This is a genomic window from Methylobacterium sp. WL1 (assembly GCF_008000895.1).
Classification (GTDB): domain Bacteria; phylum Pseudomonadota; class Alphaproteobacteria; order Rhizobiales; family Beijerinckiaceae; genus Methylobacterium.
Genome location: NZ_CP042823.1, coordinates 1432672 through 1612500, shown reverse-complemented (window position 1 = coordinate 1612500; position 179829 = coordinate 1432672). Strand labels below are relative to the sequence as shown.

Here is a 179829-nt window from a genome sequence, read left to right as displayed (position 1 = left end):
GCATGAGACAGGGTCTTTATTTCACATCTTCCAGCCAGATCCTCTCGATTGATGACGGCTCACCTCCAACCGTTCGTGAGCCCAAGCAGGTTCGATTGCGCACAAGCAAGATGGTGGGCTATTATGTTCCTTGAGGTTGATTGTCCAATGCGCCTGTTCTTGGCCTGTTTCTGAATGTATATCGCGATATCAAATTTGAGACTTGACGGGTCATTGAAAAGCGATTGTATCGGCCCGCAGGATCGCGACGCTGTTCTTGCGTTCTGGCCAGTTTGGACGTCACAAGAAGGCGGCGTACACGATATGACTCAACGCGATGGCGACAGGAGCCGCTTCGTTACGCTCGCATCCGAGATCGTCTCGGCCTATGTGAGCAACAACCACGTGCAGAGCGCGGATCTGCCGAAACTGCTCAGCGACATCCACGGCGCGATCCAGGGCGTCCACATCGGCGGCGGGGCCGTCGCAGCCCCCACCAAGGCGACCACGCAGGAGATCCGGCGTTCGGTGACGCCCGACTTCCTGATCTCGTTCGAGGACGGGAAGCCCTACAAGACCCTGCGCCGCCATCTCACCCTGCGCGGCCTGACCCCGGAAGCCTATCGCGCCAAGTGGGGCCTCGATGCCGATTACCCGATGACCGCCCAGAGCTATTCCGCGCAGCGCTCGCAGCTCGCCCGCTCGCTCGGCCTCGGCCAGCAGCGCCGGAAATCCGCCGCGCCGCCACCCCAGCCCGAGCCGGTCGCACAGGCCCCCGAACAGCCGAAGAAGCGCACCGTGCGCCGCAAGGAAGACGCCTGAACGGCCCTGACGGCCGGGGCCGCCGGGCTGTTCCGGCGACGGCGTCGCGGGCCTGCCGCAATCGGCTCCGATAGCGTAAGGCCGCACGGTGCGCCGCCGCCGATCCGGACGGCGCGCCCGACCTGCCGCCGGAGCCCTGCATGCTGATCCGCCCCGTCCTGCCCGCCCTCGTCGCAACCCTGCTGGCCGCCGGCCCCGCCGGGGCGCAGATGGCCCGCACGGAGGCTCCCGCCGCCCCCAAGGAGGGGACGGCCAAGGTGGTGCCCCTCAGCCGGAGCGACGTCCAGCTGTCCTTCGCCCCGGTGGTGAAGCGGGCCGCGCCCTCGGTGGTCAACGTCTACGCCTCCCATGTCGAGAAGCGTTCCACCGCGCGCGCCAGCGCCATGGACGAGTTCATGCGCCGCTTCTTCGGCGAGCCGGAGGGCGGCCGCGGCCCCCGGGGCGACCGGGCCCAGCGGTCGCTCGGCTCCGGCGTGCTGGTCGATGCCGACGGCCTCGTGATCACCAACAACCACGTCATCGACAACATGAACGAGGTCCGCATCGCGCTCTCCGACCGCCGGGAGTTCGAGGCGACGATCGTGATGCGCGACACCCGCACCGACCTGGCGGTGCTCAAGCTCAAGGAAGCCCCGAAGGGCCTGGTGCCGATGCCGTTCGGCGATGCCGACGCCCTGGAGGTCGGCGACTTCGTGATGGCGATCGGCAACCCGTTCGGGGTCGGCCAGACCGTGACGCAGGGCATCGTGTCGGCGCTGGCGCGGACCCAGGTCGGCTCGGCGGACTACCAGTACTTCATCCAGACCGACGCCGCGATCAATCCGGGCAATTCGGGCGGCGCCCTGGTCGACCTGCGCGGCCAGCTGGTCGGCATCAACACGGCGATCTACTCGCAATCCGGCGGCAGCCACGGCATCGGCTTCGCGATCCCGGTGGGCATGGTCAAGGCGGTGGTCGATGCGGCCCGCGACGGCGCGAGCGTGGTGCGCCGGCCCTGGCTCGGCGCGCGCATCCAGAGCGTGACCCCCGACATCGCCGACAGCATGGGCCTCGACCATCCGACCGGGGTCCTGGTGGCGAGCCTGCAGCCCAAGAGTCCCGCGGACGAGGCCGGCCTGAAGCGCGGCGACCTGATCCTGACCATCGACGGCCAGGAGGTCGCCGACCCGGAGGCGTTCGGCTATCGCTTCGCCCTCAAGGGCGTCCAGGGCCAGACCCGCTTCGGGATCCTGCGCGGCACGGCCCGCCAGACGGTCGCGGTCAAGCTCGCCCCCGCCCCGGAGACGCGCCCGCGCGACGTGCTCAAGGTGAAGACCCGCTCGCCGTTCCAGGGCGCGAGCCTGGTCAACACCTCGCCGGCGGTGGCCGAGGAGCTGCAGGTCGACTTCCCGGCCGAGGGCGTGGCCGTGCAGGCGGTGGACGAGACCTCCATCGCCAGCCGGCTCGGGCTGCAGAAGGGCGACATCATCGTGGCGGTCAACGGCGTGCCGGTGGCGACCACCAAGGACCTGGACCGGGTCACCCGCAACACCCTCAATTCCTGGGAGGTGGTGATCAACCGCAACGGCGAGATCATGACGTCGGTGTTCGGGGGCTGAGCCGGACGGCGCGCATCCGGCCGATGGCCGTGGGCAAGGCCCGGCTCCCGGGTTGCGCCCCCGCCCGCGCCCGGTGTTGATGCGCGGATGTCCGACCTGTTCGCCTCCGCCGAACCTCCAGCGGCCCCGGATTCCGGCCACGACCCCGTCGCGGAGGCCAGCCGCCCGCTCGCGGACCGGCTGCGCCCGCAGAGTCTCGCGGAGGTGGTCGGCCAGGAGCACCTGACCGGGGAGGGCGGGGCGCTCACCCGCCTGCTGCGGGGACGCAGCCTCGGATCGCTGATTTTCTGGGGACCGCCCGGCACCGGCAAGACCACGGTGGCGCGGCTGCTGGCTCAGGGCACCGACCTGCATTTCGAGCAGATCTCGGCGATCTTCTCGGGCGTGCCCGACCTGCGCAAGGTGTTCGAGGCCGCGCGCAAGCGCCGGGCGACCGGGCAGGCGACCCTGCTGTTCGTCGACGAGATCCACCGGTTCAACCGGGCGCAGCTCGACGCCTTCCTGCCGGTGATGGAGGACGGCACGGTCACGCTGGTCGGCGCCACCACGGAGAACCCGTCGTTCGAGCTGAACGCCGCGCTCCTGTCCCGCGCCCGGGTGCTGCTGTTCCGGGCGCTCGACCCGGGCGCCATCGCACGGCTGCTGGTCCGGGCCGAGGCCCTGACCGGCCAGGCCCTGCCGCTCACCGAGGAGGCCCGCGGCGTGCTGTTCCGGATGGCCGACGGCGACGGCCGCGCGGCGCTGACCCTGGCGGAAGAAGTCTGGCGCTCGGCCGGCCCGGGGGAGACCCTCGACGCGGACGCGTTGCAAGACATCGTGCAGCGGCGGGCGCCGATCTACGACAAGGCCCAGGAGGGCCATTACAACCTGATCTCGGCCTTGCATAAGACCGTGCGCGGCTCCGATCCGGACGCGGCGCTCTACTATCTGTGCCGGATGCTCGATGCCGGCGAGGACCGGCTGTTCATCGCCCGCCGGCTCGTGCGCATGGCGGTGGAGGATATCGGGCTCGCCGACCCGCAGGCCTTGGTCGTGGCCAACGCCGCCAAGGACGCGTTCGACTTCCTCGGCAGCCCCGAGGGCGAGCTCGCTCTGGCCCAGGCCGCGATCTACCTGGCCTGCGCGCCGAAATCGAACGCGGTCTACACCGCCTACAAGGCCGCCACGCGGCTCGCCAAGGAGGCCGGCTCCCTGGCGCCGCCCCGCACCATCCTCAACGCGCCGACCAAGCTGATGAAGCGCATCGGCTACGGCGAGGGCTACCGCTACGACCACGACGAGCCCGACGCCTTCTCGGGTCAAGATTACTGGCCGGACGCGCTCGGGCGCCAGCACCTCTACGCACCCACCGAGCGCGGCTACGAGACCCGCCTGGCCGAGCGCCTCGCCCGCTGGGAGGCCCTGCGCAAGGAGCGGCGCGGGGAGGGGTAGGGCGGTACGCCCGTCATGGGTTTCCAAAGGGCCCCGCCCTTTGGCGGGTGATCAGGGCGGAGCCCTGATGCGGCTGGCCCGCGCGTCACAGGTCCAGCGGCGCGTTGTCGATGACCTCCTTCATCACGAAGAAGGTGCGAGTCTGGCGCACCCCCGGCAGGCCGATCAGCGTGGCGCTGTGGAGGCGGTTGAAGTCGGCCATGTCGGAGACGCGGACCTTCAGGATGTAGTCGAAGTCGCCGGCCACGAGGTGACAGTCGAGCAGCACGGGGATCGCCCGCACCGCGGCCTCGAATTCGGAAAAGCTCTCGGGGGTCGAGCGGTCGAGCACGACGCCGACGAAGACCAGGGTGCCGCGGCCGACCCGGGCCGGATCGACCAGCGCCCGGACCGCCCGCACGAATCCGTCCGTGAACAGGCGCTGGATCCGGCGATGGCAGGTCGCCGCGCTGGTGCCGGAGCGCTCGGCGATCTCGGCATTGGCCATGCGCCCGTCCGCCTGCAGCAGGCGCAGGATCTTGAGGTCGATCCGATCGAGCCCTGCGAACATGGCGTTTTCTTTCACTTCTTTGGGACTTTCCGAATGATTTCTCGTCCTTCGCGGCGATCGATGCAAGCAGAGAGCCATCGGCAGGCCAAGATCGAGAGCACCTTTCAGGCGATCCGGGTTAGCTTTCTGCCGTAACCCGAAGGCGGCCGCGCCGGGTGGACAACGATCCCGGCGGCCGGAAGACCCGGAGAGTCCCGATGCTGCAACAGTTCGAGCGCTACCCCCTGACCTTCGGCCCGACGCCGATCGAGCCGCTCAAGCGGCTCTCGGCCCATCTGGGGGATGCGGTCGAGATCTACGCCAAGCGCGAGGATTGCAATTCGGGCCTGGCCTACGGCGGCAACAAGCTGCGCAAGCTCGAATACATCGTGCCGGACGCGATCAAGAGCGGCGCCGACACCCTGGTCTCGATCGGCGGCGTGCAGTCGAACCACACCCGCATGGTCGCGGCGGTGGCCGCCAAGATCGGCATGAAGTGCCGGCTGATCCAGGAGGCCTGGGTGCCCCACGAGGATGCCGTCTACGACCGGGTCGGCAACATCCTCCTGTCGCGGATCATGGGCGCCCAGACGCAGCTTGTTGATGACGGCTTCGACATCGGCATCCGCGACAGCTGGAAGCGCGCGCTCGCCGAGGTCGAGGCCGAGGGCGGCAAGCCCTACGCGATCCCGGCCGGCGCCTCGGTGCACAAGTATGGCGGCCTCGGCTATGTCGGCTTCGCCGAGGAGGTCCGGGCCCAGGAGGCCGAGATGGGCCTGCGCTTCGACTACGTGGTGGTCTGCACGGTGACCGGCTCGACCCATGCCGGCATGCTGGTGGGCTTCGCGGCCGACGGGCGCGCCCGCAACGTCATCGGCATCGACGCCTCCTGCACCCCGGCCCAGACCAAGGCCCAGGTGCTCGACATCGCCCAGAACACCGCCGCCCTGATCGGCGCGGGCGACATCGTCGCCGACGACGTGGTGCTCAACGAGGATTACGCCTACCCGGTCTACGGCGTGCCCTCGCAGGAGACCGTCGAGGCGATCCGGCTCTCGGCCCGGCTCGAGGGGATGATCACCGACCCGGTCTACGAGGGCAAATCCATGCAGGGCATGGTCGACCTCGTGAAGAAGGGCTTCTTCCCGAAGGGCGCGAAGATCCTCTACGCCCATCTCGGCGGCGCGCCGGCGCTGAACGGCTACAGCTACACGTTCCGCAACGGCTGAGCCCGGCAGCGGCCGAACCGCCTCACCCATCGGCCTCCCACATCCCAAGGCGCCCGGCGATCGATGATCGCCGGGCCCCGAAGGAGCCCTCCAGGACGCACGCGGCTCACTGGACGGTTCCGCTACGCTGCACCACCTCAGGATGAGGTTCGGCTTGGGAGCCGCGACTCCCGCGCCCGGCCCCCTATATGGCAGCGCCGGACCCGCATCGAAGAGAGCCTGGATGATCGCACCGGCACGCGCGCTGCTCCTCGGGCTTCTCGTCGTCCTCGGAGGCCCCGGGGCGCGGGCCGCCTCGGGACCGGCCGTGGAGGCCGAGAACGGCATGGTGGTGTCGTCCCAGCGCCTGGCCTCTCAGGTCGGCGCCGACATCCTGAAGGCCGGCGGCAACGCCATCGATGCCGCGGTGGCCGTGGCCTATGCCGAGGCGGTGGTGAACCCGTGCTGCGGCAATATCGGCGGCGGCGGCTTCCTGGTCCTGCACCGGGCCGACGGACAGAGCCGCTTCATCAATTTCCGCGAGAAGGCGCCCGGGGCGGCCAGCCGCGACATGTATCTCGACGCCGACGGCAGCGTCGTGAAGGGCGCGAGCCTGCGCGGCTGGAAGGCGGCGGGCGTGCCCGGCACCGTGCTCGGCCTGAACACTGCGCTCGCGGAATACGGCACCCTGCCGCTGGCCAAGGTGATGGCCCCGGCGGTCGCGCTGGCCCGGGACGGCTTCGTGCTCACCCGGGGCGACACCGACATCCTGGATTTCGGCGTCAGGCTGTTCGCCGGGCAGGCCAACGTCGCCCGCGTCTTCCTGCGCCCGGACGGCACGTCCTGGCGGCCCGGCGACCGGATGATCCAGGCCGGCCTCGCCCGCACCCTCCAGGCCATCGCCGAGGGCGGCTCGGACGCGTTCTACAAGGGCGAGATCCCCCGCCAGGTCGAGGCGGCGTCCCGGGCCGGGGGCGGGGTGCTCACGGCTTCCGACTTCGCCGCCTACACGGTGACCGAATCCGAACCCCTGTCTTGCCGCTACCGGGGCGCCACCATCCTGTCGGCACCCCCGCCCTCGTCCGGCGGCACGACTTTGTGCGAGATCCTGACCATCCTCGACGGCTACGACCTGCGGGCGGCCGGCTTCAATTCCGCCCGGACCGTGCACCTGATGGTCGAGGCGATGCGGCGCGCCTATGCCGACCGCAACGTCCTGCTGGGCGACCCGGATTTCGGGCCCAACCCGGTGGCGCGCCTGCTGTCGCCGGCCTACGCCGAGCAGCTCCGGGCTACGATCCGGCCGGACCGGGCGACCCCGTCCGCCGAGATCCGCCCGGCCCCCGAAAGCCTCCCGCAGGAGAAGCCCGAGACCACCCACATCTCGGTGATGGACAAGGCCGGCAACGCGGTCTCGCTGACCTACACGATCAACGGCTATTTCGGCGCCGGGGTGATGGCCGGGGAGACCGGGTTCTTCCTCAACGACGAGATGGACGATTTTACCGTCAAGCCCGGGGTGCCGAACCTGTTCGGCCTGGTCCAGGGCGCCCGGAACGCGATCGAGCCCGGCAAGCGCCCGCTCTCGTCGATGGCGCCGACCATCGTGCTGCGGGACGGCAAGGTCGCCCTGGTGGCGGGTTCGCCCGGGGGCTCCCGGATCATCACGATCAACGCCCAGACGCTGATCAACGTGCTCGATTTCGGCATGGAGCCGCAGGAGGCGGTGGACGCCCCGCGCATCCATCACCAATGGCTGCCCGACACGGTCTACGCCGAGCCGTTCGCGCTCTCGGCGGACACGCAAGGCATCCTGCGGGGCATGGGCCACACGATCGTCGAGCAGAGACCCTGGGGCGCGCAGGAGCTGATCGCGGTCCGCGCCGCCGTGCCGGAGCCCACCGACGCGGCCTCCTCGGGCAACGACGCGACCCGCACCGAGCGCATGCGCCCGGGCCTGCTCTACGGCGCCAACGACAACCGAAGGCCGGCCGGCGCCGCGATCGGCGAGTAACGGGTTCCCAAGGGCGAGCCCTTCGGCGGCGGTTCGGGGGCGGAGCCCCCGAGACACCGGGATTTCAGCCCCGGTCCGCGGCTTCCCGGTCCGCGGCTTCCCGGGCCACTTCCCGGAAGCCGATGTCGCGGCGGCAGAACCCTTCCGGCCAGTCGATCCGGGCCACCGCCGCGTAGGCGCGGTCCTGGGCGTCGGTGACGCTGTCGCCGACGGCCGTGACCGCCAGCACCCGGCCACCGTCGGCGAGCAGCTGGCCGCCCTCGTCGCGGGTGCCGGCCTGGAACACGAAGACGCCGTCGCCCTCGGCCCCGTCGACGCCCCGGATCACCGAGCCCCGCACCACGGCCCCCGGATAACCGGCGGCCGCCATCACCACGGTGAGCGCGGCCCGGTGGGCGTCGAATTCCAGCGTGACCCCGGAGAGGTCGCCCTCGCTGGCCGAGAGCAAAGCCGGCACGAGGTCGGAGGCGAGGCGCGGCATCAGCACCTGCGCCTCGGGATCGCCGAAGCGGGTGTTGTACTCGATCAGCTTGGGGCCGTCCGCTGTGAGCATCAGGCCGGCGTAGAGAATGCCCGTGAACGGGCAGCCGCGCGCCCGCATGCCGGCCAGCGTCGGCAGGATGATCTCGGCCATGACCCGGGCCTCGATCTCCGGGGTCACGACCCGGGCCGGGGAATAGGCGCCCATGCCGCCGGTGTTGGGGCCGCGGTCGCCGTCGAACACGCGCTTGTGGTCCTGCGCGGTGCCGAGCGGGATCGCCCGGGTGCCGTCGCACAGCGCGAAGAAGCTCGCCTCCTCGCCGAACAGGCATTCCTCGACCACCACCTCGGCGCCGGGATCCTCGAACAGCGACGCCAGCGCGTCCTCGGCCTGGTCCAGCGTCTCGGCGACGGTGACGCCCTTGCCGGCCGCGAGGCCGTCGGCCTTCACGACGATCGGGACGCCCTCCCGGCGGACATAGGCGAGCGCCGGCTCCAGGGCGGTGAAGCGCGCGAAGGCGGCGGTCGGGATCCCGCAGGCGGCGCAGAGGTCCTTGGTGAAGCCCTTGGAGCCCTCGAGCCGCGCCGCGTCGCGGGTCGGCCCGAAGGTGCGGATCCCGGCGATCTTCAGGTCGTCGACCAGGCCGGCGACCAGCGGCGCCTCGGGCCCGACCACCACGAGGCCGATCGACTCGGCGGCGCAGAAGGCCGCCACCGCGGCGTGGTCGGTGACCTTGAGGTCGGGCCGGTTGGTGCCGTGGCGGGCGGTGCCGGGATTGCCCGGGGCCGTGAACAGGCGGGTACAGAGCGGGCTCTTGGCCAGGCGCCAGGCCAGCGCGTGCTCGCGTCCCCCCGAGCCGATCAGCAGAATGTTCATGCGCGCGCCACCATGGGCCCTGCTTCTGGGCCAAGCGTGCGGACGGGAAAAGGTTTTTTTCGGGCTGTCCCCGCTATGCCCGGACCCGGGACGGTCAGCAGCCGATGCACACGCTGGTGTTGACCCCGCCCCGGGGCGCCCGCGCGATCCCATGCCGGCCGACCCGGCGCCCGCCGTAGACCCCGTAATACGGCCCGTGGGGCTGGTACTGGACGTTGCGCTGGAACTGCTGGTTCAGCGTGTTGTAGTCGGAAACCCGCTGCTGGTTGAGGGTGCGGATCTGGCTCTGGAGGGCGAACGAGGAATTGGCCGCGTTCGGGTCGTTCGGCTGGACCTGCGCCCAGGCGGCGCCCGCCGGGAGGGCGAGCGCCAGGGCGAGGAACGCGCGGGCGAGGGCGCGCATCGGTTTCTCCGTGATCAGGCTTGAAGACTGTCCATTCCATCGACGCATCGAGGCTCGATCAAGTTCCAAGCGTTATGGTGACGCGCTCGCGGACGCCGAACCGGCGTCCACTTCGTCGGCGAGCGCTTCGGCCGCGTCAACCCGGCACGACCGGCGTCTTGGTCTGCGGCAGGGCGTCGAGCTGCTTGGGATCCAGCCCGGTATGGGCCTGCACCAGGGGATGCGGGGTCAGCGCGAGCCACTGGTTCAGCGAGATGTCGGCGTAGCGCGGGCTCTTGAACATCTCCAGGAAGGTCAGCGTCGTGTCGCCGGTATTCTCGATGTAATGGCCCATGGCGAAGGGCACGTAGCCGACGTCGCCGGCCTGGTAGTCGAAGGTGCGGGCCTTCGATTCCGAGCCGAACACCGTCATCCGGCCCTTGCCCGAGAGGTAGTACTGCCACTCGTCGCTGTTGGGGTGCCAGTGCAGCTCGCGCAGGCCGCCGGGCTCGACCTCGACCAGCGCCGCCGCGATCGTCACCGAGGCCGGGAACACCGTGGAATCGGTGATGCGCACGCGCCCGCTCTTGGTGCGGATCGGCTCCTGCGCCAGCATCCGGTGGCTGAACTTTTTTGGGATCTGGCCGGCGCCCCCCATGAGGTCGGCCGCAAGCGGGCCGGGGGTCGGCCCGGGGAAGATGTAGAGCTCCTTCTCGGGGATCTTGGCCAGCGCGCTCTCGGGCACCCCGAGGTTCTTGGCCAGGATGTCCTTGGGGGTGTGGGCCAGCCAGTCGGTCAGCAGGAAGGTCGAATCCTCCGAGAAGCCGCCGTCGTCGAACACCAGCAGGAACTCGCAGCCGTCGACTCCGTCGGCCGCGAGCCCCTGGATCGAGTGCGGAATTCCGCCCGGGAAGTACCAGAGGTCGCCCTCGCCGACATCGTCCGCGAAGGTGCGCCCGTCCTGATCGATCGCGGTGATCCGGGCCTTGCCCTTGATCATGTAGGACCACTCGGCTTCCTTGTGCCAGTGCATCTCGCGGACCACGCCGGCCTTGAGCCGCATGTTGACCCCGGCCATGGCCTTGGAGACCGGCAGTTCGCGCACAGTGGTCTGGCGTGCCCAGCCGCCTTCCTCCAGGCGCATGTGGCTGTCGGTGAACGACCATTTCAGGTTCGGCATCGTGCCGTGGTCGGTGGCCGGCGGCGCCTGGGTGAACGGCTCCTCGGCGGCGCGGGGCCCGTTGGTCGGGCCCAGGATGTCGGCGCCCTTGGAGCCCCGCTGGGGCAGGGGCCCGGCGGCGAGAGGGCCGGCGGCGGTCTGCGCCAGGGCGGGGGACGCCATCATTGCACCGCCCGCGGCGGCAATCATGGAACGCCGGGAGATCTCGGTCATCGCGTGTCGGCCTGTTGGAGCGCGCCGCCGAAGAGGGGGACCGGTCCGGCGTCGGCGCGTCTGGGAGCAGGAGCCGGAATCCAGCCCCGTCGCGAGGGTAACCGGCCGCGGCATCGGAGGATCCAGCACAGGATCGTGCGCTGCGGCATCTCGCCCGGACCCCGGGCCTGGTCTATGAATTGAATACACTCTTGAACGTGTCCCGGTCGGCGGACGCCGGCCGCAGGCCGGATCGCCCCTGCCAGGCGGACGTTCGGCGCGACCCGAGGACCAGATGGCGGACCGGGACAGTTCAGCCGCGCGCGCATCAGCTGCGCCGGATGCGGCTGGCGGCCCCGCGCGGCGCGGCCGCCTGTGGGTCGGCCTGCTGGCGCTGGCGGGCGTCGGGCTCCTGGGCTACCGCCACTGGCCGGACCCGTCCCGGGCATCGAGCCCGCCGCCGCAGGCGGCCAAGAAGCTCCAGACCGTGCGGGTGGTCATGGCCCGGCAGGCCTCCGACACGCTCAGCCTGACCCAGACCGGCACCACCCAGGCCTTCGACACGGCGAGCCTCTATCCGCGGGCGACCGGCTACATCGTCGAGCGCAAGGTCGATATCGGCTCGCACGTGAAGAAGGGCGACCTGCTGTTCCGGATCAGCGCGCCCGACCTCGACCAGCAGCTCGTCCAGGCGCAATCGCAGGTTCTGCAATTGCAGGCGGCTCTGATCCAGGCGCGCGCCATGGTCGACCAGGCCGAGGCCAACCGCCACCTCGCGGACGTGACCAACCGGCGGACCTCGACGCTGGCCGGCAGCGGCACCGAGACCCGGCAGAACGCCGACACGGCGCAGGCCGGGGTGCTGGCGCAGGGCGCCAACGTCGACGCGGTCAAGGCGGCCGTGAAGGTCGCGGAGGCCAACATCGCCGCCCAGGAGGCCCAGGTCGCCCGGCTCAAGGTCCTGACCGGCTTCGAGGAGATCCGCGCGCCCTTCGACGGGGTCGTGACCACCCGCAACACCGATGTCGGCGACGCGGTCACGGCGGACACCAACACGGGCGCGCCGCTGCTGACGCTGGCCCGGGACGACGTGCTGCGCATGGCGGTGAACGTGCCGCTCTACGCGGCCGACGGAATCCGCGACGGCCTGGAGGCCAAGGCCGAGGTGGCGCAGCGCCCCGGACAGGTCTTCCCCGGCCGGGTCTCGCGCTCGTCCACGACCCTGCTCCACGCCTCGCGCACCCTGGTGACGCAGGTCGACATCCCCAACCCGGACCGGGTCCTGCAGGCCGGCCTCTACATCACCCTCACCCTGGCGATCCCCCGGGTGTCCCCGGCGGTGTCGGTCCCGAACGACGCCCTGATCTTCGACCAGGACGGCACCCGGGTGGCGGTGGTGGAGGCCGGCGCGGAGGGTGGTCATGTGGTGCGGATGCGCCCGGTGACGATCTTCCGCCAGACCGGGACGGTGCTGGAGCTGCGCACCGGCCTGACCGGCGGCGAGCGGGTCGTGGTCGGGCCGCCGGCGTCGCTGCGCGACGGCGACCCGGTCGCCCTGCGGCCGGAGGGCAAGACTGGGACGTGAGGACTCGGACGTGAGGGCCGCCCCCGGCCCGTCGATCCGCACAGCCTGAGACCAGCTACAGCGAAGATAAGCCGCGCGACTCGGGGGGTCCGCGCGCGTATTCCGTCCGGAACGCCCGGGGATCCATCATCAATACCTGGATCACGAGAGCGGATTAAGTCGTCATGGCAGTCAAAATCCTAGGTCTTCTGACTGCAATACTAGGATTATCCCTGATCTGTTTCGGATACAAGCTTGCGGCGGTCGGCGGGTCGCCGTTCTACGCGACGGTCGGCCTCGGCGTGCTCGCCGCCGGGATCCAGCTCGCCCGGCGGCGCCAGGGCGGCTTCTGGCTCTACGCGCTCAGCCTCGCGGCGGCCTTCGCTTGGACGATCCACGAGGTCGGGTTCGACAAGTGGCAGTGGATCCCGCGCGGCGCGCTGATCCTGTTCCTCGGCCTGCTCCTGTCCCTGCCGTTCGTGCCGGGGGGCCTGCGGAACGCGCCGCGACATCCCTGGGCGCCGGGCCTGGGCAACGGGCCGCTGGCCTTGCGCGCCGTCGTGGCGCTCCTCATGGCTGCGAGCGGCGCGGCGTGGTTCGTCGACCCGGTCGAGACCCGGGGCAGCCTGCCGACGGTCGCCCAGGCCGGGAACGCCGCGGTCGATCCGAGCGGCGTCGCCTATCCGGCCGACGACTGGGTCGCCTACGGCGGCACCAATCTCGGCCAGCGCTACTCGGCGCTGAAGGACATCGACACCGGCAACGTCCGCGGCCTCAAGGTCGCCTGGGAGCACCATACCGGCGACCTGCGCGAGGGCGACGGCCGCGATTCGAAGGAGTACACCTTCGAGGCGACGCCGATCAAAGTGAACGGGCTGCTGTATTTCTGCACCCCGCACAGCATCGTCCAGGCCCTGGAGCCGGAGACCGGCCGCGTGGTCTGGTCGTTCGATCCCAGGATGCAGCGGGACGCCCAGTACCAGCACCAGACCTGCCGCGGCGTGTCCTACAACGACTCGGCCACGTACGTGGTGCCGGCCGAGACCGACCCCGCAGCCGCCCAGGCCGCCGCGGCGGCAATCGCCGAATGCCCGCGCCGGATCATCGCGGCCTCGGTGGACGCCAAGCTCTACGCCCTGAACGCCGACACCGGCGCGCCCTGCGGGCGCTTCGGCACCGACGGCGCCGTGGACCTGAAGGCGCAGATGCCGGGTCTCCAGCGGGCGACCTACCAGGAGACCTCGGCGCCGCTGGTGACCCGGGACCTGGTGATCCTCGGCAGCGCCATCGCCGACAATTACTACGCAACCAACCCGTCGGGGGCGATCCGCGCCTACGACGTGCGCACCGGCGCGATCGTGTGGAAGTTCGACGCCGGCAAGCCCGACGACACCGCGCCGCTCAAGGCCGGCGAACTCTACGAGCCGAACTCGGCGGTGGCCTGGACGCAGCTCGCGGCGGACGAGGGCCTGGGCCAGGTCTACGTGCCGTTCGGCAACCGCTCGCCCGACCAGGTCGGCGTGTCCCGGTCCAAGGCGGACGAGGCCTTCATCGACGCCCTGGCGGCCCTCGACCTGAAGACCGGCCGGCTGATCTGGAAGTTCCAGACCGCGGCGCACGACCTGTGGGACCGGGACAACCCGTCCCAGCCGGTGCTGCTGACCCTGCCGCACCAGGGCGACGCGGTGCCGGCGATCCTGATCCCGACCAAGATCGGCAACATCTGGGTCCTGGACCGCCGCACCGGCGCGCCGATCGTGCCGGTGGAGCAGGTCAAGGTCTCCACCGAGACCGATATCCCGGGCGAGACGCTGGCGCCGACCCAGCCGATGTCCGCGCTCCGCTTCACCCCAGCGCCGCTGACGGAGGCCGCGATGTGGGGCACGACGCCGTTCGACCAGATCCAGTGCCGCATCGCGTTCCGGTCCAACCGCTACGACGGTAACCCGTTCACGCCGCCCCAGGCGTCGGGGGGCTCGATCGTGTGGCCAGGCAATATCGGGGTGTTCAACTGGGGCTCGGTGGCCGTCGATCCGGTCAACCACTGGATGATCGCGACGCCGCAATACCTGCCCTACATCTACCAGCTGCATCGGCGCCCGGAGGCCGAGCCGAACAAGCGCCTGTTCTCCACCGACCCGGACTCGAAGCCCGGCAACGAGAATCTCGGCGGCTCCTACGCGGTGTCGATCGCCCACATGCGCTCGGCGCTCGGCGTGCCCTGCAACGCGCCGCCCTGGGGCGTGCGGGTCGGGGTGAACCTCGCGGACGGCACCACCGCGTGGAGGCACCGCAACGGCACCGTGGCCGGCCAGAAGGTCGCCGGCGTCACGTTCCCGATCCCGTTCGAGATGGGCATGCTGGCCCATGGCGGCACCCTGACCACGGCCGGCGGGGTCGCCTTCGCGGGCGCCGCCCTGGACGACCTGATCCGCGGCTACGACATGAAGACCGGCGAGACCCTCTGGTCCATGACGCTGCCGGCGGGCGGGCAGGCGACCCCGATGACCTACCGGGGCAAGGACGGCCGGCAATACGTCGTGATCGCCGCCGGCGGCCACGGCTCCCTCGGCACCACGCCGGGCGACTCGGTCATCGCCTACCGGCTCGACTGAGCGCACGAACGGGGTTTCCAAAGGGCTCCGCCCTCTGGCAGGTCGCCAGGGCGGAGCCCTGACCGGTCACAGACCTTGGGACTCCATCAGCTTCGCCCGCGGATCCGTGCGGGCGAGGCGGGCCAGCAGGTACTCGACCTCGGCCTTGGCCTGCGGGGTGAGCGCCTGGGACGGCTTGCGCTGGGCGTCGGACGAGAAGATCCCCCGGCGCTGGAACACGTATTTGCGCACCGCGAGCCCGAGCGGGCCCTGCTGCTGCTCGTAGCGCAGGTAGGGCAGGTGGGCGTCGAACAGGTCGTGGGCGGCGTCGCGCTCCCCCGCCCGGCCGAGGCGGACCACGTCGACCAGCATCTCCGGGAAGGCGTAGCCGGTGTTGGCGCCGTCGGCACCGCGCTCGGTCTCGAAATCCAGGAACAGGCCGCCATTGCCGACCAGGATCGCGATGTGGCGCATCGAGCCGTCCGCCTCGAAGCCCCGCAGGGTCGAGATCTTTTCCAGCCCCGGCCAGTCCTCGTGCTTGAGCATCACGCAGGAGGGGTTCTCGGACACGATCCGGCGGATCACGCCGGGCGTCATCTGCACCGAGAAGGTGAGGGGATAGTCCTGAAGCACGAAGGGGACGTCCGAGCCGATCGCCTCGACGGCGTTGCGGTAATAGCCGACCACCTGGTCGTCGGTGCGCAGGGTGTTCGGCGGGGCGATCATCACGCCGGCCGCGCCCATCTCCATCACCTCGCGGGCGAGCGCCCGCATGGCCGCGAAGCCCGGCGCCGTCACGCCGACGATCACCGGCAGGCGGGTGCGCCCGAGGACCTGCCTCGCGACGGCGAGCCCTTCGCCATGGTCGAGCTTGCCGGCCTCGCCGAGCTGGCCGAGGATCGTCAGGCCGTCGACGCCCGCGCCGCCGAAGAAGTCGGTCATCCGGTCGAGGGAGACCGCGTCGATCCGGCCGTCCGGGTGGAACGGCGTCGGGGCGATCGGCACGACGCCGCGGAGATCGCTGGTGAGGGGCATGCCGGTTCTGTCCTCCGTCGCGCGGCCCGGGGAGGGGGCGGCCGCGCGGGCGGTGATCATAGAGCATCGTCCCGAAAGGTGGTCCCCGGCTTTGCCAAAAGATCCGGTCCTGTCGGGGCGGGCCTCCGCCGGCCGGCCGGCCGGCTGCCGTTCCGGCGGGGCGGGCGGCCCGGCCGGGGCGCCCGGCCAGGGCCACCGAGCCCTGCTGCAGGGCGATGAAGGCGAAGAGCAGCAGGCCGGTGGCGATCTTGGTCCACCAGCTCGACAGGGTGCCGTCGAAGGTGATGGCGGTCTGGATCAGGCCGCCGATCATCACGCCCAGGAACGTGCCCAGGATGCCGCCCTGGCCGCCGGTGAGCAGTGTGCCGCCGATCACCACGGCGGCGATGGCGTCGAGTTCGACGCCCACCGCCGAAAGCGGGGTGCCCGAGGCGGTGTCCAGCGAGAACACGATGCCGGCGAGCGCCGCGAGCAGGCTCGACAGGGCGTAGATCGCGATCGTGTTGCGGCCGACCCGCACGCCCATCAGCCCCGTGGTGTGGCGGCTGCCGCCCAGCGCGTAGACGGTGGCGCCGAAGCGCGTGGCGTGGAGCAGCACCCCGCCCAGCAGGAACACCGCCAGCATCACCCCCGCCGTCAGGGTCAGGCGACCGCCGCCGGGGAGGCTCAGGGACAGGTCGGCGACCGCGCTGTAGAGCGACGCGTTGATCGGGACCGACTCGGTCGAGAGCAGGAACCCGGCGCCCCGGGCCAGGAACATGCCGGCCAGGGTCACGATGAAGGGCGGCATGTCGAAGACGTGGATCAGCGCCCCCATGGTGGCGCCGAACAGGACGGCGGCCAAGAGCACGAGCCCGAAGGCGGCGAGCGGCGGGATCCCCCAGCGGTCGATGGCCAGCGCCAGGAACACCGTGGTGAAGCCGACCACCGAGCCGACCGAGAGGTCGATGCCGCCGGCGATGATCACGAAGGTCGTGCCGACCGCGACGATGCCCAGGAAGGCGCTGTCGGTGAGCAGGTTGCCGACGACCCGGGTGGTCAGGAAGGCGGGGAACTGCGTCGCGCAGAGGATGTAGCCGGCCGCGAACAGGAGCGCGGCGACCAGGACCGGGAGGTTGCGGCTCATCATGGCTTCCGCAGCAGCAGGGTCAGACCCGACAGGCGGGGCGACTGGAGCAGGAGCACCGCCAGCACCACCGCCGCCTTGACCACGAGGTTGAGCTCCGGCGGCAGGCCGGAGAGCAGGATTCCGGTGTTCATCGCCTGGATGATGAAGGCCCCGAGCACCGCCAGCCACAGGCTGAACCGCCCGCCGAGCAGGGACGAGCCGGCCACCACCACGGCCAGGATCGCGTCGAGCTCCAGCCACAGCCCGGCATTGTTGGCATCCGCCCCCAGGATGTCGGCCGCCGCGACCACGCCGGCCAGCGCCGCGCAGACGCCGCTCCAGGCGTAGACCGCCACCGTCACCGACCGGGTGTCGATGCCGGCGAGCGCGCTGGCGCGGGCGTTGCCGCCGGTGGCCTCGATCATCAGGCCGAGCGCCGAGCCGCGCACCAGGGCGAGCGTCAGGAGGAGTAGGACGAGGACCAGCACCACCGGCATCGGCACGCCCAGCAGCGCGCCGCCGCCCAGGAAGGCGAGGTCGGGCGACGCGAAGGTGACAATGCGGCCCTCGGTGATCAGCTGGGCGATGCCCCGGCCGGCGACCATCAGGATCAGGGTGGCGACGATCGGCTGGATCCGCAGGGTCGCCACCAGGAACCCGTTCCACAGCCCGCAGGCGAGCCCGGTGCCGAGGGCGGCCGCGAGCACCACCGGCAGGGGGTAGCTGTCGGCAAGGCTCGCCGCGACCGCACCGGCGATCGCCATCACGGCACCCACCGACAGGTCGATGCCGCCGGTGGCCACCACCAGCACCATGCCGAGCGACAGCAGCGCCACCGGCGCGCCGCGGTTGAACACGTCGATCAGGCTGCCGAACAGGCGCCCGTCCTGGAGATGGACCGCGAGGAATTGCGGCGAGGCGAGGCGGTCGGCCAGGAGCACGGCCGCGAAGGTGAGGAGCTGGGGCGCTCCGGAGCGAAGGGCGCGCATCAGGCAGGCTCCGGGACCGGTGCGGGCGCAGGCGCGTCCTGGGCGATCGCCCGGAGGATGGCGGTGAGGTCGACCGCGCTGCCGGCGAGCTCGGCCACCTGGGCCCGGTCGCGCATCACGATCACCCGGTCGGAATAGGTCACGATTTCCTCCAGCTCCGAGGAGATCACCAGGAGGGCGAGCCCCTCGTCGCAGAGCCGGCGGATCAGCCGGATGATCTCCGCATGGGCCCCGACATCGATGCCCCGGGTCGGCTCGTCGAGGATCAGCAGGCGCGGCTCGGTGGCGAGCCAGCGCGCGAGCAGCGCCTTCTGCTGGTTGCCCCCGGACAGGAGCCCGATCGGCCGCTCCGGATCGGGCGGCCGGATGTCGAGCATCGCGATGAAGTCGCGGGCGATCTTGTCCTGGGCCGCGCGGCCGAGCGGCCGGAACGGGCCGCGCCGGGCCTGGAGGGCCAGCACGATGTTCTCCCGCACCGTCAGGTCGGCGACGATGCCCTCGGTCTTGCGCTCCTCCGGGCAGTAGCCGAACCGGTGGCGCAGGGCGTCCCGGGGGCCGGCGATCTGGACCGGCTTGCCGTCGAGCAGGATGCGGCCGCGATCGGCCCGCTCGGCGCCGAACAGCAGGCGGGCGGTCTCGGTCCGCCCGGAGCCGAGGAGGCCCGCGAGGCCGACCACCTCGCCGCTGCCCACCGTGAGGTCGATGGGCTGGAGGTAGCCGGCCTTGCCGAGCCCCTCGGCCTTCAGGACCGGCGTGCCGGGTCCGGCCCGGTCCGCCCGGTGCGCCGGCTCGGCCCGGGCCTCGGTCTCGGCGAGGTCGTGGCCCAGCATCGTGTGCACCAGCTCGAGGCGGGGGAAGCGCGCGGTCTCGCGCTCCGTCACCAGCCGGCCGTTGCGCAGGACCGTGATGCGGTCGGTGATCGCGTAGACCTGCTCCAGGAAGTGGGTCACGAAGACGATGCCGATCCCCCGCTCGGCGAGGCGGCGCATCACGCCGAACAGCACCGTGACCTCGTGGGTGTCGAGGCTCGCGGTCGGCTCGTCGAGGATCAGGGCCCGGGCCGAGAGATCCACCGCCCGGGCGATCGCCACGAGGTGCTGCACCGCCACCGGGTAGCGGCCGAGCGGCGCGCCGACATCGATCGCCAGGCCGAAATCCGCGAGCAGCTCGGTGGCGCGCCGGCGCATCTCCCGATTGCGCACGAGGCCGAACCGGGTCGGCTCGCGGCCCAGGAACAGGTTCTGCGCCACGGTGAGGTTCGGCAGCAGGCCGACCTCCTGGTAGACCGTGGCGATGCCGGCCCGGGACGCGGCTTCCGCCGAGCGCGGGGCGATCGGGGCGCCCTCGAGCCAGACCTCGCCGGCATCGCGCCGGACGACGCCGGTGAGCGTCTTGATGAAGGTCGACTTGCCGGCGCCGTTCTCGCCGAGGAGGGCGTGGATCTCTCCCCGGCGTAAGGTGAAGTCGACCCCTGCGAGGGCCTGGTGCCCGGCAAAGCTCTTCGAGAGCCCGCGGACGGTGAGCAGAGCGGAATCGGACACGATGCGATCGCAGAGGCCGGGCGACGCGGGACGCGTCAGTAGCCGAGGTTCTTCTTGCTGTTGTAGACCTTCATCGGATCATCCGCGGCCGTGTAGAGCTTCGACTCGGTCTGGATCCACTTGGGCGGGACGGTGCCCTTCTCCTTGTAGGCCTTCAGCACGTCGAAGGCGGGGCCGGCCATGTCGGGGGTGAGCTCGACGGTGGCGTTGGCCTCGCCGGCGGCGATCGCCTTGAAGATGTCGGGGACCGCGTCGATCGAGACCGTCAGGATGTCCTTCCCGGGCTTCAGGCCGGCCTCCTTCATCGCCTGGATGGCGCCGACCATCATGTCGTCGTTGTGCGCGTAGACCGCGCAGATCGCGCGGCCGCCCTCGGCCTTGATGAAGCTCTCCATCACCTCCTTGCCCTTGGCCCGGGTGAAGTCGCCGGTCTGGCTGCGGACGAGCTTCAGGTTGGCGTGGGGCGCGAGGGCGGCGTCGAAGCCCTTCTTGCGGTTGGTGGCGACGCTGGCGCCGACCGTGCCCTGGAGTTCGACCACGGCGCAGGGCTTCTCGCCGACCGTCTTGGCGAGCCACGCGCCGGCGACCCGGCCTTCCTCGACGCTGTCGGAGGTGACGGCGGTCAGGTAGAGGTCCTTGCCGGCGGGATCGATGTCGCGGTCGAGCAGGATCACCGGGATCTTCGCGTCGCGGGCTTCCTTGAGCACGGAATCCCAGCCGGTGGCGACCACGGGGGCGAGCAGGATCGCGTCGACCCCCTGCGCCACGAAGGACCGGATCGCCTTGATCTGGTTCTCCTGCTTCTGCTGCGCGTCGGCGATCTTGACGGTGATGCCGCGCTTCTTGGCCTCGTCCTTGGTCACGGTCGTCTCGGCGGCGCGCCAGCCGGATTCGGAACCGATCTGCGAGAACCCGACGGTCAGCGAGGCGGCCTGGGCCCCGCCGGCCCACGCCAGCATCGCGCCCGCGATCATGGCCTTGATGGAAATGGTGCCTCTCATCGACGTCCCCCCCGTTCGGATGCAGCCGCCGCCTCTTCAGGACGATCGGTCGGAATATGTATGACATATGCGCGCCGCGTTGAACAGCCGCATCCGCAGCGCATCCCTGGGGTTGCTGACCATACGGCCGAGGCTGAGGCGCGAGCACTATTCCGCTTGGCACATCGGCTGCCCGCCCAGGGAAATAGTGCTCTCGTCCAGATACTTACAATCATTGGACCATTCTGGAAGACGGCAAGCGGCCTTGCCGCACCGGGCTCCCGACGCGTGCGGCTCGCCTTTGCCGGGGCGCGTTCCGGGAGGCTGGCCGCCGCGCGGAGATCGGATTTCCGGCAGGTGCCGAGCCGGCGATTCGCCGAGTGGGCGGCTTTCTCGAATCATATTGTATGAGTTTATGAGGGGTCGGGCGGAGTCATGCGCCTTCCCTCTTTTTTTGCGAGGGAGGGCACAGCCTTTCCGGAGCGACCGCCTTTCCGAGGTGCGCATCGCCCGGAACCCGAGGTGTGGATGGGCGAGCCCCCGGGAGAGGTGGCGCCTCCAACCCGTGCAGTCCCCCGGTCGGGGCAGGCGGCCCGTCAAACACCAAAAAACCCCGCCCGATCGGGCAGGGTTCTCATCGTTCGAGCCGGCGGAAGCGCGAGAGCCGGAAGGAACACATCCGTCCGGCCGGACGGATCAGCCCAGGAGCTTGTCCAGGGTGATCGGCATCTCGCGCACCCGCACGCCGGTGGCGTGCCAGACCGCGTTGGCGATGGCGCCGACCGTGCCGGTGATGCCGATCTCGCCGACGCCCTTGACGCCGAGCGCGTTCACGATCGCATCGTCCTCGTGGACCAGGATCGCCTCCATGGCCGGGATGTCGGCGTTCACCGGCAGGTGGTACTCGGCCAGGTTGTCGTTGAGGAAGCGGCCGGTGCGCGGGTCCATCTCGGCCCGCTCGTGCAGGGCGAAAGACAGGCCCCAGATCATCCCGCCGTAATACTGGCTCTGGACCAGCCGTGGGTTGATCACCCGGCCGGCCGCGAAGGCGCCGACCAGCCGGCTGACCCGGATCTGGCCGAGATCGGGATCGACCCGCACCTCGGCGAAGACCGCGCCGTGGGCGTGCATCGCGTAGGATTTCTGCGCGGCCGGGTCGGCCCCGGCCTTGCCCTGGCCCTCGATGCTGGCCCGCCCGGCCCGCTTCAGGATGTCGGCGAAGGACTCGCTCCGGCTCGGGTCGTCCTGCCGGGTCAGGCGCCCGCCCGCCGCGGTGACCCCGGCATTGCCGGCGCCGTAGAGCGGGGAGGCGGGGTCGTCGGTGGCGAGCTTGGCCAGCTGGGCGATCACGTCCTGGGATGCGGCGTGGATCGCGTTGCCGGCGGTGGCGGTGTGGCCGGAGCCGCCCGCAATGCCGGCATTCGGGAGGTCGGAAGACCCCATCCGGAAGGTGAGGGCCTCCATGCCGATCCCGAGCCCGTCGGCGGCGATCTGGGCGAGCGCGGTCCAGGCGCCCTGGCCCATGTCGATCGCCCCGAGTTCCACCGTGCCGGTGCCGTCGGCGCGGATCTCCGCCCGGGCCATGCCCTCGAAGATCAGGGCCGGGAAGGTGGCGGTGCCCATGCCGATGCCGACCAGGAAGCCATCTTTGTCCCGGGTCTGGCGGGGCTGGAGCGGGCGTCCAGCCCAGCCGAACGCCTCGGCGCCGCGCTGGTAACACGCACGCAGGGCCTTGGACGAGAACGGCTTGCCGGTGATCGGCTCGACCTCGGCGTAGTTGGCGAGCCGGAACTCCAGCGGGTCCATGCCGAGTTCGTGGGCCATCTCGTCGAGCGCGCTCTCGAGGGCGACGCTGCCGGTGGCCTCGCCGGGGGCACGCATGAACAGGGGCGTGCCGGTATCGAGCCGCACCGCCTCGTGCCGGATCGCGATGGCCGGGCTGGCGTAGAGGGTGCTAGTCGCCCGGCCGGCCGGCTCGAAGAAGTCGTCGAAGCTCGAGGAGGCGGTCAGGATGTGGTGGTCGAGCGCCGTGAGCTTGCCGGCCGCGTCGGTGCCGAGCCGGAGCGTCTGCCGAGTCGGGCCGCGATGGCCCATCGGGCCGTACATCTGGGAGCGGGTCGGCACGAGCTTGACCGGCCGCCCGACCATCCGGGCCGCCATGCAGGCGAGCACCTGCGGCCCCGAGGGCACGCCCTTCGAGCCGAAGCCGCCGCCGAGATAGGGGCTCTCGATGTGGATGTCGTCGGGCTTGATCCCGAACAGCCCGGCGAGCCGTCCCTGCGAGATCGCCAGCCCCTGGGTCGGCATGTGCAGGGTCAGCCGGTCGCCGTCCCACTGGGCCAGGGCCGCGTGCGGCTCCATGGCGTTGTGGTACTGGGCCGGGGTCTCGTAGGTGGCCGCGATGGTGCGCGAGGCGGATGCCAGGCCCGCCTCGACGTCGCCGTCGCTCTCGGACGGGGGCGCGCCGACGCCCACCGAATCCGGGGTGAACACGTCGCCGGAATCGAGGCCGATGCGCGGCGTCTCGGTCGCGTAGGTCGGCGCCAGCAACCGCGCGCCCTCGGTGGCGGCCTCGAGGGTCTCGGCGATCACCACGGCGATCGGCTGGTTGGCGTAGCGGACCCGGTCGTTCTGCAGCAGGTCGAGGCGGAAGATGAACGGTCCGGCCTTGGCGTCCGGGTCCTGGGCGAGTTTCGGGGCGTTCTCCGGGGTCATCACTGCGACGACGCCCGGATGGGCCTCAGCGGCGGACCGGTTCAGGCCGGTGACCCGGCCCTTGGCGATCCGGGCGACGCAGAGCGCCGCGTGCAGCGTGCCGGGGGGCAGGTTGTCGGCGGAGAACCGGGCCTGGCCGGTCACCTTGAGGGGCCCGTCCCGCCGGGTCAGCGGCTGGCCGATGCTGGAGCCGTGGCGGGTGCCGGCGGCGGAGTCCTGGGGTGTTGCGGTCGCGGTCATGCGGTCTGTCCTCAGACGATGCCGAACGGGGAGGCGGGGAGCGCCGGGATCCGGGCAGGCGTCCCGGCGGCCGCGAGGGTCAGCGCCCGCACCGCGACGCGGCGGGCGAGTTCGATCTTGAAGGCGTTGGCCTCGCCGGTGGGCTTGGCGCCGTCGAGGGCCAGGGCGGCGGCCCTGGCGTAGGCCTCGGGGAGGGCGCCTGGCCGGCGAGCGCCGCCTCGGCCGCCTCCACCCGCCAGGGCTTGAGCGCCAGCCCGCCGAAGGCGAGCCGGGCCCGGCCGATCTTTTCGCCGTCGAGCGTGAGGGCGGCGGCGGCCGAGACCACCGCGAACGCGTAGGAGGTGCGGTCGCGGACCTTGAGGTAGCGGGCGTGGCCCTGGAACGCCGCCGCCTCGGGCGGCAGCCGCACGGCGGTGATCAGCTCGGCCGGGCGGAGCGCCGTCTCGTGCTCCGGATGATCGCCGGGGAGAGCGTGGAACCCGGTCAGCGGCACCTCCCGGGCGCCGTCCGGCCCGGCGATCTCGACGACCGCGTCGAGGGCAGCGAGCGGCACGCAGAAATCGGACGGGTTGGTGGCGATGCACTGCTCGCTCCAGCCCTGGACGGCGTGGATCCGGGTGGCGTGCCCCAGCGCGGCGCAGCCGGAGCCGGGCTCGCGCTTGTTGCAAGGCGAGACCGCGTCGGTGAAGAACGGGCAGCGGGTGCGCTGCATGAGGTTGCCGCCCACCGTGGCGGCGTTGCGCAGCTGTGCCGAGGCGCCGGCCAGCAGGGCCTCGGCCACCATCGGGTAGGTTTTTTCGATCCTCGGGTCGTAGGCGAGGTCGCTGTTGCGCACGAGGGCGCCGATCCGGGTGCCGCCGTCCGGCAGGGCCTCGATGCTGGAGAGACCCGGCAGCCGGGTGATGTCGACGATCCGGGCGGGCGCGGTGACGCCGCCCTTCATCAGGTCGACCAGGTTGGTGCCGGCGGCGAGATAGGCGGTGTCGGGAACCTGCCCGGCCGCGACGGCCTCCGGCAGGCTCGCGGGGCGGATGTAGTCGAAGATCCTCACGCCGCGTCCTCCCGATGCTCGACCTGTCCGGTGGGGCGCGACGCCTCCTGCACCGCGTCGAGGATGCCGGCATAGGCGCCGCAGCGGCAGAGGTTGCCGCTCATGCCCTCGCGGATGCGCTCGGGATCGGTGCCGGCCTGGCCCTCGCGGATCAGCCCGACCGCGCTCATGATCTGGCCCGGGGTGCAGAAGCCGCACTGGAACCCGTCATGCGCGATAAAGGCGGCCTGGACCGGGTGCAGCCGGTCGCCCTCGGCCAGACCCTCGATGGTCAGGATCTCGGCGCCGTCGAGGCTCGCGGCTAGGGTGAGGCAGGCATTGATCCGCCGCCCGTCGACCAGCACCGTGCAGGCGCCGCACTGGCCGCGGTCGCAGCCCTTCTTGGCGCCGGTCAGGCCGAGCCGCTCGCGCAGGAGGTCGAGGAGGGTGACGCGCGGATCGTCGAGGGCGATCTCGCGGGCTTGCCCGTTCAGGGTAAGCCGGAGGGGAATATTCATGCTGGGTCCCGGCTGGCAAAGGCTGGAACCGTTACAGATAGCCGGGACCCCGCCCCCGGCGAGGCCCGGAGCGGGGATCATGTGCGCCACCTCACACCGCGGGGTGCTGCGCGGATCGGCTTACTTGACCTTAACCTCGGAGACGGACTTCAGAACCGTCTTGCCCTTGGTGGTCTCGATCTCCACGGCGGGCTCGTCCTTCGAGGCCTCGCGCTTGACCGTGTTGCCCTTGATCGTCTTCTCGACGTCCTTGGTGTGGACCTTGGTCACCTCGCCTTCGACGATGCCCTTGCCCCATTTGTAGGTCACGTCGTCCCCGGCCTTCACGTCCGCCTTGCTCATCCGCGCGCTCCATCGTCTGGTGCGGGAGAAGGCCGCCGGGGGCGGGGGCGTTCCCGGGCTTCCACGGCCGGGATGCCGCAGCGAGCGATCCGAGGCCGAGGCGCGGCCTCAGCGCCCGACTGCCCCGCGCAAAGCCGCGACCATTGCCTCCACGGTCGCCTGGGCGGTGTCGCCGAGGTCGATGTCGGTCTCGCCGACGGTGACGAGGCCGCGCTCCTCCAGCTCCCTCACGCCCGCCGGGTCGGCCTCGTGGCCGGCGCCGTCCTTGCGGATGACCGAGGTGACCCGCTCGCCGCTGACCAGGCGGTGATAGGCCGCGAAGGCGAAGATCGAGAGCGCCTTGTCGGAGAGTCCGTTCACATCGTCGGCCATCATGCCATCCTTCGAGACGGGTGGGACTGATGGAACGCCGCCCGGCGCCGGCGGGGTCCGGGAGCGGGCAAGGGTGCGACGATCGGGTGCGACGACGGCGCCACCGGCGGAGCGTGGCCGGACCGACAAGCCGGCTTCGCCCCGGGACACGCTTCCTGCTACTCTGCCGCCCTCATGACGACGACAGGCGACCAGACCGAAGTGGAACTCAGCCCCGACGCGCAGGCGGATCCTGCCGCGCCCGGCCTCACGCCCCCCGATCTCGGCTACCGCCTGCGCCAGCAGGTGATCCTGTCCGAGTTCGGGGTCGAGGCCCTGCGCGGCACCGATGTCGACCACCTGCTGCAGCGGGCCGCGGACCTGTGCGCCCAGGGGATGGGCGCGGAGTTCTGCAAGGCGCTGGAATACCGCCGCGGCGAGGACGCGCTCCTGGTGCGCGCCGGCGTCGGCTGGGGGCCGGACGTGATCGGGCAGGCCCGGGTCGGGGCCGACCTCGCCTCCCCGGCGGGCTTCGCCCTCAAGACCGGCCGGCCGGTGATCTCGAACCACCTCGCCGAGGAGACCCGGTTCCGCACGCCCCAGCTGATGGCCGACCACGGCATCCGCCGGGCGATCAACGTGCTGATCGAGAACCGGGACGGGGCCTTCGGGGTGCTGGAGGTGGACGACACCCGCGAGGGCATGTTCGAGGAATCCGACATCGCCTTCATGCAGGGCTTCGCCAACCTCCTCGGCGGCGCGATCGAGCGCCAGCGCACCGAGAGCCTGCTGCGCGCCGCGCTCGCCCGGCAGGACCTGCTCGCCCGCGAGATGAGCCACCGGGTCAAGAACAGCCTCGCCATCGTGGCGAGCCTGCTCGCCCTCCAGGCCCGCGCCGCCGAGGCCGAGCCCGCCGTGCACGCGGCCCTGTCGGACGCGCGCAGCCGCGTCGAGGCCATCGCGGGCGTCCACGACCAGCTCTGGCGGCAAGGAGACAGGACCGGCGACAAGATCGGGGACGGGGACGGGGAGGGCGTGCCCGGCGAGCTCGACCTCGCGCCCTTCCTGGAGAAGCTGGTGGCCAACCTCGACAGCGGCGCCCCGGGCCAGACCCTCACCTGCACGGCGGCGCAGCAGCGGATCTCGGCCGACCGGGCGATCCCGATCGGGCTCCTGGTCAACGAGCTCGTCACCAACGCGCTGAAATACGCCTACCCGCCCCAGACCCATCCGAAGGGCGGCGCGATCCGGGTCCGCACCGAGCGCGCGCTCGACGCCCTCGTGGTCGAGGTCGCCGACGACGGGGTCGGCCTGCCGGCGGATTTCGAAATCGGGCGCAGCTCGAAGAGCCTCGGCATGCGGGTGGTCGGCAGCCTGACCCGGCAGCTCGGCGGCACGCTCACGGTGCCGCGGACGGGGCAGGGCGCCTGCTTCCGGCTCGAAGTGCCCCTGACGGCCTGAACCGCCCGCCCCGGCGGCAGCCCTGAAGTTCAGGTAGATTCGGACGAAGAAACCGGGCAAAAGTGGCAATCACCGCCGGGGCACCCCCAGAGCGGCGTTTGCGGGAGGGGGCGGGATGCGACGGCGGCGCGTGCTGCCGGCAGGGCTGGCCCTGGCGGGAATCCTCGTCCTTGCCGGTGCCCTGGCCGGTATCCTTGCCGCCCTCGCCCTCGCCGGGCCGGACCTGCGCGCCCGGGGCCTGCGCGCGCTCGCTCCGCTGGCCGAACTCTCCAGGAGCATCCTGCCGGACGCGCCCGCCGCCGCGCCGGAGCCGAAGGCTGAGGCTGCGCGGGTCGCCGTGGAGGACGGGCGCACGATCGTGCGGCTCACCCCGGAGGAGCGCGCCCGGATCGGGCTGGAGACCGCCATCCTGCCGGCCAAACCCCACCGCCAGGAGCTCACCGCCTATGGCAGCGTCCTCGACCTCGCCCGGGTGACGGAGCTGACCAACGCGTATGCCGGCGCGATGGCCGCGCTCCAGACCGCCCGGGCCCGGGCCGAGGTCTCGGCCAGCGCCGCGCGGCGGGCCCGCAGCCTCGGCCCCGCCACCATGGCGGCCGCCCAGATCGAGACCGTCGAGGCCACCGTGCTGACCGACCGGGCCGCCGTCACGGCCGCCGAATCGCAGCTGCGCACCCTGGCGGCCACCGCCCAGCAGGAATGGGGGCCGGTGCTCGGCCGGGGCATCGTCGAGCGGGCGCCGCTGGTCACCCGCCTGATCGAGCGCGCCGACTTCCTGATGCAGGTGACCCTGCCGCCGGGCGAGGCCCTGAACCCGGCCCCGGACTCGGCCTTCGCGGAGGTGCCGCCGCAGAGCGTCCGGGTGCCCCTGCGCCTGGTCTCCCCGGCGACCCGCACCGATCCGCGGATCCAGGGCCAGAGCTTCTTCTACCTCGTCTCCGGGGAGGGCGGCCTCTTGCCGGGCATGAGCACGATGGCGTTCCTGCCCGCCGCCCGCTCGGCCACCGGGGTGCTGGTCCCGGAGGACGCGGTGGTGCACGGGGAGGGGGGAACCTGGGTCTACCGGGGCGTGCCACAGGGCGGATTCGTCCGCCACCCGGTCCGGGCCGATGCGCCGCTCTCGGCCGATTCCTTCGTGGTCGAGGACCTGCCGGACGGCAGCGAGATCGTGCTCAGGGGCGGCCAGGCGCTGCTCTCCGAGGAGATGAAGGGCCAGATCCGGGTCTCCGGCGACGACGATGATTGAGCGTCTCACGGGCGGCCCCCAGGCCGGGCTGGTCGGGTTCTCGGTGCGGCGCCCGCGCGTGGTGCTGGCCCTGGCCTGCGCGCTCCTGGCGTTCGGGCTCTACGCCCTGCGCAGCGCCCGCTACGACGTGTTCCCGGAATTCGCGCCGCCCACCGTGACGATCCAGACCGAGGCGCCCGGCCTCGATCCGGAGCAGGTCGAGGTCCTGGTCACCCAGGCGATCGAGGGGGCGGTGGGCGGCCTGCCCGGGCTGGAGACCCTGCGCTCCTCCTCGATCCAGGGCCTGTCGGTGATCAGCGCCGCGTTCCGGGCCGGCAGCGACGTCGACCGGGTGCGCCAGCGGGTCAACGAACGGCTGGCGGCCCTGGCCGGCCGGCTGCCCCAGGGCGTCATGGCGCCCGCCATGACGGCGCTGACCTCCTCCACCTCGACGGTGCTGCTGATCGGGCTGACCTCGGACAGCCGCAGCGCCATGGACCTGCGCACGCTCGCCGACTGGACGGTGCGGCTGCGCCTCCAGGCGGTGCCGGGCATCGCGCAGGTCTCGGTCTATGGCGGCGCCGTGCGTTCGCTCCAGGTGCAGGTCCGCCCCGACGACCTGATCCGCTACCGGGTCGGGCTCAACGACGTGCTGGCGGCCGCCCGCAAGGCCACGGGGGTGCGGGGCGCCGGCTTCGTGGACACGCCCGGCCAGCGGGTGGTCCTGCGCACCGAGGGGCAGTCGCTCACCCCGGAGGCGCTGGGGCGCACCGTGCTGGTCAACGAGGGCGGGGCGAGCGTGGTCCTGGCCGACGTCGCCACAATCCTGGCGGCCCCCGAGCCGGCGATCGGCGCCGCCCTGGTCGACGGCAAGCCCGGCGTGCTGCTGATGGTCGGCGCCCAGGTCGGCGTCGACACCAGGACGGTCACCGGCCGCCTCGAGGCGGCCCTGGCGGAGCTGCGGCCGGCTCTGGCCCGGGCCGGAATCGGCCTGCACGCGGACCTGTTCCGGCCGGCGAACTTCGTCGACGTCGCCAACGGCAACGTCCTCCAGGCCCTGCTGCTGGGCGGCGCCCTGGTGGTCGTCGTCCTGCTGGTCTTCCTGGCGGACTGGCGCACGGCCCTGATCAGCGCGGCCGCGATCCCGCTCTCGCTGATCGCCGCGGCGCTCGCCCTCCAGGCCTGGGGCGAGAGCCTCAACACCATGACGCTCGGCGGGCTGGCGCTCGCCATCGGCGAGGTGGTGGACGACGCGGTGATCGGCGTCGAGAACGTCGCCCGGCGCCTGCGCGAGAGCCGGGCGAAGGGCCGGGCAGAGGGCTGGGAAGCCGGCGCGGCCCGGGTGGTGTTCGACGCCATCCTGGAGGTGCGCGGCGCGGTCGCGTACGCGACCCTGGCGGTGCTGCTGATGTTCCTGCCGGTGCTGGCGCTCACCGGCGTCGCCGGCCGCCTGTTCGGCCCCCTGGCGCTCGCCTACATCGCCGCCGTGCTGGCCTCGCTGCTGGTGGCGCTGACGGTGACGCCCGCCCTCGCCCTGCTGCTGCTCGCCGGGCCCGGGGCCACCGGGGCCGCCGACCCGCCGGTGGTGCGCCTCTGCCGGGCGGCCTACCGGGCGCTGCTCGCCGGGATCGGGCGGGTGCCGCGCACCGCGATCGCCCTGAGCGCGCTCGCGGTGCTGGCCGGCCTGGCTTTGGTGCCCCGCCTCGGCGCCAGCTTCCTGCCCGACCTGAAGGAGGGCCACCTGATCCTGCACATGGCGGCGGCCCCCGGCACCGCCCTGCAGGAATCCCAGCGGCTGGGCGGCCTGATCACCGCGGGCCTCAAGGGCATCCCGGGGGTCCGGACCGTGGCGGCGCAGATCGGCCGGGCCGAGGCCGGGCAGGACACGGCCGGCACCCATTACAGCGAGATCCATATCGACCTCGAGCCCGGCCTCGACGGCGCGGCCCAGCGGGCCACGGAAGCCGGGATCCGCGTCCTCACGGCCCGCTTCCCGGGCGCGGCCTTCTCGCTCAAGACCTTCCTGACCGAGCGGATCGAGGAGACGGTCTCGGGCCACACCGCGCCCGTGGTGGTCAACCTCGTCGGCGACGACCTGCCCCGGATCGAGGCCGCCGCCCGGGCGGTGGCGCGCGAACTCGCCGAGGTGCGGGGGGCCCGGGACGTGCAGCTCGCCGCCCCGGCCGGGCTGCCGCAGGTGACCGCCTCCTTGCGTCCCGCGGACCTGCGCCACTGGGGCCTCGACGCGATCGAGGTGCTGGAGGCGGTGCGCACCGCCTACCAGGGCGACACGGTCGGCCAGACCTATGTCGGCAACGCGGTGTTCAACGTGCTGGTGATCCTCGACACCCGGTCCCGCGGCCGGCTCAGCGCGCTGGGCGACCTGCCCCTGCGCAATCCGGGCGGGCGCTACGTCCGGCTGTCCCAGGTCGCCGACATCTACGAGAGCACCGGCCGCTACCAGGTCCAGCACCAGGGCGCCCAGCGGGTCCAGACCGTGACGGCGGGCGTCGAGGGCCGGGACGTGGCCGGCTTCGTGGCGGCGGCGCGCGCCAAGATCGCCCGGTCGGTGCGCCTGCCGGAGGGCGTCTACGTCGCCTTCGCGGGGGCCGCGGAGGCGCAGGCGCAGGCCCGCACCGACCTCCTCGCCCATGCCGCGCTCGCCGGATTCGGGATCGTGCTGCTGCTCGCCGTGGTGACCGGGTCGGGGGCCAACCTGCTGCTGGTGCTGGTGACCCTGCCCTTCGCGGGTCTCGGTGGGGTGGCCGCGATCGTGCTCACCGGGGGCGTGCTGTCCCTGGGCTCGATCGTCGGCTTCGTCACCCTGTCGGGCATCAGCCTGCGCAACAGCGTGATGATGATCGCCCATTACGAGCAGCTGGTGCAGGCGGGCCGCCCCTGGGACCGGGCCACCGCCGTGGAGGGCGCCGCCGACCGGATGGTGCCGATCCTGATGACCTCCCTGGTCACCGGCCTCGGCCTGCTGCCGCTGGCGCTGGGGGCGGGCGAGCCCGGCCGGGAGATCGAGGGCCCGATGGCGCTGGTGATCCTGGGCGGCCTCGTCACCGCGACGCTGCTCACCCTGGCAATCCTGCCCGAGCTCGCCCTGCGCTTCGCCCGGTTCCGGACTCCGGGGCCGGGGGGGGGCTGGACGCGGAGGCCGCCTGAGGCGGGCCCGAGCCTGCGGCGTCGGACCGGTCCGCGGCGGTGCAGCAATCCGGGCGCCGACGCGTTCCCGCTCAGGCGCGGCAGGCGCAGGATCGGCAGGCGCAGGATCGGCAGGGACGATGGCACAGATGAAACCGCGCGTGGCCCTCGGGCTCCAGGGTGGCGGCTCCTACGGGGCCTACGGCTGGGGCGTGATCGACCGGCTGCTGGAGGAGCATATCGAGATCGTCGCGGTCAGCGGCGCCAGCGCGGGCGCGCTGAACGGCGCCGCCCTGGCGGCGGGCTTGGCCACCGGCGGCGACGAGGGCGGCCGGGAGGCCCTGGAGCGGCTGTGGCGGGCGACCGCCGAGCGCTCGCCCCTGCGCGGCTTCGAAGGGTTCGGCACCACGTTCGAGCCGTACGTGGCCCCCTTCCTGGACCCGTTCGTCGCCCGGTCCCTGGCGCTGTTCCGCGAGGCCTCGGCCTACGTCTCGCCGTTCCTGCCGACGTTACGCGACATGCACCTGTTCCAGGCGGTGGTGCGGGCCAGCATCGACCTCGAGACGGTGGCCCGGCAGGAGCGGGTGCCGCTCTACGTCTCGGCCACCGACATCCTGACCGGGGCGGCGCGTCTGTTCACCGGCCCCGAGGTCACCCTGAAGGCCCTGATGGCGTCCTCGTGCCTGCCGGAACTGTTCGCCCCGGTGGAGATCGACGGCCGGCGCTACTGGGACGGGGGCTACGCCGCCAACCCGGCCCTGGAGCCGCTGGTGTTCAACGGCCACGGCGCCACCGACCTGATCGTCCTGCAGCTGACGCCGTTCGTGACCGACGCGATCGGCCTGCTGCCCTCCGAGGTCGCCGGGCGGGTCAGCGACATCAGCTTCAACGCCTGCCTGATGCGCGACCTGAAGGCGCTGACCGAATTGCAGCGCTACGCCCGGGAGACGGACACCCAGGATGCCCGGATGCGGGCGGTGGCCGACATCAACATCCACCTGCTCCAGGCGCCCTGCGAGCTGGCCGGGGGCGAGATCAGCAAGCTCGACACCCGCTGGTCGACGATCGGCGCCCTGCGCGACCTCGGCCGCGCCACCGCCGAGCGCTGGCTGGCCGAGAGCGGCCACGCGATCGGCACCGATTCGAGCCTGCAGACCCTGGAGGCCGCGATCGCGCCCTGAAGCCGGGGAGGGGACCTCGCGGCCCCGGCGGGCGGGTCCCCCTCCTCCGGGGGCCGGCCGTGCCCCGCCCCCATGCGCGGGCGGGGCTGGACAAACCCGGGCGGAGGCCGCGATCTGTCCCGGCAGGGCGCGGCGGGATCAGAGCGGACGACAGTGACCGGGATCAGGAACGCGGCGGCCGCGAGGCTTTCGGAGCGGCTCCACGGGTTTCGCAGCCTGGGCGGCAATTGCGAGTTCGGCTTCGTGCAGCGCTACGGCGGGGTCGAGCCGTCGGGCCTGCTGCGCTTCGCCTACACGCCGATGGAGGACCTGATCCGCGGCCTGCGCTGCGGATTTGCGGATTTCGGCGCGCCGGGGGACCTGCGCATCGCCATCAGCGACGGCGGCACCTACTACTGCCACAGCGTGGCCTACAACATCTGGTCGAACACCGGCCATCCCGCCGGCTCGATCGACCCGGACGTGCTGGTGGAGCGCGAATACGGCCGGCTCGCCCACCTGAAGCGCAAGATGCTGGACGAGCTCGCCGACGGATCGAAGATCCTGGTCCGCAAGGTCGACCGCGACGCCCCGGATTCCGACTTCGAGCGCCTGGCCGAGGCGGTCTGGGCGCACGGCCCCTCGACGCTTCTGCGCGTCGTCGAGGCCGGGCCGGATCGGGTCGGGTCGGACTGGCGCCCGGAGCCGGCCCGGCGGGTCGCCGACCGGGTGATCGCCGGGCAGGTGCGCCGCTTCGCCCCCACCGCGCAGGCCTGGGAGATCGATCTCGAGCCCTGGCTCCACCTGATCGACAGCGCCTATGCGCTCGAGCACGGCGCGCCGCCGACCACGTTCGAGGCGGGCGCCTTCGGGGCGGCCCTGACCCTGCCGGGCGGCCTGCGCCGGCATGCCGGGCGGCACGCCGCGACGGCGCTCAGCGCCTACACGCGGGCGGTCGAACCGTCCGGCCTCGGCACCGACCGGGCCTACGTGTTCTCGACCTGGGTGTGGATCCCGGAGGCGTTCGCCGGCGAACGGGTCTTCGCGGTCGCCGGCCACGGGCGCCTGGGCTGGCGCGACGCCGACCTGTCGCGGCGGGACTGCTGGCAGCGGGTCTGGGCGGGCGGGCGGATGCGCCTGGGCGTCGCCCGCGAGCCCGTGGGGCTCGGCATGATCGGCACGCGGCGGGACCGGTTCTGGTCGTTCGGCGCGCGCTTCCACGAGGGACCGATCCCGGAGGCGGCGGCCGCACCCACGTTCCGGATGCCGCCGCCCCGGTTCCCGGGCCGGACGCTCCTCGGCTGGCTGCGGTCCCGACTGCCGTGACGCCGCGCGGTTTATCTTTTGACGATCCGTCTCAGTCGATCCGTTTCGCGGCCGGATCACCGCTCGACCGTGCCGGACGCCCAGACATTGGATCCGGCGAAGACAAGTCTTCGCTGATTGATGATTAAAATCTGCATTCGTTAATACAAAACAACAGTGTTTACATTCGCGACGGCCGATACTCTTCCGCGCAGATTGACTTTCCCCTCCCGCGCCCGCCTATCCTGAATCCATCACGTCGAGCCGCCGGCCGTGCCGTGGGGGGCCTATGCAGAGAGTTGCGCGCGCGCGTTCGACCGGGCGTTCCGGGCATTCCGGGAACGCCCGGTATCCGGCAGGCGGGCGCCTGTGGGTTCCACGGCGGTGCGGCACGGATGCGCCGGCCTGCCCGGCCCTGCCGCGGACGCGTGGCGCCTCGTGAGCGAGCCCAGAACGAGCCGCACCGCGAGCGTCGGCACGAACGTCGGTACCAGCGTCAGCATCGTGACGCAGACGACGGTCAAGCCGGAGAGCGCCGACGCCTTCGCGCAATGGCAGGGCGACACCAGCGCGGTGATCGCCCGGTTTCCCGGCTTCATCGAGCAGCGGCTGATGCCGCCGCGCCCGCCGCTTCAGGTCGACTGGGTGATCCTGCAGCGGTTCGCCAGCCTGGATCACGCCCGGGCCTGGCTGGTCTCGCCCGAGCGGCAATCCCGCATCTCCGGCGCCGCCGCGATGCTGGTGGGGCGCGACGACGTCCACATCGTCACCGACGACGCCAGCGCCGCCCGGACCGCCCCGGTCTCGGCCGTGATCAGCACGCGCGTGAAGCCCGGGATGGAGGCGCAATACCTCCGGTGGGAGCAGAAGGTCGCCGCCGCCCAGTCCAGGGCGACCGGCCTGCAGGGCTACCGCTTCGAGCCCGCGGTGCCGGGGGTGCAGGAGGATTACGTCGCGATCCTGCGCTTCGACAGCGACGCCAACCTGCAAGCCTGGCTCGGCTCCCCCGAGCGCCAAGCGCTGATCGAGGAAGCCGCGCCGCTGACGGCGGAATTCCACACCCGCATGGTGCATAGCGGCTTCGAGCAATGGTTCCGCGACGTCGCGCCGGAGGGCGCCCCCGCGCCCGCGGCGTGGAAGATGAACATGATCGTCCTGCTGACGCTCTATCCCACGGTCTTCCTGTGGGGCCTGCTGGTCGGCACGCCGCTGCTCACCCGGACCCTGGGCATCGACTTCCCGGTGGCGCTGTTCATCGGGAACGTCTTCAGCGTACTCCTGACGTCGCGCCTGGTGCCGTGGACCGCCGAGCACCTCCGCTGGTGGCTGGCACCGGCCCCTGAGAAACGCCGGCGCGCGGACCGTCTCGGCGCCGGACTGCTGGTCGCCGCCTACGCGGTCATGATCCTGGTGTTCTGGAAGCTGTTGTGACGGCCCCTCCGGGGCGGCGACCGAGGCGGTTTTTCTTGACCGTGCGTCTCACGCGTCCGGGCGGACCCGACCTCCGCCGCCCGGCCCCGGCCTACAGAAGCAAGTCTTTCCCGTATCGGACAAGGTATCGCGCTGAAGAAGATTACGACGATGCGTAAATGCGCGACCGGTTTCCGCGTGACACACATTCCCGGCGCGGCGGCCGATCCGTGTTGACGCGGATCTGACATCCATGCTTCCTGTTTTCATCTGCCGATTATCGTCAGACCATTCGATCCGATGGAGATTCGTGACGATCGAGACACGTCTTTCGCCACCGGGATTGATGGACGATGCGTGATGACGGTCCACGACATCGGATCCGCCGATGCGCGCCACGCCATCATCCGCCGCTGTATTCGGAATGTCGCCCTGGCATGGTAGCGACGGCACGGACCATTCAGCGGTTGTTTAGATTATATGATTGCGTGTTTGGTTTAGTCATTGACCGGTAAGGTGTGATTATTACACCGGACACTGATCGATACGTCCAGGAACCTTGAGGAGCGAGACAATGGCTGACAGGCACGAAGAGTTCATGGCCCGCGCGATCGCGCTCTCGGAGAAGACCTCGCTGGTCGACAGCGCCGGCGGCGTGTTCGGCTGCGTGATCGTGCAGGACGGCGAGATCATCGCGGAAGGCGCCAACCGCGTCGTCGCGGAGAACGATCCGACCTGGCACGCCGAGGTCGAGGCGATCCGCAAGGCCTGCACGACGCAGAAGAGCTTCAAGCTCCGCAACGCCACCCTCTACACGAGCGCCGAGCCCTGCCCGATGTGCCTGGCGGCCGCCTACTGGGCCGGCGTCAAGAACATCTACTACGCCGCCCAGGTCGAGGACGCGCTCACGTATGGCGGGTTCGACGACAGCATGATCTACGCCGAGTTCAAGAAGGACGTCGGCGACCGCGCGATCCCGGCCAAGCAGATCATGCGGGCCGAGGCCGTCGAGGTCTGGAAGAAGTACGCCGAGAAGGAAGACCGGGTGCCGTACTGAGCTTGCGACAGGGCTGGGGGGCGTGATCGTGCCCGACCGAAACCATTCCTCGCGCCGGGTGCGGTCATGACCCTCGACAGCCTGAGACGATCCTGCCGCGGTTCCGTGATCGCGGCGGGCGATCCGCAGTTCCGGGAGGCCGCCCACGCGAACCTCTGGAACCGGCTGATCCCGGACCGCGCCCCGGATGTCGTGGTGCGGGTGGCCGACGAGGACGACGTCGTCGCGGCCGTCACCTTCGCGCGGGCGAACGGGCTGAAGGTGGTCGTCCGGGGCGGCGGCCACAATTGGTGCCAGCCGACCCTGCGGTCCGGCGGCCTGCTGATCGATCTCCAGGATCTCACGGGCTTCGTCTCGATCGACGCCGCGCAGCGCAGGGCGGTGATCCGGCCGATCGTCAGCAACCGCGACATCCAGCGGGCGCTCAACCCGCTGGGGCTCGCCTTCCCCACCGGCCATTGCCCGCAGGTCAAGGCGAGCGGCTACTTCCTGGGCGGCGGCATGGCCTGGAACCCCACGGTCTGGGGGCTGGGCGCCGAGAGCCTGGAGGCCATCGAGCTGGTCACCGCGCAGGGCGAACGCATCCGCGCCAGCGAGACCGAGAACCCGGATTTCTTCTGGGCCGCCCGCGGCGCCGGCCCGGGCTTCTTCGGCGTGGTCACGCGGTACCACCTCAAGCTTCACGCGCTGCCGCACGCGATCCACGGCAGCACCCATTACTACCGTCTCGCGGAGGCCCCCGCGGTCGGCCGCTGGCTCGGCGCGATCGCCCGGGACGTGTCGCCCAGCGTCGAGCTCAGCCAGTTCCTCGTCCAGGCGCCGCCGGCGCTGCGCGCGGCGGCCGCCGACGACGACGGCTGGCTGTGCATGGTGACCGGGACGGCGTTCGAGGACACGCCGGAGGCGGCCGGGCGCGCCCTGAGCCCCTGGACCGCGCGCCGGTGGCGCCGCTCGCGGCGGAGCGCGCCGTGCCGCTCACCTTCGAGCAGCTCTTCGACATGTCCGGCGCGCTGTGGCCGGACGGGCTCCGGTCCCGGGTCGAGGCGACGTATTCGAATCACAGCCCCGGGGACCTGATCGAAGCCGTCCTGCCGCTGTTGCCGGCGGCGCCGTCGAGCACGAGCGTGTTCCTGCTCACGATCTTCTGCGGCCCCGATGTCCCGGCCGCGCAGAAGGACATGGCCTGCTCGATGTCCTCGGCGGTCTATGGCGGCCCGTGGACGATGTGGCACGAGGCGGCCGACGACCGGACCAACACGGACTGGCACCGGGCCATGGTCGGGGCTCTGAGGCCGCTCACGGTCGGCTGCTACCTGGGCGAGAGCAACACGATCGAGAATCCCGATAGCGTCGCGCGCGCCTTCACGCCCGAGAAATGGCAGCGGCTCTGCGCCCTGCGCAGCCGGCACGACCCCGAGCGGGTCTTCTTCGACTATTATGACGGGTTCGACGCGGCGCCAGCCGGTTGACGGGCCGCGCGCCTGCACCGTCATGGGCGGGGCAGGGGGCAGAGAGAGGGGACGGGCAGGCACCGGGCGAGGCAGGGCAGGGGCGTGAGACCGGCGAACACCGCCCGCCCGCCCCTGTGAGGCCGTCCCGCCTCGCCCGCCCCGGCGCAGGTCGTGCCGGCCACCCGGACCGATCGTCCGCCCTCCATCCGAGGCCCCCATCCCGGGCCTCCATCCCGAGGCACCGGCCTCCACCCGTCAGGACGATGCTCGAACCCGAGCGGGGCCCGGCCCTTGTCGGATTGCTGACGCAGCCGCGGGAGGGGCGCCCGGCCGGAATGCGGGCCGCCCTCGCCCGGACGGGCCGTTCCGCGCTGATGCGGCCGCGCGGGTCTCCGGCACGACGACACGCGCCGGGCCGCTTCATCCAGGCGGCGGCTTCGCCGCGGCGCCGGTGCCACCGGAGCGGCACACGGTCGGCGGCCTCAGAGGCCCGGCGGGGCCGCGTGGCGCCCAACTCCGTCGGCTCAGAGACCGCCAGATCGAGGACGCGCGTCCCAGGACAGCCAAGGCCAACGACCAAACTGCCAAAACCAACTCGCGAGGCGCGCTCACAAGGCCGGCAGCCGGCACGGTTCAGGGGCCGTCACCGTGATGGTGAGGCCCAGGCTCGGACTGGATCGGCCCCACCCGGAGCAGCCCCGGCAGACCCATCCAGAGTTCGCATAAGATATATTATGGAACTAACAGCGTCAGGACGGTCGGGTGAGGGGGTCTGGCATGCCAGATGGCCGGGCCAGCGGCCGGCTGAGCACGCCTCGATCGCCGGCTCCGTCCTCTCGGCACCGACGGCGGCCGGCCCAGCAGCCAAGAGCGCGGCTGACCGGCGTCGGATCGGCGAGATCCGGGTGAGGGCGGTCCGGGGAACCTGCATGAAGCGCCCTCCCCGCGCCCGCGCCTTGCCCTTGCCCTTGCCTTGCCCTTGCCCTTGCCGCGCCGTCACGCGGCGCGCCCGGCGAGCCGGCTCTGGTCGGCGAAGATCCGGCCGTCCTGGGCGCGGCACTCGATCTGGTCCGACAGCCGGCCCGGCCGGATCCGGATCGCCGCCGGCCGGGCCAGGGCCTCGGCCCGCTCCAGGAAGCCGGCGGCATCCATCGGCGCGTCGCGGCCGCCGCCGAGCCCGCGCCACCACAGCACCGCCTTCTCCCGCTCGTAGCCGCTGCGCCCGGGCCGCAGACGCACCCGCCAATCGGCCGCGGCACCGCCGTCCCGCCAGCCGAGCACGAGATCGAGCCCGTCCGGGGCCGCCTCCAGGGTCAGGTCCGTCACCGGATGCCACGGCGCATCCGCCTCCGGGGCAGGGCCGGCGGGCTCCGAGGCCGGCACGATCCCGGCCGACAGGATCGGCAATTCGTCTTCGGCCGCGGCGTCGTGCAGGGCGGCCGGGTCGGCCTCGTCCTCCGGCTCGGTCCAGCAGGCCTCGCACGTGGAGGCGTTCAGGGCGATCAGGGCGCCGCAGCCGGGGCAGGGTTTTGCACGCAGCCCCCCTGCCCCGCCGAGCACCTGGGCGGCGCTGAGGGCCGTCACGGAATCCACCGGCCCGTGCATCCGCACCAGGCCGGCATAGTCGAGGATCAGCGCGTCGGCCTTGCCGGGGGCGCGGCGCAGCGCCCGGCCGACCTGCTGCACGTAGAGGCCGGTGCTGCGGGTCGGGCGCAGCAGCGCCACGAGGTCGACCTCCGGGGCGTTGAAGCCGGTGCCGAGCACGCCCACCGAGGTCAGGCAGCGGATCTTGCCCGCCCGGAACGCCGCCACGATCCGGTCGCGCTCCCGGCGGGGGGTCTCCCCCGAGACCGTCTCGCAGGAATACCCCTCGGCCCGCACCGCGTCGCGCACGGCGTCCGCGTGGGCGAGGCCGGCGCAGAAGGCGAGCCAGGCCCGGCGCCCGCTCCCGTATTCCGCCAGCTCCGCCACGGCGGCCCGGGTGATCCAGTCGCGGTTGACCGCCGCCTCCAGCTCGGCCGGGATGTAGTCGCCCCCGCGCCGGCCGACCCCGGAGACGTCGAGCTGGGTGAGCGTCGCCTTGGACACGAGCGGCGCCAGGAAGCCCCGGCGGATCAGGTCGCCGGTATCGGCCTCGTAGGCGATCCCGGAAAACAGGCGGCCCTCCCCTGCGTCGAGGCGGCCGGAATCGAGCCGGTAGGGGGTCGCGGTGAAGCCCGCCACCCGCATCCCGGGGGCGAGCGCCTGCAGCCCGGCCAGGAACCGGCCGTAGCGGGTGTGGGCGGCCCGCGGGATCAGGTGCGCCTCGTCGACGATCACGAGGTCGCGCGGGCCCACCGCGTCGAGCCGGTCCGCCACGGACTGGATGCCGCAGACCAGGACCTGCGCGCCGGCCTCCCGGCGCCCGAGCCCGGCGGAGAAGATGCCGGCCGGCGCCTCCGGCCAGTAGCGGGTCAACTCCGAAAAGTTCTGGGCCACGAGCTCGCGGCTGTGGGTGACGATCGCCACCCGGGCGAGGGGGTTTTGTGTGACCGCCTCCCGGGCGAGGGCGGCGATGACCAGGGCCTTGCCGGCCCCGGTGGGCAGCACGACCAGATGGCCGGGCGCCGCCGCGTCGCCCCCTCCCCGCCCCCAGGCGGCCGCGAGCGCGTCGAGGCTGGCGCGCTGGTAGTCCCGCAAGCGCAGCATGGCGGCGGGTCTAGCCGGGTCGGGCGGTCTTGTCCGTGGCGGCGGGGTCACGCAAGGGGGTCGGCGTTCTCGCGGGGCATGTTCGACCCGGGTCCTCCCATCCTCCCCCTCATCCTGAGGCGGCGAAGCGAAGCGGAGATCTCGAAGGAGGGCTCCAGTCAGCCGCGCGATCCCTGGAGGGCTCCTTCGAGGCCGCTGCGCGGCACCTCAGGATGACGGACGGAATTGGGATATTCGCGCGCAGCGCAGCACCGGGGCCGGGGCCGGGGCGCGCAGCCTCTCTCGCTCAGAGACGTCGTAACAAATAAATATCCATGATCCAGCCGTGCCGCGCCCGGGCCTGCGCGCGGACCCGCCGGATCTCGGCGCCGACCGTGCCGAGGCGGCCGGAGACCAGGATCTCGTCCGGGCTGCCGAGATAGGCGCCCCAGTAGATCGTCAACTCCGGGTCGAGGCCGGCGAAGCTTGGATCGCCGTCGAGCATCACCACGACGCTGTCGGCCCCGTCATCCGCCCCTCCGGGCCAGCCCGCCGCGAGGCGACGCCCGGTGGTGATCAGCACCGGGCCGCCGATGGCGTTGAGCGGCACGCCGTGGCGGGCGGCCAGGACCTGAACGCTCGAGAGACCGGGGATCACGGCGCAGCGCAGGGCGAGGCGCCCGCACGCCGCGATGCGGTCGAGGATCCGCAGGGTGCTGTCGTAGAGGGCCGGATCGCCCCAGACCAGGATCGCCCCGATCTGCCCGGATTCGAGCTCCGCCGCGAACGCCGCCTCCAGCCGCTCGGCCCGGGCCGCGTGCCAGGCCTCGACCGTGGCGCCGTAATCGGCCGGGCGGCGCTCCCGGGGCGGGTCCTCGACGGTGACGACCCGGTGGGGTCTTGAGATGTGGGCGGCGCAGATCCGCTTGCGGATCTCCACCAGGTCGGCGGTCTCGGCGCGCTTGTCGAGCACGAACACTGCATCGACATCGGAGAGTGCCCGCACCGCCTGGAGGGTCAGGTGCTCGGGATCGCCCGTGCCGATGCCGATGACCCGGATCTGCCTGTCCTGCATGCTGCGCTGTCCTCCGCCGGGGCGGGGGAGGGCCGGCGTCGGCGTCCCCTACCCGCGCCCGCCCGCTTTGGCGAGGATCGCCCGGGCGATGGTCAGGTCCTGGAGGGCGATGCCGGAGGAATCGAACACCGTGATCGCCTCGGGGTCGGTCCGGGCCCCCCGGCCGCTCCCCAGCACGGCGCCGATCGCCCGCAGTTCCGCCGCCGCGGGGGCGTGCTGGAACTCGCCGATGATGCGCGACTGCTCGGGCAGGTCGCAATAGAGGGCCGCCCGCTCGAGCAGGGCCGGGGGCAGCTCCTGCTTGCCCTTGGCGTCCGCCCCCATGGCGGCGACATGGGTGCCGGGGCGGACCCAATCGGCCTCGAACAGAGGCGCCCGGGCCGGCGTCGCCGTGACGATCACGTCGGCGGCCCGGCAGGCCTCCTGCGCCGAGGCCGCCCGCACCTCGACCGCGGCCCCCTGCCCCCGCAGGCGCTCGGCAAACCCCGCGACCTTGTCGTGATCCCGCGCCACCACCAGCACGGTCCGGATCGGCAGGATCCGGGCCAAGGCCGCGCATTCGAATTCCGCCTGGTTGCCGGCCCCGAACACGGCGAGCACCGCCGAATCCGGCCGGGCCAGGACGCTGGCCGCCACCGCGTCGGCAGCGGCGGTGCGGTAGGCGTTGACGCGGCCGGCCTCGATCACCGTGTCGACCCGGCCGACATCCTGGTCGAACAGCAGGATCACCGAATTGTGCCGCGGCAGGCCCCGGTCCGGGTTGCCCGGCCAGAACGAGCCGACCTTCAGGCCGGCATAGTCGGCGGTCGACCCCGACTTGATCGAGAACCGGTTGGCCGGCTCCGAGCCGTGCCCCAGCACCGCCGGGAACAGGGTGGTGCCGGGCGCGACCGCGGCAATCAGCGCCTCCCGGGCCGCCTCGAACGCCAGGGCGTGATCGACCAGGGCGGCGGATTCCTCTTCCGAGATGAAGCGCATGACGTGAAGACCTCCAAAGTCATGGTTTCAAAATGTCTGCGACCTTTTGCGGGTGCAGGGCAGCGCCCTGCTGTGATGAATCAGGGCTCCGCCCTGCACCCGCCAAAGGGCTCGCCCTTTGGGAACCCGTTACGGCACAGCCCCCGTCACAACGTCATGCCGCGGGCGGTGACCGGCCAGACCGCCTCGACCCGCCCGTCCCGCACGCCGACATACCAGTCGTAGACGTTGACGGTCGGGTCGCAATGGCCCGGAATCAGCTTCAGGCGGTCGTTGAGCTTGAGCACGTTGCCGGGATCGCTGATCACCCCGTGCTCGTCCGAGCACTTGACGTATTCCACGTCGGTCCGGCCGAACACCAGGGGCAAGCCGCTGTCGATGCTCTGGGCCTTCAGGCCGGCGTCGCAGATCGCGACATCGGCCTTGGCCTTGCTCATGATCGACGTGACGATGAACAGGCTGTTCTCGAAGTCGCCGATCGGCTGGCCGCTCGCGTCCTTCACCCGCTGGTAGTCGGCGTCCATGAAGACGTAGGAGCCGCATTGCAGCTCGTTGTAGACGCCGCTGCCGCCCTCCAGGGCGAAGCTGCCGGTGCCCGCCCCCGCCACGATGTCGCAGGCGAGCCCCTCGGCCTTCAGCAGGTCGACGGTGCGCTTCGTGTCGTCGATCGCCGTCTGGATCAGGGCCTTGCGCTCGTCGTAGTCGCGCACGTGCTGCGCCCGGCCCTGATAGGCCTGCAGCCCGGCGAAGGTCAGCCCGGGCGCGGCGGCGATTTTCTTCGCGATCGCCACCGCGGGCTCGCCGGGGGCGACGCCGCAGCGGCCGGCGCCGACATCGATCTCTACCAGGGCCTCGAGGGTGACGCCGTATTTCACGGCGGCCGCCGACAGGTCATCGACATTGCCGGGGTCGTCGACGCAGACCAGCACCCGCGCCCACTTCGCGAGGGCGGCCAGGCGCTCGATCTTCTGGGGCGCGACCACTTGGTTCGACACCAGCACGTCGCGGATGCCGGCGCTCACCAGGGCCTCGGCCTCGCTGACCTTCTGGCAGCAGACCCCGCAGGCCCCGCCCCGCTCGATCTGCACGGTCGCGATGTCGGAGGACTTGTGCGTCTTGGCGTGGGCGCGGTGGCGCAGGCCGTTCTCCTTCATGAAGCGTCCGAGCTTGTCGACGTTGCGCTCGAAGGCGTCGAGATCGACCATCAGGCAGGGGGTGTCGATCGCATCCACCGGCATGCCGACGCGGGCGGGAATATTGTTGCGCATGGGTTTTTCCTCCTGGTCGTCGCGTGTTTATGGCGTCGTGGTCACGTCAGCGGCTCACGGGGCGAGACCCAAAAGCTCGGCGATGCGCGGCGTCGCCTTGATGCCGGTGCCGGTGAGCACCGCCACGACGGTCTCGTCGGGCCCGATCGCGCCGCTGGCGGTCAGGTCGGTCAGCGCCGCCGCCGCCATCGCGCAGGTCGGCTCGACGTAGAGGCCGGACCGGGCGAGCTCCATCAGCGCCGCCTCGATCGCCGGCTCGGACACCGCCACGGTGCCGCCGCCGGACCGGCGGAGCGCCGCCAGCACCGCCCGGCCGCGCACCGGCTGGGCGATGGAGGCGCCCTCGGCCAGAGTCGGGCCGGGGTCACCGGCACGAAATCCTCGGCCTCGGCCTGGAAGCCGGCATGCAGGGGCGCGCACCGGGCCGGCTGCACCGCGTAGAGGCGGGGCAGCCGGGCGATGGCGCCCCGGCGCAGCAGCTCCGAGAAGCCGATGTCGCAACCGAGCACGTTGCTGCCCGCTCCGCACGGGATGATCACCGCGTCGGGGGCGGAAAAACCCAGATCCTCCCACAGCTCGTAGGCCAGCGTCTTGGTGCCCTGGAGGAAATGCGCCTGCCAGTTGTGGCTGGCGTAAAAGATCGTGTCGGCCTGCCGGATGGCCGCGTCCGCGGTGTCCTGGCGGGTGCCCGGGATCAGCTCGACCTCGGCGCCGGCGGCGCGCATCTGCACGGTCTTGGCCGGCGAGGTCGAGGCCGGGACCAGGATCTTGGCCCGCATCCCGGCCGCGGCCGCGTAGGTCGCCACCGCGGCGCCGCCGTTGCCGGACGAATCCTCCAGCACCGCGTCGATGCCCTGCTGGCGCAGGATCGACAGCATCACGGAGGCGCCGCGATCCTTGAAGCTGCCCGAGGGGGCGAACCATTCGAGCTTGAAATGGGCGTGCCGCCCCCGCCAGGGCCGGCGCACCAGCGGCGTGCAGCCCTCGCCCAGCGAGACCGGATCCTTGACCGCCACCGGCAGCGCCGCACCGTACCGCCAGAGCGAGCGCTGGCCGGTGTCGATCTGCCCCCGGTCGATCCCGGGCAGCGGCGAGATCATCAGCGGACCGCCCGAATCGCCGCGCCAGCGCGGGACCTCGATCGGATAGGAGGCCCCGGTGGCGGGGTCGATATAGGCAGGCGGCATATCGGGAGCAGGCATGCGCATCACGGCTCGGGGATCCGGGGCGGCTCTGGTAGTGTATACATAATAATCCGGCTTGGCACGTCGGCCGTGGGACGTCCGGGATCCTGACGGGTGCGGCGCGGAGCCCCCACCCCCATCGGGGCTCCGCACTGATCACCCGCCAGAGGGCTGGCCCTTTGGGAGCCCCGGACCTCGACGCCGCATCAGGCGGCGAGCGGCAGGCCCGCGGCCTCCGGAGCGTGCTCGGCGGCCACGGCCTCGGCGACGAGTTCGGCGGTGGCGCCCGAGAGGGTCCAGCCGAGATGGCCGTGGCCGGTGTTGTAGAACACGCCGGGCCGGCGGCCGCGCCCGACCTTGGGCAGCATGTTCGGCAGCATCGGCCGCAGGCCGCTCCAGGCCACCACCCGGTCGGTGTCGACCAGCGGGAACTGCTCCCGGGTCCAGTCGATCAGCGGCTGCACCCGGTCGTGCCGGATGTCGCGGTTGAAGCCGTTGAACTCGGCGGTGCCGGCGACCCGCAGGCGCTCGTCGCCGAGCCGGCTGGTGACGATCTTGGCCGCCTCGTCGAGGATGCTGACCTCCGGGGCCGCAGCTTGCGCCTCCGGGGTCAGCAGGTTCACGGTGATCGAGTAGCCCTTCACCGGGTAGACGTTGACCCGGTCGCCGAGCATCGCGGCGAAGCGCCGGCTGGCGCAGCCCGCGCAGATCACCACCGCGTCGGCGCGCAGGGCCTGCGGGGCGCCGGCCGGGCGGTCCGCCAGCTGATCGGTTCTGCGCCAGCCGATGGCGTAGCCCCCCGCCCCGGCCGCGATCGTCTCGACGCTGGCGTCGTGGACGAAGCGGACGCCCCTGCGGGCGCAGGCGGCCGCCAGGCCCCGGGTGAACTTGTGGATGTCGCCGGTGGCGTCCGAGGGCGTGAAGAAGCCGCCCGCGTAGGATCCGGCGAGCGTCGGCTCGATCGCCCGCATCTCCTCCGGGGTCACGGCGTCGCGCTCGAGCCCGCCCTCCCGCAGCAGGGCGTTGACGGCGTGCGCCTTCTCGAAGCTCGCCCGGTCCCGGTAGAAATGCAGGATGCCGCGGGTTTTGAGGTCGAAGTCGATGCCCTCGGCCTCGGCCATGGCGAACAGGGCGGTGCGCGCCTTGAGCGCCAGCCGCACGGTCTCCACGGTGTTCTGCCGGTAATGGGCGATCTCGCGCATGAACTCCGCCATCCAGGACAGCTTGTGCCAGGACGGGGCCGGGTTCATCAGCAGCGGCGCGTCGCGGCGCATCATCCACTGGACGCCATGGAGCACGGTGGAGAGCTTGTTCCAGACCTCGGCGTTGCAGGCCGAGAGCTGGCCGCCGTTGGCGAAGGAGGTCTCCATGGCGGCGTAGCGCTGCCGGTCGAGGACGGTGACGTCGTAGCCGCGCCGGGCGAGCGCGTAGGCGGTGGTCACGCCGGTGATGCCGGCGCCGATGATGGCGATGTGGGTCATGATGGGGTCTCCGGGACGTGCGGACGCGATGAGGCCTTCCCTCGCGGGTCGGCCGGTTTTCGCGCCCCATCTGTCCCGGTGCCTGAGAGTTTGATCCGGCCGGCCCTGGCGAGGCTGGCGCGGACGTCCCCTTCGGCGGGTGCCCACGGACCGAAACGATCCGCTGCACCGCTCTCCAGATCGCCCTGACGACACGGTTCCGGTGCCTGAGAGTTTCCGGGGCGGTTGCTCCGTCGGCGCCGGGCCCCCCTCTGGTGGGTGAATCCCGGTCTCTCCCGCATCGTCGCGATGGGCTGAGGATTCGTTACCCCGATTCGCCGGCCCGGGTGAAGGCCGGCGCAATCGCCCGGACGGACAGCGCGGCCGCGCTGTCACCCGGCGGGAGCGAACCCGGCGCTGGCCGGTTGACCGCTCGAAACGTGGGGAGACGCCCGATGCTGACCAGGACCGCGATCTACGAGGGCACGGTGCGCGACGGCCAGGACGATGCGTTCTTCCGCCGGGTCCGGGACGAGCTGGAGCCGTTCTGGCGGCGCTTCCCGGGGGTCACAGCGGTGCGGGTGCAGCGCCTGGTCTCCAAGGATGCCGACGCGCGGCCGATCGCCATGATCCTGGAGATGGATTTTCCCGATCAGGCGGCGCTCGACGCCTGCCTGGCCTCGTCGATCCGGCCGGAATCCCACGCCGCCACCGAGGCGGTGATGCAGATGTTCGACGGCCGGTTCTATCACCTCGTGAGCGAGGCCCGCAGCCTCGACGTGGCGGGATAGGGCGCGCGACGGCCGGGTCCGGGGTGCCCCGCGGCAGCGCGGGGGCACCCCGGTCGCGGGCCGCTCAGCCCGGATCGCGCGTGAAGGCGTCGAAGGCCCGGGCGCTGTAGACCAACGCCGCGCCGGCATTCAGCGCGACGGCGACGCCCAGCGCCTCGACCATCTCCTCCTGGGTCGCGCCGGCCTTCCGGGCGGCGTCGGTGTGGAAGGCGATGCAGCCGTCGCACCGGGTCGTCACCGCCACCGCGAGGGCGATGAGCTCCCGGGTCTTGGCGTCGAGCTGCGGCACCTTCGGCTGGGCCGAGGCCAGCTTATCGTGGGCGTGCAGCAGGTCCGGGCTGATCTGGCCTATCTGACCCAGCGTGGCCATCAGCTCGCCCCGGTAGCCGTTCCAATTCTCCATCTCGGCGTTCCTCCGAACGCGGCTCTCTCGGGAGCCGTTGCCGCGGCGGCACCGCCCGTGCCACCTACCAACTAGTAGGTATTCAAGAAACACCGGGATGGCAATCCGCGTCCCTGCCCTCGGCAAACCCGGAAGCGCGGCAAACCCGGAAGCGCGGAAAACCTGGCAGCTCAGCTTGGATGGGGGTCCCCGCGTGCATTTTCCTCACGCGACGCGCGCGCTTTTCAGGGATTGTCCGGCCCGGATCCCGGGGCTACCCCCGGCGCGACGGCGAGGGCGGTCGCCGGAGGCAGGCGCCCGGCCGGACCGGGCCCGGCGGCGATCGGAACAGGACAGGCGCCATGACCGACCAAGTCACCAGCCGGGCCGCCATCCGGTCCGGCCAGTGCCATTGCGGCACGGTGCGCTTCCGGGCGACCCTCGGCGACGGCTTCGATTCGATCCGCCGCTGCACCTGCTCCTACTGCCGGATGCGCGGCGCCGTCGTCGCCATGGCGGAGGCCGGCGGGGTCGAGATCCTGGCGGGCGCGGAGGCTCTGACCCGCTACCGCTTCCACACCGGGACGGCGGAGCACTTCTTCTGCTCCCGCTGCGGGATCTACACCCACCACCAGCGGCGCTCGAACCAAAACCTCTACGCCGTGAACGTGGCCTGCCTCGACGGGGTCAGCCCGTTCGACTTCCCCGCGGTGCCGGTCTTGGACGGGGTCAACCACACCAGCGACACCGGCCAGCCGACCCGCCGGGCCGGCACGCTGCGGTTCATCCCGGCGGCGTAAAGGGCTCCCGCGCGGCCGGCAGCCCGGCCGCGCGGGCGTCGATCGCCAGCCACAGCGGCAATTCCGCGAGGCCGAGCCCGGCCCAGGCGGCGGCCGCGCAGGATCCCGATGCAGTCATGCGCCGCCAGCGCGCCGAAATCCTCCGGAGGCCCCTGCCCTGCCCCCTGGCCCTTGCCCTGGCCCTAGCTCTGGCCCTGGCTCTGGCCCCCTGGCCCTGGCGGCACGCTCCGGGGCAGCCCGCGCGCTCCCCGGAAGGCCGGCTCGCGGCCTCGGTTGAGCCGAAACGGCTCGAGACGAGAATGAGATCTGTAATTAAAAAAATAGATCGAATTTAAACCATGCTTTCAAGCATAACGATCGGCAAATAGAGATTAAAACATACATCAATGCCTTTTTTCCGGGCCTCACCCAAGAGGGGAGACCCTTATCGAAGACAGGCGGCACGATGGCACGATGGATCCCCGGGGCGGCGGTGTTCGGCCTGCTGTGCCTGATGATCATCCCGGCCCCCGGGATCTGGGGCGTCGTGATCGGCGCCGTCTGCGTGCTCGCGATCATCGGCAGCCTGTCCCTGCTCCTGCTGGACCGGCTCGCCACCGGCATCCTCGTCTGGCGGGCGCACCGGCAGTCCAAGCGCCAGGGCCGGGTGCGGGGCCGGGTGCGGGGCCGGGTGGTGCATGCCGGCTCCGGGATGTCCCGGAAGGTCTGACGGGGCTGGATTCCGGCGGGCAGCGATGCGAGGTCTGCGTGGCATGACCAGATGCGTCGCCACGAACCGGGACGGTCCGATGAAGCTCCTCTACTCCCCCGCCTCCCCGTATGCCCGCAAGGTGCTGGTGCTGGCCCACGAGACCGGGCTGATCGACAGGATCGCCGTCACCGTCGCCGGAGCCTCCCCGACCGGCCCCTCCCCCGAGGTCGCCGCCCACAACCCGCTCGGCAAGATCCCGGCCCTCGTCCTGGAGGACGGCACCGTCCTCTACGACAGCCGGGTGATCTGCGAGTATCTCGACGGCCTGTCGGCCGGTCCGCGCCTGTTCCCCGAGGGTCCGGCGCGCTGGGACGCGCTCACCCGGCAGGCGCTCGCCGACGGCCTGCTCGATGCCGCCCTGCTCACCCGCTACGAGCGGGTCCTACGCCCGGAGGCGCAGCGCTGGGCGGCCTGGGAGGCCGGGCAGGTGGCCAAGATCACGGCCGCGCTGGACCGGTTCGAGACCCTGGTCGCCGACATGCCGGCGCTCGATATCGGCACGGTCGCACTGGCCTGCGCGGTCGGCTACCTCGACCTGCGCTTCCCCGACCTCGCCTGGCGCGACGGCCGCCCCGCCACCGCCGCCTGGTACGCGGTGTTCGAGGGCCGGCCCTCGATGGTCGCCACCGTACCGCAGGGCTGACGTCTCGGGGCTGCGCGCCCCAGTACCCCGCCAAAGGGCCATGGGTCCTTTGGGATCCCGGATCTTATGGCCGGGCCTGGACCGCGTAGGGGTGCGACGAGGCGAGCGGGTCGGCGAAGAAATCCTGGACCGTCCCGGCGCCCGTCCCGAAGGTGATCAGCAAAAAACCTCCGGCCAGCGCAAAATTCTTCAAGAAGTCCCAGAACAACGCGCGGCCCTCGCCGCCTGCCCAGAAGTCGCCGGGCGCCCAGAACTGTTTCCACAGCAGCGCGGTGACGCCGCAATAGCCGGCGAGCACGAAGGCCGCCGCCCGGTCGGCGGTGCCGGTCAGGACGCACAGCGACATCCCGATCTCGACGCAGAGCCCGATCAGGATCAGCAGGGTCGCCGGCCCGGTGGCATGCACCGCCTGCCGGGCCTGGCCGACCGCGCCCTTGAAGTTGAGAATCTTGTCGAGGGCGCTGAACGGCAGGAACAGCAGCACCAGGAGCAGGCGGACGCCGAACGCGATCGCGACGCTGAGGCTGGCCATGCGCTTCTCGCCGATTCCCGATCCGGCCTCGCGGCCCGCCGCCCATCCAAACCGCGAGCGGCGCAAAGGTTTCTCGTTCGTGGCGGGCGTTTCTTCGCAGGATGCCACGCGGGGTGGCCGGACCGCCGCAGACGTCGTGGACCCTTCGTAGACGACGCGCGTCGAAGGCCGCGCCAGACGTCGAAGCCTCTCAGACCCGGCAGTCCCGGATCAGCCGCCGGACGAAGTCCGCGCAGGCCGCGAGCTCGTCCCGGGTCACGTATTCGTCGGCCTTGTGGGCCCGGCCGATCGATCCCGGGCCGATCACCACCGCCGGCACGCCGCCCAGCCGCTCGAACAGCCCGCCCTCCGTGCCGTAGGAGACCTTGCCGTGCCCGTTGCGCCCGGCCAGCCGCTTGGCGCGCGTCACGATCTCCGCCTCCGGGTCGGTGTCGAGGCCGGGATAGTCGATCAGCGGCTCGACATCGACGCCGCAGGCCGGGTCCGTCTCCCGCATCAGCGGCGCCAGGGTGTCGGTGGCGTAGGCGATCGCGGCCGCCGCCAGCGCCCCGGCATCGTCGGCCCCGATCGCCCGGTACTCGAACTCCACGCTGCAGCTGTCGGGCACGATGTTGAGCGCCGAGCCACCCCGGACCACGCTCGACAGGCCGGTGGTGTGGGGCACGTCGTAGAGCGGATCGCGGGCGCCGTCCCGGGCGATCGCCTCCGCGGACAGCCGGACATGCTCGATGAAGCGAGCGGCGTATTCCACCGCGTTGACGCCCGCCGGCGCCAGGGCCGAGTGGCTGGCCTTGCCCCGAAAGGTGAGGCGGGAGGCGGACTTGCCCTTGTGCCCGACCACCACGTCCATGCCGGTGGGCTCGCCGACGAAGCAGCCCAGCGGGCGCGGTCCCCGCTCCAGCATCCGGGCGATCAGCGGGCGCACCCCGAGGCAGCCGACCTCCTCGTCGTACGAGATCGCGAGGTGGAGCGGGGTCGCGAGCTCCGCCGCCGCCATCTCGGGCAGCAGCGCGAGGCAGACCGCGAGAAACCCCTTCATGTCGGAGGTACCGCGCCCGTAGAGTCGGCCCGCCTCCTCCCGCAGGACGAACGGGTCCGACGACCAGGGCTGGCCCTCGACCGGCACCACGTCGCTGTGGCCGGAGAGCACGTAGCCCGGTCGCGTCTCGAACGGGCCGACGCTCACGAGCAGGGCCGCCTTCGCCCCGGTGGCGTTGGGCACGCGCGCGACCGCGGCGCCGTGGTGGCGGCAATAGCCTTCCGCCCAGTCGATCAGCGGCAGGTTCGAGCGGGCGCTCACCGTGTCGAAGGCCACGAGGGTCTTGAGCAGCGCGACCGGATCCTGCGCGGGGGCGTTCTGGGCGGGGATCGGCATCGGGCGGCTCGCATCGTCTCGGGTGAGGGCATCCTAAAGGGTTTTCGCGGATTCCGGACCCGCGAAAACCGCCCTGCCCCCGGGATCGTCCCGGAACCGGAGGCCCGGAGCGGCGTAGGCGGCGGAGACAGCGCCGTCGCGCTCCGCACAGCCCGAGCTCCACACCATGCGCCCCGCGCCCGCCCCGATCCGCGCGGCCCTGCTGCCGGCGGCGCTGCTTCTGACGATCACCCGGCCGAGGCCCGCCCGCGGCCGAGGGAACCGCACCACCGGGCGGCGTCCGATCTGCGGGCGGCGTCCGACATGGACATGACGCTGGCCCGCATGGCCGCGCGCGACCGGCTCCGGGGCTGGCGGGTCTGGCAGCAACCGCGCCCCCGGGGCGTGCCCTGCCCCGGCCAGCCGGGAGCGGGTCGCGGCCCCACCGTTCACCGGCTGGGGCTACGGCGATACGATCCCGGGGGCCGGGCCCGGTTTCTAGAACCAATCCTGGCTTCGACGCGCGCTGACGCCGAACCGCCGCCCCCGCCCCTCCACGGGGTGCCGCCGAGAAGACCGCTTGCGAGGATCCGCGATGCCCGCCATCACCCGCCCCGCCGCCCGGCTCACCCACGCGGCGGCCCTCATCGCGCTCCAGGCGGCCGTCGCCCACGCGGGAGGCGATCGGGGTGCCGGAGGTCGTCGCCGTGGTCGATGCCGACGGCAACCTGCTCGCCTTCCTGCGCATGGACGGCGCCAAGCTGCTGTCCGGGAGAGCGCGCTGGCCAAGGCGGTCACCGCCGCCTCGAACGGTGCACCCACCGGCGGGCTCGCCGCCGACCTCGCCGTGACGGTCGGCCTCGCCACCGGCGGGCGGCTGACCAACCTGCCCGGCGGCCTGCCGATCGTGATCGACGGCGCCTGCCTGGGCGGCATCGGGGGGTCGGGTCCGGCGCCAGCGACCAGGACGTGGCGGTGGCCCGCGCCGCCCTGCGGGCGATCGGCGCGCAGGATCACGGCACCGCTCCCGGCACTACTCCCTGAACCCGGCCTCGACCCGGGTCGGGCGGGCTGGCATGGTGTGGCAGGAGGTTGGGAGACAACCCACGATGGCTCTGACGTTCCGCCTGGACGATCCGACCCAAGCCGACCCGCGCCGCCGCTGGGCCGAGCTCGACCGGGACGCGCGCAGCGCCTGCTACGACAACACCCGCGCGGTCGCCGACAGCGCCGCCCAGGTGGCCGCCCGCGACGCCGCCTCGGCCGCCTACCGGGCCAGGCATCCGGCCGGCCTCGACATCCCGTACGGAACCGGCCCCCGCAACGCCCTCGACCTCTACCCGGCCCGCGACGCCTCGGCGCCCGGCCTGGTCTTCCTCCACGGCGGCTACTGGCAGCGGGGTGCCCGCGAGCTGTTCGCCTGCTTCGCCGAGGGGCCGAACGCCGCCGGCTGGTCGGTGGCGATGGTCGGCTATACCCTCGCCCCGGAGGCGAGCCTGACCCGGATCGCGGCCGAGATCGGCGCGGCGCTGGACTGGATCGGCGCGCACGGCCCCGCGCATGGGATCGGCGGCCCCCTGGTCCTGGCGGGCTGGTCGGCGGGCGGGCTGCTGACCGCACTCCAGCTCGGTCATCCGGCGATCGCCGCGGGGCTCGCGATCTCGGGGGTCTACGACCTCGCGCCGATCCGCCAGACCACCCTCGACGACAAGCTCAACCTCACGGAGGCGGAAGTCGAGGCGTTATCGCCCCTGCGCCGTCCGGTGGTGGGCAAGCCGCTCTGCCTCGCCTACGGGAGCCGCGAACTGCCGGCCCTGATCCACGACGCCCGCAACCTGCACGCCCTGCGGGCCGCGGCCCACGCGCCGGGTCCCCTGCTGCCGGTGCCGGGCGCCGAGCATTTCTCGGTTCTGGGCGAGCTGCGCCGGCCGGACGGGATCCTGGTGCGGGCCGCGCACGCGCTGCTCGGGGGCTGAGGCTCGGCGACGGGGCGTCGCGTGCGGTCGCGTGCGGTCGCGTGCGGTCGCGTGCGGTCGCGAACGAAAGGCTGCGGTGCACGGATGCATCGCCGCAACATGCAGTTGCACGAACCGCGGCTCAGGTCGCGATACGGTCTTGCTGAGCCCTCCCGCGCGTGCTGAGACGGGCGGGCAGGGACGCGACCCGCCTCGACCCGAGGGGACCGACCGGGCCGGGGGAAGCGGATGCGAGCGGTCGCCCGGTCGGGCCCTGCAGCGGCGTCGGGATCGCAAGCCAGTCCCGGAGGCTTGGCCGATTCCGGCCGCCGGACACCCAAGGTGCCGCGGCTGCGTCTCGCGCTGGCCCTGGGCTTCGGGACGCTCGGGTTCCTCGCCGCCCTGGCGCTGGCCATCCTGGTGAGCCGCGAGGCGACGCGCCGGCTGGAGGCCGAGGTCGGCGGCCAGCTCGCCGAGATCGCCGGACAGATGGCGCGCAGCCTCGATCTCGGCATGTTCGAGCGCTGGCGCGACATCCAGATCGCGGCCACCTCAGACAGCCTGCGCGATCCCGGGGCCGGGACCGACGCCAAGCGCGCCGTGATGCGGCGCCTCCAGGAGACCTACCCGGCCTACTCGATCATCGGGCTGATCGACCCGGACGGGCGGGTCGCAGTCACCAGCATCGGCGCGCTGGAGGGGGCGGACGTCTCCGGCCGCACCTATTTCCAGGCGGCCCGCGAGCGGCCGTTCGTGGGGGACGTGCACCCGGCCAAGCTTCTGCAGGCCGTGCTGGCGCCGGCGGTTCACGGGCCGGCCATCCACGAGCCGCCATTCCACGAGCCTCTTCGCCTCCTCGACCTCGCCGCCCCGGTCAGGGACCCGGACGGGCGCCTCCTCGGGGTGCTGGCCGCGCATCTCGACTGGGTCTGGGCGCGCGATATGGCGCGCAGTCTCGAAGGCTCGCTCCGGAGCCATCGCGGCGGCGCCGAGATCCTGATCCTGTCCCACGACGGCACCGTGCTGCTCGGACCGCCGCCCCTCCAGGGCAACCGCCTGCCCGAGACCGTGCTGTCCGGCGGGCGCGCCCTCGACCCGCAGGGCACGAGCCGGGTCGGACCCTGGCCCGACGCCGCCGCCGGGTATCTCAGCGCGAGCGCGCGCACGAACGGCGAGCGCGATTATCCCGGCCTCGGCTGGCGGGTCGTGGATGGCCGGCCCGTGAACCGCCGGCGCCAGCACGGCCTGCAGGTGGCGGCCCTGCGCTGGAACATCCTGGCCGCGGGCAGCGCCGTGGCCCTCGCCGCGGCCGTCCTCGCGTGGCTGCTCGCCGGCCTGATCGCCCGGCCGCTGCGGGATCTGGCCGCGGCCGCCGGGGCGCTGGGCCGCGACGGGCCCCTGCCGCCGCTGCCCCGGGCGATCGTGCGCGAGGGCGCGATGATCGCGGACGCCCTCACCGGGGCGGCGGACGAGCTCGCCCGGCGCGGGAGGCCCAGCGCCTCCTGATCGACGAGTTGAACCACCGGGTGAAGAACACCCTGGCCACCGTGCAGTCGATGGCGGCGCAGAGCCTGAAGGATCTCGGCGACGGGGCGGCGGCGGGGCGCGAGGCCTTCGAGGCCCGGCTGCTCAGCCTGTCCCGCGCCCACGACGTCCTGACCCGCGAGAGCTGGCTGAGCGCCGACCTGCGCGGGATCGCCGGCCAGGCCCTGCGTCCCTTCCAGGGGCCCGAGGCAGGGCGCATCGCCCTGGCCGGACCGGACCTGCGGCTGCCGCCCGAGATGGCGCTCGCGCTCACGATGATCCTGCACGAGGTGTGCACCAACGCGGTCAAGTACGGCGCCCTCTCGGTCCCGGCCGGGCGGGCGTCCTTGGGTTGGACCCTGGAGGCCGGCCCCGGCGGCCGGACCCTGCGGATCGCCTGGCGCGAGCGCGGGGCCCGCCGGTCGCCGCCCCGTCGCGGCGCGGCTTCGGCACCCGCCTGCTGGAGCGCGGCCTCGCCGGCCGCGACAGCGCCGCCCTGGCGTACGAGCCGGACGGCCTCGTCTACACCGCGACGGCGCCGCTGCCCGCCGGATTCCGGCCGGAATCCGGGTCCCCGCGGGATGACGACGGACCGGCCGTCGATATCCGGCACGGCGCGGGCTGATCCGGTCCCGCCGGGGCGCGCCCGCTCCCCACCTCCGGCCGTCGATCGCGGCCGACCTGCCGGGTTGCCACCGGTCCGATGGAGCGGTCGGTGCCGTTTAATCCATGGCCTCGACGACGCTTTATCGACGCCGTGCGATCCCGCACCAAGTATATCGCTGAAACGGATTAAATTTTACATTGATAGACTGTGCTCAACCGCACATCTACTTTGTTCGACTGCGGCTATGTTCGAGGCATCGGCTCAGGACGCGGTGTCCCGGCCAGCACGACGAGCACAGGCGGAGCCTCCCATGACGCGGAACCGAACACAGCGTTTCCTGGCCCTCGGCCTCCTGGCCGGTGCCCTTGCGCTGCCGATGGCGGCCCAGGCCGGCGAGGGCGGCAGCGGCAGCCGGCAGGTCGCCGGCGGCGGCCACATGAGTTCCTATGTCAGCGATCCGTCCCACGATCCGCGTTCGCTGCATTCGCAGCGCCTGGGCAGCGGCCAGCTCCTCGGCGCCCCGATGATGCATGACCGGGGCACCGCCACGGTCTCACGTGGCAGCGTGGTCGATCCGCACTGGGCGTCCGGCCATGTGGAACGCCGCACCCGGCGCTGAGCAGGCCCCCGGGCCGCCCGGACCCCGGTCGGGCGGCCACCTTGCGATCTCCCCGTATCCGATCGGACGCCGCGCCGGGACGGTGCAGCGCCCAAGCTCCCGGGCGCCGATCCCTGTCCGAACCTCGTCCCGGCCCGATCTCCCAGACCCGATCTCTTAGACCCGATCTCCCAGCCCGCCCCAGCCGCAGAGTTCCCGCACGTGAACAGCATCATCCAGGGCATCGCCTGCTTCCAGGGCAGCGTCTTCCCCGGCCAGCGCCAGATGTACCAGCAGCTCGTGCGCGACGGTCAGCACCCGAGCGCGCTGATCATCGCCTGCGCGGATTCCCGGGTCTCGCCCGAGCACATCACCCAGGCGGGGCCGGGCGACTTGTTCGTCTGCCGCAACGCCGGCAACATCGTGCCCCCGGCCTCCGACGTGATCGGCGGCGTCTCCTCGGCGATCGAGTACGCCGTGGTCGCCCTGGGGGTGCGCGACATCGTGATCTGCGGCCATTCCGATTGCGGCGCCATGAGCGGCCTGATGAGGCCGGAGCTCCTGAAGAAGATGCCCAGCGTCGCGGCCTGGCTGCGCCACGCCGAAGCGGCCGAGCGCATCGTCTGCGAGGCCTATCCCGAGGGCATGGACCCGCAGGAGCGTCACCGGGCGCTCGCCCTGGAGAACGTGGTGGTGCAGCTCGCCAACCTGCGCACCCATCCGAGCGTCGCCGCCGGCCTGGCCAAGGGCCGCTTGCGCCTGCACGGCTGGTTCTTCGAGATCGAATCCGGCGCGCTGCTGGCCTATGACGGCACCACCGGGCGGTTCCGGCCGATCGCGGAGGCGGACATGCCGGTGGCCCAGGCTCCCGCTTCGGCCTCCGCCCTGGCCGGCGACCGGGTGCAGGCGGCGTGAGCGGCGTGTCGCTCGCCGGCCTGCGCGACCGGCTCGGGCCGGGCAGCGCGGTCCGGACCAGCCTGGCGCGCGACCTGCCCGCCTCGTTCGTGGTGTTCCTGGTGGCGCTGCCCCTGTGCATGGGCATCGCCATCGCGTCCGGGGTGCCGCCCGAGCGCGGCCTGATCACCGGTCTCGTCGGCGGCATCGCAGTCGGGCTGATCGCCGGCTCGCCGCTCCAGGTCAGCGGGCCGGCGGCGGGGCTCGCCGTGATCGTCTACGGGTTCGTGCAGGCGCACGGGCTCGATGCCCTGGGCCCCGTCCTGGTGGTGGCCGGCCTGGTCCAGCTCGCCGCCGGCGCCCTGCGGATCGGCGGCTGGTTCCGGGCGATCTCGCCGGCCGTGGTGCACGGCATGCTGGCCGGCATCGGCATCCTGATCGTGCTCGCCCAGGTCCACGTCCTGACCGACGCCATGCCCCAGGCGAGCGGCCTCGACAACCTCGTGGCGATCCCGGCCGCGTTCTTCGACTTCGTCACCGGGGCCGGCGACCGTCCCGGCGCGGTGCTGGTCGGGGGCGCGACCATCGCGGCGATGATCGCCTGGGAGCGGCTGCGCCCGAAGCGGCTCCGGCTGCTGCCGGGGGCGCTGATCGGGGTGCTGGCGGGCAGCCTGGTGGCCGGGCTCGGCGGCCTCGCGGTCAAGCGCGTCGTGGTGCCGGACGCGATCTTCTCCGGCCTCGCCCTGCCGAATCCGGAGGCCTGGGCGCGGCTTGCCGAGGCCGAGATCGTCATGATGGCACTGGTCATCGCGGTCATCGCCAGCGCCGAAAGCCTGCTCTCGGCCGCCGCCGTCGACCGCATGCATCACGGCCCCCGGACCCGGTTCGACCGGGAACTGGGCGCGCAGGGCATCGGCAACCTGATCTGCGGGCTCCTGGGCGCCCTGCCGATGACCGGGGTGATCGTGCGCTCCTCCGCCAACGTGCAGGCCGGGGCGGTCACCCGGGCCGCCACGGTGATGCACGGGCTCTGGATCCTGGCCTTCCTGGTCGCCCTGCCCTGGCTGCTGGCGCTGGTGCCCACCGCGAGCCTCGCCGGCATCCTGGTGGTCACCGGCTGGCGGCTGGCGAGCCCGGTCCACGGCCTGCACCTGCGGGCCCGCTACGGCTGGACCACCGCGGCGATCTGGTTCGCCACGATGGCAACCGTGGTGGCGGTGGACCTGCTGAGCGGGGTGCTCACCGGGCTGGCCTTGAGCCTCGCGCAGACCCTGCCGAGCCTGCGCAAGGGGCGGCTGAGGATCGAGCACGCCGCGGCCACGGAGGTCCCGGGGGTGCCGGAGCTGCGGCTGTCCGGGGCGGCGACCTTCCTGCAGCTGCCGACCCTGACGGCGGCGCTGGAGCGCACCCCCGTGGGCGGCGAGGTCCGCCTCGGCACCGAGGACCTCGCGGCGATCGACCATACCTGCCTGGAGATGATCGGCGACTGGGCGAGCCGGCGCATGGCCGCCGGGACCCGCGTCGCGGTGGTCGGCGGATCGGGCCTCCCGCACGACCGCCTCGCCGCCGCGGTCGCCGCCCCGCGCGCAGTGACCGTGCGGTTCCCGCAAGGCGAGACGCAGCCCCCGCCGCACGGCGCGACGGGGGCTGCGTCTCGGCGTATCGGCGAAGGAATGGCGGCCGACCGGTGATCGCCGGCCGGGTCGATGATTGTGATGGCCCGCACCGGACCTCCGATCCGCGATCTTCGCCTCCGGTTAAGACTGAATCTTCGCGCCCTCTTAAGACGCCATCGCCACACTCGCCCGGCCCACCCGCTGTCCGGGATCCGCCGGACGCGCGTCCTCGGCAGGGAGCGTCGCCGATGTTCAGGTTCCTCGCGGTCCCGGTCGCCTGCCTGGCCCTGGCCGGAGCCGCCGCCGCGCAGGACCAGGCCGTCGTGGCCGGAGCGATGCCGATGCCGGCGAGCCCCGCTCCGGAGGTTCGGCTCCCGGACCCCGGGGCCCGCCTCGACAGCCTCGCGCTCCGTCACCCGGAGCCCGAGGCCGCCCAGACCACGGCCTCCCTGAAGAGCCCGGCCGACCTGCCCCGGGAGGCGCTCGGACCCGCTCCCAGGGCCGCCCCCAGGCCCTGGTGCGCGCAGGAGCGGCGCGTCGGCACAGGGGCCGGATTCTGCCTGATCAACTAGAGCCGTTCCCGATGCGACGCGCTCGCCGCCGCCGAACCGGTATCCCCTTCGGCGGCGCGCGCTCGCGGTCCGGGACCCGGCGGCGTGCTCAGGGGGCAGCGGCGGCCGGGAGCGGATCCGGAAGACCCGCGTCCCCCTGCGGGGCGTCGAGGGACGCGACCAGCAGCACCAGGAATGCCGCCACGATCGCCGCGGCGGCGAGTACCCGCGTGAGGATCTCCGCGTGCCCGCGGGCGGCATGGATCACCGCACAGCCCAGCGCGAAGGCACAGGCCTGAGCGGCCGGTGTCACCAGCGCCATCGTCATCGGGCCGCCTCCCGGAGGGCGGAGCGGGATCGCGCGGCGCTGGGCATCCTTCACGACCTCCAAGCCGGACTTACCGGAGCCGCCGGTCCGGTAAGCCCGGCCCGCACCGGCTCGGGTGCGGGCCGGGACCCTACGCGCGGACGGTGCGACGGCGCCTCCCCCATATGGGTCGAATACCGGCTGCAACCGGGTCCGGCGCGCCGCTCCGAGGGGGCGGTGTCACGCCATCGTGACCGGCCGCGGATCGCTCGATCGGTTGGCGATCCGGGACCGCCGCGGCCTCACGCGTCCGGATCGTAGCCCCGGACGGGCCGCGCCATCCCGGCGCCGGCCTCCAGCCCGGCCAGGGCATAGGTGGCCTCGGCGACCCGGAGCAGGGGACCTCCGGGGCCGGACCGCTTCCACAGGCGGGTGTTGAGGGCCGCCACCGGATCGCGCCCCGGCAGGGTGAAGCCGCGGGCCAGGAGGATCTCCAGGATCTCGCCCGCGTGCAGCGGCCGGCCGGCCGCCAGGATCGCCCCGCAGGCCGCCTCCATTAGCGCCCGGCCGTAGCGGCGGGCGCCGGCGGCATCCTCCGTGAAGGCGATCGCGGGCGGGATTCCGTTCGGCCCGGCTTCCGGCTCCAGGCGCTGCGGCTCCAGGCGCTGCGGCTCCAGGCGCTGCGGCTCCAGGCGCCGCGGCTCCAGGCTCTGCAACGCCCGGCGCTGCGGCACGGCCTGCAGCCCGACCGGACCGGCCTCCGCATCCTCGAGATCGGTCCAGGCCGGGCGGGCAGACGGCTGCGCGATGTCGAGGCCGGTCTCGGCAGCGGCGGCGCGGGCGGCCGGCGCTTGCCGGAGCGGCGGCTGGACGGCGCGATCCGGCCCGTCCCCCGCCCGGATCGGCGACGGCCGGGCCGCCCTGCGCACCGCTCAGGCGCCGGCCGAGTTCCAGGTAGAGGACGAGGTCGGCGATCTCCCGGTCGATCGCCTCGCGCTGCCGCCGCAATGCGGAGAGCCGGGCCTCGATATCCTGTTCCGACAGACCCATCCGATGTTCCCTTCACCCGAACGGAACGTCTAGCTCATTCCGTTCGCAGAGGGAACATTCTTTCCGAACCGCCGCGCCGCGATGCATTCCCACCAATGGGACAAAGGGAACAAAGGGAACGGCTCATATTCCCTTCTGGCGTCCCTTCATTCCCTTCGCGGAGGCGGGGCGCGGCGGCACCAGCAGCGCGCTCGGGTCGGCCGGGTGCAGGGTCAGGCCGCCATCGTCGAGCACGAGCGGCAGGCGCGGAAACACCTCGCGCAGATGCGCCAGATCGGCCTTGAAGGCCTGCCGGAAACTGCGGATCGAGGCGTTCTCGGCGCCGAACTGCGCGTGCAGGTTGTTCCAGGTCAGCCGCAGCGGGCGCTGCAGGGACCGCAGCCGGTAGCCGGTCCAGAACAGCAGGTCGAGCTTGCGCGCCGAGCCCGAGAAGGCCCGGGCCGCTCGCACGTCCACGGGCAGCGCGTGCTTGATCAGCGTCTCGTAGAATTCCAGATCGAAGCGGACCGTCCGCCCCGCCTCCTCGTCGCCCTCGCCGGCGCGCGGACGCCACAATTCGAGGCTGCGGAACGGCGGCACGTTGAGGGTTGTGGCGCTGTCGCGCCCATCCCAGAGGCCGATCTGCATGGTGCAGGCGGCCAGCCGGTTCAGCTGCTCCTTGAACTGCCGGATGGTGCCGCGCTCGCCGCCCGTGACGGCAAACCCCATCTCGCGCATGAAGCCCGAGAGCGTCTCGGCGACCTTCACGGTCGGGCTGCGCTGGCGCACCGCCTCGGTGCAGAGGTGCAGCAGCACCAGCCTGGCCTTCGGACCGTAGGGCAGCCCCTGCGGCGCGAAGGCGCCGGTCTCCGGATCCTTGATCCGCCCGGCCATCAGGCTGAGCGAGTTGCGCCCGTAGGTGCGGGAGAATTCGCGCACGGGACCGGGGTCGCGATAGGGCAGGCCGCAGAGCGCCAGCACCGAGTGGATGTGCTGCAGGCTCGACGGCAGGGCCGGCTCGTTCTCGATCACCAGGCGGACCGCGTCGCGTCGGCGCTGGTCGCGCGATAGCTGGGCCCGGCGGAGTTCCTGCTCCCCGAGAACGGCGGCCTGCGCGTCGCGCTCGCGCTGGCGATGCAGCACGTGCTCGACGATCTGGGCGAACAGGAAGCCGCCGCGCGCCGCCTCGATCTCGGCCCGCAGATCCGCGTCGTGGATCCCTGCGATTTTCTCCTCGATGCCCATCGTCCCTCAGCCCGAGCCGCACGCCGACACGTCCCTCCCGGAAGGCGGAGGGGCGGCCCGATCCTGCCATGCCACGATTCGACGGCCGGGGCTCCGGTCCGGTCCGGCTTGTCCCGGCAATCCACGGTTCCCCGGGGTTCTCGCGCGGGGTTGCGGCGCAGAGTTGCGGCGCAGAGTTGCATACGGGCGGATCGGGGACATCGCCCCACGCAGAGTTCGATACGCCCGGGTCCCGGCCGTCTATCCCCGCATTCCACCGTTCCGGGCCGGAATCCGCGCCGAATCCGATACGGAACCGCGCAGAATCCAATGCACCCCCCGGCTGGATCCGCGCAGACTCCGATACGGTGGCGCGCAGAGTCGCATGCGCATCCGCGCAGAGTCGGATACGAAAAGTAGGCTCAACCCTCTGACGAAGATCATGAATTCGGCACCCCATATAGTCTTCCGAACTGACTCTCTGAAAGATTCCATCTTGATAATCTTCCTACTTAACGCGGCGCTCGTTCGGTCTGAAGAACACACTCGGTTCCGTCGACATACACATGGTTTGAAGGGAATATCCCGGATCCATCCACAGGCCGGGGCGCCCGGGGAGAAGTTGGCATTCAGGGAATCCGGGTCCGGGGCGCCCCGGACCCGATGTTTCCGACGGCGTCGGGTTGACGTGGGCTGTGCCGCCCGGTTTCTCGGACCGACCCATTCTGGAAAGGCCGTCCCGATGCTCCCCTCCCCGATCGCGTTCCGATGACCGGCCGCCGCAACGACGGCCGCCCGGGCGGCCCGCCCCGGTCCGGGTTTCGGCCCGGCTTCCGGTCCGGCGGGCGTCCCGGCGGATCCGGGCCGCGGCCCGAGTCCGGTGGACCCGATGGCGCCGCGGTGCTGTACGGCTGGCACCCGGTGGTCCAGGCGCTGGGCAACGCGGAACGCGGCCTGCACCGGCTGCTCGCCACCGAGAACGCGGCGGCCCGGCTGACCGAGGAATTCGGCGATGCCCTGCGCATCGCCCCCGAACTGGTCCGACCGAGCGAGATCGGCCGCCTGCTCGGGCCGGACGCGGTCCACCAGGGCCTGTATCTCGAGGCCGAGCCCCTGCCCGCTCCGGGGCTCGACGACCTGCCGGCCGACGCCCTGCTGCTGGCCCTCGACCAGATCACCGACCCGCACAATGTCGGGGCGATCGTCCGCACGGCCGCGGCCTTCGGGGTCGCCGGCATCGTCACGACGGTGCGGCACGCGCCGGGCGCCACCGGGGTCCTGGCGAAATCCGCTTCGGGTGGGCTGGAGCACGTGCCCTTCGTCACCGTCCGCAACCTGGCCGAGGCGCTGATCGAGCTGGGCGAGCGCGGCTACACGCGGATCGGCCTCGATTCCGACGCGCCCGCGAGCCTGGACACCCTCACCGTCGCCCGTCCGCTGGTGATCGTCCTCGGGGCGGAGGGGAAGGGCCTGCGCGAGCGGACCCGGACCTGCTGCGATATCCTGGCCCGGATCCCGTTCTCGGGGGCGATCCGCAGCCTCAACGTCTCGAACGCGGCTGCGATCACGCTCTACGCCCTGGGCCGGCCGCCGGTCTGAAGGACCGCCGGATACGGCGCGGAAACAAAAATTCGCCCGCCCGATTCCGGGGATGACCTAGGCAAGTCCAGCACCCTGCCGTAGACGTCGGCAGTAGAGGGGGGCGTGGGCTGGTAGGCGTGCGCTGAATGCTGGACGATGCTTTGACGTATGGCGGTGGGGCCTTCAGCCTGATCGCCGTCGGCGTGTGGCTGTGGCTCGCCCGGCGGGCCTTCCCGAGCTTCGAATCCTTCGTGAAGGGGTTCGACGACGAGCTGCGCCTGGGCGCGAGCCCGGAGGAACGGGCTCGCACCGCCCGCTGGCACCAGGTCCGCCAGGCTGCCGTGGCCCTGACCGCAGTCGGGGCGCTGTGCCTGTCGATCGGACTGGCGATCCCCAACTGAGCGGACACGATCCGGGATTCGCAAGGTCGTCGGCCTCTCGCGGGTGCGGGCGGGGCCCGCTCTCCTCAGGGGCTGCGCCCCGGAACCCCGCCGAAGGGTTGAGCCCTTCGGAAACCCCGACGGGCCGCTTTACGGCTCGGCCCGGAATCCGGCGAGCGGGGCGGTGAGGGTGCAGACCAGCCCGTCGCGGTGATAGTCGAGCGCGGCCCGGCCGCCGACCGCCCGGCGAGCCCCCGCTCGATCAGCCGCGAGCCGAAGCCCCGGCGCGTCAGCAGCGCCACCGGCGGGCCGCCGCTCTCGCGCCAGACCAGGGTGAAGACCGGGTCCCCGGCCGTATCGGGGGCCGTGTCCCATCCGACGTCGACCCGGCCCGTCTGCGTCGAGAGCGCGCCGTACTTCGCCGCGTTGGTGGCGAGTTCGTGCAGCATCAGGGCCAGCGACAGGGCGGCCGCCGGCCCGATCAGGAGATCGGGGCCGTCGAAGCCGAACCGGCCGGGATCGTCCTGGTGCAGCGCCAGGCTGCCGGTCACCACCGCGGCGACGCTGGCGGCCTCCGGGCGGCCGGCGAGATGGCCGGCCAGCAGGATGTCGTGGGCCTTGCCCAGGGCGACCAGGCGCGCCGCCAGGGCCTCGCGGGCCGTGTCGATGTCGGGGGCGTTGCGCAGGGTCTGGGCGGCGATCGCCTGCACCAGCGCCAGGGTGTTCTTCAGCCGGTGCGACAGCTCGCTGTTGAGCAGGTTCTGGTCCGCCTCGGCGCGCTTGCGCGCCTCGATGTCGGAGACCGCCACCACGGCGCCCACGACTTTGCCGGCCGGGTCCCGGATCGCCTCGCCCGCGATGGCGATCCAGCGGCGCGTCCCGTCGGGCTGCTGGTAGCGGACCTCCAGCTCGGCCCGGGCCGCCTCGCCCGCGCAGATCCGGGCGAGCGGGAATTCCTCCGGCGCCACCGGTCTGTCGTCGGCGTGGTAGGCGACGTAGGCGCCGTACGCCGCACTGTCCGGCGCATAGACCGTGTCGTGGCCCAGCACCTCCCGGATGCGCCGGTTGCCCATGACGATGCGGCCGGAGGGCGCCTCGGCGAGCAGGATCCCGACCGGGACCGTATCCATCACGGTGGCGAGCCGGGCCTCGGCCGCGCCGACCTCCCGGGTCTCGGTGAGGCTCGCCGCGACCGTGCCGGCGATCAGCTGCACGACCGCCAGGTCATCCGGTGTGAAGGCATCCGGTGTGAAGGCATCCTGCGTGAAGGCGTCGGCCCGGGCGGCGCGCAGCTCGAGGATCCCCGATGCCGCGCCGCCGAGCTGCACGGGAACCGTGAGGGCGGCGTGCATGCCGGGTGCCGGCGGCAGGTCCGCCGGCGGCAGCTCCGCCGTCCGCAGGTCTGCCATCCGGTCTGAGCCGGGGTCGCCGCACGGGCCGGCAGCGCCGGCTCGGCCGACCCGCCGGCGAGCGGCCGGCGCAGGCCGACCTGGTGGGCGAGGCTACCGGCCGCCGAGCGGTAGACCAGGTCGGGCCCTCGCGCAGGGCGGCGGCCCCACCCTCGGCCTCCGGCACGGCTGCCAGGGCGGCAGCCACCAGAGAATCAGGATCGCCCGCGGTCGCCGGCACCCGGCAAGGCCGCCACCAGATCCGCCACCACGGCCCGCTGGGCCAGCAGGCGGTCGCGTGCCGCCCGGGTCTGGCGCAGCTCCAGCCGGGTCGCGGCCAGCTGCGCCAGGGTGGCCAGGTCCTCGGCCGCCTCGGGATCGAGACCCCCGGGCCGGGGGCTGTGTCGAGCACGCAGAGGGTGCCGAGGCGCCGGCCCGCCGGGGATTCCAGCGCGGCGCCTGCGAAAAACCAGCGCCGGTCGGCCGCGCGGGCGGGTCGGCGCGGGCCGGCGCATCCGCCGTCAGGTCGGGAATGACCAGAACACCCGGGCCGTCGGGGATACGCGCGAGGATACCGGCGAGCGCGCCTGTGGGCGCAAGGATGCCTGCGGGCGGAAGGCTGCCTGGGGGCGAAAGGATGCCGGCCCCGAACCCGTCCGCGGCCTCGGACCGGGGCCGGTCCCCGGTGTCGAGGCTGAGCAGAGCCATCGGGGCCCCGCAGGCCCGGCGGGCCATGCGGAGAAGGTCCTCGAAGCCCGGTTCCGGCGCGGGATCGGGGACGGCGCCGGCCACGGCCGCGCGGCGGTACGGGTCCCGGGTGTCGGACCTGGTGTCGGACATGGCGGCGTGCGCGGCGGCGTTATCGATGGGCGCGGATACTGCCGCCTCCGGGGCAACGATGGCGGCAGCAAGGCTGACCGCGAGAAAATCGTGACCGGGATCGTTATCGCGCACGTCGAGTGCGGGTTTTCGCGCTGAGGCGCGCGCGAAAACCCGATGGCTCGTCTTGAATACCGGGTCCGAGATCGGGCCATCGGCGGGTGCGGGGTGCGGGGTGCGGGGTGCGGGTGCGGGTCGTCTCGGCTCCGGTCAGCCGGACACCGCCACGGCGTGCGCTGCGATCGCGCCCGCCGTGGTGATCCAGACCCGGTCCCGATGGGCCGCGATATGGGCGAGCGCCGCCCGCAGCGGTCGCAGCCGGTGGGGCTGGCCGACGATGTAGGGATGGAGCGCGATGCCCATCACCAGCGGCGCCGCGGCGGATTGCTCCAGCATCTCGTCGAAGGCGTCGACGAGCGCGTCGGCGAAGTGGCGGCCCGTCTCCTTGCGGGCGACGATCGCCGGGATGTCGTTCAGCTCCTGGGGATACGGAATGGCCAGGATCCGGCCGCCGCCCCGGGTCGCCATCCAGGTCGGCTGGTCGTCGTGGCACCAGTCGAGCAGGTAGCGGTAGCCGGCCTCGGCGAGCAGGTCCGGCGTCACCCGCGACTGCGAGATCCAGGGGCCGAGCCAGCCGGCCGGCGCCCGGCCCTCCGCCCGGGTCAGGATCGCGGTGGCCTCCGCGATCAGGGCGCCCTCCTCCGCTTCGGACAGGGTGCCCTGCCGCTCGGCATTGGTGCGGCCGTGCCCGACGATCTCGTCGCCGCGCGCCCGGAACGCCTCGATCAGGCCCGGGCAATCCTGGTAGAGCCGGCTGTTGACCAGCACGCTCGCGGGCAGGCCGAGGCCGTCGAGGGTGTCCCGCAGCCGCCAGGCCCCGACCCGGTTGCCCCAGTCGCGCCAGCCGTAATTGAGCACGTCCGGCTGCGGCCCGCCCGGGGCGAGCTCGGCCCCGAGCCCCGCCCCGAAATCGAAGGTCTCGAGGTTGAGCCCGACATAGACCGCGAGCCGCCGGCCCCCGGGCCAATCGTAGACCGGCCGGTCCGGGAGGGCGCTGTAGCGGTAGCGGCCGTGCTGCGCGGCCGAGGGAGCATCATCCATCGCGGGTCCAGTGTCCGGGGGCGCCCGGGCAGATAGGCCGGATCCGATCCGGCGCCATGCCTGTCCGGCGCCATGCCTGTCCGGCGCCATGCCTGTCCGGCGCCATGCCTGTCCGGCGCCATGCCTGTTCCGGCAGGCGGGCCTGCTGTACCGGGGTCGGCACGGGACCGCGCGGCGGTCCGGGTGTCGAGAAAGGATCCACCGTGCCGCTTGCCGCCACAGCTCGGGAGGACGGGCGTCCGGTCGTCTCGGACATCGCCGCGCGCCTCGAACGGCTGCCGATGTCGCGCTACCAGCGAAAGATCTTCGCGATCATCGCCTCCGCGTGGCTGGTCGACCAGATCGACGTGGCGCTCCTGACCTTCCTGCTCGGCTCGATCGTGGTGGCTTTCGGGCTGAGCCCCACGGAGGCCGGCCAGCTCGCCGCCATGACCTTCGCGGGCCAGCTCGTCGGCAACATCGTCGCCGGCACCGCCTCCGACCGGTTCGGCCGCAAGGCGGTGTTCCAGGTGACCATGGTGGTCTGGGGCCTGGCGAGCCTCGCGGCGGCGACCGCCTGGAGCCTGCCCGTGCTGATGGCCTGCCGGTTCCTGATCGGGGTGGGCGTCGGCGGCGAGGCGCCGGTGGCGCAGGCGATGGTCTCCGAGATCGTCCCGGCCCCCGTGCGCGGCAAGTACATCGCGATCCTGGAGGGGTTCTGGGCGGTGGGCTACGTCCTGTCCGGGGCGATCAGCTTCTTCGTGCTGCCCTATCTCGGCTGGCGCTGGGCCTTCGTGGTGGTCGGCCTGCTGTCGCTGGTGGTGCTCGCGGTGCGCCGCTCCATGCCCGAATCGCCCCGCTGGCTCGCCGAAACGGGCCGGCACGCGGAAGCCGACGCCGTGATGACCACGATGGAGCGCGCGGTCGAGCGCGCCACCGGCCGGCCCCTGCCCCCAATCACCCCGCAGGTCGCCGCCGCGGTGGCGGAGACGGTCGCCGATCGGATTCCCGGGCCCCGGCTGAGCGCGGTGGCGACCCTGTTCGCGCCGGCCTACCGGCTGCGCACCGTGATGGCCTTCGGGTTGTGGTTCTTCGCGCTGATCGGCTTCTTCGGGCTCAATTCCTGGATCGCGGTGCTGCTCAAGGAGCGCGGCTTCTCGATCGTCGGCTCGGTGGGCTTCGTGACCCTGATCACCCTGGGCGGCATCCCGGGCTTCGCCGCGGCGGCCGTGCTGCTCGAGCGGATCGGCCGCAAGCCGACCACGGCCCTGTTCCTGATCTGCGCGGCGGCCGCGGCCTGGCTGTACGGCAATGCCGGCGGCGATCCCGTGCTGACCGTCGCCGGCGTCACGGTCACTTGGCTGTTCGTCGCGGGCTTCGTGATGCAGTTCTTCATGTTCGGCATGTGGAGCTGCCTCTACGCCTACACGCCGGAGCTGTACCCGACCCGCGCCCGGGCCACCGGGGCCGGCTTCGCCTCGGCCTTCGGGCGGATCGGCGCCATCCTGGGGCCGATGATCGTGCCGGTGCTGGTGCGCGATTACGGCCCGGCCACCGCGTTCCAGGTCGGCGCGGGCGGTTTCCTGATCGCCGCCCTCCTGGTGCTCACCCTCGGGGTCGAGACCCGCGGCAAGGTGCTGGAGGCGGTCTCGCATTGACGAGACCCGCCTGCCAGGGACGAGATCGGGTTTCCAAAGGGCTCAGCCCTTTGGCGGGGTTCAGGGGCGGAGCCCTTGAGCGCACGGCCCGAGCCCCGATAGCAGGGCTCCGCCCTGCACCCGCACAAGGTCTCGACCTTGTGGATCCCGTCACAACCATGGAGTCCCAAAACAATGCCCGTCGTGGACATGCGCAGCCGGCCGACCTTCCTGCACACGTTCTTCGGCGCCGAGCCCGACACGCCGGAATTCGGCGTCGCCCGCTGGCTGAACGCCCGGGTCGGCAGCCGCGAGGTCGAGCACTTCACCCGCGGCGCCACGATCGAGGGCTTCCGCGCCGAGATGGACGGGGCCGGTATCGACGTCGCCGTGATGGTCGCCCGGTCGGTCCCGGGGGTCCGGGTCTCGAACGACGTCCTCGCGCAGGCCGCCGGGCACGATCCGAAGCGGCTGATCGGCATCGCCTCGGTGGATCCGGTCAAGCTCGGCCGCAAGGCCGCGGTGGCGGAGGCCAAGCGCGCCGTGACCGAGCTCGGCTTCAAGGGGATCAACCTCGATGCCGGCTTCTACCGCGAGGGCATGCGGGCCGACGACGAGCGGCTGATGCCGCTCTACGAGCTGTGCGAGACGCTGGCGGTCCCGGCCTTCGTCATGTCCGGCCCGACCACGCCGGACCTGCGCCTCAACGACCCGCTGGCGGTGGACCGGGTCGCCCGGACTTTCCCGAAGCTGCCGATCGTGTGCTGCCACGGGTTCTACCCGCACGTGGCCGAGATGGTGACCGTGGCCTTCCGCAACGAGAACGTCTTCGTCTCCCCGGACATGTACACGTTCGCGCCCGGCGGCAGCCTCTACGTGGAGGCGGCGAACGGCTTCATGAAGGACCAGTTCCTGTTCGGCTCCTCGTTCCCGTTCCGGGCGATGGGCCAGGGCGTCGCGGATTTCCGCGCGCTCGGCCTGTCGGAGGACGCCCTGGACGCCGCCCTCTGGCGCAACGCCAACCGCCTGCTCGGGCTCGGCCTGGCCGAGGTTTAGTCCCGGGTTTCCAAAGGGCTCAGCCCTTTGGCGGGGTTCAGGGGCGAAGCCCTTGAAAACAGCGGGCTCCGCCCGCACCCGCAAAAGGTCTCAACCCTTTTGAATCCGGGACTTTGCCGTCAGGCGGCCCGGACGTTGGCCAAGAAATCGCCGACGGCGCCGCGCAGGGCGCTGGCCTGCCGGGCCAGGTCGCTGGCGGCGTCGAGCACCTGGGACGAGCCGTGGCTGGCCGTGCCGGCCGCCTCGCCCACGCCGGCGATGGTGCCCGAGACCGCGCGGGTATCCTGCGAGGTCTGGCCGGTGGTGCGGGCGATCTCGGCGGTGGCCGCGCCCTGCTGCTCGACCATGGCGGCGATCTCGGCCCCGATCCGGGCGAGGGTGCGGATCACCTCGGTGATGCCGCCGATCGAGCGGACGGAGGCCTCGGTGGACCCGGTGATCTCGGCGACCTTGGCGGCGATCTCCTCGGTCGCCCGGGCGGTCTGGCCGGCGAGGTTCTTGACCTCGGCGGCCACCACCGCGAAGCCCCGGCCCGCCTCGCCGGCCCGGGCCGCCTCGATGGTGGCGTTGAGGGCGAGCAGGTTGGTCTGGCCGGCGATGTCCGAGATCATCGCGACGATCTCCCCGATGCTCCCGGCGGCCTGAGCAAGGCGGCGGACCTCTCCGGCCATGCCGTCCGCGTCCCGGGTCGCCGAGGCCGCGAGGTCGGCCGAGGCTCCGACCTGCACGCCGATCTCCCGGACCGAGGCCGTGAGCTCCTCGGTGGCCGCCGCCACGGTGTCGGCCGAGCGGGCGGCCGAATCCGCGGCGCCGGCCACCGCCCGGCTGAGGTCGGTGGTGTCCTGCGCGGCCCGGCCATGCCGTGGGCGGAGGCCTCCAGCTGCTCGGCGGCGGCCGAGACCGCCGCGACGATGCCTCCGACCTGCCCTCGAAGCGGTCGGCGAGGCTCAGGGCGGCGGCGCGCTGCGCGGCGGCATTCTCGGCGGCGAGCGCTGCTGCGCGGCCCGGGCGAGCCGGCGCTCGGCGACGCTGTCGCGGAACGTCACCGCGGCGTCGGCGATCGCCCGCACCTCGCGCGGGCCCCCGCCGGGATGGCCAGGTCGGCGCCCGGCCCGTCGTGTCCCTCGCCCCGCCCGATCGCCGTCAGCACCCGGGCCATCCGGACCAGGGGCCGCGCGATGGCCGTGCCGAGCCAGAACGCGAAGCCGACCGAGAGCGCGAACAGGGCGAGCCCGCCCGCGATCCAGACCGTCAGCATCCGGTCGGCCCGGGCCCGCACCGCGCCGGCGGCGGCCACCAGGTCGGCGGTCAGCCGGTCCTCGACGCCTTTGAGGGCGTCGATGCGCTGGGTGGCGAGCCGGAACCAGGCCGGCGCGTCGCGGAAGGCGAGGGTCGTGCCCGGCATCGTCTCCTGCGCGGCGCTGCGCAGGCGTGCCACCTCCCGCGCCGGCTCGGTCGCCTCCGCGGCGTCCAGCAGCGCGGCCTGACCCTCGACGGCCCCGGCCCGGAACAGGGCGCCGTAGGTCGCCTGATCGGCCGAGAGCGTGGTGAGCCGGCGCGCGGCGGGGAGGTCCAGGCTGCCGGAGGCGAACACCGCCGAGGCGGCGGCCCGCTCCTGGCCGGCGGCCTCCTTCAGCGCCAGGAACGCCGCGTAGGCGTTGGCCCGGGCCGCGATGCCGGCCTCGTCGATCACGCCGCCCATCGCCCGGACCACGCCCAGCCCCTCGCCGATCAGGCCGGTGTAGGAGCCCGTCGCCTGCGGCGCGGTGAGGCCCAGGGCATCGACCGCCCGGCGCTGGGCCGCGAGCCCGGTGAGCCCCTGCGCGAAGCCCTCGGCGCGTGCCGCGAAGGCGGGGCCGAAGCCGGTCGCGGCCGCCATCGCGTCGGGGAGCCCGGCCAAAGCCGCGTCGGTGCGGCTGCGCTGGGCCGCGAGTTCCGGCCCGAACTGCGCCCCCCTGGCGCCCAGGAACAGGCTGGAGGCGCCGCGCTCGCGCTGGGCCTCGTGGACGAAGGCGCTGATCCGCGAGGCGAGGCCGACGAGGGTCTCGACCCGGTCCATCTCGGCCCGCCGCGCCCATTGGTCGGACACCGCCCACCCGGCAGCCCCCGCGAAGGCGAGGCAGGGCGCGAGCGCCACCGCGAGGATGCGCGCGCGGAGTGAGGGGAGGACGGCCATCGGAACCCGGAATCCTGCAACGTTCGCCGGAATCATCCGGGACGGTTATAAAAACACCGTTAGGGTGGAGGGGTTTGGCCCGGCCTGCAATGCACAATCAGGCGGCAGTCCCGACGGTCGGTGCCGCCTCGGCAAGCCGTTCGGCCTCATGCCGTTCGGGATCATGCAAATCGGCCTCATGCAAATCGGCATGCAGGTCGCCCCAGACCTTGAGCGCGTGGATGACCGGCTCCAGGGTCCGCCCCCGCTCGGTCAGACTGTACTCCACCTTCGGGGGCACCTCGGCGTAGACCTTCCGGGCGATCAGGCCGTCCGCCTCCATCTCGCGCAGCTGGTTCGTGAGCATGCGCTGCGTCACGCTCGCCAGCCGCCGGCGGATCTCGTTGAAGCGCAGGGTCCCCTCTAGCAGGTGGTAGAGGATCACGCCCTTCCACTTGCCGTCGATGAGCCGGAGGGTGGCCTCGACGGCGCAGCCGGGGCTGCAGTTGCCGCTATGGTGTCGGGTGCGGGGCATGGCGGGATCCCAAGGCGATCGTCGGGCGGTATCATTCTCGGCACTATCGGCGTTTTATGTGCGTACTTGCGCGCCGTGAAGGCGGACGGCATCTCCGTGCGGGTCAGTCGGAGGAGATTGCGATGCGCGCCGTCGGGTACAGGAAATCCCTGCCGATCACCGAGGCCGAGGCCCTGGTCGATTGCGACCTGCCCCGGCCCGATCCCGGCCCCCGCGACCTGCTGGTGAAGGTCGAGGCGGTCTCGGTGAACCCGGTCGACACCAAGGTCCGGGTGCGGGCCGAGCCCGAGGCCGGCGGGGTCAAGGTCCTGGGCTGGGACGCCGCCGGCACCGTTCTCGCCACGGGTGCCGAGGCCGAGGGCTTCTCAATCGGAGACGCGGTGTTCTACGCGGGCGACCTCACCCGGCCGGGGACCAACGCCGAATTCCATTGCGTCGACGCGCGCATCGTCGGGCACAAGCCCGCCGGCCTCGACTGGGCGCAGGCCGCCGCCCTGCCGCTCACCGCGATCACCGCCTGGGAGGCCCTGTTCGACCGGCTCGACGCCAAGAAACCGGTGCCGGGCGCCGCCCCGGCGATCCTGATCGTCGGCGGGGCGGGCGGCGTCGGCTCGGTGGCGATCCAGCTCGCCCGCGAACTTACCGACCTCACCGTGATCGCCACCGCGTCCCGGCCGGAGACGGCGGCCTGGTGCCGGGATCTCGGCGCCCACCACGTGGTCGATCATGCCAAGCCGCTCTCCGCCGAGGTGGCGGCCCTGGGCCTCGGCGCGCCGGGCCTCGTGTTCTCGACCACCAACACCGACGCGCATCTCGCCGAGATCGCGACGCTGATCGCCCCGCAGGGCCGGTTCGCTCTGATCGACGATCCCGCGCAGCTCGACGTGGCGCTGCTCAAGCGCAAGAGCCTGTCGCTGCACTGGGAGTTCATGTTCACCCGCTCGATGTTCGGCACCTCCGATATCGCCGCCCAGGGCGCGCTCCTCGACGAGGTCGCCCGGCTGGTGGATGCGGGGCGCCTGCGCACGACCCTGGGCGAGCATTACGGGCGGATCGACGCCCGGAACCTGCGGCGGGCGCACGCGCTGATCGAGAGCGGGCGCGCCAAGGGCAAGATCGTGCTCGAAGGCTTTGCGTCGTGAGGCAGGCGCCATGACCGGGACGGGCACCGGAATCTTCGACGTGGCGGCGCTCGCGGCGGCGCTGCCCGACAGCGCGCGGACGCTCCTGGTCGACACCTACCTGACCGACCGGGCGGCGGCGAGCGCCCGGGTGTTCCGGGTCTACCGCCCGACCCCGCCGCACTATCACGCCACCTGCGACGAGTACCTGTACTGCCTGTCGGGACGCGGCACCGTCTGGCTGGGTGACCCCGCGAACCTCACACCGTTCGGCCCCGGCCAGCTCTTGTTCTTCGAGACGGGCACGGTGCACGCGATGCCGGAGATCGCCCCGGGCGAGCCGGTGACGTTCCTGTCGATCGACACCCCGCGGCGGGCCCCCACCGACATCATCTTCGTGAACCCCGAGGACGGCACCCCCGCCACCTTCATGGCGCGCAACGCCGACGCGTGAAGTCCCGGATCCAAAAGGTCCCGGACCTTTTGCGGGTGCAGGGCAGCGCCCTGCTGTCGGGGCCTGCCCCGACGCCCCGCCAAAGGGCCGCAGGCCCTTTGGAAATCCCGTCTTTTCGGCCGCGAAACGACAGGCTTCCGGCGAGCGGTTGCCGGCGTACGCGTTTCGTTCTAGCAATGGCGTTGCATGTCGGGCCTGCGTCCCGCCGGCCTCACCTTGCCGTCGACCGCTCCGGGCTCGACATGAGCGGGTGCGGCGGCTGACCCGCGCGCAAAGCCAGCCCCGACCGCGTCGACGCCTCGAAAGACCGCCGCCCTCATGGCCAAAGCCCAAGCCGGAACCCGAGTCGGACCCCGCGTCGGCGCCAGCAAAGCCGCCCCCAAACCGTCTCCCGTGAAGGCGTCGTCCGCCAAAGCGCCGGCCGAGGCGGTTCCGGCCGAGCCTGAGCGGACGAACAAGCCCGCGCGTACGAAGAAGGCCGAGGCCCCCGCCCCCGTCCGCCCGGGCAGCAGCCGGAGCGCGGCCGCGGAGGCCGCCGTCGACGCCAAGCTGGAGGCCCTGTTCGACGCCGCGCCGCCGAGCGCCGCCGACCGGCGGGTGATCACGGTCCGGGGCGCCCGGGAGCACAACCTCAAGAACGTCGACCTGACGATCCCCCGGGACAAGCTCGTGGTGTTCACCGGGCTGTCGGGCTCGGGCAAGTCGTCGCTCGCCTTCGACACGATCTACGCCGAGGGGCAGCGCCGCTACGTCGAATCGCTCTCGGCCTATGCCCGCCAGTTCCTGGAGATGATGTCCAAGCCCGATGTCGACCAGATCGACGGGCTGTCGCCGGCGATCTCCATCGAGCAGAAGACCACCTCCAAGAACCCCCGGTCCACCGTCGGGACGGTGACCGAGATCTACGACTACATGCGCCTGCTCTGGGCGCGGGTCGGCATCCCCTACTCCCCGGCCACCGGCCTGCCGATCGAGAGCCAGACCGTCCAGCAGATGGTCGACCGGGTGCTGGAGCTGCCGGAGAAGAGCCGGCTGTACCTGCTCGCCCCGGTGGTCCGCGGCCGGAAGGGCGAGTACCGCAAGGAAATCGCCGAGTACCAAAAGAAAGGGTTTCAGCGGCTGCGGGTCGATGGCGAATATTACGCGATCGACGATGCGCCCAAGCTCGACAAGAAGTTCAAGCACGACATCGACGTGGTCGTCGACCGGATCGTGGTGCGGCCCGATATCGCCGCGCGGCTGGCCGATTCGTTCGAGACCGCGCTGGAGCTCGCCGACGGCATCAGCGAGATCGTGTTCGCCGACGCGCCGGAGGGCGAGGAGCCCCGGACGATCACGTTCTCGTCGCGCTTCGCCTGCCCGGTCTCGGGCTTCACCATCGCGGAGATCGAGCCGCGGCTGTTCTCGTTCAACAACCCGTTCGGCGCCTGCCCGACCTGCGGCGGCATCGGGCACGAGATGCGGATCGACCCCGAACTGGTGATCTCGGACCCTGCGCTCAGCCTGAAGCGCGGCGCGGTCGGCCCCTGGGCGAAATCGACCTCGCCCTATTACGGCCAGACGCTGGACGCGCTGGCGGAGCATTACGGGTTCAAGACGAGCGTGGCCTGGCAGAGCCTGCCGGAGGCGGCCCGCGCCGTCGTGCTGTACGGCTCCGGCAAGCAGGCGATCCGCTTCGCCTACGACGACGGCCTGCGCAAGTATGCGGTCAACAAGCCGTTCGAGGGCGTGATCCCGAACCTGGAGCGCCGCTACAAGGAGAGCGATTCCGACGCGGTGCGGGAGGAGATCGGCCGGTTCATGAGCGAGACGCCCTGCGCGTCCTGCGGCGGCAAGCGGCTGAAGCCCGAGGCGCTCGCCGTGAAGGTCGCCATGGCCGATATCGGCGACGTGACGGCGCTGTCCGTTTCGGAAGCCCATCGCTGGTTCTCCGAATTGCCGGAGAAGCTGACGGCCAAGCAAAACGAGATCGCAGTCAGAATTCTCAAAGAAATCCGCGACCGGCTCAGCTTCCTGGTGGATGTTGGCCTCGAATACCTGACGCTCGCCCGCGGCTCCGGCTCCCTGTCGGGGGGCGAGAGCCAGCGCATCCGGCTGGCCTCGCAGATCGGCTCCGGACTCACCGGCGTGCTCTACGTGCTGGACGAGCCCTCGATCGGGCTGCACCAGCGCGACAACGAGCGGCTGCTCGGCACGCTCAAGCGCCTGCGCGACCTCGGCAACTCGGTGATCGTGGTCGAGCACGACGAGGACGCGATCCTGCAGGCCGACTACGTCGTCGATGTCGGCCCGGGTGCGGGGATCCATGGCGGCGAGATCATCGCCCAGGGCACCCCCGCCGAAGTCCTGGCCAACCCTGCCTCGCTCACCGCCAAGTACCTCACCGGCGCGATGGCGGTCCGCACCCCCGCGGCGCGGCGCAAGAGCCGGAAGGGCAAGCTCGGGGTGTTCGGCGCCCGGGGCAACAACCTCAAGGACGTGGATATCGAGGTGCCGCTCGGCACCTTCACGTGCATCACCGGCGTCTCGGGCGGCGGCAAGTCCACCCTGGTGATCGACACCCTGTACAAGGCCGTCGCAAAGAAGCTGAACGGGGCGCTGGAGCACCCGGCCCCGTACGACAGGCTCGAGGGGCTGGAGCATCTCGACAAGGTCATCGACATCGACCAGTCGCCGATCGGCCGGACGCCGCGCTCGAACCCAGCCACCTATATCGGCGCCTTCACGCCGATCCGCGACTGGTTCGCGGGCCTGCCCGAGGCCAAGGCCCGGGGCTACCAGCCGGGGCGCTTCTCGTTCAACGTGAAGGGCGGGCGCTGCGAGGCCTGCTCGGGCGACGGCGTCATCAAGATCGAGATGCACTTCCTGCCGGACGTCTACGTCACCTGCGACGTGTGCAAGGGCAAGCGCTACGACCGCGAGACCCTGGAGGTGAAGTACCGCGGCAAGTCCATCGCCGACGTGCTCGATTCCACCGTCGAGGAGGCGGCCGAGCTGTTCAAGGCGGTCCCGGCGATCCGCGAGAAGCTCGAGACCCTGAAGCGGGTCGGCCTGCACTACGTCCATGTCGGCCAGCAGGCCACCACCCTGTCGGGGGGCGAGGCGCAGCGGGTGAAGCTGTCCAAGGAACTGTCGAAGCGCGCCACGGGCCGCACGCTCTACATCCTCGACGAGCCGACCACCGGGCTGCACTTCCACGACGTGGCCAAGCTCATGGAGGTGCTCCACGAGCTGGTGGACCAGGGCAACACGGTGGTGGTGATCGAGCACAATCTCGAAGTGATCAAGACCGCCGACTGGGTGATCGACATGGGGCCCGAGGGCGGGGACGGCGGTGGCCGGGTGGTGGCGCTCGGCACCCCGGAGGAGATCGCCCGCTCGAAGGCGAGCCATACCGGCCGGTTCCTGCGCGAGGTGCTGGCCCGTCGCCCCGCCCCGCAGACCGGCCGCCGCACCGCCGCCGAATAGGCGCCGGCCGGGCTGGAGGCGGCAAATTCTGCCCGGTGCCACTCGAAAATCCGCCCGGAACCGCCTCCGCGCCCCGTGATTCGGTCGGATCTCGCCCGTCTCCGGCCGGAGACGGACCGTCCGGAGCGGGGATTCCGGGTTCGGCGCCCGGATGGGACGAATGCCCGTTCACCCACCCCTGCTTGCCGGATTCTCCCGCCAAAGTGCCGGGAGGTCCCGGGCAACAGCTTGACCATTCAACGATATTTTGCCGGCCGGCCGCCCGCTATTCAATCCTGGGGACTGTGTTGCATCGCCGCAAAAATGCGTCTTTTGCGCAACGGTTCGGCCGGTTTTGCCGCTTCGACCGGCATTCCACTGTCATTCCGCAGGTCTCTGTAGAATAGTCATTGGCGTTGAGACGGGCGGGCTCCGTGGGGGCGCTCGGCACACCGGAAGTCGGCAGCCGCCAATGGCGAGCAGACCGGCAGGGTAGTGCCGAATGCGGGACGGAAGCCTTGAGACCTTGGGAAGGACAGAAACAATGATGAAGAACTGGCTCGCGGCCGGCGCGGTCGCGCTCACGGTCGGCATGACCTCGACGATCGCTCAGGCGCAGACCACCACGGTTCCCGGCGAGCAGGTCGGCCTGGCCATCGGCGCGCCGCTGCCCGAGGGCGTCTACGCGATCAACACCTTCACGTTCCGCCGCACCGATGGCCGGAACGATCCCGATACCGCCGTCAACGTCCCGGTGCTGGTCTGGTCGACCCCGCTTGTGCCGTTCGGCGGCCGCATCGAGCTGCTCGTCGCCCCCCCGACCGTGTTCGCCTTCACCCGCAACCCGGCTGGCGTGCGCAACAAGGACATCTCGATCAACGTCGGCACCTTCGTCGGCGGCATCTGGGCGTTCGACCTCGGCAACAACTTCGGCGTCAGCTTGCTCGGCGGCGCGTACCTGAACGACCTCAACGGCGATCGCGGCTCGATCATCACGCCGCAGGGCACGACCGCCACCCCGGTTCTGGGTCAGCTCTCCTCCAACACCTACCGCTTCGGCGTGGCCGGCAGCTACACCGGCGACGGCTGGAACATCACCGGCAACCTGACCGCCAACATCTACGACTCGCCCGGTCGTTTCCCCGGCCAGGTCGGCGCCGCGATCGGGCCGCTCCGCATTTCGGACTCCCTAAACTTCGACCTCACCGCCACGAAGAAGTTCGGCAACTTCGAGATCGGTCCGGTCGCCTACGGCACCTACAACTTCGATATCGGCCAGGCCAGCTTGGCAGCCAACAACCGCGGCCGGTTCGCCGTCGGCGGCCTGATCGGCTACGACTTCAAGGTCTTCACCGTGCAGGCCTACGTCGCCCGCGACGTGGTCACCGGCGCGCAGATCGCCGCGACGCCGTTCAGCCGCGCCCGCAGCGACTACTCCACGGACGGCTGGCTCCGCCTGATCGTGCCGCTGTACTCCCCGGCCCCCGCCGCACCGGCCCCGGTGGCCCTGGTCCGCAAGTACTGATCGACCCGAGATACCGGTCTCCCACCGCGCAGGCGGCGGGGGACCCGGATCTCCACCATCCCGTCCGCCAGGACGGCGAACCGCCCGGCCACCGCCGGGCGGTTTTTTCATGCCCGCCGGCCAATGCCCGCCGGACCCGGGCGGATATTCAGATCCTGCGAAACCTTTCCGCCCGAGGACCCGTAAGCGGCGACGTAATCCCGGTCCTCGCTCGATCCCGGGATACCTCAGGGAAGGAAACACCAGGATGCTCAACGTTATCGGAGGCCGGCGCGCGGCCCGGGCGGTCGCCCTCGCTCTGACCCTCGGCCTCGGTGCGACCGGCGCGGCCTACGCCAAGAACCCGATGGTCGGCGGCGCGCCGATGTATGCCAGCAAGACGATCGTCGAGAACGCGGTCAACTCCAAGGACCACACCACCCTGGTCGCCGCCGTGAAGGCCGCCGGCCTCGTCGAGACGCTGAGCGGGCCCGGCCCGTTCACGGTGTTCGCGCCCACGAACGCCGCCTTCGCCAAGCTGCCGCCGGGCACCGTCGAGAGCCTGGTGCAGCCCCAGAACAAGCCGACGCTGACCAAGATCCTGACCTACCACGTCGTCCCGGGCGTCTACACCGCGCAGGACCTGGTGGCTTTGGTCAAGAAGGGCGGCGGCCAGGGCCAGCTCACCACGGTCGAGGGCGAGCCGCTCGCCGTGGCTGTGCAGGGCAAGAAGGTCCTGATCACCGACGTGAAGGGCAACACCGCCACGGTGACGATCCCGAACGTGATGCAGTCGAACGGCGTGATCCACGTGATCAACGCCGTGCTGACCCCCTGATCCGGATTCCGTGATCCGACCCACCCGCGGCGCCGCTCCGGCGCTGCGGGTTCCTCACTGTTGCTACTCGGCGATCAGCTTGCCGGTATAGACCACCGGTCCCGTGGGCTGGCCGCTCGGCGAGCCGCCCGGAGGCTCCACGGAGACCGCCAGCACCCCGTCCGGCGCGGCGCCCTGCGGCAGGGTCACCCGGGTCGCACCGCCCCCGACGAGGCCGAGCGGCTTCGGGCCCTCGGCGCCGACATACCACAGCTCCAAGCTCCGGCCCGCGGGCGCCTCGGCCCCGACCGGCCGGACCTGGGCGGTGCCGGTGCGGGTGTCGACGCGCACGATCAGCGCTGGGAGCGCGCCGCCGCCCTGGACCACCGCGAGGTAGCGGCCGCCCTCCGGCTCCGGTCGCAGGCCCATCGCCACGAACAGCGCCAGCCCGGCCGCCAGCAGCCCGGCCCCCGCGGTGGCGATGCGCCAGCGCCGGACCTGCCGCCGCAGATGGGCGAGGGGATCGCGCAGACGGGGATCTTGAGTGACGGGATCGCCGGCGAGGGGATTGCCCCCCTGCGGAGCGGTCGATCCGCCGGGCCCAACCGGGAGCGCGCGCAGCAGCGCCGCCCGCACCCGCGGCGACGGCATCACCGGCGGGATGGCACCGAGCAGGGGCGAGAATCGCCGCTCCCAGGCCTGCACCCGGGCGACAGCGGCGGTATCGGTGGCGAGCGCGAGCGCCATCGCGGCCCGCTCTTCGCGGTCGAGGGTGCCGAGCACGTACTCGGCCGCGCGCAGGTCCGGATCCGAGCCGGGATCCGCGGTCAGGTCGCCTGGCCCGCCGGTCACGTGACCGCCTCCAGGCAGGTCTTCAGCGATGCGAGCGCGCGGTGCAGCCAGGTCTTGATCGTGTTGACCGGCCGGTCGTAGCGCTCGGCCAGCTCGTCGCGGGAGCGGCCCTCGCAATAGGCCAGCACCACGCAATCCCGGTGCGCCGGCTCCAGCCGGCCGAGGCAGGCCCCGAGCGCGTCCCGGTCCAGGAACGCCGCGGCGTCGTCGTGCGGGTCCATCAACCGCGCCACCCAATCCTCTCCGTCATCCCGCACCGGTCCCTGAACCTCGGCGGCCCCCTTCCGGCGCAGGCCGTCGATCGCCCGGTTCCGGGCGATCGTGCACAGCCATGCGAGCGGGCGTCCGGCCTCGGGGTCGTAGCTCCCGGCCGCCTGCCAGATCCGCAGATACGCGTCTTGCAGGACGTCCTCGGCGAGCGACCGATCGCGTTGGATACGCAGGATCACGCCGAAGAGTTTCGGGCTGGTCAGGTCGTAGAGTTCGGCCAGGGCGGCCGCCTCGCCGCGCCCGATCTCGAACAGCAGCCGGCGCAGCCGCGCATCGTCGGCGCCATGAAGGCCCGGCGGCACCCGGTCCTGAGTCGCCCCCGCGGCAAAGATCGGTCCGGCCAAGATCCGTTCCTGCGTCCGCGCGCCGTTCCCCTGCCGGTCGCGCTCCCGTAAGATAGCTCTAAGCGCCCCCGCGTGTCCTGTCACATCGCCGGCCCGCACCGGATCGCGGACGTGTCGTCGGCTGCCGATCCGCGCGCGGCGCCGCGCCACGGGTGTCGCAGGCCGTGGCGACAGCCTATCTTAGTCTGATTTCGCGCATCCGGCGGTGCCGGAGCAGAGCGAACGAGTCGAAGGAATCTCATGGCGACGCAGGGCGAGTGGAAGATCCCCGCGCAGGCCCAGCCCAGGCCTGCGGATTACGGCTACGATCTCGATCGGGCGCTCTCGTCGGTGCTCGCCCTCTCGGCGCGGGTGCCCGAGAGCGCCTTCACGGCCGAGACCCTCGGCACCGAGCGCGCCGGCAACGGCGTGGTGATCCGGGAAGACGGGCTGGTGCTCACGGTCGGCTACCTCGTCACGGAGGCGGAGAGCGTCTGGCTCACCACCCGGGAGGGCCGCTCCGTGCAGGGCCACGTGCTCGGCTTCGATGCCGCCACCGGCTTCGGCCTGGTCCAGGCCCTGGGCGATCTCGGCGTCCCGGCCCTGCCGCTCGGCCAGTCGGCCGGCCTGAAGACCGGCGACCGGGCCGTGGTGGCGGGGGCGGGCGGGCGCCAGCGCTGCGTCGCCGTCGAGGTCGTCGCCCGGCAGGAATTCGCCGGGTACTGGGAGTATGTCCTCGACGAGGCCCTGTTCACCGCCCCGGCCCACCCCCATTGGGGCGGCACCGCGCTGATCGGCGCGCAGGGCGAGCTGCTCGGCATCGGCTCCCTGCAATTGCAGCAGGGCGGCAGCAGCAATGCCCGCCCGATCAACATGGTGGTGCCGATCGACCTGCTGCCGCCGATCCTCGACGACCTGGCCACGCGCGGGCGCGCCAACCGGCCGCCGCGGCCCTGGCTCGGCCTCTACGCCACCGAGAGCGAGGAGGGCATCGTGGTCATGGGCCTCGCCGACGGCGGCCCCGGAGACCGGAGGCCTGCGCGGCGGCGACGTGATCGAGGCGGTGGCCGGCGAGCCGATCCCGGACCTCGCCGCCCTGTTCCGCAGCATCTGGGCGCTGGGCGAGGCCGGCGTCCGCGTCCCGCTCACCGTGCGCCGCGACGGGCGCAGCGTGAAGCTCGCCCTGGTCTCGGCCGACCGGGAGCGGTTCCTGCGCACGCCCTCGCTGCACTGAAGGCGCGGTGCGGGAAACCGTCTCCGCCGGGGCCGCGTTTCCCGGGCGCGGAGCCTGCACCGGATACAACCACAGGCTCAGCATCCGTTCAGGCGGCGCGGCCGAGTCTCCCCCGACCGGCACCGATCCGCCGGACGTTTCGAGGAGATCTGTCATGGCGATTCTGAGCGCATCGCGCGCGAAGGCACTCGTTGTGGCCGCCGCGATCGCCGGCGGCCTCGGGCTCGCGGGCTCCGCCCAGGCGGCGGGCGGCTGCGGCCCGGGCTTCCACCCGAATCCCTGGGGCCTCTGCCGCCCGAACTGGGGTCCCCGCCCCTATTACGGGCGCCGGCCGGTCTATTATGGCGGCTACGTCCGCCCGCGTCCCTTCTACCGCCCCTATGGCCGCCCGTTCTACCGGCCCAACGGCTTCTACGGCCCGCGCCCGTTCTACTGAGCGCCGCCTCCGTTTTGCGCTGCGAAGGGCGCCCCGCCGGCCGGCGGGGCGCCCTTCGCGCGTTCAGACCGGGTCTCCGCATGCGCACAAAGAATGACCAGCCGGGAAGGTTGCCGGTTTCTTAATCCGCGTATGCGGCCCACGCAGACCAGATCCTTGGCCTTTCGACTCCTGCTGCGCCGCGGGAGGTTTATATGTGCGTTGCACCAACAAGAGGCAGCGATGCGCAACGGCGCGCCACTCACTGCCCGAACAGAGGTCAATACACTCCATGTCCGCCGCTCGTAGCGTCCTGGGTCGCGTCCGCGCCTATCTCCGGTACCGCGACACCGTCTCCCAGCTGTCCCGCCTCTCGGATCGCGACCTTGCCGATCTCGGCATCAACCGTAGCGAGATCCACGGCATCGCCCGCGTCTGATCTCCTGAACCATCGCGATTCGATTCAAAGGACCGCCGCCCGTTGATCCGGGCGACGGTCCTTCGCTATTCTGGGATATGACACAGACCCTACACATCGTCGGCGGCGGCCTGGCGGGATCCGAGGCGGCCTGGCAGGTGGCCGAGGCCGGCCATCGCGCCGTGATCCACGAGATGCGGCCGGTCCGCGGCACCGAGGCCCACCAGACCGACGGCCTGGCCGAGCTCGTCTGCTCGAACTCGTTCCGGTCGGACGACCCGGAGAGCAACGCCGTCGGGCTGCTCCATCAGGAGATGCGCTCCTTGAGCTCGCTGATCATGCGGGCGGCCGACGCGAACCAGGTGCCGGCAGGGGGCGCCCTGGCGGTGGATCGCGAAGGCTTCTCCGCCACGGTGACCCGGGCCCTCGAGGAGCATCCCAACGTCACGATCGCGCGCGGCGAGGTCGAGGGCCTGCCGCCGGAGGAGTGGGGGCCCTGCATCGTCGCCACCGGCCCGCTGACCGCCCCGGCGCTGGCCGAGGGCATCCGGGCGCTCACCGGCGCCGAGTCGCTCGCCTTCTTCGACGCCATCGCGCCGATCGTGCACCGCGACTCGATCGACATGGACGTGGCGTGGTTCCAGTCCCGCTACGACAAGCCCGGTCCCGGCGGCACCGGGGCCGACTATCTCAACTGCCCGATGGACCGGGCGCAGTACGACGCCTTCGTGGCCGCCCTGGTGGCGGGGGACAAGATCGGGTTCCAGCAGTGGGAGGGGACGCCGTATTTCGACGGCTGCCTGCCGATCGAGGTGATGGCCGAGCGCGGCCCCGAGACCCTGCGGCACGGCCCGATGAAGCCCGTGGGGCTCACCAACCCGCGCGACCCGCAGGTCAAGGCCTGCGCGATCGTGCAGCTGCGCCAGGACAACGCGCTGGGCACCCTCTACAACATGGTCGGCTTCCAGACGAAGCTGACCTATGCCGAGCAGGTCCGGATCTTCCGCACGATTCCCGGCCTGGAGCGGGCCGAGTTCGCCCGGCTCGGCGGCCTGCACCGCAACACCTATCTCGACAGTCCGCGCCTCTTGGACGCCACCCTCCGGCTGAAGGCCCGGCCGGCCTTGCGCTTCGCCGGCCAGATCACCGGCTGCGAGGGCTATGTCGAGAGTGCCTCGGTCGGGCTGATGGCGGGGCGCTTCGCGGTGGCCGAGGCGGCGGGCCGGCCGCTCAGCCCCCTGCCCCAGACCACGGCGCTCGGCGCCCTCATCGCCCACATCACCGGCGGCCATGTCGGGGCCGACGGCGAGGCCAACGCGCCGCGCTCGTTCCAGCCGATGAACGTCAATTTCGGCCTGTTCCCGCCGCTCGCCCAGGCCCCCCGCAACGAGACCGGCCGCCGCCTGCGCGGCCCGGAGAAAGCCGTGCTGAAGAAGCGGGCGCTCACCGACCGCGCCCGGGCCGACCTCGCCGCCTGGATGGCCGGCGCCCCCGTGGCGGATTGGCGGCTGGCGGCGGCCGAGTAGCGCGGCACGTCATGGTTTCGAAAGGTCTGTGACCTTTCGCGGGTGCAGGGCAGAGCCCTGCTGTCGGGCTTCGCCCCGACACCCCGCCAAAGGGCTTGCCCTTTGGAAACCCACAGGCGCGCATGGCGCTTGCACCGCCCGTGCGTTCAGCCCCGGGGACCGCATGACCGAGATCGATACCGATACTTTCCTGGCCGACCTCTACGCCCTGCGCGCGATCGGCCGGTTCCGCACCGGCGTCCACCGGCCGACCTTCTCGCCCCAGGACATGGACTCGCGCCGCTGGCTGATGGCCCGTCTGGAGGCCTGCGGGCTGGAGGCGTCGATCGACGGGATCGGCAACGTGCTCGGGCGCCATCGCGGGCCCGGACCCCACCTCCTGGTCGGCAGCCACATCGAGACCCAGAACGAGGCCGGTTGGCTCGACGGGGCGCTGGGCGTGGTCGCCGGGTTGGCCCTGGCCCGGGCCGGGCTGCCCGTCGACGTCGTCGCCTTCGCGGACGAGGAGGGGCACTTCTCCGGCGGCTTCCTGGGAAGCCGCTCGGCGATCGGCGACCTCACCGAGGCCGAGATCGACGCCGCCTACAACCGCACCGACGGCACGCCGCTCCGCGCGGCCCTCGAAGCCGCCGGGCTCGCCGGATTGCCGCGGCTGCGGATCGACCCGGCCCGCTACCGGGGCTTCCTGGAACTGCATATCGAGCAGGGGACGCAGCTCGAATCCGCCGGCCTGCATCTCGGCGTGGTCAGCGGCATCGTGGCGATCTGGCAATTCCGGATCGTGTTCGAAGGCAACCAGGACCATGCCGGCGGCACCACCATGGCCGAGCGCCGGGATGCGGGGCTCTCGGCGATACGCCTGCTCGCGGCGATCGACCGGGAATTCCCGAAACTCTGCGGCCCGCGCAGCACCTGGACCACGGGGCGGATCACCCTGGATCCCGGCGGCTACAGCATCATCCCGGGCCGGGCCGAGGTGGCTTTCCAGTTCCGCGACGTATCGATCCCGGTGCTGGAGCGGATGGAAGCCTGCCTCGAGGCACTGGTGCGCGAATCCAACCGGCGCGAGCGCTGCCCCGCCACGCTCACGGTCCTGTCCAAGGCCGTTCCCGCCCCCTGCGACCCGGGCCTGATGCGGGCCCTCTCCGAGGCTGCCGAGCAGGTCTGTCCCGGCCACTGGCAGGTGATGCCCTCGGGCGCCGGCCACGACGCCCAGAACATCGCCCGGATCCTCCCGGCCGCGATGCTGTTCGTCCCATCGATCGGCGGCATCAGCCATCATTGGGCGGAGGATACCAGCGACGCGGACCTGGCCTTTGGCGTGCGCGCGCTCGGCGCGGCGGCGGCGCGGGTGCTGGCGGGGTGAGGCTGCTGTCGCGCAGGACGGCGACAAGCGCCGCGTCCTCGTCGGGCGCTTGTGGCGGAGCGAGGGCCGGCCAGCGTCGGCCCTCCACCATCGAAGCAACGCTCCCCGCGCCCAACCGTTGACCCGCATCGATGCCGGAGGGCGGCCATGCGGATTCGCAAGGAAGCGACCTATGACGGGGTGTGGACCGTGTTCGTCGGCGACGGGCTCTGCTTCAGCGACCTGAGCGAGCCGGCCGCCGACGCGCTGGTGGCGGCGTTCGCGCAGCGGTTCGCCGACGCGGAAGCGTGAGCCTCAGGCGCCCGGGATCAGCGACTGGATCGGGATCAGGTCCGGGCGGTATTCCTGCATCCCGCCGGCGATCCGTTCTTCCACGGCGTCGAGGAATTTCTCGGGGTCGGTGATCGAGCACTGGCGCAGGTCCCAGAAGGCGTAGCGCCACCAGCGCACCGCCAGGTAGCGCTCGATCAGCGCGTCGGGGAAGCGCATCTTCACCACCCGGGCCGGGCTGCCGGCCACGATCGCGTAGGGCGGCACGTCCTTGGTCACCACCGCCATGGCGCCGATGATCGCCCCGTCGCCGATGGTGATGTCGGGCATCAGGAAGGCGCCGTGGCCGATATAGACGTCGTTGCCGATGCGCACGCGCTTGGGCCACAGGTAGGGCCCGCAGATCTCGTAATCCTCGGCGCGCGGATCGTGGTGGTCGAACACCGCCGAATGGTGCGTGTAGAACAGCGGCGAGGTCGAGCCGCAATGCACCGGGTGGCTGCCGCGCCCGACCTGGACGCTCTCGCCGATCGAGCAGTAGCGGGCGATGTCGGCGCCGAAATAGTAGCCGCTCACCGCGTACGAGAACGCCCCCATGGTGAGGCAGTAATCGATCCCCATCCACTTGATGCTGCACGGCGGCTCGAAGGTGCAATCCTCCGGCAGGCCGAACGGAGCCGGATGCAGCACCGAGATGCCGCGCCGCAGCATCTCCTGCTTCATGTCCTCGTTGACGGAGATCATGCGGCGTCCTCGTCGAGTGGGTTTTGCGCCCCGGCCGGATTCAGGTCCAGGACGTAGTAGTCGCGCATCAGGTCGTCGTATTCGGCCGCCTGGATCGGCACCGAGAGCTCTCCGCCGGGGGAGACGTCGATCGCCAGCAGCCGGTCGTTGAAGGCGCCCGGATCGTTGGCCAAGGCGTAGGGCAGGCCATGGCCGTTCGGGTAGGCGCGCAGCCGGTCGCCCTGGGCGCCGAGGTCGAAGGCCGCCACCGGCAGGCCGGTCCGCAGCCCGAGCGTCAGGGCGTACGAGTAGGTCTCCGGCCAGATCGCCGGCAGCAGGATCAGGTCGGCGGAAACCCGCCCGACGAGATCCAGCGCCTCGGCGTCGCCGGCATAGCGGCCGGTCTGGGTCACCCCGGCCCGCTCCAGGCCGCCCGTGAGCGCGGGATCGGTGTAGCCCACGATCGCGAAGCGCAGCGGCAGCTTCCGGTCCTGCGCGTCGGTCGCCAGCGCCTGGAGGAACAGGCCGCCCTTGGTGGCGCTGATCGCGCCGAGCACCGCGACCCGGCGCACGCGGCCCGGCCGGCGCAGGGTGGTGGAGCGCACGCTGCGGTCGTGCTCGACATGCGGCCGCACCGTGATCGCCAGATCCGGATACACCGCCCCGATCCGCCCCGCCGTGTCGGCCGACGGCGCGAACACCCGCGCCGCCCCGGCCAGGAACCGTCCGAACGCGGCCCGGCGCTCCTCAGGATCCGGCTCCTCGTAGCCGTCCGCGTCCGAGGCCAGGCAGTCCCGGCACACGGGCACCGGCGCCAGCCCGCAATAGCGCCCGTCCGGCATCACCAGGTGGTTGCGGTGGCAGACCGGCGAGAAGTCGTGCAGCGTCCAGGCGTAGGGCCGCCCCGAGCCGGCGACCAGATCCATCAGCGCGCGCGCCGCGTTCCAGCGCAGGCCCGCCAGCGAGTGCACGTGGATCAAGAGCGGCGCCAGCTGGTCGATGAACGCGGAGACCGCCTCGGCGTCGCGGGGCAGGTACAGACTATCCAGGCTCGGCAGGTACACGAACTCCCGGCTGCGGTACGAGACGTTGACCTGGATGTTGCGGGCCCGGTCGACCGAGAGCAGCACCACGGCGGTGCCCTCGGCTTTCAGCCGGGCGATCATGTCGTCGATGTGCCGCTGGATGCCGCCACCCCAGCTGTGGGTCACGAACAGCACCGCCCGGCCGCGGAAGTGCCGGGCGAGCCGGTACAGGTCGAGCCGCGCCCGGCCGCGCCGGCCCGGATCGGCCTGGACGAACTGGCCGACCAGCGCCGGGTAGTCCGGGTGCTTGGCGAGCAAGGCCGCCTGGCCCTGGTCGTACTCGCCGCCCGGATCGAGCCCGAACGAGATCTGCCCGGCATGGTAGACGTACACGTCCTCGGCCAGCAGGTTCGAGAACCCCGCCTTGCGGGCGCGCATGCACCAGTCGTTCTCCTCGCCGTAGCCCTTGCCGAAGGCGACCGCATCGAGGGTGCCGACGGCATTGAGCGCGGCGGCGGTCATATACATGCAGAAGCCGACCCCGGTGGGCACCTCGACCGAGCGGCCGCGGTTGAGCGCCTTGGCGGCCTGGTCGAGCTCGGGCCGGGAGATCTCCAGCGCCATGGCGTTGTTGGCGTTGAACTTCGGGTAGCTGCAGATCGTGGCGTTGCTGGACAGGGGCGTGACGCTGCCGACCGGCGGGCGGCCCTCCGTCTCGGCGGCCTCGGCGTGGGCGACGAGCCGGTCGAGCCAGTCGCCGAACACCTCGGCATCGGAGTTGAGCAGGACCGCGGCGCGGCCCTGGCGCAGGGACAGGCCGCGGTTGACCGAGCGCACGAAGCCGAGGTTGTCTTGGTTTTCGACGAGGTGGAACAGGCCGCGGCCGGCGAGGTCCTTCAGGTCTGCGGTCAGCTGCGGGTCGGGGGACCGGTCGTTGACCGCGAGCAGGGTGAAGGGTGTGTTCTGCGGGGCGGACAGGCAGGCGTAGATGGCGCGCAGGGTCTCGCCGCGGCCCTTGTAGACCGGCATGATCACGACGACCCGGGCCTGGGCGAGGGTGAGCGCGCGGGGCAGGCCGTCCCAGTCCCGCGGCTCGGGCGCCTCCATGGCCGGCCAGGTGCCGAGATCCTCCGGGCCGCCCATCAGCCCGGCAGCCCGGCCGGTGCGGACGTAGTGCAGGAACGGCGGTTCGCCCGGCGCGAACAGGTGGCCGTAGGTCTCCGCGTAGAAGGCGATCGAGAAGGCCTTGCTGGGGTCGCGGCCCTCGTGCTGGCCGTAGGCGACGAAATGGGCGAGTGGGCCGCCCGCCGCGCCGGCGACATCGGGATTGCGCTTCGCGTAGAACGCGGCGTCGAAGAAGGGCTCGATCAGCCGGGCCTGTTCCGCCAGGGCGTCCGCCTCGGAGGGCGCCGGGCCGTAATGCGGATCGAATGTCCCGGCCGCGATGTCGACGCCGTGCAGCAGCGCCGTGGCGAGGTGGTGGACGAGGGGCGCGATCCCGGTCTCCCGCACCCAGGGATGCGCGTCGAGATAGGCCTGGCCGTTGAAGTCGGCGCGCGGGTTGCGGCCGTCCCGCCAGCCGGCGTCGCAATAATCGCGGACCGCGTCGGCGTCCTCCGCCAGGCCGTAGCGCTGCCGGTAGAAGGCATGGTCGAAATGGAGCGCCGCCAGCCCGGCCTGCAGGTCCAGGGACGCCCTCCGGTCCAGGGACGCCGGCCGGTCCAGGGGCTTCCGGCTGACCGCGCCGAGCCAGAGCGTGTCCTCCGCGGGCGGACGCGCCGGGCGTAGGCCGCAGACGCGCAGCAGCGCGTCGAGCGTCGACCGGCCCGGGCCGGGATCGCGCAGCTCCCGCCAGCCGCTTGTGGCGAAGTGGAGGTAGGGGCCGGCCTCCCCCACATCCGCGTAGGTCGCCCGGTACCAGGCCTCGTCCACGGCCGGGACGTTCAACCTGTCCGGGCCCGCGAACGGCTTTTTCCCCGCGAGCCGGGTCTCGGCCACGTACCGGAAGAACGGGTCGCCGATCACTGCCCGGCTGCCGGCGCGCGCCTGCACGAAGCCGGCCGGGTCGAAATCCTGGCGCGGGCTGCGCAGCGCACGCCAGCCGCCGGCCACGTAGGCCCGCATCAGCTCCGCGTCGGAGGCCTCCTCCGGCTCGTCCAGCCCTTGGCGAAAAAAGGCGGCGTCGAAGTAGGGCGCGAGCGCCTCGGCCTGAAGCGCGAAAAGATCCTTGGGCTCGGGCCGGGCCGGGCCGCCGTGCAGGACGTAGTGCACCAGCGGGTTCTGGGTCACGTAGGAGATGCCCCGGGTCAGGCAGTAGGCCAGGGTGTCGAAATGCGGCGACGGCTCGCGGCCCTCGCGCCAGCCGGACGCCATGTAGTGGCCGGCCGGATCGACGCCGGCGGCCTGCAGGTCGGGGTTGTTGGCGAGGTAGAACGCGCCGTCCACGAGGCGGCGGGCCAGGCGCTCGGCCTGCCCGGTGTCGGGCCTGGGCAGGGCGCCGCCTTTAGCGCGCTGCGCCGTCACCCAGTGCAGGAACGGGTTGATGCCGGCGGCGGCCAGATACGGCCGCGCGGCGAGGTAGTCGTCGGTCGAGAAGTCGGGCCGCGGATCCCGGCCCGCGCGCCAGCCGACCGTGAAGTAGTCGCGCACGGGATCGACCGTGATGCCGTACCAGCTCGCGTAGAAGCCCGTATCGACATGCGGCTCCAGCGCCGCGACCAGGCGCGTCTCGAGGGTGTCGCCGACTCCGGCCTCGGCGTCGCCCAGCGGGCTTGCAGCGCGCCGGGCCGGCCCAGCGGGTCGCTGATCTGGCGCCAGCCGAGGCGCAGGACGCGCGCGGACTCCGTGACGCCGCGCGACCGGCCGGCCGAGGCGGCGCTTGAACCGCCCGAGGGTCGGGGGCAAACCGAGGCGCATCTCAGGGCTCTGCGGGGGTATGATCGCCGCGCGCCGTCACGAGGCGCGGCATCCGTCGGCCGCCTTCGGGGTCGACGCGGTCGAGGCGCTGGTCTCGGATCGGATCATGGTCGGCAGCGTCGGGGGCGTGCGAGGCGCGGAGGCGGGCCGCGTATTCTTCGCCCGTCGAACTAACGGAACCGGCCGAGTCCGTAAACCATGGGCCGGCCCGTCCTCGGCCTGCGCGGCCGCGTGATCCGGCCTGGCCGCTTGTCGGGGACCGGGGTCCGCGATATCGAAGCGGCCCTTGATCCAACGCGCTCGCTGATGCCGTACCGGTCTCCACGTCGGCGGCGCGCGCTCTCTCGAGACCGGATCGACGCCATGCGCCGCCTCGCCGGCTTTCCAGTCCGGCCCCCCCGCTCGATCGATGCCGACCCGCGGGGCCCTCGACGCCGGGCAGACCTTCGCAGTGGAGCGGGCGTGCGCGGCCGGAGTTCGGCCCGTGCCTGATCCAGGACTGGACCGCCTCGCGCTCGGCATCACCCTGTTCCGGCCGAGCCGGGACCAGGTGGACCGGGTGCTGGCGCACGCCGCGTCGGGATCCACCCGGGTGATCGCCTTCGACGATGGCGGCCTGGCGGATGCGGACGCGGAGCGCCTGGCCCGGGCCGGCGTCGCCGTGCTGTCGGCGGGGCGCAATGTCGGTATCGCCGAGGCGCTCAACCGGATCGCCGCATCGGCCGGCGGGCGGCGGCGCCGAGGCCCTGCTGCTCGACCAGGATGCCGAGCCGCCGCTGGCTGGCCGCGGCGCTGCTCGCCGCTCCGCGACCGGCTCCGGAGGCCGCGGATTTCGGTCGCCGTCTGATGGTGGCCGGCCGCGCCGGCCGCCGGCCACAAGCGCCGTCCTACCCGGCCCGCCCGGCGCGCCAGCACCGCGGCGCTCTTCCTCAAGCCTGCGGCGCCCTCGCTCCGGTGCAGTTCCTGGCGACCTCCGGCTCGCTCATCGACCTCGACGCCCTCGCCCGGGTCGGGCCGTTCCGCGCCGACTTCTTCATCGACGGCGTCGAGCTGGAATGGTGCTTTCGCGCCTGGAGCCTGGGCTGGGGCTGCTACCTCGCCCGGGACGTCGCGATCCCCCACCGGGTCGGCGGCGGGGTGATCCGCGGCCTCGGGATCGCGATGCCGCGCCAGCCCCTGTTCCGGATGGCGACCTACCTGCGCAACGCGGTCTATGCCTGGCGCCTGCCGCACGTGCCCCTGCGCTGGAAGCTCGCGCAGGCCGCCTACCTGCCGCTCCAGGCCGGGCTGTATTGGGCGGATTCGGGCTGGCGGCCCGCCGTGCTGCTGCGGCTGCTCGGAGCCGCCCGCGACGGCGCCCTCGGGCGTCTCGGGCCCCCGCGGGATCGCGTATGACACAGCGCCCGATCCTCGACGTGGTGATCGTCAACTGGAACGGCGGCGCCCTGCTCGGCGCCTGCCTGGCGAGCCTTGCGGCCGTCCAGGAGGCCGCCGCCGTGCAGGTCATCGTGGTGGACAACGCCTCCCGGGACGGCTCGGTGGACGACCTGCCCGCCCTGCCCCGCCCGCTCCGGCTGATCCGCAACGCCGAGAATCGCGGCTTCGGCCGGGCCTGCGACCAGGGCGCCGCCGCCGGGGAGGCCCCCGCGATCCTGTTCCTCAACCCGGACACGCAGGTCGCCCCCGACGCGCTCCGGGTGGCCCTGGACGCCCTGTCGGCCGACCCGCGCACCGGGATCGTCGGCGCCCGGCTGGTCGATCCGGACGGCCGGACCGCGCGCTCCTGCGCCCGGGCGCCCACGGGTCTCGGCCTGCTCGGCCGCGCCCTCGCACTCGACCGGCTGGGACTCGTGCGGCCGCATTTTCTGGTCGAATGGGACCATGCCGACGACCGCGCCGTCGGGCAGGTGATGGGTGCGTTCCTGATGATCCGCCGGGACCTGTTCGCGGCGCTCGGCGGCTTCGACCCCCGCTTCTTCGTCTACTGGGAGGATGCCGACCTCTGCACCCGCGCCCGCGCCGCCGGCTTCGCGGTGCGGCACGTGGCCGGTGCGGTCGCCCACCATGTCGGCCAGGGCACGACCCGGCAGGTGCGGGCCCGCCGGCTGTTCTACGTCCTGCGCAGCCAGATCCTGTATGCGCACAAGCATCACGGCCGTGTCGCGGCCCTCGCCCTCACGCTGGCGAGTTTTGGCGCGCAGGTGCCGCTGCGGCTTCTCCTGGCTCTTGCCCGCCGCTCGCCGCAAGAGGCCGCGGAGGTGCTGCGCGCGGCCGGACTTTTGGCCGCCGCCCTGCCCGGCCTCGCGCCGCAGCTTCTTCGGGGTCGTTGATCAGCGGCCGATATGGGCCACCGAGGCGATCTCCACGAGGGCGTCGGGTTTCACCAGGCCGCACTGGATGCAGTAGCGCGCCGGCTTCTCGCCCGGGAAATACGCCGCGTAGACCGCGTTGATCGCCGCGTAATCGGCCCAGTCCTTGAGGAAGACGTGGTTGAAGGTCACGTCGTCCATCGTGCCGCCCGCGGCCTCGACCACGCCCTTGATCGTTTCCAGCACGTGCCGGGCCTGGGCGCCCGCGTCGCCGACATGGACGACGTTGGCGTCGGCATCGAGCGGCAGCGTGCCCGAGACGTACAGCACCCCGTCGGCCAGGGTGCCGGGCACGTAGGGGGCGAGCGGCTTGCCCGACCCCGGCGGGATGACGACCTGCTTCGGCATTGTTTCGGGACTTTCGCGGTGCGGGTTCGGGGATTGCGGGCGGTCTATTCGGCGGCGGCGCGTGTCTGCGCGCTCAGCGCCGTCTCGAACGAAGCCACGTCCGAGACCCATCCGAAGAAGGTCTCGATGTTGGCGAGCGCCCCCTCGTGCAGGCTCCGCGGGCCTGCCTGGTGGGTGGCGTCGGCGAGCACAATTCCAAAATACTCCCGGTGGTAGCCGTCCCGCAGGGTCGACTCGACGCAGACATTGGTGGCGATGCCGGTGAAGACCAGCGTGTTCACCCCCCGGGCCCGCAGCATGCTGTCGAGCGGCGTGTTGTAGAAGCCGCTGTAGCGCGGCTTGCCCAGCACGATGTCGCCGGGCTCCGGCTTCAGGGCATCGACCAGGGCGTAGTCCCACGAGCCCTTGGCCAGGAGCTGCGCGTTCATCTCGGGCCGCCGCCGCATGGTCTTGAGGGCGTTGGACTTGTGCCAGTTCGGCGAGCCCGGGCCGCCGGCCTCGACATAGTCCGGGTCCCAGCCGTTCTGGAACCACAGGATCCGGATGCCCGCCGCCCGGGCGGCGGCCACCGCCCGGACGATCCGGGCGATGACCGGGCCGGTGCCCGACACGTCGAAGCCCGCCAGATCGAGATAGCCGCCCGGGCTCGCGTAGGCGTTCTGCACGTCCACGACGATCAGCGCCGTCGCGGCCGGGTCGAAGGCGATCGGCTCGGGCCGGGCCGGCAGGATCACGCCGCCGTGGCGGCCCTGGGGATCGTGGAATCCGGCTTGCAAATCCATCACGCCACTTCTCTCGTCACGCCACGTCTCGGAGCGGTGCCGGCACCACGTGCCGGCGGGACCGCATCAGCGGCTGGATCCGGGTCCCGAAGGCGTCGAGGCCCTTCAGGAAGTCGTCGAACACCAGCAGCACGCCCTCGACGCCGTCGATCGTCATGATCGTGTCCAGCATCGCGGCCACCTGGGCGTAGCTGCCCACCAGGGTGCCCATGTTGAGGTTCACCGCGGAGGTCGGGTCGGCGAGCTGGCGGACGTTGGTGTCGCTGCCGGACTTGGTGTCGGCCGCGCCCTGGAGGCCGAGCCAGGCGATCGCCTCGGTATCGGCGCCGGCCTTGTAATGCGCCCAGGTCGCCATCGCGGCGGCGTCGGTCTCGTCGGCGATGATCATGAACAGCGCGTAGGCGGTCACGCGCCGCCCGGTCCTGGCGCTGGCCTCGGCCAGCCGCTCCACCACGGGGGCGAACGCGGTGGGCGTGTTGAGGCCTTTCCCCAAGCAGAAATTGTAGTCGGCGTAGCGGGCCGTGAAATCCAGGCCGGCCCCGCTCTGGCCGGCGCAGATGATCTTCATCGGCGCCTGCGGGCGGGGGCTCAGGCGGCAATCGTTCATCTGGAAATACGTGCCCTTGAGGTCGCTGGCACCCGTCTCCCACAGCTCGCGCAGAACCTGAGCATACTCTGCCAAGTAGTCGTATCGTTTCGCGAAATACGCCTCGCCGGGCCACAGGCCCATCTGGTCGTATTCCGGCTTCTGCCAGCCGGTGACGAGGTTCAGGCCGAAGCGGCCGTCCGAGATCGAATCGATCGTCGCGGCCATGCGGGCGGTGATCGCCGGCGGCATGCACAGGGTCGCCGCCGTGGCGAACAGCTTGATCCGGGTGGTGATCGCGGCCAGCCCCGCCATCAGGGTGAACGACTCGAGGTTGTGGTCCCAGAACTCGGTCTTGCCGCCGAAGCCGCGCAGCTTGATCATCGACAGGGCGAAATCCAGGCCGTGCGCCTCCGCCTTGAGGGTGACCTGCTTGTTGAGCGCGAAGCTCGGCCGGTATTGCGGGGCGTTCTCCGACAGCAGCCAGCCGTTGTTGCCGATCGGGATGAACACCCCGACGCTCATCGGGGCGACGTCCCCGGCCGGCACGGTGTCGGGAAGGGGCACGGGAACGGTCTCGGCGTCCACCTGGCTCTGCACCATCGCCCTCTCCTTCGCTCGGCCGAGCCCCGCAGGGCTTGAGTCGGTCGAGCGGACGCTCGCAAAACCTGGGCACAGAAGCAAACCCGTGCGCCGGGATGAGGCGGAAAATGCCTCTCTTTCCAGCGGCTTGCACAACCAGCGCGCGATATCTGCACATCTTGCGCGCGCGGTGCTTGCCGACCGCCGCGGCCCGTCTAGATGTTCTGTCGGCTCAGGGGTCTCGTGGGAGGCGCCCGATCGGAGTGACCGTCGATGCGCGCGTGGCTCGCCCTCCTGCTGCTCCCCCTCCTGGTGCTCCCCGGCGTCGCGGGGCCGGCGGCGGCCGATGACGGCGCCCGGACGGAGGCGCGGGCGGTGATCACCCGGCAGGTCGAGGCGCTCGGGCGCGACGACGCGCCGACCGCCTACGCCCAGGCGGCCCCGGCGATCCGGGAGATGTTCCCGAACGCCGACCTGTTCATCGGCATGGTGCGCAACCAGTACCGCCCGGTCTACCGCCACCGCAGCTTCGTGTTCGGCGAGGGCCGGGACACCGGGGAGGCGGGCGTGGTGCAGTCGGTGGCGATCCAGGACGAGTACGGCGTCGACTGGACCGCCGAGTACAGCCTCGCCCGGGACGCCGATGGGACGTGGCGCATCACCGGCTGCCGCCTGATCAAGGCGCCGGGCACAAGTGCCTGACGGGCTTCTGGCGGGCGCCCGGACCCGCGCCCGCGCGTCCGCCGACCTTTACGCGGCCAGCGCCACGGCCTTCCGGATCGTCCCGTCGAGCGCGACGTGGACCGTGTGGCGCACGCCGTCCTTTGCGCCCTGCAGCTCGAAATGCCTGGGCTTCCGCTCCGGCGCGCCGGCGACCGCGTAGCCCGCGGCCTCCGCGGCCCGGACCGCCAGGGCGGGATCGGCCACCGGATGGCCGTGACCCTCCGTCTTGGCGGCGCCCGTCTTGCGGGCGTCCTTCTTGGAGGCGTCCTTTTCGGGCCAGTCGATCGTGCGGGTCGAGCCGTCCGCAAGCGTAAGGCGGGTGACCTTGATCTCGGAGGGCTTGCGCGTGCCCCGCAGCGAGACCCGGTCGCCGGCCGCCAGGACGATCCCGGCGGCGCCCTTCGGGCCGAGATCCGCCAGGATCCGCCCCCCGGCCCCGTCGAGGGCGAAGCGGTGCCCGAACACCGCCCAGACGGTGCCGGCGGCGTCGAACGGTTCGGTCTGCGTATCGGTCATGGCGTTGATCCTGTTCCTGTTTCCGTGTCGGGGTGGGGCGGGGTGGTTCTTGCCCGCCCCCAGGTGAAGCCTACCGGGCGTCGCCGGGGCGCAGCGTCGCGAGTTTGTCGAGCAGCTGCAGGGTGATGTCGGCGCAGGCCTTCATCGATTCCTCGTCGGCGCATTTCACGTCGATCCGGGCATCGCCGCGCTCGACCTGGAAGTGCGCGCCCTTCGGCGGGGCGGGGCGGGCGGCCCGTCGGGCCAGGGCCGCGCTGCGGGCCGCCGGGCGGCGGGGGCGTCCGTCCGGCCGGACCGCGCCGGGGACCGCCTGGCGGCGGGGCGGCGAGCGCCCGCCTCCGGGCCCGCAGCGGGCCGCCGGGGCGGGTCTGCGCGATCGCGGCGGTGCCGAGCAGCAGCGCGGCGCCGCCTGCCAGGATGAGGGCGAACGACGAGGGGGCGAAGGATGAGGGGAGAATCATGTCGGCTCTCTGAGGAAGCACCCGCGGGCGGGGCCGCCCCGGCGGCGGCGGCCGGTCGAACCGGGGTGCCGCGGGGGTGATCCGGTTCCTAGGAGCGGCCGCGCAACCGGTCCTGAACCGGCCCGTTCAGGCCCGGTTAAACCGCGCCGGCCCGCCGCGACCGCCCGGACTTTCGACAGGTCCGCCCGCATCGTGTAGAGGGGGCGCCTTCCTCCCGGAGGCCCCTGTGCTCCACGTCTCGACCCGCGGCGAGGCCGCGCCGCTCTCGTTCTCGGATGCCCTCCTCGCTGGCCTCGCCCGCGACGGCGGCCTCTACGTGCCGCAGACCTGGCCGCAGATCGGCCGGGCGGAGATCGCCGGCTTCGCCGGCAAGCCCTACGCGGAGGCCGCCAAGCGCGTGCTGCGCCCGCTGATCGATGGCGAGATCGAAGACACCGATCTCGACCGGATGATCGACGAATCCTACGCCACCTTCCGGCACCCGGCGGTCTGCCCGCTGACCCAGCTCGACGACAACCTGTTCCTGCTGGAGCTCTTCCACGGGCCGACGCTGGCCTTCAAGGACGTGGCGATGCAGCTGCTCGGGCGGCTGATGGACCACGTGCTCACCAAGCGCGACACCCGCGCCACCATCGTGGGCGCGACCTCGGGGGATACCGGCTCGGCCGCCGTCGAGGCGTTCGGGGGCCTCGACCGGGTCGACATCTTCATCCTCTACCCGCACGGGCGCGTGTCGGAGGTCCAGCGGCGGCAGATGACCTCGGTGCCGGCCCAGAACGTCCACGCGCTCGCCGTGGACGGCACCTTCGACGATTGCCAGAACCTGGTCAAAGCCCTGTTCCAGCACGCGGATTTCGCCGATTCGGTGCGCCTGTCCGGGGTCAACTCGATCAACTGGGCCCGGGTCGCGGCGCAGGCGGTGTACTACTTCACCAGCGCGGTGGCGCTCGGCGCCCCCCACCGGCCGGTCTCCTTCGCGGTGCCGACCGGCAATTTCGGCGACGTGCTCGCCGGCTGGGTCGCCAAGCGGATGGGGCTGCCGATCGAGCGGCTGATGATCGGCACCAACGCCAACGACATCCTGGTGCGCACCCTGGAGCACGGCGCCTACGCGCTGCGCGGCGTCGTGCCCACGACCTCGCCCTCCATGGACATCCAGATCTCGTCCAACTTCGAGCGGCTGCTGTTCGAGGCGCTCGGCCGCGACGCCTCGGCGCTGTCGCGGCTGATGTCCGGGCTGAAGCAGTCCGGCGGCTTTTCCTTGAGCCCGGAGATCCTGGCCTCAATCCGCTCCGAGTTCGACGCCGTCGCGGTGCCGGAGCCCGACGTGATGGAAGAGATCGCCCTGACCCAGGCCGCCACCGGGATCGTGCTCGATCCCCATAGCGCCATCGGGGTGCGCGCCGGCCGCCGGCTCCTGGAGCGGGATCCCGCGACCCCCGTCGTCGCCCTGGCCACGGCGCACCCCGCGAAATTCCCCGACGCGGTCGCCAAGGCCACCGGCGGCCTGCGCCCGCCCCTGCCGCCGCACCTCGCCGACCTCATGGACCGGCCCGAGCGCATGACCCCGGTGGCCAACGATCAGGCCGCCGTGGAGCGGCTGATCCGCGCGCGCGCCCGCATCACGAAGGGTGCCTGAGCCCGCGATGAACCAGCATTTCTCCACGCACGCCGCCTCCCCGTCCCTGCGCACCACGCGGCTCGCCAACGGCGTCACGGTGGTGACCGAGCCGATGCCCGGGGTGGCGACCGCCAGCGTCGGCGTCTGGGTCGGGGCCGGCTCGCGCAACGAGCGCGCCGACGAGGCCGGGCTGTCGCACCTCATCGAGCACATGGCGTTCAAGGGGACGCGCACGCGCTCGGCCCAGAGGATCGCCGAGGAGATCGAGAATGTCGGCGGCGAGATCAACGCCGCCACCTCCACGGAGGGGACGAGCTACACCGCCCGGGTGCTCGGCGAGGATGCCGGCCTCGCCCTCGACGTGATCGGCGACATCCTCACCGATTCGGTGTTCGATGCCGGCGAGCTCGCCCGCGAGAAGGGCGTGATCCTGCAGGAATACGCCGCCGTCGAGGACACCCCGGACGACGTGGTCTACGACGCCTTCACGGAGGCCGCCTTCCCGGACCAGCCGGTCGGACGGCCGATCCTCGGGCGCCCCGAGACGATCCGGAGCTTCGACGAGGCCGGCATCCGCGCCTACCTCGCCCGGGAATACACGCCGGACCGGATCGTCGTGGCCGGGGCCGGCGCGGTCACCCACGAGGCGATCGTCGAGGCGGCCGAGCGCCATTTCGGCGCCCTGCCGGCACAGGCGGCGCCCGCGGCGTGCCGGGGCTCTACGGCGGCGGCGAGCGGCGGATGCCGCGCAAGCTCGAACAGGCCAACGTCGTGATCGGCTTGCCCGGCCTGTCGTTCCGGGACGACGGCTACTACGCGCTGCACATGTTCGCGCAGGTGCTCGGCGGCGGCCTGACCTCGCGGCTGTGGCAGGAGGTGCGCGAGACCCGCGGCCTCGCCTACGAGATCCAGGCCTTCCACTGGCCGTTCTCCGATTGCGGCCTGTTCGGCATCGGCGCCGGGACCGCGGGGGCGGACCTGCCCGAGCTCGTCGACGTGACGCTGGCGGCCACGGCCCGGGCCGCCCGGGACCTCGCCGAGCCCGAGATCGCCCGTGCCAAGGCGCAGCTGAAGGTGTCGCTGCTCTCGGCGCTGGAGACGCCGGGCGGCCGCATCGAGCGCAACGCCCGCCAGATCCTGGCCTGGGGCCGGGTGATCCCGGCCGGCGAGGTGATCGACAAGGTCGACGCCGTCACGGTGGCGGACGTGCGGGCCGCCGCGGCCGCGATGCTTGAGGGCGCCCCGACGCTCGCGGCGATCGGCCCGATCCGCAAGCTGCCCGCCCTCGACCGGATCGCCGCCGCGCTTCGGGGGGCTTGAGCCTCCGTTGGGGCGCCCGACCGCGCGCGCCAGCCACGGTGAGGGTTAAGACACTCCGAGCCGGACAGGCTCTGAGACGCCCTGTTCGGGCCCCGCAACGACGCCCCCTGCCCCGCCCAACTTGATTTGGCCGCAAAGGGGCGCGATCCGCGGAGTCCGGATCCGGACCGGGGCGGCTGCCCCGGGGCCGGGGCCTTCCTTTCGATCGCGGCCGCCCGGGTGGCCGATGCCGAAGCTCGCACGGCCGGAACTCAAGACACCCTTGCGCATCCTCGCCCTCCTCCTGACCCTGGTCGGCGGCCTCGTCGGTGCCCTCTCGCTGTGTGGGCCGGCTCAAGCCGTCGAGGCGGTGCGCGTCACCCTCGACGCGCCGGTGATCGACCTGACCACCGCGATCGAGCGCTACCGCTCGGACGGCGACCTGATCCAGATCTCCACGGCGCCCGGCAAGGACGGCATCGTCCGCCGCATCGTCGTGAAGGCGCGGGACGCCGGCGCCCGGCCGGACTGGATCGTGTTCGCCCTCACCAACGACACCGACGAGCAGATCGACCGCATCCTGGTGGCGCCGCATTTCCGGCTGGTGGATTCCGGGGTGATCTGGCCCGATCTCGGCGGCTCGCGGATCGCCGCCATCACGGCGAGCCAGGGCATCCGCCCGGAGCGCGACGAGAACCCCGAGGCCGACCAGTTCACGATCACGCTGGATCCCGGCACCACGGTCACCTACGTCGCCGAGCTGCGCGGCCCCAACGTGCCCCAGCTGCACCTGTGGGATCAGGACGCCTACCGCCGCAAGACCGCCGGGCTGACCCTGTACAAGGGCATCATCATCGGCATCAGCGGGTTGCTGGCGCTGTTCCTGACCATCGTGTTCGTGGTCAAGGGTGCGATCATCTTCCCGGCCGCCGCGGCCCTGGCCTGGTCGGTGCTGGCCTATGCGTGCATCGATTTCGGCTTCCTGCAGCGGGTGTTCCCCGTCACCGAATTGGCCGAGCGGGTCTACCGGGCCTCCGCCGAGGCGGTGCTCGGGGCGACGCTGCTGGTGTTCCTGTTCGCCTACCTGAACCTCGCCCGCTGGCACGTGCGCTACAGTCACGTGGCGTTCTTCTGGCTGGCCTTCCTGGCGGGCCTCGTCGGGCTGGCGGTGTTCGACCCGCCGGTGGCGGCGGGGGTGGCGCGCATCTCCATCGCCGCGGTGGCGGGGATCGGCCTGCTGCTGATCGTCTACCTCGCCGCCCATAACGGCTACGACCGGGCGATCCTGCTGGTGCCGACCTGGCTGCTGCTGGTGGTCTGGGTGACGGCGGCGGGCTTCGCGGTCACCGGCCAGATCGGCAGCGACCTGGTGCAGCCGGCGCTGATCGGCGGCCTGGTGCTGATCGTGATGCTGATCGGCTTCACGGTGCTGCAGCACGCCTTCGCGGGGGGCGGCCTCAGCCATGCCCTCGTGTCGGACACCGAGCGGCGGGCGCTGGCGCTCACCGGCGCGGGCGACGTGGTGTTCGACTGGGACGTGCCGGCCGACCGGGTCTTCGCCGGCCCCGAGATCGAGGCGCAGCTCGGCCTGCCCCGGGGCACCCTGGAGGGCCCGGCGACGAACTGGCTCGGCACGCTCCACCCGTTCGACGTGGAGCGCTACTCGGCGGCCCTCGACACGGTGATCGAGGAGCGGCGCGGGCGCATCGTCCACGATTTCCGCCTGCGCTCGGCCGCCGGCACCTATTTCTGGTACCGGCTGAAGGCGCGGCCGGTGATCGGCGCCGACGGCGAGGTGATCCGCGTGGTCGGCACCATCGCGGACGTCACCGAGATCAAGACCGCCGAGGAGCGCCTGCTCCACGACGCGGTGCACGACAGCCTGACCGGCCTGCCCAACCGCGAGCTGTTCGGCGACCGCCTGGACGCGGCTCTGGCCTTCGCCGGCCAGGACCAGCGGCTCAAGCCGACCGTGATCGTGCTGGATGTCGACCGGTTCAAGGGCATCAACGACGCGATCGGCCTGTCGGCGGGCGATTCGATCCTGCTGACCCTGTCCCGCCGGCTCGGCCGCCTGCTGCGGCCGCAGGACAGCCTGGCCCGGATCACCAGCGACGAATTCGCCGTGATCCTGCTGTCCGAGCGCGACCCCGACCGGATCCTGGCGTTTGCCGAGATGATCCGCCGGGCGATCGCCACGCCGATCACCTATGCCGACCGGGAGATCTTCCTCACCGTCTCGATCGGGCTCGCGCTCTACGAGGCGGGGGCGAACCTGAAGCGCGACGAGGTGTTCAAGAGCGCCGAGATCGCCATGATCCAGGCCAAGCGCAACGGCGGCGACCGCATCGAGGTGTTCCGCGCCCATATGCGCACCGACCGCTCCGACCGGCTGATGCTGGAGAGCGACCTGCGCAAGGCGATCGAGCGCAACGAGCTGCGGGTGCTGTTCCTGCCGGTGGTCCGCCTCGAGGACCGCACCGTGGCGGGGTTCGAGACCGTGCTGCGCTGGGACCACCCGAAGCTCGGCCGCATCCCGGCCTCGACCTTCATGCCGCTCGCCGAGGAGAGCGGCTTCGTCGTCAACCTCGGCATCTTCGCCCTGGAGCGCACCGCCCTGGAACTCGCCGCCTGGCAGCGTTCCCTCGAGGTCGAGCCGCCGATCTTCGCGGCCTGCAACCTGTCGTCGCGCCAGCTCCTGCGCCACGACCTCCTGCACGACGTAAAAACCGTGCTGGCCCGCTCCGGGGCGCTGCCCGGCTCGCTCAAGCTGGAATTCAGCGAGAGCCTGGTGATGGAGAACCCGGAATACGCCGCCCAGATGCTGGCCCGCATCCACGACCTCGGGGCCGGCCTGTGCCTGTCGGATTTCGGCACCGGCTACTCGGCCCTGTCCTACCTCCAGCGCTTCCCGTTCGACACGATCAAGGTCGACGCGACCTTCGTGCGCCAGATCGGCACCGGCCAGACCGCGATCCTGCGCTCGATCGTCCGGATGGCGAGCGAACTGAACCTCGCCATCGTGGCGGAGGGCTGCGAATCGGAGAGCGACGCGCAGGCGCTGGCCGGGCTCGGCTGCGAATACGCCCTCGGGCCGGCCTTCGGCGAGCCGATGACCATGCTGCAGGCCCGCCAGATCGTCGGAGCCGCCCCCGAGGCGGCCTGATCTTGGTTCTGGCCGACCGAATCAGGTATACTGCCGACCAGCGATGAAGGCGGTGGCAGGGGATGCGATGACGCCCGAACAGGTCAGGCTCGTCCAGGACAGCTTCGCGAAGGTGCGGCCGATCGCCGGGACGGCGGCCGACCTGTTCTACGGGCGCCTGTTCGAGATCGCCCCGGAGGTCCGCCCGCTCTTCCCCGACGACATGGCCGAGCAGAAGAAGAAGCTGATGGCCATGCTGGGCCTGGCGGTGGCCCATCTCGGCCACCCGGAGACCGTGGCCCCGGCGATCCGGGATCTCGGGCGCAAGCACGTGGCCTACGGCACCCAGGCCGCCCACTACGCCCCGGTCGGCGCCGCGCTGCTGTGGACCCTGGAGCAGGGCCTCGGCCCGGACTTCACCCCGGAGGTCCGCGCGGCCTGGACCGAGACCTACACGCTGGTGGCCGGGTTGATGACGGGAGCGGCGGCGGAGGCCGCCTGAACCCCTTCGGAAGTCGACGATCGGTTTAAGAACGCCTAACAGAACGGCACCGAGCTTGGTTTTCAGCGTTGGTTTGGCATGGCCAGACTGCTTCTCCCCGATGATCTCTGGGATGAGATCGCGCCGCTCCTCCCGCCGCCTCGGCCGCGTCCGAAGGGCGGGCGTCGTCCAATTGAGAAGCGGGCCGCACTCACGGGCATCCTGTTCGTGCTGCGCTCGGGGCTGCCGTGGGAAATGCTGCCGGCCGAGATGGGCTGCGGCTCCGGCATGAGTTGTTGGCGGCGACTGCGGGATTGGCAGGCGGCGGGCGTTTGGAGCCGTCTGCATGACGTGTTGCTGGAGCGCCTGCACGCAGCAGGGGAGATCGACTGGAGCCGGGCTTGCCTGGACAGCGCGTCTGTCCCGGCCAAAAAGGGGGGCCTGCCACCGGCCCGAACCCGACGGATCGGGGCAAGCCGGGCACGAAGCGCCATCTCGTCACCGACGCGCGCGGCACGCCGCTCGGCTTCTGCCTGAGCGGTGCCAACCGGCACGACACCGTCATGATGGCGGCCACCCTCGATGCCATCCCGTCTGTGCGGAGCGGTCGGCGCGGACGACCGCGACGTCGTCCAGACAAGCTGCACGCTGACAAGGCTTACGATGCCAGACCCCGCCGCCAGGAGTGCCGGGTGCGGGGGATCGTGCCGCGCATCGCACGTAGGGGCATCGAGAGCAGCGAGAAACTCGGTCGTCATCGTTGGGTCGTGGAGCGCACCCACGCTTGGTTCAACCGATTCCGTCGATTGCCCATCCGCTACGAGCGACGCGCAGACATCTACGAGGCCTTCACGAGCCTCGCCGCCAGCCTCATCACTCTCAACCAGATCAGACGGTTCTGTTAGGCGCTCTAAGTCCCCCTCAAGACTAAGTTCTTGGAAAGGCTTGCAAACGTTCCTGCTGGACCGGGCTTGCGCCAACAGCCAGCAGGATGATGGTTTGCTAATCCGGCACATAGATCTCAGTTTTCAAATCATCCATCACGGGGCACAACTATTTCGAATGTTGTTTCAAAGTACGAAAAGCCATTAATAAGTTGAGCTACGTTGTCTTGATGTGCAGTGATCACGCCGTCAAAATAATTCTCTACCAGTTCCTGCGCCAAACTTAGACCGATACCTGTGCCGGCCTGCCCAGAGCTAACAGCAAAAGCCCCACGATACCCGCGGTTGAAAATTTTCCGTCGCTCATCAGGCGCAATCATGGGACCCATTGATTTAATCCGTATGATAACGTCTCGATCTTGGTCCTCAATTTCGACAAATATAGACTTGCCGTCCGCTGAATACTTCACGGCATTATCAATGATGGAGTATGCTACCAGCTCAAAAATGGCAGGCCCATAAATCTTAGAGTTGGAAAATCCTGTTAAAGAACGCAGACTGAGAGATATGTTGCGAGCAGATGCTTTAGGCCGAAAACATCTGACTACTTTATCAAGCTTCTTAAAAACAGGTATGAGATCAGCGGTGGCTAATGTTATCTGATTTGTGGAAACGTCCAACATATCAATGCGTATTGAAAGCATGGTGTGAGTTGCAATAACTGTTTCAACTCTAGTATTGCATGTACTAAAATCGCCGTTTATTGCGGCGCTCCTTGCCTCCTCTGCCGAATTATAAATAGCAGAAGAGAGTGCACGGAGATCGTGGATCAGCAAAGAAATTTCAGAGTTTTTTTGTTTTTCAATTGTGTCAGCTTGATCAGTAATAGACTTTGCATAAGCTTGTATGGCTTCTTTCGTGTGCGTGACTTTTTGTATATGAAAATTCTTTTTCGAATTTTTTAGTCCCTCTATCATTAGTCCTGGCATCACAAATCTTGTTCCGTCCGAGCTATCGTCTACGTAAACGTAATAGCCTTGTGGACATGTGCCCCAGCCCTTCTTCGTCATGTTGGCGTAGAAGTTGAGTTGAGCGCTTGAGGTCAATTCTATCGGAAGTTGAACAAGAAGGCCTTGAAAAAGCTGCGTCCTTCCTGCTCTGACGGTAATAACAGGTAAAGCGTACATCTTTATCCCACGAGTACCTTGAAGATAGCTGATGCTAGCAGCGATTGGATTATTGCGCGCACGTCACCGCTGATCCGATCTGATTTGATGAGCTCAGCCAACTTGGACTGACTTGGATCTTCACGATCGGCGACTGACCGTACAAACGCATCTTCGAGCTGCAGTATTGTGAAAGTATCCACCTCTCTGTCTACCAATGCCAATCTTTGGCGAGACCATACTTTAAAAGGATCTACAAGATTTCCAATTATACTATCAAGTTTATCTGTCCACGTCTCGATATCGACGTCCTTCTTCAAGAAGGCGTCAGCCGCTTGGTTCGAGTCACGAATGATGCTCGAATTCATGGTTCCACCGGTATAGGCGACCACATATTTGTCTGGATAGTTGGACCTTATCTCTCTAATAAGAAAGGATCCCTGCCTTTTTCGATCGAGTGACTGGCCAACTCCCTGAAGATCGCAGAGTACTATCTGATGAGGTTTTACGACATCAATATTGCTTGGATCATTCAGTAATGATACTTTGTAGCCTACATTCTCAAGATTTTGGCGCGGTTAAAATGGCTCGTCATCTATGACGCCAATTGAGATGAGGCTGCGTCGATCACGCGCTGATTTGGCTGCAGCCCTTTGAAATTCCGGCGACTTAAGTTCATTTGCGAGCCGATATGTCGGCAGCTTTGCTTCTTTTTTGTTTCCCCACAACATCATCTGCCTCGCTCGATCCTGCTGTCCCACATCCGATCGGCAGAGCCGATATGCCGTTGTAAATTAACACGCAAGTTGCAAACAGCAGCTGTCTGGCTCAGCCGAAGCGAAGCGAAAATTCGCAGATTGATCGATACCGCGGCGGCAAGGCAACTTAAGTGACGGGCGGAGGTAAATTTAGGTGCCTGCTTCTCTGGCAAGCTGGTGCTGCCTCAAAGCTGATGCAGGCAATGGCGCTGCGCTTACGACGCGTGGTCGACGGCACCGCCGCTGATGACATCGACGCCGACTAACAATCGGCGGGGCGAGGCGATCGTACGCTGGGATGTCGACGAGGGCTGCGTCGAGATCGGGCGGAGCTACATAGTTAGCCACTCTACCATCTTGCGGTCGAAAGCATGACCATCGAGCCGGGTAGCGCTGTCGGCGGTTCTGATGTAAAAATTCAGGGTCACGGGACGTGCGCCCAGCCGCCATTGACTGCGGTTTATCGCTTGACGTAGGACACTTGAGTCGAACTGCGCCCAGCGGTTCGGCACTGGACCGGGACTACCGCTTGCGGTAGTTCTTAGGCGACCCAGTAGGTCAGCAGCCCCGGCGGAACACCGCGCGGGGCTTTTTCATGCCCGCAGGCCCCTCACCGCTCCGTTCACGGACCCGTGAGGCCAAGACGCGATCCACGCGCACCGCCTGCTTTACCGTCCTGATCCGGCCCTTGCCGCCCGGCGCTCCGCGCCCGGGCCGCCCGGCCGTGCGCGACGGCAACTCCCCGACGCTCGATCGTCCTGGACCATGACGCCCCGCAGCCGAACCGACTCGCGGGGCGTCCCTTTTCCAGTTTTCGTTTTTGCGTGTCTGCACGAACCCATCCGCATAGACAGTATTGCCCCCTCTAAATCCCATTGTCGTAACTAAAAATCAGCCTCGCCGACCGTCTTTCCTGCCACCGTGAGACGCCCATGAACGTGCCGATTGCGGTCGCGCCGGATGAGCACGCGCGCGCCGAACTCGTCGTCTACAGCCCGGCGTTCGAGGAGGCTCTGGCCGCGGCCAAGGCCTTCGCCGGCGCCTCGAAGGCCGAGCGGACCGTCGAGGCTTACCGTGGTGCCTTCTCAGCGTTCTGCGCCTGGTGCCGCTCCACGGGCATCGCCGACCCGTTTCCGGCCAGCGTCGAGGCTGTAGCCGCCTACCTCGGGCACATGGCGGGCGAGGGCCGGAAGGCGTCGACCATGAGCCTGCACGTGGCCGCGCTAGCGTGCGCCCACCGCGCCGCCGGCCACGAGCCGCCCACCAGCACCGAGGCGATCCGCAACACCATGCGTGGCATCCGGCGGCGCCTCGGCTCGAAGGCCGACCGCAAGGCGCCTGTGACGGCCGAGCTGCTGAAGCGGATGCTGAAGAAGATCCCGGACACGCTAATCGGCAAGCGGGATCGCGCCCTGCTGGCGATCGGCTTCGCGGCGGCGCTCCGGCGCTCCGAGCTGGTGGCGTTGCGTGTCGAGGACCTGGAGCGCGCGCCCGAAGGCATCGTGATCCACATCCTGCGCTCGAAGACGGACCAGGCCGGCGAGGGGCAGACGGTCGCCGTGCCGGCCGGCTCGCGGCTCCGGCCGGTCCAGGCCCTCGATGCGTGGTTGTCGGCCGCCGAGATCCGGACGGGCCCAGTGTTCCGCCCCATCGCGAAGGGCGGTCGAGTTGGCGCGGTGGCGATCAGCGCGCATTCGGTCGCTCAGGTGGTGAAGGATCGCGCCGCCGCGGCCGGGCTGGATCCGGACCTGTTCTCAGGCCACAGCCTGCGGGCGGGGTTCGTGACCAGCGCGCTCGAGGCGGGCGCTGACCTGCTGAAGATCACGCACGTCACTCGGCACGTGAAGCTGGAGACGCTGGCGACGTACGATCGCCGCGCGCAGGCCTTCAAGGATCATGCGGGCAAGGGCTTCCTGTAGGTCGCCCAAGCCCTGGCCGGGAGAGCCCCTGCTCCTAGTCGAACGTCTCGATCGTCACGCCACGGCGCTGCAGCTCGCGTATGACATCGTCGACCGGCATGTTGTGCGGATCGAGGATTGTATCCGCCCCGCCATCGCCCTCTGGATCGTCGTCCTCGAAGTCCTCCTGCTCAATCAGATCCGCGAGCATCTTGCGCCCTTCGTCTTCCGTCATCGTCTTCCTCCTGCGAACCGGGTCGGTCGCTGGAATGAGATGCGGCACGGGCCCCCACGGCAGTAGGCCATGCAGTGCATGGCTCGCTGAGACATAGGCTTTGCATGGCTCATTTCGCTGAAGAGTGCAGGCGACGCTCGACCACGTAAGCGTCAGCACCACCAGCAGATACCTGCATGCCCGTCCGTCCGAGAGTTCGGCACGGTTCCTCGGCGTGTAGCGACAGAGATCCGGCCGAACGGCCGGGAAGAGATGGCGCGAGGCGCTCTCTGACGGGGCAAGCGGCCCCCTCGAACAACGGAAAGCATGGCTCCCCGCCTCGCGTCGACATTCGTCACGGGGGGACAAGCCGTGCGCGAGCCGCATCATCACAGCTGAGAGATCGTCATGCCGAAGAAGCGCATCACCGCGAACGTCACCGTTGCCGTCACGGACGGAGAGCATGCCGGCTACGGCATGCCCGTAGCCTTCTACGCCCCGCCCGGCACGGAGATCGTGCTGGAGGCCGACGAGGCCGACCGGATCATCGACCGCTTCGGCGGCGAGGTCCTGGAGCTGATCCCGGACGAGGTGCCGACCGGCAAATGATCGGTCGCCGACCGTCCCGCCATCACGCTCCGGAGATCCCATGAGAACCCAATCGAAGGCTGCGCCCATCCGCACGGCCGCCACCGTCCTCGCCGAGATCGCGGCGCTGGACGAAGCCGCCCACCCGCGCGCCGCCATGCTCGCCGAGCTGGAGGCTGAGCGTCCCGCGCTGATCGACGCCGGCGACATCGCGGCGATCGAGGCGCTGGACGCTCGGATCCGTCGCGCTCGGATCGCAGGGGAGGTCGACGCCAACCGCCGCGCGAAGCTCGTGGCCGAGCATGAGGCCTTGGATACGGCCGAGCGCTACGCCGCCGACCAGGCCGCCCGCCGGGAGTCCTACGACGCCGCCCGGACGGCGGCCGAGGAGGCAGCCCGGCTCTACCGCGAGGAATACCCGCGCCTCGCCCGCGAGCTGACCGAGCTGCTGGCGCGCACGACGGAGATCGGCCAGCAAGTCGAGGCAGCCAATGCCCGGCTACCGGACCACGCCGCGCTGATCTCCATGGAGTTCGAGCCGTTCCGCGGGCGCGCCGAGGTCCGGCCGACCACTCGCAAGTTCAAGCGGCACGTCTGGGTCAGCAAGGTCACCAAGCAGGAGGTGTATCAGCGGATCGGCGACCCGTCTGACTACGAGCGCCAGGAGCGCAGCGAGGAGATGACGTCCCCGGGCGTGCCGGCGATCCCGCACGTGCCCCTGCGCCACCTGGTGGCGTTGCCAGGCCTCGGCTTTGCCGACGCGCCCTTCTGGACGCCGCATCCCGGCTTCCTGGCGCCGCCCGGCCCGACCTTCAACAGCTTCCACCAACATTCGCCGAGCCTGGCCAACCCGCCGCTCGGTGGTGGTGCGCCCCGCTCCATGGCGCACATCGGCGGGAGGATCTGACCATGGCCAATCACAAGACGCGTCACCGGAACGCCCGCCTCCGCTCCGCTTCATTCGATGCGGAGGCCTACACGATCGAGGTCGTATGGACGACCGGCGCCCGGGTTCGCCGCTACGACCCTTGGGACGGCGAAGAGTACGATGAGGAGCTGTCGCTGGACGACGGCGCCGTACGGCTCGACCGCCTGAATGCAGGCGCGCCGTTCATCGACACCCACGACGCCTCCGAATGCTCCCGAGTCGTCGGAAGCGTGGTGCGAGGCTCGGCCCGGATCGAGGACGGGAAGGGTGTCTGCCTGGTGCAGCTCTCCCGCGCCCGCGACGTCGCTGACATCGTGACCAAGATCCGCGAGGGCGTGATCCGGAACGTCAGCGTCGGGTACTGGACCCACCGCATCGAGACGATCGAGCAGGATGGTGACGTACCCCTGAAGCTCGTCACCGATTGGGAACCGCTGGAGATCAGCGCCGTCCCCGTGCCGGCGGATGCCGGCTCTCAGATCCGTTCGGCTCACAACACCAGGTCGGCACCGAAGCCCAAGCCGCCGACCGACTTCGAGCGCGGCCAGGCGATGGCGGCCCGCCTTCTCGGCAAGCCGGTACCGAAGCGCGCCGTCAGCTCGCACGAGCGGGCTCTGGCTCAGGTGCAGCGGCTGCGAGGGGCGACGCCGACCGGCGAGCGGAAGTCGGCGCGCGACACCAAGGCACGCGTGGCGGCCGACCGTGAGGCGGGAGCGAAGATGGCCCGCCGTACCGTTCGCAAGGGGTTCCTACTCGGCCGATGAGCGACGACGATGAGGTGCCCGACGACGACCAGACGCCGGCGATCAACGCCGTCATCAGCCTGATCCACAATGCCGCCGCGCCCCTCCAGGACGTGGCGGCCCTGCCCCTCATCGCCAGCGCACGGCCCGACGCCATGGCCGTGTGGGCGATCGGCTACGGCGAGGTGCTGACGGTAGCCCAGACTCGGACCCTGGCTTCGGCCTTCGACCTGTTCGCGCTCGCGGTTCGCCCTGCCGCGACCCGCACTCTCCAGTAGGAGCGCCCATGGACATTCAGACGCTCGACGAGACGGACCGCGCCATCGTGCGCGGTCTCCTGTTCCGCCGCTGGCCCTTCGACGTGCCGGCGAAGGAGATGGCCGCCGATCGCCTCGTAGACATAGCGGCCCGCACGAGACGCCTGGAGCCGCACGTAGAGCGCTTCCGAGGCCGCTTGGACGCCGCGCGTCAGGGCATGCGTGAGGACCTGCTGTCGCTCGCCGTAGACCCGCTGACGGCCGCCTGACCCTCCCCGCGACCACCCCAACCCAGCCAAATCCAGGGTCCTTCCGGAGGGCGGGTGAGGGAAATTCGGACCCACCAGTTCACCCTCTGAGAAATTTTGAAACACCACTCACCACCACCACCCTCGGCCCGGGCCGTAGAGGAAATTCACATGCAAACGCATAGCCTTATGGAGGTCGCTGGCCTGCTGGGGGTGAACAAAACCACGCTGCAGACATGGCTATCGCAGGGCTGTCCGGCTGTCGAGCGCGCCGACCGCGCGACCGGCAAGGCGTGGAAAATCTGCATCGCCGACGTGATGGCATGGCGCATCGAGCGCGCCATCGCCAACGTGGTCGCCGCGGGCGGCGGTGACGGCACGGTTATCTCGAAGGAAGAGGCCGATCGCCGCCGGTCCGTCGCCCTCGCGCACATGGCGGAGATCGACCTGGACGAGCGCCTGAAGAGCGTGGTGTCCCGCGAGGATGCGGTCGCCGACATGAGCGCGTTCTGCCTGGCCATCAAGCAACAGGGCTCGAACGCCTTCTCCAAGATAGCGACGCGAGCCGCCACGATGACTTTGCCAGGCGAGATCGACAGGATGTGCCAGGCCGAGTGGAACAGGGGCATGGGGAATGCCCAGGAGGAGCTGCGCCGGCGCTGGAACCTCCGCAAGGAGGGCAAGGCCACCCCCGACTTCCCGACCGAATAGGCCGCCCGGCGGCTATGCGCCCCGCACAGCCCCTTCACTCCATTCGGCGGCTTGTGCCGCGCCAGGGCTTCACGGTCCGGGCTGCGGCCTACTCGCCTTCAAAGCAGTTTAGCCTGTGGCGTCGCTCTCATTTTCGTGTGCCATGGTTTGATCGGCAAATTTAGCCTTCGCCTGATCAGCCGCCTTGTAACCACTCGCGGTCAACTGAAATATCGATCTGCTATGACCAGCATCGCGCACCAAGCCATAGTTCTCCAATTCTTCGAGCGCAGCTTCCCATCTAGCCTCGGATCGCCTGTCGCGCTCCTCAACAAATGATTTTCCGTTCGCAAATATCGACACGCCGTTTAAGGCAGACATCCTGGTTATCGACCCATTTCGATCATCCGCAGCTGCTAACAGCAGGTCGATACAGTCTCCAGATATAGTGACCTCTCGCGTGCGCGATTGCTCAGGTTCTTTCTCGCCCAGAGAAGGGCCTATTAAGCTCCTTAGATACTCGTGCTGGTTAAGGGTTATTCCAAGCTGTTTAACAAGCAGGTCTCGGAATTGTGTTGTGTCGCTGAAGGGCTGTGTTAGGCCGCGCTGCTGACACCAAGTTTTGAAAGCTCTCAATGCGGCGTATTGGTCTTGGTCGAGACTGTCCGGAACTACCGGTGCAGAGGAAAAATACACTAGTGCGGGCTTGCCTGCTTCTATGTGACGCTGAATTTCTTCGGCTGTCCCGCTCGCCGCCTTTCCGGTGGGTGTACCAAGTCGTGTCCAGAAAACACCGATGAGCAGGTCGCAGTGCTCAAGTATTCTCGTATTTATAAGCTCTTGTGCGGTCATTGTGCCAAGTTCAGGTGCGGAATGTGTTTCCCATCCCGTTGACATCAAAACCACGCTTCGAGTTTGCGAATTAACGTAATTCCAATCGTTGATGACGTCTCGAACGATGGCCCTTTCAGCCATAACGTCGCTCGGTGATGCGATCATTACTGGTATAACTGTAGCCTGATAAGCCATTGTATCCTCAAAAATATCGGAAATAATCTTTGATATAGCGGGCGTAGTAACTACCTGCGGAGGGAGCCTGGATCAGGCCCTGGTAGACGCTCTCCGGCACGTTGAAGTAGTCGTACGCGTGCATTCCGCCCCGAAACCAGATTTGCATTCTACGGGTGTTCGGGTCGTACTCAGCGCGTGCGATCGCGGACGAATTGAGGATGGGCATCGGCCCTCCGTTCGGTGCGAGGGTTGGCGATGCGGGTGACGATCGAGGGATCGGGCGGGGTTCTGCTCGACGTAGGTGCCGGCGAGAACGTCCTCATCCCTCATGGTGAAGGCGAGCGCGCCCAGGCTTTCGAGGCCCTGGTGGGCGCACTCGCGCTCCTCGGCGGGATCAGGCTGCTAACGTCATCCGCCGCCATGGGAACTGCGACGAATGCTTCGTCGATAGGAACCGCACGATGTCAGGCCGGCCGTAAAGCCGGTGATCTCGTGCTCCTATCAGAACGACGGGCACCCCCAGCTCAAAGCTCCAGGCCCGCACCAGCCCATCCCGATCGGACGGGCTGCTGAGTACGCTGTCGCGGACGCTGACGACCCCGAAGCTTACACCCTGCTCTCGGATGAGAGCGACATCCCATGTGCTCATCCGATCCTCCTTACGCGTGCGCGCAGGCGACGGTCAGCCGCCACTGGATCGGCTGCCGGCTGGGATGGGTGTGGTGGTTCTGCGGAGGGAGCGCGTGTCCCTTAGTCGACACCGCTTCATGCCCGCAGATCTCGCAGCGGTAGACGCCGGAGTGCTTGCAGACCGTGCCCGGAGGGGAAAGCTGGTCGAACAAGGCGCCCTGGCCCTTGGTGACAAACTGGTCGTACTTTTTCCAAGCCATCGCGTGGCTCCTCTGTCAGAGCCGGGCTTGACCAAGGGCCTACGAACGACATTATGCGTTCGCTGTCGTACAGCCTGTCCCGCGCCCGGCTACTAGTCGTGCGGGTCGGATCTTCCAGACCGTCGAGGCCGCAATCCTCGACGGTCTTTCTATATCCGCTGGTCAATTCTTCCTCGCGCGTGAGCGCGCGCGTGAAACCTCGAAATTCGAGGCGTCAGGATTGTTCCTGATATGCCTCCTCGTAACGATTGCTTTCGCCCAGATCCTCCGCAGTCTCGATCATGGCGCCATCGACCATGTACCGACCGTAAGAGATCCTCTGGATGTGTTTGCGGCGCGTCAGGTAGCCCAGAGCGTTGTAGATCTCTTTTGGCTTCGCCTCGACGCCCGACTTCTCGATCGTTCTCTTGAGGTCATCGACCGTCCAGGTGCCGGTGCGCGGCATCAACTGGACGACGACTCCGAGAACGTCGCCTGCATTTGGGGTTCGGATCGGCCGGAGCGCATCGGTCACGCGACGCACGACGAGCTGCTTCTCGGCCGGGGACAGGGTTTCGAGCAGGCTCAGGATGCCGCGGACCATCGCGTCCACGCGAAGGGCCGATCCGTCGTCAGCGGAGTCGGAGCGATGGTCCTGAACAGCACCCATTCGCAGAATATGCAGGGTGCAGCCTTGTCTGTCTAGTCCGACGTTTAGGCTTAACGATCCATTAACTGCATTCGCCGATGGCGGCACAAGGGAGCGCACTACCGAAGTGGTTAGGTGCGACACGTTATCCACAGGGCATGTCAGACTTCGCATACTCTGCGGGACGGCGTCGAAGCCTTCACGGGGGCCGCCCGAATGGCCAGGTCGTCGTGACCCCATGGCGACGTCGCCCTGACCGTATGGCAAGTTGCGATGGCGTCATGGCAACTCGCCAACTAGCGTTAGCAGACAGCACTCAGATGTTAGGACCCTGCTCACTAGCGTTATCTAACATCACGCCAGCGTTAGGACCTTGCACACTAGCGTTAGGGCTTTTCTGAACAGGATGCTCACTAGCGTTAGGACTGTGTAGTACTAACGGGGCGCGGAAAATTTCTACCGCTTCCGAGCTTCCGGATCCGAGGTACCGCCACCGTCGGCCAGCTCCAAACGCAGTTCGGGGGCGATGATATCGGGTGGGTCCGGCCCCTCCGGACGAGGCCGTTTCAGACCTATCCGCCGACGATCCCATTCCCGGGCGAGGATGGAGATGGATCGGGCCACGGTCCGGTCGAAGGTCGCCCGATGGATCCCGAACTCACGACAGAACTCTCGGATGGAGCCGCCGCCGGGTGGGTTCGCTAGGTCGCGGGCGATCGCGCGGTGGCGCGCCTCGCACCGAGCCCAGGTCAGGACCCATAAGCGCTCCCGGCTCCGGGGCCCGAGCACGTCGGCGGTGAACCGCGGCCAGTCGAGGCCGGACGGGCTTTTGTCGAGGTCAACGAACACCGCCTGGCCGCGGCCGGCCGAGTAGACCGGCGCGTTCGGCAGGTCGGTGAAAAAAGCCACGAGCCAGGCACGTACGTCGTCGGCCGTGGTCGTGGGCCCCTTGGCCTGTCCGGCCCGATCGGATCGCACCCTTCACCCTCACGCCTCCACAGCCGCCGGCGGCTGTGCCGGTGCCAGATCCAGTTCCGACTGGGCGGCATCCGCCTCCCGCCGCGCCCGTCGTTGCTCTAGCTCGGCCGCTACCGAAGCCCGATCCCGGGTTGGCGGCATAGCCTGCGCGGGGCGGCGCGCCTGTGCGACGCGATCGGCCTCGGCGCTCCGAAGACCGATCGCCAGCGCCTGTAGCTCGGCCGCTTGCCGTGCGCGGTCGGCATCGGAGATCTCCGGCTCGGCCTCAGCCGCCAGCAGGCGCCGGAAACAGATCGCCTGCCCCTGCGTCGCGCGGACGATCCCCTCGGCGACGCCGTGCAGCCGCGCCTCAGAAGGCGCGAAGTCGTAGTCCTTTGGCGTGCCCCCGCACTTGCCTTTGAACCACCGGCGGATCCCCTCGCGGATCGTCCATGCCGGTAGATCGTCCAGGGCATCGAGGTACGTCTCTGCCCGGATCGCGAGATCATCCTCGGTCTTGCCGGCTAGGTACCGGCCGAGAAGCCGCGCGACGTGCTCCATGATCTCCTCGGCGGGCCCGGGGGCGAGCGCCGCCTCAAGTTCCGCAATGCGCCGGCCCAGGACCGCCCGCATCGCTCCAGTGAGCATCAAGGACCGTGGGAGCGTGCGTACCTCCCCGATCTGGCGGCCCGTGGCGTCCCGGACGATCCTGCGGTGTTCCGAACGTGATTCCGCGTCGATCCGCGACACGAGCCATGACGGCTGCGATGCGAGAAACGTCGGACGATCGAGATCCAGCACCGGCAGCAGCGGCGCGACGGTAGCTTGAAGATCCTGCGCCATGGTGCGCATCCTCCGGAGAGCCATTCTTGAGGGCGGCGGTGATCCACGGTCTTGGGTCGTGGGGGGCGGCGTCACAGGCACGCCGGATGGCGTCGAGGACGCGATCGGCGTCGTCGCCGGAATCGCGCAGCCATCGGCCGATCATCGTGCCGGCCTCACGCTCCGACAGGCCGAGAGCCATCAGCGAAGGTCGACCTTCCGAAAAGAGGAGCGCCTTGGCGCCCGGCTCCGGCCTTCGGGTGCCTGAGCCGTCCGGCTCGGAATGTTCTTTTGGCTGTTCCTCTGGCTGTTCGAACGAAGTGGGCCCGGAATCTGGTGCCGGTGAAGTCGGCATGAGATTCCGGGGGGTCTGGCACGTGGTGCCGGTGTTTGGGGCCTCGTCGGCGCTCACAACCGGCACCTCCTGCCGGGTGTCAGGCCTCCCGCCGATCAGGAGCTTCAGCTCGTCGCTCGTCCGGGAGCCGTTCCCGCGCCGCCGTTCTCGGCGCTCGATGAACTTCTCACTTGCGGGGTTCGCGCCAGCCAGGAACGCCAAGGCCATGCGGACCGCGCGCTCGCTGTAGCCGGTCTGGTTGGCCAGCTCGCGTTGGGATGGGTGGGCCAGACCTTCGCGGTTCGCGTACGTCGCGATCGCGTTGAGGACGTTCTTGGCCGGGACGTTGGCGATCCGCTGCCGGCCGGCCCAGCGGATGTTCGTCATGATGGACCTGTCGTCCTTCATCGGCCGCCTCCCTCGATCAGCTCGGCGCGCATCAGCGCGTTCAACCGGGCATCGAGCAGCGCAGGATTGCTTCCGAACCGCTCTAGGAGCTGGCCGCGATCGACGCGCCGCCCCGCCGCGGCGATGACGCAGTATACGCCGAGCGCTCCCATCGAGAGATCCGGGTCGTCGATCGCAGCGCGGGATATCGGAATGGTGGAGGCGCCAAAGACGGCGCGGCGAATGATGGGCGACACGGGGACCTCGCGGGCATGGCTTCGCCGCTCCGCGCGCGAGGGTGCCGCGCGGCGGTCGAGCCGGTTGATTGCAGGCGGGTGCTCGGGCAATGTCTCAGCGCTCGCCCCGACGCGGATGCGCGGGGTTGTCGAGTTGCGATGACGGGTGTGGCGCGGCGGTGCGCTTGGGTCCGTCTGACGCGGCAGAGCACGAGCTTTGATTTGCCTGCGCGCGGAGGTCCGCGCGGGATCGGCCGGGTGTGCCGGCGCAGGTGCGCTGCGATCGGCGGCCTCACTCGGCGGCCTCGCTAGCGGCGGCGATCGGGAACAGATCTGCAAACCCGGGACGCGCTTGGCGCTGAAAAGCTTCGCCGTAGGGCGGGAAGCTCATCGCTCGCACGAGCTGAAAGAACTCCTCCGGCTTTTCGCTGTGCTGGCCGACCGGGCCCTCGAACAGGGTGGATACGTCCTGCCGCCGGGTCATCAGGCCGCCGCGCGTTCCGAAGACCACGTACTCGGTGGTAGGCCGGAAATACCTGCCCATGGACCACCGCGGCTTTCGCCACGTGAGCAGCTGCTTGTAGGAAAAGCCCCAACCCTCGATCAGCCTAGCTGCGATCGGCACCCACGGTCCCGGCGCGTGGCAGTAAATATGGCTGCCATCCTCCGCCCAGTCCGGCACCGGTACCGCGGCGATCTCCGCCAGAGGCATGGTCGCGTAGGGCGGCCGCTGGCCTTCGGAGACCGATTCGTCTTCCCATGGCGGGTCGAGCACGAGGGTGCGGAAGCGACCGACGCGCGGCGCCAGCGATAGGATGCGATCCTCGTCCTGCATGCGCCGGAAGCGGCGGTATGCGCCGTCGACCTTCCCCGTACGGTTCATTGCTTCAACGATCGGGCCGACCCGCAAAGGATCCGCTCCGGCCGCGGCGTACAGCTCTGCAATCTTGTCGACGGTGCGTCGGCCGACCCCGCAGATGTCCCCTACCCGGTCCCGAACACGGCCTGTCGGCGCGGGCAATTTGCCCAGCGGCCGATCCCCCACAAACGGCCCTTCGGGGTCGGCGTCGGCCTCCATGGAGCGGCGCACGCGCTCGATCTCATGGGGCATGTAGCGCGGCGGGCGCGACGGCATGAGGGTGCGGGACCAAACCGAGGGTGGAGTAGGAGTGGCGACTGAATCGGGGGCGATGAGCGCCCCGGCCGTCACGTGAGGGGGCGTCCCACGGCCGGCACGGTCAGCCCGCGTCCGGGGCGATCCAGGGGGCGATGCGCAACGCTAGGCGCTGGGCCCACCGCATCAGCGCACGCGCCAGCCAGGTCCTCGGCAGGAAGGCGAAGGGCGGCCTCACAGGCGGCAATCCGGGCGCGGAGGGTGACGAGCTCATGTTGGGCGTCCTCGACTGCGCGGGCCTGACGCGCCGCCGCGCGAAGCCGATCCATTTCCTCGGCTCGGATCGTCCGTGCCTCCCCATTCCAGATCCCGCGCACGCGGCGGTCGCCGAGGCCGGTAGCGTCCGCCACGCGGGATAAGACAGCCTTCACGTTGTCGCCCAGCCGGACCGGGCCGGCGATCAGCGATACGAGCTCGCGGGCCTCTGCCTTGGCGCCGATCATGCCGTGACCGCCCTTGGGTGAGATTCCCGAGCTCTTGGATGACTCTCCCGACATGGGGGGGCGCTCCTGTGGTCGAATGCCTTCGACCACGGCGGGAGACGGGAACGATGGAACTCGATTACCTGCGGAGGTTGCACCTTGAGACCGCCGGCCGCGTCAGCTTGGGAGAGCGCGGGCGGCCGGCGGACCGATGCCATGAAGAGCGCGAGGCGCTTGAGCGGATGGTCAACGTGCTGGACGATCTTGCGCATGGGCCGCACGTAAGTGAGGTCGGACGCCGAGCGGTCGCAGCGATTGTTCTTGAGCTGATTGGAGCCGGATACTGACGAATTATGCATCAGGCTTCCCCCCGTATCGTGTGTATAGAGGTCGGGGCAATGCTAGATTTCTTACTGACGTGCGCTTCGACAAGTTTTTCGTAATCTATGCGTTGGGGCAAATTTCTACTGAATTCAACGATACTGGGCCAATATGCTACTGGGATGGATTGACGACGGCGCATAGATGCGGCGTGTTCGGTTGTTACGCCGATGGCTTTCGCCACAGCCGCTGGGCCTCCACAGCTCGCAAATATCGCTTCGATCGTGAGCATAGAGCCGCTGTACGTTTCGTGGTGCAATCCGTCAAGGCGAAAGGTACAGCACGCATTGCTATGGATGGCGCTGCAACCCCATGGAGCGCCCCTTGAGCGAACTGCCTCCGCACCGCGAGGAAATGAGAAAAAGGCTGATCCTCAGCCGCGAAAAGGCTGGCTTCGAGACGGCTTCCGATGCGGCGAGAGCGTTTGGCTGGAACGAAAACACGTATCGCAGCCATGAGAATGGCGAGCGTGGTCTGAAGATATCTGTAATCGATAAATATGCACGGGCGTTTAGAGTGCCGTTCGGCTATATCGCAATGGGTTTGCCGGGCGATCTTTCTAAAGAAGCAAGAGAATTCATCTTTGTGTCCGGCTTAATAAAGGATGACACCTGTGTAAATTTCGGCAGTTCAGACTACATAAGATCGCCCGCGCGATCTGTAGCAAAAATAAATCACCGTATTGGCACTAAATTTATAGCAATGGAGGTCGATAGCGACGCTGGCCTAAGTATATTTGCGCCAGGTGATCTCGTTTTAGCCGATATTGACCCCCTTGGTTCCCAGGTTGAAGATGGTAGGCTTGTTTTAATTCATACCCGCAGCGGGAAGAGCTACATCCGATTTGCGCACAGATCAGGGCTTGACGGCGAATTTGTCCTTTCGGCAAATGCTCGGCAAAGGCAGGTCTCTGTGAGCGTGGTCGCGGTGCACAAAATCGATCTGATTGTGCCCGCAGGTTCATGGGCTCGAATGTCTGTCACCGAGTACAACCGGAACATGGACGAGATGCCCGACGATTAGCTGTACGTTTTGTGTTGACGATGCGGTGCGTTTCGTACAGCCTCACGCCTGGTCATGGGGAGGTACGGCATGAACCCGCTTGCCATAGTCATGGGGAAAGCACCGAATTTCGCAGGGGCGACGCTATCGGTCGTCGCTCATTCGGATGCCGCCCTCCTCGCTCTCGCCTCCGAGCTCGAAGCCGCCGCCCGCCCCTACCTCGCCTATGATCGCGACGCGGAGGTCACCAGCGCCGATCCGGATTGCAGAGAGGCGTGGGAAACGGCTCGTCGCCTCTACGGGACCGTGAAGGCCGTCGCCGATCGGATCTTCGTGCATCGGCCCGAGTCGCTCGCCGGCCTCCTCGTCCTGGCGCACGCTGCCGCTCTGACGTGCAGCGACTCCTGGGAGGACAATCCGGACAACGGTGGCCAGGATGGCGAACTGCTCCGCCTCGTCTGCAACGCGCTGTTCCGCCTCGTGGGCGTCGATTGGCGGGGCAGGGCGCTCCCCGGTGCTGAGCCACCGGCTGCTGTTGCCTGGGATCCGGGGCTCGCGGCGCTGACGGCCGAATGGTGCGCCTTGCGCGATCGGGTGGATGCCTGCTCGGACGGAAAGGATGGGGCGGAGCGCAAGCTCATGCTCCAGCGCGAGATCCTGGCCCATCCCTGCGCGAGCCTCGCCGACCTGTGCGCCAAGCTACCCCTGTTACGCGAGGAGGAAGAGGCGGCCGCGCCGCCCCCGGTCGCGGACGAGGTACCCGACATGGCGCTCGCCGCCTGGCGCGGCATCGTCCAGGATCTCGAAGTGCTGTCCGGCGCCTCCGTCCGCCCGCGGGTCGTGGCACCGCCCCCACAGAAAGCCGGGCCCGCGGCGGCTCCCGATGCGGCTCTGATCCCGCTGGCCGAGGCGGCGATTACTGAAGAGCGCGCGGCGATCGCGGTGTGTGAAGCGTGCGATCACGATACCCCGCCCGGCACCTTCGCCCGCTCCATGCAGTTCCTCGAACTCGTGACCGCGATGGACGCCCAAACGCCGGCCGGCCTCGCCGCGAAGGCCCGCGTCATGCTCAACCACGCGCCCGAGCCTGACGACCTCGACGGCGATTGGCGTTGCCAGCTCCTGGCCATCTCGATCGCCCGTGACGCTGCGCGCCTGGGTATGGTCGGCTAGCGATTTTCAAGCTTCGAGGCCAGGCTTGGGACATGGCTTCGAACGCCCTGCTTCCGGCAGTCTGCCGGGGGCAGGGCACCCTTTCTCTCACCGTCGAGATCTCGCGCGATGACGGGCCGTAAAAAGCCGGCAAGGCCAGCCCTCACCTTCGATGACCTGCCGTTGTTCGCGTCGGATCGGGATATCGCCGAGGCTGTCGTCGGGCCGGATGAGGCAGACATGCGCGCCTGGTGCGCAAGCGTAGCGTCGCTGGAGGCCTGCGGCTTCCCACGCCCGACCAAGCTCTATGGCAAGCGCTACACCGTGGCCGTTCGGGCCTTTTACGATCGCGAGTATGGTCCCGCAGGCCGTGCGCCCACCGACTCACCCGGGCCGCAGGAGCCTCGAACGGCATGGACAAGCCCAAGATCAAGGCGCCGGGCCTGAAGTTCCGTCCGCGCAGCGGCGGTTGGGCGGCGTACTGGATCCCCTCCCCCGAGGCCGTGAGCCGAGGCTACCCGAGCGGCACGATCCCGCTCTCGCGATACCTCGACACGCCCGAGCTGCTGGCCGACCAATGCCAGCGCCTGCAGAACGACATGCTCGCCTGGCTCGATGGCCTGCGCCGCGATCCGCTGGCCTTCGACGGCACGATCGCCAGTGTCCTGCGGATCTACCAGCAGCACGAGGACTCGCCGTTCCACGGGCTCAAGCCAGCGTCCCGTCGCCCCTACTTGCACTACCTGCGTCGCCTGGAGGCGGAGATCGGCGACGTGCGCGTCGACGCGGTGACCGGCCTCCACGTGAAGCGCTGGCACGCCGGCTGGTCCGAGGCCGGCGCCAAGCCGGCGGCGGGGCAGACGCGGGTCGCGGTCCTGAAATCCGCCCTCACCTTCTGCATCGTGGCCGGGCATCGGTCCTGCCGGACCTTGCGAGATGATATCCGCGAGCTGCGGCTGCCGGTACCGCGCCCGCGGAGCATGTACGCTACCGTCGACCAGGTGCGGAGCGCGATTGCCGCCGCGCATGCCATGGGCCGGCCGTCCCTGGCGCTCTGCTACGCCGTCCAGTTCGAGACGGCGCTTCGGCAGTGGGATGCCGCCGGGCAGTGGTACCCGCTGGCAGATCCGACGATCTGCCCGGTGGTCTACGGCCAGCACAAATGGGCCGGGCTCGAATGGCGCCACATCGGCGAGGACCTGGTGCTGCGCTACACGCCCTCGAAGACCCGCGCGAGCAGCGGCGCCGAGGTGGTGATCGACCTCCGGCTCTGCCCCATGGTGCTGGAAGAGATGGCGCGGGTACCGGATAAGGCGCGATCCGGGCCGCTAATTGTCAACGAGGCGACCGCCCTGCCCTTCACGGATCAGCAGTTCCTTTCGGCCTGGAAGCGGGTACGCGTGGCGGCCGGCCTGCCGGTCGAGCTCTGGAGCCGCGATTTGCGCGCCTCGGCGATCACGGAAGGCCGGGGCGGCGGCGCGCTGACCGACGACGCCGCCAAGGTGGCAGGTCACACCAAGCCGCGCACGACGGCCGACGTGTACGACCGCGAAAGGCTGGAGGCGCACCGCCGCTTCGCCACCGCCCGGCTCGGCCGGCGCGCCCCGAAATCCGAGGGCTGAACGGTCCGGGAACGTCACGAGGAACGCCCCGGGAATACCGGCCGCAAGCTATTGAGCGGTAAACAAAATCCTAACGCCATTGTTAAGTCCCCCTTAACCATGTCCGCGCAAGCTCCTGTTGATGGAATGGCGCTCCGGCGCGCGTGGAGGGGATGGGCGGATGGCCGAGGCGGCGAGGCGTTACCAGCAGGCGGGCAGCTCGGATCTCGTGCGTCGCCTGATCGCCCGGCCGGTCCGGCTGGAGCAGCAGGCCCGCACCCGGCTGCCGGTCCCCGGCCAGGCTCTGCCCGGCCAAGCTGTGCAGGATCCGCGCGTCTCCGGCGCCGCCCTGGACGACCTGTCCGAGGATTTCGACGAGGCCGACGAGATCGCCCGGCTCGAGACCGAGCTGCAGGTGATGAAGGCGGTGCTCCGGGCCCAGCGGCAGGAGGTCGAGGCCCTCCGGGCGCAGCGCCAGCTCCTGACCGAATCGGCGGCCAGCGACGACGTGCGGGCGACCCGCGAGCGCTGGGCGTCCCTGGTGGACACCCTGCTGATCCGCGCCCGGTGATCCCTCTCCAGACCAAGCGGGGTACGGCCATGGGCGCGCGCTGCTCGCTCGTCGTCAACGGCCGGTCGGTGCGCGTCTCGACCGGCGACACGCCGCTGGAGGCGGCGCTCGCCGAGGGCATGATCGCGCCCGCAGGCGCAGCTCGCCAGCCAGGTCGCCGGCCAGGGCAGCGCCGCGCCGTCGAGCCGTCGGCCCCGGCCCGCCGGGCCCGGGCCGAGGCCCTGCGGCCGAGCCTGCCCCGGCGCCCCGATCCTGGGCCAGGAGGAGGCCCCGCCCCCGGCCGTCGCCATCCGCAAGGGCACCGTCTCGCAGATCCGGCGGCTCTGCCCCGGCATCGTCGAGGTCGTGGCGACCCTGACCCGGCGCCCGAACCTCGAGCCCGGCCACCAGGCGCTCGTCACCTTCGCGGGCCTGCCTGCCCTGACCCTGTCCCCGACCCTGCGGATCGACGGCTCGGCCGAGATCAACGAGGCGGTGTTCCACATCCCCCGCGACCCCGAGGGCGGCCCGGTCGACGCGATCCGGCTCGACCAGCCCGTGCGCCTGAAGGGCCCCGTCGGCCGCGGCCAGTACCGGCCCGGCGGCGGGCGCCTCGTGCTGGTGGCGGCGGGAGCCGGCTTCGGCCCGATCTGGGCGATCGCCCGGCGGCCCGCTACGTCGAGCCCGCCCGCGAGATGGCGCTGGCGGTCGGCGCCCGGACGCCCTCGACCTCTACATGCGCGAGAGCCTGGACTGGCTGCGCTGCACCGGCGTCGGCCGGATCGTGCTCTGCGCCGACCGCGGCGGCCAGCGGCCGCCGGACGTGCGCTCCGCCCGCTCACCGCCCACCTGCCGAGCCTGCGCGCCACCGACGTCGTCCACGTGGCCGGCGACATCGCCACCGTCGGCGCCGTGCAGGTGCTCGCCGCCGCGGTGGGCGCGCGCTGCTACCCGATCGTGCTCGACTGACCACGGCGCCCGTCCGCGGACCGCGCCCGGACCATCAGGGCTCCGCCCCGATACCCCGCCAAAGGGCCGGGCGCCCTTTGGGATTTCGTCCCTTCCCGTGAGTCGGTCTGCGTCGATGCTCCGCGTGCTCTGCCTCGGCTACAGCGTCACGGAGCTGGCGGGCTATGTCGAGCACGCCAACGCCCTGGCCGCGGCCGAGGGGCGGCCGGTCACCTTCCTGCGCAGCGGCTGGGGCGGCCACTCGCTGCCCTCGATCGCCGCCCTGATCGACGAGATCCTCGACGCCTGTCCCTGCGACCACGTCCTGCTGGAGCTGTTCACCGGCAACGTCCGCTACTTCGACGGCGCGACAATGCGGGCCTACCTGGACGACATCCTGGCGGCGACCGCCCGGCGGGGCCTGCCGGTGGCCTTCCTCAACCTCCACCAGGGCGGGGTCGATTACGCGGCCGAGCCCGTCGCCGCCCTGCTCGCGGAGTACCGCGCTCTCTACGGCATCGTCTACCTCGACATCGCCGCCCCGGTGGCCGCCGCGGGGGCGGGCGACATCACCTACCTGCTGAAGGACGGGACCCATCTCGCCCCGGCCGGGGCCGAACTCTACGGCATCCTGGTCTACGCCTTCATGCGGGCGCCGCCCCCCGGCCGCGCCTATGTCGACCGGCTCCGGCGATTGCCGGTCCGGTTCGAATCCCTGCCGCTGCGCACCCTCCCCGGCCTGGAATGCGGGTTCGAACTGCGCCGCAACGGCATCCCGCTGCACTTCCTGGAGATTCCCGAGGGCGCGAGCGTCGAGATCCCGCTCGGGCGGCCGCGTCGCGTGATCGGCGCCCTGGTGACCTACGGCCCGCGGGCCGGCACGCTGACGGTCCAGGATCCGGCGACCGGGCGGTCACGCGCGATCACCGCCTACGACGAATTCTCCTATTACACGCGCTCCATGTTCCGGAGCTTCGTGTTCCCGGCCGTCCGGACCCTGAGGATCACGCAGGGGGCCGCGCTGCCCGACATCGCCCTGCGCAAGGGCGAGCCGGACCGGGGGCCGCGTCTCGGCCGGGTGTCGCACGTCTTCGTCCGGCGCCGGCTCGGCCTCGCCGAGCGCGTGGCGCTGATCCGTCACCGGCTTCTACGCAACCTGCGCCGGCTCAGGGGTTTCCCAAGGGCCTGAGGCCCTTGGGCGGGGTGTCGGGGCGGAGCCCGACACCAGGGCGCCGCCCTGGACCCGCGAAAGGTCCGAGACCTTTCGAAACCAGGACTTCCTTTCGAAACCAGGACTTCCTTTCGAAACCGGGACGTCCTTCAGCCCAGGCGGACGCGCCAGATCTCGTCCGCGTATTCACGCATCGAGCGGTCCGAGGAGAACCACGCCATCCGGGCGGTGTTGCGGATCGCCTTGGCCCACCAGCCGCGCGGGTCGCGCCAGGCGGCGTCGATGGAGCGCTGCACCCGCCAGTAATCGTCGAAGTCGGCGGTGAGCAGGTACTGGTCGCGCTGGCGCAGGTCGTCGGTGAGCGGCCGGAACCGGCCCGGCTCCTCCGGCGAGAACCGCCCGGAGGCGATCATGTCCAGCGCCGCCGCCAGCCGGGGCGAGGCCTGGATCGCCGTCGCGGCGTAGCCCGGCTCGGCCTCGCGCGCCTGCACCCCGGCGGCGTCGAGGCCGAAGATGAAGATGTTGTCCGCCCCGACATGGTCGCGGATCTCGATGTTGGCGCCGTCCAGCGTGCCCACCGTGAGCGCGCCGTTGAGGGCGAACTTCATGTTGCCGGTGCCCGAGGCCTCCATGCCGGCGGTGGAGATCTGCTCCGACAGGTCGGCGCCCGGGATGATCGTCTCGGCGAGGCTCACCGAGTAGTTCGGCAGGAACACCACCTTCAGCCGGCCCGCGACCTCCGGATCGTCGTTCACCGCCTTGGCCACGTCGCAGGCGAGCTTGATGATCAGCTTGGCCCGGACGTAGCTCGGCGCGGCCTTGCCGGCGAAGATCTTCACCCGGGGCGTCCAGTCCCGGTGCGGGTCGGCCTTGATCGCCTGGTAGAGCGCCACCGTCTCGACGACGTTGAGGAGCTGGCGCTTGTACTCGTGGATGCGCTTGACCTGGATGTCGAACAGCGCGTCCGGATCGATGTCGATGCCGGTGCGCTCGGCCACGACCTTGGCCAGCGCCACCTTGCGCTGCCGGCGCACGGCGGCGTAGCGCGCCACGAAGGCCGGATCCTCGGCATGGGCCTCCAGGCCCCGGAGCAGCTCGGGATCGTCGAGGACGCCCGCGCCCACCGTCTCCACGGCGAGCCGGGTGAGGCCCGGATTGGCGTTGTGGAGCCAGCGCCGGAAGGTGATGCCGTTGGTCTTGTTGACGATCTTGTCCGGATCCAGCGCGTGGAGCGGCGCGAACACCGTGGACCGCATCAGGTCGGTGTGCAGCGCCGAGACGCCGTTGACCCGCCGGGCGCCGTGGAAGGCGAGGTGCCCCATCCGGACCCGCCGGCCATGCGCCTCGTCGATCAGCGAGATCGAGGCCAGGTAGGCGGCGTCCTGGTGGGCGGCGTCCTGGCGGCCGTGCTTGGCCTGCTCTTCGAGATGCATCCAGTTGATCAGGTAGATGATCTGCATGTGGCGCGGCAGCAGCCGCTCCATCAGCTCCACCGGCCAGGTCTCCAGCGCCTCGGGCAGCAGGGTGTGGTTGGTGTAGTTCAGCGTGTGGGTGGTGACGTGCCACGCATCCTCCCAGGAGAGGTCGTGGTCCTCCATCAGGATGCGCATCAGCTCCGGCACCGCGATGGCCGGGTGGGTGTCGTTGAGCTGGATCGCGGCGTGGTCCGACAGGGACCGCACGTCGCCGCGCTCCATGACGTGGCGGGCGATGAGATCCTGGAGCGAGGCCGAGGTGAAGAAGTATTCCTGGCGCAGGCGCAGTTCCTGCCCGTCGGCCGAGGAATCGCTCGGATAGAGCACCCGGGAGATCGCCTCCGCCCGCATGCGGGCCGCGACGGCGCCGACATGGTCGCCATCGTTGAAGCGGCCGAGGTCGACCGGCTCGCCGGCCTCCGCCTTCCACAGGCGCAGCCGGTTGACGTGGCGCCCGCGCCAGCCGACCACCGGGATGTCGTGGGCGACCGCCCGCACGGTCTCGGCCGGCTGCCAGTGGCGGCGGATCACGCCCTCGCCGGGCGAGGACAGCGTGACGGTGCCGCCGAAGCCGATCGTGTAGGTCGCGTCGGGCCGGACGAACTCCCAGGGATTGCCCTCGGCCAGCCAGGTCTCCGGCGCCTCGCGCTGCCAGCCGTCCTCGAAGGACTGGCGGAACAGGCCGTGATCGTACCGGATGCCGTAGCCGATCGCCGGGATGCCGATGCTGGCCATGCTGTCCATGAAGCAGGCGGCCAGCCGCCCGAGGCCGCCATTGCCGAGCGCCGCGTCGGGCTCCGCATCCTGCACGGCGTCGAGATCGACCCCGAGTTCCCGCAGCGCCGCCCGGGTCGTGTCGGTGAGGCCGAGGTTGTTCATGGCGTCCGACATCAGCCGGCCGATCAGGAATTCGAGCGAGAGATAGTAGACCCGCTTGTTCGGCACGGCCTTCTCGGAGGCCATGCAGGCCGCCACGACGCGCTCGCGCAGGGCCATCGCGGTGGCCACGAACCAGTCGCGCGGGCGGGCGGATTCGGGGGTCCGGCCGAGCGCGAAGGTCAGCTTGGCGCGGATCGATTCCCGCAGGTCGACCACGGCGTCACCGGTCTGCGACAGGAGCGGCGCGGTCCAGGCGGCCACCGGCAGCTCGGCCGCGGCGTCGTCGCGCAGGGCGTCCCGCTGGGCGGGCGGAGTGAGAACGTCGTTCAGCACGTGCTGGTCCCCCAAAGTCAGCGCCCCGGATTCTAGCGCCAGGGCTATCGTGGGCGGATTATCTCTTTTGATGGATTGCCGCCGCGTGAACGGGCGGGCGATCCGTGCCCCGAAGCCGCGACTGTGCGACCGGCTTCCAGGCGAAGTCGTGGCGGTGCCGCCCCGAACGGGGCACGCGACGGCGCGGCCGGAGATATGGCGCGACTACGTGACATTCTAGACACAACGGCCGGCACCGCCAACCCGCGACGCGCGCATCTGAGCCGTCGCCAGCGCGCGGCTCAGCGGTTAACCCTGGGCCGGGGATTCGCGAGGCGCAGCATGACCGAGACCGTCTGGTGGAAGCGCGGGACCGTCTACCAGGTCTATCCGCGCTCGTTCCAGGATACGAACGGCGACGGGGTCGGCGACCTGGCGGGGATCACGGCGCGGCTCGACTACCTCGCCTGGCTCGGGGTGGACGCGGTGTGGATCTCGCCGGTCTACCCCTCGCCCATGGCGGATTTCGGCTACGACGTCGCCGATTACTGCGGCATCGACCCGTTGTTCGGCACGCTGGCCGATTTCGACGCGCTCATCGCCGAGGCCCATCGGCGCAAGCTGAAGGTGATCCTGGACTTCGTGCCCAACCACTCGTCGATCGCGCATCCGTGGTTCGCGGAGAGCCGGTCGTCGCGCTCCAGCCCGCAGCGGGACTGGTACATCTGGCGCGACCCGGCCCCGGGGGGCGGTCCGCCGAACAACTGGGTGTCGAATTTCGGAGGCCCGGCCTGGACGCTGGATGCGGCCACCGGCCAGTACTACTACCACGCCTTCCTGGCCGAGCAGCCGGACCTGAACTGGCGCAACCCCGCCGTCCGGGCGGCGATGCACGACGCGCTCCGGTTCTGGCTGGACCGCGGGGTCGACGGGTTCCGGGTCGACGTGATCTGGCACCTGATGAAGGACGCCGGATTCCGCGACAACCCGGCCAATCCCGACTACGCGCCGGGCACGCCCGAGATCAACCGCTTCACCCAGGTCTATTCCGCCGACCGCCCGGAGGTGTTCGACGTCATCGCCGGGATGCGGGCGGTGCTGCGCCGGTACGGCGAGCGGGTGCTGATCGGCGAGATCTACCTGCCGATCGAGCGGCTGGTGGCCTATTACGGCCCCGACCTCACCGGCGCCGACCTGCCCTTCAACTTCCAGCTGATCCAGACCCCGTGGCGGGCCGACGCGGTCGCCGACCTCGTGGCCCAGTACGAGGCGGCTCTGCCCGAGGGCGGCTGGCCGAACTGGGTGCTGGGCAACCACGACCAGCCGCGGATCGCCGCCCGGGTGGGCGAGGCCCAGGCTCGCATCGCCGCGATGCTGCTGCTGACGTTGCGCGGCACCCCGACCCTCTATTACGGCGACGAGATCGGGCTCGGCCGCGTCGCGATCCCGCCGGGGCGCGCCCGGGACCCCTGGGAGCGCAACGAGCCCGGCCACGGCCGCGACCCGGAGCGGACCCCGATGCAATGGGACGAGGCCCCGCAGGCCGGCTTCTCGGCCGGGGAGCCGTGGCTGCCGCTCTCGGAGGATTGGGCCACCCGCAACGTCGAGGCCCAGCGCTCGGATCCCGGCTCGATGCTGACCCTGCACCGGCGGCTCCTGGCGCTGCGGCGCGACCACCCGGCGCTCTGCGTGGGCGACTACCGGGGCCTGCCGGTCGAGGCCGAGGCCGTGTTCGCCTACGAGCGCTGCGCCGACGGCACGTGCCTGCGCGTGATCCTGAACTTCGGCGGCGATCCGCACAGCCTGTCCCTGCCCGAGGGCGACTGGACGGTGCTGCTCTCGACGCTTCCCGGCCGGGCGGGGGCGAGCGTCGGCGCGCCCCTGGCGCTCGGGCCTGCCGAGGGGGTGATCCTGCGCCGCACCTGAGCCCGCCCCTGCCATCTCTTGTCGCAGTGCAGCACGGACATCGCGCCATGGCGAAATCTGTAACCGAAGCTTAAGGCTGACACCGGCCTAAATTGTGCGTCGCAGCGGAACGGGTGCGACGGAGGAGCATTGGACATGGTTGAGGCCGTGACAGCCGCGTCTGCCCGATCCTCTGCCAGGCCGGGGCACCCTGCCCGGCCCGGAGCGATGCCCATGCACGACGCGCGTCGCGGCGGTTTCTGCGCGGATGAAGCCTTCGGCGAAGGCGGCGGTGCCGCAGCGCAGTTCACCAACCCGGCCTGGCCGGCCTCGCTGCGCCGCCGCATCCTGTACGCCACCCCGGAGATGGCCGACTTCGTGAAGACCGGCGGCCTCGGCGAGGTCTCGGCCGCCCTGCCCCGGGCCCTGGTGCCGCATTACGACATCCGCGTCCTGATCCCCGGCTACCGCCAGGTCCGGGCCGCGTTCCCCGACATCCCGGTGGTCGCCCGGCTCGAGGGCTTCGCGGGCGTACCCCCCTGCGACCTCGGCCTGGTCGAGGCCGCCGACGGCCTGCGCATCTACGTCCTGCTGGCCCCCGACCTGTACGAGCGCGACGGCACGCCCTACGGCGACGCGAACGGCGATTTCGGCGACAACGACCTGCGCTTCGCCCGCCTGAGCCTCGCGGCCGCGGAGATCGCCGCCGGCGCCGATTCGGACTGGGCCGCCGACCTGCTGCACCTCAACGACTGGCAGGCGGCCCTCGCCCCGGCCTACCTGGCCTGGCGCGGCCGGCGCATCCCGAGCGTGCTGACGATCCACAACCTCGCCTATCAGGGGCTGTTCCCCCGCGACAGCCTGGGCCGCCTCGGCGTGCCGGATTCGGCGTTCCAGGTCGACGGCGCGGAGTTCTACGGCCAGCTGTCGTTCCTCAAGGCCGGCATCTTCTACGCCTCGCAGGTCACCACGGTGAGCGAGACCTACGCTCGGGAGATCCAGACGCCCGAGATGGGCTGCGGGCTCGACGGGCTGCTGCGCACCCGCGCCGGGCAGGGGCGGCTGGCCGGGATCCTCAACGGCATCGACGAGACCTGGGATCCGAGCACCGACCCGCACCTCGCCACCCGGTTCGAGGTCGACGACTGGAAGGGCAAGCGCGCCAACGCCGAGGCGGTGCGCCAGCAATTCGGCCTCGCGGTCTCCCGCGGGCCACTCTTCGCCATCGTGTCGCGCCTGGTGCACCAGAAGGGCATCGACTTGAGCCTGCAGGCGGCGGAGGCGATCGTGGCCGAGGGCGGACAGCTCGTGGTGATCGGCCAGGGCGAGGGCCGGTTCGAGCAGGCCCTGCGCGGCCTGTCGAAGCGCCACCCGGACGCGGTCGGCGTGCATGTCGGCTTCGAGGAGGCCCAGGCACGGCGGATGTTCGCCGGCAGCGACTTCCTGCTGATGCCCTCGCGGTTCGAGCCGTGCGGGCTGGCCCAAATGTACGCCCAGCGCTTCGGCTCGCTGCCGATCGTGCACCGCACCGGGGGCCTCGCCGACACGGTGGAGGACGGGGTGACCGGCTTCACCTTCGCGGAGGCCTCGGCCCCGGCGTTCGGGTCGGCGGTCCGCCGGGCGTTCGAGGCGTTCGGCCAGAAGAAGCGCCTCAACGCCATGCGCCGGCGCGCCATGGCCGCCCGGTTCGGCTGGGACCAGGCCGCCGACAGCTACGCCGGCCTCTACGCCCGCGCCATGGGCAACAGCCCGGCGCTGCGCTGGCGCGCCGCGTAGGGCTGGCGCTTCGGCAGGCTCTGAATCTGTTCGCGGCGCGGCAGGATATCATCCAGTCCGGATCTGACACGCGTCCTCCCTCCCCCCTTCGCGGGGGAGGGTGGGCCGGCCGTCAGGCCGGGTCGGGAGAGGGGCAGCGCGACGGTTCAGGATCTCACGCCTGTCGCGCGCTTTCCGGAAACGGCGCTCCCCTTTCCCGACCCCTGCTGACGCAGGGGCCACCCTCCCCCGCAGAGGGGGGAGGGATTTACGTCACCGCTCCAGCAAAAAAATCATCGTCGCCAGCGGCGGCAGGGTCAGCGACAGGAACTGCGCCTGGCCGTGGGCCGCCTCCGCGTCGGTGTGGCGGCCGCCGTTGTTGCCGAGGTTCGAGCCGCCGTAGACCCCCGCGTCCGAGTTGAACGCCTCGCGGTAAAAACCCGCCTCCGGCACGCCGACCCGGTAGCCCTCCCGGGGAATCGGAGTGAAGTTCGACACCACGATCGCGACCTCGCCCGGCTTGGCGCCCTTGCGGGCCCAGGCGATGACGCTGTTGTCCTGGTCGTCGGCCACCAGCCACTGGAACCCGGTCGCCTCGACGTCCCGGGTGTGGAGGGCCGGGGTCGAGACGTAGAGCCGGTTGAGGTCCCGCACCACGTCCTTGACGCCCTTGTGCAGGGGATCGTCGAGCAGGTGCCAGTCCAAGCTGATGTCGTGGTTCCACTCCCGCTCCTGGCCGAACTCGCCGCCCATGAACAGCAGCTTCTTGCCGGGATGCCCCCACATGAAGCCGAAATAGGCGCGCAGGTTCGCGAATTTCTGCCAGCGGTCGCCCGGCATCTTGCCGAGCAGCGAGCCCTTCCCGTGCACGACCTCGTCGTGGGAGAGCGGCAGGATGAAGTTCTCCGAGAAGGCGTAGAGCAGCCCGAAGGTCAGGTTGTGGTGGTGGTAGCGGCGGTGGATCGGATCCTCCGACACGTATTTCAACGTGTCGTGCATCCAGCCCATGTTCCACTTGAAGCCGAAGCCGAGGCCGCCCGTGTAGGTCGGGTGCGAGACCCCCGGCCAGGAGGTCGATTCCTCCGCCACCGTGATGGTGCCGGGGGCGTGGCTGTAGGTCGCCTCGTTGGTCTTGCGCAGGAAGTCGATGGCGTCGAGGTTCTCGTTGCCGCCGTAGCGGTTCGGGATCCACTCGCCCTGCCGGCGCGAATAGTCGAGGTAGAGCATCGAGGCCACGGCATCCACCCGCAGGCCGTCGAGGTGGTAGTGCTCCAGCCAGAACCGGGCGTTGGCGGCCAGGAAGGTCGCGACCTCGGTCCGGCCGAAATTGTAGATGTAGGTGCCCCAATCCTGGTGGAAACCCTGGCGCGGGTCGGCGTGCTCGTAGAGGTGCGTGCCGTCGAACAAGCCGAGCCCGTGCGCGTCCAGCGGGAAGTGGCCGGGCACCCAGTCGAGCATCACGCCGATGCCGGCCTCGTGGGCGGTGTCCACGAAGGCCGCGAAATCCTCGGGCGTGCCGAAGCGGCTGGTCGGGGCGAACAGCGAGACCGGCTGGTAGCCCCAGGAACCGTCGAACGGGAACTCGGTGATCGGCAGCATCTCGATATGGGTGAAGCCCATATCCTTGACGTAGGGGATCAGCCGTTCGCCCAGCTCCTTGTAGGTGAGGTAGCGGTTGCCCTCCTCGGGCACCCGCGCCCAGGAGCCGAGATGGACCTCGTAGATCGAGATCGCGGTGTGGCGCGGATCCTTGGCGCCGCGGGTCGTCATCCAGCCGGCATCGCGCCAGTCGAACTCCCCCGTCCCGTGGGTGACCGAGGCCGTCTCCGGCGGGTGCTGTGCCGCGAAGGCGACCGGGTCGGCCTTGAGCGGGATCAGGGCGCCGTCGGGGCCGCGGATCTCGAACTTGTAGCGCTCACCGGCCTTGAGGCCGGGCACGAACACCTCCCAGATCCCGCCTTCCTGCCACAGGCGCATCGGGTGGCGCCGCCCGTCCCACTCGTTGAAGTCGCCGACGACGCTGACCTTGCGGGCGTTGGGCGCCCACACGGCGAAGCGGAAGCCGTCGATGCCGTCGAGCTGCCCCGACTGGGCGCCGAGCATCCGGTAGACCAGGTTGGTGCCGACCTCCCGCAGGGTCGCGACGTCGTAGGGCTCGATCGAGGAGCCGAAGCCGTAGGGGTCGAAGCGGCGCCGCTTGGTCCCGTCCCAGAACTCGACCTCGATCTCGTAGAGCGGCCGGCCCTCGCCCTCGATCCGGGCGACGTAGAACCCGTCCGGGTGCCGCTTCTCGAACGGCACGGTGTGCGCGCTCGTCACCAGGGCGGCGGAGCGCGCCTCGGGCAGGACGGCGCGGACCTCCCAGGCGTTCGGGCCGACCCGGTGGGGGCCGAGCACCGAGAACGGGTCGCCGTGGTTGGCGGACATCAGCGCGGCGATCGCGTCCGGATGGGAGCCCGCCGGCGCCGAGGCGGCTCCGGAGTTCGGGACATCCGCGTTCCGCGCGCCCGCCGCTTCCGGGTCGTTCCGCGGTGCGAAGGTCTCGTCGATCGCCGTCATTCAGTTTCTCCGGGCTCGCGGCCGTCCGTGTCCAGAATGGTGAGAACCCCTCGGGCGGGGATTTCGATCCAGTCCGGCCGGTTGTTGGCCTCGTAATCGACTTCGTAGAGGGCCTTGGTCAGCAGGCAGAGGCGCAGCAGCCGCGTCCGGGTGGCCGGGTCGGTCACGGCCGCCCGCGTCCCCGCCGCGGCCGCGTCGTAGCCGGCCAGGAAGGCCGCCTCGATCATGCCGCGCCACGCCTTGGCCGCGTCCCGCGCCCGCTCCTCGGAATCGCCGAACCGGACGGTGATCTCGCGGATCACGGTCTCGGCCCCGTACGCGAAGGAGCGCATCAGGCCGGCGACGTCGCGCAGCGGCATCGACTTCGCCCGCCGCTCGTCGGCCGGGCGGGAGGGCTCGCCCTCGAAGTCGACGATGATCAGGTCGCTCTCGGAAACCAGCACCTGACCCAGGTGATAGTCGCCGTGGATGCGGATCTTGTGGGCCCCGCGCGGCGCCTCGGTGGACAGCGCCTCGATCAGCGCCTCGACCTCGGCCCGCCGCTGACCCAGCTCCGCGCAGGCGGGCTTGCCGGCATCGAGGCCGCGCTCGACCAGGCCCTTGAGCGCCCGGAAGGCCCGATCGGCCTGGTGGCGCGCGTCCCGGACGAGCACCGCCAGGTCGTCCTCGGCGAACGGCTCGGCCGCGAAGGCCGGGTCGTCGGTCTCGATCGCGAAGGCGGCGTGCATCTCGGCGGTGCGCCGGCCGAGCAGGTCGGCCCAGGGCCGGTGGGCCTGGAACGCCTCCTCGGGGCTGGCGGCCTCGCTCTCGGGGGTGAGCACGACGGTCTCGAAGTCCCGGCGCAGGCCCTCCAGCATCAGCGTCCAGGCGTCGCCCTGGTTCATGACGAACTTCTGCAGGACCGCCAGCGCCGTCCGGGTGCCGTCCTCGGCCACGTGCTCGAGCGTGCCGAGCAGCGCGGGCGTGTTGGAGAAGCCCGCCTGCTCGGTGAGGAAGCGCCCGACCTCGATCTCGGGATGCATCCCCGGCTGCAGGCGGCGCAGCAGCTTGAGCATCATCTTCGAGCCGATGGCGATCGAGGTGTTGCTCTGCTCCGCCGACAGCCGGCGGATGTCGGCCACGTCCACGGTGACGTCCGGATCGAAGGCCGACGTGGTGGAAAAGACCAGCCGCCCGCTCTCGGTCGGGATCTCGGTGCCCTGGCGCATGTCGTCGATCAGGCAGGCCGCGAAGTCGTTGGAGCCGGCCGCCCCGTAGAGCAGCCCGGTCCGCGGCCCGCGGCGCACCCGCGCCACCGCGAAGGGCAGCAGCGTCTCGTCCTCGCGGCCCTCCTCCACGCCGACCGGCATGAAGTATTCGTGGCTCTCGCCGTTGGCGAGCTGCACCTGCAGCCGCGGCAGCAGGAACCGGGCGCTGCCGTCCACGTCCTTGAGGGCGGCGAAGTCGACCACCTTCACGGACCGGATCCGCGAGCCCTTGGCGCCGAACCAGCGCCGGCTCAGCAGGAACGGCGGCACCACGGTGCGCTCGAAGGCGACGCGCTCACGGCCGGACATCAGGCTCTCGATGCCGCCGGTGAGCACCAGGGTGAACAGCTCCGGGGGCTCCTGCTGCGGGCCGATCGCGCCCGAGCGGGCGGCGCTCAACGAGAACCAGTAGAAGCCGTAGGACGGCAGGGTCAGCAGGTAGGGCAGGTCTCCGATCGGCGGGAACTCGGTGCCGCCGGTGAGCTCGATCGGCACCGCGGTACGCAGCTCCGACAGGTCGAGCTGCACCGCCTGCGGGGCCCGCGACAGGTTGGCGACGCACAGGATCCGCTCGTCCTCGTGCTCGCGGATCCAGGCCAGGACCTTGCGGTTCGAGGGATAGAGGAACTGGATCGTGCCGCGGCCCAGCGCGACGCTGTTGTTGCGGATGGCGATCATCCGCCGGGTCCAGTTCAGCAGGCTGGTCTGCGACTGGGTCTGCGCCTCGACGTTGATCGCGTCGAAGCCGTAGATCGGGTCCTGGATCGCCGGCAGGAACAGCCGCTGCGGGTTCGCCTTGGAGAAGCCGCCGTTGCGGTCCGGGGACCATTGCATCGGCGTGCGGACGCCGTCGCGGTCGCCCAGATAGATGTTGTCGCCCATGCCGATCTCGTCGCCGTAGTAGAGCACCGGCGTGCCGGGCATCGACAGGACGAGGGACTTCATCAGTTCGATCTTGCGCCGGTCGTTCTCCAGCAGCGGCGCGAGGCGGCGGCGGATGCCGAGGTTGATCCGGGCGCGCCGCTCGGCGGCGTAGAACGACCAGAGGTAGTCACGCTCCTCGGCGGTCACCATCTCGAGCGTCAGCTCGTCGTGATTCCGCAGGAAGATCGCCCACTGGCACCCCTCGGGGATCTCCGGGGTCTGGCGCATGATGTCGGTGATCGGATGCCGGTCCTCCCGGGCGATCGCCATGTACATCCGCGGCATCAGCGGGAAGTGGAACGCCATGTGGCATTCGTCGCCGTCGCCGAAATACTGGGCGGTCTCCTCGGGCCACTGGTTGGCCTCGGCCAGCAGCATCCGGTCGGGATAGCTGACATCGAGGGCGGCCCGGATCGCCTTGATGACGTCGTGCGTTTCGGACAGGTTTTCGCAGTTCGTGCCGTCGCGCTCGATCAGGTAGGGGATCGCGTCCAGCCGCAGGCCGTCGACGCCCATGTCGAGCCAGTAGCGCATCGTCGCGATGACGGCTTCCAGCACCTTCGGGTTGTCGAAGTTCAGGTCCGGCTGGTGGCTGTAGAACCGGTGCCAGAAATACTGCTTGGCGACCGGGTCCCAGGTCCAGTTCGAGGACTCGGTGTCGAGGAAGATGATCCGCGTGTCCTTGTACGGCGCGTCGGTGTCCGACCAGACGTAGAAGTCGCGCTCGGGCGAGCCGGGGGGCGCCTCGCGGGCCGCCTGGAACCAGGGGTGCTGGTCGCTGGTGTGGTTGATCACGAGCTCGGTGATCACCCGCAGGCCGCGCTCGTGCGCTGCCGCCACGAAGGCCCTGAAGTCCTCCATGGTCCCGTAGGACGGGTTGATGCCCTTGTAATCGGCGATGTCGTAGCCGTCGTCGCGCAGCGGCGAGGGATAGAACGGCATCAGCCAGATCGCCGTGACCCCGAGGTCACGGACATAGTCGAGCCGCCGGGTCAGCCCCTCGAAATCACCGATCCCGTCGTCGTTCGAGTCGAAGAACGACTTGACGTGGATCTGGTAGATGATGGCGTCACGGTACCATTGCGGGTCGCTGCGATCGATCATCGCGTCGCTGCCTCATCGGTCGAAGGTCAAGGGGACCGGCGGTCGGGACCGGCCGGGGCGCGGGCGGTCGGCCGCGCGGCGCAATGGTCGGCGGCGGGCAGGCCCGTCGCCGGTGTCAGACGTGAGGGTGAGGTGCCACGGGTGGCCTCAGCCCGCAACCCGCCGCGGCGCCCGGAGACGCCAGATGACGCAGGATCGCTCGGCCGGATCGAGCGCGATGCGGTGGGTCTTGCCCCGCAACTCGAACCTGTAGCCCTGGATCAGGTCCTCAACCTCCACGGCGCCGTCATCCGGCAGGCCGAACAGCCAGAGCGGCACCTCGTAGGTGCATTCCTGGCGGTTCTTGGGATCGAGGTTGACCATCGTGAACACGCAATTGTCACGCTCCGGCGTCGCCTTGGCGTAGGCGATGATCTGGTCGTTGGAGGCGCCGGTGAAGACCACGTTGCGGAAATCCCAGAGGGCGGGGTTCTCGCGCCGGATCTTGTTCAGCGTGACGATGTGCTCGCGGATGTTGCCGGGCCGGTCGTAGTCCCAGGCCTTCAGCTCGTACTTCTCCGAGTTCAGGTATTCTTCCTTGCCCGGGTAGGGCGCGGCCTCGCACAGCTCGAAGCCGTTGTAGATGCCGTAGACCGACGACAGGGTGGCGGCCAGCGTCCCCCGGATCACGAAGCCCGCCCGGCCGCTGGTCTGGAGGTAGTGCGGGTTGATGTCAGGCGTGTTGGCGAAGAAGTTCGGGCGGTAGTACTCGCCCATCTCGCCGGCCAGCTCCAGGGCGTATGCGGTGAGCTCCTGCTTCGTGTTGCGCCACGTGAAGTAGGTGTAGCTCTGCTGGTAGCCCGCCTTGGCGAGCTTCTTCATCATCTTCGGCCGGGTGAAGGCCTCGGCCAGGAACAGAGCGTCGGGATAGCGGCCGTTGACCTCGGCGATCACCCATTCCCAGAACGGGATCGGCTTGGTGTGCGGGTTGTCGACCCGGAAGATGCGCACGCCCCGGGCGCACCACCCGAGCAGGATGTCGCGCAGCTCGATCCACAGCGAGGGCAGGGCGCCCCCGTAGAAGTGGACGTTCGAGATGTCCTCGTACTTCTTGGGCGGGTTCTCGGCGAATTTCAGCGTCCCGTCGGGGCGCCACTCGAACCATTCGGGATGGTCCTTGATCCAGGGATGGTCGGGCGAGCACTGGATCGCGAAGTCGAGGGCGATCTCCATGCCGAAGGCGTGGCTTTCCGCCACCAGCCGCTCGAAATCCTCCAGCGTGCCGAGGTCGGGGTGCACGGCCTCGTGGCCGCCCTCCTCCGCGCCCACCGCGTAGACCGAGCCGACATCGCCCGGCAGGGCCTTGAGGGTGTTGTTCTTGCCCTTGCGGTTGGTCCGGCCCACCGGGTGGATCGGCGTGAAGTAGAGCACGTCGAAGCCCAGCTCGCGGATCTCGGGCAGCCGCCGGATCACGTCGTCGAAGGTGCCGTGGCGGTTCACGTCCATCGATTGCGAGCGCGGAAAGATCTCGTACCAGGCGGAGAACCGGGCCGCGAGCCGGTCGGCGATCACCGGCAGGACCACCGGATAGCGGCTGAGATTCACCCGCTCGGCGTTCCGGCGGACCAGGCTCGCGGCCTCGGGTTGCAGGATCCGCTCGAGCTGGGCGGCCGAGCCGGTCTCCTCGGCGGCGAGCGCCGCGACCAGGGCGGCGAGCCGCTCCCGCGTCGCGCCAGCGCCGGCCGCGGGCCAGGGAGGCGGCGCTCGACCAGGGTCACGCCCTCGATCGTCTCCAGGCGGACATCGACGCCGGCGGCGCGCTTCTTCAGGGTGTCGCGCACCCAGGACGAGAACGGGTCGCGCCACGCGATCAGGGTGAATTCGTAGCGGGCGTTGCGCTCCAGGGGGAATTGCCCGGCCCAGCGGTCGTTGTCGACGAAGACCATCGGGTCCTCGCGCCACGCCTCGGTGCCGGCGACCCGCGACAGGATCGCGGCGTCGAGGATCTCGTGGCCGTCGGTGAAGATGTCGGCCTCGACCCGCAGGGATTCGCCGACGACGCGCTTCACCGCCGAACGGCCGCCGTCGAGCTCCGGGCTCACCGCCTCGATCACCACCCGGCCCTCGCCGGTCGGCGTGTCGCGCTCGGGCAGCTGGGCGACCTGGGCGGGCCCGGCGCTGAGGATGCGCAACTCGCCCGGGAGCAGGTCGATGGCGCTGCCGGGATGGAACGCGATCGGCTCGGCCTCGGGGGTCCGGTCGACGAAGGCGCCGAGCATCCCGCCGGTGCGGGCGATGAGGGTGCCGGCATCCACCGGCACCGGCCTGTCCGACGGGTTGTAGAGCACGATCACGGCGTTCTGCGCCGAGGCCGGATGGCCGGTGTCGAAGCGGGCGAGCGCCACGAGGTCGCTGTCGGGGGCCGAGATGCGCATCTGCGCGCCCTCGACGTTGGCGGCCGGCAGTTCAGCCCGCAGGGCGTTGATCGCCCGGATCGAGGCGGAGATGTCGAGGCCGGTGTCGGTCTCGCGGTCGCGCGGGGTGGTCTCGACCACGTGCAGCGCCCGGCGGTAGCCCCACTCGTAGCCGATCGGCATCAGCACGCCGGCCGAGAAGAAGGCGGCCAGCGCGTAGCGGGTGCGCAGGTGCCGCGCCACCGCCTCCGGGGCCGCCGCCGGCCTCGGCGGCCAGCCGCTTCATGTCGTGGTTTTCCGGAAAGGCGATCGAGGGCGCCAGCACCCGCAGGCGCTCGTACTGCTCCAGCGCCCAGGGCTTCTGGAGGTCCCACCAGGCGAAGGAGTTGAACAGGTAGTCGAAGCCGGCGCCGGCCGTGGCGCGCGCCTCCTCGAAGGTGCAGCCCAGGGTCTCGGCGGCGAACAGGCAGGCGGGGTCGCGGCCCTTGGCCTCCCCGATCAGGACGCGCCAGGTCTCGGGCGGGACCTTGTAGGCGGCATCGCACCGGAAGCCCGCGACGCCGAGCGCCTGGAGCCGGGCCACGTAGGCGCCCCAGATCCGGGTCAGCTCGTCCCGGGCGGCGGGCGTGTGATAGTCGAGTTCGGCGAGATCGCCCCAGACCGTGCGGATCGTGGGATCGTCCGGGTCGACGGCGCCCGGATGCATGATCGAGCCGTCGGGCTCCTTCATGAACAGGTCGGGCCGCTCCACGGCCAGCCGGGCGTTGTCGGCGGTGTGGTTGATCACGAGGTCGGTCATCACCGACAGGCCCGCGGCCTGCGCGGCGGCGCAGAACCGGCCGATCTGCGCGTCATCGGGCGTGCCGTCCTGGTCACGGAACCGCTCGTCGAGCCGCTCGGGATCGGCCACCGCGTAGAGGCTCCTCGAGCCGCCGGTCTGGTGGAACGGGTTGAGGTAGATCCAGTCGAAGCCGAGCGCCGCGATCCGGGGCAGCTCGGCCGCCCAGTCGGAGACGCGCCCGACCAGCAGCGGGAACAGGTTGTAGATCCGCGGCCCCGCGGCGCGAGGCGCCGGGGATGCGGGCAGGACGGCCTCGGCCCCGGTCGTCGCGGCGGCGGCTTTGGTCGGTGCGTTCATGCTGGTCTCTGGCTCCTGGTCCATGTCTCGTAACGCCCGAACCGCGCGGGCGTGCCTTGCCCGGGACGGCGCGAATGGTCAGGTCCGCGCGACCCGTCTCTCAGCAGATTCGCATGACAGGTCCGCGAGGGGCCTGCCGATCGTGTTCTTCGTAGCAGCGGCGGACCTGCGCATCCTCCCTCCCCCCTTTGCGGGGGAGGGTGGCCCCCGAAGGGGAGCGGGCCGGGGCGAAGTCCCGCAAGAGGGGAGCGACGGTGCAGAAACAAGCTTTGCCCGTCCTGCCGGTCGCGTCATGTCCTGAACCCGGGCTCCCCTCTCCCGACCCGGCCTGACGACCGGCCCACCCGCCCCCGCAGAGGGGGGGGGAGATCCGCCGATCCGGCCGCGTCCCTCACGGCTCCCGCCGCAGGACCGCGTAGGGCAGGTCGCGCAGGAGCTGGCCGAGATCGGCCCCCTCCATCCGGTCTCCACGATCCGCCCCGAGACGAGGTCGCGCCAGATCGTGCCCGCCCCGAGATCGACCCGGGTGCCGGCGAACGCCTCGCCCGACCAGACCGCCTCGCCGACGATGCCGGCGAACAGGCGCGGCACCGCCACGAACAGGTCGCCGCCCTCCTCGCCCGGGTCGGTCCGCCGGTAGGCGATCACGTGGGCCGCCCGGTCGCCCCTGGCCTCGACCGGCTCGTAGGCCGCGCTGGCGTAGAAGGCCGGCCGCTCGGCCCGCTCGGCGAGCAGGCGCGCCAGGGTCGCCTGCTTGACCCGCCCGTCCGGCCAGTGCGGCAGCAGGTCGGCCGGTGCGCCGCCCTGCTCGAGCATGCGCTCGAGGGCCGGGTAATCCACCGGGCGGCGGTTGTCGGGATCGACGAACGAAAAGTCCCAGACCTCCGTGCCCTGGTAGGTGTCGGGCAGCCCCGGCAGGGTGCATTTCAGGACCGTCCGGCCGAGGCCGGCCAGCATGCCGAGATGGGCGAGCCGCCGGGCGAAGGGGCGCAGCTCTCGCAGGAAGTCCGAGCCCGGGGCGATCAGCGCCGAGAACAGCTTCTTGACCGCGCCCTCGTAGACCTCGTCGACGTTGACCCAGCTCGACCGGCGCTTGCCCTCCCGCATGGCCTTCTCGCCGTAGGCGATCAGCCGGTCGCGGAAGTCTTCGATCGCCGCCGTCTCGTCCCGCTCCAGGAGTTCCAGCGGCCAGGCGCCGAGGATCGCCTGGAAGAACATCCACTGGTCGTTGGCATCCGGGGCCGGCTCGCCGTCGATCCGGGCGAGGTGCGGCCCGGCGGTGCGCTGCCACAGGTCCCAGGCGCCGGCCCAGCCCTCCGGGATCTCGGAGAGCGCGAGCATCCGGGTCCGGGCATCCTCGCCGCGCTTGGTGTCGTGGGTCGCCGTGGTGATCATGGCGTTCGGCCAGTCGCGGGCGCGGGCGATCTGGAGGTCGTGAAAATGCTCGGCGTCGATGCCGTACTCGCCCGGATCGCCGCCGACCTCGTTGAGGCCGAGCAGGCAGGCGTACCGGTAGAACAGCGTGTCCTCCAGGCTCTTGGCCATGACCGGGCCGGTGAGCTGCTGGAACCGCCGGCGGAAGCGCAGCGCCACCCGCGGGTCCGGGCGGCCCGGCCCCGTGGTCTCGATCCGCCCGAGCAGCACGTCGGCGGCGAAATCGTGCACCGAGCGGTCCGGCAGGCTCGACCAGCGCTTGGCCTTGGCGACCGCGCCCTCGATCAGCCGCACGTCCTCGGGCTCGACCTCGCCCTCCTCCAGCTCCGGCGGCAGGTAGCTGCGATAGGTCGGGAAGCGGGCGATGATCTCGATCAGCGCCCGGCGCAGGGCGTTGACGGTGAAGTCGCGGGTGCGCCGGTCGGCATCGGCCACCTCCTTGAGATCGGAGGTCAGCACTTCCAGCTCGCTGGCGAAGCTGATCTCCAGGATCTCGGCCTTGGCGGCCCGGAGCTGGAACCCGTAGGGCTCGTCGAAGCCCGAAGCCCATTCGTACAGGCGCCGGACCTTCCCCTGCCGCTCCTTGTCCACCAGGATGCCGTCGAGCTGGTTGAGCACGTCGTAGCCCGTGGTCCCGGCCACCGGCCAGGGCCGCAGCCGCTCGCCGGGCTCCAGGATCTTCTCCACCACCACGTAGAAGCCCGGGCCGACGGCGGCCTGGAGCGCGCGGGCGTAGCCCAGCGGGTCGGCGAGCCCGTCGATGTGGTCGATGCGCAACCCGTCGATCCGGCCCTCGCGGATGTGCCGGAACACGGTCTCGTGCGAGCGGTGGAAGATGTCGGACAACTCCACCCGCAGGCCCGCCAGCGAGTTCACGTCGAAGAACCGCCGGTAGTTGATGTCGCTCGAGGCCACCCGCCAATGGGCCAGCCGGTAGGCCTGGGCCTCCAGGAGCCGGTGCAGCGGCCCGAAGCTGTCCGGGCGGCCCTTGAAGCCGTTGAGCAGCGCCAGGGTGCTGGCGGTGGCCTCCTGGATCAGGGGCGAGACGCCGTAGATCTCGGCGAGCCGGCGCTTGAGCCCCTCGGCCTCCTCCGGGAAGCCCGTCCGGCGGGTCTCGTCGGCGTCGATCGCCATGGCGCGCAGGCGCTCGGAGATGGCGAGCAGCTCCGCGGTGGTGTCGTCGTCCACCGCGCCGATGGCGGCGATCACCCGGTTGAGGATGGTCGGATAGCTCAAGGGGCGGATCGGCAGCTGGTGCTCGTAGTGCCAGACGCTGAAGGCGCCGGCCTCGGGATCGAACTTCAGCTCCAGCGTGCCCTGCTCCAGGGCCTCGCCGTAGCGCTCGCCCAGGAACGGGATCACCAGGTTGCGGCCGGCGCCGAGGCGCTGCCAGTCGATGTCGAACGCGTCCGCGAAGGGCGACAGGGAGCCCCATTCGAGCACCGAGAGCCACCACGGGTTGTCGGAGCCGCCGACGCCCATGTGGTTCGGGACGATGTCCAGCAGCAGCTTCAGCCCGTGCCCGTGCAGGGTCTCGGAGAGCCGGACGAAATCCGCCTCGCCGCCGAGCTCCGGGTTGATCGCGCCGTGATCGACGATGTCGTAGCCGTGGGTCGAGCCCGGCCGCGCCTTCTGGAGCGGCGAGGCGTAGACGTGGCTGATCCCGAGCTTCTTGAGATACGGGACGATCCGCTCCGCGTCCGCGAAGGTGAAGTCCTTGTGGAACTGCAGCCGGTAGGTCGATTGCGGCGGCGGCACGGCCAGCCGGGCGGAGCCCGAGCGCGGGCCCCGGGACTCGGCCGAGAGCGAGGCCGCCAGCTTGGCGAGCGGTCCCCCGGGGGCGGCGATGTCCACGAGGTCCCGGTCGAGCTTGCGCCGCCAGTTCGGATAGCCCTCGGTGGAGCCCGGCACGTTGGCCTGGGCCAGTTCCGAGACCACGTCCTCGTACTGCACGGCGGTCAGCATCGAGGGGGCGCGGGCGAGGTAGCGGGCGGCGGCCTCGAACGGCGCGGCCTCGGGGGATCGGCCGTCGGCAGGAGCTGCTCCCCGGCCAGCGCCTCGGTGAGGCGGCGGCGCTCGACCACCCGCTCGCCGCGCTCGGCCTCGGCGCGATCCTGATCGTACAGGCCCAGCGACTGGCGGGTGTCGGTGTCGACCCCGCGCCACCAGCCGACGAAGGTCGGCAGGTCGTGGGTGGTGATGGCGGTGAGCGCGTCGCGCGGGTAGGCGGACGGGGCCTTGAACCGGCCGTCCCCTTCCCGCTCGAAGGCCAGGATCCGGTAGCTGAGCACGCCGGCCCGCATCAGGGCGTCGGAAAAACCCTCGGGCGCGGTGCCGAGATCCTCGGCGATGACCAGGCACTTGTTGCGGTGGCTCTCCAGCCGCAGCACCGCCAGCATCGGCTCGAACGGCATCGCCACGTAGGCGCCGGCATGGGCGCCGGCCCCGAGCGGGATCAGGAACAGCCTTGCGAGCTGGAAGGCGTGGTCGATCCGGATCGCGCCGGCATGGCGCATGTTGGCCTGGACCAGGGCCCGGAACGCCGCGAGGCCGTCCCGCTCCATCTCCAGCGGGTCGAAGGCGGGCAGGCCCCAGTTCTGGCCCTTGGGGGCGAGCAGGTCCGGGGGCGCGCCGATCGAAACCCGGTCGGCGAAGCGCTCGGGATGGGACCAGATCTCGGAGCCGCCCCGGTCGGCGCCCACCGCGAGGTCGCGGTAGAGCCCGACCCGCATGCCGGCCGTGAGCGCCGTCGCGGAGGCCGCGGCGAGCTGGCGGTCGGCGAGGTATTGCAGCCACGCGTGGTAGCCCACCGCCTCGGCCTTCTCGGCCGCGAAGGCCACCACCGCCTCGGTGCCGGCGCGGCGGTACTCCTCCGGCCAGTCGCCCAGCCAATGGGCGCCCTGCTGCCGGAAATGCTCGGACAGGGCCTCGAACACCGCGTGGGCGGCGAGGTCGACGCCGCCCTCCTGGCGGAAGCGCTCGAAGTCCGCGTCGGTGCCGGCCCGGGCCGGGGATTCGAGCCAGAGGGCGCGCAGCACCGGGTCGAGCACGTCGGCCACGCCCTGGTGATCGACGAGCGCGGCCTCGCGCAGGGCCGTGATCGCGTCGGCGCGCTCGGCGAGCAGCGCCTCGGCCCGGGAGCCGGCGAGCCCCGGCAGGCTGCGCGGCGCGATGAACAGCGTCTCGAGGAACAGCCGCGAGGACGGCGAGTAGGGCGAGATCTTGGTCCGGTCGGAGCCGAACAGGGCGTGGACCGGGCTGAGCCCCAAGAACGCCGCCCCGCGCAACGCCGCCTCGCGGGCGGCCTCGCCGGCATCCGCGTAGGTGCCGATCCCGATGTTGGTGGCCGAGCGCAGGCCGTAGAGCTGGGCGGCCATGCCCCAGTCGGAGGCGCCCTCCTCCGTGTAGGGCCGCGGGCGCCAGCAGCGTTGGGGCGCGGCGATCACCCAGGATTCGGCCCGGATCCGGCCGGCCTGGACGGTGAGCCGGTGGTAGCCCGGGGTCAGCGGCGGCAGCTCGAAGCCCGCACCCTGGCCCGGCTCCGCCCCCTGCAGGTTGGCCCGGCCCTCGCGGGCGGCGCCGCGCTCGTCCACCAAGCGCCAGACCAGCGTATGCGGGGATCCGTCGGCGACGCGGACCGGCACCCGGGCGGCGCGGCGCGCCTCCACGGGCAGGAGCGGCGGGACCAGGCCGCCGCGCAGGGCCTCGACCTGGGCCAGGCTCTCGCCGATGCCGGCCTCGTCCTCGACCGCGAAGCCGAGCGCCGCCAGCAGGCCGCGCCGGACCTCCAGGGAGGTCTCCACCGGCTTGCCGAAGGCGTCGGTGTATCCGGAGGCGACGCCGACGAGGTCGGCGAGTTTTTCGAGGGGGCTCACGAGCGGGGCTCCGTCAGGAACAGGCCGGTCCAGGCGGGCAGGTCCCGTCCGGTCTTGTCGGGGGCGTTGGTCCAGACCACCCGGGCGCCGCCCGGATCCACCGCGAAGGCCTCTGCGCCGACATTGGCCACGAACCGCAGGGTGCCGGCGCCGAACCGCCAGGTGCAGTCGACCACGTCGGCGCGCGGCAGGGTGGCGGCGGCGCCCTGGTAGCCGGATTTCGCCAGCGGCACCACGACCTCCCGCCGCAGGCCCAGCAGGCGCGTGGTCTCGGCCAGCACCTCCCGGTGCGGCGAGCGCGCCCGCTCGGACCAGTCGAGCTTGGAGGCCGCGAAGGTCTCGTGCTCGGTGGGATCCGGGATCTTCGAGGTGTCGTCGGCGAACGCGGCGAAGCTCTTGAACTCCCGGCGGCGGCCCTCGCGCACCGCCGTGTTCAGGTCTTCGTCCGGGGCGAAGTCGACGAAGAACAGGAACGGCGTCGAGGCCGACCATTCCTCGCCCATCCAGAGCATCGGGATCTGCGGCGCCAGCAGGAACCCGGCCCGGGCGAGGTCGAGTTTCGCGGGATCGGCCAGATGCGACAGCCGCTCGCCCAGCGCCCGGTTCCCGACCTGGTCGTGGTTCTGCAGGAAGGTCACGAAGGCCGACGGCGGCAGGTGCGCCGAGGGCTCGCCGCGCGGATGGTTGTCGAGGGTGGCGAACGGCTCGCCCTGATACGCAAACCCCTCCGCCAGGCAGCGGGCCAGGCGCGCGACGGGTTTGTCGGCAAAGCTCTGGTAATAGCCGGCGTCCTCACCGGTGAGCAGCACGTGCCAGCAATGGTGCAGGTCGTCGGCCCATTGCGCGTCGTGCATCTTCGGCCGCCCGGCGCCGTCGCGCTCGAGCCAGCGCGCCTGGTTGGCCTCGTTCTCGAGCATCAGGTGGATGTCGCGGTCCGGGAAGGTCTTGCGGACCGTCTCACCGAGCTCGGCCAAAAAATGGCGCGGCGAATCGTCGAGGATGGCGTGGACGGCGTCGAAGCGCAGGCCGTCGAAATGGTATTCCTCCAGCCAGTACAGGGTGTTCTGGATGAAGAACTGCCGCACCGTGGCGCCGCTCTCCTTGCCGTCGAAGTTGATGCCGGCGCCCCACGGGGTCTGGTGGCGCTCGGTGAAGAAGGTCTTGGCGTAGGCGTGCAGGTAATTCCCCGCCGGCCCGAAATGGTTGTAGACCGCGTCGAGGTAGACCATCAGCCCGAGCCCGTGGGCGGCGTCGATCAGGCGCTTGAGGTCGTCCGGGCGGCCATAGGCGCCGTCGGGGGCGTAGGGCAGGACCCCGTCGTAGCCCCAGTTGCGCGAGCCCTTGAAGTCGGCGAGCGGCAGCAGCTCGATCGCGGTGACGCCGAGCGCCTTGAGATCGGGCAGGCGCGCCTGCAGGGCGGCATAGGTGCCCTCCGGGGTCGCGGTGCCGACATGGCACTCGTAGATCACCGCCTCCTCGAACGGACGCCCGGTCCAGGCCTCGTCCGTCCACGCGAAGGCGCGCGGATCGATCACCTCGCTGAGGCCCGAGACGTCGTCCGGCTGGAAGCGCGAGGCCGGGTCCGGCGCCACGAGGTCGCCGTCGACCCGGAATCCGTAACGGGCGCCGGGCTTTACCCCGGGCAGGGCGGTGCGCCGCCAGCCGCCGCCGGATTCCGGCAACGGATGCGCGACGCCGTCGACGACGAGTTCGACGCTCTGGGCGGTCGGGGCCCAGAGCGCGAAGCGCACGCCGCCCCCCACCATCTCGGCTCCGAAATCCATGCTGTGGGCGCGCCGCATCGGGCCACGGTCCTCGTCGTTGGCCGTGCGTCCCGAGGGACAAGCGCGGCAGGGATCATTGTCGTGGGAGAAGGCCCCGCACACGATCCGGTTCCCGCAGCGCAGCTATGGCGACGTGATGAGACGGCCAGCGTGCGAAAAATGGCGCGGGGGACCAAGTGGTAGGCTGTGGGGTCACGTTCGATAGAACAGGACCTGGCTATCCGGGCGGAGTTGCAACAGGGCGTCGAAGTCCCTGAGGTTGCGCGTGAGCACGCAGAAGCCGAGCTTGAGCGCCTGCAGGAACAGGACGCAATCGTGGAGTGCGCCCATGCGGTCGTCCTTTGCATAGCCCTGGATCCGGCAGAGCATGCCCGCATAGACGGCGGCGCTTCCCAGGATCTCGGCGTCGGGCGTGAAGATCCGGTGCGGCGGCATCGCGTCGATCGCGGTTCCGATTGCCGCGACGGCCTGGGCGCTGCGAGGGTCCTTGGGATCGAGGACCCCTACCGTGTGCATCAACTCCTGGATGGCGACAGTGCTGTGGTTCACGATCCGGATGCCGAGGAGATCCTCGACCAGGGGCGGCGCCCGCCCCTGCATCTGGTCGATGTAGACGCAGGTATCGAGCAGGAGGGGACGGCCCGCCTGCGCCTGCGCCTCGAGGAAGGGCAGTGCGGTATCGTCCCGGCGCTGCAACGCCGTCTTCGGTGCCTGCCGACGCAGCCGTTCCGCAGCCTTGAAGGTGAAGGCCACTCGCTAGAAGCTCAGGTCGAGTTCCGGGTCGACCGAGGCCCGCAGCGTGCGGAATACGTCCGCGAAGCCATCCTCGATGGCGATGTTGGCGAGCGCGAACTCGATCAGCGCGGTATCGGAGTGAAGCCCCGTCCGGGCCTTGGCGCGTTCGATCAATTCCGGTGCGACGCGTCCGGAGATCCGGCTGGCCTTGCCCCGGGTCAGGCCGCTTTCCTGCGCGCGGGCCATGACAGCGGTAACGGAAGGGGCAAGGGCTGTCTCAGTCCCTGAGGCCTGCCTCGGCTGCGAACGATCTCCAGCCATGACGATGCTCCGATGACGTTCAACAAATCGTATGATCAGGCAACGTAACGCGCAGGACCCCCGCGCGCAATCATCTCGCTTCGACCGGCTCGAACTGGGGCCTGCTCTCAACCCCTCGGCACCCAACCGCTCGACACCCCCGCCCCCACGCCCGCCGCGGTGAGCACCAGCACCGAGCGGCCCGGCAGCGGCACCGGCGCGTCCGGCCCGTAGGACGGGGCGCCCGGCGGGACCGTGCCGGCTGCCTCGCCGGTGTCGAAGGCCGGCTGCCAGGGGCCGCCGATCACCGGGGCGAGGCGGAAGTCGAGGGGCTCCACCCCGGCGTTGAACAGCAGCAGCAGGCGGTCGCCGTCCCCGTCGTTGCCGATCTGCATGCCGAACACCTGCAGGCCGTCGTCAGCCCAGTGGTGGTTCTCCATCTCGGTGCCCTCGGGGGCGAGCCAGTGCACGTCCCGGAGGGGCGCCTCGGGGGTGGCCGGGACGCCGGTGAAGAAGGTCCGCCGCCGCAGGGCCGGCTGGGCCCGGCGCAGGGCCAGGAGGTTCGCCACGAAGCCGGTGAGCTGCGGGTCCGGGTCGCTGGTCCAGTCCATCCAGCTGATCGGGTTGTCCTGGGCGTAGGCGTTGTTGTTGCCGCCCTGGCTGCGGGAGCGCTCGTCGCCCATCAGCAGCATCGGTACGCCCTGGGCCAGCATCACGGTGGCCAGCATGTTGCGCTTCTGGCGGGCGCGGGCGCCCAGGATCGCCGGGTCGTCGGTGTCGCCCTCGACGCCGTAATTGCAGCTGACGTTGTGGCCGTGGCCGTCGCGGTTGTCCTCGCCGTTGGCCGCGTTGTGCTTCTGCTCGTAGGCCACCGTGTCGGCCAGGGTGTAGCCGTCGTGGCTGGCGATGAAGTTGACGCTGGCCAGCGGCGAGCGCCGGGACGGGGCGAACACCTCGCGCGAGCCGGTCAGCCCCTGGGTCAATTTCGCCAGGGTGCCGGAATCGCCCTTCCAGAAGCCCCGGGCCGCGTCGCGGAACTTGTCGTTCCACTCGCTCCAGCCGCGCGGGTAGCCGCCGAGCTGGTAGCCGCCCTCCCCGATGTCCCAGGGCTCGGCCACCATCTTGACCCTGGCGAGCACCGGATCCTGCGCCACCGCCTGGAAGAACGCCGCCTGCGGGGTGAAGGCGAGCGGCGCGCGCCCGAGGCTGGTGGCGAGGTCGAACCGGAAGCCGGCGATGCCGTAGGCGGTGACCCAGTGGCGCAGGGAATCGAGCACCAGCTGCATCACCCGCGGGTGGCTCGCATCGAGGGTGTTGCCGCAGCCGGTGCAATCGATCGTCCGGCGCCGGTCCGCGGGGTCGAGCTTGTAGTAGCTGGCATTGTCGATGCCGCGGAACGACAGGGTCGGGCCGCTGTGGTCGCCCTCGGCGGTGTGGTTGTAGACGACGTCGAGCCAGGTCTCGATCCCGGCGGCGTTCAGCTCGCGGATCGCCGCCTTGAGGCCGCCGAGCCCGCCCTCCCCGAGGTAGCGCGGATCCGGGGCGAAGTAGCCCAGGGGCTGATAGCCCCAGAAATTGACGAGCCCCTTCTCGACCAGAAAGCGGTCGTCCGCGAAGGCCTGGATCGGCAGCAGCTCCAGGGCGGTGACCCCGAGCTTGACCAGGTGCTCGATGATCGCCGGATGGGCGAGCGCCGCGTAGGTGCCGCGCTCCGCTTCCGGGATGGCGGGATGGGTGCGGGTCAGCGCCTTGACGTGCGCCTCGTACACCACGGTCTCGGTGAGCGGCCGGCGCAGCGGGGCGAGGGCGAGGTCGGGCACCTCCGGGGCCGTGACCACCCCCTTGGGCATGTAGACCGCGCTGTCCCGCCGGTCGATCCGGCTCTCGTTTCCCCGGCGGTGGCCGTAGAGCGCGTCGTGCCAGCGGATCCGGCCCCGGATCTCCCTGGCATAGGGGTCGAGCACCAGCTTCGAGGCGTTGAACCGGTGGCCGTTGGCCGGATCCCAGGGGCCGTGCACCCGGTAGCCGTAGAGCTGGCCCGGCAGCACCCCGCGCAGGTAGCCGTGCCAGACGTCGTCGGTGCGGCAGGGCAGCCGGACCGTGCGGGTCTCGTGCCGCTCCCCCGGCTCGAACAGGCAGATGTCCACCGCGGTGGCGTGCTCGGAGAACAGGGCGAAGTTGACCCCGCGCCCATCGAAATGCGCGCCGAGCGGCGCCGGCACCCCGTCATCGACGGCGATCATGGGCGGGGTCCGGTTTTGTGGGAGGTGGGGGGATGGGAGGGCGCGCGGTCATTCATAGGGTTCTGGATGGCGCTCGGCTCGCAGGGGCGTTCGGTCCAGGTATGACACGCGCCCTTCCTTCCCCGCAAAGGCCGGCGGGTTCGGGGAACGCAGTCCGGATCCTTCCCGGCGGCAGGAGAAGCCGCATCGCAGCGGGCGCGCGCCCTCCCTCCCCCCTTTGCGGGCTGCGGGTCAGACTGGTTGGAAGACCCATCTCCCGAGGAGCGATCCCCCCTATCGGATGACCCGCGTCGTCTTTCCGGGGCGCCGGAGGCGAGCCCGGACCCAGAACCACTGTCGGCGCAAGGGTCGGCGCAAGGGTTGGACACGTCGGCGTCTCTGGATCCCGGGCTCCGCTGCGCGGCCCCGGGATGACGGCGCGCGGCCGTATCGGTCAGGTCTTCACGAGGGGAAGACCGAGCCTTCCGCCCTGAGCAGAGATCAAAATTCCGACCTGTCTAACCCGGAGCTCTGCCGCGGAGGGAGGCCCTGGAAGAGGGCGAGAGAGAAGGGCCACGGCTGCAGGACAGGGTTTCACCCGTCATGCCGGTCGCGCCTTGTCGGGAAGCCGGGTTCCCCTCTCCCGATGCGGGCCTCACGGCCGGCCCACCTCCCCCGCAGAGGGGGAAGGGAGAGGCGCGCCTCGGCTGCCGCCCTTTTCCGCCTACTCGGCGGCCGCGGCGGCGGTCGGGGGCTCGCGCTCCATCGTGCGGAAATTCTCCAGCTCCGACAGGAAGTTGCGGGCCCACCAATCCACGTCCTCGCGGGTCATGCGCTCGACCATCGGCTTCCACCGCGCCAGCCGCTCGGCCTTGGGCATGTACAGGGCGGAGCGGATCGCCTCGGCGACCTCGAACCGGTCGTAGGGGTTGATCAGCAGCGCCTCGGGCATCTGCCGGGCCGCGCCGGCGAATTTCGACAGGACCAGGACGCCCGGATCGTCCTCGCTCTGGGCGACCACGTATTCCTTGGCGACGAGGTTCATGCCGTCGCGCATCGGCGTGACCAGGCCGACCCGGGCCGCCCGGTACAGGCCGGCCAGGACCGGGCGCGGGTAGGCCTTGGTGATGTACTGGATCGGCGTCCAGGCCGGGTCGCCGAGCGCGCCGTTGATCTCGCCGACCTTCTCGTTCACGTCCCGGGCGAGCTGCTCGTATTCCGGCACCTCGCTGCGGGATTTCGGGGTGATCTGGATGTAGGTGACGTTGCCGCGCTGGTCGGGATTCGAGGCGAAGAAGCTCTCCACCGCCTCCATTCGCTCGGACACGCCCTTGGAATAGTCGAGCCGGTCGACGCCGATCAGCAGCTTGCGGGTGCGCAGGCCCGCGATGGTCTCGCGCACCACCTTGTTGGCGTTGGCCTTCTCGGCCGCCTCCTTGAAGCCGGCGACGTCGATCCCGATCGGGAAGGCGCGGATCCGGGTGCGGCGCCCGTCGACCATCAGCGAGCCGCCGCCCAGCGGGATCGCCCGCTGGGTGTCGACCAGGTTGCGCTGCAGGTTCTGGACGTCGGCCTCGGTCTGCAGGCCGATCAGGTCGTAATCGACGATGGCGCGCAGCAGCTCGGTGCTCGCCGGCAGCGAGTTGAACACGTCGGCGGCGGGCCAGGGGATGTGGTGGAAGTAGCCGATCGGGTTGTCGAGCCCGAGGCCGCGCAGCTCGGCGGCCAGCGGCAGCAGGTGGTAATCGTGCACCCAGATGATGTCGTCGGGCTCGACCAGCTTGGCGAGCGCCCGGGCGAAGGTGCGGTTGACGCGGCTGTAGCCGGCGTAATCCGAGCGCGAGAACGCGCCGAGCCCCAGCCGGTAATGCATGATCGGCCACAGGGCCCGATTCGCGAAGCCGGCGTAATATTCCAGGTGGTCCTGCGGGGAGAGGTCGACGACGGCGTACTGGACCCGGCCGCGGTCGATCAGCGTCGGCTCCTCGGAGGGCTCCTCCGAGATGTTGCCGCTCCAGCCGAACCACAACCCCTCGTAGGCGGTGAACGCCTCCTTCACTGCGACCGCGAGGCCGCCCGCCGCAACCGCCTTCCCGCCATCCTCGGGGATGGCGACGCGGTTCGATACGATCACAAGGCGTGCCACGGGGGTCGGCTCCGGATCATGGGCGCGGTCCGCGTCGAGGACCTCGCCGCGCCTGCATCGGGACTTCTCTTATAGCAGAACGCGCGGAGTCCCTGCGCGATCCTTTGTCGAAGCAACCCAAGCGTGAAGCCGGGCGCGGGTCAAGTCGAGCACGCCGCCGCGCCGGACAGGATCGCCGCCCTGTCCGGTGCCGGCCGCCGGGTTCCGAACGCCTCCGACGCCCGTCCGGTCAGCCTTCGAAGGCGATGCGAAGGGAAGCCCCGAGCGTGTTGAAGAGCGGGCGAAGCGTCGCCGTTGTGCAAGCGTGGCGGTTCTGCCAGACCGCGCCTGAACGCCGGCTGAGCGGCGGCCGCGAACCCGCGCGGAGCGGTCCTTCGGGATCGGCCGGAACCGGTGACAGCCCAACCGGTTACTCAGCCATCGCGGGGGCCGCGGTCGCCGCAAGCGGCACCATCCCTGCGCCGCGAGGAGTGTTTTCGAGATGGCCGGCAACGAGTTCCCGCAGGACGCGCCGAAGGACCCGCTCAAGGATCCGCTGCACGATGGCCCCGGCGAGCGCGCCCAGTGGCGTGCGCTGCAGGGCGATGTCGAAGGTCTCGCCGACGAAGCCGCCGAGCGCGGCCGCGGCCTGATCGACGCGGCGCGACTCCAGGCCCAGGACTACGTCGAGCGGCGCAAGGGCGACGCCGCGCAGTCGGTCCACGAGCTGGCGCAGACGATCCGCAATTCCGGCCGCGACCTCGGCGACAAGCCGAACGTGCGCGCCTTCTTCGACAGCGCCGCCGACGGCCTCGAGCAGCTCGGCTCCTCGATCGAGCGGCGCAGCCTCGGCGACTTCTACGGTGAGGCCGAGGCCTTCGCCCGGCGCGCTCCGGTAGCGGTGGCGGTGGGGACCTTCGTGGCCGGCCTGATCGCCGCCCGGTTCATCAAGTCGTCGAGCCTGCCGCCGGAAGCCCCGGACGGCGACGCCCGCGACAGCTTCCGGGCCTGAGACCATGGCCCAGGGTCCTGATCCGCGCCAGACCGGCGCCTCCAGCATTCAGAGCCTCATCGGCGATGCGCTGCGGGAGACCAACGAGCTCGCCCGTAAGGAAATCGCACTGTTCCGCGCCGAGATGGCGGGCAACGTCCGCCAGCTCATCGTCGGCCTGGCCTGCATGGTCGGCTCCGCGGTGTTCGCCGTGGTCGCCCTGCTGGTCCTGATCGGCGCGTTCGTGAAGTGGCTCGCCACCATCGTGGGCTCCGAGTGGCTGTCGGCGCTCATCGTGGGCGGCGTACTGCTGGTCATCGCCGTCGGCATGGCCCTGTGGGCGCGCAGCGTCCTGTCCCTCTCCACCTTGGCGCCGACGCGTACGACGCGCCAGGTGCGCCAGGATGCCCAGGCCCTGTCGGAGCGCGTGTCCGGATGAGTTCGATGACCGACCTCGAGAAGGAAATCGAGGCGAGCCGGGCTCGGCTCGACGACACGATCGACCAGATCCAGGGCAAGCTCTCGGTCCCGAACATCGTGGACGAGATGCTGGGCAACGCCCGACGCACGCCCGCACTGAGTGGCGTATACGACGGGGCCCTGGAGGCGGTGCGCCGCAACCCGGTGCCGGTCCTTCTGATCGCCGCCGGGGTGGGTCTGCTGTTCAACCGGATGGCACGGGATGCCGAACGCCGCCGGACCCAGGTCTCGGCCGAGCGCGTGGCCACGCTCAACACCGGTACGGCCCGCGGCTACGACCCCGATCTCCCGACGGCGCGTCCGCCCCGCGATCCCCTCGAGACGACCGACATCTGACACCCGAACCGTGACGACCCGAGCCCGGCCGGAGAGCCGGGAGGGGCTCCACCCCCCAGGCGCCGCCGCGACGGACATCCGAGGACACCGCCATGACTGACAAGCCGAATCCGTCCAGCCTCCCCGATCAGCTCGCCGCCGCGGCGGGCATGCCGACCGGCTCGAGCGACAGCAGCCTGCGGCCCGATCCGGCCGGCCACGGCGACACCCGCCCGGCTCCCGGCGAGGCGGCGGGCGACTTCACGCTCCGCCCCGACCCGCGCGGGCTGCACGATCCGCTCCCGCACGGCGCCGCGACCCGGCCGATCGACGCGGCCGCCACCGCGCGGGAGAACGCCCAGGCGGCCGGCGAGCGCGCCAGCGATCTCGCCGGACAGGCCCGCCAAACCGTATCGGAGTTGGCCGACGACATCGGCGACCGCCTCGGTAGCGCCGCCGACCAAGCCCGCGCGCGGGCCGCTTCGGCCTACGATGACGCCCGGGAGCGTGCCGGGGCGCTGCACAAGCGCAACCTGCGGGCGCTCGACGACATCACCACCCAGGGGATCGACGGTCTCCAGCGCGGCCGCAGCGCGGTCGAGCGCTTCGTGGACGACAATCCGCTGCTGGTGGGCGTCGTCGGCGTCGCCGCCGGCCTGCTGCTCGGCGCGCTGCTGCCGCGCACCCGCCAGGAGGACCGCAACATCGGTCCCTGGGCCGACGAGGTCCGCGACCAGGGTCTGCGCTACGCCCGCGAGGTGACCAGTATGGGCCGCGAGTTCGTTCAGACCGCCCTCGACCCGGACAACCTCAACGCGGCGGTCCGCAAGGCCACGGATCCCGACGGGCATACGCCGCCGGAGAACGAGCGGACCGCACACAACCTCTGATCACGACGAGGAAACCGCCCGCTGGCCCCGAGGCCAGCGGGCGGTTTCTTTTACGCGCGATACAGCCCCGCATGCGTCTCACGGAGCAGGTTCTTCTGGACCTTGCCCATGGTGTTGCGGGGCAGTTCGTCCACGAACAGCACGCGCTTGGGGCATTTGAACCGGGCGAGACGCTCCTCCAGAGCCGCCAGCACGCCGGACTCGTCCGGCGCGTTCGCGCCGCCGACCACCACGGCTGTGACGGCTTCACCGAAATCCGGGTGTGCCAGTCCGATCACCGCGGATTCGACCACGCCCGGCAGGGCGTCGATCTCGGTTTCGACCTCCTTGGGGTAGACGTTGAAGCCCCCTGAGATGATCAGATCCTTGCCGCGCCCGACGATGTGGACGTAGCCCCGGGCATCGACCTTGCCGAGGTCGCCGGAGATGAAGAAGCCGTCCGGCCTGAACTCGGCCGCGGTCTTCTCCGGCATCCGCCAGTAGCCCTTGAACACGTTTGGGCCCTTGACCTCGATCATGCCGACCGCATCCGGGCCCAGCGCCGCGCCGGTCTCGGGATCGACCACCCGCAGGGATACACCCGGCAGCGGAAATCCGACCGTGCCGGCGACCCGGTCCCCCGTGTAGGGGTTCGAGGTGCTCATGTTGGTTTCGGTCATGCCGTAGCGCTCGAGGATGGCGTGGCCGGTGCGGGCCTGCCAGTCCCGGTGCGTCTCCGCGAGCAGCGGTGCCGAGCCCGATACAAACAGCCGCATGCCTTTCGCCGCGTCTGGGGTCAGGCTCGGCTCCTTCAGGAGGCGCGTGTAGAAGGTCGGCACGCCCATCAGGGCGGTCGCTCGGCCCATCAGGCTCAGGATCAGCTTCGGATCGAGGCGCGGCAGGAACATCATGGTGCCGCCGCTCGCCAGCACCGTGTTGGTCGCCACGAACAGCCCGTGGGTGTGGAACACCGGCAGGGCGTGGATCAGCACGTCGTCGGCGGTGAAGCGCCAGATCTCGACCAGCGTGCGGGCGTTCGAGGCGAGGTTGTCGTGGGTCAGCATGGCGCCCTTGGAGCGCCCGGTCGTACCCGAGGTGTACAGGATCGCGGCGAGATCCTCCGGGCCGCGGGGCACGTCCGTGATATCCGTGTCCTGTCGGTCCGCGGCCTCGGCGGCGCTGCCGGTCCCCGCGGCATCCAGCGTCCAGGTCTCGCGGATGCCGGAGGCGGCTCCGGCGAGGGCGTCGCGCCGGCCCGGGTCGCAGACGAAGATCGTGGGCTCGGCATCGCCGAGGAAATATTCGATCTCCGCCGGGGTGTAGGCCGTGTTGAGCGGCAGGAACACGGCGCCGGCCCGTACGACGCCGAGATAGAGGAAGATCACCTCCGGGCTCTTCTCGACCTGGACCGCCACCCGGTCGCCGGGCTGCACGCCCGCCGCCCGCAGGGCCGCCGCGTAGGCGCCGGAGCGGGCGATCAGGTCCGCGTAACTGTATCGGCGCCCGTCCGGCGTCTCGATCACGGTCTTGGCAGGATCCGGAACGCCGTCCCGGACCAGGGAGAAGAGGTGGTTCGTCATCGTGAGGCTTGAGCTATCACGGGCCATGGGGTTCAGGCAGCCATAGAACCGTTGGCGACCGCCCCGCAATCGCAGGCCGGCTCTCCGCCATGACGTTCACCGGGCGTCGATGCGCGAACCGAGATCCCCTTCAGGGTGAGGAAGCCCCCGGCTCACGCCTCGGCGAGCACCACGGCCCGCGGCGGCGGCAGCTTGGTGCGCAGCTCCCGGGTGACTGCCGGCGAAGCCGCCACGGTGCCGAGATTGGCGTAGGTCTCGTGGTTCTTCTCGATCGCCGCCAGGTCGTAGAGGTAGTTCACCATCAAGCCGTGCGACTGGGCCAGCCCCTTCTTCGCGGTGTCGCCGAGGAAGTTGATCCGGTCCAGCCGGGCGCCGTTGCCGAGGTGGAACCGGGCCACCGGGTCGAGCGGGCGCCCGCGCTCGTTCTTGGCGCGCAGGAAATAGGCGGCCGCGGCCGGGATCAGCGCCTTGCGCACCGCCTCGGCCCGGGCCTTGTCGGCGTGCCAGTCCGGATCGTCCAGGGCCCGCAGGATCTCCACATCCTCGGGCAGCAGCCCCTGCGGACTGTCGGCCCGGCGCTCCCGGGCGAGCCAGGCCGCGAAGCCGGGCACCGGCGAGAGCGTGACGAAGGTCTTCAGCGAGGGCACCTCGCGGGTCAGATCCTCCACCACCTGCTTGATCAGAAAATTGCCGAAGGTGACGCCGGCCAAGCCCTTCTGGCAGTTCGAGATCGAGTAGAAGACCGCCGTGGTGGCCGCCCGCGGCTGCAGCGGCTTGCGTTCCTGCGACAGGATCGGGGCGATCGCCGGGGCGACCTGCTCGGTGAGCGCGACCTCGACGAAGATCAGCGGCTCGTCGGCCAGGGCCGGGTGGAAGAACGCGAAGCAGCGCCGGTCCGGCGGCTCGATCCGGGCGCGCAGGTCGTCCCACCCGGAGATCGCGTGCACCGCCTCGTACCGGATGATCTTCTCGAGGATATGGGCCGGCGTGGTCCAGTCGATGTGCCGCAGCACCAGGAAGCCCCGGTTGAACCAGGATGCGAACAGGTGCTCGAAATCGGAATCGAGGCTGTCGACCGCGTCGAGCACCACCGGGTCCGCCTCGGCCCCGGTGCGCAGCGCCTTGCGCAGGTGGAACAGGTCCTCGCGCATCCGCACCAGGCTCAGCGTGCCGCCGCGGGCGAGGTTGAGGCGGCGAATCAGCTCCTGGCTGCGCGGCTCGGCGGCCTCATGCAGGGTGCCGAGGCGGGCGCGGGTCGGATCGGCCCGGTAGGCGGCGATCGCCTCGTCGACGGCGGCGTGGTCCGCGTCGAAATCCAGCGCGATCGCCCGCAGGAAGGCATGACGCTCCGGCTGGCCGAAGCTGGCGTAGCGGTCGAGGATCAGCCGCGCCAGCGCCACCCCGGAGGCCTCGCCGCGCCGGGAGATCAGGTCCTCGCACAGCTTGACCAGCTCGCCCGCGCTGGCACGGCCGCCGATCTCGCCGCGTCCGATGCCGATCAGGTCGCGGCCGCGCTCGCTGATGGTCTGGAGCAGGTCGCCGAAGAAGGAGATCGCCGCCATGACCCTTGCACTGACCCCTGTCGGACCTGACGTCTCTCCGGACCCGTCCGCCGGTCTGCGGAGCGGGACGCCCTCGTCCCGTCACGCAGGGACACGGCGGTTCCCGGCTCCGTCCGCCATTCTATGGTGGCGCAGCCGTCCCGACCAGAGCTTGAGCGGTCGCACGAACCAACGAACGCCCACCCTGCAACTCGAAGACGAACACCGTGTGACGGGTGGAACCAGGGGTTCGCCAAGCACCGTCCCGAACGACGGCGTTCGGGGAGGATGCGACGCGGACCCTCAGAGGCGCTCGGCCAGGGTGGCGAGGTCGGCCCGCTCCCGCCAGTCGCCGAGGCCGTGCTGGCGGGCGAAGCGGAGTTCGGCCGCCCGGAGCGCACGTTCCGGATCGCGGGCCCGCGTGATCTCGACGGACCCGATGGTGAAGGGCACCCCGAGGATCTCCCGGGCGAACTCGACGCGGTAGTTCGGCATCCCGTACTCCCTGCTGCAGCGGTTCCGACGTCGCCATGCGGAACGAAACCAACCCCAAGACCGTATCCGGATGAGGAGCCCCGGTCGGCTTCGGCTGGGCTTCGGCCCATGGGACGCGACCGGCAGCGCTTCCGCTGCGGACGGCCTGAACCGCGTCGACCGGATATGGTGCGGGGCGCGGGCCCGTGAAGGGGTTCGGGGCGTGGCGGAGGGCTGCAGGCCCGGCGCTTGCCGGACGGCGCGCTCTGCCCGTATCGATCTCGGCCCTGCCCTCCCTCACCCGTACGGACCTCACGATGGCCCCCATCACGGCCCTCCCGCGGCGGCGCGCCCGCCTGCTCCCGATCCTGCCGTGACCACCATCCTCGACGCGAAGGCCCGGCTCGGCCTGACGCTGATCGCCGGCGGGGCGGTCGCCAACATCTATTACAATCAGCCGCTGCTCGGCCTGATCGTCTCCGAGTTCGGCGATGCCGCCGCCCTCTGGGTGCCGACCACGGCCCTGGTCGGCTACGGGCTCGGCATCATCGGGCTCGTGCCCCTGGGCGACGCCCTGCCCCGCCGCCGCCTGATCGTGGCCCAATGCCTCGGGCTCTCCGTGGCACTGCTCGCCGTCGGCCTCGCGCCGAACCTCGCCTGCCTGGCCCTGGCCCATCTGGTGGTCGGCGTCCTCGCCTGCGCGGCGCAGCAGGCGGTGCCGTTCGCGGCCGAGCTTGCCCCGGATGCGAGCCGCGGGCGGATCGTCGGCCAGGTGATGACCGGACTGCTCACCGGTATCCTGCTCGCCCGCACGGCGAGCGGGTTCCTGGGGGCGCATCTCGGCTGGCGGGCGGTGTTCCTGGCCGCCTCGCTCCTGGCGCTCGTCATGGCGGGCATCGCCCGCGCCACCCTGCCGCACATGCCGCAGACCCATCCGCTGCGCTATCGTGCCCTGATGCTGTCGATCCTGCACCTCGCCCGGTCGCAGCCGGTCCTGCGCACCGCGAGCCTCTCGCAGGCGCTGCTGTTCGCCGCGTTCAACGCCTTCTGGGCGACCCTCGCGCTGCTGGTCGAGGGCCCGCCCTTCGGGCTGTCCGCCGCCGGGGCGGGGCTGTTCGGGGTGATCGGGGTCTGCGGCGCGTTCGTCGCCCCCGTGTCGGGCCGCTTCACCGACCGGAGTGGCGCCCGGCCCGTGGTGCTCGGCGGCAGCCTGATGGTCGCCCTGTCGTTCCTGGTGCTGTGGGCCGGGGGCACGTGGTCGCTCGTCGCCGTCGGGCTCGGCGTCCTGCTGATCGATATCGGCATGAACGGCGCGCTCATCGCCAACCAGACCCGGGCCTACGCCCTGGTGCCGGGGGCCCGGGGCCGCATCAACACCGTGCTGTTTACGACCCTGTTCGTGTTCGGGGCGCTCGGCGCCTTCGCGGGCTCGCAGGCGTTCCTGATGGTCGGCTGGCCGGGGGTCTGCGCTGTGGGGCTGGTCTTCTCGGTGCTGGCCGTGCTGGTGGCGGCCCGCGACCGGCACGGGCTGGCAGCGCCGTCTACCTGAGCACCCGCGACAGGCGACACCACGCCGCCTTCCCGGCCGGCAGGCCGAAGCGCAGGCGCTCGGGCCGCTCGGGGAAGCGCCGCACCGCGATGCCGCCCTCGGCGAGCCGCCGGTACAGGCCCGGCCGTCCGCGAAGTCTGCGGTGCGGAACAGGCTGGTGCCGCCGATGACGGTTCCGCCGCCGCGGGCGATCAGCCGGTCGAGGCGGCCCGCATCCGCCGCCCGCGACCGGGCCGCCTCCGCGCGCCAGTCCACGTCCGCCAGGGCCGCCCGCCCGATCGCCAGGGCCGGCCCCGACACCGCCCAGGGACCGAGCGCCGTGGCGATCCGGCCCGCCGTCCCGGAATCCGTCACCGCGAAGCCGAGGCGCAGGCCGGCGAGCCCGTAGGTCTTGCCGAAGGAGCGCAGCACCACGAGCCCAGGTCCGACATGCGGGCACAGGCTCGCCACCGGCTCCAGGTCCGCGAAGGCCTCGTCGGCGACCAGCAGGCCGCCGCGGGCGCGCAGCGTTTCCGCCAAGGCGAGCCGATCGGCGAGCGGATGGGTCCGCCCGTCCGGGTTGTTCGGATCCACCAGCACCGCGACGGCCGCATCGCCGACCGTCTGGATCCCGTCGACCTGCGCCACCGCGTGCCCCGCCCGCGCCCAGGCCGCGGCGTGCTCGGCATAGGTCGGGCCGACAACCGCCACCCGGGTCGGGGCCACCATCCGGGGCAGGGTCTCGATCAGGATCTGGGTGCCGGGGGCGGGCACGACCTGGGCGGCGCCCGGAGCCCCGTACGCCGCCGCGGCCGCCTCCCGTAGGGCCTCGACCTCGGCGGCGGCGGGAAGCCGTGTCCAGGCGCTGGCCTCCACCGGCGGCACGCGATACGGGACCGGATTGATCCCCGTCGAGAGGTCGAGCCAGGGTTCCGGCGCGTCTGGAAAGGCGTCCCGAAGCCCTCCGAGATCGCCGCCATGGGGGATGACACCCGGGATCGCCCCCGGCCTCGGAGCGGGATTCCAGAAACGATGGTCCATCCGCCCGACACGCTCGCCATCCTCGCCCTCGCCCTCGGGATCGAGGCGGCGTCCGGCTACCCGGACGCGCTCTACAAGGCCATCGGCCACCCTGTCACCTGGATCGGCCGGCTGATTTCCTGGCTGGAGCGTGGCCTGAATCGCGGTTCCGGGCGCCGCCGCCGGGTCGCGGGCTGCGTCGCGCTGGTGCTTCTTCTGGCGATCACGGGGCTTCCGGCCTGGGCGCTCACCGGCCTCGCCCTGTGGGCGGGTCCCCTCCCCGCCTTCCTGCTGCTCGGCCTGCTCTGCGCGAGCCTGCCGGCGCAGCGCAGCCTCAACGACCACGTCGCGGCCGTGGAAACCGCCCTGCGCGACGGCGGCCTAGCGGCCGGGCGCCGCGCCGTGTCGATGATCGTCGGGCGCGACCCGGACCAGCTCGACACGCCGGCGGTGTGCCGCGCCGCCATCGAGAGCCTGGCGGAGAATTTTTCCGACGGGATCGTGGCGCCGGCCTTCTGGATCGGGTGTCTGGGCCTGCCCGGCGGCGCACTCTACAAGGCGATCAACACCGCCGACAGCATGATCGGCCATCGCAGCCCGCGCTACGCGGCCTTCGGCTGGGCGGCCGCCCGGCTCGACGACCTGGTGAACCTGCCGGCCTCCCGGCTCGCCGGCCTGCTGATCGTCTGTGCGGCGCTCCTGCGCGGCGCCCGACGCACGCGGCGGCCTCCGGGCGATGGCCCGCGATGCCGGCCGGCACCGCTCGCCCAATGCCGGCTGGCCCGAAGCCGCCATGGCCGGTGCGCTCGGCCTGAGGCTCGCGGGTCCGCGGGTCTATGACGGCACCCGCGTCCCCGACGCGCATATGGGCGACGGCCGGGCCGAGGCCACGGCCGACGACATCGCCCGGGCCCTGACCCTCTACCGCACGGCCTGCCTGCTTCAGGGCGGCCTCGTCCTCACCCTGCTCGCCCTCTGGTTCGCCGTGCTGGGCTGACCCGACGGCACCGCCTGCGCCAGGGCTCTGGGTTGCATCATTTTTTTCGAAAGCCGGGACCCGCCTTTCGGGAGGATGCGCTACGCTGGGTTGAGCGGTCAGGGAGAAGCCGATGCGCGCGGTGTTCGTCGATGCCAGCGAGACCCTGGCGGCGGTGGCGCACCGCCTGCTGCGGCCGGACGATCCCGCGTTCGCGATCAACCTCCAGCCCGACATCGCCCCGGAGGACCTGCCCGCCCTGCTGGCCGGCGCAGAGATCGCGGTGATCGACCACACCGCCCTCCCGGTCGACGTGGCCCGCGCCTGCACGGGATTGCGGCACGTGGTGTTCCTGGGCACCGGCGCCCGCAGCTACATGGACCCGGAAGCGCTCCGGACCGCATGCGGCGTCACGGTCCACACGATCAAGGGCTACGGCGACACCGCGGTCGCGGAATGCGCCTTCGCGCTGATGTGGGCCGCCGCCCGGGGCCTGCCCGAGATGGACCGGGCCATACGGGCGGGGCGGTGGCTGCGCACCGAGGCGATCCAGCTCACCGGCAAGACCGTCGGACTGATCGGCTTCGGCGGGATCGCGGGCGAGATGGCACGGCTCTGCCACGGCGCAGGCCTGCGGGTGCTGGCCTGGAACCGGACGCCGAAGACGCATCAGGGCGTCGCGTTCGTGTCCTTGGAACAGCTGCTGCAAGAGAGCGACGTGGTCTCGCTCCACCTGCTCCTGACCGACGAGACCCGCGGCTTCCTGTCGGCAGCGCGCATCGCCGCGCAGAAGCCCGGCGCGATCCTGATCAACACCGCCCGGGGGGCGTTGATCGACGAGGATGCCCTCGTCGAGGCGCTTCGCACGGGGCGGATCGCCGCGGCCGGGCTCGACGTGTTCGCGGTCGAGCCGCTTCCCGGCGACCACCCGCTCGCGGGCCTGCCGAACGTCGTCCTGTCGGCGCATTCGGCCTTCCGCACGCCCGAGGCCAGCGACAACCTGATCGGCGCCGCCCTCGACCATTGCCGGCGGATTGCCGTCGGCTGATCCCGTCAGTGCTCGGTGCCGGGCATGTTCGCGCGCGGCGTGCCGCCGTGATCGCGGATCACGCTGGAGCGTTCCGGCGAACCCTTGGCGTCGGCGACCTGCTTCCGTGCTGCGGCGGCCAGGAACCAGACGCCGCCCAGAGTGCCCAGGGCGAGGATCAGAAGCGGAATGCCTTCGCTCATTGCGGTACCCTCATCGATGATGTCCCGCGGGAGCGCGAGGTCACATCATCGTGCCGGATTGAGCGGCACGATGAAGGATAACGCGCGATGACGACCGATGTTCAGGCGGCGCGGGGCCTCGTCGTCGCCGCCCCGCGCTTGGCCGCATCCCGCCGCAGGGCGGAGAGCACCACGAACATCGCCCCGGCGCCGATCGCCAGGCAGGCGGACAGGAACAGCATCGGCACGAGGTCGCTCTTGGTCTGGTCGCGGATGAACGGGACCATGTTCTGCGCGACGAAGCCGCCGAGGTTGCCGACCGAGTTGATCGCCGCGATCCCGGCCGCCGCGGTCGCCCCGCGCAGGAAGGTCGCGGGCATCGACCAGAATACCGGCTGGGCCGAGAACGTCCCGGCCGCCGCCACGCACAGGCACGCGAACTTCACGGCGTTGCCCGGCAGGATGACGCTCAACGCCAGCCCGGTCGCCCCGACCAGCGCCGGCCCGACCACGTGCCAGGTCAGGGCGTTGCCCTGGGCGCTCGTGCGGGCGGCGTGGCGGGGAACCCACCACAGGGCGACGGCCGTGGCGACCCACGGGATGATGTTCAGGAAGCCGTTGGTGAGGTTCGAGACGCCGAAGCCCTTGACCACCGTGGGCAGCCAGTAGCCGAGCCCGTAGGCGGCCAGCGGCAGCGATACGTAGACCCCGGCGAGCATCAGCACGCGCTTGTCGAGGAGCGCCGCGAAGGGGTTGCCGTGATCCACGAGGCCGCCGCCCTCGCGCTCGGCCCGGAGCGTCCGAGCGAGCCAGTCGCGCTGGTCCTGGGACAGCCAGGGCGCCGTCTCGGGGCCGTTCGGTAGGACCAGCAGCACGATCGCGGTCATCACGATCGCCGGCGCCCCGGTGGCCAGGAACACCCATTGCCAGCCCGCCAGCCCCAGGACCCCGTCGAGGCCGAGCAGCGCCCCGCCGATCGCCGCCCCCACCGCGTTGGCCACCGCGCTGGCGATCATGAACCAGCCGATCATCCGAGCCCGGTGCTCCTGCGGGAACCAGAGGGTCAGCGCGAACAGCACGCCGGGGAAGAAGCCGGCCTCCGCGGCGCCGAGCAGGAAGCGCAGCACGTAGAACATCGCGGCGTTCTGGGTGAAGCCGAGGAGGAGCGTGACGATGCCCCAGGTGAACATGATCCGGGCGAACCAGACCCGTGCGCCGACCCGCTCGAGGAACACGTTGGCGGGCACCTCGAACAGGAAGTAGCCCAGGAAGAACAGCGACGCGCCGAGGCCGTAGGCGGTCTCGCTGAGACCCAGGCTGCCGACCATGTCCAGCTTGGCGTAGGACACGTTCTGCCGGTCGATATACGCGATCAGGTAGAGGAGGCCGAGCAGCGGCATCAGCCGCAATGTCACCGTGCGGACGGTGCTCTCGGCGAAATCTTCCCCAGCCGGGGATTGCGTGGGGGGCATCTGGCGTTTCCTCTGGGTCCGTGCGGCCCCTCGTGGCGAGGGCCGGCATTACACAGAGTAATCCCTGGCCCGGCCCTCGCCTACCGGGCAAGCGCCAGCAGCCGGTCGCAGTCGACATGGGCCGCGATGTGTCGCGCCAGGCCGTCGAGCGCCGCCTCGACCCCGGCCTCGTAGCCCGCCCCCTCCGAGACCGTGCCGAGGCGGGCGAGCCAAGCCGCGCGCTGGGCATCGTGTGCGAACAGCCCGTGCACGTAGGTCCCGGCCACAAGCCCGTCCGCCGAGACCGCCCCGTCGGTGCGCCCGTCGGAGAGCCGCAGCAGCGGCCGGGCCGCGTCGGGGCCGTGCGTGGCGCCGATATGCATCTCGTAGCCCGAGAACGGCACCGCATCGGACAGGCTCGTGCCGGTGGCTTCGGCAAGGCGCTTGTCCGGTGTCATCACGGTATCGACGTCGAGGAGCCCGAGCCCCGGCACCGTGCGGGGCGCCCCCTCGATCCCGTGCGGATCGGCGAGGCTGCGCCCCAGCATCTGGTAGCCGCCGCACAGGCCGAGCACCCGCCCGCCCCGCCGGACATGGGCGCGCAGATCGACGTCCCAGCCCTCGGCCCGGAAGAAGTCCAGGTCGTCGATGGTGGTCTTGGAGCCCGGCAGCAGGACCAGGGCGGCGTCCGCCGGGATCGGCGTTCCGGGGCGCACCAGCACCACCGACACCCCGGGCTCGGCCCGGAGCGGGTCGAGGTCGTCGAAATTGGCGATGCGCGGAAGCACCGGCACCGCCACCGTAACGGTCCCGGCCGGGCGCGGCCCGGAACCCGCCAGCCCGAGCACGTCCTCGGCCGGAAGGCGCGCGGCCGCGGGGAAGTGCGGCACGAGGCCGAGCGGCGCCCAGCCGGTCCGCTCGGCGATCAGCCGCATCCCGTCGGCGAACAGGCTCGGGTCGCCCCGGAAGCGGTTGACGATGAAGCCGGCGATCATCGCGGCGTCGGCGGGATCGATCACCGCCCTTGTGCCGACGAGGCTGGCGATCACTCCGCCCCGGTCGATGTCGCCGACCAGCACCACCGGCGTGTCGGTGGCCCGGGCAAAGCCCATATTGGCGATGTCCCCGGCCCGGAGGTTCACCTCGGAGGCCGAGCCCGCGCCCTCGACCAGCACGAGATCGGCCTCCGCGGCCAGGTGCGAAAAGCTCTCCAGGACGGCGGGCATCAGCCGGGGCTTCCAGGCCTGGTAGTCGCGGGCCTTCACGGTGGCGACCATCCGCCCCTGCACCACCACCTGGGAGCCGACCTCGCTCTGGGGCTTGAGCAGGACCGGGTTCATGTGCACGGACGGCGCCACCCGGGCGGCCCGGGCCTGGAGCGCCTGGGCCCGGCCGATCTCGCCGCCATCCGGCGTGACGGCGGCGTTGTTCGACATGTTCTGCGGCTTGAACGGCCGCACCGCCAAGCCCCGGTCGGTGAAGGCGCGCGCCAGCCCCGCCACGAGCAGCGACTTGCCGACATCGGAGCCGGTGCCCTGGATCATCAGGGCCTTCTTGCGCGTGGGCTTCAGAACTCGATCCCCTCCTGAGCCTTCACGCCGGCCGAGAAGTGGTGCTTCACGCTGCCCATCTCGGTGACGAGGTCGGCGGCCTCGATCAGGGCCGGTTTGGCGTTGCGGCCGGTGACGACCACGTGCAGGTCCGGCCGGCGCGCCTGCAGCGCGGCGACCACGGCATCAAGGTCGAGATACTCGTAGCGCAGGGCGATGTTGAGCTCGTCGAGGACGAGCAGGCGGATCGTGGGATCGGCCATCAGGCCCTCGGCCACGTCCCAGGCGTGGCGGCAGGCGGCGATGTCCCGGGCCTTGTCCTGGGTCTCCCAGGTGAACCCCTCCCCCAGCGTGTGCCAGGCGACCTTGTCGCCGAACACCGCGACCGCGTGGCGCTCGCCGGTATCCCAGCCGCCCTTGATGAACTGGACCATGCCAACCCGCCAGCCGCGACCCAGCGCCCGCAGCATCAGCCCGAGCGCCGCCGTGCTCTTGCCCTTGCCGGGGCCGGTATGGACCATGAGCAGGCCCTTCTCGACGGTCTTGGCTGCCACCTCGGCATCCTGCACGGCCTTGCGCTTCTCCATCTTCTCGCGGTGGCGGGTCGCGTCGTCGCTCATGCGGAGGCTCCGGGAATGAGGGCTTGTACGGGGGCTTGCGGCTTCACCACGAGCGGCAGGCCCGCCACGGTGAGCACGACCCGGTCGGCCCGGGCGGCGAGCCGCTGGTGCAGGCGCCCGGCCTCGTCGCGGAAGCGGCGGGCGAGGGCGTTGTCCGGCACGATCCCGAGCCCGACCTCGTTGCCGACCAGCACCAGCGGACCCGGCGCCCGCGCGCAGGCGGCGATGAGCCGCGCCACCGCGTCCTCCAGGTCGGCTTCGGCCAGGATCAGATTGGTGAGCCACAGGGTGAGGCAATCGACCAGGACGGCCCCCTCGGCCTCGGCAACCGCCTCCGGCAGAGCGAGCGGAACGTCGCGGGTCCGCCACGCTCCGGTGCGCCGGGCGCGGTGCTGGGCGATGCGCGCGACCATCTCGCCGTCGAACGCCTGCGCGGTGGCGAGGTAGAGCCACGGGCCGGGGCAGGCCTCGATCAGCCCCTCCGCGTAGGCGCTCTTGCCGGAACGCGCCCCGCCGAGGACGAGGGTCATGCGGGGCGGGATCTGCGGCATGCCCCTCCATCGCCCCAACCCGTCCCGGGGTCAAACCCGAGCCCGCGTGCGGATCGACGGTTGCCGGACGCGCCGCCGCCGACTATAGAACCCCGGCCTAGCCAAAGCGCCCTTCGTCTAGCGGTCCAGGACGTCGCCCTTTCACGGCGAAAACACGGGTTCGATTCCCGTAGGGCGCGCCAGTAAGATCAAGCGGTTGGCTGGATTTTACGAGCTGGCTCACACAAACGTCTAACATAGTCATTGTTGAGTGCTGCCGTACGGAATCGTGAGCTCCGAGCAGTCAGTGAGGCATCTTGACCGTGATGCTGCTGCTCAAACATGGCGGATGCTGACCCACAGCTGACGTCCGGAACGTCTGCTCGTGGGCAGTCTGGTGAACTCCTCCGCGACGCCCTGCGCCAGTACGAGCGGGTCGACGGGGCCGTCAGAGAACCGCTCTCGACGGCTTCGCGCGTCACCAGCGACCCAGAGGGTGAGCCGATCGAGATCGACTCGCACGACGCGCACCACTTGGAGGGGATCTTCGGCGGTGGGCTGGACTGGTACTTCGCCGTCCTGGCCAACACCGAGATCGAGACCGAGAAGAAGGCGCTGAAGGCGGAGCTCGAGCGGCTGACGACAACGCTCCTTTGTGCTGGCGGAACGTAGTGGATCTCTTCCTCCTGGATGCGCTCGACGAGCTCTTTCCTCGGGCTGAAGGTTAGCGTCCAACGCCGCTTCTTCTCGTTGAAGCGCCAGCGGCCTTTCTCGGGGAAGGCCGCCGGCCGGCTCACTCGATAATTGCTCAACGCCATCGGTCGCCCTTATCTTCCGCCTCCATTGGCCGGCGAAGCCACGGTCGCGACCCCACGAGACACGATCTCTGCCGAGCCTCGGCTGACCCGCCGAGCTCAGATCAGCTTGACCTCAGACGCGGCGACATCTTCGGGCGCGAGGATCTTGGCCGGAACGAACGGACCGTCGGCAGACACAACCGACGCGGGGTCGCGATCGTTGAACAGGTCTCGGTACTGTTCATCGCTGACGACGGCGTCACCGTAGACGTCTGGCGGCCAGTCGACGAACTGCCAAGCGCCCGCCTCCGTCATCCGCACCGAATGCAAGGGGCCGACATAAACGGCGCTCTTGGCGATGAACTTTCGGACGAACGGGTCCATCTCGAACGCATGCCTGATGAAGCACGCTCCGAGCGTACCCGGAATGTACCAGCGCTCCGACCGAACGCTCCGAACTGCTTCTCGACGATGTCTCGCAGACAGGTGATCGCCGCCAGCGCGTCGTCGCGGGCGCTCACATAAGTCGCCGGGTTGAAGTGAACGGCCCGGTTCCTCAGGCGCGACAAGGTCCTGAAAAGATCGACGACCTCCTGATCCAGGACCTGCCACGCCTCGAGTGTCGCGATCATGAGCCGCCAATTCGAGAAGGCTCTGTCCGCGGCGACGGCCGCGTGCTCGGGCGTGTCGGCGTAGTCGTCCCGCAGATCGAGGACGAGGTGGTTGAGCGTGCGCTCCCCCAGCGCACAGGCCGATAGCAAGGCCGGATAGTAGGCGCCCTGGACGAAGGCGTCCCGCGTCTGCGTGAAGAAGCGGTTGTGGTAGCTCAGGACAGAGAACGGCTTGACCCCGATCGCGACGAAGTCCGCTCGTTTGCGCTCGGCGCCCCACTCGCCGTACTCGGCCACGAGCTCCGCCTGGCGCCGCGCCATGTTGTCGATGTGCAGCGCGCGAACCTGCTCGTCCCAGGTCTACGGGATCGGCTGGTCCATATCCGCAGCGCGGCTGTCGAAGTCGCCCGGGAGCGTGCGGAAGCGCCGCATCAGCCGATCAGGACCTCCGCCGCCTTCACCTCAACGAGGTTCGACACCTCGGCATGTAGGTCGACGGCTTGCCCGGACGCCGACAAGGAGATGACTAGGGCGTACCGGCCCTTATCCGCGAATCGCCGCTGCCCGAAGTGGGACTTCCACCAACCGCCGACTGGGTAGACCGCGATCGCGTCGTGACCCGCAAGCTCGATCGCCCGCCCCCGCCACAGATCGCAATGGAGCGATCCCGCTTGGACAGCCTTAGGTCCGAGCAGCCAGCAACTGGTCTCGGTTTCGCTCGCCGAACCGTCCCCCTCTTGCGCCGAGGAGATGCGGCTACGAAACTTTGCGTCGGTCTCAGTCCGTTTCTTCATGTCGAAGCGCAGACCGAAGGAGCGGTACGTATCGGGACGAGTCGCCGCCCTCCCCGTGAGGTTCGGTTCGACAAAGTAGGAGAGCGTCACCTTGATGGTGACGATCTCGTTCTCCAGCTGCTCGAGTGCCGCTTTCGGCCAGGGCAGGTCGTAGAAATGCATCTCGTTGAACACGGCGCTGCGCCGGTCCGCTCCGAGCGCGAAAGGCTGGATTTCGGCCTCGGCGATCAGGGTGACGTCGTTCCGTGCGGACAAGATCGCGCGGTCGATGTCGGGCACGCCGTAGCCCATCTCGCGCAGGATCTTCTGCTTTTGCGCCTTCGACCCCGTTTTCCAGTGCGCCCCTTTTCCTATCAGCAGCCTGCGGATCGATTGCGGCCAGTCCGCCGAGTCCACCGTCAGCGCCCGGTGCGTCTCAGGCCAGCGGTCCGGCAAGCTCGCCTGCAGCCGCCCGAGGAAGTTGCCCGCCACGCCGGCCGCCGCGCTTGTCGCCCAGAAGGGCACCAGCGGCTCGGCCGCGACGTCCGAGCCTAGGGCGAGCAACGACACCGCCTCGTGCCAAGCGCAGAAGCCTGTATCGGTGGAGAGCATGTTGCCGGCCTCGAACAACACCTCAGGCTTGATCGGCGTCAGGTCGTCCGGAAGGGTCTGGGAGCCGCGGCTGAACGGACTCCGATGGTTGGCGGGCACGACCGGTTCGAGCGCGGGCGGCGGGGCCGGCGTCTGCTCCTTGCGCGTGAAGCCGCCGATAGTCAGCGCGTTCCAGCTCTGGGACGGGTCTTCGAGCGGCTGGGACAGCGTCACGTCGACCATCATGCCGCCCTGCACGTTGCCGGTCGCGACCACGACTAGGCGCTTGGGGCCGTCTGCGGCGGCCGTACCGTTTACGGCGTCGCCGGGCATGGACCCGGCCGCGATCTGGTCGAGCGCTCCGCTCCAGCTCGAGGGCCGGCTCGGCGGGAAGTCCGTCGCCGACGTGGCAAGACAGAAGCTTCGCAGCATGTTCGGGCGCTCCGCTTCGACGAGTGCGACGGAGCCTTGCGTTACCACACCGTAGCTCGGCGGCTTGGTCGCCGGAAAGCCGTGCGGCGGCAGGAGCTTCATGGACTCCACTCCGTGCGTGAGCTCGACGGGCTCCGTGCTGTTCATGTGCGGCTCGAGATCGCCGTACAGGATGAGGCCGGCGATTGCCGTCCCATGTCCGCCATAGGGCGCATGATCATCGGTCCCCCAAGCGGCGTCATAAGCCCACGCGCCCTTCAGGCCCGGCTGGACGAGCGGGTGCTCGGCCGCGACGCCGGTTTCGAGGGCGCAAACGACAGGCACGTCGTCGGACGCGGGTATGACGCGCTCGGCCAGTTCGGACACCCAGTCGTGTTGACCGAGGCGGGCCTCGCCCCGGTCGAGGAACGGCTCGATCGTGCCGGTTGCCCGCCTGATCTCCGTGATCGCCCCTGGCACCCGTTCGGCGAAGCCCAGCACGGCGGCCGTGGGCGCGTGGACGAAGATCACGGTTGTGTCCGGGAATATGAGGCGATCCGCGTGCACGTCGAGGTTCACGCCGCGCGCCAGCACGGCAACACGCTCGGCACGGCCTGCATCACCCTGCACCCAGAGCTCCCACCAGACGATGTCGGGCGCACCGAAATCGACCGCGCCGACGAACAGCGTGCGGGCGGGCGCGGCGGCGATCGTCTCCACCGCCTCGAAACGGTCGACGTCCGGCCGACGTGCATTCCCAAGGTTGCGGCCGTAGGCGGCGATACGCTCGCGCAGGAATCCTCGGGCGTCGTCGGGCACGAACAGCAGAGCACTCTCCGTCCGGTCGTCGCGCCGCTCGGTGCGGAGCAGCACGATGTCTTGACCGGGGAACTCCAGCGCCGCCGGAACCTTCGCAGCCTTTGAACGCGAACCCTCCGCGGGCGGTGCAGTCGCTACCTCGACGACGGCGCCCGATTTCAACCCTTGGACCTGCAAGCGGGTATCCGCTGCGGCAGCGGGCAGCTCGCCCAGCGCCTTGGTTAGCTGGTCGAGCAGCGCGTCGGCGTGCGCGCGATAATCGTCGCGCAGCGGTTTGCGCTTCTGGTCGCGCGAAGGATAGCCGTACTGTGTGGCCTCGCGGAACGCGTCGATCGAGATATGTGGTCGATCCCGCGCCCCGAACTCATCAGGATCTGACATAACTCTTCAACCCCGAACAAACATGGTTCCTGCAGGCGGCCGGCTCGTCTTTCTAACGGCCGGTCTGACGGCGGAATTTGCCCTTCAGGGTCTGGCGGTTCTGCAGTGCGTCCTTGAGCGCATCAGGGGAGGCCTTCGCCTCTCCCTCCAGGATCACGTCCTTAACGACCGCGTCGGCCGCCCGCACCAGCTCGGCTTGGCTCAGGCCATCGAGCGCCGTCTCGATCGCCGCCCAGGAGCGGGCGGCCAGCTTGAACTTGCCGAGGCGACGTTCGACGATCGCGCGGGCGGCCTTGCGGTCGGGAAGGCCGTACTCCACCACCTCGTCGAAGCGGCGCGCGAGCGCCTCGTCGAGGATCTCGACATGGTTCGTCGCGGCCAACACCAAGCTGTCGGTGCTGTTCGGCTCCTCCATGAAGGCGAGCACAGAGTTCAGCACGCGGCGAATTTCGCCGACATCATTCTGGTCACCCCGACGCGCGCCGATCGCGTCGAATTCATCGAGCAGATAGACTCCTCGCGTCTGCGCGATCTGATCGAACAACAGGCGCAGTTTGCCCGCGGTCTCGCCGAAAAAACGGCTGAAGAGCGCTTCTAGGCGGACTGTGAACAAGGGAAGGTGCAGCTCGCCCGCGAGCGCCGACGCGGTCATGGTTTTGCCGGTGCCGGGTGGACCAATGAGCAGCATATGCGTGGTCGGCGCCTGCCCGTGATCGCGAAGCGTCGCGCGCTCCTGCTGCTGACGCACGACCCGCATCAACCGTCCGCGAACTTCCTCCGAAAGCACCATGCTGGCGAGCGTCACCTTGGGATAGGCGCTCTCGACTAGACCTTGGAGCTCGCCGCGCGGCCGGGCCAGCGGGATAGGGGTCTGTCCACCGGCCGGACGACTAGTCCGCTGCTGGTCGCGGGCCTTCTGCACCAGGCGCTTCAGCTTGTCGGCATCCTCAGACCGTCCCTGACGCGCCTCCTGCGCCGCAACCTGCAGCGCAATCGAGAGGAATTGCTCTTCATCGCCTTCGATGTGCGAATTCAGGAGGGCGAGCAGATGCTTGGTCGACATGCTCGCCTCCTTCCCTTCGACTCGAGGCCTTGCCCGTTGAAACGGGTGAAGCACTGTCCCCACCAGAACTTACGAACGAAAGCCTTAATTGAATGGCTCAGGCCGTGCCACGGTTTCATGGCCGCTGGGCACAAGGTCGCGCGATGGGCGGCGTCCCGGCATCGTTCCCGTCATCCAGAGCCTCAATCCCGTCGATCGTTGATGCGGCGTTCAGGCCCACAATGAGGCGCGATCGGCCGTAGCGACCTCGGACGAGGAATGCCCGCTTATGGGAGAGGCCCCAATCTCTGTTTCTGGCGCGAACCTGAGATTGACCGAGCTGCAAAGGTCGGCAGCTTTGCGCCCAATGCCGCCATTCCGCCGCCGCCCGCAGTTTCCGGTAAGCGGACGCGGCGACAGAAAAAATCAAGGCGCGGATCTAGCCATGGGCTGCATCGGATCGTGGCCCGGTCAGGCCCTCCGTCGAAGCCGCGTGCTCGCCGCATTCAGCCGCCAAAAAGGTACGTCGAGCGCCTCGCCGCGGCAGATGTTGCCCCGGTGACGCCATCATGGGCTCGCATGTGCCGCCGTGCTCGCCCAAGCACATCAGACCGCTCCATACCGACCGGCTAGACCCTTGCCCCAACTTCGCACCTCGCGAGTCCGCGTTGATGATCCGAACCGGACGGCGCGTCCTATGGTGCGAGCGGTGCGGTGGATCCCAGCGCTGATCTTGGCCGCAGGCTTGCTCGCGACCGGGTCGAGTACCGCTCTCATCTGGCGAGCGGCGGCGTTGCGCGATCGCCTGACCTTCGTCCACGCCACCGAGATCGAGCTGCGCACGATCGAGGACCAGTTCCGCACCTACGCCGCCCTGCTCCGTGGCGGTGCAGGCCTGTTCGCGGTTAAGGGCGATGGCGTCACTCTGAGCGACTTCCGGGCGTACGTGCAGCGGATCGAGTTGCAGAGTTTGTATCGCGGCTTCCTCGGCATCGGTTTCACGCCGACCTTACCTGCCGCCGAACGCGATCGGTTTGCAGCGCGGGCCGAGTCACTGGGGGTGACCGACTTCCGCGTGCGACCGTCGACGGACAACCCGACGATCAGTCCCGTCCTATTTGCCGAGCCGCCGAACCCGCGCAATCAGGCCGCGATCGGCTTTGACGTGATGTCAGACCCCATCCGCCGCGACATGGTCGAGCGCGCGCGCGACACCGGCCTGCCCGCCGCCTCGGCGCGCATCCAACTTGTACAGGAGATCGACGCGAACAAACAGGCCGGCTTCCTCGTCGCCATGCCGGTGTACGTCGGCGGTGCCGTGCCACCCGACGTCGACGAGCGGCGGCGACTGTTCCTGGGCTTCGTCTTCGGCGCCTTCCGTGCCGACGACCTGTTTGGCAGCATCATCGCGGCTGAGGCTGAACAGGACGCCGCCTTCACGGTCTACGACGGTGCGCCGAGCGACGCGACGCTGCTGCATCGATCCGCGCCGGCCACAGCCGCGGCGACCGGCCGGCTTACGCGGCAGTCCGCGCTCGAACTCGGTGGCCGCACATGGATCGTGGTGTTCGAGGAGCGTGTCTCGCCTCAGCGCAGATCTGCACTCCCCGAGATCTGGCTCGTCTGCGTTGGGGGGCTGTTTGCCACGACCTTGCTTGGCTTCGCCGCGTACCGGCAGCGTCAGACCCAGGACGAGGTCCATAGGCTCAACGCCTCACTCGAAGCTCGGGTTGAGGAGCGGACGTGCGACCTTCAGGCAGCGGCCGATCGCCTTCGGCTGGCCGGCGAGGAACGCGCGCGCATGGAGGAGGTGCTGCGGCAGTCGCAGAAGATGGAGGCGGTCGGACAGCTCACCGGCGGATTGGCGCACGACTTCAACAACCTGCTGGCCGGGATCTCGGGCTCGTTGGAGCTGATCGAGACCCGCATCGGTCAGGGTCGGTTCAAGGACGTCGAGAAGTACATCGCCGCCGCCCAGGGGGCCTCAAAACGTGCCGCGGCGCTGACGCACCGACTTCTGGCGTTCTCGCGTCGCCAGACACTGGCGCCGAAGGCGACCGACGTGAACAGGCTGGCCGGCGGCATGCTCGACCTGATCCAACGTACGGTCGGGCCGAGCGTGGACATGCAGCACATAGGTGCGAGCGGCCTTTGGCCCGCGCTGGTCGATCCCTCGCAGCTCGAGAACGCCCTGTTGAACTTGTGCATCAACGCGCGGGACGCCATGCCCGGCGGCGGCAGGATCACTATCGAAACGAGCAACCGCTGGATCGACGGGCAGCAGGCTGCGGCGCAGGATATGCCCGAGGGGAAGTACCTGTCGCTGTGTGTCACCGATACCGGCACCGGCATGCCGCCGGACGTGGTGGCCAGGGCGTTCGACCCGTTCTTCACGACCAAGCCGATAGGCGAGGGCACGGGCCTTGGCCTGTCGATGATCTACGGCTTCGCGAAGCAGTCGGGTGGGCAGGTGCGGATCTACTCCGAGGTCGGCGAGGGTACGACGGTGTGCATCTACCTGCCGCGCCACCGGGGCGAGGCTGAGGCGGATGGGTTTGGCCCGGAGAAGCACCCGATGGCGCTCGCCGAGGCTGGCGAGACCGTGCTGATCGTGGACGACGAGCCGACGGTGCGCATGCTGATCACCGACGTGCTCGGGGATCTCGGCTACACCGCGGTCGAGGCTGCCGACGGCGCCGGTGGCCTCAGGGTGTTGCAGTCTGACGCTCGGATCGATCTGCTCGTCACCGACGTGGGTCTGCCCGGCGGGATGAACGGGCGGCAGATGGCCGACGCTGCGCGGGTCAGCCGTCCCGACTTGAAGGTGCTGTTCATCACAGGCTTTGCGGAGACCACGCTGCTCAACGATGGTCAGCTGGATCCGGGCATGGCGGTCCTGACCAAGCCGTTTGCCGTCGACACATTGGCAGCCCGCATCCGCGAGCTGATCGCAGGCTGAGGCTGAAGCTTGATGTCAGTTCGCTTAGCATATCAACATTGCCAAACACCCTTCGCTTCCAAGATGCGAACACCAGAAGCTGACTGCCTTCGGCTAGATCCAGCTGCTGCTTCGCGCCCATCTCGGTCGTTCAAAACACCTTGGCCCGTGCCCGTGAGCAAACGTGGCGCTAGGCGATGCTGCACCGTTGCAGAGCTTGCCCACTAGCTCGACACTGACATCGCCTTTACACCGACGACCGTGATCCGATACCTGCCTGAAGAGCGTCTTTTCTCATTCGCTGCGGGGCAGCTCGACGGTTGGCTAATGCATAAGCGGCGAACCCGAACCCGGCCGCGACGCACAAGCTGGTAGTATCGAAAGCCGCGAACACCGTGTCGCCTTCGCGCAAACTTGCGAGGAGATGACGGTTTGTCGTTACGCCGCTGACGATCGGGATGGCGAAGAACCCGGCGGCGGCCGTCGTTAGCGCGACGGTCCATGCCCGGGCCGGCGCGAGAGACACGGCTGGAAGGGCCGTTATCAACCACCCGGCGAAGAAAGCCTGCACTTCGACCTCCGGACGGAGAGGCATCGCCGCGGGCAGCAGGCGGTTGGCCAGGAAGTAGCACGCCACGGCGATCGGCAAGCCGGCCACGGTGCCGACGTTGAGCGCGTGGACGAGCCGGTGGCCCAGCGGCATGCGCGCCGCAGAGTTGGGCTTGGGTAGACGCGCGACGGTCCACAGCACCAGTCCGGTCGCCACCATGGCGCAGCCCATCAAGCCCGACAGGAAGAACAGCAGGCGCAGCGGCCAGCGTGCGAAGTGCGCTTCGTGCAGGCCGACCAACGTCCCGTGCACGGTGGTCGCGACGCTGGCCGGCATGGTCGTGGCGAGGAAGGTGCCGGTCACGCCATCGAAGCCGACCGCGGGGTGGAGGTGAGCCAAGCCCTCGGGCTCGTCCATCGTCACCACCACCGTGCTCCGCGCGTCGCGCGGGTTGTGGATCGCGATGAAGGTCGCCTCCGAACCGGTGAGGCGCATCGCCTCGCGGATCATCGGTCCGAGCGGTGCCAGCGTCCCCGGGGCATCGGCCGGGGGACGGGCCGCGATCGTCTGGCCGCGGTCCCGGAAATAGCGCTCGCGATCACCGCGGTAGGCCGCGTCCACCCCCCAGGGCATGTACAACAGCATCAGCGTGACGAGACCGGTGTAAGTGATCATAAGGTAGAACGGCAGTGCCAGCACGCCGGCGACATTGTGCGCATCGAGCCACGCGCGCTGCGGCGCCTTTCCGGGACGAAAGGTGAACAGGTCGACGAAGATCCGCCGATGCGTGACGATCCCGCTGAGCAGAGCGATCAGCATCACCATAGCGCAGCCGCCGACGATCCAGCGTCCCCACAGGGGTGGCAGGTGGAGTTCGTAGTGGAACCGGTACAGGAAGTCGCCGCCGCGGGTATCCCGCGCGGGAAGCGTGGCACCGGTAGCCGGGTCGAGCAGCGCCACCGAGAACGGGGCTCCGGGGGCGGTGCGCCACACGATCCGGGTCGCGGGAATCTCAGGGGTCGGTAGCGTTATGAACCAGGCCCGCGCGTCCGGGGCGCGCTCGCGCAGAGCGTCGACAGCGCGCTCCGCGGCGATCGGGACATCGACCGCGTGACCGGCGTGGAGTTCCGGCCGCATCCACTGCGAGATCTCAGTGCGGTAGTAGCTCAGGGTGCCGGTGAGGAAG

144 protein-coding genes, 1 tRNA gene, 11 pseudogenes and 2 riboswitches (1 of these 158 only partly in view) are annotated in these 179829 nt (G+C 70.7%); of the genes and pseudogenes, 79 read left to right on the top strand and 77 right to left on the bottom strand.

Going from position 1 to position 179829, the window contains the following annotated elements:
• Positions 1-303: 303 nt before the first annotated feature.
• The 3 genes from FVA80_RS08015 to FVA80_RS08005 all read left to right on the top strand — a co-directional run bounded on the left by FVA80_RS08015 (position 304) and on the right by FVA80_RS08005 (position 3830).
• Entirely contained in the window at positions 304-801 is a 498-nt protein-coding gene (locus FVA80_RS08015; RefSeq protein WP_147909101.1) for a MucR family transcriptional regulator, read from the top strand.
• 140 nt (positions 802-941) lie between these two features.
• The gene (locus FVA80_RS08010) at positions 942-2399 is read left to right on the top strand and encodes a Do family serine endopeptidase (protein WP_147909102.1); all 1458 of its coding nucleotides are present in this window, start codon (positions 942-944) and stop codon (positions 2397-2399) included.
• Positions 2400-2486: 87 nt separating this feature from the next.
• Positions 2487-3830 carry a replication-associated recombination protein A gene (locus FVA80_RS08005; protein WP_147909103.1) on the top strand — a complete coding sequence of 448 codons (1344 nt, stop codon included), beginning with the start codon at positions 2487-2489 and terminating at the stop codon, positions 3828-3830.
• A gap of 85 nt (positions 3831-3915) precedes the next feature.
• Here the strand turns inward: FVA80_RS08005 and FVA80_RS08000 are convergent, their stop codons facing one another.
• A complete protein-coding gene (locus FVA80_RS08000; protein WP_147909104.1) occupies positions 3916-4380 on the bottom strand; it encodes an Lrp/AsnC ligand binding domain-containing protein in 465 nt (154 codons plus the stop codon).
• Positions 4381-4577: 197 nt separating this feature from the next.
• On the opposite strand from FVA80_RS08000, the gene FVA80_RS07995 reads away from it, so the two are divergent.
• Both FVA80_RS07995 and ggt read left to right on the top strand, forming a co-directional pair.
• Complete coding sequence (locus tag FVA80_RS07995; protein ID WP_147909105.1) at positions 4578-5588, top strand: 1-aminocyclopropane-1-carboxylate deaminase; 1011 nt, start codon at positions 4578-4580, stop codon at positions 5586-5588.
• Between the two features lie 223 nt (positions 5589-5811).
• Entirely contained in the window at positions 5812-7581 is a 1770-nt protein-coding gene (ggt, locus tag FVA80_RS07990; protein ID WP_147909106.1) for a gamma-glutamyltransferase, read from the top strand.
• 64 nt (positions 7582-7645) lie between these two features.
• On the opposite strand, the gene purD is transcribed toward ggt, so the two are convergent.
• From purD to FVA80_RS07975, 3 genes are all read right to left on the bottom strand, one after another.
• Positions 7646-8938: a phosphoribosylamine--glycine ligase gene (purD, locus tag FVA80_RS07985; RefSeq protein WP_147909107.1), complete on the bottom strand. Its 1293-nt coding sequence runs from the start codon at positions 8936-8938 to the stop codon at positions 7646-7648.
• Between the two features lie 94 nt (positions 8939-9032).
• Positions 9033-9341 carry a hypothetical protein gene (locus FVA80_RS07980; RefSeq protein WP_147909108.1) on the bottom strand — a complete coding sequence of 103 codons (309 nt, stop codon included), beginning with the start codon at positions 9339-9341 and terminating at the stop codon, positions 9033-9035.
• 136 nt (positions 9342-9477) lie between these two features.
• Positions 9478-10713: an oxalate decarboxylase family bicupin gene (locus FVA80_RS07975; RefSeq protein WP_147909109.1), complete on the bottom strand. Its 1236-nt coding sequence runs from the start codon at positions 10711-10713 to the stop codon at positions 9478-9480.
• Between the two features lie 274 nt (positions 10714-10987).
• Here FVA80_RS07975 and FVA80_RS07970 point away from each other — a divergent pair, with 274 nt between their 5' ends.
• Positions 10988-12277 carry an efflux RND transporter periplasmic adaptor subunit gene (locus FVA80_RS07970; RefSeq protein ID WP_147909110.1) on the top strand — a complete coding sequence of 430 codons (1290 nt, stop codon included), beginning with the start codon at positions 10988-10990 and terminating at the stop codon, positions 12275-12277.
• Positions 12278-12441: 164 nt separating this feature from the next.
• Complete coding sequence (locus FVA80_RS07965) at positions 12442-14871, top strand: membrane-bound PQQ-dependent dehydrogenase, glucose/quinate/shikimate family (protein ID WP_147909111.1); 2430 nt, start codon at positions 12442-12444, stop codon at positions 14869-14871.
• Between the two features lie 66 nt (positions 14872-14937).
• On the opposite strand, the gene FVA80_RS07960 is transcribed toward FVA80_RS07965, so the two are convergent.
• The 10 genes and pseudogenes from FVA80_RS07960 to FVA80_RS07915 form a co-directional block, all read right to left on the bottom strand.
• A complete protein-coding gene (locus FVA80_RS07960; protein WP_147957810.1) occupies positions 14938-15885 on the bottom strand; it encodes a dihydrodipicolinate synthase family protein in 948 nt (315 codons plus the stop codon).
• Positions 15886-16036: 151 nt separating this feature from the next.
• Positions 16037-17011, bottom strand: a pseudogene (yjfF, locus tag FVA80_RS07955) (galactofuranose ABC transporter, permease protein YjfF); the annotation flags it as partial.
• Positions 17011-17982, bottom strand: coding sequence for an ABC transporter permease (locus FVA80_RS07950; RefSeq protein WP_147909113.1), 972 nt, complete (start codon positions 17980-17982; stop codon positions 17011-17013). The pseudogene yjfF and the gene FVA80_RS07950, both read right to left, overlap by 1 nt.
• Positions 17982-19523 (bottom strand): sugar ABC transporter ATP-binding protein, encoded by a 1542-nt coding sequence (locus FVA80_RS07945; protein ID WP_147909114.1) that lies wholly within the window; start codon positions 19521-19523, stop codon positions 17982-17984. Before FVA80_RS07945 ends, FVA80_RS07950 begins: the two co-directional genes overlap by 1 nt.
• Before the next feature lie 35 nt (positions 19524-19558).
• Positions 19559-20497 carry a galactofuranose ABC transporter, galactofuranose-binding protein YtfQ gene (gene ytfQ, locus FVA80_RS07940; RefSeq protein WP_281408720.1) on the bottom strand — a complete coding sequence of 313 codons (939 nt, stop codon included), beginning with the start codon at positions 20495-20497 and terminating at the stop codon, positions 19559-19561.
• A gap of 702 nt (positions 20498-21199) precedes the next feature.
• Positions 21200-23458 carry a xanthine dehydrogenase family protein molybdopterin-binding subunit gene (locus FVA80_RS07935; RefSeq protein WP_147909115.1) on the bottom strand — a complete coding sequence of 753 codons (2259 nt, stop codon included), beginning with the start codon at positions 23456-23458 and terminating at the stop codon, positions 21200-21202.
• Positions 23459-23469: 11 nt separating this feature from the next.
• Positions 23470-24509, bottom strand: a pseudogene (locus FVA80_RS07930) (xanthine dehydrogenase family protein subunit M).
• A complete protein-coding gene (locus FVA80_RS07925; RefSeq protein WP_147909117.1) occupies positions 24506-25006 on the bottom strand; it encodes a (2Fe-2S)-binding protein in 501 nt (166 codons plus the stop codon). Before FVA80_RS07925 ends, FVA80_RS07930 begins: the two are co-directional and overlap by 4 nt.
• 120 nt (positions 25007-25126) lie before the next feature.
• Positions 25127-25348 (bottom strand): DUF2945 domain-containing protein, encoded by a 222-nt coding sequence (locus FVA80_RS07920; RefSeq protein ID WP_147909118.1) that lies wholly within the window; start codon positions 25346-25348, stop codon positions 25127-25129.
• A gap of 108 nt (positions 25349-25456) precedes the next feature.
• Entirely contained in the window at positions 25457-25723 is a 267-nt protein-coding gene (locus FVA80_RS07915) for a hypothetical protein (RefSeq protein ID WP_246692312.1), read from the bottom strand.
• A 171-nt stretch (positions 25724-25894) separates the two neighbouring features.
• Here FVA80_RS07915 and FVA80_RS07910 point away from each other — a divergent pair, with 171 nt between their 5' ends.
• The 9 genes and pseudogenes from FVA80_RS07910 (at position 25895) to FVA80_RS31115 (ending at position 37933) form a co-directional block, all read left to right on the top strand.
• Positions 25895-27160, top strand: a complete 1266-nt coding sequence (locus FVA80_RS07910) for a histidine kinase dimerization/phosphoacceptor domain -containing protein (RefSeq protein ID WP_187193616.1) — start codon at positions 25895-25897, stop codon at positions 27158-27160.
• Positions 27161-27275: 115 nt separating this feature from the next.
• Positions 27276-28406 carry an efflux RND transporter periplasmic adaptor subunit gene (locus FVA80_RS07905; protein WP_147909120.1) on the top strand — a complete coding sequence of 377 codons (1131 nt, stop codon included), beginning with the start codon at positions 27276-27278 and terminating at the stop codon, positions 28404-28406.
• Positions 28399-31512: pseudogene (locus tag FVA80_RS07900) on the top strand (efflux RND transporter permease subunit); the annotation flags it as partial. The gene FVA80_RS07905 and the pseudogene FVA80_RS07900, both read left to right, overlap by 8 nt.
• Before the next feature lie 160 nt (positions 31513-31672).
• Positions 31673-32713, top strand: coding sequence for a patatin-like phospholipase family protein (locus FVA80_RS07895; RefSeq protein ID WP_147909121.1), 1041 nt, complete (start codon positions 31673-31675; stop codon positions 32711-32713).
• A gap of 153 nt (positions 32714-32866) precedes the next feature.
• Entirely contained in the window at positions 32867-34018 is a 1152-nt protein-coding gene (locus tag FVA80_RS07890) for a hypothetical protein (protein ID WP_147957809.1), read from the top strand.
• Between the two features lie 417 nt (positions 34019-34435).
• Positions 34436-35428, top strand: coding sequence for an antibiotic biosynthesis monooxygenase (locus FVA80_RS07885; RefSeq protein WP_147910914.1), 993 nt, complete (start codon positions 34436-34438; stop codon positions 35426-35428).
• A gap of 553 nt (positions 35429-35981) precedes the next feature.
• Complete coding sequence (locus FVA80_RS07880) at positions 35982-36464, top strand: nucleoside deaminase (protein WP_147910913.1); 483 nt, start codon at positions 35982-35984, stop codon at positions 36462-36464.
• Between the two features lie 66 nt (positions 36465-36530).
• On the top strand, positions 36531-37541 hold the full coding sequence (locus FVA80_RS07875) for an FAD-binding oxidoreductase (RefSeq protein WP_246692311.1): 1011 nt from the start codon (positions 36531-36533) through the stop codon (positions 37539-37541).
• Positions 37433-37933, top strand: a complete 501-nt coding sequence (locus FVA80_RS31115) for a hypothetical protein (protein ID WP_246692505.1) — start codon at positions 37433-37435, stop codon at positions 37931-37933. Before FVA80_RS07875 ends, FVA80_RS31115 begins: the two co-directional genes overlap by 109 nt.
• A gap of 978 nt (positions 37934-38911) precedes the next feature.
• Here FVA80_RS31115 and FVA80_RS07870 read toward each other — a convergent pair.
• The 7 genes from FVA80_RS07870 to FVA80_RS07840 all read right to left on the bottom strand — a co-directional run bounded on the left by FVA80_RS07870 (position 38912) and on the right by FVA80_RS07840 (position 46568).
• Positions 38912-40603, bottom strand: a complete 1692-nt coding sequence (locus FVA80_RS07870) for a DEAD/DEAH box helicase (protein WP_147910496.1) — start codon at positions 40601-40603, stop codon at positions 38912-38914.
• Positions 40604-40889: 286 nt separating this feature from the next.
• Complete coding sequence (gene cobF, locus FVA80_RS07860) at positions 40890-41657, bottom strand: precorrin-6A synthase (deacetylating) (RefSeq protein WP_147910497.1); 768 nt, start codon at positions 41655-41657, stop codon at positions 40890-40892.
• Between the two features lie 48 nt (positions 41658-41705).
• The gene (locus tag FVA80_RS07855; protein WP_147910498.1) at positions 41706-42635 is read right to left on the bottom strand and encodes an ornithine cyclodeaminase family protein; all 930 of its coding nucleotides are present in this window, start codon (positions 42633-42635) and stop codon (positions 41706-41708) included.
• A gap of 146 nt (positions 42636-42781) precedes the next feature.
• The gene (locus FVA80_RS07850; RefSeq protein WP_147910499.1) at positions 42782-43903 is read right to left on the bottom strand and encodes a DSD1 family PLP-dependent enzyme; all 1122 of its coding nucleotides are present in this window, start codon (positions 43901-43903) and stop codon (positions 42782-42784) included.
• Between the two features lie 54 nt (positions 43904-43957).
• Positions 43958-44224 (bottom strand): pyridoxal-phosphate dependent enzyme, encoded by a 267-nt coding sequence (locus FVA80_RS31865; RefSeq protein WP_348644640.1) that lies wholly within the window; start codon positions 44222-44224, stop codon positions 43958-43960.
• On the bottom strand, positions 44137-45105 hold the full coding sequence (locus FVA80_RS07845) for a pyridoxal-phosphate dependent enzyme (protein ID WP_281408708.1): 969 nt from the start codon (positions 45103-45105) through the stop codon (positions 44137-44139). The genes FVA80_RS31865 and FVA80_RS07845 overlap by 88 nt, the downstream gene beginning before the upstream one ends.
• 188 nt (positions 45106-45293) lie before the next feature.
• Positions 45294-46568, bottom strand: coding sequence for a D-amino acid dehydrogenase (locus FVA80_RS07840; protein WP_147910500.1), 1275 nt, complete (start codon positions 46566-46568; stop codon positions 45294-45296).
• A gap of 68 nt (positions 46569-46636) precedes the next feature.
• Positions 46637-46749: riboswitch (glycine riboswitch) on the bottom strand.
• 3 nt (positions 46750-46752) lie between these two features.
• Positions 46753-46856, bottom strand: a riboswitch (glycine riboswitch).
• Positions 46857-47002: 146 nt separating this feature from the next.
• Here FVA80_RS07840 and FVA80_RS07835 point away from each other — a divergent pair.
• Positions 47003-47338 carry a hypothetical protein gene (locus tag FVA80_RS07835; RefSeq protein ID WP_147910501.1) on the top strand — a complete coding sequence of 112 codons (336 nt, stop codon included), beginning with the start codon at positions 47003-47005 and terminating at the stop codon, positions 47336-47338.
• Positions 47339-47402: 64 nt separating this feature from the next.
• On the opposite strand, the gene FVA80_RS07830 is transcribed toward FVA80_RS07835, so the two are convergent.
• Positions 47403-47741 (bottom strand): carboxymuconolactone decarboxylase family protein, encoded by a 339-nt coding sequence (locus FVA80_RS07830; protein WP_147910502.1) that lies wholly within the window; start codon positions 47739-47741, stop codon positions 47403-47405.
• Between the two features lie 341 nt (positions 47742-48082).
• On the opposite strand from FVA80_RS07830, the gene FVA80_RS07825 reads away from it, so the two are divergent.
• Complete coding sequence (locus FVA80_RS07825; RefSeq protein ID WP_147910503.1) at positions 48083-48520, top strand: GFA family protein; 438 nt, start codon at positions 48083-48085, stop codon at positions 48518-48520.
• Here FVA80_RS07825 and FVA80_RS31860 read toward each other — a convergent pair.
• Positions 48504-48638, bottom strand: coding sequence for a hypothetical protein (locus tag FVA80_RS31860; protein WP_281407109.1), 135 nt, complete (start codon positions 48636-48638; stop codon positions 48504-48506). The two genes, FVA80_RS07825 and FVA80_RS31860, sit on opposite strands and share 17 nt — an antisense overlap.
• A 327-nt stretch (positions 48639-48965) precedes the next feature.
• Between FVA80_RS31860 and FVA80_RS07820 the strand changes: the two genes are divergently transcribed.
• Together FVA80_RS07820 and FVA80_RS07815 are read left to right on the top strand one after the other, a co-directional pair.
• A complete protein-coding gene (locus tag FVA80_RS07820; RefSeq protein WP_147910504.1) occupies positions 48966-49229 on the top strand; it encodes a hypothetical protein in 264 nt (87 codons plus the stop codon).
• Positions 49230-49308: 79 nt separating this feature from the next.
• Complete coding sequence (locus FVA80_RS07815) at positions 49309-49914, top strand: glutathione S-transferase (protein WP_147957808.1); 606 nt, start codon at positions 49309-49311, stop codon at positions 49912-49914.
• Positions 49915-49978: 64 nt separating this feature from the next.
• Here FVA80_RS07815 and FVA80_RS07810 read toward each other — a convergent pair whose 3' ends face one another.
• The gene (locus tag FVA80_RS07810) at positions 49979-50446 is read right to left on the bottom strand and encodes a DoxX family membrane protein (RefSeq protein ID WP_147910808.1); all 468 of its coding nucleotides are present in this window, start codon (positions 50444-50446) and stop codon (positions 49979-49981) included.
• A 190-nt stretch (positions 50447-50636) separates the two neighbouring features.
• Positions 50637-51821, bottom strand: coding sequence for an acetylornithine deacetylase (gene argE, locus FVA80_RS07805; RefSeq protein WP_147910809.1), 1185 nt, complete (start codon positions 51819-51821; stop codon positions 50637-50639).
• 668 nt (positions 51822-52489) lie between these two features.
• Between argE and FVA80_RS32145 the strand changes: the two genes are divergently transcribed.
• The 8 genes and pseudogenes from FVA80_RS32145 (at position 52490) to FVA80_RS07765 (ending at position 59566) form a co-directional block, all read left to right on the top strand.
• Entirely contained in the window at positions 52490-52651 is a 162-nt protein-coding gene (locus FVA80_RS32145) for a hypothetical protein (protein ID WP_348644638.1), read from the top strand.
• Positions 52633-52692 (top strand): annotated as a pseudogene (locus tag FVA80_RS32140) (heme-binding protein); the annotation flags it as partial. The gene FVA80_RS32145 and the pseudogene FVA80_RS32140, both read left to right, overlap by 19 nt.
• A 217-nt stretch (positions 52693-52909) precedes the next feature.
• Entirely contained in the window at positions 52910-53776 is an 867-nt protein-coding gene (locus tag FVA80_RS07790; protein WP_147910812.1) for an alpha/beta hydrolase, read from the top strand.
• 321 nt (positions 53777-54097) lie between these two features.
• Positions 54098-55261, top strand: a complete 1164-nt coding sequence (locus tag FVA80_RS31110) for a hypothetical protein (protein WP_246692310.1) — start codon at positions 54098-54100, stop codon at positions 55259-55261.
• Between the two features lie 20 nt (positions 55262-55281).
• Positions 55282-56505: a sensor histidine kinase gene (locus tag FVA80_RS31105; protein WP_246692309.1), complete on the top strand. Its 1224-nt coding sequence runs from the start codon at positions 55282-55284 to the stop codon at positions 56503-56505.
• Positions 56506-56706: 201 nt separating this feature from the next.
• Positions 56707-57399, top strand: a complete 693-nt coding sequence (locus FVA80_RS07775) for a carbonic anhydrase (RefSeq protein WP_147910803.1) — start codon at positions 56707-56709, stop codon at positions 57397-57399.
• Between the two features lie 5 nt (positions 57400-57404).
• Positions 57405-59069, top strand: a complete 1665-nt coding sequence (locus tag FVA80_RS07770; protein WP_147957921.1) for a SulP family inorganic anion transporter — start codon at positions 57405-57407, stop codon at positions 59067-59069.
• 173 nt (positions 59070-59242) lie between these two features.
• Complete coding sequence (locus tag FVA80_RS07765) at positions 59243-59566, top strand: hypothetical protein (RefSeq protein WP_147910804.1); 324 nt, start codon at positions 59243-59245, stop codon at positions 59564-59566.
• Between the two features lie 88 nt (positions 59567-59654).
• On the opposite strand, the gene FVA80_RS07760 is transcribed toward FVA80_RS07765, so the two are convergent.
• The 3 genes from FVA80_RS07760 to FVA80_RS07745 all read right to left on the bottom strand — a co-directional run bounded on the left by FVA80_RS07760 (position 59655) and on the right by FVA80_RS07745 (position 62126).
• Positions 59655-59873 carry a hypothetical protein gene (locus FVA80_RS07760; RefSeq protein ID WP_147910805.1) on the bottom strand — a complete coding sequence of 73 codons (219 nt, stop codon included), beginning with the start codon at positions 59871-59873 and terminating at the stop codon, positions 59655-59657.
• A gap of 281 nt (positions 59874-60154) precedes the next feature.
• Positions 60155-60781, bottom strand: a complete 627-nt coding sequence (locus FVA80_RS30360; RefSeq protein WP_187193615.1) for a hypothetical protein — start codon at positions 60779-60781, stop codon at positions 60155-60157.
• A gap of 244 nt (positions 60782-61025) precedes the next feature.
• Positions 61026-62126, bottom strand: a complete 1101-nt coding sequence (locus tag FVA80_RS07745) for a replication protein RepA (protein ID WP_147910863.1) — start codon at positions 62124-62126, stop codon at positions 61026-61028.
• Between the two features lie 747 nt (positions 62127-62873).
• Here FVA80_RS07745 and FVA80_RS07740 point away from each other — a divergent pair.
• Entirely contained in the window at positions 62874-63704 is an 831-nt protein-coding gene (locus FVA80_RS07740) for an RNA methyltransferase (RefSeq protein ID WP_147910862.1), read from the top strand.
• 128 nt (positions 63705-63832) lie between these two features.
• Positions 63833-64087 carry a hypothetical protein gene (locus FVA80_RS07735; protein WP_147910861.1) on the top strand — a complete coding sequence of 85 codons (255 nt, stop codon included), beginning with the start codon at positions 63833-63835 and terminating at the stop codon, positions 64085-64087.
• Positions 64088-64152: 65 nt separating this feature from the next.
• On the opposite strand, the gene FVA80_RS07730 is transcribed toward FVA80_RS07735, so the two are convergent.
• The 3 genes from FVA80_RS07730 to FVA80_RS07720 all read right to left on the bottom strand — a co-directional run bounded on the left by FVA80_RS07730 (position 64153) and on the right by FVA80_RS07720 (position 67434).
• Complete coding sequence (locus tag FVA80_RS07730; RefSeq protein ID WP_147957807.1) at positions 64153-65475, bottom strand: HWE histidine kinase domain-containing protein; 1323 nt, start codon at positions 65473-65475, stop codon at positions 64153-64155.
• Between the two features lie 194 nt (positions 65476-65669).
• Complete coding sequence (locus FVA80_RS07725; RefSeq protein WP_147957806.1) at positions 65670-65969, bottom strand: hypothetical protein; 300 nt, start codon at positions 65967-65969, stop codon at positions 65670-65672.
• Between the two features lie 574 nt (positions 65970-66543).
• Complete coding sequence (locus FVA80_RS07720) at positions 66544-67434, bottom strand: polysaccharide deacetylase family protein (RefSeq protein ID WP_147910828.1); 891 nt, start codon at positions 67432-67434, stop codon at positions 66544-66546.
• Between the two features lie 203 nt (positions 67435-67637).
• Here FVA80_RS07720 and FVA80_RS07715 point away from each other — a divergent pair, with 203 nt between their 5' ends.
• Positions 67638-69071, top strand: a complete 1434-nt coding sequence (locus tag FVA80_RS07715) for an MFS transporter (RefSeq protein WP_147910829.1) — start codon at positions 67638-67640, stop codon at positions 69069-69071.
• A 174-nt stretch (positions 69072-69245) separates the two neighbouring features.
• Positions 69246-70106: an amidohydrolase family protein gene (locus tag FVA80_RS07710; RefSeq protein ID WP_147910830.1), complete on the top strand. Its 861-nt coding sequence runs from the start codon at positions 69246-69248 to the stop codon at positions 70104-70106.
• Between the two features lie 119 nt (positions 70107-70225).
• Here FVA80_RS07710 and FVA80_RS32135 read toward each other — a convergent pair.
• Together FVA80_RS32135 and FVA80_RS07700 are read right to left on the bottom strand one after the other, a co-directional pair.
• Positions 70226-72282: pseudogene (locus tag FVA80_RS32135) on the bottom strand (nitrate- and nitrite sensing domain-containing protein).
• Positions 72283-72379: 97 nt separating this feature from the next.
• The gene (locus FVA80_RS07700) at positions 72380-72796 is read right to left on the bottom strand and encodes a helix-turn-helix domain-containing protein (protein ID WP_147910576.1); all 417 of its coding nucleotides are present in this window, start codon (positions 72794-72796) and stop codon (positions 72380-72382) included.
• Positions 72797-72918: 122 nt separating this feature from the next.
• Between FVA80_RS07700 and FVA80_RS07695 the strand changes: the two genes are divergently transcribed.
• The 5 genes from FVA80_RS07695 (at position 72919) to FVA80_RS07675 (ending at position 80160) form a co-directional block, all read left to right on the top strand.
• Entirely contained in the window at positions 72919-73938 is a 1020-nt protein-coding gene (locus FVA80_RS07695) for a zinc-binding alcohol dehydrogenase family protein (protein WP_147910577.1), read from the top strand.
• A gap of 10 nt (positions 73939-73948) precedes the next feature.
• Positions 73949-74371, top strand: a complete 423-nt coding sequence (locus FVA80_RS07690) for a cupin domain-containing protein (RefSeq protein WP_147910578.1) — start codon at positions 73949-73951, stop codon at positions 74369-74371.
• Between the two features lie 318 nt (positions 74372-74689).
• Positions 74690-77839: an excinuclease ABC subunit UvrA gene (gene uvrA / locus FVA80_RS07685; RefSeq protein ID WP_147910579.1), complete on the top strand. Its 3150-nt coding sequence runs from the start codon at positions 74690-74692 to the stop codon at positions 77837-77839.
• A 523-nt stretch (positions 77840-78362) separates the two neighbouring features.
• A complete protein-coding gene (locus FVA80_RS07680; protein WP_147910580.1) occupies positions 78363-79343 on the top strand; it encodes a transporter in 981 nt (326 codons plus the stop codon).
• A gap of 247 nt (positions 79344-79590) precedes the next feature.
• The gene (locus FVA80_RS07675; protein ID WP_147857251.1) at positions 79591-80160 is read left to right on the top strand and encodes a fasciclin domain-containing protein; all 570 of its coding nucleotides are present in this window, start codon (positions 79591-79593) and stop codon (positions 80158-80160) included.
• A gap of 63 nt (positions 80161-80223) precedes the next feature.
• On the opposite strand, the gene FVA80_RS07670 is transcribed toward FVA80_RS07675, so the two are convergent.
• The gene (locus FVA80_RS07670) at positions 80224-80991 is read right to left on the bottom strand and encodes an anti-sigma factor (RefSeq protein ID WP_147957805.1); all 768 of its coding nucleotides are present in this window, start codon (positions 80989-80991) and stop codon (positions 80224-80226) included.
• Positions 80988-81527 carry a sigma-70 family RNA polymerase sigma factor gene (locus FVA80_RS07665; protein WP_246692408.1) on the bottom strand — a complete coding sequence of 180 codons (540 nt, stop codon included), beginning with the start codon at positions 81525-81527 and terminating at the stop codon, positions 80988-80990. The genes FVA80_RS07670 and FVA80_RS07665 overlap by 4 nt, the downstream gene beginning before the upstream one ends.
• Before the next feature lie 318 nt (positions 81528-81845).
• On the opposite strand from FVA80_RS07665, the pseudogene FVA80_RS07660 reads away from it, so the two are divergent.
• The 6 genes and pseudogenes from FVA80_RS07660 (at position 81846) to FVA80_RS30355 (ending at position 86834) form a co-directional block, all read left to right on the top strand.
• Positions 81846-82818 (top strand): annotated as a pseudogene (locus FVA80_RS07660) (S1C family serine protease).
• A 154-nt stretch (positions 82819-82972) separates the two neighbouring features.
• The gene (locus tag FVA80_RS07655) at positions 82973-83254 is read left to right on the top strand and encodes a hypothetical protein (RefSeq protein ID WP_147910471.1); all 282 of its coding nucleotides are present in this window, start codon (positions 82973-82975) and stop codon (positions 83252-83254) included.
• A gap of 271 nt (positions 83255-83525) precedes the next feature.
• Positions 83526-83672, top strand: coding sequence for a DUF1127 domain-containing protein (locus FVA80_RS07650; protein ID WP_147857367.1), 147 nt, complete (start codon positions 83526-83528; stop codon positions 83670-83672).
• Positions 83673-83749: 77 nt separating this feature from the next.
• Positions 83750-85177 (top strand): methylenetetrahydrofolate--tRNA-(uracil(54)-C(5))-methyltransferase (FADH(2)-oxidizing) TrmFO, encoded by a 1428-nt coding sequence (trmFO, locus tag FVA80_RS07645; protein WP_147910472.1) that lies wholly within the window; start codon positions 83750-83752, stop codon positions 85175-85177.
• Positions 85178-85340: 163 nt separating this feature from the next.
• Positions 85341-86543, top strand: coding sequence for a Zn-dependent hydrolase (locus tag FVA80_RS07640; RefSeq protein ID WP_147910473.1), 1203 nt, complete (start codon positions 85341-85343; stop codon positions 86541-86543).
• Positions 86544-86690: 147 nt separating this feature from the next.
• Positions 86691-86834, top strand: a complete 144-nt coding sequence (locus tag FVA80_RS30355; RefSeq protein ID WP_187193614.1) for a hypothetical protein — start codon at positions 86691-86693, stop codon at positions 86832-86834.
• A gap of 3 nt (positions 86835-86837) precedes the next feature.
• On the opposite strand, the gene FVA80_RS31845 is transcribed toward FVA80_RS30355, so the two are convergent.
• Both FVA80_RS31845 and FVA80_RS07630 read right to left on the bottom strand, forming a co-directional pair.
• Positions 86838-87557 (bottom strand): CatB-related O-acetyltransferase, encoded by a 720-nt coding sequence (locus tag FVA80_RS31845; protein ID WP_147910474.1) that lies wholly within the window; start codon positions 87555-87557, stop codon positions 86838-86840.
• The gene (locus tag FVA80_RS07630; protein ID WP_147957804.1) at positions 87554-91477 is read right to left on the bottom strand and encodes a glycosyltransferase; all 3924 of its coding nucleotides are present in this window, start codon (positions 91475-91477) and stop codon (positions 87554-87556) included. The genes FVA80_RS31845 and FVA80_RS07630 overlap by 4 nt, the downstream gene beginning before the upstream one ends.
• 19 nt (positions 91478-91496) lie before the next feature.
• Here FVA80_RS07630 and FVA80_RS07625 point away from each other — a divergent pair, with 19 nt between their 5' ends.
• The 4 genes from FVA80_RS07625 to FVA80_RS07615 all read left to right on the top strand — a co-directional run bounded on the left by FVA80_RS07625 (position 91497) and on the right by FVA80_RS07615 (position 93807).
• On the top strand, positions 91497-91712 hold the full coding sequence (locus tag FVA80_RS07625; RefSeq protein WP_147910476.1) for a hypothetical protein: 216 nt from the start codon (positions 91497-91499) through the stop codon (positions 91710-91712).
• A 249-nt stretch (positions 91713-91961) separates the two neighbouring features.
• Positions 91962-92324: a hypothetical protein gene (locus FVA80_RS31095; RefSeq protein WP_246692308.1), complete on the top strand. Its 363-nt coding sequence runs from the start codon at positions 91962-91964 to the stop codon at positions 92322-92324.
• A complete protein-coding gene (locus FVA80_RS31090; protein ID WP_246692307.1) occupies positions 92240-92872 on the top strand; it encodes a glycosyltransferase family 2 protein in 633 nt (210 codons plus the stop codon). The genes FVA80_RS31095 and FVA80_RS31090 overlap by 85 nt, the downstream gene beginning before the upstream one ends.
• Positions 92869-93807, top strand: coding sequence for a glycosyltransferase family 2 protein (locus FVA80_RS07615; protein ID WP_147957803.1), 939 nt, complete (start codon positions 92869-92871; stop codon positions 93805-93807). Before FVA80_RS31090 ends, FVA80_RS07615 begins: the two co-directional genes overlap by 4 nt.
• On the opposite strand, the gene rutC is transcribed toward FVA80_RS07615, so the two are convergent.
• Genes rutC through rutA form a run of 3 tightly spaced genes read right to left on the bottom strand, consistent with a single transcriptional unit; the run spans position 93808 to position 96087 of the window.
• Positions 93808-94194, bottom strand: a complete 387-nt coding sequence (rutC, locus tag FVA80_RS07610; RefSeq protein WP_147910883.1) for a pyrimidine utilization protein C — start codon at positions 94192-94194, stop codon at positions 93808-93810. It abuts the gene before it with no gap.
• Positions 94195-94238: 44 nt separating this feature from the next.
• Positions 94239-94976, bottom strand: a complete 738-nt coding sequence (gene rutB, locus FVA80_RS07605; RefSeq protein WP_147910886.1) for a pyrimidine utilization protein B — start codon at positions 94974-94976, stop codon at positions 94239-94241.
• A gap of 16 nt (positions 94977-94992) precedes the next feature.
• The gene (rutA, locus tag FVA80_RS07600) at positions 94993-96087 is read right to left on the bottom strand and encodes a pyrimidine utilization protein A (protein WP_147910885.1); all 1095 of its coding nucleotides are present in this window, start codon (positions 96085-96087) and stop codon (positions 94993-94995) included.
• Between the two features lie 330 nt (positions 96088-96417).
• On the opposite strand from rutA, the gene FVA80_RS07595 reads away from it, so the two are divergent.
• Entirely contained in the window at positions 96418-96846 is a 429-nt protein-coding gene (locus tag FVA80_RS07595; protein WP_147910882.1) for a DUF4864 domain-containing protein, read from the top strand.
• Positions 96847-96894: 48 nt separating this feature from the next.
• Here FVA80_RS07595 and FVA80_RS07590 read toward each other — a convergent pair whose 3' ends face one another.
• Entirely contained in the window at positions 96895-97383 is a 489-nt protein-coding gene (locus FVA80_RS07590; RefSeq protein WP_147910881.1) for a hypothetical protein, read from the bottom strand.
• Positions 97384-98070: 687 nt separating this feature from the next.
• Here FVA80_RS07590 and thrC point away from each other — a divergent pair.
• From thrC to FVA80_RS07565, 5 genes and pseudogenes are all read left to right on the top strand, one after another.
• Positions 98071-99483 (top strand): threonine synthase, encoded by a 1413-nt coding sequence (gene thrC, locus FVA80_RS07585; protein ID WP_147910309.1) that lies wholly within the window; start codon positions 98071-98073, stop codon positions 99481-99483.
• A 7-nt stretch (positions 99484-99490) separates the two neighbouring features.
• A pseudogene (locus FVA80_RS07580) lies at positions 99491-100785 on the top strand (pitrilysin family protein).
• Positions 100786-101011: 226 nt separating this feature from the next.
• A complete protein-coding gene (locus FVA80_RS07575) occupies positions 101012-103930 on the top strand; it encodes a sensor domain-containing phosphodiesterase (protein WP_147910311.1) in 2919 nt (972 codons plus the stop codon).
• 67 nt (positions 103931-103997) lie between these two features.
• Complete coding sequence (locus FVA80_RS07570) at positions 103998-104411, top strand: globin family protein (protein ID WP_147910312.1); 414 nt, start codon at positions 103998-104000, stop codon at positions 104409-104411.
• A 78-nt stretch (positions 104412-104489) separates the two neighbouring features.
• Positions 104490-105295 (top strand): IS5 family transposase gene (locus tag FVA80_RS07565; RefSeq protein ID WP_147910313.1). Its coding sequence is split into 2 segments (ribosomal slippage): positions 104490-104826 and positions 104826-105295, totalling 807 coding nucleotides; the frame shifts between segments, so codons are not numbered across the junction.
• A 128-nt stretch (positions 105296-105423) separates the two neighbouring features.
• Here the strand turns inward: FVA80_RS07565 and FVA80_RS07560 are convergent.
• The gene (locus tag FVA80_RS07560; protein ID WP_147910314.1) at positions 105424-106461 is read right to left on the bottom strand and encodes a HAMP domain-containing sensor histidine kinase; all 1038 of its coding nucleotides are present in this window, start codon (positions 106459-106461) and stop codon (positions 105424-105426) included.
• A 1669-nt stretch (positions 106462-108130) separates the two neighbouring features.
• On the opposite strand from FVA80_RS07560, the gene FVA80_RS07555 reads away from it, so the two are divergent.
• Positions 108131-109117: a site-specific integrase gene (locus tag FVA80_RS07555; protein ID WP_147910315.1), complete on the top strand. Its 987-nt coding sequence runs from the start codon at positions 108131-108133 to the stop codon at positions 109115-109117.
• A gap of 34 nt (positions 109118-109151) precedes the next feature.
• On the opposite strand, the gene FVA80_RS07550 is transcribed toward FVA80_RS07555, so the two are convergent.
• Complete coding sequence (locus FVA80_RS07550) at positions 109152-109331, bottom strand: hypothetical protein (RefSeq protein WP_147910316.1); 180 nt, start codon at positions 109329-109331, stop codon at positions 109152-109154.
• Between the two features lie 387 nt (positions 109332-109718).
• Here FVA80_RS07550 and FVA80_RS07540 point away from each other — a divergent pair, with 387 nt between their 5' ends.
• The 6 genes from FVA80_RS07540 to FVA80_RS07515 all read left to right on the top strand — a co-directional run bounded on the left by FVA80_RS07540 (position 109719) and on the right by FVA80_RS07515 (position 112785).
• The gene (locus FVA80_RS07540) at positions 109719-109919 is read left to right on the top strand and encodes a hypothetical protein (RefSeq protein ID WP_147910317.1); all 201 of its coding nucleotides are present in this window, start codon (positions 109719-109721) and stop codon (positions 109917-109919) included.
• A gap of 40 nt (positions 109920-109959) precedes the next feature.
• Positions 109960-110805: a hypothetical protein gene (locus tag FVA80_RS07535; protein ID WP_147910318.1), complete on the top strand. Its 846-nt coding sequence runs from the start codon at positions 109960-109962 to the stop codon at positions 110803-110805.
• A 2-nt stretch (positions 110806-110807) separates the two neighbouring features.
• Entirely contained in the window at positions 110808-111590 is a 783-nt protein-coding gene (locus FVA80_RS07530; protein ID WP_147910319.1) for an HK97 family phage prohead protease, read from the top strand.
• On the top strand, positions 111587-111847 hold the full coding sequence (locus FVA80_RS07525; RefSeq protein WP_147910320.1) for a hypothetical protein: 261 nt from the start codon (positions 111587-111589) through the stop codon (positions 111845-111847). Before FVA80_RS07530 ends, FVA80_RS07525 begins: the two co-directional genes overlap by 4 nt.
• 8 nt (positions 111848-111855) lie before the next feature.
• On the top strand, positions 111856-112095 hold the full coding sequence (locus FVA80_RS07520; RefSeq protein WP_147910321.1) for a hypothetical protein: 240 nt from the start codon (positions 111856-111858) through the stop codon (positions 112093-112095).
• Between the two features lie 168 nt (positions 112096-112263).
• Positions 112264-112785, top strand: a complete 522-nt coding sequence (locus FVA80_RS07515) for a terminase small subunit (protein ID WP_147910455.1) — start codon at positions 112264-112266, stop codon at positions 112783-112785.
• A gap of 108 nt (positions 112786-112893) precedes the next feature.
• On the opposite strand, the gene FVA80_RS07510 is transcribed toward FVA80_RS07515, so the two are convergent.
• The 10 genes from FVA80_RS07510 to FVA80_RS07465 all read right to left on the bottom strand — a co-directional run bounded on the left by FVA80_RS07510 (position 112894) and on the right by FVA80_RS07465 (position 119646).
• Positions 112894-113793 (bottom strand): DUF4062 domain-containing protein, encoded by a 900-nt coding sequence (locus tag FVA80_RS07510; protein WP_187193613.1) that lies wholly within the window; start codon positions 113791-113793, stop codon positions 112894-112896.
• Positions 113794-113800: 7 nt separating this feature from the next.
• Positions 113801-114001: a KTSC domain-containing protein gene (locus tag FVA80_RS07505; RefSeq protein ID WP_147910456.1), complete on the bottom strand. Its 201-nt coding sequence runs from the start codon at positions 113999-114001 to the stop codon at positions 113801-113803.
• 433 nt (positions 114002-114434) lie between these two features.
• A complete protein-coding gene (locus FVA80_RS07500; RefSeq protein WP_147910457.1) occupies positions 114435-114665 on the bottom strand; it encodes a hypothetical protein in 231 nt (76 codons plus the stop codon).
• A 214-nt stretch (positions 114666-114879) separates the two neighbouring features.
• Positions 114880-115257 (bottom strand): hypothetical protein, encoded by a 378-nt coding sequence (locus tag FVA80_RS07495; protein ID WP_147910458.1) that lies wholly within the window; start codon positions 115255-115257, stop codon positions 114880-114882.
• Positions 115258-115749: 492 nt separating this feature from the next.
• Complete coding sequence (locus FVA80_RS07490; RefSeq protein WP_147957802.1) at positions 115750-116202, bottom strand: hypothetical protein; 453 nt, start codon at positions 116200-116202, stop codon at positions 115750-115752.
• A gap of 78 nt (positions 116203-116280) precedes the next feature.
• On the bottom strand, positions 116281-116883 hold the full coding sequence (locus FVA80_RS07485; RefSeq protein WP_147910460.1) for a hypothetical protein: 603 nt from the start codon (positions 116881-116883) through the stop codon (positions 116281-116283).
• Complete coding sequence (locus tag FVA80_RS07480) at positions 116846-117814, bottom strand: helix-turn-helix domain-containing protein (protein WP_147910461.1); 969 nt, start codon at positions 117812-117814, stop codon at positions 116846-116848. The genes FVA80_RS07485 and FVA80_RS07480 overlap by 38 nt, the downstream gene beginning before the upstream one ends.
• Complete coding sequence (locus FVA80_RS07475; RefSeq protein WP_147910462.1) at positions 117811-118050, bottom strand: hypothetical protein; 240 nt, start codon at positions 118048-118050, stop codon at positions 117811-117813. The genes FVA80_RS07480 and FVA80_RS07475 overlap by 4 nt, the downstream gene beginning before the upstream one ends.
• A gap of 271 nt (positions 118051-118321) precedes the next feature.
• Positions 118322-119140, bottom strand: a complete 819-nt coding sequence (locus FVA80_RS07470; RefSeq protein WP_246692306.1) for an MT-A70 family methyltransferase — start codon at positions 119138-119140, stop codon at positions 118322-118324.
• Between the two features lie 95 nt (positions 119141-119235).
• The gene (locus FVA80_RS07465; RefSeq protein WP_147910463.1) at positions 119236-119646 is read right to left on the bottom strand and encodes a hypothetical protein; all 411 of its coding nucleotides are present in this window, start codon (positions 119644-119646) and stop codon (positions 119236-119238) included.
• 107 nt (positions 119647-119753) lie between these two features.
• On the opposite strand from FVA80_RS07465, the gene FVA80_RS07460 reads away from it, so the two are divergent.
• The 7 genes from FVA80_RS07460 to FVA80_RS07430 all read left to right on the top strand — a co-directional run bounded on the left by FVA80_RS07460 (position 119754) and on the right by FVA80_RS07430 (position 126448).
• Positions 119754-119972 (top strand): hypothetical protein, encoded by a 219-nt coding sequence (locus FVA80_RS07460; RefSeq protein WP_147910464.1) that lies wholly within the window; start codon positions 119754-119756, stop codon positions 119970-119972.
• A gap of 358 nt (positions 119973-120330) precedes the next feature.
• Entirely contained in the window at positions 120331-121029 is a 699-nt protein-coding gene (locus FVA80_RS07455) for a helix-turn-helix transcriptional regulator (protein WP_147910465.1), read from the top strand.
• Positions 121030-121098: 69 nt separating this feature from the next.
• Positions 121099-122181 carry a hypothetical protein gene (locus FVA80_RS07450; protein WP_147910466.1) on the top strand — a complete coding sequence of 361 codons (1083 nt, stop codon included), beginning with the start codon at positions 121099-121101 and terminating at the stop codon, positions 122179-122181.
• 392 nt (positions 122182-122573) lie between these two features.
• Positions 122574-123782: an integrase gene (locus FVA80_RS07445; RefSeq protein ID WP_147910467.1), complete on the top strand. Its 1209-nt coding sequence runs from the start codon at positions 122574-122576 to the stop codon at positions 123780-123782.
• Between the two features lie 160 nt (positions 123783-123942).
• Positions 123943-124332 carry a hypothetical protein gene (locus FVA80_RS07440; protein ID WP_147910468.1) on the top strand — a complete coding sequence of 130 codons (390 nt, stop codon included), beginning with the start codon at positions 123943-123945 and terminating at the stop codon, positions 124330-124332.
• Between the two features lie 345 nt (positions 124333-124677).
• Complete coding sequence (locus tag FVA80_RS07435) at positions 124678-125280, top strand: hypothetical protein (protein ID WP_246692305.1); 603 nt, start codon at positions 124678-124680, stop codon at positions 125278-125280.
• Between the two features lie 115 nt (positions 125281-125395).
• The gene (locus FVA80_RS07430; RefSeq protein ID WP_147909456.1) at positions 125396-126448 is read left to right on the top strand and encodes an SGNH/GDSL hydrolase family protein; all 1053 of its coding nucleotides are present in this window, start codon (positions 125396-125398) and stop codon (positions 126446-126448) included.
• Between the two features lie 131 nt (positions 126449-126579).
• On the opposite strand, the gene FVA80_RS07425 is transcribed toward FVA80_RS07430, so the two are convergent.
• Positions 126580-129045: a glycogen/starch/alpha-glucan phosphorylase gene (locus FVA80_RS07425; protein WP_246692407.1), complete on the bottom strand. Its 2466-nt coding sequence runs from the start codon at positions 129043-129045 to the stop codon at positions 126580-126582.
• Between the two features lie 393 nt (positions 129046-129438).
• Here FVA80_RS07425 and FVA80_RS07420 point away from each other — a divergent pair, with 393 nt between their 5' ends.
• Positions 129439-131022, top strand: coding sequence for an alpha-amylase family glycosyl hydrolase (locus FVA80_RS07420; protein WP_147909458.1), 1584 nt, complete (start codon positions 129439-129441; stop codon positions 131020-131022).
• Between the two features lie 213 nt (positions 131023-131235).
• A complete protein-coding gene (gene glgA / locus FVA80_RS07415) occupies positions 131236-132777 on the top strand; it encodes a glycogen synthase GlgA (protein WP_147909459.1) in 1542 nt (513 codons plus the stop codon).
• 252 nt (positions 132778-133029) lie between these two features.
• Here the strand turns inward: glgA and glgB are convergent, their stop codons facing one another.
• The 9 genes and pseudogenes from glgB to FVA80_RS07370 all read right to left on the bottom strand — a co-directional run bounded on the left by glgB (position 133030) and on the right by FVA80_RS07370 (position 154617).
• Positions 133030-135315, bottom strand: a complete 2286-nt coding sequence (gene glgB, locus FVA80_RS07410; RefSeq protein ID WP_147909460.1) for a 1,4-alpha-glucan branching protein GlgB — start codon at positions 135313-135315, stop codon at positions 133030-133032.
• Positions 135312-138590 (bottom strand): maltose alpha-D-glucosyltransferase, encoded by a 3279-nt coding sequence (gene treS / locus FVA80_RS07405; RefSeq protein WP_147909461.1) that lies wholly within the window; start codon positions 138588-138590, stop codon positions 135312-135314. The genes glgB and treS overlap by 4 nt, the downstream gene beginning before the upstream one ends.
• A 147-nt stretch (positions 138591-138737) precedes the next feature.
• A pseudogene (locus FVA80_RS32130) lies at positions 138738-142121 on the bottom strand (maltotransferase domain-containing protein).
• Positions 142122-142512: 391 nt separating this feature from the next.
• Positions 142513-147430, bottom strand: a pseudogene (locus FVA80_RS07395) (malto-oligosyltrehalose synthase).
• Complete coding sequence (treZ, locus tag FVA80_RS07390; protein WP_147910553.1) at positions 147427-149232, bottom strand: malto-oligosyltrehalose trehalohydrolase; 1806 nt, start codon at positions 149230-149232, stop codon at positions 147427-147429. Before treZ ends, FVA80_RS07395 begins: the two are co-directional and overlap by 4 nt.
• 174 nt (positions 149233-149406) lie before the next feature.
• Entirely contained in the window at positions 149407-149967 is a 561-nt protein-coding gene (locus FVA80_RS07385; RefSeq protein WP_147910552.1) for a type II toxin-antitoxin system VapC family toxin, read from the bottom strand.
• 3 nt (positions 149968-149970) lie between these two features.
• Positions 149971-150195, bottom strand: coding sequence for a hypothetical protein (locus FVA80_RS07380; RefSeq protein ID WP_047170722.1), 225 nt, complete (start codon positions 150193-150195; stop codon positions 149971-149973).
• A 182-nt stretch (positions 150196-150377) separates the two neighbouring features.
• A complete protein-coding gene (gene glgX, locus FVA80_RS07375; protein WP_147910551.1) occupies positions 150378-152492 on the bottom strand; it encodes a glycogen debranching protein GlgX in 2115 nt (704 codons plus the stop codon).
• Between the two features lie 703 nt (positions 152493-153195).
• Positions 153196-154617 (bottom strand): trehalose-6-phosphate synthase, encoded by a 1422-nt coding sequence (locus FVA80_RS07370; protein WP_147909463.1) that lies wholly within the window; start codon positions 154615-154617, stop codon positions 153196-153198.
• A gap of 481 nt (positions 154618-155098) precedes the next feature.
• Between FVA80_RS07370 and FVA80_RS07365 the strand changes: the two genes are divergently transcribed.
• From FVA80_RS07365 to FVA80_RS07350, 4 genes are all read left to right on the top strand, one after another.
• Positions 155099-155608, top strand: coding sequence for a hypothetical protein (locus FVA80_RS07365; protein WP_147909464.1), 510 nt, complete (start codon positions 155099-155101; stop codon positions 155606-155608).
• A 4-nt stretch (positions 155609-155612) separates the two neighbouring features.
• Positions 155613-156026: a phage holin family protein gene (locus FVA80_RS07360; RefSeq protein WP_147855974.1), complete on the top strand. Its 414-nt coding sequence runs from the start codon at positions 155613-155615 to the stop codon at positions 156024-156026.
• Positions 156027-156031: 5 nt separating this feature from the next.
• The gene (locus tag FVA80_RS07355; RefSeq protein ID WP_187193612.1) at positions 156032-156403 is read left to right on the top strand and encodes a DUF3618 domain-containing protein; all 372 of its coding nucleotides are present in this window, start codon (positions 156032-156034) and stop codon (positions 156401-156403) included.
• Between the two features lie 92 nt (positions 156404-156495).
• A complete protein-coding gene (locus tag FVA80_RS07350; protein ID WP_147909466.1) occupies positions 156496-157272 on the top strand; it encodes a hypothetical protein in 777 nt (258 codons plus the stop codon).
• A 50-nt stretch (positions 157273-157322) separates the two neighbouring features.
• Here the strand turns inward: FVA80_RS07350 and FVA80_RS07345 are convergent, their stop codons facing one another.
• From FVA80_RS07345 to FVA80_RS07335, 3 genes are all read right to left on the bottom strand, one after another.
• Entirely contained in the window at positions 157323-158831 is a 1509-nt protein-coding gene (locus FVA80_RS07345; RefSeq protein ID WP_147909467.1) for a malonyl-CoA synthase, read from the bottom strand.
• 152 nt (positions 158832-158983) lie between these two features.
• On the bottom strand, positions 158984-160393 hold the full coding sequence (locus FVA80_RS07340) for a malonyl-CoA decarboxylase (protein WP_147909468.1): 1410 nt from the start codon (positions 160391-160393) through the stop codon (positions 158984-158986).
• A 282-nt stretch (positions 160394-160675) separates the two neighbouring features.
• Positions 160676-160867: a hypothetical protein gene (locus tag FVA80_RS07335; protein ID WP_147856579.1), complete on the bottom strand. Its 192-nt coding sequence runs from the start codon at positions 160865-160867 to the stop codon at positions 160676-160678.
• 352 nt (positions 160868-161219) lie between these two features.
• On the opposite strand from FVA80_RS07335, the gene FVA80_RS07330 reads away from it, so the two are divergent.
• Positions 161220-162395 (top strand): MFS transporter, encoded by a 1176-nt coding sequence (locus FVA80_RS07330; protein ID WP_147909469.1) that lies wholly within the window; start codon positions 161220-161222, stop codon positions 162393-162395.
• On the opposite strand, the pseudogene cobD reads toward FVA80_RS07330, so the two are convergent.
• Positions 162388-163415, bottom strand: a pseudogene (gene cobD, locus FVA80_RS07325) (threonine-phosphate decarboxylase CobD). The gene FVA80_RS07330 and the pseudogene cobD overlap by 8 nt on opposite strands.
• Here cobD and cbiB point away from each other — a divergent pair.
• A pseudogene (gene cbiB / locus FVA80_RS07320) lies at positions 163407-164391 on the top strand (adenosylcobinamide-phosphate synthase CbiB). The pseudogenes cobD and cbiB overlap by 9 nt on opposite strands.
• 112 nt (positions 164392-164503) lie before the next feature.
• On the top strand, positions 164504-165418 hold the full coding sequence (locus FVA80_RS07315) for an NAD(P)-dependent oxidoreductase (protein ID WP_147907678.1): 915 nt from the start codon (positions 164504-164506) through the stop codon (positions 165416-165418).
• Between the two features lie 5 nt (positions 165419-165423).
• Here FVA80_RS07315 and FVA80_RS30350 read toward each other — a convergent pair whose 3' ends face one another.
• From FVA80_RS30350 to cobU, 5 genes are all read right to left on the bottom strand, one after another.
• The gene (locus FVA80_RS30350) at positions 165424-165600 is read right to left on the bottom strand and encodes a hypothetical protein (protein WP_187193611.1); all 177 of its coding nucleotides are present in this window, start codon (positions 165598-165600) and stop codon (positions 165424-165426) included.
• 101 nt (positions 165601-165701) lie between these two features.
• The gene (locus tag FVA80_RS07310) at positions 165702-167051 is read right to left on the bottom strand and encodes an MFS transporter (RefSeq protein ID WP_147907677.1); all 1350 of its coding nucleotides are present in this window, start codon (positions 167049-167051) and stop codon (positions 165702-165704) included.
• A gap of 80 nt (positions 167052-167131) precedes the next feature.
• Positions 167132-168574 (bottom strand): cobyric acid synthase, encoded by a 1443-nt coding sequence (locus tag FVA80_RS07305; protein ID WP_147907676.1) that lies wholly within the window; start codon positions 168572-168574, stop codon positions 167132-167134.
• Between the two features lie 23 nt (positions 168575-168597).
• Positions 168598-169200, bottom strand: a complete 603-nt coding sequence (cobO, locus tag FVA80_RS07300; protein ID WP_147907675.1) for a cob(I)yrinic acid a,c-diamide adenosyltransferase — start codon at positions 169198-169200, stop codon at positions 168598-168600.
• Complete coding sequence (cobU, locus tag FVA80_RS07295) at positions 169197-169751, bottom strand: bifunctional adenosylcobinamide kinase/adenosylcobinamide-phosphate guanylyltransferase (RefSeq protein ID WP_187193610.1); 555 nt, start codon at positions 169749-169751, stop codon at positions 169197-169199. Before cobU ends, cobO begins: the two co-directional genes overlap by 4 nt.
• Before the next feature lie 106 nt (positions 169752-169857).
• Between cobU and FVA80_RS07290 the strand changes: the two genes are divergently transcribed.
• A tRNA-Glu gene (locus FVA80_RS07290) sits at positions 169858-169933 on the top strand.
• Positions 169934-170072: 139 nt separating this feature from the next.
• Positions 170073-170402 carry a hypothetical protein gene (locus FVA80_RS07285; RefSeq protein WP_147907674.1) on the top strand — a complete coding sequence of 110 codons (330 nt, stop codon included), beginning with the start codon at positions 170073-170075 and terminating at the stop codon, positions 170400-170402.
• A gap of 242 nt (positions 170403-170644) precedes the next feature.
• Here the strand turns inward: FVA80_RS07285 and FVA80_RS07280 are convergent, their stop codons facing one another.
• From FVA80_RS07280 to FVA80_RS07265, 4 genes are all read right to left on the bottom strand, one after another.
• The gene (locus tag FVA80_RS07280) at positions 170645-170842 is read right to left on the bottom strand and encodes a hypothetical protein (RefSeq protein ID WP_147907673.1); all 198 of its coding nucleotides are present in this window, start codon (positions 170840-170842) and stop codon (positions 170645-170647) included.
• Positions 170839-171435, bottom strand: coding sequence for a hypothetical protein (locus FVA80_RS07275; protein WP_147907672.1), 597 nt, complete (start codon positions 171433-171435; stop codon positions 170839-170841). Before FVA80_RS07275 ends, FVA80_RS07280 begins: the two co-directional genes overlap by 4 nt.
• 134 nt (positions 171436-171569) lie before the next feature.
• On the bottom strand, positions 171570-174113 hold the full coding sequence (locus tag FVA80_RS07270; protein ID WP_147907671.1) for a S8 family peptidase: 2544 nt from the start codon (positions 174111-174113) through the stop codon (positions 171570-171572).
• 52 nt (positions 174114-174165) lie between these two features.
• A complete protein-coding gene (locus tag FVA80_RS07265; protein ID WP_147907670.1) occupies positions 174166-175176 on the bottom strand; it encodes an ATP-binding protein in 1011 nt (336 codons plus the stop codon).
• A 676-nt stretch (positions 175177-175852) separates the two neighbouring features.
• Here FVA80_RS07265 and FVA80_RS07260 point away from each other — a divergent pair.
• Positions 175853-178114: a CHASE domain-containing protein gene (locus FVA80_RS07260; RefSeq protein WP_147907669.1), complete on the top strand. Its 2262-nt coding sequence runs from the start codon at positions 175853-175855 to the stop codon at positions 178112-178114.
• 226 nt (positions 178115-178340) lie between these two features.
• Here the strand turns inward: FVA80_RS07260 and FVA80_RS07255 are convergent, their stop codons facing one another.
• Positions 178341-179829: the 3' portion of a PepSY-associated TM helix domain-containing protein gene (locus FVA80_RS07255; protein WP_147907668.1), read on the bottom strand. 80 nt of this gene lie beyond the right edge of the window; 1489 of the gene's 1569 nt are visible here — the last part of the coding sequence; its start codon lies beyond the right edge, outside the window; the stop codon is at positions 178341-178343.

What these genes read in the sequence shown, in the direction of transcription:
- FVA80_RS08015 (WP_147909101.1), top strand. Translation starts at nt 304, where the DNA reads ATGACTCAACGCGATGGCGACAGGAGCCGCTTCGTTACGCTCGCATCC.
- FVA80_RS08010 (WP_147909102.1), top strand. Translation starts at nt 942, where the DNA reads ATGCTGATCCGCCCCGTCCTGCCCGCCCTCGTCGCAACCCTGCTGGCC.
- FVA80_RS08005 (WP_147909103.1), top strand. Translation starts at nt 2,487, where the DNA reads ATGTCCGACCTGTTCGCCTCCGCCGAACCTCCAGCGGCCCCGGATTCC.
- FVA80_RS08000 (WP_147909104.1), bottom strand. Translation starts at nt 4,380, where the DNA reads ATGTTCGCAGGGCTCGATCGGATCGACCTCAAGATCCTGCGCCTGCTG.
- FVA80_RS07995 (WP_147909105.1), top strand. Translation starts at nt 4,578, where the DNA reads ATGCTGCAACAGTTCGAGCGCTACCCCCTGACCTTCGGCCCGACGCCG.
- ggt (WP_147909106.1), top strand. Translation starts at nt 5,812, where the DNA reads ATGATCGCACCGGCACGCGCGCTGCTCCTCGGGCTTCTCGTCGTCCTC.
- purD (WP_147909107.1), bottom strand. Translation starts at nt 8,938, where the DNA reads ATGAACATTCTGCTGATCGGCTCGGGGGGACGCGAGCACGCGCTGGCC.
- FVA80_RS07980 (WP_147909108.1), bottom strand. Translation starts at nt 9,341, where the DNA reads ATGCGCGCCCTCGCCCGCGCGTTCCTCGCCCTGGCGCTCGCCCTCCCG.
- FVA80_RS07975 (WP_147909109.1), bottom strand. Translation starts at nt 10,713, where the DNA reads ATGACCGAGATCTCCCGGCGTTCCATGATTGCCGCCGCGGGCGGTGCA.
- FVA80_RS07970 (WP_147909110.1), top strand. Translation starts at nt 10,988, where the DNA reads ATGGCGGACCGGGACAGTTCAGCCGCGCGCGCATCAGCTGCGCCGGAT.
- FVA80_RS07965 (WP_147909111.1), top strand. Translation starts at nt 12,442, where the DNA reads ATGGCAGTCAAAATCCTAGGTCTTCTGACTGCAATACTAGGATTATCC.
- FVA80_RS07960 (WP_147957810.1), bottom strand. Translation starts at nt 15,885, where the DNA reads ATGCCCCTCACCAGCGATCTCCGCGGCGTCGTGCCGATCGCCCCGACG.
- FVA80_RS07950 (WP_147909113.1), bottom strand. Translation starts at nt 17,982, where the DNA reads ATGCGCGCCCTTCGCTCCGGAGCGCCCCAGCTCCTCACCTTCGCGGCC.
- ytfQ (WP_281408720.1), bottom strand. Translation starts at nt 20,497, where the DNA reads ATGATCGCGGGCGCGATGCTGGCGTGGGCCGGCGGGGCCCAGGCCGCC.
- FVA80_RS07935 (WP_147909115.1), bottom strand. Translation starts at nt 23,458, where the DNA reads ATGACCGCGACCGCAACACCCCAGGACTCCGCCGCCGGCACCCGCCAC.
- FVA80_RS07925 (WP_147909117.1), bottom strand. Translation starts at nt 25,006, where the DNA reads ATGAATATTCCCCTCCGGCTTACCCTGAACGGGCAAGCCCGCGAGATC.
- FVA80_RS07920 (WP_147909118.1), bottom strand. Translation starts at nt 25,348, where the DNA reads ATGAGCAAGGCGGACGTGAAGGCCGGGGACGACGTGACCTACAAATGG.
- FVA80_RS07915 (WP_246692312.1), bottom strand. Translation starts at nt 25,723, where the DNA reads ATGATGGCCGACGATGTGAACGGACTCTCCGACAAGGCGCTCTCGATC.
- FVA80_RS07910 (WP_187193616.1), top strand. Translation starts at nt 25,895, where the DNA reads ATGACGACGACAGGCGACCAGACCGAAGTGGAACTCAGCCCCGACGCG.
- FVA80_RS07905 (WP_147909120.1), top strand. Translation starts at nt 27,276, where the DNA reads ATGCGACGGCGGCGCGTGCTGCCGGCAGGGCTGGCCCTGGCGGGAATC.
- FVA80_RS07895 (WP_147909121.1), top strand. Translation starts at nt 31,673, where the DNA reads ATGGCACAGATGAAACCGCGCGTGGCCCTCGGGCTCCAGGGTGGCGGC.
- FVA80_RS07880 (WP_147910913.1), top strand. Translation starts at nt 35,982, where the DNA reads ATGGCTGACAGGCACGAAGAGTTCATGGCCCGCGCGATCGCGCTCTCG.
- FVA80_RS07875 (WP_246692311.1), top strand. Translation starts at nt 36,531, where the DNA reads ATGACCCTCGACAGCCTGAGACGATCCTGCCGCGGTTCCGTGATCGCG.
- FVA80_RS07870 (WP_147910496.1), bottom strand. Translation starts at nt 40,603, where the DNA reads ATGCTGCGCTTGCGGGACTACCAGCGCGCCAGCCTCGACGCGCTCGCG.
- cobF (WP_147910497.1), bottom strand. Translation starts at nt 41,657, where the DNA reads ATGCAGGACAGGCAGATCCGGGTCATCGGCATCGGCACGGGCGATCCC.
- FVA80_RS07855 (WP_147910498.1), bottom strand. Translation starts at nt 42,635, where the DNA reads ATGCGCTTCATCTCGGAAGAGGAATCCGCCGCCCTGGTCGATCACGCC.
- FVA80_RS07850 (WP_147910499.1), bottom strand. Translation starts at nt 43,903, where the DNA reads ATGCGCAACAATATTCCCGCCCGCGTCGGCATGCCGGTGGATGCGATC.
- FVA80_RS07845 (WP_281408708.1), bottom strand. Translation starts at nt 45,105, where the DNA reads ATGCCTGCTCCCGATATGCCGCCTGCCTATATCGACCCCGCCACCGGG.
- FVA80_RS07840 (WP_147910500.1), bottom strand. Translation starts at nt 46,568, where the DNA reads ATGACCCACATCGCCATCATCGGCGCCGGCATCACCGGCGTGACCACC.
- FVA80_RS07835 (WP_147910501.1), top strand. Translation starts at nt 47,003, where the DNA reads ATGCTGACCAGGACCGCGATCTACGAGGGCACGGTGCGCGACGGCCAG.
- FVA80_RS07830 (WP_147910502.1), bottom strand. Translation starts at nt 47,741, where the DNA reads ATGGAGAATTGGAACGGCTACCGGGGCGAGCTGATGGCCACGCTGGGT.
- FVA80_RS07825 (WP_147910503.1), top strand. Translation starts at nt 48,083, where the DNA reads ATGACCGACCAAGTCACCAGCCGGGCCGCCATCCGGTCCGGCCAGTGC.
- FVA80_RS31860 (WP_281407109.1), bottom strand. Translation starts at nt 48,638, where the DNA reads ATGACTGCATCGGGATCCTGCGCGGCCGCCGCCTGGGCCGGGCTCGGC.
- FVA80_RS07820 (WP_147910504.1), top strand. Translation starts at nt 48,966, where the DNA reads ATGGCACGATGGATCCCCGGGGCGGCGGTGTTCGGCCTGCTGTGCCTG.
- FVA80_RS07815 (WP_147957808.1), top strand. Translation starts at nt 49,309, where the DNA reads ATGAAGCTCCTCTACTCCCCCGCCTCCCCGTATGCCCGCAAGGTGCTG.
- FVA80_RS07810 (WP_147910808.1), bottom strand. Translation starts at nt 50,446, where the DNA reads ATGGCCAGCCTCAGCGTCGCGATCGCGTTCGGCGTCCGCCTGCTCCTG.
- argE (WP_147910809.1), bottom strand. Translation starts at nt 51,821, where the DNA reads ATGCCGATCCCCGCCCAGAACGCCCCCGCGCAGGATCCGGTCGCGCTG.
- FVA80_RS07790 (WP_147910812.1), top strand. Translation starts at nt 52,910, where the DNA reads ATGGCTCTGACGTTCCGCCTGGACGATCCGACCCAAGCCGACCCGCGC.
- FVA80_RS07765 (WP_147910804.1), top strand. Translation starts at nt 59,243, where the DNA reads ATGTTCAGGTTCCTCGCGGTCCCGGTCGCCTGCCTGGCCCTGGCCGGA.
- FVA80_RS07760 (WP_147910805.1), bottom strand. Translation starts at nt 59,873, where the DNA reads ATGACGATGGCGCTGGTGACACCGGCCGCTCAGGCCTGTGCCTTCGCG.
- FVA80_RS07745 (WP_147910863.1), bottom strand. Translation starts at nt 62,126, where the DNA reads ATGGGCATCGAGGAGAAAATCGCAGGGATCCACGACGCGGATCTGCGG.
- FVA80_RS07740 (WP_147910862.1), top strand. Translation starts at nt 62,874, where the DNA reads ATGACCGGCCGCCGCAACGACGGCCGCCCGGGCGGCCCGCCCCGGTCC.
- FVA80_RS07735 (WP_147910861.1), top strand. Translation starts at nt 63,833, where the DNA reads ATGCTGGACGATGCTTTGACGTATGGCGGTGGGGCCTTCAGCCTGATC.
- FVA80_RS07730 (WP_147957807.1), bottom strand. Translation starts at nt 65,475, where the DNA reads ATGGCAGACCTGCGGACGGCGGAGCTGCCGCCGGCGGACCTGCCGCCG.
- FVA80_RS07725 (WP_147957806.1), bottom strand. Translation starts at nt 65,969, where the DNA reads ATGCGCCGGCCCGCGCCGACCCGCCCGCGCGGCCGACCGGCGCTGGTT.
- FVA80_RS07720 (WP_147910828.1), bottom strand. Translation starts at nt 67,434, where the DNA reads ATGGATGATGCTCCCTCGGCCGCGCAGCACGGCCGCTACCGCTACAGC.
- FVA80_RS07710 (WP_147910830.1), top strand. Translation starts at nt 69,246, where the DNA reads ATGCCCGTCGTGGACATGCGCAGCCGGCCGACCTTCCTGCACACGTTC.
- FVA80_RS07700 (WP_147910576.1), bottom strand. Translation starts at nt 72,796, where the DNA reads ATGCCCCGCACCCGACACCATAGCGGCAACTGCAGCCCCGGCTGCGCC.
- FVA80_RS07695 (WP_147910577.1), top strand. Translation starts at nt 72,919, where the DNA reads ATGCGCGCCGTCGGGTACAGGAAATCCCTGCCGATCACCGAGGCCGAG.
- FVA80_RS07690 (WP_147910578.1), top strand. Translation starts at nt 73,949, where the DNA reads ATGACCGGGACGGGCACCGGAATCTTCGACGTGGCGGCGCTCGCGGCG.
- uvrA (WP_147910579.1), top strand. Translation starts at nt 74,690, where the DNA reads ATGGCCAAAGCCCAAGCCGGAACCCGAGTCGGACCCCGCGTCGGCGCC.
- FVA80_RS07680 (WP_147910580.1), top strand. Translation starts at nt 78,363, where the DNA reads ATGATGAAGAACTGGCTCGCGGCCGGCGCGGTCGCGCTCACGGTCGGC.
- FVA80_RS07675 (WP_147857251.1), top strand. Translation starts at nt 79,591, where the DNA reads ATGCTCAACGTTATCGGAGGCCGGCGCGCGGCCCGGGCGGTCGCCCTC.
- FVA80_RS07655 (WP_147910471.1), top strand. Translation starts at nt 82,973, where the DNA reads ATGGCGATTCTGAGCGCATCGCGCGCGAAGGCACTCGTTGTGGCCGCC.
- FVA80_RS07650 (WP_147857367.1), top strand. Translation starts at nt 83,526, where the DNA reads ATGTCCGCCGCTCGTAGCGTCCTGGGTCGCGTCCGCGCCTATCTCCGG.
- trmFO (WP_147910472.1), top strand. Translation starts at nt 83,750, where the DNA reads ATGACACAGACCCTACACATCGTCGGCGGCGGCCTGGCGGGATCCGAG.
- FVA80_RS07640 (WP_147910473.1), top strand. Translation starts at nt 85,341, where the DNA reads ATGACCGAGATCGATACCGATACTTTCCTGGCCGACCTCTACGCCCTG.
- FVA80_RS30355 (WP_187193614.1), top strand. Translation starts at nt 86,691, where the DNA reads ATGCGGATTCGCAAGGAAGCGACCTATGACGGGGTGTGGACCGTGTTC.
- FVA80_RS31845 (WP_147910474.1), bottom strand. Translation starts at nt 87,557, where the DNA reads ATGATCTCCGTCAACGAGGACATGAAGCAGGAGATGCTGCGGCGCGGC.
- FVA80_RS07630 (WP_147957804.1), bottom strand. Translation starts at nt 91,477, where the DNA reads ATGCGCCTCGGTTTGCCCCCGACCCTCGGGCGGTTCAAGCGCCGCCTC.
- FVA80_RS07625 (WP_147910476.1), top strand. Translation starts at nt 91,497, where the DNA reads ATGATCGCCGCGCGCCGTCACGAGGCGCGGCATCCGTCGGCCGCCTTC.
- FVA80_RS31090 (WP_246692307.1), top strand. Translation starts at nt 92,240, where the DNA reads ATGCCGAGCCGCCGCTGGCTGGCCGCGGCGCTGCTCGCCGCTCCGCGA.
- FVA80_RS07615 (WP_147957803.1), top strand. Translation starts at nt 92,869, where the DNA reads ATGACACAGCGCCCGATCCTCGACGTGGTGATCGTCAACTGGAACGGC.
- rutC (WP_147910883.1), bottom strand. Translation starts at nt 94,194, where the DNA reads ATGCCGAAGCAGGTCGTCATCCCGCCGGGGTCGGGCAAGCCGCTCGCC.
- rutB (WP_147910886.1), bottom strand. Translation starts at nt 94,976, where the DNA reads ATGGATTTGCAAGCCGGATTCCACGATCCCCAGGGCCGCCACGGCGGC.
- rutA (WP_147910885.1), bottom strand. Translation starts at nt 96,087, where the DNA reads ATGAGCGTCGGGGTGTTCATCCCGATCGGCAACAACGGCTGGCTGCTG.
- FVA80_RS07595 (WP_147910882.1), top strand. Translation starts at nt 96,418, where the DNA reads ATGCGCGCGTGGCTCGCCCTCCTGCTGCTCCCCCTCCTGGTGCTCCCC.
- FVA80_RS07590 (WP_147910881.1), bottom strand. Translation starts at nt 97,383, where the DNA reads ATGACCGATACGCAGACCGAACCGTTCGACGCCGCCGGCACCGTCTGG.
- FVA80_RS07575 (WP_147910311.1), top strand. Translation starts at nt 101,012, where the DNA reads ATGCCGAAGCTCGCACGGCCGGAACTCAAGACACCCTTGCGCATCCTC.
- FVA80_RS07570 (WP_147910312.1), top strand. Translation starts at nt 103,998, where the DNA reads ATGACGCCCGAACAGGTCAGGCTCGTCCAGGACAGCTTCGCGAAGGTG.
- FVA80_RS07560 (WP_147910314.1), bottom strand. Translation starts at nt 106,461, where the DNA reads ATGTACGCTTTACCTGTTATTACCGTCAGAGCAGGAAGGACGCAGCTT.
- FVA80_RS07555 (WP_147910315.1), top strand. Translation starts at nt 108,131, where the DNA reads ATGAACGTGCCGATTGCGGTCGCGCCGGATGAGCACGCGCGCGCCGAA.
- FVA80_RS07550 (WP_147910316.1), bottom strand. Translation starts at nt 109,331, where the DNA reads ATGACGGAAGACGAAGGGCGCAAGATGCTCGCGGATCTGATTGAGCAG.
- FVA80_RS07540 (WP_147910317.1), top strand. Translation starts at nt 109,719, where the DNA reads ATGCCGAAGAAGCGCATCACCGCGAACGTCACCGTTGCCGTCACGGAC.
- FVA80_RS07535 (WP_147910318.1), top strand. Translation starts at nt 109,960, where the DNA reads ATGAGAACCCAATCGAAGGCTGCGCCCATCCGCACGGCCGCCACCGTC.
- FVA80_RS07530 (WP_147910319.1), top strand. Translation starts at nt 110,808, where the DNA reads ATGGCCAATCACAAGACGCGTCACCGGAACGCCCGCCTCCGCTCCGCT.
- FVA80_RS07525 (WP_147910320.1), top strand. Translation starts at nt 111,587, where the DNA reads ATGAGCGACGACGATGAGGTGCCCGACGACGACCAGACGCCGGCGATC.
- FVA80_RS07520 (WP_147910321.1), top strand. Translation starts at nt 111,856, where the DNA reads ATGGACATTCAGACGCTCGACGAGACGGACCGCGCCATCGTGCGCGGT.
- FVA80_RS07515 (WP_147910455.1), top strand. Translation starts at nt 112,264, where the DNA reads ATGGAGGTCGCTGGCCTGCTGGGGGTGAACAAAACCACGCTGCAGACA.
- FVA80_RS07510 (WP_187193613.1), bottom strand. Translation starts at nt 113,793, where the DNA reads ATGGCTTATCAGGCTACAGTTATACCAGTAATGATCGCATCACCGAGC.
- FVA80_RS07505 (WP_147910456.1), bottom strand. Translation starts at nt 114,001, where the DNA reads ATGCCCATCCTCAATTCGTCCGCGATCGCACGCGCTGAGTACGACCCG.
- FVA80_RS07500 (WP_147910457.1), bottom strand. Translation starts at nt 114,665, where the DNA reads ATGGCTTGGAAAAAGTACGACCAGTTTGTCACCAAGGGCCAGGGCGCC.
- FVA80_RS07485 (WP_147910460.1), bottom strand. Translation starts at nt 116,883, where the DNA reads ATGCGGGCGGTCCTGGGCCGGCGCATTGCGGAACTTGAGGCGGCGCTC.
- FVA80_RS07480 (WP_147910461.1), bottom strand. Translation starts at nt 117,814, where the DNA reads ATGAAGGACGACAGGTCCATCATGACGAACATCCGCTGGGCCGGCCGG.
- FVA80_RS07470 (WP_246692306.1), bottom strand. Translation starts at nt 119,140, where the DNA reads ATGCCCCATGAGATCGAGCGCGTGCGCCGCTCCATGGAGGCCGACGCC.
- FVA80_RS07465 (WP_147910463.1), bottom strand. Translation starts at nt 119,646, where the DNA reads ATGATCGGCGCCAAGGCAGAGGCCCGCGAGCTCGTATCGCTGATCGCC.
- FVA80_RS07460 (WP_147910464.1), top strand. Translation starts at nt 119,754, where the DNA reads ATGGAACTCGATTACCTGCGGAGGTTGCACCTTGAGACCGCCGGCCGC.
- FVA80_RS07450 (WP_147910466.1), top strand. Translation starts at nt 121,099, where the DNA reads ATGAACCCGCTTGCCATAGTCATGGGGAAAGCACCGAATTTCGCAGGG.
- FVA80_RS07445 (WP_147910467.1), top strand. Translation starts at nt 122,574, where the DNA reads ATGGACAAGCCCAAGATCAAGGCGCCGGGCCTGAAGTTCCGTCCGCGC.
- FVA80_RS07440 (WP_147910468.1), top strand. Translation starts at nt 123,943, where the DNA reads ATGGCCGAGGCGGCGAGGCGTTACCAGCAGGCGGGCAGCTCGGATCTC.
- FVA80_RS07430 (WP_147909456.1), top strand. Translation starts at nt 125,396, where the DNA reads ATGCTCCGCGTGCTCTGCCTCGGCTACAGCGTCACGGAGCTGGCGGGC.
- FVA80_RS07420 (WP_147909458.1), top strand. Translation starts at nt 129,439, where the DNA reads ATGACCGAGACCGTCTGGTGGAAGCGCGGGACCGTCTACCAGGTCTAT.
- glgA (WP_147909459.1), top strand. Translation starts at nt 131,236, where the DNA reads ATGCACGACGCGCGTCGCGGCGGTTTCTGCGCGGATGAAGCCTTCGGC.
- glgB (WP_147909460.1), bottom strand. Translation starts at nt 135,315, where the DNA reads ATGACGGCGATCGACGAGACCTTCGCACCGCGGAACGACCCGGAAGCG.
- treS (WP_147909461.1), bottom strand. Translation starts at nt 138,590, where the DNA reads ATGATCGATCGCAGCGACCCGCAATGGTACCGTGACGCCATCATCTAC.
- treZ (WP_147910553.1), bottom strand. Translation starts at nt 149,232, where the DNA reads ATGCGGCGCGCCCACAGCATGGATTTCGGAGCCGAGATGGTGGGGGGC.
- FVA80_RS07380 (WP_047170722.1), bottom strand. Translation starts at nt 150,195, where the DNA reads ATGGCCCGCGCGCAGGAAAGCGGCCTGACCCGGGGCAAGGCCAGCCGG.
- glgX (WP_147910551.1), bottom strand. Translation starts at nt 152,492, where the DNA reads ATGATCGCCGTCGATGACGGGGTGCCGGCGCCGCTCGGCGCGCATTTC.
- FVA80_RS07365 (WP_147909464.1), top strand. Translation starts at nt 155,099, where the DNA reads ATGGCCGGCAACGAGTTCCCGCAGGACGCGCCGAAGGACCCGCTCAAG.
- FVA80_RS07360 (WP_147855974.1), top strand. Translation starts at nt 155,613, where the DNA reads ATGGCCCAGGGTCCTGATCCGCGCCAGACCGGCGCCTCCAGCATTCAG.
- FVA80_RS07355 (WP_187193612.1), top strand. Translation starts at nt 156,032, where the DNA reads ATGACCGACCTCGAGAAGGAAATCGAGGCGAGCCGGGCTCGGCTCGAC.
- FVA80_RS07350 (WP_147909466.1), top strand. Translation starts at nt 156,496, where the DNA reads ATGACTGACAAGCCGAATCCGTCCAGCCTCCCCGATCAGCTCGCCGCC.
- FVA80_RS07345 (WP_147909467.1), bottom strand. Translation starts at nt 158,831, where the DNA reads ATGACGAACCACCTCTTCTCCCTGGTCCGGGACGGCGTTCCGGATCCT.
- FVA80_RS07340 (WP_147909468.1), bottom strand. Translation starts at nt 160,393, where the DNA reads ATGGCGGCGATCTCCTTCTTCGGCGACCTGCTCCAGACCATCAGCGAG.
- FVA80_RS07335 (WP_147856579.1), bottom strand. Translation starts at nt 160,867, where the DNA reads ATGCCGAACTACCGCGTCGAGTTCGCCCGGGAGATCCTCGGGGTGCCC.
- FVA80_RS07315 (WP_147907678.1), top strand. Translation starts at nt 164,504, where the DNA reads ATGCGCGCGGTGTTCGTCGATGCCAGCGAGACCCTGGCGGCGGTGGCG.
- FVA80_RS30350 (WP_187193611.1), bottom strand. Translation starts at nt 165,600, where the DNA reads ATGAGCGAAGGCATTCCGCTTCTGATCCTCGCCCTGGGCACTCTGGGC.
- FVA80_RS07310 (WP_147907677.1), bottom strand. Translation starts at nt 167,051, where the DNA reads ATGCCCCCCACGCAATCCCCGGCTGGGGAAGATTTCGCCGAGAGCACC.
- FVA80_RS07305 (WP_147907676.1), bottom strand. Translation starts at nt 168,574, where the DNA reads ATGATCCAGGGCACCGGCTCCGATGTCGGCAAGTCGCTGCTCGTGGCG.
- cobO (WP_147907675.1), bottom strand. Translation starts at nt 169,200, where the DNA reads ATGAGCGACGACGCGACCCGCCACCGCGAGAAGATGGAGAAGCGCAAG.
- cobU (WP_187193610.1), bottom strand. Translation starts at nt 169,751, where the DNA reads ATGCCGCAGATCCCGCCCCGCATGACCCTCGTCCTCGGCGGGGCGCGT.
- FVA80_RS07285 (WP_147907674.1), top strand. Translation starts at nt 170,073, where the DNA reads ATGGCGGATGCTGACCCACAGCTGACGTCCGGAACGTCTGCTCGTGGG.
- FVA80_RS07280 (WP_147907673.1), bottom strand. Translation starts at nt 170,842, where the DNA reads ATGACGGAGGCGGGCGCTTGGCAGTTCGTCGACTGGCCGCCAGACGTC.
- FVA80_RS07270 (WP_147907671.1), bottom strand. Translation starts at nt 174,113, where the DNA reads ATGTCAGATCCTGATGAGTTCGGGGCGCGGGATCGACCACATATCTCG.
- FVA80_RS07265 (WP_147907670.1), bottom strand. Translation starts at nt 175,176, where the DNA reads ATGTCGACCAAGCATCTGCTCGCCCTCCTGAATTCGCACATCGAAGGC.
- FVA80_RS07260 (WP_147907669.1), top strand. Translation starts at nt 175,853, where the DNA reads ATGGTGCGAGCGGTGCGGTGGATCCCAGCGCTGATCTTGGCCGCAGGC.